This window comes from Micromonospora sp. FIMYZ51 (assembly GCF_038246755.1).
GTDB lineage: Bacteria > Actinomycetota > Actinomycetes > Mycobacteriales > Micromonosporaceae > Micromonospora.
Map to the genome: position 1 here is coordinate 6332706 of NZ_CP134706.1, position 230686 is coordinate 6563391.

Sequence of the window (230686 nt, forward strand, 5' to 3'; positions counted from 1 at the left end):
GTCAGGAATGATCAGGTGACGCGAGTAGCGGCGGATCTCGTCAACGGTCAGCTCGGCGGCGGGTTCGACGAGCGGGGGCAGCGACACGGTGAACTCCCCGGGATCGATGTGGCGGGCAACCGAGCCATTGTCGCTCGCCGAGGCGCCCATCGACCATGAGCAGGGACACGTCGCCCGGCATGCGGGAGCGGGAATAAGACGGACCGGAGCAGCGGGCTCAGGGCACGAGGTCACCGGCGTACCGGTGCCCGTCGAGGAAGGGCCAGGCGTTCGCCACGCAGCCCGCCAGACCGTACGTCTGCTGCTGCATCACCGGCGCGGGGCGGCCGGGACCCGGGCACGCCTCGTGGGACTCCCCGAACTCGTGGCCGATCTCGTGGTTGAGCACGTACGCCCGGTACACCGCCACCGGCGCCCCGTAGTCCGGTACCGCCGTCAGCCAGCGGGCCAGGTTGATGACCACCTGTCCGGGCAGCTGGCAGGAGGCGTAGCCCTCGGTGTGCAGCCCGCCCTCGGCACACATCGCCGTCGAGGTGGTCGGGGTGGCCAGGTAGACGGTGAAATCGGCCCGATCGGCCTCGGCGACCCGTTGCATCCGCAGCTCGGCGGAGCCGATCCAGCTACGCGGGTCGGCCAGTACCGCGTCGACCTCGGTCGCGAACTCGGCCGGGTCCTGCCCGGCGCCCTGCTCCACGGCGACCCGGTATCGGACGACCGGCCCGGCCACCCCGCGTACCGGCGAGTCCTGGTCGGCCACCAGGAAGCTGCCGGTGCCGCTGCTCGGCACGGCGCTGGGCGGGGTCGGCCCGTCCGTAGCGACGCGGGCCGCGCTCCGGTCCGGGACGGTCGGCTGCTCGGCGGCCCGGACCACGGAGACCGTGGCCATGATCGCGAACGCCAGCACCAGGGTCACCCTGGCGAGCAGGATCACCGTGGGCTTACGCCGCCTCGACCGGCTCGCCGGTAGATCGGCCGACGGTATCCCAGGAAGGGGCGAAGCGGGCATAGATCTATCATTGCACCGCAATCAGGCGCATCCCGGCAACTTGGACCGATCGCCGCCGACGGCAGGTCTTTCAGATGCATCCCGGCAAGTCGGGCCGATCGCCGCCGACGGGCGGCTCTCTCAGAGCCGCGGACCGGCGTATCGCCGGCCGTCAAGGTACGGCCAGGGATTGGCCACGCAGCCGTTGAGAAAGAGCGTCTGCTGCATCATCACCGGCGCCGGCTTGCCCTTGCCCGGACAGCGCTCGTGCCGGTTACCCAACTGGTGCCCGACCTCGTGGTTGACCACGTAGTTGCGGTAGACCGAGAGCGGCACCTTCGCGTCGACGTAGTGCGGCACCGACAACCGCCAGCGCTCCAAGTTGATGATCACTTTTCCGGGGGCCCGGCAGGAGGTGTAGGGCCGCCCGCCGACCCGGATGTCCACACCTCCGGCGGCACACATCCGGCCCGCTGTGCGCGGCGTCGCCAGGTAGACCGTGAAGTCGTACCCGGCGTCCCGGTCGACCTGCCGCAGCCGCAGGCGACCGCTGTCCACCCAGCTACCCGGGCCGGTCAGCGCCGTCTGCACGGCCAGCGCGAACTCACCGGCGTCCACCCCCGAACCGGCCTCCACCGCGACCCGGTAGCCCTGCATTCGGCCGCCCGTGCCGAGCACCGGTCCGGTGCGGTCGTCGATCACGAAGTTGCCCCGTCCGGCGGACGGAACCGGCCCGGGTTCCCGCAGCACCGGCGGCTTGGGCGAGGGGCTCGCCGAGGTCGGTGCGGGCGACGGGGTCACCGGCGGCGGGGCGACCGCCATCGCGGGCGACGACGGCGTTGCACCGGCCACCTCGTTGGCCCCGGCCGCGCCGCGCAGCCAGCCGGTGCCTCCCGCGACAAGCGTCACCGCCGCGCCGACCGCAGCCAGCACCACCGCCGCCCGGGCGACGACCGCAGGCCGCCGCCGGGGCATGCTCCCGCGCGTCGCACCGGCGACCGGCGCCGCCGACTTCGACGGCCGGACATGCCGGCCGGGTTGCCGGCGATGGCTACGGGGAAGCGACACCCGGCTCATCCTGCCAGGTCGGTCCGGCGACCGTGGTCCCCCGATTCGGTGAGCAGTCCGACCACGGCCCGGGCCACCAGGCGTGGTACCTCAAGCTGCGCCACGTGCCCGACGCCGTCGAGCATCAGCAGCCGGCTGTCCGGGATGACCCGGGCGGTCTGCGGCGCCACCCGCACGTCGACCAGCCGATCCTGCCGTCCCCCGACGACAAGCGTCGGCGCCTGCACCGATGCGGCCATCCGCCACAGCGAGTCCGAGCCCGGTAGGTACGACCGGAGGAAGCTGGAGACCAGGCCGCGGAACGTCCGGACGTACGCCGCCGCGTAGTGCTCCGCCTGGTAGCGCACCCGGATCTCCTCCAGCGCCTCCCGTCGGCGCTGGTCACAGATTCGACTGAGGTCGGCCACGCACGCCTCCATCACCTGCTGGGCCATCACCTCCGGTGCCAGCTGGGCCAGCCGCCAGGCGGCCAGCCGCTCGCCCCGGGGGACCGCCAACAGGGGCAGCATCCGGCCCTGCAACGACCGCCGGAAGTCGAGGAACGGCAGGGCCGGCGACACCAGGGTCAGCGTCCGGACCAGGTCCGGCCGCAGCGCCGCCACCCGCACCGAGATCGCGCCGCCCAGCGAATTGCCGAACAGGTGCACCGGACCTCGACCCGAGTGCTCGATCCAGCGGATCACCCGCTGCGCGAAGACCGGCACCGTGTAGCGCTGGCCCGGCGCGCTGCGGCCGAAGCCCGGCAGGTCGATCGCCTGACCGTCCAGCCGGTCGGCGAGCAGACCGGCCAGGTCGGTCCAGTTCTGCGACGAGCCACCCAGGCCGTGCACGTAGAGCGCCGGTTCCGCGTCCGGCCCGGTGGCCGGTGTGTCCCGCACATAGGTGACCAGGCCGTCGAGGCGGACCTCCCGGCCGGGCCAGGGCGGCGGGACCGAGTGTGCGGGGAGCAGCTGATCTGGCCAGAGGGTCGCAGGCTTCACCGTTCCAGTCTGCCTGCCGACGGCTCAGGCCAGCAGCGCCTCCAGCCGCCGATTCACCGCAGCCAGTGTGGCCCGTACCACCGCCTGTCGAGGGTCACCCGCGACCAGGGCGGAGCCGGCGAGCTGCTCGACCCAGCCGTCGCAGACCAGCAGCACCACGACGGTAGCCACCTCACAGTTGCCGAACGGCACCACGGCGGCGTGCTCCACGAAGCAGCGTCCCCGGTCGGCGGTCGCGCCGGTGCCGCGCAGCAACTCGTCGATCGCGGCGGCGGCGGCCACCGCACAGAGGCGCAGCACGTACCCGTCCACGGCGGGTCCGGTGGCGTAACCCGCCGAGTTCTGCTCGCCGGCGACCAGCCGTACCTCGACTGTGCCTTCGAGCCCGAAGGTGCTCACCTGGACGTGGTCGAGCACCACCCGGGGTCCGGGCGTACCGCCGGTGTTGAGTGGCCGGGACGGCGCGGACTCGGTGGTGGTCAGCTGCCCACCGGAGTAGGAGGCGCCAAGGGTGGCCGGGCTGCCCGGCGGGCTCACCTCTTCCACGGTGGCCCGACCCCGGCCGGCGGGCGGGCTCGGCCGGCGGCGCCGGGAGGTCTCCGGCACCTGCTCGGTCCGGGCGGCGATGGCCTCCGCCCGGGCGGCGGCGGGTCGATTGGCCGGCCGGCGGGGCTCACCGGCGGTCCGGGCCTCGCCGCCGTCGCCGCCCCGGTTCTCGACGGAGCGTCGGCGCACCGGCGGCGCGACTGGTGTCTCCGGTACGCCGTGCGGCGCGGCGGCCAGCCCCATCCGCTCCTGGAGCAGGCGGGCGACGTGCCGGCTCACCTCGGCCGGGTCGGCACCGTCGGAAAGGTCCAGGCGCAGGCTGTGGGCACCGGCAGGGGTACGACGCAGGGACGCGTCCCGCACCCCCTCGACGCCGCGTACGGCATCGAGGATCGCGTTGACGTCGAAGCCCTCGGGCCGTTCACGCAACGGCGCCGGCTCGTCGTCCCGACGGAGGTGGGTGGCGGTCCGGGCGAGTTCCGGAGTTTCGGCGGGTGGGTCCACGGCTGGCGGCTCCGGCACGACGGGCACGTCCGGTTCGGCGGGGACGCGCTGCGGCAACACCGCCGACGTGCTGTCCGGCGACCCCTCGCCGGACAACTCCGGATCAGGCGCGGATCGACGTGCCGCGTAGGGGACTGCGCTCGTCGGAACGGGCGCGGCGGGGATGCGCTCACGGCGGCCCGTTCCGCTGGCGGACGCACCATCCGCCGGATCGGTCGACGCCGAGGTCGGCCGGGTCGCGGCCGAATCCGGAGCGGGCTGGGGAGGTGCCGGCTCGTCGGGCACCGGACGGAGCCGGAACGGCCGGTAGGCCGGCGGATCGGCGGCCGGGCCGACCTCGGCCACCGGCAGCGCCGATCCCGGCTCGGGCGGGGTGTCCCGAGCGGCCGGCGGAGCACTGGTCGGCGGGGTACTGGCGGGCGGGGTACTGGTCGGCGGGGTACTTGCGGGCGGGGCGCTGGCCGGGCCGAGCGCCCACGGCAGGCGCTCCTCACCCGCCGGCTGACCGGAGGCGCGGCCACCCCACGACTGGCCCTCGTCGAGTCGCGCGCCCCACGGCAGCGCGTCGTCGGCCGGTGCACCGCTGACCGGCGGGCCGCCCCAGGACGGGTACTCGCCGGCGGGTGGCTCGCTAGTCGACCGGGCGGCCCACGGCGGATGTTCCGGGCTCGGCGGATCGCTCGACGGACCGGCCGCCCAGGACGGCCGGTGCGCCGACGGCGCATTCGGTGACTCGGCTCGCCACGAGGGCCGGTCCGGCTCCGGCGGGGCGTTCTGCGGCTCGGCCGCCCACGACGGCCGGTCGGCCGCCGGCTCGGGCTCGGCGGCGCGTCCCTGCCCCGGGTCGGGGCGGGCAGCCTCCGCTCGGGAGGGCTCGTACGGGCGGGGGCGCTCGACGGGTATCGCCTGGTAGGGCCGCGTCGGTTCGGCGCGCACCGGCTCGTACGGCCGGCTGGGCTCGCTTACCCAACTCGGTGCCGGCGCTTCGCGCGACCGCCGGTCGGTCGATTCGCCGTCGCCGTGCGCCCATGACGGCGCGTCACCCCGGGCCCAGGAAGGTGCCCAGTCGTTGGCCGTGCCGGACCGGGCCCAGCTCGGCCGCTCGGGCTCGGCCGGTGGCGGCTCGACCGGTGGCGGCTCGGCCGGGGACTGCCCGGCGGCCTCGGGGCCGGGTGCCGGCGGCCGGTCGGCGGCACCCGGGCCGGCCGCACGACCACTGTCGGGCGGCGCGGTTCGGGTCTGCGGGGTCGACTCGGGCGGAAAGGCGACGTCCCAGGCGGCGGGCGGGCCGGACGTCGGCAGGTCACCGGAGCGCTCGGCGGTGGGGGCGTGCAGACCGGGCGGCACCTCGAAGCCGGAGGCGGCGGTGCCGACGGGCGGCACCTGCACGGCAGGCGGCGCGGAGGTCGGCAGCCCGGCGGCCCCGGATCCGGCCGGTTCGCTTGCGGAGCCGGGCCGCGGCGCCGGCACCACGAGTCGGTCCCGACCCGGATCGCGGCCAGCCTCACGTGGCCCGGGTGGGGCGCTCACCGGGGCGTACTGGCCGCCGGACGGCTCCTCCGGGTGGTGCACGCCGTTGACGTGGTGCCCGTTGACCCGGGCCGGCTGCTCGGGCCGGGCCGACTCGCCAAGTGGCGCGGGCAGATCGGCGTAGCGCGGCGCGGCGGCGGCCCAACCCGGGGGCGGCTCAGACTGACGCCAGGTGGCGGCGGAGTCGTCTGCGTTCCAGGACCAGTCGGCAGCCGACGGGGCCCACCCGTTGCCGGAACGGGCCAGGTCATCCCGCTGACCCGCACCGTCGCCGTGCTCTCCCGGGGTGGCGGCACCGGGTTGCCCTGTTTCACTCACCGCGCGCTCCTTGGTCGCCCCCGCTGAGGCTACCGTGTGGCGACAGTGGCGATAAGTTACAGCGGCGGGCCAATTCCGTGCGGAGCCTCCGGGCCCCGACCGGTTCGGGCGAAATGCCGGCCCGTACGACAACCTCGGAGGTTCCCATGACCACTGTTGGGAACGGCGCCCAGACCGCCGGCCGGCCCACCCGACTTCCCCGGTCGGCGCGCCGCAAGCAGCTGCTCGCCGCAGCTCAGGAGGTGTTTGTCGCGCACGGCTACCACGCCGCGGCGATGGACGACATCGCCGAGCGGGCCGGGGTCTCCAAGCCCGTGCTGTACCAGCACTTCCCCGGCAAGATGGAGCTCTACCTGGCGCTACTTGACACGCACTGTGACGCGATCGTCGCAAAGGTGCACGACGCCATGGCGAGCACCACCGACAACAAGGAACGGGTAAGCGCGTCCGTGCGGGCGTACTTCGACTTCGTCGACCACGAGAGTGAGGCCTTCCGGCTGGTCTTCGAGTCGGACCTGCGCAACGACCCGGCCGTGCGGCAGCGCGTGGAGCGGGTCGAGCAGGGCTGCATCGCGGCCATCACCGACACCATCATCTCCGACACCGGGGTCAGCCGGGCGCACGCCGAGTTGCTCGCCTCCGGTCTGGTGGGCGCGGCCGAGACCGCCGCGCAGTTCTGGCTGGCCGGGGGGCGGCAGGTGCCCAAGGCGGAGGCGGAGGCACTTGTCGCCGCGCTGTCCTGGCGGGGCATCGCCAGCTTCCCGTTGCAAGGTGAGTCAGCCTGAACCGACACCTTGTGATCCGATAGCCTTCGCAACGGCGGCAATTTCGCCCGACGGAGGAGGCAAAGTGGAGGTCAAGATCGGCGTGCAGTACGCACCGCGCGAGCTGGTCCTGGAGAGCGCGCAGTCGCCGGCCGAGATCGAGCGGATCGTGACCGACGCCGTCGCCAGGGGCGAGGGCACCCTTTCCCTGACCGACGAGAAGGGCCGGCGGATCATCGTGCCGGTTGGCAAGGTCGCCTATGTCGAGATCGCGGAGGCGTCTCCCCGGGCGGTCGGCTTCACCGTTCGCTGACGCTCAGTCGTAGCCGGCCGGCGGTTGACCGCCACGCGCGGTGAACCGCCGGCCGAGCCCGTCACACCGCCGCTCACCAGGCCGGTAAGCGCTCAGCGGTGATACACGTCACATTTTTGCCCTCCCCGTAGCGTTCACTTGCTCGGGAATCGGGACGGCGTATGGCCCGTTCGGGTAGCATGGAGGAGTTGCCGTAGGTGTCGAGCCGGCCGGGAGCCCATCCGGGTTCCGGTCGAAGTCCGACCCGCGGCGCGCGTGCGGCCCGGTCCGCCCGGCAATCTGCCGCCGACCGTGTGGCCCGCGCCATACCGAACGCGCCCTGAGGACATGACGGGGCGCACCCACGAGAGGGCACCCCCAAATCCACATGAGTGAGCTGATTCAAGACCTCACAGACGGCCAGGAACTGGCCCCGACCGCCCCGGTCCGACCGGAGGCGCCGACCTTCGCCGAGCTCGGTGCACGCGCCGAGACGGTCGAGGCGCTGGCTGCGGCCGGCATCACCCGCGCCTTCGCCATCCAGGAGTACGCGCTGCCGATCGCGCTGCGCGGCGCCGACCTGATCGGGCAGGCCCCGACCGGCACCGGCAAGACCCTCGGCTTCGGCGTACCGCTGCTGGAGCGGGTCCTCGCACCCGGCGAGGGTGGCGACGGCCTGCCCCAGGCACTTGTCGTCGTACCAACCCGTGAACTGGGCATCCAGGTCGCCAAGGACATCGCGGCAGCCGGCCGCACCCGGGGCGTACGCGTGCTGCCGATCTACGGCGGCGTGGCGTACGAGCCGCAGGTCGATGCGCTGCGCAAGGGCGTGGAGATCCTGGTCGGCACGCCGGGCCGGCTGCTCGACCTGGCCAAGCAGAAGCAACTGCGCCTGCACGGCGTACGCGCGCTGGTGCTGGACGAGGCCGACCGCATGCTCGACCTGGGCTTCCTCGACGACGTCGAGCGAATCCTGGCGATGCTGCCGGAGGACCGGCAGACGATGCTATTCTCCGCGACCATGCCGGACCCGATCGTGACGCTGTCCCGGCGGTTCCTGCGCCACCCGATCACGATCCACGCCGGCCACACGGCGGAGACCGGCCCGTCGCCGCAGACCGAGCAACTGGTCTACCGCACCCACTCGATGAACAAGATCGAGATCGTGGCCCGGATCCTCCAGGCGGAGAGCCGTGGCCTGACCATGATCTTCACGCGCACCAAGCGCGCCGCCGACCGGGTCTCCGAGGATCTCGACTTCCGTGGCTTCGCGGTCGCGGCGGTACACGGTGACCTCGGCCAGGGCGCACGCGAGCGGGCGCTGCGGGCATTCCGGGCCGGCAAGATCGACACCCTGGTCGCCACCGACGTCGCCGCCCGGGGCATCGACGTCACCGGCGTCACCCACGTCATCAACTACGACTGTCCGGAAGACCAGGACACCTACACCCACCGGATCGGCCGTACCGGTCGGGCCGGCGCGAGCGGCGTGGCGGTGACCTTCGTCGACTGGGACGACATGCCGCGTTGGCGGATCATCGACAAGACGCTCGGGCTGGACATGCCGGAGCCGCCGGAGACGTACCACACCTCCGCACACCTCTACACCGACCTGCACATCCCGACGGGTGTCACCGGCACCCTGCCGACCGCCGAGCGCACCCGCGCCGGCCTGTCCGCCGAGGTCGAGGAGGATCTGGGCGGCGGTCGCTCCCGCCGGGGCGAGCAGCGCGGTTCCGCGCGCCGGGGCCGTGGCCGGGACGAGGGCGGACGCGGTCGCGGACGGGGACGCGGCGAGAGCACTGGCGCGCGGGCCGACGACCCCGCGCCGGAGGCCACCGAGAGCACGGCCGACGAAGGTACCCGTACCCCCCGTCGCCGTCGGCGTCGCCGGGCCGGCGAGGTGGTGACCGCCAACGCGACCGCGACGACAGGCGACGGCACGCCAGCCGAGAGCGCACCGGCCGCCACCGGTGAGGCCCCGCGCCCGCGGCGGCGCCGCCGCCGTGGTGGCGCCGGCAGCCCGAGCGGTACGCCGGCCGAGGTGTCCACCGACTGACCACGGATCGAGGTGCCGTCAGGTGGCGGCACCCCACCGGCCCCGCGCATGACGGGCCGGTGCGCCCCGCGCATGACGGGCCGGTGCGGCACGGTCAGCCCCGCCCCCGCCCCCGCCGCCCCGCGACGGGGGCACACCCTTACCTGCGGCCGTCCGCCGCTCGTCGCCGTCGTCCGACTCACCCGCCGCCACCTGCCGCTGCTCGCGGTGCCGGTACGGGTCGGGTGGCGGCAGTGCGCGCCGGGTGGACATGGAAGATGGAACGATGCCCGAATCCTTGGACTCGGCCCTGGCCGAGGTGCGCTCGATGCTGCTCGGTTCCGCGCTGACCCGGGCCGTGGCCGCGGGTCGGCGGCGCGGCCAGCGCCCGTCGGTGGTCCGGGCCGAACTGCGGTCGGTCGCGTTGAAGGCCGGTCCGCGACTACAGATCGCCACCTCGGACGGTGCCCGGCCGTACACCCGCAACCTCGCACCCGGTCCCGAGGCGGTCGCGGCGGTCGAGGCGCTGCTCGCCGAGCCGTTCGGCAACTGGCACGTGGAGACCGCCGACCGCACCTTGCAACTGCGGGTCACCAAGTCGGGCGAGGCACAGGTGCACCGGACGGCCGCCACTCGCCCGGCCACTGCACCGACCGGACACGACCGGGCCAAGGAGTACCTGCTCGACCCCGGCGACCCGATCTTCGCCGAGATCGGCGGGTCGGCGGCGAAGCGGCGGCAGGTCGACGCGTTCCTGCGGGCGTTGGCGGCCACCCTGCCGGACGAGCCGGCCCGCAACCTGAGCGGCCCGCTGCGCGTGGTGGACCTGGGCTGCGGAAACGCGTACCTGACCTTCGCCGCGTACCGCTATCTCGCGCAGCTTGGCCTCGACGTCGAGTTGGTCGGCGTGGATGTCCGCGACGACCAGCGCCGCCGCAACACCGAGCTGGCCGAGCGGTTGGGGTGGGCCGACCGGGTACGGTTCGTGGCCGGCACCATCGCCGACGCCGTGGTCGAGCCGGCCCCCGACCTGGTGCTCGCGTTGCACGCCTGCGACACCGCCACCGACGAGGCGTTGGCCCGAGCGGTGCACTGGGGTGCCCGCTGGGTACTCGCCGCGCCCTGCTGCCACCACGACATCGCCGCGCAGTTGCGCGCCCGACCGGCGCCCGGAGCGTACGAGCTGCTCACCCGGCAGGGCATCCTCCGCGAGCGCTTCGCGGACGTCCTCACCGACGCGCTGCGCGCCGCACTGTTGCGGTTGCACGGCTACCGGGCCGAGGTGGTCGAGTTCGTCGACTCCGCACACACCCCACGCAACCTGCTGATCCGGGCCCGGCGTACGGAGGCCGCGCCCACGGACCGACAGCGCACGGAGTACCGCGAGCTGGTCGGGCAGTGGCAGCTCACTCCCCGGCTGGAGAGCCTGCTCGACCGGTCCGACCTGGCCGGGTGACCGCATCGGGTCTCGCCGCCGGGACTGTCTGTTCGGTCAGTCAGTTGTATCTCCCGCCGGTCGTACTACTCTCGAAGTGCGCACCGCGGGGGTGCCGGTCGGGAGGTAACACCCACCGGATGGGATCGGCAGAGGTTTCGCCACAGATGGCATTCGCGCGCTTCGTGCGCCAGGCCATCGACGAGGCCCGTGAAGAGCGTGGCTGGACGGTCAGCGACCTGGCGACGCACACCGGTGTCGGTCGTTCCACCGTCTTCCGCTGGCTCGCCGGCGACTGGCACGACTATCCCGAGCTGGCCAAGGTCCGCGGCTTCTGTGCCGCGCTGGAGCTGCCGGTGGCCGCCGCCTTCCGCGCGCTCGGCCTGCCCGACGCCGGGGCAGGGCCGCTGCGGCGTGGCGACGACAGCCCGGTCGAAGCGGACGTTCGGGTGATCCTGCAACGGCTGGCGGATCCGACCGTGCCGGCCGAGGAGAAGCATCACATCCGCGACCTGCTGCGCTACCTCGCCCGCCGCCCGATCCGCCGCGCCGGCTGACCAGCTGAGCTGGCCCGGGGCTGGCCGGGGCTGGGCTGGCTGGCCGGGGCTGGGCTGGGCCGGCCGGGGCTGGGCTGGGCCGGGGCTGGGCCGGGGCTGGGCTGGGCCGGCCTGGGCTGGGCTGGGCCGGGGCTGGGCTGGGCCGGCCGGGGCTGGGCCGGGGCTGGGCTGGGCTGGGCGGGCCGGGGCTGAGCTGGCCCGGGCTGGCCGGGCCGGGGCTCTGCTGCGCTGACTGGGCTACGGCACGGTGACGGTGAACTCGGCGGTCCGCACCTCGCCGCCGGTGGCGAAGTCCAGGTAGAGGCGGTACCGCCCCGGCCCGGGCGTGGTCAACCAGAACTGGATCGCACCGTCCACCAGCTCCGGCTCCGGATGCACGTGCAGATAGCCGAGATCCCCCTCGCGCAGCACGACGAGGTGGCCGTACGCCCCGAGGTAGTGCTCCAGCGGCGGCACGGTGCCGTCCGCCGCGCTGACCCGGAACGACAGCGGGGTGGTCAGGCCAGGGTCGAAGGTGCCCTGGTAGCCGACCGTGAACCCGTCGACCGTGGCGGTGGCCGTCGGCGCGGGCAGGGCCCGAGGCACGTACCGGCCCGGTGCGACCAGGTCCACACCGAGGGTGGTGGCCGTCTGCCGGCCGTCGTCGGCGAGCGCCGTGAAGTCGGCGTACGCCCGCCAGATGCCCGGCTCCGGCAGCGTGAGCGGCACCGACCAGGTCCCGTCCGCCGCCATGGTCGGATGCAGGTGCTGGTAACCGGTCAGGTCCCGGCGCACCACGATCAGATGCATTGGCTTGTCGTGCACGACCGCGAAGCGGGTCACTGCCCGGCGTTGCCCGTCCCGGATCTGGAAACGCAGCTCGCCGGCCTGCCCTGCGGTGAAGTCGCCGCTGCGCGGGGCGAGGGTGTAGCCGTCCCGGCTGACCGCCAGGCCCCCCGCCTCGGCCGCCTCGGCCTGTCCCGTGCCGTGCGAGTGTGCGCCGGCACCGGGCGCATGGGTGTGGTCGGCCAACGCGCTGTCGGAGCCGCCCATCGCCGACGCCGGCCCACCGCCGTTGATCCGGCCGAGCCCGAAGCCGAGCAGCACGGCGAGGACCAGCCCGCCGACCACCAGCGCCAGCCGGACGGTGGCCCGATCCGGCACCGCGGAGCCCCTTCGGGGCCGGTGCCGGCCCCGCCGCCGGCCGCTCGGCGCTCCGCACCGACCCGAGCGCCACCCCGTCGAGGCCCTGCTCACCCATGCTCCCCACCGTACCGCCGCCCTCCCCACCCCCACCCCCGCCCTCCCCACCCCACCCCGCCCCACCCCCGCCCCACCCCCGCCCCGCCCCCGTCCCCACCCCACCCCCGTCCCCGCCTCGCCCCGCCTCGCCCCGCCTCGCCGATCTTGCACTTTGTGTCGCCGATACAAGGCATTCACCCCTTTACCCCGACCGAAAGTGCAAGATCGGCGGGGCGGGGAGGGTGGGGGTGTCCCTATGGGTTTCGTCAAGCGGGGACGGGGCTGGTCGGGCGGGGTTGGTAGGGATCTTGTCGCGGAGCATGGCGTATAGGACGTCGCAGCGGCGTCGGGCGAGGCAGATGAGGGCGGCGTTGTGGCGTTTACCTTCGGCGCGTTTGCGGTCGTAGTAGGCGCGGCTGACGGGGTCTGCGAGGGATGCGAACGCGGCGAGGAAGAACGCGCGTTTGAGGTTCTTGTTGCCGCCTCGGGGTGGGTGCTCGCCGCGGATGCTGGTGCCGGAGCGTCGGGTGACGGGGGCGAGGCCGGCGTAGGCGGCGAGGTGGCCGGGGTGGCGAAGGCGGTGCCGTCGCCGACTTCGAGCAGGATCGGGCGGCGGTCCTGACGCCGATGCCGGGCATCGATGTCAGGACCGGGGCAAGAGGGTGTGCATCAAGCATCCTCTCGACCTGGTCGGCGACTTGGTCGCGTTGGTGTAGGACGTCGCGGAGGCTGTCGGCGAGACGGGGCAGGATCGTCTCGGCTGCTTGGGTGCCGGGGACGGTGACGGTCTGTTCGTCGAGGGCTGCCATGAGCTGTTCGATGAGCCGTTCACCCATGCGGGGTGCGTGGACGGCGGCGATCGAGAGTAGTTTGCGGCGACCGGCTTTGCGGAGTCCGGCCGGTCCGCCGCAGCGCGACAGCAACTCCAGCACGGCCTTGTGGTGCACCTTCGGGCCGAGAACCCGTTCCAGGGCGGGATGAATCTGGGTGAGTAGTCCCCGGATACGGTTCGACACGCGCGTGGCCTCGCCAGCGAGGTCGTCGTCGAAGCCGACGAGGACCTCCAACTCGGCCAGAGCCTCATCTCCGACGTCGACCCGCCGCAGCGTGTGCGGCAGGGTGCGGGCGGCATCAGCGATGACATAGGCGTCGCGGGCGTCGGTCTTCGCGCTTCCGGGGTGCAGATCGGCGATCCGGCGCATCGCCAGGCCGGGCAGGTAGGCCACCTGATGACCGCATGCCCGAGCCACCGCGACCGGCAGGGCGCCGATCGAGGCGGGCTGGTCGACCACCACCAGCACCCGACCGTGGCCGGCGAGTTTGTCGAACAACTGCCTCAGCCGAGCCTCGGTGTTCGGCAACGGTGCGTCGTGCAGCCGCTTGCCGTCCGGCGCCAACCCGACCGCGTGATGATCACCCTTACCGACATCCAACCCGAGGTAGACGCCGTATCCGCCGTGCACCACACCCGCCTCCACGCATCGTCCGTGGCCTCGGCCACAGGTCCAGGCGTCGGACTGCCGGCACCCACGTTACGAAGAGACCAACCCCAAACAGGGCGGCCGTGTCCCTATCAGCGGTCCGCCGACGCCACCCGACCCGGCGACAACACCCCCCGGATCATGCCTACGACAGGGGCAGGAAGTCATACCGGGCCGGGCGACCGAGGAGTCCCCGGCTGGGGACGATCAAAAGGTAACGAGGGGTTGGGGGAGGGGTGGGGGAGGGGAAGGGGAGCCCGGGGTCAGGGTTAGGAGGTGGTGGCGAGGGTTAGGGGGAGGATGGCGGGGGCGCCGGCTTGGCGGAGCGCGCGGGCCGCCATGGTCATGGTCCAGCCGGAGTCGACCAGGTCGTCGACGAGGAGCACCGGGCCGTCCAGGCCGGCCAGGGTGTCGGCCAGTTCCTCGGCGACGACCAGGTTGCCGTGCAGGGTGCGGACCCGTTGGGCGCTGTTGCCGCGCGGCGCGTCGCCGCCGGTCGGCCCGGCCAGGGTGACCTGGCCGAGCAGCGGTAGCCGCCCGACGGTGGCGATCCGCTCGGCCAGCGAACCGATGAGCACCTGGTGGCTCTGCGAGTCGATGGTGACCACACCGGCCGGGCGGCTGGGCCACGGGTCGTCGCCGTGCGCCCAGGACTTGAGCACCTCGACGACGGCGGCGGCCACGTCGTCGGGCACCGGGCCGTCCGGCGTACCGGGCCCGACCAGGTTCCGCAGCCGGCCACCCCAACCGAGGTCGGAGAGCCGGCCGACCGCGCGGCCGGGCAGCGCCTGCTCGGCCGGGACGATCCGTCCCTTCAGCGGTACGCCGACCGCCGCCAGCCCGGTCGGCCAGAGCTTCTTCGGCGCGATCTGGACGCCGGGGCGGCCGAGGAAGCTCTGCGCGGCGGTCAGTGCAGCCGTGGACACCTCCGGCGTGAACAGTGCTTCGGCGCAACTGTCGCACCGGCCGCAGTCGGCCGCCGCCGCGTCGTCCAGGCACTCGCGCAGGTAACGCATCCGGCAACCGGTCGTCGCCGCGTACCCGAGCATGGCCTGCTGCTCGGCGGTGCGGGCGGCGGCGACGCGGCGCAGCCGGGCCTCGTCGTAGACCCAGGGCTCGCCGGTGGCGAGCCAGCCGCCGCGTACCCGGCGGACCGCGCCGTCGACGTCGAGCACCTTGAGCATCAGTTCCAACCGGGCCCGGCGCAGGTCGACCAGGGGTTCCAGGGCCTGGGTGGAGAGCGGCCGGTCGGTGTGCAGGGCGGCGAGCACGGCGCGTACCTGCTCCTCGGGTGGGAAGGCGAGCGAGGCGAAGTACCGCCAGATGGCGGCGTCCTCGGCACCGGGCAGCAGCAACACCTCGGCGTGCTCGACGGCCCGACCGGCCCGGCCGACCTGCTGGTAGTACGCGATCGGCGAGGGTGGCGCGCCAAGGTGCACCACGAACCCGAGATCCGGCTTGTCGAAGCCCATCCCGAGCGCGCTGGTGGCGACCAACGCCTTGATCTTGTTGTCCAGCAGGTCCTGCTCGGCCGCGCGCCGGTCGGCGTCCTCGGCCTGCCCGGTGTACGCGGCCACCGACCAGCCCCGCGAGCGTAGGAACTCGGCGGTCTCGGTGGCCGACGCGACGGTGAGCGTGTAGACGATCCCGGAGCCGGGAAGCCGGTCCAGGTGGTCGGCGAGCCAGCCGAGCCGGTGCGCCGGGCTGGGCAGTTCGAGTACGCCCAACCGCAGCGACTCACGGTCCAGACTGCCGCGCAGCACCAGCACGTCGGCCCGCGCCACGGTCGGGTCGGTCGGCTCGGTGCCGAGTTGCTCGGCCACGTCCCGGGTGACCCGGGCGTTGGCGGTGGCGGTGGTGGCCAGCACCGGGGTCTGCTCCGGCAGGTTGCCGAGGAAGGTACGCAGCCGGCGGTAGTCCGGCCGGAAGTCGTGCCCCCAGTCCGACACGCAGTGCGCCTCGTCGACCACGAGCAGGCCGGTGGTCGCGGCCAGTTTCGGCAGTACGCCGTCGCGGAACTCCGGATTGTTGAGCCGTTCGGGGCTGATCAGCAGCACGTCCACCGAACCGGCGTGGATCTCGTCGGTGATCTCCGCCCACTCGTCGAGGTTTGCCGAGTTGATGGTCCGGGCCCGGATTCCGGCCCGGCCGGCCGCCTCGACCTGGTTACGCATCAACGCCAGCAGCGGCGACACGATCACCGTCGGCCCGCTCGGCTCCTCGCGTTCGCGCAACAGCGCGGTGGCCACGAAGTAGACGGCCGACTTGCCCCACCCGGTGCGTTGTACGCAGAGCACCCGCCGCCGGTCGACCACAAGCGCCTCGATCGCCCGCCACTGGTCCTCGCGCAGCCGGGCGTGGTCGCCGGCCAGCCGGCGCAGCACCGCCTCGGCCCGCTGCCGGACGCTGTCACGGCCGGCTGAACCGGCCGAACCTGGGCCCGCCGTCGCTTCCTCGCTCATCCGGCCTTTCTACCAGCGCGGCCTGTCATCGGCGGACGAGTCGGCCCGCGACCCCGGCAACCAGCGTCGCAGCCGGCGCCCTACCGAGTCAGCCCGCGACCCCGGCAACCAGCGTCGCAGCCGGCGCCCTACCGAGTCAGCCCGCGACCGCGCGGAGTCTGGCATAGGATTCCCGTTCGTTCCCGGAGAATAGAGACGAGATGATTCAGCGAACCGGCACCACCGCCGTCACCCGGCGGTTCGCGGCCACTGCGGTCGCCCTGCTGGCGGCGGCTCTGGTGGCCGGCTGCGACGGCAAGGATGCCAGCCCACAGGCTGCCCCACCGCCACCTCCCGACCCCAAGCAGGAACTGCTGGCGGCGGTGCCGGGCACCGACGACCCGGCCTTCCGCTTCAGCACGAGCGACGCCTCGGGCGACGTGTCCGGCGTGGTCGACCCGGTGAACCGGGGCATGGAGATGCAGGTCGTCGGCAAGGAGAAGGACTTCACCCTGGAGATGTCCTTCCGGATCGTCGAGACCCGCACCTGGATGAAGGTGAACTTCAAGGGCGAGCAGGACCTCCAGAAGCTGATGAAGCTGCCCACCACCTGGATGGAGTTGGACCCGGCCAAGATGGCGGGGTCGGAGCCGGTGCCCGCGTACGAGGGCACCGATCCGGGCAACGCCGAGGTGATCATTCGCGCGGCCACCGACGTCCAGGCCGGCGAGGGCGGGACGTACACCGGTGTGGTCGACTTCTCCAGCCAGCCGGACCTGGTGGAGGCGATGGAGGGCGTGGCACCCCTCGACAAGGCCACCGCGCCGATTCCGCTCACCGCCGTCGTCGGCCCGGACGGCAACCTCACCTCGCTGACCCTGGCGATCCCGGCCATCGGTAAGCAGAAGGCGTCGAAGTACGTGGTGGAGTACTCCGACTTCGGCACCGCCCCGCAGATCGTCGCATTCGTCGGTGACGAGGCGAAGCCGGCACCGAAGTCGGCGTACGACATGCTCAACGGCTGACCGGAGACGGCGGGCGGGCGGCACGCCGTTGTGCCGCCCGCCCGCGCCACGCGATCAGCCCTCCCGGCGCGGGCCCAGCCGCAGGGAGTTGCGGAGCAGAGCCAGCCGGGGCGCCAGGCTGGCCAGGCCGCCGGGGAAGAAGTAGACCGCCAGGATGAAGACGGTGCCCAGCACGAAGAGCGGCTCGGAGAGCGGCCGGCTGAGGAAGGCCGGCAGCGCGTCCACCGCGCCGGAGCTGCCGAACGACACCAGCCGGTGGTCCAGGTACATGTAGAGGATGCCGCCAAGCACCGGCCCCCAGCGGGTGCCGGGCCCGCCGAGCACCACCATCACCAGCAGCGACAGGGTCAGCTCACTGCTTGTGATGTGCGGCGAGGCGCCGCCGACGATCAGGCAGTAGACCACCCCGCCGGCCGCCGCCAGGCCGCCGGCCAGGGTGAAGGCGATCAACTTGAAGCGGTACGGGTCCAGCCCGAGCACCCCGATGCGGCGCTCGTCGTCGCGCAGCCCGGCCAGCACCCGCCCGGTCGGCGAGCCGCTGACCCGGTGCACCACAAGCACCACCACGACCAGGTAGGCCAGGGCCAGCCAGTACAGGTTCACCGTGTTGGTGACCCCGACCAGCCCGGCGGGCAGTCCGGAGACGTCCAGCGGCAACCCTTCCTCGCCGCCGGTCAGCCCGCCGAAGTCGCGGGCCACCAGGATCGCCCCGACCTGGGCGAAGGCGAGCGTCACCATGGCGAAGGCGATCCCGACGGTACGCAACGCCACCGCACCGATCAGGCCGGCGAGGATCGTCCCGCCGACGATCGCCAGCGGCGCGGCCTGCCAGAGCGGCAGCCCGGCCCGGGTGATCAGGATGTCGGTGCCGTACACCCCGGCGGCGAAGTAGAGGGCGTGCCCGAAGGAGAGCATCCCGGTCCGCCCGAACAGCAGGTCGTAGCCGGCCGCCAGACCGCCGAAGACCAGGCAGACGGCGAGCAGTTGCAGGGTGCCGGGCGAGTTCAGCGCGCCCTCGAAGATGCCCGGCAGGTGCAGCGTCGAGTACGGCAGGATCAGCGCCACGGCCAGCACGACAAGCGGCAGGAAGGGACGCAGCCGGGAGGCGCGACCCGGGGTCAGCTCGGCCGGCACCGCCGCCGGGGGCGCGGGAACCTCGGGGCTGGAGACCTCGGTCATGCGATAGCCGCCTTTCCGGCAATGCCCTGCGGGCGCAGCAGCAGCACCACGGCGAGCAGCGCGACCACGCAGATGTCGCCCAGCCCGGAGGTGCCGTAGTAGTTCACGAACTGTTGCAGCAGCCCGACCGCGACCGCCGCGTACGCCGACCCGACCACCGAGCCCATGCCGCCGATGACCACCACGATGAACGCGAAGATCAGCAGCGAGCCGCCCTGCTGCGGCGAGACGGTGCCGAAGTAGACGCTGCCAAGCGCGCCGGCCAACGCGGCAGCCGCCCCGCCGATGGCGAAGACCAGGGTGAACGCCTTGCGTACGTCGATGCCCAGCGCGGTGACCATCTCCCGGTTCTCCACCCCGGCCCGGATGATCAGGCCGTAGCGGGTCCACTGGAGGAAGGCCAGGATCGCGGCGAGCACCAGCACCGCCGCGATGATCAGCAGCAGGCCGCCGTTGGGCACCTGCGCGCCGAGGATCGAGGTCACCTGGCGGGTCCACTCCGGGCGCGGGAACGGTCGGGCGTCCGCGCCCCAGGTGGCCTGCAACAGCGCCACCCCGGCCAGCGAGAGCCCCACGGTGACCAGCACCTGTTCGATGGTGCGGGAGTAGAGCGGGCGGATCAGCACCAGCTCGACAAGCACCGCCATCAACGTCCCGGCGGCCACCCCGAAGGCGACCGCGAGCACGAAACCGAGGCCGTCGGCCCCGGCACCGGGCAGGTTCCCGGCCGCCCACCAGGTGGCGTACGCGCCGACGCCGAGGAACAGCCCGTGCGCGAAGTTGAGCACGTCGGCCAGGCCGAAGACCAGCGACAGCCCGGAGGCCACCAGGAAGTACAGTGCCGCCAGGCCGAGCCCGGTCAGCGTGAGCAGGATGATCGCGTCCACTAGTGCTGCACCTCCGCCGAGCCGACCCCGAGCAGCGACTTCGTCAGCCCGGTCGCCGAGAGCAGTTCCTGGGCGTCGCCGGTCCAGGCCACCTTGCCGGCGGCGAGCACCACCGCGTCCCGGGCCAGCCGCCGGACCACGGCCAGGTTCTGCTCGACCAGCAGCACCGGCACGGATTCGGCGACCCGTTCCAGCACCTCGGCCACCTCGGTCACCACCTTCGGCGCCAACCCCTTGGTCGGCTCGTCGACAAGCAACAGCCGGTTGTCGTTGAGCAGCACCCGGCCGATGGCGAGCATCTGCTGCTGCCCGCCGGAGAGTGAGCCGGCCCGCTGCCGGGAGCGTCGGTCCAGTTCGGGAAAGAGCGCGAACACCCGGTCGTACGCCGGAGTGCTGCCGCGCCGCTCGGCGAGCCGCAGGTTCTCCGCGACGGTGAGGCCGGCGAAGACGCACCGGTCCTCCGGCACGTAGCCGAGCCCGCCGCGGACCAGGCGGTGGGTCGGCCGGTCCAACAGCGACTGGTCGCCCATCCGGACCGTGCCGCCGACCTCGCCGTTGCGGGGTGTCAGGCCGACCACCGCGCGCAGGGTGGTGGTCTTGCCGACGCCGTTGCGGCCGAGCAGCACGGTCACCCCGGTCGGCGCCACCGTGAAGGACACCCCCTGGAGGATGTGCAGCCCGGCGATCCGCACCGACAGGTCGTCCACGGCGAGTACCGGCTCGGTTCCGGAGCCGCCGTCCGGTCGCGGCTGCGCGGCGCGCAGATCCGGCTCACTGCTCGCGGTCACAGCTCCTCCCCCAGGTACGCCTCTTGCACGGTCGGGTTGGCCATCACCGTCTCCGGGGTGTCGCAGGCCAGCAGGGCGCCGTGGTGCATCACGGCGATCCGGTCGGCCAGTTCCAGGATCACGTCCATGTGGTGCTCGACCATCAGCACCGACCGGCCGCTGTCGCCGGTCAGCGACCGGATCACCCGGATCAGTTCCGGCACGTCCTCGGCGCTGACCCCGGCCATCGGCTCGTCCAGCAGCATCACCCTCGGTTCGCCGGCCAGCAGCAGCGCGATCTCCAGCTTGCGTTTCTCGCCGTGGGCGAGGGTGCCGGCCAACGCCGTACCCCGGTGGGCCAGGCCGACCTGGTCGAGCGCCGCGTCGGCGGCGGCGGCCACCTCCCGGTCGGCCGCCGCCCGCCGCCACAGCTTCATCGATCCCCCGCGGTGCGCCTGCACGGCGAGCCGGACGTTCTCCCGCACGCTCAGCGAGCCGAAGACCGAGGACGCCTGGAAGGTACGCCCCAACCCGAGCCGGGCCCGCCGGTACGGCGGCAGGGCGGAGATGTCCCGCCCGTCCAGGGTGACCTTCCCCTCGGTGGCCCGGCGCAGGCCGGTGATCAGGTTGAACAGTGAGGTCTTGCCGGCGCCGTTGGGCCCGATCACGCCGAGGAACTCCCCGGGCGCCAGGTCGAGGTGGACGGAGTCGACGATGGCGACCTCACCGATCCGCCAGGTCAGACCGCGGGTGGCGAGCATGCTTGCCTCAGCCCTTCATCGCCTGGACCGGGGGCGCGCTCTCCTCGCCGGTGAGCGCCTTCTGCGCGGCGGCGGTGAAGTTCTCCCCGCTGCCGGTCAGGCTCGCCTGGTACATCGGCTGGAGCAGGGCGTGGTCCTCGGCGCGGATGGTCATGGTGCCCTTCACGCCCTCGAAGCTCCACCCCTCCAGCGCGGCGACCATCTTGTCGACGTCGTCGCCGCCCTCCTGCACGGCCCGGACCACCATCTGCGCGGCGGCGAAGCCGTCCGGGTGGAACAGGTCGAGGGTGCCGCCGGGAACCTTGGCCTTGGCGGCCTTGGCCGCCTCGGTGTCGCTGGCCCCGTCGAAGTAGTGCGACAGGAAGGAGATCTTGCTGCCGGCCGCGCCGAAGGTGGGCCAGGAGGCGCGGATGTCCAGGCCGGTGACGACCGTGGTGGAGGTCAGCACCCCCTGCTGGTCGAGAGTCTGCCACATCGCCGGGGCGGTGGCACCGGCCCAGGCGACGAAGAGCAGGTCCGGCTTGGCGGCCTTGATCTGGCTGGCGAACGGGGTGAACTCGGTGGCGCTGGCCGGTGCCCGGACCGCGCTGACGGTCGCCCCGGCACCGCCGATGACCTCCTTCACCGCCGCCTCGTTGGCGTCGCCGAAGGCACCGTCCTGGGCGAAGACCACCACCTTCTTGCCGGTCGGGTCGCCGATGAACGACCGGGCGGTCACCACGTCCTGGTACGACTGCCGGCCGGAGCGGAACGTGTACTTGTTCGCGCCGGTCACCGCGTCGGTGGCGGCCGGCCCGGAGATGAAGAGCACCTTGTTCTGGGCCGCGATCGGGGCCACCTGGAGCGCCACGCCGGACGCCGTCGAGCCAGCAATGATCTTGCTGCCCTTGCCGATCAGGTCCTTGGCCGCGGAGACCGCCTTCGCCGGGTCACCGGCGTCGTCGACCTCGGTGATCTCGATCGCCCGGTCGCCCACCTTGTTGGTGCCGTTGGTGGCGAAGTCCAGGCCGGCCCGGAACCCTTCGATGTACTGCTTTCCGTAACTGGCAAGCGCTCCCGACTGGGAGTAGACCAGCCCAACCTTCACCGGCGCGGCGCTGTCGCCACCGCCGCTGGCAGTGTCCTGCGGACTGCCACACGCCGTGGCCGCGAGCGCCGCGGCCATCATCGTGGCGGTGGACAGGAACACCCGTCGTGTCGTCCGAACCGTCATAGCGACTCCACGTGAGGACTCAGAGGGAGAGGAAACCTTATGTGTCGGCTCACGCTAGAAGTGACGTCACCCACGGGCTATGTGGCGGAAACACACAAGTAACCAGGATGGAGTGGCCGGCCTTTACAAACACCGGCCCGCGCCGACCACCCCACCGCCTCCCGGCAGCGACCACCGCCACCCCCACCCCCACCCCTGTGTCGATGCCCCACGCCCCTTGATCAACTCCGTTCCGCCGGCATGGCGGCATCAGCCGCCCCCGGATATCGCCATGCCGCCGATCTGGTGTCGATCACCGCCGGCCTGGCCGGGCCCTCCGCCCGGAGGCGTGGCAGGGTCCGTCGTGGTCGGCCAGGCGTGGGCACCGGCCGCCCGCGTTGCGCCGGTCGCAGAACACCCAGTGGTGTACGAACTGAGCCTCCTCCTCGGAGACCATGGTTCCCGCGGCGACCCGGTGCAGGTAGGCGTACACCTCGTCCGGGTCGATCCCGCGCCGCACCGAGCGGAACCCTGTCGCTGCTCCACCGTTGATCATGAAGTTAGCGGCAGTAGTTGATCTTCAAAGTGCCGCTAACCTCATGATCAACGCGACAACGGTAGGTGACTACTCGGGAGCCAGTTGCCGGGTCAGCCGGTCGAGGCCGCCCTTGATCAGCCGCCCGTACTCGTCGTCGCCGAGCGCGCCGATGCCCGCCTCCGCGCGCCGGAGGTGCTCGCGCGCCCGGTCGAGGTCGCCGAGCTTGCGGTAGCACTCGCCCAGGTTTAGGTGCAGCGACGGATACAGGCCAGCCAGCGGCAACGCCACGCCGGCCTCGGCTACCCGGGCTTCGGTGAGCAGGTCGGCCGCCGCCAGCGCCCGCTGGTCCCAGAGCAACTCCTGGCGTACGTCGTCCTGCACATCCGCCATCGAGTGGGCGAGAACGCAAACGTGCAGCGGATCGCCCCGCTCCCCGCCGATCTCAGCCCAGATCTGCGCGAACAGGTCGCGAGCAGCGTCCCGCTGGCCTTGGTGGTGATGCAACTGCACTCCTTGATTGATGCGGGTCATCGTTGCATCGGGGGTCATCGGCTCTCCTGCCCGGCTCAGCTCGTGACGCTGAAGTCGATCGTACTTGCCTTCGAGAGCAGCGGGCAGGACGACGCGACACACCGGGCGGGACGAGAGAACTACATTCATTCACACTCTCCGCTACTGTCACCTCACCCTTTGGTGATGCGGCGAGGGAGGGTGCGGTGGCCGCGAACGAGGAGTTCTTCGCCACTCGGAAGGCCGCCGCCGTGCTGAAACACGGCATCCTCAAGCGCTACCCGGTCGTCTTCGCCTCGAAGACCGGCCAGGGCAACCCCGTCGTCTTTCTCGACGGCTACGCCGGACGCGGCGAATACGACGACGGCAAAGAGGCGGGCTCGCCACTTCTCCTGTCTCGTTGCGCGGACACGGTGCGGGACTTCCGCAACGTGACGCTCTTCTTCGTGGAGCAGAATCCGGACCACTTCGCCAACCTGCAACAGGTGCTCGCGGCGAAGGGCGGCACGACCAAGCGCATCCTGCGACAGGGAGATGTCGCAGATCATCTGCCCGAGGTGCTGACCGTTGCCCGTGGTGCCTCCCTCTTCGCGTTCCTGGACCCGTTCGGGCTCGCCCTCGACTTCGACCTGGTGCGCTCGAAGCTGCTCGGCCGGGCAGCCGGTCGACCCACCGAAGTGCTCCTGCACCTCAGCGTGTCAGCGGTGGCTCGGATGGGTCGGGCGGTCCAGACCGCCCGTAGCCGCAGCGGCCATCTCGCGCCGGATCATCACAGGACGGCCAGTCACCTGACCAGGTTTCTCGGTGGCGACTGGTGGCAGGAGCACTTCGCCACCGTGGGCCGGGAGAACGATCACGAACGCGCGACCGATATCGCGCTGCGGGTCGGCGCTGAGTACGACAAGCGGCTCACCGCAGGCAGCGCGTTCAAGGCGATCGCCATGCCCGTCCGCCCCCGCCCCGAACTGGCTCCAAAATATGTCCTGACCCTTTTCACCACGCATTCCGACGGTGCCTGGCACTTCGTCAACGCGCTCGGGCAGGCCGGGCTCGATCTGGAGGAGGAGCACTACAACAGCCGGATGGGCCCGGACACGCTCTTCGGGGGGATGACGCCCTTCGACCGGGAACGCCACATCAGAGCGACCATGCCCCGCATCTCCGCGATCATCGAAGGCAACATCCTCCGCCTCCTGAAAGAGATGCGGCAGGTACGGCTCGCCGATCACGTGTCCGAGGTGTACGCGGACGTCCTGGGACAGGCGTGGGAGAGGCATGCTCGGCACGCCGTCAAGTCGTTGCACAAGCGCGGCCTGATCGACCACAAGGGCATCGGCGACTTCTGGAAATCGTCGATCTGCCGACTCTGAGCGCCTGCGCCCGATCAGTCGTTATGCGAGCACCGGTAGGCGTGGCTCGGGCAGTTCGTCCCAGGTACGGCCGTCGAGGATTCGGCCACCTGCCTTCGGTGTCCGCCCACCCCACTGCTTGAAGAAGAACGCCGTACCGGAGCCGCTGCACTGGTCGCGCAGGTCCGCCACCCAGGCCGGTTCCATCGGCCGGCAGCCCGACCCCGACTCGCCGCCCGCGATCAACCAGTCGATCCCGTCGAGATCGAGGCTCGGCAGCGGGCCCAGCAGCGGCTCGGCCGAGATGAAGCGCACCACCGCCGGCACCGCACGCAAATGGTCGACGCGAGCCCGTTGGCTGTCGTCTTCGACGCTCACGCCCATCCAGACGTTCGGCGGCCAGTCGATGTGCGGCGCCAGCTTCGCCAGCCGAGCGGCGCGTTTGGTGAGGACCTGGTAGGTATGCCAGGGCGTTTCACGCATGACTTCGAACACCCGCTGCACGTGACTGAGCGGCACCCGGGCGTGGAACAGGTCGGACATCGAGTTGACGAAGATCGTGCGAGACTCGCGCCAGCGACGGGGCACGTCGAGCGCCTCCGGGTGCAGGGCCACACCGAATCCCGGCCCAGACGTACGCGGATCGCCGTCGGTCTGGTACTTCGTCGAGCCCATGGCCTTCAAGCGCTTCGCGAGCGTCATCGCGTAGCAGTTGTCGCAGCCGGTCGAGATGCGATCGCAACCTGTGGTGGGATTCCAGGTCGCCTCGGTCCACTCGATGGCGCTCTTGTCCGCCACGCGCTTCTCCTCCCGCTCGAAGCGCCAATACTGTCGAACAACCGTACGTGTGTGAAGGATCGCCGCGCGTGTCGGAACATATCCGTCAGCGCATCGAACGGCCCGCCACCCTGGGCGGGGTGGCGGGCCGGTGGGTCTATTGCGGTGGGTCAGCGGCGGGAAAGGCCGGCGCGGGCGGCCACGGCGGTGTCCGGGTGGTCGGTGAAGACGCCGTCGAGGCCGAGGGAGTAGAACAGCTCGTACTCGGCCTGGATGTCGCCACGGGCGTTCGGGTCGGTGCCGAGCCGAAAGTCGACCGGCAGGAACTGGTTCTCGGCCCGGAAGGTCCAGGCGTGCACGATCAGCTTTTCCCGGTGCGCGTCGCGGATCAGCGTGGTCGGTGCGAGCAGCCTACCGGCGGAGTCGCGCGGCACGATCAGGTTCTTGTGCGCGCCGATTCCGTCGGCGTACCTGGCGATCCACTTCAGACCGGCCGGCGTGGCCAGGTCGCGGTAGGTGCGGGCGTCGCCGGAGACGGTGAAGTCGTACGGGCGGCCGGCGGCGTCCAGCAGCTGGGCCAACCGTACGTCGGTCATCCGGTCCAGCCGCCGCAGGTTCGCCGTCTCGAAGGACTGGACGATCACCGGGGCGGACCGCTTCGTCCAACCGTTGCGCCGCAGCACCTCGACCAGCGGCTCCTCCAGCGGCAGCCCGATCGAGGCGAAGTAGCTGGGGTGCTTGGTCTCCGGGTACACCCCGATCACCCGCCCCCGCGCCTTCCCCTCGGTCCGGGCCAGGTCGATCACCTCCTGGAAGGTAGGCACCTGGTACCGCCCATCGTAGGCGGTGTTGGTCACCCGTACCTGCGGCAGCCGCTCGACGGCCCGCAGCGTGCGCAGTTCGGCCAGGGTGAAGTCCTCGGTGAACCAGCCGGTCACCGAGGTACCGTCGATGCTCTTCGTCGTCCGGCGGTCGGCGAACTCGGGCCGGGTCGCCACGTCCGTCGTACCGCTGATCTCGTTCTCGTGCCGGGCGACAAGCACGCCGTCGGCGGTCGCGACCAGGTCCGGTTCGATGTAGTCGGCGCCCATCCGGATCGCCAGCTGGTACGCCTCGATCGTGTGCTCCGGCCGGTAGCCACTCGCGCCCCGGTGGCCGATCACGACGGGCTGGTCGCCGGCCCGGACCGGATCCGCGCCACCTGTCGGCTTCGCCGAGGCGACCACGCCGGGCGTGACCAGACCGGCGGCGAGCAGGGCCACCGAAGCGCCGAGGGCGGAAAGAATACGTCGTCGCAACGCGGTCTCCTTCGTCGAGGGGAACCGCCTCAGCACATCCGGCCGGGCTGACCGCCAGTTGGTCCGCGCCTGGCCAGGCGTTGAATCCTCGGTATTCGACTCCAAAGAAACGGGTGAAATCGGAAGATTGTCGTGTGCGCCGGTTCTTTCGTCACCCCGTCCGGCTGGTGCCGATCAGCTTCCTGGTGGCGATCCTGCTCGGCACCGTGCTGCTGATGCTGCCGCCGATGGCGATCGAGGACCGACACCCGTCCTTCCTCACCGCGCTCTTCACCAGCACCTCGGCGATCTCGGTCACCGGGCTGGCCGTCGTCGAAACGCCGAGCTACTGGTCCACCCTCGGCCTGGTGGTGCTCACCGTGCTCACCCAACTCGGTGGCCTCGGCATCCTGACCGGCGCGGCGCTGGTGATCCTGACCGTCTCCCGGCGGCTCGGCCTGCACAACCGGCTGTTGGTGCAGGCCGAGACCCTGGAGTACGGGATCGGCAACGTCGGCCGGTTGCTGCTGCACATCGGGGCCACGGTGCTGGCCTGCGAGGTGCTGATGACGATCGTCGTCACCGGGCGGCTCTGGCTGGCCTACGACTACTCGCTGGGTCGCGCGCTCTGGTCGGCCGGCTTCCACGCCGTGCAAGCCTTCAACAACTCCGGCTTCTCGCTCTACCCCGACGGGCTGCTGGCCTTCTCCCGGGATCCCTGGGTCACCCTGCCGCTGGCGCTCGGCAGCATCATCGGCGGGCTCGGCTTCCCGGCGCTGTTCGAGGCGGTCCGCCACTGGCGACAGCCCAACCGCTGGGCGGTCGCCACCAAGCTGACCATCTGGGGCAGTGTCGTGCTGGTGGTCGTCGGCACCACGGTCTTCCTGGCCATCGAGTGGGCCAACCGGGGCACGCTCGGGCAGTACGCCGCCGCGGACAAGGTGCTCGCCGCGTTCGGCCAGATCGCGCTCGCCCGCACCGGCGGGATGGAGGTGGTGCCGGCCGGCGCGATCCGGGAGGAGAGCTACCCGCTGCTGATCTGGTTGATGTTCATCGGCGGCGGCAGTGCCAGCACCGCTGGCGGGATCAAGGTCGCCACCTTCTTCCTGCTGGCCTTCGTCATCTGGGCCGAGATTCGCGGCGAGCCGGACGTGACGGTCGGGCAGCGCCGGGTCGCCACCGCCAGCCAGCGGCAGGCGCTCACCGTCGCCCTGCTGAGCGTCGCGATCGTGGCGGCAGCCGCGAGCCTGCTCATCGCGATGACCAACCACCTGCCGTTCCAGGCGGCCCTCTTCGAGATCACCTCGGCCTTCAGCACCACCGGACTCACGGTGGGCGTGACGGAGGGACTCTCCGACGCCGGTCGCCTGCTGCTGATCGTGCTGATGTACGTCGGCCGGATCGGGCCACTCACCCTCGGCTCGGCGATCGCCCTGAACACCCGGCATCGGCTCTACCGCTACCCAGAGGAGCAACCCATTGTCGGATAGGAAAGCTGACTTCGGCGCTATCGCCGTGATCGGGCTCGGCCGATTCGGTTGCCACCTCGCCGGGTCGCTCACCGCGCTCGGCCACGAGGTGCTGGCGATCGACTCCAACCCGCAGCAGGTGCAGCGGTGGTCGGCGCAGCTGCCCCAGGTGGCGCAGGCCGACTCCACAAACGGGGAGGCGCTGCGCCAACTCGGCGTGGCGGAGCTGCAACGGGTGGTGGTGGCCATCGGCGCCTCGGTGGAGGCCAGCGTGCTCACCGTGCTCGCCCTTGTCGAGCTGAACGTGCCGCAGATCTGGGCACGGGCCACCTCCACCCAGCACGCGAAGATCCTCGAAGCGGTCGGCGCCCAACACGTGATCTTTCCCGAGGCGGAGACGGGCGAGCGGCTGGCCCATCTGATCGTCAGCCGGATGCTCGACTTCGTGGAGATCGAGGGTGCCTTCGCCATCGCGAAGATGCGGGTACCCGGGCCGTTGGTCGCCCGCTCGATCAGCCAGGCCTGGCTGGTGGCGCGGCACGGCGTACGGGTGGTCGGAATCAAGCGGGCCGGCGAGACCCGCTACCGCTACGTCTCCGAGGGGCTGGATCTCAGCCGGGACGACATCATCATCGTGGAAGGCACCATCGAGCAGGTCCAGCGCTTCTCCATGCTGTCCTGACCCGAAGCGGTCAGCCACGCTGTCCTGACCCGAAGCGGTCAGCCGCCCTTGGCGTGCTTCGGCGGCCCGCCACCCGGCTTGCCCTTCTTGCCGGCCCTGGCCTTCTCCGACTTGCCCTTTCCGGACGTACCCTTCGCCAGCTGGGCGTGCTCCGGCTTGCCCTTCTTCGGCTTGCCCTTGCCCGGCTTGCCCTTCTTGGGCTGCGCCTTCTTCGACTCCGACTTTGCCTTGGCCCCACCGGCGCCACCCGAACCGGCCTTGCCGGTCTCGGCGCGCACCGGCTTCGGGGCCGGCTTGGTGCTCGGCGCGGCACCGGCCACCCCCGAGACCTGCACGCCGCACAGGTCGTCGCCCACCCGGAACTCCAGCGGCAGCGGATTCGACCCGGTGTACGTGCCGGTGAGGGTCAACTTCTCGGTGGCACCCGGGGCCAGGGCGGGTCGCTGCGGGGCGGGCTGCACGACGACCGCACGTCCCTGCTGACGCACCGGTCCCGGAGTCGCCCGGGTCACCTGCTGCTCACCCGGGAAGGCGAAGCGCATCGTCCAGTCACGCAGCTCACGGTTGCCGGTGTTGGTCAGCTTCACCTCGGCGGTGAAGTCCTTGCCGGAGTCCTTGTGCAGCGCGTACGAGACCTGGCAAGGCTGCTGCTGGGCACCGCCGATGCGAGCCTCGGTCGGCTGGTCGATGCCCCCGCTGGCCGGGCTGTGCGAGGTGACCCCCCAGACCGCCGCCGTCACCGCCATCAGCGCGGCGGCAGCCACCGCCGCCTCGACCCGACGCCGACGGTCCATCGTCCGGCGGGTCCGCAGGCCGGCGAGCGGCAGCGCGTCGGTCGCCGCCGACCAGGGCAGGATCGTGGTGTTGATGCTGGCCAGCCGCAGCGGGTCGGTCCGCCCGTCGCCGACGGGCACGGCCGGTGCCCGACCGGCAGCCGCCGCGAGGGCCCGGGCCAGCTCGGTGGTGGCCGGGCGATCCGCCGGCCGCTTCGCCAGGCAGCGGCCGACCAGGCCGACGACATCGGCGGGCAGCCCCGGCACCGCCGGCATCGGCTCGGGCTCGTGGTACATGTGCGCCCGCAGCATCCCGGTGGTGGTGTCGGCCTGCCAGGGCAGCCGTCCGGTGAGCATCCGGTAGAGCAGCAGGCCCACCGCGTACACGTCGGTCGCCGGGCTGACCTGGCCGTTGTCCAGCCGTTCCGGAGCGAGGTAGGCGGGCGTGCCGAGCAGCGTGCCGTCCGGACCCTTCTCGCTCTCGCCGACAAGCGCCGAGATGCCGAAGTCGACCACCTTCACCCCGGTCGCGGTGAGCATCACGTTGCCGGGTGTCACATCACGGTGCACCACCCCACGGGCGTGCGCGGCAGCCAGTGCGGAGGCGACCTCCGCGGCGACCGTCACCGCCTCCCGCCACGGCAGCTGCCGGTCGCGGGCCAGCCGCGCGGTAAGCGGAACACCGTCGATCAGTTCCATCACCACGTACGGCACGGTCAGCCCGACCTGGTCGGACTCCCCGTAGTCGTACACGTTCGTGATGTTCGGGTGGCAGAGCCGCGCGGACGCCTGGGCCTCGCTGCGGATCCGGTGCCGGAAGGCCCGGTCGCTGGCCAGCCGCGAGGCGAGGACCTTGACCGCGACCTGGCGGCCGAGCACCTCGTCGTAGCCGCGCCACACCACCGACATGCCGCCCGCGCCGAGTTGCTCGACCAGCCGGTAACGCTCACCGAGCAGCTGCGCGCCCCTGCGTACCTCTGCACCCATGGTCGGCGTTGTTGCCCGACGTGAGGGTCGTTACACCTTTCTGGTCGGATTCGGTCAGCGATGTCACCCGATCAGGCGGTGGCCAGCAGTTGGTCCACCGGCGCGTAGTCGTCGGTGAGCACCAACGCGGCGCCGACGAAGTCGGTCAGCTCACCGCCGGAGAGCAGGCTGGCCGGCTCGTTCTCGGCGTCCAGGCGGACCCGCAGCGCCGCCAGCGGCAGCGGCGCGTCGGAGGCGACGATCAGGAAGTTCGCGCCCCGCTCCCCGGCCAGCGCCGCCGGTGGGGCGATCAGTGCCACGTGCCGGAACTCGGCGGCGACGGTGGCCACCTCGCTGGTGATGAAGCGCAGCGGCGGGTAGTCGATGACGTTCTGCACGTACACGCCGCCGGGCCGGGTGACCCGCCGAATCTCCGCGGCCATCTCCCGGGTGGCCAGGTGCCAGGGCACCACCAGGTGCCCGAACGCGTCGCCGACCACGAAGTCGCGGCTGTCAGTCGCCTCGGCGGCCACAAGCATCCGGGCGTCGCCCACCACCGCCCGCAGATCCGGCCCCTGCGCCACGCCGAGTTCCCGCTCGCCCAACTCGACCAGCCCGCCGTCGATTTCGAAGACCAGGTTGTCGGTGCCAGGCCGGGTGGCGGTCAGGTAGCGGGGCACGGTGAAACCGCCGCCGCCCAGGTGCAGCGCGTCGAGCCGGTGCCCCGGCGGGGCGATCACGTCGGCCGCCGCACCGATCCACCGGGTGTACGCGTACTCCAGGTGGGTCGGGTCCGCCAGATCCACGTACGAATGCTGGGCCGAGTTCAGCAGCAGCGTACGCCCGCTGGACCGGCCCGGATCCGCCTCGACCCGGGCGCAGTGGTACGCCGTCTCCACGTCGCACGGATCCGGTGCCACCACGGTCAGCCCGACCCCGACCAGACCGAGCGCCGCCAGGGCGGCCTTGACCCGGGCCGGACCGGGCAGCGTGGCGCGATCCTGCCGGCGCAGGTAGACCCAGAGCGCGATGCCGGTGATGCCGAGCGAGGCGGCCAGCCCGAACAGGATGACGGTGCTGGGCAGGGCGGCGACCAGCACGAAGCCGGTGACCAGGGTGGCCGTGACGGCACCCAGCGTGCCGATGCTGGACAGCCGGCCCACCACCTGACCGGTGCGGCGCAGATCGGCCAACTGAAGCTTGATCACCAGCGGGCTGACTGCGGAGAGCAGCATCGCGGGCGCGAAGACGGCGACCGCGACCAGCAGCAGAATGGCGCTGGCCGCACCGCCGCGCAGCACCTCACCGGCGTAGCGGACGGCGGGCAGGGTGATCGCGGTGGCGATGCCGGAGAGCACCAACGCCGGAGCCAGCAGGGTACGCGGGTTGCGCCGGTCGGCCAGCCAGCCGCCGGCCCACGCCCCGTACGCGATCGCGGCCAGCGCGATGCCGATGACCGAGCTGGTCACCTGGAGGGTGACCCCCACGTACGGCCCGACCAGCCGCAGCGCGGCGGTCTCCAGGACCAGGACGGCACCGCTGGAGTAGAAGACCAGGAACGCGGCGAGCCCGTTGGGCAGGGCCCGCGCGTCCTCTGGTCGAGCCGGTGCCGCTGGTGCCGACACCTCAGGCGTTGGAGAGTTCATCGTGGCGATGGTACGCAGCGACCCGGGGGTCGCGGGTCAATGCATCGAGAGATGAACGTGGTTCGTGTGATCGGCGGCCGGGCTGCCGCTGCCGCTGTACGCCCGCCAGCCCGTGCCCGGGTGCCAGATCTGCCGGTACCAGATCACGTACAGCACGCCGAGCCGGTCCGCGTTGCGCACGTGCCAGGCGGCCAGACTGTCCCCGTACGCCTTGTCCCCGCCGGTGGCCGTGCGGTCCTCGAAGCCGTTCGTGGCGGCGGAGAAGTCACAGGCGCGGCCCTTCGGGTGCTCGCCCGACCCGCCGCTGCGGTAGCAGGAGACGTGCCGCTTGTATCCGGCGGCCTGGGTCTGCTTGAGCGCGTGCAGGGTGCGTGGCGTGATGCAGCCGGAGGTGGTCGGGTCGTTCACCGAGCACGACTCGCTCGGCCACGACCCGTCGGAGTTGCGTGGGGCCGGCGCCGCCGAGCTGGAGTTGCCGCCGCTGAACCCACTGCTGCTGCCCGAGCTGACCGACGCCAGGGCCGCCTCGGCCTCTTTCTTCTTCTTCGCCATCACCGCGACCTGCTTCTGCTGCTCGCGGACCTCGGCGTTGATCGCCAGCTTGGCCTGCCGGGCCTGCTCGCGGGCCTCGGTCAGCTCACGCACCCGGCGGCCGTCCCGCTGCGCCATCATGTCGAGGCTGGCGGCCCGCTGCACGAAGGCTTCCGGGGTGCCGCTGTCCAACAGCGCGGCGGCGGCGCTGAGCCGGCCGACCCGGTAGGACTGGGCCGCCACCTCGCCGACCAAGACGGTCAGCTCGGCCAGCCGACCCTCCACCTCGGCCAGTTCGGCACCGAGCTGCTGCTGCCGCTTCTTCGAGGTGTCCAGCTTCCGCTTGGCCTCGATGTGCGCCTTGGCGGTGGCCTCCAGGGCATCCCGCAGCTTCTTGCTACCGCCCTCGTTGGGTTCGGCGTACGCCGGCACGACACCTACGCCGAGCAGCAGCGCCACGGCGGCGAGCAGGGCGATCAGCGGCCGGTGCACCCGCCGCCGGTTGGGCATGGACCTGCGCACGAAAGCATCCTTCCGTCGGCCGCCGGCCCCCGGTGATCACACTGCGCGGCGGCAACCTCCACCGGCGCCGGTCGGCGGCCTGCTGGCGGAGACCGCGGGCCACGATACCGGAAGCACCCCCGCAAACCAGTGCCCCGACCCCCACACCCCATCGATTGTCAACACAACGTGACAACGACCTCACTCATTGACGAGGAGGGCCTGGTGGACCTCGGTCCAGACCTGGTCGTTGACGGCCACCAGGAGGCCGTGATCGGTGCCGGCCGGGTGGTAGTCCGTACCGTCGAACCGGCGCGCCACCCCACCTGCCGCCCGCACCAGCAGGGTGCCCGGGCCGTGGTCCCAGGGCAGGGTGCGCCAGAAGAGCACGAACTGCTGCCGACCGGTGAGCAGGTCGAGGTACTCCCGACCGGCGCAGTGCTGGCCCGGCAGCAACTGCCCGACCCGCGCCCCACCCGACTCGGCGCGGCGGCGCGCGGCCGGCGGCAGGAACTTGGTCATCGCGGCACCGCGCAGCTCGCCCACCGGCGGTGCCGTCGACGGCAGCCGCACCGGCCGACCGTCCAGGTACGTGCCCTCGCCAAGCTGGGCGGTGGCAAGCGTCCCGGCCAGCGGGTCGAACACCCAGGCGGCCACCGGCTCACCGTCGGTGTGCAGGGAGATCATCAGTGCGAACGGGCGGCGGCCCGCCGCGAAGTTCGCGGTGCCGTCGATCGGATCGACAAGCCACACGTCGCCCGCGCCAGCCAGGTGGCGCAGCAGCTCCGGATCGTCCGCCACCGCCTCCTCACCGACCACGACCGAGCCCGGCCGCAGCTGGCGCAATCCGGCCGCGATCACATCCTCGGCCTTGCGGTCGGCGACGGTGACCAGCTCACCGGGGGCCTTCTCGGTCACGTCGCCCGCACCGAGGTGACGGAAGGACGGCAGTACGACCCGGTCCGCAGTTTCCCGCAGCAGCCCGGCGACCTCGTCGAGCAGGGTGTCAGCCACGTGGCGGCAGCTTCACCACGCTGACGAAGAACTCGTCGATCTGCCGGACCACCGAGATGAACTGCTCGAAGTCCACCGGCTTGGTCACGTACGCGTTCGCGTGCAACTGGTAGCTGCGCAGAATGTCCTCGTCGGCCTGCGAAGTGGTGAGCACCACCACCGGGATCCGGCAGAGCTCGTCGTCCCGCTTGATCTCTTCGAGCACCTCCCGGCCGTCCCGGCGCGGCAGGTTCAGGTCGAGCAGGATCAGGTCCGGCAGCACCGCGTCCGCGTACTGGCCCTCGCGGCGCAGGTAGGCGAGCGCCTCGGCGCCGTCGGAGACGACGTTCAGCCGGTTGCGCAGCTTGTGCTCCTCGAAGGCCTCCTGGGTCATCAGCACATCACCCGGGTCGTCCTCGACCAACAGGACCTCGATCGGGCTGTTGCCGTCCGCCGGCGCAGTCATCCCACCGCCTCCTTCATGCCACCTGTGCCACCGCTGTCCGGCGTGCCACCGCCAGCGGATGCCTCGCCGCCCTGGCGCGCGGCGACAGCCACCGCACCGACCGTACCTTCGCTGGTCGAGCGGCTCTCACCGGCCGCTGCACCGTCGCCGCTGGGCGCATCGTCCGCCGCACCGTCGGTGCCGTCCCGCGCACCGTCGGTATCGGCGTCGGCGGCCGGACCGTCCGTTGCGCTGGCGGCCGTCGCGGCCTCGACGTCGGCGGGCAGCGCCGGCAGGGTGAACCGGATCGCGGTGCCCTCGGGTACGTCGGTGTCCACCCAGACCCGGCCACCGTGGTACTCCACGATCTTCTTCACGATGGCCAGCCCGATCCCGGTACCCGGGTAGGCGTCCTTGGCGTGCAACCGCTGGAAGATCACGAAAATCTTGTCGGCGAACTCCGGCTCGATCCCGATGCCGTTGTCCTGGCAGGTGATCTCCCACTCCTCGCCCACCAACCGGGCGGAGACGTGCACCTTCGGCGGCACGTCGGGCCGGCGGAACTTGACCGAGTTGCTGACCAGATTCACCAGCAGGTTCGTCAGCAGCGGTTCCTCGCCCCGGATCGTCGGCAGCTCGCCCCAGGTCAGCTCGGCGTCGGCGTACTGCCGGGCCGGCTCGGTCTGCTCGGCGACCTCCGCCATCAGCTGGTTGAGGTCGACATCGGTGAAGCCAGCGGTGATCCGGCCGATCCGGGAGAAGGCAAGCAGATCGTTGATCAACCGCTGCATCCGCTGCGCCCCGTCCACCGCGAAGGCGATGTACTGGTCGGCCCGCTCGTCGAGCCGGCCGGCGTAGCGGCGTTGCAGCAGCTGACAGAAGCTGGCCACCTTGCGCAGCGGCTCCTGAAGGTCGTGCGAGGCGACGTAGGCGAACTGCTCCAGGTCACGGTTGGACCGGGTCAGCTCCTCGGCCTGCTTCTGCAACTGGGAGTTCACCCACTCGATCCGCTCCCGCGCCTCGCGTACCTCGGCCAGATCCGCCGCGATCTTCTGGCGCATCGCGTCCACGTCCTCGCCGAGACGCTGGAACTCCGGCGGGCCGGCACCGGAGATCCGCTGACCGTAGTCGCCGGTGGCGACCTCGCGGACCTGCCCGGCCAGGGCGGTCAGCGGTCGCAGCACCATCCGGTCCAGCGAGAGCAGCAGCGCGATGCCGGCCAGCGCGACCACCAGACCGGCCACGACGAGCAGGACGACCAGGAGGTTCCCGGTCCGCTCGACGTCCCGGGCGGTGGCCTCCCGGGCGGTCAGGATCTCCTCCTGTAGCGCGGAGACCGTCGTCCGCAACTCGTCGAAGCGCTGCCGGCTCTCGTCGGTCAACAGCGCCTGCCCGGCAGCCGCGCCATTCGTGCTGGTGGCGTCGATCACCGGCTGGGCGACGGTGCGCCGCCACTCGTCCGCCTGCTGCTCGACGCTCAGCAGTTCCGCCTCGATGCCGGGATAGCTGCCGGACAGCTCCCGGATCTGCGCCGCGGTCGTCCGCTCCCGCGCCAGGCCCCGCTCGTACGGGGCGAGGTCCTCGCGGTCGGCGCTCACCGCGTAGCCGCGCATGCCGGTCTCCTGGTCGAGCAGCGCGCTGAGCATCTCCTCGCCCTGCACCCGCAGCGGGCCGACCTCCATCAGCAGCACGTCGGTGTACTCGCGGTTCTTGGTGGCCACGACCGCCTCGGCCACCGCGACGCTGAACAGCAGCGCGCCGACGATGCCGAGCAACGCCAGCACCCGACCGCGCAGCGTCCAGACCCTGGGGTTCATCGGCCACCGCCCCGGGTGACCAGCAGCATCGCCACATCGTCGGCGAACGGGCCGCCGTTGAGTTCCTCGGCCCGCCCGACCAGCCAGGCCGGCAGCTCGGGCAGCGGGACGCTCCGGCTGGCCGGTTCGTCGAGCAGGCGGGTCAGGCCGGGCACGTCGAGCCGCTCGTCACCGGCACCGATCCGACCCTCGATCACGCCGTCGGTGTACATCAGCAGGGACCAGTCATCGGTCTCGAACTCCAGATCGAAGGCGACGGGCCGGCGGGGTCGTACGCCGAGCAGCAGGCCACCCGGTGCCGGCACCGGAGCCACCCGGCCATTGGCGAGCAGGACCGGTGGTGGGTGGCCGGCCAGCCGTACGGTCGCCCGGTTGGCGTTCAGGTCCAGCCGGGTGGTCGCGACCGTGGCGAAGATCTCCCGGAGCCGGCGCTCACTCATCAGCACCTGTTCCAACGCGGGCAGCACCTCGTCGTCAGGGACCCCGGCGAGGACCAGGGCCCGCCAGGCCACCCGGAGCTCGACGCCGAGTGCCGCCTCGTCCACGCCGTGGCCGCAAACGTCGCCGACGATCAGGTCGACCCGGTCGGGACTGGTCTGCACCACGTCGTAGAAGTCCCCGCCGATAAGCGCGGCGTGTCGGCCCGGCCGGTAGAAGGTGTGCACCGCGATCTGCTCGGTGGACATCAACGGCTGGGGCAGCAGACCGCGCTCCAGGCGGGCCGACTCGGCCTGACGCAGCTCCACCTCGCGCAGCCGGCGGGCGTTCTCGTCGGCCCGCTTACGCTCCACCGCGTAGCGCAGCGCCCGGGTCAGCAACACGCCGTCAACCTGGCCCTTGACCAGGTAGTCCTGGGCCCCCTCGGCGACCGCGACGATGCCCAGGTGCTCGTCGGAGCGGCCGGTGAGCACGCAGACCGCAGCGCTGCCGGACATCTCCAGCACCTGCCGCAGGCCGTCCAGCCCCTGCGCGTCCGGCAAGCCGAGGTCGAGCAGGACGCAGTCCACGCCGGCGATCCGCTGGCGGGCCTCGCTCAGGCTGGTGGCGACCAGCAGCTCGATCCCCGAGTTCGTCTCGGCCAGCAGTTCACCGACGAGGAAGGCGTCACCCTCGTCGTCCTCGACCAGCAGCACCCGCAGCCGCTCACCCGGCGGCAGGTTCGGGTTACCGCCCAGGCCACCCTGGGGGTACGGCCACGACACGACGGAGGGACCGGTCATCCCGGTCCCCCGGTGTGGCCGGGTCACCGCCGCGACGGGCGGGAGATCGCTGCTGATGTCGGGCTCCTTCCGACTGTCCCGCTGATCCTGTATTAGACAACGTTCGCACACAACACGACGGGGTGCCCTGGCACAGCATGGTGGATGATGACCTACCCCTGGTCCCACCCCTCCGAGGAGCCACCCGTGGGCGCACCCCCCAGCCCCGCCACCAAGCGTGCCCGCACGCCCGCCGACCGAGCCCTCGCCCGGCCTCGCCGACGCCCCCTCGCCGCGCTGGTGGCGCTGGCGGCACTCGCCGCCATCGGCGCGGGTGTGCTGCTCGACCTGCGCCCGCCGGCACCCCGGCCGGCCGACGCCCCGGCCGAGGAGTTCAGCGCTCTGCGAGCGTACGCGCACGTCCAGCAGATCGCCGGACGGTCCCACGCCGCCGGCAGCCCGGCGAACGACGCGGTCCGGGCCCACCTGGAAACTGTGCTACGCGAGCTCGGGCTGGAGCCCGAGGTGCAGGACACCATCGCCGAGGAGGCCGGCCAGCTCAGCGGCGCGGCCGGCGGCGCCACCCTGGCCCGGGTCCGCAACCTGGTGACCCGGGTGCCCGGCACCGATCCCACCGGCACGGTGTTCCTGGTCGCGCACTACGACTCGGTGCAGAGCGGGCCGGGCGGTAACGACGACGGTGCCGGGGTGGGCACCATCCTGGAGGTGGCGCGGGCGCTGGCCGACGGTCCCCGCCTCCGCAACGACGTCGTACTGCTGCTCACCGACGCCGAGGAGGCCTGCCTCTGCGGCGCGTCGGCCTTCGCCACCGACCATCCACTCGCCGCCGGCAAGGGCGTGGTGCTCAACCTGGAGGCGCGGGGGCGTACCGGGCCGGTGATCATGTTCGAGACGTCGCCGCAGAACGCGGCGCTCGTCGACGTCTTCGGCCGGGCCGCACCGCACCCGGTGGGCACCTCGTTCGCGGTGGAGGTCTACCGCGCACTGCCCAACGACACCGACTTCACCGCCTTCCTGGACGCCGGCTTCGTCGGGCTCAACTCGGCGTACCTCGACGGTGGGGCGATCTACCACACCCCGCTGGACACCCCGGAATCGATGGACCGGGCCAGCCTCCAGCACCACGGCGAGAACGCGCTGGGCCTGGTACGCGAGTTCGGCCGGATCGAGCTGGACAGCCTGCGCGCCGGGCACGACGCCACCTACTTCCCGCTCCCCGGTGGCCTGGCCCGCTACCCCGGCACCCTGGTGCTGCCGTTGGCGCTGCTGGCGCTGGCCGGTGTGGTCCTGCTCGGCTGGTTGGCGTGGCATCGAGGTCGGGCGAGCGCCGGCCGGCTGGTCGCCGGCTTCGTGCTGACCCTGGTGCCGATCGTGGTGGCGCCGCTCGGCGCGCAGCTGCTCTGGTGGGTGATCACCGCCATCCGGCCGGGCTACGCGGAACTGCTCGACCCGTACCGGCCCACCTGGTACCGGCTGGCCGTGCTGGCGATCGCCGCCGCAGTGCTGTTCGCCTGGTACGCGCTTACCCGCCGGTCGATCGGTCCGGCCGCGCTGGCCATCGGTGGGCTGGGCTGGCTCGCGCTGTTCGGCGTACTGCTGGCGGTTCTGATGCCCGGCGGGGCGTACCTGGCGACCCTGCCGGCGCTGGCCGGCGCGCTGGCCGGGCTGGCGGCGGTGGCCAGCCGCCTCGACGGCCCGGTGCCGGTGATCGCGGTGACCGCCGCCGCCGCGGTGGCGGTGGTCGTGCTGCTGCCGACAGTGGTGCTGCTCTTCCCGGCGCTGGGCATGGCGATGGGCGGCGTCGCGGCGCTCTTCGCGGTACTGCTCGGTCTGGCCGCGCTGCCGGTGGTCGACCTGCTGCACCCGCAGGCCGGCGGCCAACGGGGCATGCTGGCGCTGCGGGCCCGCCGGCTCGGCGTGCTGCCGGCCGGCGCCGCCGCGCTGGCGGTGGTGGTGTGCGCCGGGGTCGGCCTCGCCGTCGACCGGCTGGACGCCGCGCATCCCGCGCCCACCCACCTGATGTACGCGCTGGACACCGACACCGGCCAGGCCCGCTGGCTCAGCCGCGAGTCCGCGCCACAGCCCTGGACCGACGGGTACGTCGACGGGCCGGTCTCCGTCGCCGACGAGTTCCCCGGCATCGGCCCCACCGACCTGCTGGGCGGCCCGGCACCCGCCGCCGACCTACCCGCGCCCCGGCTGGACGTGCTTGCCGACACCACCACGGCCGGCGAGCGCACGCTGCGGCTCCGGCTCACCCCGCAACGCCAGGTACGCCTGGTCACCCTGCACGTCGACACGACCACCGCGACGGTACGCGGCGCTCAGGTGGCCGGCCGGCCGGTGCCGATCGAGGAACGCTCCGGGCGGTGGGGCTTCGGCCTGGTCTTCCACGCCCCGCCACCCGAGGGAGTCGAGATCACGCTGACCGTCGAACCGAAGGCGGAACGGATCGAGCTACGCGCGATGGACGCCAGCGACGGCCTGGCCGACCTGCCCGGCTTCCGCCCTCGCCCACCCGGCGTAGGCATCGCCGGCTCACACACCTCCGAAATGCTCGCCATAGCCCGTACCCACCCCCTCTAACCCCCACCCTCTAACCCCCACCCCCACCCCACCTCCGCGCTTGCCGATCTTGCACTTTCTGTCGCGACAAATGCCTCCCTACCGGGGCATACCAGTGACCAAAAGTGCAAGATCGGCGGGGTTTCGGGGTGGGTTGAGGGTGAGGGTGAGGGTGGGGGTGGGGTGGGGTGGGAGGGGTGGGGTTATTTCCAGCGGAAGTGGACGAAGAGGCGACCGAAGTTCTTGGAGTCCTTCTCGACCCGGTGGTAGAGCTGTTTGACGTCCTTCTGGTCCAGGAAGCGCAGCACGCGCTTCTTGAGCTGGCCGGAGCCCTTGCCGGGGATGATCTCGACGAGGGTGGCCTTCTTCGCCACCGCCTCGTCCATGATCCCGCGCAGCGCCCGGTCGATGTCGTGGCCCTTGTTGAAGATGTCGTGCAGGTCCAGCTTCAGCTTCATGCCATGTCCACCGTCCGGTCGGCTGCCATGCGGCCATGGTAGGCAGGTGAGTCGCCGCCCTCCGAGGACGCCGAAGGGCAGCCCTGTCGGGCTGCCCCTTCGGCTCGTTCCGGGTACGTCGCCAGCCCACCGTCGGCTGGTTCGGCGTCCCGCCTCAGCGACCGCCGCCGACGCGGGTCTCCACCCGACGCAGGGCGGTCGTGTAGTCGTTGTTCGTGGCGTGCATCGCCGCCGCGATGCGCAGGTGACGCAGGGCCTCGTTGTGCCGGTTCAGCCGCTCCAGCGTCCGGCCCAGCACGTGGTGGGCGTAGTGGTCGCTGGGGTTGCGGTCCACCAACTCCCGCAACTGCTCCTCAGCCCGGGTGAGCTGGGCCGACTGGAAGTACGCGCGAGCCAGCAGCTGACGCACGGCGGAGTTGTCGGGCTCGGCCGCGACGATCGGTTCGAGCAGTCGGGCCGCGCTGCTCGGGTCTCCGGACTCGAAGAACAGAGTCGCCCGCCGGTACTCGGCCAGAAGATCCATTCCGTCCACCCCCTCCGTATCGCACCACTCAACCGACGCTGGCACAACACCGGCGGTACCGCGACTGTTCCCGGGCGCTTCTGCGGCCCGACCCGGCTTCCGCCGTGCGGCGGCCCGGCTTCGGTCGTGCGGCGGCCCGGCTTCGGTCGTGCGGCGGCCCGGCTTCGGTCGTGCGGCGGCGGCTCGGCTGTAAGAGAACGGCGGCTCGGCTGCTCGGCTGTTAAGAAGGGGCCCTTCCTCTACCGCAGGCGTTAAGAAGGGGCCCTTCCTTACACGGCGGCGAGGTCCCAGGCGCGGACGCCGCCGACGATGCCGGCGCTGTTGGGGACCACCACGACGTCGTCGCCCATCCGGGCGAGCTGCTCGGGGCGGATCAAGCGGGAGTTGCCGCCACCCAGGTAGAGCCGGTCCCAACGGAACACCGGACGCAGCCCGTCGACCACCTGCCGGATCCGGCGGGACCAGAATGCGTCGCCCAGCCGGCGGCGTTCCGGCTCGCCCACGTACGTGTCGTAGGTGGTGCCCCAGCGGACCGGGGCGTGCGACAGCTCCAGGTGCGGAGCGAGCACGCCACCGTCGAAGAGTGCGCTGCCCAGCCCGGTGCCGAGCGTCAACACCAGTTCGCAGCCGGTGCCCGCGACCACCCCGGCGCCGTGCACTTCGGCATCGTTGAGCACAAGTGTGGGCAGGCCGAACGCGGCGGCGAGAGCACTACGGGCGTCGTAGCCCGACCACTTGGCGAGCAGCCCTGGATCCACCCGGCTGCGGGGACCGGAGCGGGTCACGTAATGCGGGGTGGCGACCACCACGCCGTGCCGGATCATGCCCGGCATCCCGACCGTCACCCGGTCCGCCGCCGGCAACCGGCCACCCAGCTCCAGCAGGGTCTTCACGAACAGCTCCGGCGGCAGGGGGTACGGCGTGGGCACCCGCAGCGGTTGGGCCCGCATGGTGCCCGCCCCGTCCAGGACGGACGCCTTGATCCCGCCGCCCCCGCAGTCGATCGCCAGAGTGGTCTGCACGACGGTGAGTCTGCCTCGTGATCCCTGCGCAGGCACGGCAGGCCACCGCAACCACTCCGACAGGCGCGCCGCCACCGCCGGGAATAACCGGCGGACCGCGAACGCGGCGGCGGGTAGGCTCGCCTGCTTGTGAGCGCCACGTTGATCGCCAAGAACCTTGCCGCGGGGCACGGTGACCGGAGCCTGTTCACCGGGCTGGACCTGGTGGTCGCGCCCGGCGACGTGGTCGGCCTGGTCGGGCCGAACGGGGCGGGCAAGTCGACGCTGCTGCGTACCCTCGCCGGGTTGCTCCCGATCGAGACCGGCAACGTCACGGTGAGCCCGCCCACCGCGAGCATCGGGCACCTGCCGCAGGAGCCGGAGCGGCGTCCCGGCGAGACGATCCGGGCCTTCCTGCACCGGCGGACCGGGGTGGCCGACGCGCAGGCCACCCTGGACGCGGCGACCGAGGCGCTGACCGCCGGGGTGACCGGCGCGGACGACGCCTACTCCGGCGCGTTGGAGAGCTGGCTCGGTCTGGGTGGCGCCGATCTCGACGAGCGGGCCGGGGAGGTGGCCGCCGAGCTGGGCCTCGCCGTCGACCTCGACCAGGAGATGGTCGGGCTCTCCGGCGGCCAGGCCGCCCGCGCCGGGCTGGCCTCCCTGCTGCTCAGCCGGTACGACATCTTCCTGCTCGACGAGCCCACAAACGACCTGGACCTGGCCGGCCTGGATCGGCTCGAACGCTTCGTGACCGGGCTGCGCGCCGGCACCGTACTTGTCAGCCACGACCGCGAGTTCCTGGCCCGCACGGTGACCCGGGTGCTGGAACTGGACCTGCACCAGCAGCAGGTCAACCACTTCGGTGGGGGCTACGGCGCGTATCTGGAGGAGCGGGAGGTGGCCCGCCGCCAGGCACGCGCGGAATTCGAGGAGTACGCCGAGACGAAGGCCGGTCTGGAAGCTCGCGCCCGGACCCAGCGCGGCTGGCTGGAGAAGGGGGTCCGTAACGCCCGCCGCAAGGCGACCGACAACGACAAGATCGGCCGCAAGTTCCGCGCCGAGTCGACCGAGAAGCAGGCCGCCAAGGCCCGCCAGACCGAGCGGCTGATCGAGCGGCTGGAGGTCGTCGAGGAGCCGCGCAAGGAGTGGGAGCTGCGGATGGAGATCGGTGCCGCGCCCCGCGCCGGCGCCGTCGTGGCCACCCTTCGCGACGCCGTGGTACGCCGGGGCGACTTCACCCTCGGGCCGGTCAACTTCCAGCTCGACTGGGCCGATCGGGTGGCGGTGACCGGGGCGAACGGGTCCGGCAAGTCGACCCTGCTGGGTGCCCTGCTCGGCCGGCTGCCACTTGACGCGGGTCAGGCCACGCTCGGCGCTGCGGTGGTGGTCGGCGAGGTGGACCAGGCTCGCGGGCACTTTCTCGGGGACGCGCCGCTGCTCGACGCCTTCCGGGTCGCCGTACCGGACCTGTCGCCCGCGGACGTGCGTACGCTGCTGGCCAAGTTCAACCTGCGCGCCCAGCACGTGCTGCGGCCGGCGGCGACGCTCTCGCCCGGCGAGCGGACCCGGGCCGCGCTGGCGCTGTTGCAGGGGCGCGGGGTGAACCTGCTGGTGCTGGACGAGCCGACAAACCACCTCGACCTGCCGGCCATCGAGCAGCTGGAGTCGGCGCTGGCCAGCTATCCGGGCACGCTGCTGTTGGTGACCCACGACCGGCGGATGCTCGACGCGGTACAGGTCAACCGCCGGCTGCGGGTGGCGGCCGGGCAGATCAGCGAATGTTAATAGGGGGCCCTTCCGCTACCTCAGGCGTTAACAAGGGGCCCTTCCTTGCCCGCATAGCGGGCGCTGATTCGGGTAACGGCGGGGCCGGAGGTGGCCGGTATGGTCGGGTTTGCAACTACTCCGCCCTCCGCCGAGCGGCTGCGGGCGGTGGACGGGTTCCTCGCTGAAGCGTGGACGGACCAGGTTCGACACGACGACCGGCTGCGTCCGCTGGCGGTCGAGGTCAGGTTCGACCGGGGCGTCGCCCACCTGACCGGTGAGGTGGACGAGCCGGCACAGTTGCGACTGGTCCGCGAGCACCTGGGGCGACTGGCGGGCGTCTTCGGCGTCTGGTGCCGGGTGCGGGTCGGCGGGCGCGACCCGGTGGTGATCGATCTCGGCTGTGGTGCCACCAAACAGTGGCCGGGCAACCTCGGGTTGGACATCTTCCCCGCACCGGGGGTGGATGCGGTGGCCGACCTGTCCGGTTCCCTGCCGCTCGCCGACGACTCGGTGGACGTACTGTTCGCGGTGCACATCCTGGAGCACCTGATCGATTTCCTGCCGCTGCTCGACGAGTGCCACCGGGTGCTCCGGCCCGGCGGCGTACTGCACGTGATGAGCCCCTGGTGGGGCCATGTCAACGCGGTCGCCGACCCGACCCATGTCCGGCTGCTGGACGTGCAGACCATCAAGGGCGTCTGCGTGATGCGGCCACCAGGCACGCCACGCTGGTATCCGCTGCACGCCGGCAGCGACGGCGCTTCGATCTTCGCCGACCTCACCCCCCTCGGCCCGGACGACGCCGCCCCCTCCCCCACCCACCTCGCCCGCTTCTTCGCCTGACCCGGTGCAAGGAAGGGCCCCCTGTTAACGCCTAGCGTTGTACAGGGGCCCCTTCTTAACTCCTGGACCCGATGCGTCACTCCTGGACCTGATGCGTCCAGGGGTTTTCGTCTGTTTCAGCACCGGTCATCAATATTTCGTGCTGGTTACACCCAGCGGCTGCGACATTGATCGAGACTGATGGCACTCCGGTGACTCACCGGTAACTTCCCCACCGCTCACCCCTGCGGAGGTACCACCGTGCCCAGACGCCTCGTCACCCTCCTCGCTTCCGGCGTACTCGCGCTGCTCACCGCCCTCGCCGCCGCCGCCCCCGCCGCGGCGGCCGTCACCCCCCAGCAGAAGCTGTCCGTGCTGTCCAGTTGGACCCAGACCAGCGCCAGCAGCTTCAACGCCTGGAACTCGGCCCGGCAGAACCGGGCGCCATGGGCGGAGTACAACTTCGACTGGTCCACCGACTACTGCTCGTCGAGCCCGGACAACCCACTCGGGTTCAGCTTCTCCACCTCCTGCGCCCGGCACGACTTCGGTTACCGCAACTACAAGGCGGTCGGCCAGTTCAGCGCCAACAAGTCCCGTCTGGACAGTGCGTTCTACGAGGACCTGAAGCGGGTCTGCGCCACCTACAACGCCGTCGTCCGGCCGGCGTGCCTCAGCCTGGCCTGGACCTACTACCAGGCAGTCTCCGTCTTCGGCTCGGTCGCCGCCGTTTCGCAGTCCGACATCGACCGGGCCGCCCGGATGAAGGCCGACGCCGAACACCGGGCCCGTTCCTGACCGCTACCCGGCCCGTACGCCCGGCCAGCTCAGCCGGGCGTACGGCCCGTACGCCCGGCCAGCTCAGCCGGGCGTACGGCGCGGCACCCGGCCAGCTCAGCCGGGCGTACGGCGCGGCACCCGGCCAGCTCAGCCGGGCGTACGGCGCGGCACCCGGCCGGCATTTTGGGTCAGGAGTGACCGGAGTGGCGGTCGGCGATGGCGGTCGGCTGGCGCGGCACCGTGCCGCCGGCCCGGCTCGCGAACCGGGCCGAGTCGGCGGCCAGGTCGGGATGCTCGACGCCGAGCGCCAGCGCGACGGCTTCGTCAAGCCCCAACTCGGCGCCCTCGCCGTACGCCTGGTCGAACGCGGCGTCGCCAAGCACCCGGCGCAGCGCCGTCTGCTGCTCGGCCCAATAGCCCTCGTAGATGCCGGAGGCCGAGCGTAGCCCCGCCCGGGTCGCCTGCGCCGCACCGAAGAGCCGAGCTGCGGTCAGCGTCTCGCCCCCGGCGGCACACCGCACCGCGATCGCGTTCAACGTGTCGCAGGCCCGCCCGTGGAAGCCGTGGTTCATCCGCGAACGCAACGCCGCCAGCAGATGCTCGTGCGCCGCAACCAGGTCACCTCGGGCCAGCGCGACCATGCCGAGCAGCATGTCCACCGACCGGCGGCCCCGGTCGACCGGCCGGGCCGCCTCGACCGGCCGGGCCGCCCCGAGCAGTTCCGCCGCCTCGTCCAACGCGCCGCGCCGCCACAGCAGCTCGGCCAGCCGGAGCACGGCGAAGAGCGCCTCGGCCCCGACGCCCTGGGCGTGTGCCCAGTCGATGACCTCCCGGCAGACCCGCTCGGCCTCGGCGACCTGTCCCATGTCGACAAGCGGTGCCGCGCGCCCGGCGAGCACCCGGGCCAGCAGCCCGGCGTCGCCGGCCTGGCGGGCCGCCGCCTCCGCCCGCTGCGAGTACCGCAGCTCCTCGGCGAACTCGCCGTCCGCCCCGGCGTGCAGGGAATGCATGTGGTACGCCGCCGCCAGTTCCCCCTCCGGAATGGCCTCGCCGGTCTCGGCGACCCGGCCGTAGAGCCGGAACAGCCAGAGCCGTCCCTCCCGGGCCAGCCCGCGCTCCCGCCACCATTGGTCCAGCCCGCCGGCCAGCCGCAGGCCGGTGCGGGCGCTACCGCCCGTGGCACACCAGCGCAGGGCGGCGCGCAGCTCACCGGCGAGTGGGTCGAGCGCGTACAGCGAGAGGGTCACCGGTTGCCCGTTCGGGCCGAGGTGCGCCCGTTCCAGGGCATGCTTCGACCACGCCACGTGCCGGTTGCGGGCCGCTCTCTCCTCACCGGCCTCCGCCAGCCGGCGGGCCGCGTACGCCCGGATCGGGTCGAGCATCCGGTAGGTGCAGCCCGCCACGTGCGGCTCTGCCACCACCAGGGACTTGTCCACCAGTACGGAAAGCGGGTCCAGTGGATCGTCACCGAGCAACCACTCCACGGTCGGCAGTTCGACCGGCCCGGCGAAGACCGCCAACCAGCGCAGCAGCCGCGCGGCACGTGGTCCGAGCGTCCGGTACGACCAGGTCACGGTCGCCTGCATGGTCAGGTGCCGCTCGACCGCCGACCGAGCCCCTGCCCGGCTCGCCGGAACCGGTGCGGTGGCCGGAACGCTCGCCGACACCGGGTCGGTGTCCCGCTCGCCGGCCTGCCCCGGATCGACCGGCGGCTCCGGGGCCTCCCGCCCGGCGTCGAGGGTGCCGAGTACGTCGTCGAGGCGTTCGGCGAGTTGCCCGACCGAGAGCACCCGCAGGCGGGCAGCGGCCAACTCGATGGCCAGCGGCAGGCCGTCCAGTCGGCGTACCACCCGGCGCAGGTCCGCCGACTCGGCCGGATCGGGCTCCCGGCCGCCCCGGGCGGCGGTGGTGCGGTCCAGCAGCAGCGCGACCGCGTCGCTCTCCGTGCCGTCGGCTGGCGGGTCGACCGACAGCGGCGGGATCCGCCACACCACCTCACCGGGCAGGGCCAGGGGTTCCCGGGTGGTCGCCAGCACCCGGACACCACCTCCACCGGCGAGCAGCCGGGAGACCACCTCGGCGCAGGCTGCCGGCTGCGCGTCGCAGGTGTCGAGCACGATCAGCATCCGGCGGGCCGCCGCGTACTCCACAAGCGTGTCGACCATCGGGCGGCCCGGCTCGGGCCGTAGCCCGAGCACGGCGGCGATCGCGAAGGCCACCAGCCCGGGGTCGGTGACCGTGGCGATGTCCACGAACCACACACCGTCCGGGTACTGCTCGACCAGGTCGGTGGCGAGTTCGACGGCCAGTCGGGTCTTGCCGCCCCCGCCGGCACCGAGCACGGTGACCAGCCGGTGCCCGGCGACGAGTTGCCGCAACTCGACGCGCTCGGTCTGCCGGCCGACGAACGAGGTGACCTGGATCGGCAGGTTGTGCGCCACCGCGTCGGCGGTACGCGGCCGGGGGAACTGCCGTTCCAGGCCGGGCGCGACGAGTTGGAAGAGTCGTTCCCGGTCATCGAAGCCACGCAACCGGTGCAGACCGAGGTCGAGCAGGGACGCGCCGGCCGGCAACGGTTCGGCGCGCCGTGCCGTCGCGGCGGAGCAGAGCACCTGGCCGCCGTGCGCGGCAGCGGCCACCCGCGCGGCCCGGTGCACCTCGGGGCTGGCGTACTCGCCGTCGCGCGGCTCCGCCCAGCCGGTGTGCAGGCCCATCCGCACCCGAGGTGCCGCCTCCGGGGTGGGCCACTCGTGGTCCGCGAGCGCACGCTGTGCGGACAGGCAGGCGGTCAACGCGGCACCGGCGTCACCGAAGGCCAGGAAGAACGAGTCGCCCTCGGTGAGCAACTCCGCGCCCTCGGTCGCCGCGATCGTCCGGCGCAGGAGGCGCCGGTGTTCCGCGAGCACCGGCCGATAGCCCGGACCGAGCAGTTGCGCCAACCGGGTGGAGCCTTCGATGTCGGTGAAGACGAACGTCACCCAGCCGGTCGGGAGGTGGATCCGTGCCGACATGCGTGGAACCTCCCCCCTGGCCTCAACTTGATACTTCCCGAAACCAGATCGTCACGCATCGTGAAAACGGCCGGTCGAGGCTCCGCCCCAAGGTGCCATCGGGACCGGCGTCCGGGCAAGACACCGCCTCACCCGGCCGACCGCGCCCGGATCACCTCAACAGCCGCACCCACCGCCGCAGCAGCCACCACCGGTGGGTGCCGGCGCGCCACCGCCGACGCTGCCACCACGCCCGGTCACCGCGACCGTGGACAGCAGTTTCACCGTGTCGGCGTGCCCCTGTGGACAGGACGCCGGTTCGCCGGCCCGGGCCATGGGGCGGTTGACCTCGAAAGTGTCGCCGCAGGCGCGGCAACGGAACTCGTACCGGGGCATGGCATCAGGGTACGACCGGACCTGACGCTGGTGGACAGATGGGTGATACTCGACGGGTGGCAGACGGCGAAGAAGGTAGGACCCCTCGGCCCCTCCGGCCGGCGACGCCGCGCGCCGAGGCCGTTACCGACGGGCCGGCGACCAGGCTGCCGCGGCCCCGCCGCCCCTGGCTGAGATCCGCCAAGACCGACGACCAGCCCACCGCCAAGACCGACGCGCCGCCCACCGCAGCGACCGGCGAGAAATCCGCCGCCGAGGCCGGCGAAAAGCCCGCCACCACGACCGTCGAGAAACCCGCCGCCGAGGCCGGCGACAAGCCCGCCGTCGAGGCCGGTAAGCAACCCGCCACCGAGGCCGGTAAGCAACCCGCCACCGAGGCCGGCGACAAGCCCGCCGTCGAGGCCGGTAAGCAACCCGCCGTCGAGGCCGGTGAGAAGCGCGCCGTCGAGCCCGGCGATAAGCCGGGCACCGCAGTTGGCGAGGCGGACGAGAAAGCCGGCGCGGAAGGTGGCGAGCAGTCCGCCGTCCAGGCTGAGGTCCCGGCCGTCGCTGCCGACGGCGAGCGGGGCGAGTCCACGCCGGACGCCGGTCGACCGGGAGCCCGGCGTCGCCGGGTGCGCTTCGCACACGCCGTGCACCTGCCCGGACCGCGCGCCGCGGCTCGGGCGACGCGCGCCTGGTCCCGGCGGCCCGCCGGCCGACTGACCCTGCCGGGGTGTTCCTGCTCGCGCTGGTGGCGCTGACCGCGACCGCTGGTGCGCTGCTGGTGCCGGCCACCCTGGCGCGTCCCGGTCGGACGCGGCCGACGCCACCGTCAGCGAGTCCGGGACACCCGGCGACCTGCCGCCCTCCGTCGAGGTGCCGCCGCCCGGTGCCGTGCCGCCCGCGCCCGGAGACCTGCCGGGCACGACCGGATCACTGCCGCCGGGCACGACACCGTCCCTGGGCGCGATTGCTCCGGCCGCGCCGGGCGGGCGGCCCTCCGATGCGCTGGCCGGCTGGGCTCAGCAGGTCGGCGCCAAGGTCGGTATCGACCCGATCGCCATGCAGGCGTACGGCTACGCCGAGCTGGTACTCGCGCAAACCCAGCGGAGCTGCGGCCTGAGCTGGACCACCCTGGCGGCGATCGGCTTCGTGGAGTCGGGCCACGGGCAGGCCAACAACGCCCGGCTGGGCCCGGACGGTCGGGCGACTCCAGAAATCATCGGCCTGCCGCTTGACGGGCAGGGCGGCCGGATGCGGATCGCCGACACCGATCGAGGTGAGCTGGACCGGGACACCACCTACGACCGGGCGATCGGGCCGATGCAGTTCATCCCGACCACCTGGCAGGAGATCGGCGCCGACGCGGACAACGACGGTCGCAAGGACCCGCACAACATCCACGACGCCGCCCTCGCCGCCGGCATGTACCTCTGCAAGGGCGGTCGAAACCTCACCATTCCGGGTGACTGGTGGAACGCCATCCTGTCGTACAACGATGTCCGCAGGTACGCCCAGGACGTCTTCAACACCGCCAATCGGTACGGACAGGCCAGTCGCACCTGAAGTGATCGTCCGCATACATTGGAGAACTGGACACTTCCCCCAGGCTGCCGTTAACGGCAAGCTAGACGGGTGATGGTGCGCGAGTGGGACCCCAGGACCGCGTCGTCCGCCGAGATCGCGTCGCTGCTGGACACGCTGAACGCGGTTCTGGCGGCCGATCTCCCCGAGGACCCGTCGTGGCGGGAGAGTTGCTTGCGGGAGTACCTCGCCGAGGTGATGCCGGGCGAGCGGCGCATCTCGTGGGTGGCCCAGGCCGAGCCCGACCCCGACGGCACGCCCGGCGCCATCCTGGGTCATGTGCATGTGCTGCTGCTGGGCAACATCGGCGTGCTGGAAGTGCTCGTACACCCCTCCTTGCGGCGTCGTGGGCTCGGCCGGGATCTCGTCCTGCGCGCCGCCCGCCGGGTCTACCAGGAGGGCTTCGAGTCGATCGGGGTGGAGGTCGTGGGTGACACCCCGGCCGTCGGCTTCTACGAGTCACTCGGCTTCTGCCGGGAGTACGTCGAGACCCGCAGCGTGCTCGACCTGGCGACCGTCGACTGGGCCGAGTTGGCCGAGATGTCCACCGGCGTCGGCGCGGGCTACCACGTCCAGTTCCATCCCGGTGGTCCGCCGGACGAGCTGATCGAGGCGTACGCGCGGGCCAAGGCCGAGCTCCGGGACATCGAGGACGGCGAGCTGCGGCCCAGTTCGTACGACCCGCAGCGGCTCCGCGACAGCCTGGACTGCCTGCACCGGCGGGGCATGAAGCCGTACATCGTGCTCGCCCTGCACGAGCAGTCCGGCGAGGTGGCCGGTCTGACCGAGGTGGTGGTGCCGGCCCAGCATCCGACCCGTGCCGATCAGTACGACACCATCGTGGTGCAGGATCACCGCGGCTACGGGATCGACCGCGCGATCAAGGCCCGGATGCTGCTGGAGCTGCGCTCGGCCGAGCCGCAGCTGATCGAGGTGCAGACGTGGAACGCCCAGGCCAACGAGGCGATGCTCAAGGTGAACGCCGAGTTGGGTTACCGCCCCGACCGGGACTGGTGCGAATACAGCGTCGATGTCGCCGAGCTGGTCCACCGCCTCGACAGCTCCCGCTGAGCACGGTCTGGGCCGAAAACCGTTGCGTCCGTTGAAGCAGAGCAAAGGGGCCGCTCAGGGGTGGGCCGAGTGCCGGACCAGGCCGCAGCGACTCGGGCATGGCGCGACGACAGCCCGGCACCGGTGACGGAGTGGTTCAGTAGCGCTGGCGGAGCAGTTGGGCGGCCTCGACGGCCCAGTAGGTGAGGATGACCTGGGCGCCTGCCCGGCGGATCGAGGTGAGCGTCTCCAGCATCACCTGCTCACGGTCGATCCAGCCGTTCGCGGCAGCCGCCTCGACCATCGCGTACTCGCCGGAGACCTGGTAGGCGGCGACCGGGACGTGCACGGCGGCCCGGACCGCCGAGAGAACGTCGAGGTAGGGCAGAGCCGGCTTGACCATCACCAGGTCCGCGCCTTCGGCCACGTCCAGTGCGACCTCGCGCAGGGACTCGCGCAGGTTCGCCGGATCCTGCTGGTAGGTGCGGCGGTCGCCGTCCAGCGCCGATTCCACCGCCTCCCGGAACGGGCCGTAGAACGCCGAGGCGTACTTGACGGCGTACGCAAGCACCGCGACATCCGGGTGGCCGGCCGCGTCGAGCGCCCGGCGTACCACGCCGACCTGGCCGTCCATCATCCCGGACGTCCCGACGACCGTCACCCCGGCGGTGGCCTGGGCAACCGCCATCTCGGCGTACGCGGTGAGGGTGGCGTCGTTGTCCACCGAACCGTCAGGGGCGAGCAGACCGCAGTGCCCGTGCGAGGTGAACTCGTCCAGGCAGAGGTCACTCATCACCACGGTGGCGTCGCCCACCTCGGCGACCACGTCCCGGATCGCGACGTTGAGGATGCCGTTCGGGTCGATGCCGCCCGAGCCACGCTCGTCCCGCGTCGTCGGCACCCCGAACAGCATGATCCCGCCGACGCCGGCCTGCGCCGCCTCCGCCGCGGCCTTGCGCAGCGAGTCGCGGGAGTGCTGAAGCACCCCGGGCAGCGAGCCGATGGCGCGTGGCTCGGTCAGCCCCTCCTTGACGAACAGCGGCACGACCAGTTCGGCCGGGTCGAGACGGGTCTCGGACACCAGCCGCCGCAGCGCCGCGGTGCGGCGCAGCCGGCGGGGCCGGATCTCCGGGTACGACATGCGGGTCTCCCTGACGGCTAGCGGAACCTCAACGCGGTCGGGCCCTGCACCTTCGAACCGCGACGCTGCTTCGCCGGCATCGCGGCGAGCTTCTCCCGCAGCTCGACGGCGTAGCCGGCGAGCGCCTCCACCAGGTCCGGCACGGAGGCGGTCGGCGGCTGGACGTCGACCCGCAGGCCGAACTCCGTGGCGGTCTCCGCCGTCTTGGGCCCGATGACGGCAACCACGGTACGCGCATGCGGTTTCCCGGCGATGCCGACCAGGTTCCGGACGGTCGAGGACGAGGTGAAGAGCACCGCGTCGAACCCGCCCGACTTGATCGCGTCCCGGATCTCGGCGGGCGGCGGCGCCGCCCGGACCGTCCGGTACGCGGTCACGTCGTCGACCTCCCAGCCACGCTCGGTGAGCCCGGCGGCGAGGGTCTCGGTGGCGATGTCGGCGCGCGGCAGCAGCACCCGGCCGACCGGGTCGAGTACCTCGTCGTGCGGCGAGAACTCGGCCAGCAGGCCCTCGGAGGACTGCTCCCCGCTGGGGATCAGCTCCGGCTGGATGCCGAAGGCACGGACCGCCTCCGCGGTCGCCTCGCCGATACAAGCGATCTTCACGCCGCCGAAGTGCCGGGCGTCCAGACCGTGCTCGGCGAACTTCTCCCAGACCGCCCGGACCGCGTTCACCGAGGTGAAGATCACCCAGGCGTACCGCCCGTCGACCAGGCCCTTGACCGCCCGCTCCATCTGGGCCGGCGTACGCGGCGGCTCCACCGCGATGGTCGGCACCTCGCACGGGATCGCGCCGTACGCGCGCAGCCGGGCGCTCATCACGCCGGCCTGCTCCTTGGTCCGTGGCACGAGCACCTTCCAGCCGTACAGCGGCCGGTTCTCCCACCAGCTGAGCTTGTCCCGCTGGCCCACTCCCTCACCGACGGTCAGCACGACCCGGCCGGTGAAACCGAGTGCCGCCGCGACGAAGGAGTCCACGGTCGACGTGGTGGTGTACTGCGTCTCGCCGGTGCCGTCGCCGGTCACTCCGACGGCGGTGCCGCCGTCCAGCCCGGCGGCGAGCAGCCCGTCACGGATCGCGGCGAGATCACCGGCGTCCACCGCGAGCGCCAACGAACCGCGCTGCACGGCTGCGGCCAGCGCCTCGAAGTCCAGGGTGCTGACGTCCTCGACGTCGGCGGCGGTACGCACCCCCGGCAGGGGTACGCCCGCGTAGGTGGCCACGCCCTCGGCCTGACCGACGCCGGGCACCACCTCGAAGTGCGCGGCGGTACGCGCCACCGCCTGCACCTCCTTGACCACCGAGTCGTGGCCGAAGGGGTCACCGGCCACCAGGTGCACCGCGTTCTGCCCGGAGCGGGCGGCTGAGATCAACACCTTCGCCACGTCGCCCGGCACGCCTTCGGCCGGGGTGAACTGGGTGTCGGTCTTGGCCTGGGCCCGGACGACGTCGAGCAACGACTCGGGTACTCCCCGGTCGTACACCACCTGGTCGGCGTCGACCAGGGCGTCGTGCGCCCGGCGGGTCAGCAGGCCCGGGTCGCCGGGTCCAGCCCCGACGAACGCGATGCGGCCTACGGGCTTACGGGTGCGGGTCATTCTGTGCTCCCAAATTGCTGGGTCCCCGGGCCGTCGTGTCCTTGCGGGCCGAGGATCGAGTCGGCGCCGAGTTCGAGGAGTTCGGCGGCGAGTGCCTTGCCGATCTCCGCCGCGTCGGCGAGCGTTCCGGTGCGGGACAGCCGGATCTCATTGGTGCCATCCGGGCTGATCACCGCCCCGCGCAGGTAGATCTCCTGGACAACATCGCCCTCGTCGCCGGAGCCGGTTGGCTCGCCTTCGGCGACGACGGCGTAGGCGGCGACCGGAGCGGAGCATCCGGCCTCCAGGGTGGCCAGCATCGCCCGCTCCGCGGTGACCGCAGCGCGCGACGGTGCGTGGTCGAGCATGGCGAGCAACTCGACGAGTGCCGGATCGTCGATCCGGCACTCGACCGCCAGCGCACCCTGGGCGGGCGCCGGCAGCATCAACATCGGGTCGAGCGTCTCGGTGATCACGTCGGTCCGGTCGAGGCGGGCCAGCCCCGCCCGGGCCAGGACGATGGCGTCCAGGTCGGCCTCTGGACCGAGCACCCGGGCCAGCCGGGTGTCGACGTTGCCCCGGATCGGCGTGACCGACAGTTGCCGGCCCAGCGCGTGCAGCTGGGCGATGCGGCGTAGTGCGCCGGTGCCGATCTTCGCTCCGCCACCGAGTTCGGCAAGCGTCCGACCGTCCCGGGCGACGAGCGCGTCACGCGGATCCTGCCGGGGTGGCACCGCGGCGATGTGCAGCCCGGCCGGCGGCGCGGTGGGCAGGTCCTTGTACGAGTGGACGGCGAAGTCGATCGCACCGGCGACGAGCGCGTCACGCAGGGCGGAGACGAACACGCCGACACCGAGCCGGTGCACCGGAGCGGTGGACTGGTCACCGGCGGTGACCACCTCGACCAGTTCGACCGGGCGGCCGGTCTGGGCCGTCAGGGCCTCGGCGACGTGCCCGGACTGGGCCATCGCCAGCTTGCTGCCCCGGGTGCCGAGGCGCAGCGGGGCGCTCATGACGGCACTCCGTTCCGCTGCTCGCTCATCGTTCACCTTCCGCAGCTGGAGTGATGTCGGGGACGGTGTCCACCGCCGAGGTCTGTGGGACCTGGAGGTCGAACAGCTCGCGCAGCAGCGCCGCGTACTGGTCGCCACCGGGCTCGGCGGCAAGCTGCCGGACCCGCACGGTCGGCTGGTGCAGCAGCCGCTGGACCACCCGGTGCACGGTACGGGCGACCTCGGCGCGCTGGTCGTCGGTGAGGTCGGGGCGGCGCTGCGCGAGTCGGCGCAACTCGGTGCCGACCACGTCGTCGGCCCGCCCGCGCAGGGCGGCCACGGTCGGCGCCACGTCGGCCCCGCGCAGCCAGGTCAGGAAGGACTCCACCTCGCCGGCCACGATGCGTTCGACGGCGGCGGCGTCCGCCACGGCCGGTCCGTCGGCGAGCAGCGTCGCCATCCGGTCGATGTCGATCACCTCGACCCCGGCCAGCTCGGCCACGCCGGGGCCGACGTCGCGTGGTACGGCCAGGTCGAGCAGGACCAACGGGCCGCGTACCGGGTCCCGACCGGCCACCGCCTCGGCGACCACCGCGTGGGTGAGGACCGGATCGGCGGAGGCCGTGGCGGCCACTACGATGTCCACTGTGGAGAGAGTGTCGACCAGTTCGGCCATCGGCCGCGCGGTCGCGCCGTACGATCCGGCCAGCCGGACGGCCCGCTCGGCGCTCCGGTTGGTCACGGTCAGCGGCCCGGCGCCGAGCCGGGACAGCGTCGCCACGCTCAATGAGCCCATCGCGCCCGCCCCCACCACAAGCGCGGGACGGCCGACGAGATCGTCGTCGAGATGACCGGCGGCCAGCCCCAGTGCGGCGGTGACCACGCTCTGGCCGGCCCGGTCGATGCCGGTCTCGGAGTGGGCCCGCTTGCCGACCCGCAGCGCCTGCTGCATCAACTCGTGCAGCAGCCGTCCGGCGGTGTCCGCCTCGCCGGCCCGGTGGTAGGCGTCCCGGAGCTGGCCCAGGATCTGCGCCTCGCCGATCACCAGCGAGTCCAGGCCGGCGGCGACCCGGAAGACGTGGTCCACCGCGGCGGAGTCGAAGTGCACGTAGAGGTGGTTGGCCAACCCGGCCGGCTGGCAGTCGGCCTGCTCGGCGAGCACGGCACAGATGTCACCGAGACCGCCGTGAAAGCCGGACACGGCCGCGTAGACCTCCACCCGGTTGCAGGTGGAGACCAGCACGGCCTCGCTCACGTACGGCTGCGCGACCAGCCGCTCCAGCACGCCGGTGAGACCGGCCGGGGGCACCGCGAGCCGTTCCAGGGTGGCAACCGGCGCGGTGCGGTAGGACGCGCCAACGACGAGGAGTTTCACGTGCCGATCGCCTCCTGGCTCTCGGAGACCGCGAGGCCACCCCGCAGGGCGGTCAGGGCGGACCCACCGGTGGTGGGGAGCGCGGTCAGGGATGCCTTGCGGTGCTCATGAAACGACAGGATCTGCAACTCGATGGCGAGGTCGACCTTGCGCACGTCGACCCCGGAGGGAACGGAGAGGACGCAGGGCGCGAAGTTCAGGATGCTCGTCACGCCGACCGCCACGAGTTGATCGGCCACCTGCTGGGCAGCCGGCGCGGGGGTGGCGATCACACCGATCGCGATCGACTCCTCGGCCGCCACCCGGGGCAGCTCGTCGATGTGCCGTACGACGAGGCCGTTGATCTCCTCACCGACCCGGCCCGGGTCGGCGTCGAAGAGCGCCGCGATTCGGAAACCGCGGCTGGCGAAGCCGTCGTAGCCGGCCAGCGCGTGACCGAGATTACCCACGCCCACCAGGGCGACTGCCCGGCGCTGGGTGAGGCCGAGCACGTACTCGATCTGCTCGATCAGCAACGCCACGTCGTAGCCGACCCCACGGGTGCCGTACGAGCCGAGCTGGGACAGGTCCTTGCGGAGCTTGGCCGAGTTCACTCCGGCGGCGTTGGCCAATCCTTCGCTGGACACCGTCTCGTTACCGGTTTCGGCGAGATTGTGCAGGGCACGGAGGTACTCGGGCAGCCGGGCCACAGTCGCCTCAGGCAGATCCGGAAGCGCCGGTACGGCACCGGCGCGACCGGGCGCGCCAGGGTGGCGATGCTGACTCATGAGACTCCGTGCGGTGCGATCCTTGACCAACTCCACCGGCCGGCCAACTAGGGACTCCCGCTGGCGACCGAAATTGCCGGCTGTGCTAGCAGGACGCGTCGGAATTACAGAGTAGGCGCTTGTGAAGACGTGCACAAATCGCGATCTTGTTGGCACGCACCGCGCCTTCACCAGCCCCTCCGTTCCGCAAGATCGATGGCGATCCCCGTCGGGACCGCCCGCGCGATTATTGCCCAATCCAGACTTCTCTGACCAATCACGCGCAGGTCGCCCGCAGCTCTTCGCCTTTTTCGATCATGAAGTTTCGGCCCGACCGGTCGATTCTGGGCGGCGAAATTCATGATCGACCCAGAACTGCGGGCTGCGGTCACCGGAGAGTGGTGGCGAGGGTCACGGCCTGCACGAGGGTGTCGGCGACCGGATGCCCGGAGGCGTCCAGTCGGGCCCGGTCGGTGAACCCGCCGGCGTAGAGGACCGCACGACCGCCGACCGAGATCGCGGCGTCCGCGTCGTCGATCGAGTCGCCGATCAACACCACCGAACGGCCGTCCACGCCGAGCCCAGCCAGGTGCCGGGCCAGCGACTCGGCCTTGCGGTCGCCGCCGACCTGCGCCCGCAGCCCGTCGACCCGGGTGAAGCGCCCGGTCAGGCCGTACGTCTGCACCGCGGGCACCAGCTCGTCGTGGAACCACATGGAGAGCAGCGACTGGCTGCCCGACCAGGTCGTCATCGCGTCCAGGGCGTCATGGGCCAGCTCACAGCTGGTCAGCCCGAGGCGGTACGCGTCGTGGAAGACCTTGTCCAACCGGCCGAACGTCTCGCCGTCCACCGCCCGCCCGAGCACTTCGGCGTAGTAGTCGGCGATCGGCCGGCGGAAGCGCACCCGGTGCTCCGCCGCGGTCACCGTCGGGCCGCCCTCGCTGACGAACACGGCGTTGGTGCAGGCCACCACCAGGTCAAGATCGTTGAGCAGAGTGCCGTTCCAGTCCCACACCAGATGGGTACGTGCAGGGGTCATCGCCGCACCCTATCCGCCGACGCCGCTCGCCCGGGAGGGTCAGAGTTGCGGGGTGGTCAGATCCCGCAGCAGCCGCTCCTCCTCGACCCGCCAGTAGCCGTGCTCCTTGCCGTCGAGCAGCACCACCGGCAGCCGGTCGCCGTACTCGCGTTCCAACTCGACGTCACCGCTGACATCCCACTCGGTCCACCGGTCGCCGGTGACCGCGACCACCCGATCGAGCGCCGCCTTGGCGTCCTCGCACAGGTGGCAGCCGGGCCGGGTGATCAGAGTCAGGCGGGGCTCACGCATCGGTCTCCTCCGTCGCGTCGGCGGCGTCCTGCATGGTGGCCGAGTCTGGCACACCCCTCGGCGCAGTCCCGTGCACGGAACTCGGGGCGGAGCTGCGGCGAGGGTGCGACGACCGTGACCGGAGCACCTTCCGCAGGGCCGGACCGAGGTCAGGCGGGCCGTCGGCCACCCTGCCGAATCTCGGCCTGACCTGCGGCGTCACCCGAACAGCCGGGATGCCGATTGTCAATCACCTCCCGACGGACAACCGGTCCGCCAGGCTCAGGACGGACCGGTAAATACTTCGGCCCTGTGTAACGGACTTGCCACGCGCGGGTGACGTTGGCCCTATCATCACTCGGGTCGGCTCACCCCGTTTTGCCGTGAGTCGACACCCCTCAGCCCGAGGAGGCCCCCCGTGCCTGTTAGTGCATCGGACCAGCACCTCAAGGGGATCTGCCGCCCGCCGGCACCCCCCGGAGCCATCCTGCCCAGCGGCGACCCGACCAATCGACCATCGCCCGCCGGCGCACCGGTGGGTGGCGGAACGGAGGCGGCACGATGACCACCTTCGGCTTCGCGCACCGCCTGGTGGGCCTGAGCAGCCCGGCGGCACGCACCCCGGTCAACGAACGGACCGGTGCCCATCGCCCGCCGGAGACCCCGGGCAACCTGCCCGCCCGAGGTGAGGGTGCCGCGAAGCGAGTGGGCAGTAGGCCACACCAGAACGAGCCGCCGCATCGACCATCGGTCCCCGGCGGGAACGCGAGACCGGTTGGCGGCCGGGTCGCCTCGCCGAATCGACCAACCATGCCGGCACAGGCCCGGCGCGGCGGAGATCCGCCGGTCACGGACCTGCCGGCGGCCGAGACCGCAGTCCTTCCCGTCGTGCCGGCCACCTCGGGCCCGTCCACCGGGTTTCCGAGTCGCCCCGACCCCTCCGATCCGGCCACCGAGGTCTGGGCCCTCGTCGAGCGGGCCCAGGCCGGCGAGGCCGAGGCATTCGGCCTGATCTACGACCGCTACGTCGACACAGTCTTCCGCTTCGTCTACTTCCGGGTCGGCAACCGGCAACTCGCCGAGGACCTCACCTCCGACACCTTCCTGCGGGCGCTCAAGCGGATCGGCAGCTTCACCTGGCAGGGCCGTGACCTCGGCGCCTGGTTGGTCACCATCGCCCGCAACCTGGTCGCCGACCACTTCAAGTCCGGTCGCTACCGGCTGGAGGTGACCACCGGCGACGTGCTCGACGCCGACCGCGAGGATCGCGGCCCGGAGGGCAGCCCGGAGGCGGCGGTGGTGGAACACATCACGAACGTCGCCCTGCTCACCGCCGTCAAGCGGCTCAATCCGGAGCAGCAGGAGTGCATCGTCCTGCGCTTCCTTCAGGGCTTCTCGGTGGCCGAGACGGCCCGGGCGATGGGCAAGAACGAGGGTGCCATCAAGGCCCTCCAGTACCGTGCGGTCCGGGCCCTGGCCCGGCTGCTTCCGGATGGCTTCCAGCCGTGAGCCGCAGGGCGGCCACACCCGCCGTTCACACCGGGCGGCGGCCAGCTTACCGGCACTGGTGATCGATTTGCGCCATTTCGCCGTCGGGCGGCCCGTAACCGGAGGCCCGCGCGGCGCGTTTCTCCGGGTGCGACCGGTGACGGTCCGGGACCTCCGGATCCCCCGGATGACGGGCGACGACGCCAGCGGCCCCCGCCGCGGCGTCACGCGGTCATCGGTCGCTGCCGGTGACCGCGGCCGACCGGCCGCGTCCAGCGAGAGGAGGTGCCGCGGTGGACAACGCCCTCTTCTCCCGTCGGCGCGCCGAGCGCTTCGCGCAACTGCTTGACGAAGCCAACGGCGGTCGACGCCATCACGTCCGGTCCCGATCCGACGAGCAACTCACGCCGCTCGTCTCGCTCAGCCGGCAGGTGGCCGCCGAGGCGCCCGCCGCCCCGGTGGATCCGGAATTCCGGACCGGCCTACGGGCGATGCTGCTGGCCACCGCCGCCCGCGACGGCATCGGCACGTCCGCCCAGCCGACCGAGAAGGCAAGCGCCGGCCGAAGCCCACTGCTGCCGGCCGTCACCGCCCGCCGGGCCCGCGCCCGGGGCGCGATCCTGGTCGGCATCGCGGCCGGCGCCATCGCCGTTTCGGGCATCTCTGCGGCCAGCGAGAACGCCATGCCGGGTGATGCGCTGTACGGCATGAAGCGCGGTACCGAGCGGGCCCAGCTCGCCCTGGCCAGCTCCGAGATCAACCGGGGCCAGCTCTTGCTCGACTTCGCCGGTACCCGGCTGAGCGAGGCGTCCGCGCTGCGCGGCGACCGGGCCGGCTACAGCGGGGTGCTGGACGACATGGACTCGGACACCCGCCAGGGCGTACGCCTGCTCACCGAGGCCGCGGCACAGCGTTCGGACGCCGCGCCGCTGGACGCCGTCGACGCCTTCGTCAGCCGGCAACGCCGGGCCCTCGACGCAGTTGCCGACGGCGCGTCCCGGGCCGACCGGGAGCGCACCGCACGGTCGCTGCGCCTGCTGGAGTTGGTCGCCGAGCGCGCCGACGCGCTGCGCGCCGCAATCGCCTGTGGCCAGCTCACCAGCACCGCAAGCGACCACCTCGGCCCCACTCCCGGCACCTGTCCCTGAGCGACGGTCGCCCCCGCACCCAGCTCGGGCCGGCGCAGGCCCCCGCACCCAGCTCGGGCCGGCGCAGGCCACCGGCCCGAGGCCGCACGGCAGCTCGGCGTCGTGGTCGGGGCGGGGTGATCGGTTCGCCGGATACCCTCGGACCGAGGCAGACCCGGCGGGCAATGTGAGGGGGAACGGGTGGCGCGCAGCCGCAAGGTGACCGTCAGCACCGACGTACACGGACACACCACCGGTTGGGCCCAGACCGAACCCGCCCCGCCGGTCGCACCGGATCCGAGTGTCGCCGCCTTCTTCGACGTGGACAACACGATGATGCAGGGTGCCTCGCTCTACTGGTTCGCCCGTGGTCTCGCCGCGCGCAACTACTTCACCACCGCCGACCTGGTTCGGTTCGGCTGGCAGCAGCTGCGTTTCCGGCTGCTGGCGCGGGAGCACGCCGGAGACATGACACAGGCCAAGGAGGCCGCGCTGGCCTTCGTCGCGGGCTGGCGGGTGGAAGATGTCGAGCGGCTCACCGAGGAGATCTTCGACGAGCTGATGGCACCCCGGATCTGGGCCGGCACCCGCCGCCTGGCGCAGGGGCATCTCGATGCCGGTGAACGGGTCTGGCTGGTCAGCGCCGCTCCCGTGGAGATCGGCCGGGCAATCGCCACCCGGCTCGGCCTGACCGGTGCGATCGGTACGGTCGCCGAGGTGGTCGACGGCGCGTACACCGGCCGGCTGGTCGGCGACCTGATGCACGGCCCGGCCAAGGCCGAGGCGGTCACCCAGCTCGCCGCCGTGGAAGGGCTGGACCTGAGTCGATGCGTCGCCTACAGCGACTCCGCCAACGACCTGCCGATGCTCCGCACGGTCGGTCGGGCGGTGGCGGTCAATCCGGACGCCGCGCTGCTGCATCAGGCCCGCCAGCACGGCTGGGAGGTCCGCGACTTCCGCACCGGCCGGCGCGCCGTCAAAATCGCTGTACCATCGACCGCCGCCGCCGGACTCGTGGTCGGCGCGGTCACCGCCGGTGTGGCGCTGCATCGCCGCCGACGTAGCGCCTGAACCGCCCCGGCCCGCTCGACCCGGCGCGCCGCTCAGGGACCGAACGGGTCCGGACGCCGTTCCAGCAACTGGTAGAGGGTCTGCTGGATGGTCTCCCGCACCTGGTCGGCGAGGTTGAACACGACAAGCGGGTCGTCCGCCGACTCGGTCAGGTGGGCGGTCGGGATCGGCGGGCAGAACTGGATGAGCCACTTGCTCGGCAGCGGCACCATGCCCAGCGGACCGAGCCAGGGAAAGGTCGGCGTCACCGGGAAGTAGGGCAGCTTGAGCAGCCGGGCCAGCGGCTTGATGTCGGCGAGCATCGGATAGATCTCCTCGCCGCCGACGATCGCGACCGGGATGATCGGGGTGCCGGTACGCAGAGCCGCCGAGACGAAGCCGCCCCGACCGAAGCGTTGCAGCTTGTAACGCTCCGCGTACAGTTTGCCGACGCCCTTGAAGCCCTCCGGGAAGACGCCGACGAGTTCACCACCGCGCAACAGCCGTTCCGCGTCCGGGTTGCAGGCCACCGTGCCGCCGGTCTTGCGCGCGATCTCCGAGACGACCGGCATCCGGAAGACCAGGTCCGCGCCGAGCAGGCGGAGGTAGCGGTGGGCCGGGTGTTCGTGGTGCAGGGCGGTGGAGAGGATCAGCGCGTCCAGTGCCACCGTGCCGGAGTGGTTGCCCACCACCAGCCCGGCGCCGTCGGTGGGCACGTTCTCCAAGCCGCTGACCTCGGTGCGGAACCAGTCCCGGTAGAGCCGCCGCAGCAGCGGGTGGAGCACCGCCCCGGTCAGTTCCGGATCGAAACCGAACTCGTCCACCTCGTAGTCACCGGCGAGCCGTCGGCGCAGGAAGGCCAGCCCGCTGGCGACGCGCCGGTCCCAGACATCACCCGGTTGGTCGGTCACCGCCGGGCTTGGCGGCCCGGCCGGGCGGTGCCCGTTGGACGCGCCCGGCTCGGGGTCGGCGGGCACCGGTGGCGGCACGGCGAACCCGCCGTCGACCCGCGCGGCGTCCGGTCGCTCCCCGCCCCCGGTCACGACCGCTCCCGTACGGCGGCGCGGACCTGCCGGATCCCGTCGAGCACCAACTGCTCGGCGGCGGCCAGTTGCTCCCGGGTCACCACCGCGCGCCCGTGGTGAGCGCGGATGAAGTCGTCGAACGCGGCGGCGGTCGAGCGTGGGGTGAAGCCGTACTCGTCTTCGAGCCGGGCGATGTCCACCACCCGGCCGTGCACGAAGAGGTCGACCTGGTCGAGCCCGTAGCGGCCGTAACCCAGGGCCCGGGCGAGGGCGACGGCACCGGACAGACCCGGCTCCAGCACCGGCACGGCGATCCGGCCGGCGCGCCGGATCGCCTGGGAGAGTGCCAGCACCCCGGGCCCGGCGACGTTGTAGGTGCCCGGATGGTCCTCGGTGACCGACCGGCGCAGCACCTCAAGCGCGTCATCGAAGTGCAGGAACTGCAACCGGGCGTCCCGACCGAAGATGGTGGGCACCACGGGAAGGGAGAAATACCTGGTCAGCGTCGTGTCGGCAGTCGAGCCGATGAACGGCGCGAAGCGCAACACGGTGGCGGTCACGTCGGGACGCCGACGGCGGAAACCACGGACGTATCCCTCGATGTCGAGGATGTCCCGGCCGAAGCCGCCGCGCGGCACCTCCCGGGGCTCGGTCTCCTCGGTGAAGACGGCCGGGTCCCGGAACGAGGCCCCGTACGCCGCGGTCGAGGAGCGGACCACCAGCTTGCGGAGCCGGGGGGCCCGTTGACAGGCGGCGAGCAGCTGCATGGTGCCGATGACGTTCTGTTCCTTCATCGCCGCCCGGCCGCCCTGCTGGGGATCCGGGGCGCTGACCAGGGCCAGGTGCACCACGGCGTCGACGTCGAGGTCGGCGAGGAGCCCGCCGACGGACCCGGTGTCGACCCGGACCCGCTCGACCCGGTCGAGCAGGGCACCGACCTCGGGCGTCGGCTCCGGCACGTCAACGCCGATCACCCGGTCGATCCGGGGGTCGGCGGCCAGTTGGGCCGCGACGTGCGCGCCGAGGTAGCGACTGACTCCGGTCACGACGACGACCCCCGGGAGGCTCGATGAGCCGCCGGGGGTCATGTCTCGCACCTACCCCGGCAGCGGAGACCGAGCCGGGACAGCCACGGCCTGATCACCTGAGCCTCCGAGGGTCGACAGTTGGCAAGTCACGACGCCGGGCCGCAGCCCGGCTGCCGTCACTTGCCGAGACGGCGACGCTGGACGCGGGTCTTGCGCAGCAGCTTGCGGTGCTTCTTCTTAGCCATGCGCTTGCGGCGCTTCTTGACCACCGAACCCATACGACAGCCTTTCGATGCAACGTGCGGCGCGACCGGAAGACGCCGTGAACCAGTGGCGTCGGCGACCGCTTGCGGACAAACGGATCGGACCGGCGGGATGGGCGGCAGGGCGCACCAGCGGTCACGATCGCAAGTCCAGCGTAGCGGGATCGCGTCAGCGGGACCAACGCGCCCCCGGTCGATGCCTCTCAGAAGGCTCGACAAGGCCGGGCACGGCGGCTGGTCAGGCGGTCTCCTGGAAGGCGCCGCGCAGGTACTCGTGCACCGCGTGCTCGGGCACCCGGAACGACCTGCCGACCCGCACGGCGGTCAGCTCACCGCTGTGCACGAGACGGTAGACCGTCATCTTGGACACCCGCATGACCGTCGCCACCTCCGCGACGGTGAGGAACTTGACATCCGACAGCCGACCGTCGGACTGCGACCCGGCCATGGCTCACCCGACCTATCCCATGCCCTTCGCGTGCCGCCCCACAGGTCATCCCGCACGGCCGGCAACGCGCGTGTTAACAGTACGGTAGCGGGGCGGCTGTGACCGGCGCGATCCCTTCCTGCAACTGATCACGAAAACGAGGTCACTCGGACCGGAGAGCGACCACCGGATCGAGCCGACCGGCCCGTTGCGCGGGCACCACGCCGAAGATGATGCCCACCGCCGCCGACACACCGAAGGCCAGCGCCAGCGACCACCAGGTGACCGCCGCCGGGATGGGTGAGACGGCGGCCACCAGCAGCGCGCCACCCACGCCGAGGGCCATCCCGACCAGCCCGCCGATCGCGGTCAGCAGCACCGCTTCCAGCAGGAACTGCACGCCGATGTCGCGGGGCCGGGCGCCGACGGCCTTACGCAGCCCGATCTCCCTGGTCCGTTCCCGCACCGAGACGAGCATGATGTTGGACACCCCGACGCCTCCGACAAGCAACGAGATGCCGGCAATGGCCGCCAGTACGCCGGTCAGGATGCCGAGGATGTCACCGAGCACGCCGAGGATCTGCTCCTGGGTGACCGCGCTGAACTCGGTGCCGGGATGCCTGCCGTTCAGCTCCGCCACGATCCGCTCGCCCAGTTCGTCGATGCGTTCCCGGTCCGGCGCCTTGACCGCGATCGCGTCCACCCGCTGGGTGCCGTACAGCCGCTGCGCGGCGGTCACCGGGATGTGCACCTCGTCGTCCCGGTCGACGCCGAGGCTCTGCCCCAGCGGGGCAAAGACGCCGATCACCCGGAACCGGACGCCCGCGACGTTCACCTGCTGGCCCACCGCCTCCCGGTCGGGAAACAGGACCCGAGCGACCGAGTCGCCGAGGATCGCGACCCGCCGGCCGGTGTCCACATCGGATCGACTCAGGTAGCGGCCCCGGGTCACGTCCCGGGCGAAGACCGCCGGGGTGGTCTCCAGCACGCCCTGCACGGTGGTGAAGTCCTGCCGGGTGCCGGCGCGTACGGTCGCGCCGGAGGCGACGGTCACCGCGACCCGACCGGGATCACCGACCACCCGGCCGACGGCGTCCACGTCCTGCAACGTCAGTGGGGAGACCGCCGGTGCGGAACCCACGTCGAGCCGTCCCGGGACGACCAGCAACAGGTTCGAGCCGAGCCCCTCGACCTGCTGCTCGACCGTCTGCTTCGTGCCGGTGCCGATGGCCACCAGCAGCACCACGGAGGCGACGCCGATGATCACCCCGAGCATGGTCAGCAGGCTGCGCATCCGGTTGGCCCGCAGCGCGTCCGACGCCACCCGCCATGCCTCGGCCAGTCTCACGAGCCGACCCCGCCAGCCACCGGGTCGGCATCGCTGTCGGCGACGACCACTCCGTCCCGCATCGTGATCCGGCGGCGGGCGCGGGCCGCCACCTCCGCGTCGTGGGTGACCATCACCAGCGCCACCCCCGACTCGGCGTTGAGCCGTTCCAGCAGTTCCAGCACGGTCGCGCCGGTGGTGCTGTCCAGGTTGCCGGTCGGCTCGTCGGCGAGCAGCACGGTCGGGTCGGTGACCAGGGCGCGGGCGATCGCCACCCGCTGCTGCTCACCTCCGGAGAGTTGGTTGGGCCGGTGGTCCAGCCGGTGTCCCAGGCCGACCCGCCCGAGCATCGCGGCGGCGCGCTCGCGCCGCTCGCGAGCGCCCACCCCCCGGTACACCAGCGGCAGCGCCACGTTCTCCACCGCCGAGGTACGCGGCAACAGGTGGAACGCCTGGAAGACGAAGCCGATGGTCTCGTTGCGCAACCGGGCCAGTTCGGGCGCGGAGAGTTCGCCCACCGCGCGGCCACCGATCACCAGCCGGCCACCGGTCGGCCGGTCGAGGCCGCCGAGCAGGTGCATGAGGGTGGACTTGCCCGACCCGGAGGGCCCGATCAGCGCCACGTAGTCGCCGGCCGAGACGGTCAGACTCACCCCGCGCAGGGCCGGTACCGAGAATCCGTCCAGCTGGTACGTGCGGGACACGTCGACCGCCTCGATCGCGGGTGCCCCGCTCACCGCGCCGCCCCGGTTCGCCGGCCGGGATCCCGGCTCATCCCACCTCCTGGCCGTCGCGGACCTGGTCGGTGCCACGGACCACCACCCGGTCCCCCGGCTGCACCCCGTCGACGATCTGCACCAGGTCCTGGCCCTGTACGCCGACAGTGACCACCGCCCGGTCGGCCCGACCGTCCCGGACCACCCAGACCGCGTCCCGCCCGTCCATCGAGAAGATCGCGGAAGCGGGCACGGTCACCGCGTCATCCGCCTCCCGGACCCGCAGCCGCAGCACCGCGTTCATCCCGGGTCGCGGGCTCGGTGCCGGTTCCGCCTCACCGAACTGGCCGGTGCCGAGGGCGAGCCGGACCCGGTAGCTGACCCCACCCCGGGCCGACGTGCTGGGCAGCACATCGATCGAGCGGACGGTGGCCGGGTAGCTGGCGCCGGGCACCGCGTCCAACTCGACAGTGCCGGCCAGGCCGGCCCGGACCAGCAGCACGTCGGTCTCGTCCACCTCGGCCAGCAGGCCGAGTTCGCGGGTGTCCACCACCGTCAGCACCGGGGTTCCGGCGGTGACCCGACCACCGACCGGGACGGCGGTGTCCACGCCCGGCGGCGGCCCGGCCGGTGCACCGCCGAGCGCCGCCGGGTCGAGCCCGGGCGGGAGTCCACCCGGCGCCGCCAGCAGCCCGGCGAGGGCACCCGCCGAACCGGCGCTACTCACGCCACCCGGCTGCACCACCCCGGCGATCGGGGCACGCAGCGTCAACGCGTCGACCGTCGCCTTGGCCAGGTCGTACGCCTGCTGAGCCTGAAGTCGTTGGGCGGTGGCGAGCGCGCTGACGGCGGAGTTCAGGTTGCGTACGCCGCGCTGCACCTCGCGTACCGCCCGGTCGGCCGCCCGCGCGGCGGCGTCGTACTGTCGCCGGGCGGACTCGACCTGTGCGAGCAGTGCCTTCCGCAGCTCCGGATCGCTGATCTTCTTGGCGGCGGCGCGAGCGGCGGAATGCGCCTCGGCCGCGGCCCGGTCGGTGCCGCGCAGCGAGCCGGCGAGGTCGCCGCCACCACCACCGCCGCCGGCCCGCTTCGCCGCGTTGAGCGCGACGCGGGCCTGGCGCAGCCGCTCCGCGCCGCCGGCGAGTTGATCACGGCGAGCACCTGGCCGCGCCGGACCCGCTGGCCCGGCTCGACCCGCAGGCTGGCCAGGGTTCCGTCGGCGGGCGCGGTGAGGGTCGCCGCCGCCCGGGCGGTGACCGTGGCCGGGGCGTCGATCTCCTCGGTGACCGGGGCCAGGGTTGCCGAGGCGAGTGCGATCGACGGCTCGTCGGTACCGCAGGAGGCGGCGCTGGTGAGGGTCAGGACGGCGACGGCGAACAGGGCGGTGAGCAGGCGGGGCCGCGAGGCGGCGGCCGGCCGCGGCGGGTCGAGGCGGCGCACCCGACCCATGCTACGAGCCGGCGGCGATCCGACCGCCGCACGCCGTCAGCCGACGGCGCGCCGGATGTACTTGGCGCAGTCGGCCTGCACCTTGGTCCAGGGCTTGCCGAAGATCTCCTCGGAGACCTGCCTCGGCACGCGCAGGTCGTGCACCACCGCCTTGACGAAGGCGAGCACCTTCTCTGCACCGAACCGGTCCAGCAGGTACCGGATGGCGAGGTACGCGACCCCGTAACTGCCGGTCGCCTCCTCGGCCGAAGCGTCCCCGGCGGGCAGCAGCTTGTCCAGCTTGCCGTTCCAGTCGCCCTTGACCAGCTTCCGGATGGGAATCAGCCAGTCGTTCCGGGCGAACGACGCACCATCGGCGCCCGCGTGCTCGGCCAGCCCTTCGATCAGCCACCAGGCCGAATCGTCCCAGTAGTCGTTCTCCGGCAACGAGGCGGCGTGGGCAAGCTCGTGCCGAAGCATGACGTCAAGGTAGGCGCTGTCGTTGAAGGCGTCCGGCCCGAGCACCACATCGTGGTGACCACCGCCGACGTTCACGGTGTACCCGGCGCCCCACTCCGGCTGGTCGCCGCCGTACCAGCGCTTCCACTCCTTCGGGCCGGCGTAGAAGATCCGGTACCGGTCGGGTGCCGCACCGTGCACGACGTACCGGTCGGCCACCTTGGCCGCCGCCTCGGCCCGCTTCAACAGGCCCGGCAGCCGGTCACGGTACGCCGGTGTGGTGCCCACGATGGTGCGTTTGCCCACCGCCGCCACCAGTTCGCTGACCTCCCAGGGCAGGGTGCCGGCCTGCCCACGGACCCGACCACCCACCTGCGGCGTGGCCGTCGACTTCTCCAGCTCGATCAGCCGGGGCTCCGCTCCGTCCCGCCACAACGTGTTCACCAGCAACGGGCTGGGCCGGCAGTCCGGCACCACGAAGCAGTACCCGAACTGCACCGACAACCGCCACTCACCGGCGCTGCCGGCCGGTGTGGGCAGACCGTTCGGGCGGGCCTCCCAGCGGGTCACCCGCAGTTCCCGCAACCCGGCGAACCGGCGCCGCAGGTCGCTGTGCACGTCGCGGTCCGCGATCGCCAGGAAGCCGGCCCGGTCACCGGCGAGCAGCGCCGCGGACTGCCGATCCAGCTGCGCGGTGATCCGCTCGGCGACCTGCCGGGCGGCGCGGGTGGTCGGATTCTCGGTCGGCGCCACGGCCTCGGCCGGCGTCTCGACATCGGCGTCGCCGACCACCACCAGCGCCACCGGCACCGCGCCGGCCACCAGCAGCACGACCACGACGGGCAGCGCCCACCGCCACCAGCGCCGCCGCGCCGGACCGGCCACCGGCACCGGTTCAGGCACGACGGCCAGCAGTTCCGGTGCGATCGACTCCGCACTCGCTGCGGTCGACTTCGGCGTGCTGTCGCCGGCCTGAGGTTCCCCGTGGCTCATGCCGGAAGCGTACGGTTCATGCACCACTGGGGACGGTCAGGCCGCAATCGGCAAGATCACGGCCGGACGGGTCACCCCGCAGCGGATCGCGCGGGAGGCGACGGCCAGGCCCGGTACGCGATGTCGAGTGCCGCGATCAGCTGCGCGAAGGAAGGGTCCACCTCGCGGGGCAGGCCGAAGCCACCGGCCGCCTCCAGCGAGACGAAACCGTGCACGGCGGCGCGGAACATCCGGGTCGCGTCGACGGCGGCGTCGCCGTCGATCCCGTACCCCTGAAGGATGGCGTAGGCGACGCCGACGGCTCGCTCGGCCGCCGCCAGGTGCGCCGGATCGGCCGGGTCCGGCACCCGTTGGGAGGCCGCATAGCGGCCGGGATGCCGCCGGGCGTACGACCGGTAGGCGATGGACACCGCGCGGAGCGCGTCCGCGCCGCTGCGACCGGCGGCGGCGGTCATCATCTCGTCGGCGAGTTCGGCGGTGGCCAGCGCGGAGATCTTCTGCGCGAGCGCGTCGGCGCCCCTGACGTGCTTGTAAAGGCTGGGCAGGGCGACGCCGAGTCGGCTCGCCAGCTCGGCCAGGGTCAGCCGGTCGTAGCCGACCTCGTCGGCGAGTTCGGCTGCGGCCCGCACCACCACCTGCGGATTGAGCCCGGCCCTAGGCATTGTCGGTCACCGCGAGGAAGTCGACCAGCTCGCTGGTCATCGCCTCCGGCCGGTCGGCGTGCGGGTAGTGCCCGGCGTCGGTGATCATCCGCGCCTCGGCGATCCGGAACAGTCGCCGGGCGGCCCGGGCCTCGGCGGCCGGGTCGGGGAAGTCGGGATCCTTCGTGCCCATCAACACCAGCACCGGCTGCCGCACCTGCGGAGCGCGTGTGGTCCAGTGCGGCTCGACCGGGGCGGCCACCCCTCGCACCGGTGCCATCCGGCCGGGCCGGCGCAGCGCGGCCACCAACTGCCTGCGGTACTCCGCGTCGTCGGCGGGCCGGTGCACCGGGAAGAGGGTGCGGTGGAACATCCCGAACAGTCGCGGGCTGCGGACCACCGCCGCCACGGCGAGGCGCATGAACGGGTTGAGCTTCGGCTCCGCCACGAACGCGCCGACCAGCACGATGGCGTTCACCAGTTCCGGCGCGTCGGTGGCGGCGAAGACCACCGCTGCGGCGCTTGACGAGTTGCCGACAAGCGTGGCCGGGCCGCCGTCGAGGTCGCGGACCACCGCCAGCAGATCGGCACCCACCTCGACCGGGGCGTACGTCGGCCATCCGGTGCTCGAGTCGCCGTGCCCCCGGACGTCGACCGAGGCGACCCGGTAACCCGCCGCGACCAGCAGCGGAACGAGATGTCGGTAGGAGTGGCGGTTCTCCCCCATGCCGTGTGCGAGGACCACCAGCGGCCCCCGTCCGTGCACCTCGTAGGCGATCCGACCGCCAGCGCGTGCCACAAAGCTATTAGTCATAGCCAAAAGGCTAACCCCATTAGCCAAACTCGTCAAGCCGCCATCGCCAGCGCGCTGCTCAGGTCGACAGGTCGCGGCCGGCTACTTGCGGGAGGCCACCGCGCGGGCGAAGAAGGCGAGGTTGGCGGGGCGCTCGGCGAGGCGGCGCATCAGATAGCCGTACCAGTCGTCGCCGTACGGGACGTAGGTGCGCACGGTGTAGCCCTCGCCGGCCAGTCGGGCCTGCTCCTCCGGCCGGATGCCGTAGAGCATCTGGAACTCGAAGCGGTCCGGGGCACGATCGAACCAGCGGGCCCGGTCCTCGCCGATGGCGATCAGGCGAGGGTCATGGGTGGCCAGCATCGGGTAGCCGTCACCCGACATCAGGATGTTCAGACAGCGGACGTAGGACTTGTCCACCTCGCGGACGGTCTGGTACGCCACCGACTCCGGCTCCCGGTACGCCCCCTTGCACAACCGCACCCGGGAACCGGCCGAGGCCAGCTCGCGGCAGTCCGACTCGGTACGCCGCAGGTACGCCTGCAACACCGCACCCGTCGACGGGTAGTCCTTGCGGAGCTTGGCCAGGATGTCAAGCGTCGAGTCGGTGGTGGTGTGGTCCTCCATGTCCAGGGTGACCGTGGTCCCCGCGGCGTCGGCCGCGGCGCAGATCGCCCGCGCGTTGTCGTGCGCCAGCTGCTCGTCGAACGCCTGGCCGAGCGCGGAGAGCTTGACGCTCACCTCGGCGGCGGGCGTCAGCCCCGCCTCGGCGAGCATCCGCAGCAGCGTCAGGTACTCGTCCCGGGTGGCGATGGCCTGCTCGGCGGTGACGGTGTCCTCGCCGAGGTTGTCGAGGCTGACGGCGAGACCATCAGTGACGAGTTCGCGGGTCACGCGCAACGCGTCGGCGGTCTGCGCGCCGGCGACGAACCGGCGCACGACGTCCCGGGAGAACGGGGCCGTCGCGACGAGCCGCTCGACCCGGGATGACCGGGAGGCGGCGAGGATGACGGTACGGAGCATGAGCCGAGCGTAACGCTCGTCCGGTGCCCGGGACGCGCCACCGGAGTACCCCCGGATAGCGCCTATCGGTTACAACCATGGCGTGGAACGACACCCCCGCCGCCGACTGCGGTCGGCCTCCGTACAGCTCGGCGCGCTCACCGCGCTGGCCCTCGCCCTCTCCGGCTGCAACCTGACCTCGGACGACGATGACGACGACTGCGCCCTCGGCCCGACCGGTGGGGGTGACACGGTGGCCCTGGCCATGCGGGTCCCGGCTGCCGTCGCCGAGCCGGCCGCCGGCCGGGCCGCACCGGAGCCCACCAGCGCGGTCGTGCCCGACCGGGGCGGCTTCGGTACCCATCTCGCCTCCTGCGGCGGCTGACGGTGCGCCGCGAACCGGTCGAGCCGCGTCCCGACTGGGACGCCACCATTCGGGCCCAGGGCCTCGTCTACGTCGACACCGAGCTGCCCGACGGCGGGGTCATGTCGTACTGGGACGAGACCGCCGCGTACGCCTTCGAGCTGGACGAGGTGCTGCGGCTGGAGGAGGCCACCGAGGAACTGCACCGGATGTCGGTGACCGCCGCCGAGCACGTGGTGGCCCGCAACCGGTACGCCGAGTTCGGCATCCCGGGCTGGGCGGCCGAGGCGGTCGCCCGATCGCTGCGGGAAAGGCCGCCCACCCTCTACGGCCGCTTCGATCTCTGGTACGACGGCAGCTGGCCACCGAAGCTGCTGGAGTACAACGCGGACACCCCGACCGCGCTGGTCGAGGCGAGCATCACCCAGTGGTACTGGCTTGAGCACACCCGACCCGAACTGGACCAGTGGAACAGCCTGCACGAGCGGCTGGTCGCCGCCTGGGCCAAGATCGGCGCCGGCCTGCACGACCGCCGGGTGCACGTGGTCTGGTCGAACGAGGAGGAGACCGGCGAGGACCACATGACCGCCGGCTACCTGGCGGAGACCGCCCGCCAGGCGGGGCTGGACGTGACGCTGCTGCCGATCCAGGAGATCGGCTGGGACGGCCGCCGCTTCGTCGACGCCGCCGACGCCCCGATCACCACCTGCTTCAAGCTCTACCCCTGGGAGTGGATGCTTGCCGAGCCGTACGGTCCGCTGGCCCTGGCACCGGGCACACCGACCACCTGGATCGAGCCGGCCTGGAAGCTGCTGCTCTCCAACAAGGCGTTGCTGGCGGTGCTCTGGGAGCTGTTCCCGGGCCATGAACTGCTGCTGCCGGCGTACCTCGACTCGCCGCGCGGCATGCCGGAGTACGTCGCCAAGCCGCTGCTCGGCCGGGAGGGTGCCGCGGTACGCATCGTCACCGCCGGCGGTGAGTTCACCAACCCGGGCGACTACGGCGACGAGGGCTTCTGTTACCAGGAGTTCCGGGCGTTGCCCGAGTTCGCCGGTAACCGGCTGGTGGTGGGCAGTTGGACCGTCGACGGCGAGTCGGCGGGCGCCGGGCTACGGGAGAGCGCAAGTCTGATCACTGACGGTTACGCCCGGTTCCTGCCGCACTACATCGACGCACCGCGCCCCGGTTGAGTCGTCTACCTTTGGAGGCGTGAACTTCGACGCGTACGCCCGGACCGGGGTTGACCTCGTCAACGCCCGACTGGACGGCCTCGACGACCTGCGGGCCATCTTTCCCGAAGAGAACGCGTGGATGCGCGACGAGGTCGTGGAACGGGACCTGGTTGTCTTCCGGCGGGCGCAGAAACGGTTGCGGGACGTCTTCGAGTACGGCACCTCCGGCCGCGACAGCCAGGCGGTGGCCGAGTTGAACTCCCTGCTGGAGGCGTTCCCGGTGCAGCCACGCATCTCGGGGCACGACTCCAGCGACTGGCACATGCACGTCACCAGCCGGGGTGCCTCGGTGAGTTCGGAGTTCCTGGCCGGCGCGGTCTGGGGGCTGTCGGTCTGGCTCTGCGAGTACGGCAGCGCCCGGTTCGGGGTCTGCGCGGACGACCGCTGCGGCAACGTCTACCTGGACACCTCGTCCAACTGCTGCCGGCGGTTCTGCTCCGAGCGCTGCGCCACCCGCTCGCACGTGGCCGCACACCGTGCCCGCAAGCGGGCCGCCGTCCCGGCGCAGAGCGACCCGCTGACGCCCGTCTCCTGACCGGGGGCGGGGCCGTCAGGCGTCGACCGGGGACGGGGTGTTGAGGTGCTGGCGGGCGAAGGCCAGCGCCTCCCGCAGGTCCGCCTCGCGGGTCTGTCGGCTCTTCGCGCCCCGGGTGGTCACCTCCACCGCCACCGAGCCGGTGAAGCCCCGCCCGGCCAGCGACCGCAGCAACTCGGCACAGGGCTGGCTGCCGCGTCCGGGCACCAGGTGCTCGTCGCGCCCCTCGCCGGTGCCGTCGCCGAGATGCACGTGCGCCAGGCCGTCGCCCATCCGGTCGGCCATCGCCAGCGCGTCACTGTGCGAGGCGGCGCAGTGCGACAGGTCCAGCGTGTACGCGGGATAGGCGGACTCGGTCGGATCCCAGCCGGGCACGTACGGCACGAACTGCCGGCCGGCCATCCGCACCGGGTACATGTTCTCCACCGCGAACCGCAGCCCGCCGAAGTCGCCGGCCACCTTGGCCAGGCCGTCGGCGAAATTGCGCGCGTAGTCCCGCTGCCAGGTGAACGGCGGGTGCACCACCACGGTCGGTGCCTCAAGCGTCTCGGCGAGCACTGCCGCCCGACGCAGCCGCTCCCACGGGTCCGGGCTCCAGACCCGCTGGGTGACCAGCAGGCACGGTGCGTGCACGGAGAGCACCGGCACGCCGTAGTGGTCGGCCAGCCCGCGCAGCGCACCGGCGTCCTGGCTGACGGCGTCGGTCCACACCATCACCTCGACCCCGTCGTAGCCGAGGGCCGCGGCCAGCTGAAACGCGGCCGCGGTCCGCTCCGGAAAGACCGAGGAGCTGGACAGGAGCACCGGGACACGGGAAGTCACACCACCGAGGGTAGCCGCCGTCGATTGCGGCATCACGACGAGAAGCCGCAAACCGGACATCAAGTACGACGGGCGTCACACCGACGCCAGCTGATCCAACCGGTTGAGGATGACGCCCTCCCGCAGCGCCCACGGACAGACGTCCAGCGAGTCGACCCCGAGACGCCGCAGCACCGCCTCGGCGACGACGGCACCGGCCAGCAGTTGGTGGGCGCGACCGGCGCTCACCCCCTCCAGCTCGGCCAACTTCGCCGGCGGGATGTGCCGGATGAAGCCGAGCACCTGCCGCAGGCCCGAGCGGGTCAGCTCGCGACGGATGCGGGGCCCGGCGCCGCTGGGGGCCGCCCCGGCCAGCCGGGCCAGCGTGCGGAACGTCTTGGAGGTGGCCACCGGACGGTCCCAGGCCACCTCGCTCAACCGTGCCACCACGGGGTCGAGCAGGTCGGTGACGTACTCGCGGAGCTGGTCCACCGCGTCGGCCGTGGGCGGGCTGGTGTCCTGCGGATCGACGTGGAGCCGGTCCCGGGTGAGCCGGCCGGCACCGAGCGGCAGCGACTCCGCGACGTCCGGGTCCTCGTCGATGCCCGCCGCGATCTCCAGCGAGCCGCCGCCGATGTCCAGCACCAGCAACCGACCCGCCGACCAGCCGAACCAGCGCCGGACCGCGAGGAAGGTCAGCCGCGCCTCGTCCGCGCCGGAGAGCACCTCCAGGCGTACGCCGGTGGTCTGCCGAACCCGGGCCAGCACCTCGGCGCCGTTGGTGGCGTCGCGTACCGCCGAGGTGGCGAAGGCGAGCAGGTCGTCCACCGCCAGGGCGGTGGCCGAGGCCCGGGCGGCGGCGACCGCCTCGACCAGGGCGTCCGCAGCGGCCTCGCGGAGCGCGCCGTCCGGGCCGATCTGCTCGGCGAGGCGCAGCGTCGACTTCTGCGAGTGCGCCGGCCACGGGTGCGCTCCCCGGTGGGCGTCGACCACCAGCAGATGCACCGTGTTCGAGCCGACGTCGAGGACACCCAGTCGCATGGCACAGACACTAGGCCAACCGGTTCGCGGCACTGACCGGCCCGCTCGGCGCAGCCCGCGTACGCTGGGCCGGGTGACAGGGCAGATCGAACTCCGCGTGCTGGTGGACGACCCAGCGGACCCGCGCAGCCGCGAGGTGCCGCTGGACTTTCCCCGGGAGTGGATCGAGTTCGTCGACCCGGCGGACGAGCGGCACCTGGTCCGGGCCGACCTCACCTGGCTGCTGTCCCGGTGGACCTGCGTCTTCGGGCGGGGCTGCCACGGCATCATCGCCGGCCGGGCCGCCGACGGCTGCTGCTCGCACGGCGCCTTCTTCACCGACGCGGACGACGAGAAGCGGGTCCGCGCGGCGGCGAAGCGGTTGACCCCGGAGTCTTGGCAGCACTTCCGTCGCGGTTTCAAGAACTGGACCGAGAACGACACGGTGGACGGCAAGACTCCCGCCCGGCGCACCGCCACCCGGGACGAGGAGGGCCCGTGCGTCTTCCTCAACGAAGCAGACTTTCCGGGCGGAGGCGGCTGCGCGCTGCACGCCCAGGCCCTGCGCGACGGGGTGCACCCGCTGGAATACAAGCCGGACGTCTGCTGGCAGTTGCCGGTCCGCCGGGACCAGGAGTGGGTGAAGCGGCCGGACAACAGCAAGGTGCTGGTCTCCACGCTTGCCGAGTTCGACCGGCGAGGCTGGGGCGCCGGTGGACACGACCTGGACTGGTGGTGCACCTCCGCCACCGACGCGCACGTCGGCGCCGAGCCGATGTACCTGTCGTACGCCCCGGAGCTGACCGCGCTCGTCGGCGAGGCCGCGTACGCGAAACTGGCCGAACTCTGCGCCGCGCGGGTACGGCAGGGCCTGGTCGCCCCCCACCCCGCCGACCCCTGCTGAGCCAGCTCGCGCTGATCTTGATAGCACCGTTGCTACCATATCCACATGGCCATGACGCTCCGACTCGATGACGAACGCGAACGCCGACTCCGCCTCGCGGCGGACGAGGAAGAGCGGTCGATGCACGCGGTGGTGGTGACCGCGATCGACGACTACCTGGCACGGCGCAACGCACGGCAGTTCGGCGAACTCGCCGACGAGATCATCGAGCGACACGCCACCTTGCTCGCCCGCCTGGCGGAGTGATGACCGAGCTCTACTACCCGGCGCTCGCTGACGTGGTTCAGATCGCTCGCAAGATCGGCGTCGGGGTCCGCGACGCCGGGCTGATCGAATCTGCCGTCGCCCGGCCCCGCACCAGCGTGTTCGGCGAGGACGCCTACCCGGACCTCTGGACCAAGGCGGCGGCGTTGCTGCACTCGCTGGTCAGCAATCACCCGTTTGTGGATGGCAACAAGCGCATCGGCTGGATCCTGGCCATCACCTTCCTGCTACAGAGCCGTGCCGTCGCTGTCGCGCAGCTCGACCAGATGGACCAGGACGTCGCGTACGACCTGGTCATCGCGGTGGCGGAGAGCCGGCTGACCGAGGTGGACGAGATCTCGCAGTCGCTGCGGAAACTCTTCTGAGCCGGTGGTGCGCTGCGGATCAGGGTTCGAACTTGTAGCCGAGGCCACGGACCGTGACGATGTGGCGCGGGGCGGAGGGCTCCGGCTCGATCTTGGAGCGCAGCCGCTTGACGTGCACGTCAAGCGTCTTGGTGTCGCCCACGTAGTCGGCGCCCCAGACCCGGTCGATCAGCTGCCCCCGGGTGAGCACCCGGCCCGCGTTGCGTAGCAGCAGTTCCAGCAGCTCGAACTCCTTGAGCGGCAGTTGCACCGTAGCCCCGTCGACGGTCACCACGTGCCGCTCGATGTCCATCCGGACCGGGCCGGCGGCCAGCGTCGGGCCGCCCGACTCGGTCGCCTCGGCGCTCTGCCGACGCAGCACCGCACGGATCCGGGCCACCAGTTCCCGAGGCGAGTACGGCTTGGTGACGTAGTCGTCGGCACCGATCTCCAGGCCGACCACCTTGTCGATCTCGCTGTCCCGGGCGGTGACCATGATGATCGGTACGCGCGAACGCTGCCGCAGTTGTCGGCACACCTCGGTGCCCGACATCTCCGGCAGCATCAGGTCGAGCAGCACGATGTCGGCACCGGTCCGGTCGAACTCGGTGAGGGCCGATGTGCCCGTGGCGGCCACGGAAACCTCGAAGCCCTCCTTGCGGAGCATGTACGACAGGGCGTCGGAGAACGACTCCTCGTCCTCGACCACCAGAACCCGGCTCAACGGCCTCTTCCTTTCCATCCGCGTCGGATCCGGCGCAGCCCGGCCGGATCCAGCTGTGCTCAGACCGGGCTGCGCCCGGCCGGACCGGCCTCGACCCCACCCGACGGCAGTGTCGCCAGCAGGTCGTCCGGCGGACGAGTGGGCAGCCGGAGGGTGAACGTCGACCCACCACCAAGACTGCTCGTCACCTCCACCCGCCCGCCATGGTTGCTGGCGATGTGCTTGACGATCGCCAGGCCGAGCCCGGTGCCGCCGGTCGAGCGGGAGCGGGCCTGGTCGGCCCGGTAGAAGCGCTCGAAGATCCGGTCCACGTCGTCGGGGGCGATGCCGATGCCCTGGTCCGTGACGGCGATCTCGACGTGCTCCTCGACGGTGCGGGCGGTGATGCGTACCGTCGTCTCCTCGCCCGAGTAGTTGACGGCGTTCTCCACCAGATTCGCCACGGCGGTGGCCAGCTGGTTGTCGCTGCCGTGCACGGTCAGGCCCCGCTCGGCCTCGACGGCCACGGTGATCCGCCGGGCGGCGGCGGCGGTGCGGGTACGGTCGACCACCTCGGAGAGCACCCAGTCCACCGCGACCGGCTCCGGGGGCGGCTGCGGCTCGGCGCCCTGGAGCCGGGTCAGTTCCAGCAACTCCTGCACCAGCCGTCCCAGCCGGGTCGACTCGTGCTGGATCCGCTCGGCGAAGCGCCGGGCCGCGACCAGGTCCTCGGAGAGTTCCGGCCGCCCCTCGCCGGTCGGCCCAGTGGCGTCGAGCAGCGCCTCGGCGAGCAGTTGCAGCGCGCCGATCGGCGTCTTCAGCTCGTGGCTGACGTTGGCCACGAAGTCACGGCGGACCCGGGCCAGCCGGTGCGCCTCCGTCACGTCGGCCGCCTCCACCGCGACGAAACCGCCACCCAACCCCATCGCCCGCAGGTGCACACCTAACGGGTTCTCGCCGGCACTGTCCCGGCCCCGGGGCAGGTCCAGCTGGATCTCCCGGCGTACCCCGGTGCGCCGTACCTGACCGGCCAGCGTCCGGACCAGCGGATGCGCGCTGATCGAGCCCGGCCGAGCGCCGGTACGCAACAGCCCCATCGCCCGGGCCGCCGGGTTGACGAGCACGGGCACGTCGTCGGCATCGAGCACCACGACGCCGGCCCGCAACGAGTCGATCGCTCGGCGGCCGAGCCCGACCTGCACATCCTCGGCGATCGTGTGCCTCCCCTTACCGAACCGGAAACCGGCCCGCCCGCTCCTCCCGCTGGCGCCGGCCGGCCGTCGTGCCGCCGGGATGAATCGGGGCAGCAACAGGCCAGCGACCAGCCCGGCCACCAGGGCCGCAGCCAGACCAACCGTCACCGCCCACGTCACCCGGCGATCGTATGGTCATTGTTCACCGGCCTACCGGGCAGACCGGGATGAAGCACCCTCACTTCCGGGAAAGTTCACTTACCCGTCCGGCGCAGTTCACCGGCGTTCATCTGCGGTCCTCCCCCGGGTCCTAGCTTGGGCGGCGACCCGCGTGAAAGCTCCGCCGGCCCGGACGCCGGCACTGAACCGACAGGACGTGAGGAATGCGCGACGAGTTCCGGGCCGAACTCCAGGCCGTCAGCCAGCTGCTTGTGGAGATGGCCGAGGGCGTACGGGCCGCGCTGCGGCAGGCGACCCGGGCCCTGCTCACCGCCGACCGCCGGGCCGCCGAGGCGGTGATCGCGGGAGATGCCGAGATCGACGGACGCTACCGGCAGGTGGAGGAGCGGGTCTGCGAGGTGCTGGCCCGACAGGCACCGGTCGCCTCCGACCTGCGTGCCATGATCACCGCGCTGCACGTCGCCGCAGACCTGGAACGGATGGGCGACCTGGCCGACCACGTGGCCAAGACCGCGCTGCGCCGGCACCCGTCGCCCGCCGTCCCGGCCGAGCTACGGCCGGTCTTCACCGACATGGCGACCATCGCCGACCGGATGGCCGAGAAGATCGCCTCGGTGCTGGCCCACCCGGATGCCACCCTCGCCGCCGAGTTGGACGGCGACGACGACGCGATGGACGAGCTGCACCGGGGCCTGTTCGGGGTGTTGCTCGGCGCGGACTGGCCGTACGGCGTGGAGACCGCCATCGACGCCACCCTGCTCGGCCGGTTCTACGAGCGGTTCGCCGACCACGCGGTGAACAGCGCCGAACACGTCGTCTACCTGATCACCGGCGAACCGGTGTAAGGAAGGGCCCCCTGTTAACGCCTCGCGTATAGCAGGGGGCCCCTATTAACAAACGCTCAGCGGCTCGCCGAACGGCTCAGCGGCCCTGGTTGGCCACCGCCGCGGCGGCCTCCTTGGCTGCCTCGGGATCGAGGTACGTGCCACCCAGGGTCTGCGGACGCAGCAGCGGGTCCAGGTCGTAGCGCAGCGGGATCCCGGTGGGGATGTTGAGCTTCGCGATCGCCTCGTCGCTGATCTGGTCCAGATGCTTGACCAACGCGCGCAGCGAGTTGCCGTGCGCGGCCACCAGCACCGTCCGGCCCGCCAGGATGTCCGGCACAATCGAGTCGTACCAGTAGGGCAGCATCCGCTCCACGACGTCCTTGAGGCACTCCGTGCGCGGCATCAGCTCGGTCGGCAGCAGCGCGTATCGCGGGTCGCCCACCTGGGACCACTCGTCGTCGTCGGCGATGGGAGGGGGCGGTGTGTCGTACGAACGGCGCCAGAGCATGAACTGCTCCTCGCCGTACTCATCGAGGGTCTGCTTCTTGTTCTTGCCCTGTAGGGCGCCGTAGTGACGCTCGTTGAGCCGCCACGACCGGCGCACCGCGATCCAGTGCCGGTCCGCGGCGTTCAGCGCCAGTTCGGCGGTACGGATGGCGCGGCGCAGCACGCTCGTGTGCACCACGTCCGGCAGCAGGCCGTGCTCGCGCAGCAGCTCGCCGCCGCGGCGCGCCTCGGTCTCCCCCTTCTCCGTCAGGTCCACATCGACCCAGCCGGTGAAGAGATTCTTGGCGTTCCAGTCGCTTTCGCCGTGCCGCAGCAGGACCAGCGTCCCGACGGTGGGCCCCTCGCTAGCTGTCATGCCGATCATCCTGCCGCAACGCGGGACGGGACGCGCGGGAAGGGTGGTGACGACCACCACGTGGAAAACGCCGTGACCCCGGTTCCGGGGCGGCACTAGGTTGTAAGGCGCTATACCAAGATCGGTCATTACGGAAACGGGGGCGTCAGAGTGCGCGCGATGCGGGATTGGTTCCGGGACACCACGGGCGGATTACCGAAGACCTTCTGGTACCTCTGGACCGGCACCCTGATCAACCGGCTCGGCTCGTTCGTCCTCGTATTCCTCGCCATCTATCTGACCCAGGAGCGTGGCTTCTCCGCCACCCAGGCCGGCCTGGTGATCGGCCTCTGGGGCGTGGGTGGCGCGGTCGGCACCACCGTCGGCGGTACGCTGGCCGACCGCTGGGGACGGCGGCCCACCCTGCTCACCGCCCACCTCGGCGGGGCGGTCATGATGCTCGCCCTCGGCTTCACCCGTGAGCTGTGGGCGGTCGCGGTCGGCGCCCTGCTGCTCGGCCTCTTCGCCGAGGCGGCCCGTCCCGCCTTCGGCGCCATGATGATCGACGTGGTGCCCGAGCGGGACCGGTTGCGCGCCTTCTCGCTCAACTACTGGGCGATCAACCTCGGCTTCGCCTGCGCGGCGGTGCTCGCCGGCTTCGCGGCCCAGGCCAGCTACCTCCTGCTCTTCGTGGTCAACGCGTCCACCACAGTGATCACCGCACTGATCATCTTCGGCAAGGTGCGGGAGACGCGTACGGTCACCGTCGCCACGCGGTCCGGCGCCGCCCCCGCCGGAGCGCTGCGGGCCATCCTCTCCGACCGGGTCTACCTGGGCTTCGTCGCGCTGAACCTGCTCGGCGCGCTGATCTTCCTCCAGCACATCTCGATGCTGCCGATCGCCATGGCCGACTCGGGCCTGAGCCCCGCCACGTACGGTGCGGTGATCGCGCTCAACGGGGTCCTGATCGTGGTCGGCCAACTCTTCGTGCCCCGACTCATCCGGGGTCGCAGCCGCTCCCACGTGCTCGCCCTGTCGTCGGTGGTGGTGGGCGTCGGCTTCGGGCTGACCGCCTTCGCCGACGTCGCATGGTTCTACGGGCTGACCGTGCTGATCTGGACGATCGGCGAGATGCTCCAGTCCCCGTCGAACGCCACGCTCATCGCGGAACTCTCCCCGACCGAGCTGCGCGGTCGCTACCAGGGCGTCTTCTCGCTCTCCTGGCAGTTGGCCGGGGCGATCGCGCCGGTCCTCGGTGGACTGGTACGGGAACAGGCCGGAAACGTCGCACTCTGGCTCGGCTGCGCCGCGATCGGGGCGGTGATGGCGGTGGGCCACCTGCTCTCCGGGCCGGCCCGCGAGCGGCGGGCGCTCACCCTGCGTACGGCCGGATCGGCACCGGTGGTGACGGTCCAGTCGACCGCGCCCCAGCCGGCGGCGCCCCAGGCGGCCGAACCGGTCGCCACCACTGGCAAGTAGGGGTTGTGACGTGATGTGCCCGGCATGAACCATGCCGGGCACACATCGTACGACCGGCGGCGGCGGGCGACGCTCACCCCCGTAAGCGACGCCCGCTCACGCCGCCGGTCCAAACAGGTGGGCCACCGTCCCCCAACGGTTTGGGTCCACCCGTCCCCCACGCCCCGCTCGGTGCACAGATCTGATCGATCTACCGCTCCCCCGAACGGTTCCGAACGTTGCGTGGTGCAATAAAGCTAGTTGGCCGGTTGGCAGCGATTCAACTTGAATCGCTGTCTCGCCCGTCACAGCAACGGTGACCATCCCTGGACGAGCTTCGGGCCCACGTGCAGACCCAACAGCGCATACCCGTCGCACATTCCCGCAAACGCCTTACGCATCTTCCCGATCGGGCGATTCGGTACGGAAGAAGTTGCTCGGTCGGCCGTCCCGCAACTGCTCCTGATAGATCAGGTTCAGCCGGCGCAGGTCGAATGTGTGAAACCACTCATCCCAGGTGATCTCACGGATCCGGCTGCTCTCCCGGTAACCGGGGATGTTGAACGTCAGCACGCCGGCCCGGCCGTCCCGCTCGGTCCCGCTGATCGTGGCCGGCTTGGCGCCTCGTTCCCGGGCCCAGCGCTGGATGACCTCGTGGTTTGTGGTGACCAGGCTACGACCCGGGCGTTCCGGACGGTCCTGCAAGGAGGCGATCACCTGCGACGACCGGGTCGACCGAGCGGTCGACCGGCCGGTCCGCACCGCGCCGCCAGCAGGCCCCTTCGCCGCGCCACGAGCGGGAGCCGCCTTCGCCGCGCCACGAGCGGGAGCCGCCTTCGCCGCCCCACGCGCGGGAGCCGCCTTCGCCGCGCCGCGGGTGGCGCTACCGGACTTGCGGGCGGTCGCGCCTCCCGTCGTACGCGCCGTTGTCGATTTCCGGGCCGCCGTTGTCGACTTGCGGGCCGTGGTCGATTTCTGGGCAGTTGTCGACTTACCGGCCGCCGTGGCCCTCGCCGGAGCCTTCCGCGGGGCGGCCTTCTTCGCCCCGACGGTGGCCTTCCGGGCAGTGCCGGTGGTGCTCTTCCGAGCGGTGGTCGTCGATTTCCGGGCGGCGGCGGTCGACTTTCGCGGGGCCGCCTTCCGCGCGGTGCCGGTGGTCGCCTTCCGGGCGGCACCGGCCCGGTTCGCCGGGGCCGCCTTGGCCCGACCGGGCGCGGTCCGAGCCGACGCGGTACGCCCCGAGGCGGTACGCCCCGACGCCGCCGATCTGGCACCGGACGCCTTGGTGGCACTGGCCCGCCCGGCCGGTCCGCTGCTCCGCCGGGCCGCCCCGCCCGACCGAAGCGCCTTCACCAGCGTCTTCACCAATTCCGGCTTGCGGAGGGCGGAGATCCCGGAGACGCCGTACCGACGCAGTTGGCCGCGGATGTCGTCCACCCGCATCCGGGAGATCTCCGACTCGGAGATCCCTGGCGTGTTCGGGGTCCGGTTACCGGCCTGGCGGGTGGTTCTGGTCGCGGTCCCGCCGCGACCCGAGCTGTTTCGCTGAGCCATGGACGCTCACGCTCCTCGACACTCAGTCTCGGCGCGCGGCGGGTCCCAACGCCGCACCGCGCGGTGCGGCTTACCCAACAACGCCGGTCCAAACCATGCCGCCCGGCCTCGGTCAGACTGATTCGCGCCGAGGATCAGGGCTGCGCCGGACCATTCTCCGCAGTTGTCCCCGTACCGGACGGTTCGAAGAGATGCGCGAAGGCCGCGAGGTTTGCGGTTGATTCACCCCGCTTGACCCGCCATTCCCACTCCCGCCGGATCGAGCTGCCGAAGCCGATCTCAAGCATCGTGTCGAAGGATTCGTCGGCGTAGGTGAGCACCGCACCGAGCAGCCGGTCCAGCTCGTCCGCGTCGACTCCGGCGAGGTTGACCCGGCCGGTGAGGTAGACGTCGCCGACCACGTCGATGGAGAACGACACGGCGTACATCCGGGCGTTGCGCTGCAACAGCCACGCCCACAGCTCCTCGCGCCGCTCGTCCGGCTGGCGCATCACGAACGCCTCGATCCGCAGGGCGTGCTCGCCGACGATCAGGTGGCAGACCGTCTTGAGCTTGTGCGTACCGGGCAGGGTCACCGCGTACGACCCCGGGCCGGTGGACTCGCAGGCGAGCTCCCGCTCGGCGCAGACCGACTCGATCAGGTCCCCAAGGTCACTCATCCGACAACTCTACGGTCGCGGTCGCCAGCCCTGCACAGGGAGCGGACGGCAGCGGGGAGCCGGACGGCAGCGGGAAGCCGGCAGGCAAGTGTGGAGCCGGCAGGCAAGTGTTAAGAGGGGGCCCTTCCTATACACCAGGCGTTAATAGGGGGCCCTTCCTTTCACCAGGAGCGGGTGGTGGTGAGGGTGGCGGTCAGGTGGGCGCGGTGGGCGGCGACGGCCTCGCCGTAGACGGCGAGCAGGGCGTCGGCCGTACGGTGCCAGGAGAAGTTGCGGGCATGCTCGGCGGCAGCGGCGGACAGTTCGGCGCGGCGGGCCCGGTCGGGCAGCAGGCGGGCCAGCGCAGCCGCCCAGTCGACCGGGTCGTGGCTGTGCACCAGCACCCCGCTGACCTGGTCCCGGACGGCGGTCACCAGGCCGCCGACGGCGGCGGCCACCACGGGCGTGCCGCAGGCTTGGGCCTCCAGCGCGACCAGCCCGAAGGATTCGTTGTACGAGGGCACCGCCACCAGGTCGGCCGCCTGGTACAGCAGGGACAGGTCGGCGCCGGTCTGCGGCGGCAGGAAGTGCACCCGGTCGGTGACGCCGAGCGAGGCGGCCAGCTCGATCAGGGCGGTGGGCCGGTCCAGTCCGCTTCCGCTGGGACCGCCGCAGATCACCACCGACACCTCACGGGCCAGGGCGGGATCGCGCTCGCGTAGCGCGGCGATCGCGCGGATCAGCACGTCCGGGGCCTTCAGCGGCTGGATCCGGCCGACGAAGGCCACCAGGTGGCCACTGACTGGCAGGTCCAGCCGGGCCCGGGCGGCGGCGGCAACGGCGGCCCGGTCGCCGGCAGCGGGACGGAAGCGGTCCAGGTCCACGCCCGGTTCGACGACCGCCACCCGGGTCGGGTCGGCGTCGTACCTGTCGATCAGGTCGCGTGCCTCGACCTGGGTGTTCGCCACCAGCCGGTCGGCCTCGGCGACCACCTGTTCCTCGCCGATCACCCGGGCCTTGGGTTCCGGCCGGTCACCGGCGGCGAGCCGGGCGTTCTTCACCTTGGCCAGGGTGTGCGCGGTGTGCACCAGTGGCACCCCCCAGCGCTCCTTGGCCAGCCAGCCGACCTGGCCGGAGAGCCAGTAGTGGGAGTGGATCAGGTCGTAGTGCCCGGGCGGTCGGGCCGCCTCGGCCCGCAGCACACCGGCGGTGAAGGCGCAGAGCTGGCCGGGCAGTTCCTCCTTGGTCAGTCCTTCCAGCGGACCGGCCATCACGTGCCGTACGTGCACTCCGGGCACCACCTCGACCACGGGTGGCAGGTCACCCGAGGTGGCCCGGGTGAAGATCTCCACCTCGACGTCCGCCTCGGCCAGCCGCCGGGCGACCTCCAGGATGTAGACGTTCATGCCGCCTGCGTCCCCGGTGCCCGGTTGGTGCAGCGGTGAGGTGTGCACCGACAGCGTCGCGATCCGTCGGGGCCGCGGCCACGGAAGGGCACCTCGTTGACGACCGACACCGGTGTGCTCTACCGCCACGTCCGCTCCCTTTGCCACGGTTGATGCCGTCTCCGCACGACCGGCGCGCTCCTGCGTCAACCTTCACGCCGGATCACATCTTCCCGATCGGCGGCGGGAAATACGTGGGTCGGCCCTCCGGGCGTGACCGACCTCATCGCGCGGGCGGTGCCGACAAGCACCCCGACCTGGCCTTCGCACCCGACCCCGGCGGGGCAGCGCCGTGACCGATCTCATCGCGCGGGCGGTGCGGGCGGCCGGGCGGCGGGGAGCGAGAATGGCCGGATGAGTCCTGTCGCCATCGTCACCGGAGCTTCCAGCGGGATCGGTTCGGCCACCGCCCGGCGGCTCGCCACCGAGGGCTTCCACGTGCTGGCCGCCGCCCGGCGTACCGATCGGCTGGCCAGCCTGGTCGCGGAGATCGTCGCGGCGGGCGGCGCCGCCACGGCGGTGGCCTGTGATGTCACCTCGGACGAGTCCGTGGCGGCACTCGCGCGGGCCGCGCAGTCGGCACCCGGGCCGGTGACCCTGCTGGTCAACAATGCCGGTGGGGCGCGTGGGCTGGACCCGGTGGAGTCCGGCGCGATCGACGACTGGCAGTGGATGTACGACGTGAACGTGCTCGGCACGCTGCGCGTCACCCAGGCACTGCTGCCCGCGTTGGAGTCCTCCGGCGCCGGCACCATCGTCGTCGTCTCGTCCACTGCGGGCTTCACCGTGTACGAGGGTGGGGGCGGCTACACCGCCGCCAAGCACGCGCAGACCGCGATCGCCGGCACGCTCCGCCTGGAGTTGTGCGGACGCCCGATCCGGGTGATCGAGATCGACCCGGGCATGGTGAGGACCGACGAGTTCTCGCTCGTCCGCTTCGGCGGTGACGCCGACCGGGCCGAGGCGGTCTACGCGGGGGTCGCCGAGCCGCTGGTCGCCGAGGATGTGGCCGACTGCATCGCGTGGTGCGCGACGCGCCCGCAGCACGTGAACGTGGACCGGCTGGTGGTCCGCCCGCTGGCCCAGGCCGCCCAGCACAAGGTGCACCGGGCGGGCTGATCGCACGATGGCGAGATCCGCCCGGCCACTCGGCGTACCGACCCGGGGCACCACAAACCCCAACCGGCTGCGCCGGATGGACAACTGGATCGTCGAGACCTGCGCCGAGACGGTGCGGGGCGCGGCGGATCCGCTGGTGGTCGATCTCGGCTACGGCGCGACCCCGGTGACCGCGGTGGAACTGCGCGCCCGGCTCGCCGCGCGGGTCCGCGCCGACGTGCGGGTGGTCGGGCTGGAGATCGATCCGGTACGGGTCGCCGCCGCCCAGCCCGCCGCCGACCCACCCGGCCTGACCTTCGCCCGGGGCGGGTTCGAGTTGGCCGGATTGCGTCCGACCCTGGTCCGGGCCGCAAACGTGCTCCGTCAGTACGACGAGAGCGAGGTGGCCGGCGCCTGGCAGACGCTCACCGTGCGGCTGGCCCCCGGCGGGCTGCTGGTGGAGGGCACCTGCGACGAGTTGGGCCGGCTCGGTGCCTGGGTGCTGCTCGACGCGGACGGCCCACGCTCGTTGACCCTGGCTGCCCGGCTGACCACTCTGGAGAGCCCGGCCGAGTTGGCGGAACGGCTACCCAAGGCGCTGATCCACCGCAACGTGCCAGGTGAGCGGATCCACGAGCTGATCCGGGCGCTTGACGATGCCTGGCGCGCCGCCGCCGGCTACGCCCCGTTCGGTCCTCGTCAGCGCTGGCTGCGCACCGTGGCCGCCGTACGCGACCAGGGCTGGCCGGTCCTCGACCGGCCACGCCGCTGGCGCCAGGGTGAACTCACCCTCCCCTGGCCCGCCATCGCCCCCGCCGCAGCACCTGGTTGAGCCGGAAGTTGCTGCCGAGGACGCACCTGCCCGAGCGGTAACTTCATGATCGACCGGGTAGGGAGAGGTGGCTCAGATGGTGCAGTTGACGAGGACGGGCTCCGGGTGGAGGGTGACGCCGAAGCGGGCGTGCACGCCGTCGCGGATTTCGCGGGCGAGGGTGAGCAGGGCCGCCGTGCTGGCGGTGCCGGTCGGGTTGGTGAGGGCGAGGGTGTGCTTGCTGGAGATGGCGACGCCTTCCGGGCCGGGGTAGCCCTTGCCGAAGCCGGCCTTGTCGATCAGCCAGGCCGCGCTCACCTTCACCACGCCTGCGGCACCCGGCCAGGCCGGCGGCTCCCCGAGGTCGGCGGCGCGCTGGCGCAGCAGCTCGTAGTCGGCGCCGTCGAGCACCGGGTTGGTGAAGAAGGAGCCGACCGATCGGGTGTCCGGGTCGGTCGCGTCGAGCACCATGCCCTTGCCGGCACGCAACCGCAGCACCGTGGCGCGGGCCTGCTCCAGCGGCACCCGGTCGCCGACGTCGACGCCGAGCGAACGAGCCAGTTCCGCGTAGCGCACCGGACCGGACAGCGGCGAGCGGGCCAGCCGGAAGTCGACCGAGAGCACCACCCAACGCTCGTTGTACTTGAAGATGCTGGCCCGGTAGGCGAAACCGCATTCCGCGGCGGCGACCCGAGCGACCGTGCCGGCGTGGCGGTCGTAGACCTGCACACCGGTGATGGTCTCGGCGACCTCCTGCCCGTACGCGCCGACGTTCTGGATCGGGGTGGCCCCGGTCGAGCCGGGGATGCCGGCGAGGCATTCCAAGCCGGACCAGCCGTTCGCCACCGTGGCGGCGACCAGTTCGTCCCACGGCTCGCCGGCCTCGACGCGGATCGTCACCGTCTGTTCGTCCTCGGCCAGCACCCGCAGCCCCCGGGAGCGGACCAGCACCACGGTGCCCGGGAAGCCGGCGTCACCGATCACCACATTGCTGCCACCGGCGAGCAGGAGCAGGTCATCGCCCGCCTCGCGGACCCGGGTGACGATTTCCTCGGCGCTGGTGGCGGGGGTGATCCAGCCGGCCGGCCCGCCGAGGCACAATGTGGTGTATTGCGACAGGTCGCCCTGGGTGACGGGTTCAGCGGCAGCTGTCGGCTGGGCGTAGACGTCAGACACACCTTTCACCCTAGGCTGAGGGGTAGCCGCGGCACCCCACAGGTGGTCCGGTCACCCCCGGGAGGATGGCGATGAGCAGAATGCACGGCACCAAGGACTTCTGGATCGGTGCGCTCCGGACGGAGGGCCCGGCGTTCGCCGCCGCGGTGGCCGAGGCCCCACCCGAGACACCGGTGCTCTCCTGCCCCGGCTGGACGGTGACCGACCTGACCCTGCATCTCACCGGCATCTACCAGTGGGTCCGCACCATCGCCGGGTCGGGCGAGAGCAGGGCGCCGGAGCAGCCCCGGTCGCAGCGCCCCGAGCCCGTGCCGGGGGTCACCGCCGTGCAGCAGTGGCAGCAGGCGTACGACGAACTGATGGCGCTCTTCGAGACGCTCGACCCGGAGGCACCGGCGTGGAACTGGGCCCCGCAGCCGAAGCGGGCCGGTTTCTGGCCGCGTCGGATGGCGCACGAGACGGCGGTGCACCGCTGGGACGCCCAGTTGGCCATCGCCGCGGGTGAACCGGTCGAGGCGAAGCTCGCGGCCGACGGGGTCAGCGAGGTGCTTGACACCTGGTTGCCGGCGGGTCGGCGAAAGGCGAGCGGCCAGTGGCGCGGGATGGTCCGGTTGAGCGCCACCGACGCCGCCCAGGAGTGGTTCCTGCGGCTGCGCGGCGAGGGCGTCGCCCTGCTGGACACCGGCACCATCCTCGATCACGACGAGCACCCGGCCCGGGTGCACGTCAGCGGGACGGCGAGCGACCTGCTGCTGGCGCTCTGGGGACGGGTCAGCTTCGACACGTTGACCGTGGCCGGCGACCGTGCCCTGCTCGACGGGGTTCGCACCGGCTGACCCGGGTCTGAATTCTGCGCGACGAGCGGCTCTCCGATCGAGGGCCGCTCGTGGCCATTCTGTGACCCGCGCCGAGAGAGCGCTCTCTTGACACGGATCACGGGCGGACCGCAGGCTACGTGAGAGCGCTCTCAGATCTATCCCACCACCACCCCACCTGAGAGGGGTCACCAGACAATGCGCACATTTCCTCGCCACCGCCTCGCTGCGGTCGCCCTGGCCGCCGCTGGCGCGTTGCTCGTCACCAGCGGTTGCAGCAGCGACGACGCCGCCGGGGACGGCCAGATAACCCTCACCGTCGATGTCTTCGGGCAGTTCGGCTACGAGCAGCTCTACCAGGAGTACATGGACGCCAACCCCGGCGTGAAGATCGTCGAGCGGGGCACCGGCGGCAACCTCGACGAGTACTCGCCGAAGCTGACCCAGTGGCTGGCCGCCGGGAAGGGCGCGGGCGACGTGGTCGCCATCGAAGAGGGCCTGATGGTCGAGTACAAGGCCAACCCGGACAACTTCGTCAACCTGCTCGACCACGGCGCCGCCGAACTCAAGGGCAACTTCCTGGAGTGGAAGTGGAACCAGGGGCTCACCGCCGACGGCCAGCAGCTGATCGGGCTCGGCACCGACGTCGGCGGGATGGCGATGTGCTACCGCACGGACCTGTTCGCGAAGGCCGGGCTGCCCACCGACCGCGAGGAGGTGTCCAAGCTCTGGCCGACCTGGGAGGAGTACATCGCCACCGGTGAGAAGTTCAAGGCGGCGAACACCGGTGCCTCGTTCCTGGACGCGGCCACCAACACGTTCAACACAATCGTGCTCCAGACCGCCGGCAAGGCGCAGGGCTACCACTACTACGACACAAGCAACAACCTGGTGGTGGAGAGCAACCCGGCGGTCAAGCAGGCCTGGGACACCACGATGAACATCATCAACGCCGGCCTCTCCGGCAAGTACGGCTCCTGGTCCGAGGAGTGGGTCTCCGCCTTCAAGCAGGCCAAGTTCGCCACCATCGCCTGCCCCGCCTGGATGACCGGCGTGATCGAGGGCAACGCCGGGCCGGAGGCCAAGGGCAAGTGGGACATCGCCCGGGTACCGGGCGACGGCGGCAACTGGGGCGGCTCGCACCTGGCCGTGCCGGCGCAGAGCAAGCACCAGGCGGAGGCGATCAAGCTGGTCAAGTTCCTGACCAGCCCGCAGGGCCACATCGGTGCCTTCAAGGCCAAGGGTCCGCTGCCCTCGTCGCCGCAGGCGCTTGAGGACGCAGCCATCACCGAGGCCACCAACGCGTACTTCTCCGAAGCCCCGGTCGGCAAGATCTTCGGTGCCGGCGCCAAGACCCTGAAGCCGGTCTACATGGGCCCGAAGAACCAGGCCGTACGGACCGAGGTGGAGAACGCGGTCCGCACCGTGGAGCTGGGCCAGCGCAACCCCGACCAGGGGTGGCAGGACGCGATCGCCAACGCCAAGAAGGCCGCCGCCAAGTAACCGGCCCGACGCCTTCCCGCCCCGCCGCCGATCCACCGCCGCGCCGCGCCCACCAGTGGGCCCGGCGACCGGCCGGACGGATCGGCGCGGGGCGGAGGCGGGAAAGGAGTCAACGGGTCATGGCGTTGCAGCTCAACGCGCGCCCGCCGGCCGCGCCGGCACCGCGTACCAGCCGCCCGGACCGCTCCGGCTGGCTGAGCCGGATCGACGCGAAGTACTCGCCCTACCTCTACATCGCCCCGTTCTTCCTGGTTTTTGCGATCTTCGGGGCCTGGCCGCTGGCGTACACCTTCTGGGTCTCGCTGCACGACTGGGACCTGCTCGGCACCGACCCCACCTTCATCGGCGCCGACAACTACACCCAGCTGCTCGCCGACAGCGACTTCTGGCATTCGGTGGTCAACACCCTCGGCATCTTCCTGATCAGTACGGTGCCGCAGCTGCTCCTGGCGCTCTGGCTGGCCAACCTGCTCAACCGGCACCTACGCTTCCGGACCGGCTGGCGGATGGCGGTGCTGATCCCGAACGTCACCTCCACGGCGGCCGTGGCGATCGTCTTCGGAGTGCTGTTCGGTCGCGAGTTCGGCATGGTCAACTGGCTGCTCGATCTGGTCGGCGTCGACGGGATCGAGTGGAAATCCAACCGCTTCGCCTCCTGGGTCGCCATCTCCGCAATGGTGGACTGGCGGTGGACCGGCTACAACGCGCTGATCTTCCTGGCCGCCATGCAGGCCATCCCCCGCGACATGTACGAGGCGGCGGCGATCGACGGCGCGAACCGGGCGCGGCAGTTCTGGTCCATCACCGTGCCACTGCTCAAGCCGACAATCATCTTCTGCGTCATCATCTCCACAATCGGCGGGCTCCAGCTGTTCACCGAGCCCCGGCTGTTCCACTCCGGCACCAACGCGATCCGCGGCGGCCCGATGCGCGAGTCGCAGACCCTCACCATGTACATGTTCGAGAACGCCTTCGCGCCCTACTACAACTTCGGCTACGGCTCGGCGGTGGCCTGGCTGCTCTTCGCCCTGATCGCCATCGTCGCGGCGATCAACGTACTGATCATCCGCCGGCTCGGTGCCGGTGCCCGGCCGCAGCTCGGCGGGCGGAAGGGAGACTCCCGATGAGCGAGCGGAGCGAGCGAGTCATTCGGCTCAGCGCGGTGGTGCCTCGTCGCGGCGCCGAGCGAAGCGCGGTGGTGCCTCGTCGCGGCGCCGAGCGAAGCGCGGTGGTGCCTCGTCGCGGCGCCGAGCGAAGCGCGGTGGCGCGATGAGCCGGTTGTGGCGGGCCAGCCCGCTCACCTACTTCGCGCTGATCGCCGCCACCGTCCTGTCGATCTTCCCGATCTACTGGATGTTCGTGGTGGCCAGCCGATCCAGCGACGCGATGGGACAGCTGCCGCCGCCGGTGACCCCGGGTGGCAACCTGGGCGCCAACATCGCCCGGCTGTTCGCCAACACCGACGCGTACTTCCTGACCGGGCTGATCAACTCGGCGATCGTGGCGACCACTGTCACCATCTCGGTGGTCCTCTTCTCCAGCCTGGCCGGCTTCGCCTTCGCCAAGCTGCGGTTCCGGGGCAGCAACGCGCTGCTGATGGTCATCATCGCGACCATGATGGTGCCCACCCAACTCGGCGTCATCCCGTTGTACATGCTGATGACGAAGTTCAACCTGAACGACCGGCTGCCGGCGGTGATCCTGCCCGCGCTGGTCACCGGATTCGGGGTGTTCATGATGCGGCAGTACGCCGGCCAGGCGGTCAGCACCGAACTGATCGAGGCGGCCCGGGTGGACGGCTGCGGCACCGCCCGGATCTACTGGAACGTGGTGGTTCCCGCGCTACGTCCCGCCGCTGCCGTGCTGGGCCTACTCACCTTCATGACCACGTGGAACGATTTCCTCTGGCCGTACGCGGTACTCAACGATCCGGAGAACCCCACCGTGCAACTGTCCTTGCGGGCCCTGTCCGATGGTTACTACCAAGACATGTCCCAGGTGTTCACCGGTACGGCCATCGCCACGCTGCCACTGCTGCTGGTGTTCGTCGTGTTCGGCCGCCAGATCATCGGCGGCATCATGGAAGGTGCGGTCAAGGCGTGACTGAGCTCCGATTTCCCGAAAACTTCCTCTGGGGTGCGGCCACTGCGGCGTACCAGATCGAAGGCGCGGCCCGCGACGACGGGCGCGGCGAATCGATCTGGGACACCTTCAGCCGGACGCCCGGCAAGGTCCACGCCGGGCACACCGGTGACGTCGCCTGCGACCACTACCACCGGTACGCCGACGACGTGGCGATGATGGCGGAACTGGGGTTGCAGGCGTACCGCTTCTCGGTGTCCTGGCCCCGGATCCAGCCGGACGGTAGCGGCCCGGTCAACCCGCGCGGCCTGGACTTCTACGACCGGCTGACCGACGCGCTGCTGGGCCGGGGCATCGATCCGATCGTCACGCTCTACCACTGGGACCTGCCGCAGACGCTCCAGGACCGGGGCGGCTGGACCGCTCGGGACACCGCCGAGCACTTCGCCACCTACGCCGCGGCGGTGTACGCCCGACTCGGCGACCGGATCGGCACCTGGACGACGCTCAACGAGCCGTGGTGCTCGGCGTACCTCGGCTACGGCAACGGGGTGCACGCGCCCGGGGTACAGGATCCGGGTGCCGCCTTCGCCGCCGTACACCATCTGCTGCTCGGGCACGGCCTGGCCACCCAGGCGCTGCGTGCCGGCGGTGCCGGCCGGGTCGGCATCACGCTCAACCCGGCCGACGTGTGCCCCGCCGACCCGCACAGTGCGGCCGACGCCGCCGCCGTACGCCTGGTCGACGGCCTGCACAACCGGATCTTCCTCGATCCGCTGCTGGTCGGCGGCTACCCCGACGACGTCCTCGAACACGTCGCCCGGCTCGTCGACCCGGTCTTCGTGCAGGACGGCGACGAGAAGATCATTGCGGCGCCGATCGACCTGCTGGGCATCAACTACTACGCGCCGACCTATGTGGCCGGACGGCCGGACGGTGCGGGCGGTGGCGCGTACCCGGGCACCGAGGGGGCGGTGGAGTTCCTGCCGCCGGTCGGTCCGCTCACCGACATGGGCTGGATGATCGAGCCGGCCGGGCTGACCCGGCTGCTGGAGCGGATCGCCACCGACTATCCGGCGGTGCCGCTGCTGATCACCGAGAACGGCGCCGCCTTCCCGGACAAGACCGCCGACCCGAGCAGCCCGTTGCAGGACGCCGACCGGATCGCCTACCTCGACGGTCACCTGCGCGCGGCGCACCAGGCCATCGCCCGGGGCGTCGACCTGCGCGGCTATCTCGTATGGTCATTGCTTGACAACTTCGAGTGGGCCGAGGGGTACCGAAAGCGATTCGGCATCGTGCACGTCGACTACCTCACCCAGCGGCGTACACCGAAGTCCAGCGCCCGGTGGTACCAGGAGGTGATCTCCCGGAACGGGCTGTGACGAGGTGGTGGTTACTCCTATGACGGGGGCGCAGCGGCCCACTCTGGAAGCGGTGGCACGACGGGCCGGGGTGTCCCGGGCCACCGTCTCCCGGGTGGTCAACGGCTCGACCACGGTCGCCGAGCCGATCCAGGAGGCGGTCCGCCAGGCGGTGGCCGAGTTGGGGTACGTGCCGAACCTGGCCGCGCGCACCCTGGTCACCCAGCGGACCGACTCGATCGCCCTGGTCATGCCCGAGGAGGCCACCCGGGTCTTCTCCGACGACCAGGTCTTCCCGGGAATCATCCGGGGCGCCGCGCAGGAGTTGGAGGCCGCCGACAAGCAGTTGGTACTGATGCTTGCCGGTTCGCCGGCCGGGCACGAACGGGTCGAGCGGTACACCACCGGCCGGCACGTCGACGGGGTGCTCTTCGCCTCGCTGCACGGTGCCGACCCGCTGCCCGCCAAGCTGGCCGCGCTGGGCATCCCGGTGGTGTGCAGTGGCCGCCCACTCGACGGCGCGAACGTGCCGTACATCGACGTCGACCAGGTCGGCGGGGTCACCCGGGCGGTCCGGTACCTGATCGACACCGGCCGGCGACGGATCGCCACCATCGCCGGCCCGCAGGACATGGTCGCCGGGATCGAACGGCTGGCCGGTTACCGGGACACGGTGGTCGCCGCCGGGCTACCGGAGATGGTGGCGGTCGGCGACTTCACCCGGGAGTCCGGGGCGGCGGCGATGCGCGAGCTGCTCACCGCCCACCCCGACCTGGACGCCGTCTTCGCCGCCTCGGACCTGATGGCGCACGCCGCCATGCGTACGCTGCGCGAGACGGGACGGCGGATCCCGGACGACGTGGCGGTGGTCGGTTTCGACGACATCGAGACCGCCGCGTACACGGATCCACCGCTGACCACCGTCCGGCAGCCGATAGTGGAACTCGGCCGGCAGGGCACCCGGCTCCTGCTCCGCCTCGCCGCTGGCGAGCAGGTCGAGCCCGCCCTCATCCTCCCCACCGAACTGGTCATCCGCGAATCCGCGTGAGCCGCGCCTCCGGCGCGGCTCACGCGGATTCGCGGAGGTAAGGAGGTAAGGAGGTAAGGAAGGGCCCCTTGTTAACGCCTCGGGTAGAGCAAGGGCCCCTTATTAACAAGTCGCCGCGGGTGCGCCAGGGCAGCTAACCTGCCGCCCATGCCCCATCCGGTACGACTGCCGCACGTTCCCGCGCTCTCCGACGTCGCCGAGTACGCCTACCTGGCCACCGTCGATCCACCTGCCCGCCTGATCTTCACCGCCGGTGCCTGCCCGCTGGACCCCGACGGACGGACCGTCGCCCCGGGCGATCACGCCGCCCAGGCCCGGCAGGTGATGGCCAACCTGGAGACCGCCCTCGCCGCCGCCGGTGCGCGGCTCGTCGACGTGGTCAAGACCACCGTCTACGTGGCCTCGTCACGGCAGCAGGACCTGGTCACAGCCTGGGAGGTGGTCCGGGACGCGTTCGGCGACCACGACCCGCCCAGCACCCTGCTCGGCGTGGCCGTGCTCGGGTACACCGACCAACTCGTCGAGGTCGAGGCGGTCGCCGCCGTACCGGCCACCTGATCGACCGACCGCGTCGGGTCAGCCGGTCGCGTACACCCGCTCGGCGGTGGCGTGGGTGTCGGCGCCGAACAGCACCAGCCGGGCCTCGGTCAGCTGCGCCGGGGTCGCCGCGCGCAGCACCGACAGGGCCTGGCGGACCGCGTCCGCCACCGGCCAGCCGTAGATTCCGGCGGAGATCAGCGGGAAGGCGATGCTTGTCGCGCCGAGTTCGTCGGCGACCGCGAGGCTGTTGGCGTAGCAGTCGCGCAGCAGCGCCGAACGGTCCTCGGTGGCGGACCAGACCGGTCCGACGGTGTGCACCACCCAGCGGGCGGGCAGGTTTCCGGCGGTGGTCGCCACCGCCTGGCCGGTCGGCAGGCCCCGGCCGTACCGGGAGGCGCGCAACGCCTGACACTCCGCGAGGATCGCCGGTCCGCCCCGCCGGTGGATCGCGCCGTCCACGCCCCCGCCGCCGAGCAGCGACGAGTTCGCGGCGTTGACCACCACGTCCACCCGTTCGGCCGTGATGTCTCCGTCGACCAGGATGATCTCCATGTCACTGCTCCGTGATCGGTTGGCCGAGCGAGCGGCGGGCCAGCAGGGTGGCGCCGGCCACCGCGGCCGGCATGAGCAGTACGGCCCCGAGCGGGATCAGGAAGCAGACGAAGACCGCCATCCCGAAGCCGAGCGCGGTCGGGCGATCGGCCTTCAGTGCCGCGCGGCGGTCCGGCAGCCGCTTGCCCCGCCGGTAGAAGGGCGAGCCCACCAACTCCACGGCGAGCAGCCACCCGCCCACCGCTGCGCCGATCACCGGCACCACGGTCTGCCCGAGCAGCGGGATGAAGCCGGCGGCGAAGAGGGGGATGCCGACAAGCGCCGCCAGGCCCATCAGGCGCAGCGAGTCGACGATGCTGCGCCGCAGCGACGGCCAGAACGGCACCTCGACCGAGTCGGCCGCGCCGCCGTACCGCTCCTCCACCCGTTCGGAGATCTTCTCGTAGAACGGATCGCCGATGACCAGGGTGACGGCGGTGAAGCTGAGCACCGCGAGCAGGCCACCGAGGCCGAGCAGGGCCAGCGCGGCGATCACCCGGGCCGCGCTCCGGGCCCCCGCCGCCCAGTCGTCGGCGAACGGGGTCACCGCGGCGGCCAGGTCACCGACGAAGAACACCAGGGTGACGTACGCGGCAACGAAGAGCGTGCCGGAGATCAGTGCCGGCACCACGCCCAGCAGCATCAGGCCGGGATTGCGTACGTACAGTCCGATGCCGCGCAGCAGCAGCGCGGCGCCGCCGGCGAATCGGCGAGCGGTGCCCACGGCGGTGCCGGGGATGGCGGATGGGTTCACGCCGAGAAGCCTAAGGCCTGACCGCCGCATCAACCGGTTGACGGATCGGTGGGGTCAACCGCAGCCAACCATGATCACCTACAGCCGGTCGATTCGCCGCCGACCGCTGCTCACCACCCTTGAGTGGTACGCGGGACACAACGGCGAAAGGTGGCGGCCATGCCGGTCATCGAGGTGACCAACCTGCACAAGCGGTACGGCGAGACCGTGGCCGTGGACGACGTGTCGTTCGACGTCGCGGCTGGCGAGATCTTCGGCGTCCTCGGGCCCAACGGGGCCGGCAAGACCACCACTGTGGAGTGTGTCGCCGGGCTGCGCGTCCCAGACGGGGGCGAGGTGTCGGTCCTCGGACTCGACCCTCGCCGGGACGCCACCCGGCTGCGTCAACAGGTCGGGGTGCAGCTCCAGGAGAGCCAACTGCCCGACCGGTTACGGGTCGCCGAGGCCCTCGATCTCTACGCCTCGTTCTACCGCGACCCGGCCGACCCCGGCGAGCTGATCGAGGAGTTGGGGCTCGGCGCGAAGCGGCACACCCCGTACGACAAACTCTCCGGCGGTCAGAAGCAGCGGTTGTCGATCGCGCTGGCGCTGGTCGGCAACCCGAAGATCGCCATCTTGGACGAGTTGACCACCGGGCTGGATCCGCAGGCCCGCCGGGACACCTGGGATCTGATCGAGCGGATCCGCGAGCGTGGGGTGACGATCCTGCTGGTCACCCACTTCATGGAGGAGGCCGAGCGACTCTGCGACCGCCTCGCCGTGATCGACAAGGGACGGGTGGTGGCCCTGGACAGCCCGGCCGGACTGGTCTCGGCCGTGGCACCGGAGCAGCGGATCCGGTTCCGGCCGTCCGCCCCACTTGACGACCGGCTGCTGACCGAACTGCCGCAGGTCACCGCCGTGACCCGCAGTGGCAGCCAGGTCGTGGTGACCGGCACCGGCGACGTGCTGCACGCGGTCACCTCGGTGCTCGCCCGCAACCAGATCATCGCCGCCGACCTGCGCTTGGAGCAGGGCACGCTCGACGACGCGTTCGTCGAGCTGACCGGTCACCGGCTCACCGACTGAAAAGGGAAACGATGCATGCCTTCGGCCAGGTCCTCAAAACTGAGGCCAAGCTCTACCTGCGGGACACCCAGACCATGGTGCTCACCGTCGCGCTGCCCACCCTGATCCTGGTGGTGCTCGGGTTGATTCCCACGCTCCGCGAACCCAACCCGGATCTCGGCGGACAGTCCTTCGTCACCTACTTCACCCCGTCGCTGCTTGTCGTCACGTTGGCGATGGTCGGGGTCAACGTGCTGCCCACCGTGTTGGCGACGTACCGGGAACGCGGCATCCTGCGCCGGCTGGCCACCACCCCGGCCAGCCCGTTGGCACTGTTGGCCGCTCAACTCGTGCTGGCGCTGGCCGGCATCCTGGCCAGCGCGGTGCTGCTGGCTGTGGTGGCCCGGTTGGCGTTCGGCACCCCGCTGCCGCAGCATCCGCTCGGGTTCGTGGCCGCCCTGATTCTCGGTACGGTGGCGCTGCTCGCGCTGGGACTGCTGGTGGCAGCGGTCGCGCCGACCGCAAAGGCCGCCCAGTCGCTGGCCATCCCGGTGTTCATGGTGATCATGTTCTTCGGCGGGGTGTACCTGCCGAGGTTCCTGCTGCCCGACTTTCTGGCCGAGATCGGCGCGTACACGCCGCCCGGCGTACAGGCGCTGCTTGACGCCTGGACCGGCACCGCTCCGGACCCGCTGCACCTGGTGATAATGGCAGTGGTCGCGGTGGCCGCCGGTGCCGCCGCGGCGAAACTGTTCCGCTGGCAGTGAGCGGGGAGCCGATGACCAGCAGCGGCGCATGCGACCACCGGCTGGCCACCTGGAAGGCGCGGGAGGCGGCCCTCTACCGGTTGCTGCCCTACGGCGGACTCGCCGTGGGCACGCTGCTGGCCGTCGTCACACCGGCACCCCGCGGCCTGCCGCTGCCACTCACCCTGGCCGTCGTCGCGGCAGCCGGCTGTTGGGTCGCCTGGTTCATCACCCTGCATCCGGGGTGGCACACCCACCGCGCCCGGATGGCGGTCTATTACGCGGGATTACTCACGTTGGGCGCGGTGCTGGTGATCGCCAGCCCGTGGTACGGCTACTTCGCCTGGATCGGCTACGTGCACGCCTTCCCGGTGCTGTCCTGGCGGTGGCGGATCTCCGGAGTGGCCATCACCGCCGTGCTGCTCGCCACCGCACAGGGCGGCGGCCTGTCCGCCGCCCTGTCGAACGTGCACCTCTGGCTGGTTCTGGTGCTGTTCAACGTGCTCATCGCCGGCGCAGTCGTCTGGTTCAACATCGTCGCCGAGCGGGAGGACACCAAGCGCAAGCAGCTGGTGGCGGAACTCGCCGCCGCCAACCGGCAGCTGACCGAGACGGCACGGGAGAACGAGGGGCTGCACGCCCAACTCATCAACCAGGCCCGGGAGGCGGGTGTGCTGGACGAGCGGCAGCGGATGGCCCGGGAAATCCACGACACCCTGGCGCAGGGGCTCACCGGCATCATCACCCAACTGGAGGCGGCCGAGCAGACCCGGGACCGCTCCGCCGACTGGCGCCGGCACGTGGACAACGCGCTGGCCCTGGCCCGGGAGAGCCTCACCGAGGCCCGTCGTTCGGTACGCGCCATCCGCCCGGAACCGCTGGAGACCGCCCGACTGCCCGACGCGCTCACCGAGCTGGGCGGTCGATGGTCGTCCCTGCACGGGGTACCGGCCAAGATCAGCACCACCGGTACGCCCCGGCCACTGCACCCGGAGATCGAGGTGACCCTGCTCCGGGCCGCCCAGGAGGCGCTGACCAACGTGGCCCGGCACGCGACGGCGTCCCGGGTCGGGCTGACCCTGTCGTACATGCCGGACGTGGTCACGCTTGACGTCCGCGACGACGGGTCCGGCTTCGACGCCGCCGCCGGGTCGGTGCCGCCGCAGCCGGACGGCGGGTACGGGCTGACCGCCATGCGGCAGCGGGTGACCCGGGTCGGCGGTCGACTGGAGGTCGAGTCCGAGCCCGGTGCCGGCACGGCGATCTCGGCTTCCGTACCGGCGCTGCCCGGAGGTGCCGGTTGACCGGGCCGGTACGGCTGCTGATCGTCGACGACCATCCGGTGGTGCGGGACGGGCTGCGCGGCATGTTCACCGGCGACCCCGGGTTCGAGGTGGTCGGCGAGGCGGCGGACGGTGCCGAGGCGCTGACGATGGCCGCGAACACCCGGCCCGACGTGGTGCTGATGGACCTGCGCATGCCGGGGATGGACGGGGTGACCGCGATCGGCCGGCTGGTCGCGTCGGGCAGTCCGGCCAAGGTGCTGGTGCTGACCACGTACGACACGGACGCGGACGTGCTGCCGGCGATCGAGGCGGGTGCCACCGGCTACCTGCTCAAGGACGCGCCCCGCGACGAACTGGTCCGGGCGGTACGCTCCGCCGCCCGGGGCGAGTCGGTGCTCTCGCCAAGCGTCGCCGGCCGGCTGATGGGACGGCTGCGGGCCCCCCGCGAGCCGGTCGAGGAGCCGCTGAGCCAGCGCGAGTTGGAGGTGCTCACCCTGGTGGCGCGCGGCTCGTCGAATCGGGAGGCCGCCGCCCGGCTCTTCATCAGCGAGGCCACCGTCAAGACCCATCTGCTGCACGTGTACGCCAAGCTCGGGGTCAACGACCGGGCGGCGGCGGTGGCAGCCGCATACGACCGGGGGCTGCTGACGCCCGGCGGCAGGTAGCTGGCGGCTTTGTTAATAAGGGGCCCTTCCTATACACGAGGCGTTAACAGGGGGCCCTTCCTTACACAATGGGCGGGTGCGTGCTTCCCGGTTGATCTCGTTGCTGTTGTTGTTGCAGGCGCGGGAGGTGATGACGGCGGCGGAGTTGGCCCGCGAGTTGGAGGTCTCCGAGCGGACGGTCTACCGGGACGTGCTGGCGCTCTCCGCCGCCGGGGTGCCGGTCTACGCCGATCGGGGTCGGGCCGGCGGCTACCGGCTGCTCGGCGGCTACCGGACCCGGTTGACCGGGATGACCCGGGACGAGGCGGAGGCCCTCTTCCTGGCCGGGTTGCCCGGTCCGGCCGGCGACATGGGGCTGGCCGACGCGGTCGCGGCGGCGGAACTCAAGGTCCTCGCGGCGTTGCCGCCGAACCTGCGGGACGCTCCCGTCCGCACCGGCCAGCGGTTCCATCTGGACGTGCCGGGCTGGTACCACCGCAGCGCGCCGCCGGCCTGGCTGGCCGAGCTGGCCGGCGCGGTCTGGGGAGACCGGGTGGTGACGCTTGGCTACCGACGCGGCGACCGGGAGGTGTCCCGACGGGTCTGCCCCTACGGCCTGGTGCTCAAGAGCGGCATCTGGTACCTCGTCGGCCGGGTCGGCGACGACCTGCGGACCTACCGGGTGGACCGGGTCACCACCGTCGAGCAGCACGCGGAGACCTTCGACCGGGCACCGGACTTCGACCTGGCCGGGTACTGGCGCGAGCAGGCCGAGGCGTTCCTGCGGAGCATGCTCCGGGCCGAGGTGCGACTCCGGTTGAGCCCCACCGGCCTGCGCCGGCTGAAGCACCAGACCGAAATCCCATTCGGGTACGCGGAGGCGGTCGCCGCCGCCGGCGAACCCGACGGGCAGGGCTGGGTGACCACCCGGCTGCCCGTCGAATCCGTCGACGTGGCGTACACCCAACTGCTGGCGTTGGGCCCGGAGGTGGAGGTGCTCGACCCGCCCGAGCTGCGTACGCGGCTGGCCGAGGCGGCGTTCCGGTCCGCCGCGCGCTATTCCTCCGCCGACGGTCAGCGGTAGCCGCCGACGGTCAGCGGTAGCCGGGGAAGGGAACTCCCGGACCCGTAGTGCGGGAACTGGTCGCGCATGCGCGGCGGGCGTTTGCCGGATCGGCTGCTCCCGGTCCAGCAGGCTGACCCGGCGGCGCGACTATCCGTTCAGAAAGTCGGAGATCCGCGCCCGCAGGTCGGCGCGTTCCGTCCAGAGCACACCGGGGCGGGCGTACCGATGCAGGGTCGCCCCGGGCAGCACGGCGGCAAGCTGCTCGGCGACCTCCACCGGATGCAGTTCGTCCCCCTCGCACGCGATGACCAGGGCCGGCGCGGTGACCGCGGCAAGCGCCCCGGCGGCGGCGAGCGGTGCCTGTCCCGGCAGGTCCGCCAGCCCGGCCGCGAGCCCGTCCCGGAGCAGATGATCGAGTCGCTGCCGCAGGTACGCCCAGCCGGCCGGGGTGTTGCGGACGGCCGGTGGTAGTTCGGCCGCGACCACCTCGGCCACCGCCGAGGCATCGCCGCTCTGCACGGCCGACAGCAGTTCGGTCAGCCGCGTCCGGGCGATCGGACCCCGGGGTTGGTCGAGAGCGGCGGGCAGGAAGAAGACGAGCCGCTCGAAACGCTCCGGGCTCTCCACGAGCAGGCGACCCAGCGCGCCCGCGCCGAGACTGGCCCCGAAGGCCCGGGTCGCGCCGCTGAGATCGGCGACCGCGCGCAGGTCCCGGGCGAGGTCGAGATAGCTCCACAGCCCCTCGGGCGCCTCGGACCGGCCATGACCTCGGAACTGGAAGAAGACCTTCCGGCCATTGACTCCGCTGCCGAACGGACGGGTGGTGGCGATGCCGTTGCCCAGCCCGTGGGCGAAGACGGTGACCGGGTCACCGGTGCCGGTGATCAGCCGCTCCAGCCGTACGCCGTGCGGCGTGGCGACCAGCTCGGTCTCCGGCTCGGGTAGCGCGGGCCGGCCGTTGCGGGGGCCGCCCGGACCGGGACCCCAGGTCCGCGGGCCGCCGTCCGGTGGCGGGGGCCAGCGGAAGGCCCTCACCAGGACCCTCGGCCGTCACCCAGTTCGCGTAGCCCGACCCGGACATCGAGCAGATAGATGAGCGCCGCGGCGATGCCGATCAGCCCGAAGATGCTGAGCGTCGTCTGGGTGAGCAGAGTGAGCAGGAGGGTGACCGCAAGGATCGCGATCCACCCGGCCTTCGGCAGGGTGCCGATGGCGGGGAAGGCGTCGGAGCGCTGCGTGATGGCATGCACGAGAGCGATCCCCTGCACGACGAGCGCGAAGACGAAGAGGATCAGGTCGATCACGTAGCGGATGTCGAAAACGAAGATCGGCGCGGCGTTGGCCATGACGGCAAGCTTATGCCGACGACCCCGGATTCGTCCGACAGGACGGTCCCCGGGGTCGCCGGCAGCTAGGCAGGATCGGCTGGCCACGTCATTCGGCGGCCAGGCCGCTTCGCCCGATCGTCACTCGGCGGCCGGACGGCTCCGCTTGGTGGCGCGGGGCAGCTTCGCCGACGGAGTGGCGGTCCGCTTGGCGGCCGGCTGCCCCGAAGTCGCCTTGGCCCGGGTGGCCTTCTTGGCCGCCCTGGCCGCCGGCTTGGCCTCGACGACCTCGGCCACCTCGGCCGGGGTCGGCACCTCAGCCCGCTTGGCGGTCACGGCCCGCTTGGCGGCCGGCTTCGCGGTCACCGCCGGCTTCGCGGTGTCGGCCGGCTTCGCGGTGTCGGCCAGCTTCGCGGTGTCGGCCGGCTTGGCGACCTCTTCCGTCGTGGCCTCCGTCGCCTCGATGTCGGCGTTCACCGTTTCGGCAGCCTCAAGCACGCCCGTGCCGACCACCCGCTCACCCCGTGCGACAAGCGCGCCGTACGCGGCCAGCGCCCGCTCCTGGGCGGCGTGCGCACCGGCGACGACCACCGCCGCGTTGCGGGTGGCCAGGTCCCGCAACCGGTCCAGGTCGGCGACCTCGCGCAACCGGTTGACGTCGGCCACCTCACGGAGCTTGGCCAGGTCCGCCGCCTCGCGCAACCGGTTGAGGTCGGCTGCCTCGCGCAACCGGTTGAGGTCGGCTGCCTCGCGCAGTTTGGCCAGGTCGGCGGCCGGGGCGGCGGCCCGCTGCCGCAGCGACTCGGTGGTCAGGTTGGCGTTGCGCAGCGTGTCGTTGGCCTTCTGGCGCAGCTCGAAGCCGGTGACCACGGCCTTGCCACCGAGGTCGTTGACGACCCGGCCACCGTCGGCGACGACCCGGTCGCGCAGTTCACTGACCACGGAGGGCAACTTGCGCAGCTGCTCGAAAGCCAGCTCGCCGGCACCGGCGGCGGCGTAGAGCGGAGCGGGGATGCGGTTGGTCTTCGGCTGGGTCATCACTTCTCCTCATGGGCCGTCGCGGCGGCCTTGCGGACCACCTTGCGGGCGGTCTTCTTGGCAGGGGTGCGGGGCGGCGCTGGGGCCGGGCCCGCCTCGGTCACGGCGACCGACTCGAGAACCGCCTCGGTCGGGGTACCCTCCGCCGTGGTGGGCCCGGTCGCGGCCAGGTTGGCCAGGTCGGGTGCGGTGGGGTCGGGACTGGTCGGGCCACTCGCGCCGGTCGCGGCGTCCGCACCGGAAGCACCGGCAGTGCCGGAAGCAACGTCAGTGCCGGAAGTGGTACGGCCACCCTCGGGACCAGTGGTGCCCTCGGGGCCGGCGGCGGCGGTCGCCTCGGCGAGCCGGGCATTCTCCCGGCGGAACGTCTCGTAGATCTGGGTGAGGGACTGCTTCTGGGCCATGGTCAGATCCGGGTCGACCGCGATGGCCGCAAGCACGCCCTGGCCCTCCTTGTCGTCAAGCAACCCGGCCCGCAGGTACATCGCCGGGGTGGAGACCCGCAGCGCGCTGGCGAGCTGCTGGAGGACCTCCGCGCTGGGCCGACGCAGCCCCCGCTCGATCTGGCTCAGATAGGGGTTGCTGACGCCAGCCTGCTCGGCGAGCTGCCGCAGCGAAATTTTGGCGTTCCGCCGCAGGTCACGAATGAACCCGCCGACGTCGGGAAGGTCCTTGGGAGTGGCCATGACTCAACGCTAGCTCGGCCCGCTAGCAGCTGCAAGCAGAACGCTTGCCGGAGTTAGCAGCGTCTCATTGTCGGTTGCGCGCCACTCGCACCCGGCCGTACGGTCCTGCGGTGACCAAGATCGAAGTAAATGGCGCAGCGCTGGCGTACGACGAGGCCGGCTCCGGATCCCCCGTGGTACTGCTGCACGCCGGCATCGCCGACCGGCGGATGTGGCGGGAGCAGATCGACGTGCTGGCCACCCGGCACCGGGTGATCGCCCTGGACCTGCGCGGCTACGGCGAGTCCGAGTTGCCGCCGACGGCGTTCTCCCACCACGACGACGTGGTCGGCCTGCTCGACGGGCTCGGCCTGGCCCGCGCCGCCCTGGTCGGCTGCTCGTTCGGCGGGGCGGTGGCGCTCGACACCGCCCTGGCCCACCCGGACCGGGTGAGCGCGCTCGCCCTGCTCGGCACCGCGGTCTCCGGGCACGACTGGTCGGACCAGACCAACGATCTGTGGGAAACCCTGGTGGGCGACGTCGACCCGGAGGATTTCGTCGCCACCGCAGCGGGCGAGGTGCGGTTCTGGGTGGTCGGTCCGGAGCGGGTTCCGGAGCAGGTCGACCCGGAGCTGCTCGCCTTCGCCACCGAGATGGACGAACGTGCGCTCGCCGCCGAGTTGGCGCTCAGCGCGGTGGATGTCGCCGAACTGGACCCGCCCGCCGTCGGCCGCCTCGGGGAGCTGACCATGCCGGTGCTTGTCACCGCAGGCGCGCTGGACGTGCCCGACATCCGGCAGCTGGCCGACCACATCGCCGCCACAGCCCCCCAGGCGCACCGCCTGCCCGACGTCCCCGACGCCGCCCACCTGCTCCCCCTGGAGCGCCCCGCCCCGATCAACTCGGCCCTGCTCGCCTTCCTCCCCTGACGTTCCCGACCGCCCTCGCCGCCTTTCACCAGGGGGTGCAGAGTGCGCTGGCGACTGCGGTCGCGTCGACCTCGACCCGATATCGGGGTTACCAGAGGGGGCGGGTGGCGCCCACGGGGAGGCCGCCGCCGAAGAGGGGGGTCTCCGCGAACTCCGCCAGCACCGGCGCGTCGACGCCGAGCCGGTGCAGCGCGGAGACCAGCACGGGCATCCGGGGGCGGGCGGCACCGTCATCGATCTTCAGGGCGACGGCACCCACGCCCGGCAGCGCGGCGGCGATCACTCCCTCCGCGCCGACCTTGGCCAGCAGTCCCGGTACGCCGCGCATCAGCCGGGTGTCGTCGGCCTCGGTCCCCCCGACGATCTCCGGGTACGCCCGCATCCCACCGGCCACCATCCCCGGCACCGTGCCGGGCTCGGCCTCGACCAGCCGCAGGTAGGCCCTGGCCAGCCCGGTCAGCGACCCGGCAAGCACGGGTGCCCCGCACCCGTCGACGCCGACCGCCGCCGCATCCTCGCCGGTGAACTCCTCGACCGCCGCCCGCAGTCGCTGCTGGAGGGGGTGCTCCGGACGCCAGTACCCGTCCACCGGCCAGCCGGCGGCCCGGCAGGTCAACAGCATCCCGGCATGCTTGCCGGAACAGTTCATCTGGATCCGGGTGGGCCCACCGCCGGCCCGGAGCACCGCCGCCCGCGCCTGCTCACCGACCGGCAGGTCCGGCGGGCAGTGCAAAGCCGTCTGATCGAACCCGGCGTGCGCGAGCAGGCCGGCGACCCGAGCCAGGTGAAACTCCTCCCCCGCGTGGCTGGCCGCCACCAGGGCCAGGTCGGCGGGGTCGGTCAACGGCAGTCCGGCGCGCAGCATGCCGACCGCCTGCATCGGTTTGTTTGACGACCGCGGGAAGATCGGCGCCTGCACGTCACCTGCGGCGGCCAGCACCCCGCCGGTGGCGTCGAGCACCACCACCGAGCCGCGATGTACGCCCTCCACGAAACCGGATCGGATCACCTCGGCGAGCGGCACGCCGCCCTCGTACGTCTTTCCCACAAGGTGGACGGTACCGGCGCGAGCGGCGGGGCAGACACCGGGATGAGCAGGCACCCCACGTCCGGAGGTAACGGGGTGCTGGCCGGGCAGGACTTACAGGCCGAGCAGCTGCCGGGCCTCGGTGGGGTTCAGCGGCGGGCGCTGGGCGAGCTGGGCGAAGCCGACGGCCCGGGCGACCAGTTGCATGTTGGATTCCACCGGGCGGCCCTTGGCGTACGTCACCGTGTCCTCCATGCCAACCCGCAGGTGTCCACCGGCGGAGAGCGCGGCCAGCAGCACCGGGATCGTGGTACGCCCGATGCCGGTCGCCGAGAAGGTGGTGCCCTCCGGCAGGTCGCGGAGCATCTGCTGGGCCGCGACCAGGGTCGCCGTGTTGCCCGGCATGCCACCGGGTACGCCCATCACGAAGTCGACGTGCACGTGCCCGCCGTGCGGCAGGCCGTACTTGCCGAGCAGGCGCTGCAACGCGGTCAGGTGGCCGAGGTCGAAGATCTCGTACTCCGGCACGATGCCCCGCTCCTGCATCCGGGTGTGCAGGTCGACGATGAACTCCCACCGGTTCAGGAAGACGTCGTCGCCGAAGTTGACCGTACCCATGGTGCAGGAGGCCATGTCCGGCCCGGCGTCCAGCACCGCGAGCCGGTCGGCCTCGGGGTCGGTGACCGCGCCGCCGGTGGAGAGTTGCACGATCAGGTCGGTGCTCTCGCGCAGCGCCGCCACGGTCTCCCGCAGCCGGCCCTGGTCGAGGGTGGGCCGCGCCTCGTCGTCGCGAATGTGTACGTGGATCACGGCGGCGCCCAGCGCCGCGCACTCCTTCGCGGTGAGCAGCAGCTCGTCAAGGGTCACCGGCAGCGCCGGCACTTCCGTCTTGGCCGACTCCGCGCCGGTGGGGGCAACCGTGATCAACGTCCCTGTTGTCATGCCGGCGATCCTAGAACGCCTGCTCCGGGCACTGGTGTTAAGAAGGGGCCCTTCCTCTACCGCAGGCGTTAATAAGGGGCCCTTCCTTACATCACGTCGATGGCGGCGGCGCTGTCGGCGACGCGGAGGGCGGCGTCGTCGGGGACGTTGCGCTTCACTACCGCGAGGGCGATCTGGCCCAGCTCGTGGTGGTGCACGGCGGTGCCGACGAAGCCGACGGTCCGCCCGTCGAGGGTGACCGGGGTGCCGGCGGTCGGCAGTTGGTCGGTGGTCACCCCGTCCAGGTGCAGCAGGACCAGCCGGCGCGGCGGGCGGCCCATGTTGTGCACCCGGGCGACGGTCTCCTGGCCCCGGTAGCAGCCCTTGTCCAGGTGTACGGCCGGGGCGATCAGGTCCACCTCGGCGGGGATCGTCCGGTGGTCGGTGTCCACGCCCACCCGGGCCCGTCGGGCGGCCACCCGCACCGCCTCGTACGCCCACAGCCCGACCGCGGGCACCCCGTTGCCGCGCAGCTGGGCGACCGTCTGGTCCATGGCGGCCCGGGGTACCAGCAGGTCGATGCCGAGCGGGCCACGCCGTGCCCAGCCACCGGTCGGCAGCGGCTTGACGTCGTACCGGGCGGTCGGGCGGGGCGGCAGTTCACCGGCGCGGAACTTGGCGCCGGGCACCGCCACGAACTCCGGCTCGGCCAGCGGGGGCACGTCGAGCACCGCCACCGCCTCGGTCGCCTTCGGCCCGACCAACGACAGCACCGCGTACTCGGCGGTGGCGTCACGCGGCTCCACCTGGCTGAAGAACCGCATCTTCTCCAGGTAGCCCAGCAGGCCCCCGGTGGCGCCCGGCTCGGTGTCCAGCCAGGTGGTGACGCCGTCCTCGGCGACCATCGCGTGCTGTTCCACGTGGCCGTGCGGCGAGAGCACGAGCAGTTCGGTGCCCTGCCACGGGCTCAGCTGGGCCAGGTGCTGGGTGGTGAGGGTGTGCAGCCAGGAGATCCGCTCCGCGCCCGGTACCGCGACGACCCCCCGATGGGAGCGGTCCACCAGACCGACCTCGGTGTCCAGCAGGCGTTGCTCGCGCATCGGGTCGCCGTAGTGGGCGGCCACGCCGCGTACCCCGGCTGCCGCGTGGGCCGGCTCCGGCTGGTCGCGGCTGGCCTCGTCGATGCTCTGCACAGCCACCGCACCCGCGATGTCGATCATTCCTGGTCCCCGTTTCCGCAACGCCCGCACAGACCGAAGAAGGAGACGTGGCCGATGTCCACCCGGAAACCCCGCTCGCGCGCCAACTGGTCGGCCAGCGGGCGCAGCAGTGCAGGCTCCATCTCGTCGATCGCGCCGCAGTCCCGGCAGACCAGATGGACGTGCTGGTCCTCACCGGCGGCGTGGTAGGTCGGCGAACCGTGCGACAGATGGGTGTGGGTGACCAGGCCGAGCCGCTCCAGCAGCTCCAGCGTGCGGTAGATGGTGGTGATGTTGACCCCGGCGGCCACCTCGCGTACCGCTGTGTGCACCTGCTCGGGGGTGGCGTGCCCGAGGTCCAGCACCGCTTGGAGGATCAGCTGTCGCTGCGCCGTCAGCCGCAGCCCACGGGCGCGGAGCAGTTCCGCAAGGGAGGATTCGGACACCCCTCGATCATAGTTCGGCCCTTCGCGCTCCTCCCGACGCGACCGGTACGCCCGCTATGCTCGGCCGTCATGGTGCCGTCACGGATCGGCGTGCTCGGCCGGGGTCTGGTGCCGGCCGACGAGCCGGTGCTGCGCGGGGACGACCTCGGTGTGCTGCGCGGCGACGGGCTCTTCGAGACCATGCACCTGCGCGGTGGGCGGCCGTGGCTGCGCGAGGCGCACCTGGCCCGGCTGCGGGCCGGCGCGGCGGCCGTGGAGCTGACGTTGCCGGACGACGCGGCCCTTGTCGAACTCCTGGACACCGTTGCCGCCGGGTGGCCGGCGGAGGTGGAGGGCGCGCTGCGGCTGGTCTGCACGCGCGGGCCGGAGGGCGGCGGACCACCAAGCGTCTACGCCACCCTGTCGGCGGTCCCACCGGCGGCCCGGCAGGCCAGGCGCGACGGGGTACGGGTGGCCACCCTCTCGTTGGGGGTGCCCGCCGAGGCCCGGCCGGAGTTGGACTGGCTGCCGGCCGGGATCAAGTCGACGTCGTACGGGGCGAGCATGGCGGCCCGCCGCTGGGCCGCCCGCGCGGGCGTCGACGACGTGCTCTGGGTCTCCTCCGACGGTTACCTACTGGAGGGGCCGACCGCCAACCTGGTCTGGTTGGCCGGCGACACGCTCTGCACCGTGCCGGCCGGACGCACCGGCATCCTGCCCGGCACCACCGTCGGCTGGCTGCTCGCCCAGGCCGGGCAGGTGGGCTGCGACGCGGCCGAACACATGATCACCCCGGCCGGCCTGCGCGACGCCGACGGTGTCTGGCTGACCTCGTCCGTACGCGGCCTGGTGGCGGTGCTCAGCCTCGACGGCGAGCCGCTGCCCCGCAGCCCGCGTACCCCTGCGTTGCAGGAACTGCTCGGCTTCCCGGTGCCCTGAGCCCGGTCAGCCGGCGACCCGGATGAGCCGGGCGGACAGGTGCGGGGAGAGCGGCTGGCCGACGGCGGCCATGTCCTGGGCGTAGAGCAGGGCGCCCTCGACGATGCCGAAGAGCCGATGTCCGGCGGTGACCTCCTTGGCGGTGGAGGTGCGCACCACCGCGTCGGTGACGAACTCGACCTGGGTGCCCTTGCGCCGGCCGAGGTGCAGTTCCATCACTCCGGTGGGGGTGGTGAGCAGGGCTTCCAACTCGTCGGTGGCCCGGTCGCCGGCCAGCACCGGCCGCCACCAGCCCACCTCACGCCCGGCCGGGCGCACCGGGCGGCTCTGCTCGTCGAGGATCCAGGCCCGCGACTCGTAGTGCAGGAACGGCCGGCCGTCGTGGCTGATCCGGATCTCCTGCGCGAAGTCGAAGTCCTCGATGGTCGGGAAGCCGCCCCGGCCCCGGCCCCGCCAGACGCCGATGTACGGCAGCAGCCCGTCCAGGGCGGGGTGCAGCTTGGGACCGACCCGCAGGTCGTGACTCTCCTCGAAGGGGTACGGGTCGACCGGCGGCGCGTTCAACCACGGTGGCGGGGCCAGCGGATTTTCGTCCGACGGTTTCGCGCTCACTGAACCACCTTCACTATTTGCCTCTCGAAATGCGTACCGCCAGGTAGACCAGGCCACCGGCGAGCGCGCCCAGGCCCGCGACCAGCAGGCTGACGAACCCGATCTCGGTGACCATCCGGGCCATCCTATGCTGGCGGCATGGCCCGCACTCTCGTCGTCAAGGCCACCGCCGGCTCCGATGCGCCCGAGCGTTGCGCCCAGGCATTCACCGTGGCAGCGACCGCAGCCGCCGCCGGGGTGCCCGTCTCGCTCTGGTTGACCGGCGAGTCGACCTGGTTCGCCCTGCCCGGCCGGGCGCAGGAGTTCGAGTTGCCGCACTCGGCGCCGCTGGCCGAGCTGCTGCACGTGATCCTCGCCACCGGCACGGTGACCGCCTGCACCCAGTGCGCGGCCCGCCGCGACATCGGCACCGGCGACGTCTTGCCCGGCGTCCGGATCGCCGGAGCCGCCGTGTTCGTCGAGGAGACGATGGCAGAGGGCGCCCAGGTGCTTGTCTACTGAGTCGTCGAACAGGACGGCAAGGCGACGGAACCCGGCCCGGCGAGTCGGACTAATGCCTACGATTCGGGTGTGAGCGAGGCGACCCAGCAGTTTTTCGCGGCCCTGCCGGCCCGCGCCCCGGAGGTACTACGCACCCCGATCAGCGGCACGCTGCGGATCGACCTCTCTGACGGTCAGCGCACCGAGCACTGGCTGGTCCGGATGCGGCCGGGAACGGCCGAGGTCGAGCAGGGTTCGGATGCGGCCGACGCGATCTGGTACTGCGGCCTGGATCTCTTCGACCGGCTCGTCACCGGCCGGGCACAGGCGCTTGCCGCGCTGTTCCGCAACGAGAGCACGTACACCGGGAACGTGGTGCTGTTCCTCGCCTTCCGCCGCTTCTTCCCGGCCGCGCCCGGCACCCGGGATCCGCGCGAGGTGGCCCGCGCGCACGTTACCCGGAACGGGTGAGGCAATTGGTAAGCATCCTGGACGGCAACACCTTCCTGGTCAGTGACCAACATGGGGACATCGAGCCCTCGTTGGACTCCCCCACCGGCCTGTTCATCTTCGACACCAGGTTCCTTTCCACCTGGTTGCTGCTGCTCGACGGCGAGCGGCTGCGAGCCCTCTCCATCGACGACGCCGAGTCCTTCCGGACCCGCTACTTCCTGGTGCCGGGTGAACCAACGCACTACCTGGACGCCAAGGTCTCCGTGATCCGGAGTCGGGCCATCTGTCGTGGCTTCGAGGAGGAGATCACGGTGCTGAACCACTCCGGGCAGGACACCACGTTCACCATCCGGGTCGAGATGGGCGCGGACTTCGCCGACCTCTTCGAGGTGAAGGACGTCCTGCGCAAGAAGGGCAGCAACACTGCCCTGGTGACCGAGGACTCGCTGCGCCTGAGGTACGTCCGGGAGGCGTTCCACCGCGAGACGGTGGTGCGCAGCAGCGAGCCCGCACGGATCGACAAGACCGGGATGACCTTCCCGATCCGGGTCGGACCGCACGGCGAATGGACCACCCGGCTGACGGTCTCCACCATCATCTACGGCGCCCGGGGCGAGGACGTCCGCGCCCGGCTGCCGCTCGCCGGCGGTCGCCAGACAGCCGACATCGAGGCCGAGCACGCCGAGTTCGTCCGGAAAGCGCCGAAGCTGGGCTGCGACTGCGAGCCGCTGGCCACCGCGTACCGGCGCAGCCTGGAGGACCTGGCCGCGCTCCGGTACGAGTCGATCGCGCTCGGCGTCCGGCTGCTGGCCGCCGGGCTGCCCTGGTTCATGACGCTGTTCGGCCGGGACAGCATCATCACCTCGCTCCAGGTGTTGCCGTTCCTACCGGAGCTGATCCCGCCGACCCTGACGATGCTCGCCGGCCTTCAGGGCCACCGGCTCGACGACTTCCGCGACGAGGAGCCGGGCAAGATCCTGCACGAACTGCGGTACGGCGAGAGCGCCGGCTTCGAGGAGCAGCCGCACTCGCCGTACTACGGCGCGGCGGACACCACCGCGCTGTTCGTGATCCTGCTCGACGAGTACGAGCGGTGGACCGGCGACGCCGAACTGGTCACCCGGCTGGAGTTCGCCGCCCGGGCCGCGCTGGCCTGGATCGACTCGTACAGTGACCTGCTCGGCACCGGGTACGTCTGGTACCAGACCCGCAACCCACGCAACGGCCTGGAGAACCAGTGCTGGAAGGACTCGTGGGACGGGATCTCCTACGCCGACGGTCGACTGCCCGGCTTTCCCCGGGCCACCTGCGAGTTGCAGGGCTACGCGTACGACGCCAAACTCCGGGGCGCCCGGTTGGCCCGGCTCTGCTGGCACGACCCGCAGTACGCCGACCGGCTGGAACGGGAGGCAGCCGCGCTGAAGGAACGGTTCAACCGGGACTTCTGGCTGCCCGACCGGGAGTACTACGCGCTGGCGCTGGACGCCGACGGCCGCCAGGTCGACGCACTCAGCTCCAACATCGGGCACCTGCTCTGGAGCGGCATCGTGGACGAGTCGCGGGCCGGTGCGGTCGCCGCCCACCTGCTCGGTCCCCGCCTCTTCTCCGGCTGGGGCATTCGCACCCTCGCCGACGACCAGGGTCGGTACAACCCGATCGGCTACCATGTCGGCACGGTCTGGCCGTTCGACAATTCGCTTATCGCCTGGGGGCTGTGGAAGTACGGCTTCCGGGAGGAGGCCGGGCGGATCTGTGAATCGATGCTCGGCGCGTCGCGCTACTTCGCCGGCCGGCTACCTGAGGCTTTCGCCGGGTACGAACGCGACCTCACCGAGTACCCGGTGCAGTATCCGACCGCGTGCAGTCCGCAGGCGTGGTCGGCGGGCACGCCGATGCTGCTGTTGCGGGTCATGCTCGGGCTGGAACCGCAGGGCGAGCATCTGATCATCGACCCGTACGTGCCGGCCGGGATGGGTCGGGTGGAACTGCTGGACATTCCGGGGCGGTGGGGTCGGGTGGACGCGCTGGGCCGCAGCCGGACCCAGCGCGACGAGCCGACCCGGCCGGAGTGAGCCGGTACGCTCAGCCCGCGCAACCGCTGGTCGCAGCGACCCGTACCCCGTCCGGGCGCAGGTCGGCCAGCACCGCCACGCCGCCGCGCCGGTAGGCGTACACCTCGGGGGTTTCCACGACCGGCGTGCCGCCCGCCAGCGACGCGAGTGCGGCCTGCGGCGACTTACCCGGCTCGCCCACGCCGGACCAGGCGGTACGGGCGACCCCGCCGCCGGGGCAGGGCGCGGTCACCGCCAACTCGCTGCCGGCTCCCGCGCCACCGAGGGCGCGCAGCGCCTCGGCCAGCCCGCCGACCTCGGCACCGGCACCGGCATCGCCCGGTCCGGGCCGGTCGTATCCGTCTCCGATCGGCCGGCAGCCGGTGTCGACGGCCAACCGGATCCGACCGTCGGTGACCGGACGCCCCTGCACGACGACGAACTCGCCCGCGTCGGCACGCAGCCGCGGCCCGTCGGGGGTGACCCGGACGCCGGCCCGCCACTTCGCGGGCAGCCGCTCGGCGATCCGCTCCAGCACGGCCCGCTCCTCGCCGCCGGGCACCGCCAGTTCGACCTCGCGGCTCAGCGTCGCGCCGTCAGCGAACGGGGTGACCCGGCAGCCCCGGTGCACCTCTGGCGGGACCATCGCCGGCACCCCGTCGGACGCCGCCGCGACCAGTTCGCCGATCGCACCGTCGACCACCGGACCGGCCTCGGTCAGGGTCCGCTGCTCCCGGACGGTCGGCGGGTCGTTGCGGGTGGAGAACCAGGTGAGACCGGCGAGCAGCACCGCCCAGGCCACGGTCAGCGCGACCAGCCAGCCCGGCCAGCGCGGACCCGCCGCCGGTGGCCGGGAATCTGTGGGTGGGACGTACCCCATCTGAACTGCGCCGCTCACCGGGCCATGGTGTCACGCCCGGCGCGGCGGTCAGCTGTCGGCGGGGTCCGGTGGTTCCGCGTCCGGATCTCGACCATCGACCGGTTCGGGTGGCGCGCTCAGTCGGTAGCCAACCCCCCGGACGGTCTGCACCTGCGGCCCGTCGGGCAGGGCGCGTAGCTTGCGCCGGAGTCGCTTCACGGCCGAGTGCAGGATCGCCGTGTCACCCAGGTACGCGCCGCCCCAGACGGAGGCGAAGAGCCGTTCGTAGCTCCACAGGGTGACCGGTGGTTCGGCCAGCCGGGCCAGCAGTTCCCGCTCGGTACGGGTCAGCCCCAGCGGTACGCCCCGCCAGGTGACCAGGTGGCCGGCCCGGTCGACCACGAGGTCGCGCCAACTGCCCGAGCGTTGCGCCCACGCATCGCTGGTTGCGCCGTCCGGTGTTCCGGTCTCCATCGGCGGGGCCGGAAACATCGCGCGGAGCTGGGCCAGGTCCGCGCAGATCACCAGTGGACCCACCCCGTCGAGACGCTGCACCACCCGCTGCCGGACGGAGGCGTCGGAGCTGACGCAGACCAGAATCGGAATCTCTCCACCGGACACGCTGCCTCCCCGAGAGTACTGCGCTGACCTGCGACTTCTCGCCCGTCGACAAAGACGGCCACCGATGGCGCCCGCCACTCAGACTAACGGTCAGGATTGCGACCCGTCACTGACCGAGTACTGACCGACGCCGCCCATTGATCACCGGCCACCCCGGGCAAGAGCATGACTCTCAGCGGGCAGGCGCTCACCAGGAGCCACCCACATCGCGCTGACCGCTCCGCGACGGCATGCCCGGCGCGCGGATGTGCGGGCCCGAAGAGATCGGGACCGACGACGTGGGGGAGGAAGCTTGTTCACCACACGATCCACCCGCTGGCGGGCGGTGGCGCTGCTGACCGCTGCCGTGCTGGGCGGCACCGCCCAGCCCGCGCTCGCCGCGCCGGCACCGGGGCCGGCACCGCATCGGGCCGCCGTCGATGCGGGGCTGCTCGATCGGCTGGACACCGCACCGACCGCGACCTTCATGGTGTACCTGCGGGAGACCGCCCCGCTCGCCCAGGCGACCGCGCTGCCTGACCCCGACGGCCGGGCCCGCGCGGTGCATCAACTGCTCACCAGCACGGCCACCCGGACCCAGCGCGACCTGCGGGCGGTCCTGGACGAGCGGAAGGTGCCGCACACCGGGTACTGGATCGCCAACGCGCTGCGGGTCGAGGGCGACAAGGCGCTGGTCGAGGAGATCGCGCGCCGGCCCGAGGTGGCCCGGATCGCCCCGAGCCGCAGCTACCGTCTGGTGCGGCCCACCCCCACCGAGACCGCGCGGGCCCGGACCGCCGCCGTCGAATGGGGGCTGACAAACATCGGTGCACCTCAGGTATGGGACGAGTTCGGTGACCGGGGCGAGGGTGTCGTGGTGGCGAACATCGACACCGGCGTCCGGTACGACCACCCCGCGCTTGTCGGCTCCTACCGCGGCAACACCGGCGGCGGCTTCGACCACGCCTACAACTGGTTCGACCCGGCCGGGGTCTGCCCCACCGCCGCGCCCTGCGACAACGACGACCACGGCACCCACACCATGGGCACGATGGTCGGCGACGACGGTGCCGGCAACCAGATCGGCGTCGCGCCGGGCGCGCGGTGGATCGCCGCCAAGGGCTGCGAGTCCGACGAGTGCACCGACGCCTCCCTGCTCGCCGCCGGCCAGTGGGTGCTCGCTCCGACCGATGCCAGCGGGCGCAATCCACGGCCCGACCTGCGGCCCGACATCGTCAACAACTCGTGGGGCGGTGACGGCGGTGACGCCTGGTACCAGCAGACCGTCACCGCCTGGCGGGCGGCCGGCATCTTCCCGGTCTTCTCCGCCGGCAACGACGGCCCGGCCTGCGGCAGCGCCGGTTCGCCCGGCGACTACCCGGACTCGTACGCGGTCGGGGCGTACGACGTCAACGGCAACATCGCCAGCTTCTCCGGCCGCGGTTCCGGTGCCGATCCACTGAATCCGAACATCGCCGCGCCGGGCAGCGGCATCCGTTCCAGCGTCCGGAGCGGCGGATACGCCACGATGAGCGGCACCTCGATGGCCGCCCCACACGTCGCCGGCACGGTGGCGCTGCTCTGGTCGGCGGCACCCGGCCTGCGCGGCGACCTCGACGCCACGGAGGAGTTGCTGGACCGGACCGCCCGCGACGTCGACGCCACCACCTGCGGCGGCACCCCGGCCGACAACAACGTCTTCGGCGAGGGTCGGCTCGACGCGTACGCGGCGGTGCGGGAGGCACCCCGCAGCGGGTCCGGCCGGGTCACCGGCGTGGTCAGCGACGCGCGTACCGGCGACCCGGTAGCCGGCGCGACCGTGACCGCTGACACCCGCAGCACCACCACCGGCCCCGACGGCCGGTACGCACTGAGCCTGCCGACCGGCGAGACCGCCCTGGCGGTACGTGCCTACGGCTACGCCGGTCAGTCGGCGACCGTCACCGTGCCCGAGGGCGGTGCCGTCACCCAGCACTTCGCCCTGTTCGCGGCAACGACGGTGACGGTACGCGGCAAGGTCACCGACGGCTCCGGCCACGGCTGGCCGCTGTACGCGAAGATCGAGGTGGCCGGGCGTCCCGGCACGGTCTTCACCGACCCGGTCACCGGCCGCTACTCCTTCACCGTGCCGAGCGACTCGTCGTACCGGCTCACCGTCACCGCCCGGTACCCGGGCTATCGCACCGTCGTCCGCGAGGTGTCGGTCGGCGACGACACCACCACGGTCGACGTGACCGTGCCGGTCGACGCGGCCTGCACCGCTGCCGGCTACACCGGCAGGTTCGGCGAGCCGCTGCTGCGTGAGGCGTTCGACGATGCGAGCGCCCCGGCAAGCTGGACGGTCACCAACCGCACCGCCTCCGGTGGTTGGGTCTTCGACGACCCGCGTTCCCGGGGCAACCTCACCGGCGGTTCCGGTCGCTTCGCCATCATCGACAGCGATGCCCTGGGCAGCGGCAACAGCCAGGACACCGACCTGATCACGCCGCCGCTGGACCTGACCGGGGCCGCCGCGCCGGTGCTGCGGTTCCGCAGCGACTGGCGGGCGGTCGGCATCAGCGACACGGCCGACATCGACGTCTCCACCGACGCCGGGGCCAACTGGACAAACGTCTGGCACCAGACCGCCAGCCGGCGCGGCCCCCGGGTCGAGGAGGTGCCGCTGACCGTGGCGGGCAACGCCTCCGCCGCCCTGGTCCGCTTCCGCTTCAAGGGCACCTTCGCCTGGTGGTGGCAGGTGGACGACGTGGAGGTGGTCAACCGCGAGTGCTCGCCGGTGCCCGGCGGCCTGGTCGTCGGTACCACCACCGACCGCACCACGGGTGCCGCTCTCAACGGGGTGAGCGTGGTCAGCGACGACCGGCCAGCGGACCGGGCGGTGTCGGCGGCCACGCCGGAGGACGCGGGCGAACCGGACGGCTTCTACTGGCTCTTCTCCGGTCTGACCGGCAGCCACCCGTTCACCGCAAGCCGGACGCCGTACCAGCCGGCAACGGCCGACGGGGCGGTCACCGCGGACGGGGTACGTCGGGCCGACTTCGCGCTCGCCGCCGGCCGGTTGACCGTCAGCCCGACCAGCATCGAGTCGCATCAGCCGTACGGCAGCACCCGCACCACCCGGTTGACCGTGCGCAACACCGGAACCGCGCCGGCCGAGGTGGAGTTGTTGGACCGCTCCGGCCGGTTCGAATTGCTCAACCAGGATGGCGCACCGCTGCGTGAGCAGAAGGTGAAGGGCATCAGCAAGACCCGGACCGGCACCGCGTACGGCGGGTCGACGCCCGAGGTCGGACCGGCCGCCGCGGACAGCTGGGACGAGATCGCCCGGCTGCCGGCAGCGATCTACGACAACGCGGCGGTGTGGTTGGACGGGAAGGTCTACTCGGTCGGCGGTGGCGGTAGCACCGGCACCGAGCGCAAGGCATGGGCGTACGACCCCGGGGCGAACGCCTGGAGCGCCCTGCCCGACCTACCGACGGCGCGCTCGAAGCCGGCCGTGGCAGCGATCGACGGCAAGCTCTACGTGATCGGCGGTTGGGCGACAAGCGACGTCAACGCCACGGTCGACGTCTTCGACCCGGCCGTCGGCACCTGGCACACCCTGCCCGGTGCGACAAACCCGGCACCGACGGCGGCGGCCGGCATGGCCGTGGTCGGCGGAAAGGTGTACCTGGTGGGTGGCTGTGCCGACACCAGTTGCACGGACTCCGACCAGTTGGTGGTCTTCGATCCGGCGACCGGCTCGTTCGCCACCCGCGCCGCGTACCCGCACCCGGTCTCCTGGCTGTCCTGCGGCGGAATCGGTGCCGCGGTCTACTGCGCGGGCGGCACGGGCAGCACCGAGTACAGCGACGCCTACCGGTACGACCCGGCCAGCGACACCTGGAGCCCGCTGCCCGCACTCCCCCTGGAACTGTGGGGCTCGCAGTACGCGGCGGCCGGCGGAATGCTGGTGCTGGCCGGTGGCGTGACGGCGGCGTCGACCACGGTCACCAACCGCACCGTCGGCTTCGATCCGGCCACCGGGGCCTGGCGTGACCTGCCGAACGCCCGGTTTGCCCGGTACCGGGGCGCTGCCGCCTGCGGCGCGTACAAGGTCGGCGGCTCGCCAAGTTCCTTTGTGGGCAGCGCGGACAGCGAGCGGCTCGGCGGCCTGGAACTCTGCGCGGCCGACGCCGACCTGCCCTGGCTCAGCGGCGCACCGACCACCTTCACCCTGGCCCCGGGCGCTTCCCGGACGGTCACCGTGACGCTCACCGCCACCGCCGAGGCGGGCGTCGCCCAACCGGGTCGGTACGGCGGCGAACTGGCCTTCGTCTCGGACACCCCGTACCCGGTCACCCCGGTGTCGGTGGCGATGAACGTGTCACCGCCGGCCAGTTGGGGCAAGATCCAGGGCACCGTCACCGGCACCACCTGTGGTGGCGTGACCGTCGGCATCCCGGCGACCGTCCGGGTGAACCTGATCTCGACCGGCACCGGCACCACGCTCACCGCAGGCAGCAACGGCCGGTACGCCTGGTGGCTGCCGAAGGGCCGGTACGAGGTGATCGTGGCCAAGGACGGCTGGGTGCCGCAGGTGCGGCGCCACCAGATCGAGGCGGGCATCGTCGGCACCCTCGACTTCGCCCTGGAACCGGCCGCCACCTGCACCAGAGCAACCGGCATCTGATCCCGTCAACACACCTGGTGGCCGTCGACCCGTCCCGGGCCGGCGGCCACCTTCGCCGTATCACCTACCTGAACGATTGTCGCGAAGGCGACAGGACCGCACCCGTACGGACCACTCAATCGATCACTGTTAGTGGCAAGACTTATGCGGTCTGTCGAATTCGGCGCAGGAAGGCGATGTGGCACTGACAGCGACTTCGCCGCCAGCGAGAGGAGCAACGATGGGCACGGCCATCGTGAAGACTCCCGAAGAGCTGCGAGCATGGCGCGACCGTCTCCTGGAGCGCGTTCATATGTCCAAGGAGACGCTGTACGACCTGGGTCGGAATTTCGAGCTGCGCCCCGACGAGCGCAGCGTTTACGAGATGGTCCGATCGATCGACTATCTGCTCGACGATGACGAGAGCTGACAACAGCGTCTCCACCGGTCTGATCAGACTCGCGAGCGAGTTCGCGGACATTCAGCTACTCCCGGCGGTCCGTGACGCGCCGGCGGTCGCCGCCAAGGCACTTGAAGATCTTGACTACAAGGTTGTTCCGCCAGCCTCCGCGCCGTCGTCGAACGTGAGCGTGGAATCCGTGGCTGGCCAAGCGGGCCTACAGCTACTGGATGTACCAGGCGGTGATCCGGCGCATCCAGAGCCACTTCAACGTGATGAACTGCATCTCCGGCTCCAACTCGATCTACCGGACCGAGTTGCTGGACCTGCTCCTGCCCCAGCAGCCGCCCTACATCGTGGATGACACGTACTGGGTGCTGGAGACCCACCGGCGCAACCTCGGCAAGGTCGTCTACGCGCCCCGCGCGCTGGCCCAGTTGCAGGACCCGACCACGTTGCCCGACTGGTACCGGCAGAACCTGCGCTGGATGTGGGGGACTTTCCAAGGGATCATCGGCCATCGGGTCGGCCGGCACACCACCCGCTTCGACTTCGCGTACGTCCTGCTGATGCTGCACTGGCTGCTCTACGTGGCCGGTGGCCCGCTGACCCTCTGGCTGCTCGCCACCGCCGGCCCAGGGCTGCTGTTCGGGCTGCTGTTCATGCTTGCCGGCCACGCGATGTGGGTGCTGCTCGCAGCGTGGCGGCTGCGGCATCGGCAGCTGCCCCTCTTCCTCCCCTTGATCATCGTCGCCGACCTGTTGTACCGGGTGATCCTCGTACACGCACTGGTGAAGGCGTTCCGTCAGCCAACTGTCGACAGGTGCGTCTGGGACTCCCCGGCCCGCATCGCCGTCGGTTCGACAAGGTGAGGGAGGTGAGAACATGTCCGCGCACCAGGACCTCCCACTGACCGGGGCTTCGACAGCCGCCGTCGGCCTGGTCGGCAGCATCCTGCTGGGGCTCGGCGCCCTGCTGGTGACCGTCGCCAGGTGGGGTGCCAAGACCCGCCGCAAGATCGGCTGATCCCGCCTACCGGCATCGCCGGGTCAGGAAAATGCGGTACGGCCGGCCGCCGGTTACGACACCGGCGGCCCGTGCCGTTCAGGGCCTACGCAGCCAGGTGCTCGGATCAGTCACGAACACTCCCTTGCCCTGCCGTCGATCAATTACCCCGAGGGCTTCCAGCCGCACGTTGACGAGCTGGATCGTGGACGGGCTGACCTGGAATTGCTCGCAGAGGCGAGCGATTGAGGGCAGCTTGCCGCCCGGCTTGTACTTTCCCGATCTGACATCAGCGATGATCTCGTCGGAGATGCGGATGTAATCCGGCGTCGATGGCATGGCACTCCTCGCGTGGCACCTCCAATTCGATCACGAGGAATACAAGAGCGACAAGCTTCTCCACTTCCTTGCATACCTTGCCTTCCTCATATAAGTTGACGAAGAGTGCTCCTCGCGTGGCAACGAGTAGGGCTCAATCCCCCGGTCGGGGTGGGTCGGGCAGCGATCCACCCCGACTCCGGCCCGGAAGGGGTGATCGACATGAGGGAAGCCGGCACCGACGAGCCGCCACGTTTCGTCGTACACCTGACGCTGCGGGCGACCGACCTGGCCGCCGCGCACCTGCTCGCCCGAGCGCTCACCCGCTCCCTCGGGTTTCTACCCGAGTTGGTGCTGGGCGAGACGACGATCTCCGTGGCGGGCGCCCTGGACGTACAGCATCAGGTCTTCTGCGACCGGTTGATGGATCGTGGCCGGCGCTGCCAGCTCCGGCCCGACCACGACGGCGCCTGCTCCCACCGCCTCCTACGTCCCCGACCCGGGTCCCCCGCCCTGCTGACCCGCCGGCCGCCAGCAATCACCTGACCCGGGGCGAGGCAGGGCAGAAAGTGCCGGAGACGGCTCGTGGCCCGCATCCCCAAGCGGGGATACGGGCCACGTGGCTGATCAGAGCGTGGGTCAGTCGGTGACCGTGACGGTCACCTCGTGGACGCCGCGATCCGCAGTCACGGCGGCGTCGCCGTTGCCGTGCCGGGAGAGCGCCCGCAGGGTCCAGTTGCCCGGAGCGGCGAAGAACCGGAACTGACCGGCCGGCGAGGTCACCACCTCGGCGGTGAACTCACCTGTCGAGTCGAGCAGACGGACGTACGCGCCCGGCACCACGTCGCCCTGGGCGGAGCGGACGACACCGGTGATGACGGTCTCCTTCTCCAGGTCGATGCTGGCGGGCAGCGGGGCGGCCTGGTCCGGGGCCGCGCAGCCGGCGGCGGTCGGTGCAGTCATCTCAGGCCTCCCCCGGCTCGTCGCCGAGCGCCACCGGCACGCCGACAAGCGAGCCGTACTCGGTCCAGGACCCGTCGTAGTTCTTCACGTTGCGGTGCCCGAGCAGCTCCTGGAGCACGAACCAGGTGTGCGAGGAACGCTCACCGATCCGGCAGTAGGCGATGGTCTCCTTGCCGTCGTCCAGCCCGGCCTCGCCGTAGATCTTGCGCAGCTCGTCGTCGGACTTGAAGGTGCCGTCCTCGTTTGCCGCCTTCGACCACGGCACGCTGATCGCGGTCGGGATGTGACCGCCCCGCTGGGCCTGCTCCTGCGGCAGGTGGGCGGGGGCGAGCAGCCGGCCGGCGAACTCGTCGGGGCTACGCACGTCGACCAGGTTCTTGGTGCCGATGGCGGCGACCACCTCGTCGCGGAAGGCCCGGATGGAGTTGTCCGGCTCCTGCGCGACGTACTGGGTGGCCGGGCGGGTCACCGGGTCGCTCACCAGCGGCCGGGCGTCCAGCTCCCACTTCTTGCGACCGCCGTCGAGCAGCTTGACGTCGCGGTGGCCGTAGAGCTTGAAGTACCAGTACGCGTACGCGGCGAACCAGTTGTTGTTGCCGCCGTAGAGGATGACGGTGTCGTCGTTGCTGATGCCCCGCTCGGAGAGCAGCGCCTCGAACTGGGCCTTGTTGACGAAGTCCCGGCGGACCGGGTCCTGGAGGTCGGTCTTCCAGTCGAGCTTGATGGCACCGGCGATGTGGCTGGTGTCGTAGGCCGAGGTGTCCTCGTCGACCTCGACGAAGACGACGCCCGGGGCGTCGAGGTTCTTCTCGGCCCACTCGGCCGAGACGAGTGCGGTGTCGCGACTCATCAGATCACTCCCTGGTGAGGATGGATGGTGAGCCAGCGCGCGGAGGTGGTCGGATGTGGTTTGTGTCGCACCACGCGCGGGACCCATAGCTAGGAACGGATCACGGGTTTGTGCGACGGCGCCGCTGCCGGGCGTCCGGTGGGGTGCACCGGGATTGAGGTTTCGCATACCCCGAGTGCCGAAGGCCGCTAGGCGGCCCGAGACAGCCCCGCCGTCAGATGACGGGGCGACACAGGCAGGTGGCCACGCGGCACAGGTCGACCGCGCGCCGTTTGGTGAGGAGCGTCCCCATGAGCAGGGAGCCTACCAGCGATCTCAGATATCTCCAGCGGGCCGACCAGCATCCGGGACACCGGCGGCGAGGTCAGCCGGCCGCGTTGATCGGTACGTCCCGTGCGTCGCCGGTCACCGTGAGCCCCTCGGGTCGCGGGACCACCTCGCGGATGGTGAGCCCGAACGGCAACTCAGGCAGGGGTACGTCCACCGAGATGCTGCGGGCGAAGTTGTTCACCAGGGTGCGGGCCAGTGGCGCGTCGGGCAGACCTTCGGCGTCGAGGTTGTCGAACTTGAGCGCGATGCCCCCCTGCTCACCGACGACGATGTCGGCGGTGCCGGTGACCGTCAACTGCTGGCCGAGGATGTCCACCGGCGCGGTGACGGCGAGCTTCCCGCCCTGTTCGCCGAGGGCCAGGCCCTCCCGGTTCAGCAGGGCGGCCAGGCTCTGGTAGCTGATGGTGCCGGTGCCGTTCACGGTCTCGGCCACCACGTCGCCCTGGCCGGTGCGCAGCGTGTCCAGCGAGGCGCGGACGTTCCGGGCGTCCACGTTCAGGCTGGGCAACGCGACCGCGTCGCCCTGCACCGATCCCTGCACGTCCCGCAACCTGATCGAGATGCGCTCGTACCGGCCGTCGAGGACCTGGGTGAGGAAGGGGAAGCCGCCCACCTCGACCTCCGGCGGCGCGGACTGCGCGCCCTGCTCGGCCACCTGCTGGCTGACCTCGTCGGCGATGGTGCGCTCGGCCACGTTTACCGCCACCCGGTCGGCGATGGCGATCAGGCCGACGAGAACGAGCAGCAGGACGACGAACCCGATCAGGATCTTGCGTCCCCGCCGCCGCGGTCGCCGTCCGTACGTCTGATCGTGCTCCACGCCGTCTCCTGTCCTGCCGTACGTCTCTTCGTCCCGCGTCGATGCCGCGGTGCGGCGCACCGGTGGTACCCGCCGCCCGGATTGCTCAATCGCCTAGAGCAGCACCCGGCACATCAGGTACGCCACCGGAGCGACCAACGCGACCGCACCGAGCGGACCCTGTACGTGCCGGGTCGCCCACCCGCTCTGCGGCTCGCCCGCCATCCGCCGGCCCGCCTCGGCGTACCCGACCGCGAGATCGGCCAGCACGGCCACGACGGCCGCGACCAGGCCGATGATCGCGGCCCGGGTCGGCGTGAACGGGGTGACCAGATAGCTGCCGAAAACGGCGCTCACCAGCGTGCCGATCATGGCGCCGCCGACCACGCCCGCCGCTCCTCTGGGCACCTGGGGGGCGAGTCGTGGCCAGGCCGCGACGGCGTCGGCCACCCGGGCCACGGCGAGCGCGACCACGGCGGCGGCGAGACTGACGGTGATCGCCTGGGTGCCGGCGGGGATCCGGCTGAGCACGATGAGCGTGGCGAGGGCGACCACCCCGAACGAGATGGTGGCGGTGGTCCGGAGCGACTCGGTCACCCGGGCCCGGTCCACCCGACGAAACAGCTGGCCGAGCAGCGCGGCGAGCAGCCCGCCGATCGCGACGAGCCAGAGCGGGGCCAGCCGGGGTTCGGCGCTGCGTACCGCCACGACGTCGGCCACCACCGCGGTCACCACGTTCACCCCGAGCACCACCGCAAGCGCCGGTGGGCGGGTCACCATCGTCCAGGCCAGTACGAACAGCAACTGGACGGCGAGCACCACGACGGTGAACGGCACCCGGTGTCCCGGGCCGGAGCTCTGCACCCCGAGGACCAGACCGATGCCGAGCAGCACGGCGTACCCGCCGATGGCGAGCGACAGCTGTCGGCGTACCGCTACCGGCGGCTCCTCCTCGTCCTCGTCCTCGCCGGCATCGGGCGCGTCGTCGGGCCGGCGGGGCGAGCCGCCACGGCGCAGACGCCGCGGACCACCCGAGCGTCGCCGCTCGTCGGTCTCCACGGCCGGACCGGTTCGTGACTCCGGGCCGCCCGCCGACGGCGGGTCATCGGCCCACGGGTCGTGGCCGGTCTCGGGCGAGCTGGAGGGAAACACCCACCGATCGTGCCAGACACACCGCAGATCGCGAGTGCCACGGTTTCCGCGACGTTAAAACCTGCGCCGCGATCAGGGGCAGAAAGGGCAAACGGGAAACTGCGCCCGGGCTCCGGGTGGGCGATCGGTTACGCTCAAGGCGAAACCCGCCCGTCAGCGACGCCGGGACCCACGGAAGTTCCCAGCGCCACGCCCCGCAAGGAGTGCCGCTGGTCGTGCGGCCACACGGGCCGCCGGGACGGAGGTGATCGTGGAGATCCTGCTGCTGGTGACCGCACGGGCAGGCGAACCATCCGCAGTGCTACCGGCACTGGACCTGCTGCCGCACTCGGTCCGCACCGCACCTCGTGACGTACGCACGCTGGTGGCCGGTCCGAGTCCGGACGCCGTACTTGTCGACGCCCGCTCGGAGTTGAGCGAGGCTCGGGCCACCTGCCGGATGCTGCACGCCACCGGGCTCGGCGTACCGCTGGTGGCAGTGGTCACCGAGGCCGGGCTGATCGCGCTGAACGCCGACTGGGGGGTCGACGACGTCATCCTCGCCTCCGCCGGTCCGGCCGAGGTGGAGGCGCGGCTGCGACTCGCGGTCGGCCGGCTCAGCAACGCGACCGCGGGTGCCGGCGGCTCCATCCGGGCCGGCGAGTTGATGATCGATCCGGACACCTACGCCGCGAAGCTCAAGGGTCGCCCGCTCGACCTGACCTACAAGGAGTTCGAGCTGCTGAAGTTCCTGGCCCAGCACCCGGGTCGGGTGTTCACCCGGGACCAGCTGCTCCGCGAGGTATGGGGCTACGACTACTTCGGCGGCACCCGGACGGTCGACGTGCACGTGCGTCGACTGCGGGCCAAGCTCGGCTCGGAGTACGAGTCGATGATCGGCACGGTTCGCCAGGTCGGCTACAAGTTCGTCGTACCGTCCTCGCGTACGGCGCTTGCCGAGGCCGCCGACCACGCTCCGCTCTCGGCCCGTCCGCTCACCGTCGAGGGCTAATATCCAATATGCCCCTTTTGTTCGACTTGCGCGTCTTATTGTGACTCTCAAGTTGACCAACGGGAGGGGCTGCGGTGGGCGGTTACCACCGGGGCGCGGGACGCGCGATCGGGATCATCACGCTCGTGGTGTCGGCGGTGCTCGGATCGGTGTACCTGCTCGGCAGGAGCCTGACCCCCGACCCGTCGCACACCGACTCCACGGTCACCTCGACCGGCGCCGACCATCCCGAGTACGCCGACCAGGCCGCCCCCGCCCCGACCGCATCCGGCGCCACGCCCACCGGCATACCCGACACCGGGCCGAAGCCGCCGGACCACTTGACCGCGCCGGAACACGACGACGACCCGAACTTCGGCCCGATGGGCACCCGGGTGAGCACCGGCACCAACAGCGTCGCCCTCACCTTCGACGACGGGCCGCACCCGGACTACACCCCGCAGGTCCTATCGATCCTGCGGGAACACCACGTCACGGCCACCTTCTGCGTGGTCGGCCAGAACGCCCAGGCGTACCCGTGGCTGATCCAGCAGATCGTCGCCGAGGGACACACGCTGTGCAACCACAGCTGGAACCATGACGTGACCTTGGGTTCACGCTCGCCGGAGCGGATCCGCTCGGACCTGATCCGGACCAGCGCCGCGATCCGGGCGGCAGTGCCCGACGCGCCGATCGGCTGGTACCGCCAGCCCGGCGGGGCCTGGACCTACTCGGTCATCTCCGTCGCCCGCGACCTGGGCATGATGCCGCTGCACTGGACGGTGGACCCGGGCGACTGGCGGGCTCCCGGCGCCACCAAGATCGCCGCCTCGGTGGTCGGCGGGGTGGGACCCGGTTCGATCGTCCTGCTGCACGACGCGGGCGGCAACCGGCAGGGCACTGTGGACGCGCTCTACCGCATCCTGCCCACGCTGACCAGCAGGTACGCCGTGCTGGCGTTGCCGAAGCGGGGTACCTGACATCCCGCCACCTCGGCCAGCCGCACCGACGGCCCCGATGCCGCCGATGTCTTCGCCCGCGCGCCACGCCGACGACCCCGATGTCGCCGATGCCGCCGATGTCGCTGCCCGCGCGCCACGCCGACGGCCCCAATGTCGCCGCCCCGCCTCACCGCGCCGACGGCCGTTGCGCCCGATAGCCTGGCGGGAATGAGCGAGCAGATGATCAGGCTCAACAGCTCCGACCGGCTCGATCCGACCGAGATCGCCGAGGTGCTGGCGCTGGCCCGGGCGGCCGGCGACGCGGACGGCGCAGACCCGCTCGACGAGCACGTGCTGCTCCGGCTACGCGACGACCGCGCCCCGGCGGTCCACCTGACCGCCCGCAGCACCGACGGAACGCTCACCGGGTACGCCCACCTCGACACCGGCGATCCGACGGTTGGCGTCGAGATCGGGCTGGCGGTGCATCCGGCGTACCGGCGGCAGGGCACCGGCCGGGCGCTGGCCCGGGAGGTGCTGGCCCGGCTGGCCGGGGACGCGGCACCGGTCGTGCCGGTGGGCGCCGGTGGAGCGCTGCGTGCCTGGGCGCACGGCGATCATCCGTCGGCCGCCGCGCTCGCCGTGGATCTCGGCTTCCGCCGTGCGCGCGTGCTCTGGCAACTGCGTCGGCCGCTCACCGCACCGTTGCCCGAGCCGCGACTGCCCGACGGGGTGACCCTGCGTGCCTACCGCCCCGGCGCCGACGACGAGGCGTGGCTGGCGCTGAACGCGCGGGCCTTCGCCAACCACCCCGAGCAGGGCCGGTGGAGCGCCGACGACCTTCGGGTGCGCCTTGCCGAGCCGTGGTTCGACCCGGCGGGCTTCCTGCTCGCGGAGGAGTCGGCGACCGGCCGGCTGCTCGGCTTCCACTGGACCAAGGTGCACGAGCAGCCCGGATCGGCCCGGATCGGCGAGGTGTACGTGCTCGGGGTCGATCCGAACGCACACGGCGGCGGGCTCGGCCGGGCACTGACCACGGCCGGGTTGGCCTACCTGCGCGAGCGACGCGGCCTGGACCGGGTGATGCTCTACGTGGACGAGTCGAACACCAGCGCGGTTGCGCTCTACGAGCGACTCGGCTTCGCCCGCTGGTCCGCGCACGTCAACTACCAGCGCGACTGACCCCTCGCGCCCCGCCCGGGACCGGCGAGCAGGCACGCCCCGGCTCGGGACCCGCGAGCAGTCACGGCCGGGACCGGCGAGCCCTCGCGGCCCGGCTCGGGACCGTCCGCAGCGTCACGGCAGGTAGAACCGGGGACCGTCCGGGCCGGTCAGGTCCAACTGCGGGGTGATCGGGGTGGCCGCGTCCCGGGTCGCCGCCGCCCGGGCCACCGCGGCGAGATCGGCGCAGGCCGCGATCTCGCCGAGGGTGATCAACGTCGGCGGCAGCATGGTCAGCTCGCCGGCCACGGCGCGGTCACAGGCATCGGCGGGACGGGCCCAGAGGGTGTGGTCGGCCTCGCCGGAAACGTCCCGGGTGCGCTGTCCCTCCGGCAGCAACGCCACGAAGAAGTACGTGTCGAACCGGCGCGGCTCGAACTCCGGAGTGACCCACCGGCTCCACGGCAGTAGCAGGTCCGACCGGAGGGTGAGCCCGCGCCCCGCGAGCAACTCGGCGAAGCCCCGGCGCCGCTGCTCCAGCTCGACCCGGGCGGCCTCCCAACCGTCGTCGCTAACATCACCGACGATCCGATCCGGGTCGGGGCCGGCGAGCAGCACCCCCGCCTCCTCGAAGACCTCCCGGGCCGCCGCGCAGACGACCGCCTGAGCGGCCTGCGGTGCCAGCCCGAGCCGGTCGCCCCAACCCGCCGGATCCGGCCCGGCCCAGTCCAGGTGAGCGGTGGAGTCCGAGGGGTCGACCCCGCCGCCGGGGAAGGCGTACATGCCGCCGAAGGCCATCGCCGCCACCCGGCGGATCAGGTAGACCTCGAACCCATCGCCGGCCGGGCGCAACAGCAACACGGTGGCCGCCATCCGGGGCACCGCCGGCGCGGCACCGGACTCCTGGAACCGGAGAGCGTGCTCGACCAGCGTGGCTGGCACCGGATAACCGCGGTCGGTGGTCATGCCGGGAGCCTAGTTCCCGCCTCGTGGGTCGCCGATACAGCCCTCAAGTGATCTTCGGTAGCGTCACTCGCATGACTCGTTGGGGCATCCTCGCCACCGGCCACATCGCCGCTCGTTTCGCCGAAGACCTCCGGCTGGTGCCGGGAGCCGAACTGGTCGCGGTCGGCTCGCGTACGGCCGAGACCGCGCAGCGCTTCGCCGAGCGGCACGCGGTACCCCGGGCGTACGCCTCCTGGTCGGAACTGGCCGCGGACGCCGAGGTGGACGTCATCTACGTCGCCACCCCGCACGCCGCCCACTACGAGGCGGCCCGGACCTGCCTCGCCGCCGGTCGGCCGGTGCTGCTGGAGAAGCCGTTCACCCTGGATCTGGCCACCAGCACGGAGCTGATCGACACCGCACGCGCCGCCGGGGTGTTCCTGATGGAGGCGATGTGGATGCGCTGCAACCCGCTCGTGCTGCGGGTCCGCGAGCTGATCGCCGACGGTGCGATCGGCACCGTGACCAGCGTACGGGCGGATTTCGGGGTCGCCGGGCCGTTCCCACCCGAGCACCGGATGCGGGCCCGCGCGCTCGGCGGCGGCGCGCTGCTCGATCTCGGCATCTACCCGGTGAGCCTGGCTCATCTGCTGCTCGGCGTGCCGCAGCAGGTGCGGTCGTGGGCAAAGCTGGGGCCGGAGGGCACGGATGAGAACACCGGCCTGATCTTCGGGTACGACTCCGGGGCGGTGGCCACGCTGAGCTGCGGCATGGTGGGTGCGACCGGGCTCACCGCCTCGATCACCGGTACGGCGGGACGGATCGACCTGCCCGAGCCGTTCTTCCGGCCGGGCGGGTTCACCCTGCACCGGGCCGACGCCGAGCCGGAGACGATCACGACGGAGCTGGTCGGTTCGGGCTACCAGTACGAGGCCATCGAGGTGCAGCGCTGCCTGGCCGAAGGGCTGACCGAGAGCCCGCTGGTGCCGCACTCGGCCACCCTGGAGATCATGGCTCTGCTCGACGACATCCGCGCTCAGATCGGCGTCTCGTATCTCTGAACGTGTTAATAGGGGCCCCTTGTAATACACCAGGCGTTAACAAGGGGCCCTTCCTTACACCTCAGCTGAACAGGGGGCGGACCAGGAAGTACATCAGGGCGCCGATGGAGCCGGCGGCCGGGAAGGTCAGGATCCAGGCACCGACGATGTTGCCGGCCACGCCCCAGCGCACGGCGGAGAGCCGTTTGGTGGCGCCGACACCCATGATCGCCGAAGTGATCGTGTGGGTGGTCGAGATCGGGGCACCGAGCACCAGCGCGTTGAAGTAGAGCACGCCACTGGCCACGGTCTCGGCCGCGAAGCCCTCCGGCGGGCGCAGGTCGATGATCTTCCGACCGAGGGTGCGGATGATCCGCCAACCACCGGCGTACGTACCGGCGGCCAGCACGGCGGCCGAGGTCCAGAACGCCCATTCCGGAATGTGGGTCGGGTCGTTCTGGTAGCCGCCGACGAAGAGGGCGAGCACCACGATGCCGATCGTCTTGGCCGCGTCCTGCATGCCGTGACCGACCGACATGGCCGCCGCCGAGGCGGTCTGGGCCCACCGGAAGCCGCGGTTCAGCTTGCCCGGGTGCCCGTTCCGGAAAAGCCACTGCACGCCGATCATCACGATGTAGCCGAGGAGGAAGCCGACCATCGGCGACAGGATCATCGGAATGATCACGCTCTCGCCGATGCCGGTCCAGAGCACCGTGCCGGAGGCCGCGACGGTCGAGCCGACCAGACCACCGATCAGGGCGTGCGAGGAGGACGAGGGCAGCCCGAAGTACCAGGTGATGATGTTCCAGGTGATCGCGCCGATCACCCCGGCGAAGACGATGCCGAGGCTGGACACGCCGGGCGGCAACTCGACCAGGCCGCTCCCGACGGTCTTGGCGACCTCGGCACCGAAGTGCGCGCCGATGAAGTTGCCGATCGCCGCCATGCCCAGGGCCACGCGGGGGGTGAGCGCCCGGGTGGAGATGCTGGTCGCGATCGCGTTCGCGGCGTCGTGGAAGCCGTTGGTGTAGTCGAACACCAGGGCCACCCCGATCACCGCCAACACCGCGATGAGCTCGGGACTCAGAGTCACAGGATCAGGACTCCTTGACCGCGATGGTCTCGACGGTGTTGGCGACGTGCTCGAAGGCATCGCACGCGGCCTCCAGCTCGTCGGCGACCTCCTTCATCTTCAACACGGTCAACGCGTCGTACTCGCCGGAGAAGAGGCGGACCAGCAGCATCCGGTACGCCTGGTCGCCGTCGTTCTCCAGCCGATTGATCTCGATCCAGTAGTCCTCAAGGTCCTTCATCGACTTCAGCCGGGGCATCGCCTCGGCGGTCAACTTCGCCTGCTGGTCGAGGACGTGCACCAGCTCGTGCATCTCTCGGGGCAGCGACGGCAGCTTGGTCAGCCCGTAGAGGTAGAGCAGGTTGCCGACCGCCTCCAGGTGGTCCATCACGTCGTCAAGCAGCGAGCCGAGGCGGTATATGTCTTCCCGGTCGAAGGGGGTGACGAAGGTCGAGTTGATCTTCTTGAACAGGTCGTGGGTGATCTGGTCGCTGTCGTGCTCGACCTCGGTGAGCCGTTCGCTCACCGACTGCACCTCGACCTCGGGCAGGGCGAGTTCGTTCAGCAGCTCGGTACCCCGGACCAGGTTCTGCGCGGCCCTGGTGAAGAGCTCGTAGAAGGCGCCCTCGTTGGGGCGGAATGAAAACCTCACAGCACGGACCTCGTCGTGTCGGTGGTTAGGGGTGGCAGCCGCCGGCCGGCGCCCTGCTGAGGGAATGCTAGGGAATCCCCAGAGCGGCAATTCGGCGGCCCACCCCTGGCCAGGCGCCATTCACTACTCGTTCACCTTCCGTTCACCTGCGCCGCCTCGTGATCCCCAGCGGTCACGTTTCGCCGCGTTGGCAAACGGCCCAGCAATACCCCGAGGGCGTGAGTGACGAACGCCGCACCACAAAGTCGGCACGCCACCAGGGCACCCCTGGATCGCGACCGGGGGCCGGGACGGACGCGCGCCGGCAGGCCGGCCAGACTGCGGGAGGGCGGCCGGATCGCGGGAGGGCGGGCCTCAGAGCACCAGGGCGAGCCACTTCCGGTACGAGGTGGCGAAGGGCTCGGTGCCGTCGCCGAGCGCACCGAGCAGCCAGCCGGCCGCCGCCTCGGCCGCCACCACCAGATCGTCCGGGTAGCCGAAACGGGCCCGATGCTCGGCGAACTCGTCCTCGTCGCGCAGCTCGACCAGGCGCGTTTCCCGCCGCCGGACCACGTCGAGATCGAGGTCGATCAGGTGCACGGTGTCCTCGCCCTCCCAGCGCGCCGGGGTGGCGATGTCGCAGTAGACCTCACTGGTCCGTGGCGGCGGGTTGAACATGCCTGTCCACCAGGCGTGGTGCGGCACCAGCAGGACGAACGGAATCTGCTCGACCGAGGGCCGGCCGTGGTAAACCGAGCTGGTCCCGGCGGGTACGCCGAGCCAGACGCCCAGATCGTCCTCGGCCAGGCGACGGGCCGGGTAGTCGCGGTGGGCGCTGCCGTCGTACTTGCGGTAGATCACACGGACCACGTCGCTCGGCATGAGTCGCACCCTAGCCGATTCCGCCCACGCCACGCCGTCGGGAACTTACCGGACAACGAGTAGGTATCCCGTCCCTGACGCGGCAACACGGCCGATCGGTGCGGCACCCCGTCAGCCCCGGCCGGTACCGTGCGACAGTGACCCCGCCCCGCACCGCCACCGGCTTCGCCTCGACAAGCGCCAAGGCCCGTCGCCGGGGTGACCGGCCGGGCGGTGCCGAAATACTCGCCGCCGCGGTCGGCGCGGTGCCCGGCGGTGCGGCCCGCCCCGGTCAGCAGCAGATGGCCACGGCGATCGAGGAGTGCGTGGCCACCGGTGAACATCTGCTGGTGCAGGCCGGCACCGGCACCGGCAAGTCGCTGGCGTACCTCGCCCCGGCGCTCACGGTCGACGGGCCGGTGGTGGTCTCCACCGCCACCCTGGCGTTGCAGTCCCAGCTCGTCGAGCACGACCTGCCCCGGCTGGCCGACGCCGTCGAGCCACTGCTCAAACGGCGGCCCACCTTCGCGGTGCTCAAGGGCCGCCACCACTACCTCTGCCTGGCCCGGCTGGAGAACTCGTCGGAGGACGAGCCGGTGGACACCCTCTTCGATCCGCCGGCCGAGCGGCCGGGTGGCGGCACCCGCTGGCTCGGTGAGGCGGGCCGGCTCGGCAAGCAGATCCAACGCCTGCGGGACTGGGCGCTGGAGACCGACACCGGCGATCGGGACGAGCTGGATCCCGGCGTCGACGACCAGGCGTGGCGGCTGGTCTCCATGCCGGCGAGGGAGTGCGTCGGGGCGGCCCGCTGCCCGTACGGCGCGGAATGCTTCGCCGAGGCGTCCCGGGCCCGGGCGCGGGAGGCCGACATCGTGGTCACCAACCACAGCCTGCTCGCGGTCGACATGCTCGCCGGCCGGCACATCGTCCCGCCGCACAAGCTGCTCGTCGTCGACGAGGCCCACGAACTGGCCGACCGGGTCTCCTCGGCGGCCCAGGCGGAGCTGACCCCGGAGCTGATCGACCGGTCCGCCCGCCGGGCCCGCCCGTTGCTGCGTCCGGAGACGGCCGAGGCGCTGACCGCGGCCGGTGACGCCCTCGCGGTCGGGCTGGCCGAGGCACCGGTCGGGCGGATCACCAGCGGCCTGCCGGACCTGCTGCGCGAGGCGTGCACACTGCTGGACGCCGCGACCCGCGCGGCCCTGGACAGCATCGGCGACATCAAGGCCGACGATCCCGACCCGGTACGCAAGCAGCAGGCCAAGGCCGTCCTCGATGAGATGTCCAGCACCGCCCAGCGGCTGCTGGAGGAGGCGGAACACGACGTGGCCTGGGTGGAGCGCAACGACGCCACCGGCCGCCGGGCGCTTGTGGTGGCCCCGCTCTCGGTCGCCGGCACGCTCGCCACCCACCTCTACGACGAGCGGACCGTGGTGGCCACCTCGGCCACCCTGGCGCTCGGCGGCCGGTTCGACACGGTGGCACGGGCGCTGGGCCTTGAAGCGCCCGCACCCGGCCCACCGTCACCGGCCGCCGCCGCCCTCGCCGAGACCACGCGCCGACCGGCCGGGGCACGGGCGGCATCTCCGGCCGGGGCACGGGCGGCATCTCCGGCCGGGGCACGGGCGGCGTCTCCGGCCGGCGATCCGGCCAGCGGCGACAGTGGCACCGGCCGCCCCGACGCCGCACCGGCCGACGGTCGTACGGGCGCCAGCGGCGGAACCGTCGACTCCGGCCCGGGTTGGCGGTCGCTGGATGTCGGCTCGCCGTTCGACTACGCCCGCCAGGGAATCCTCTACGTGGCCGCGCACCTGCCCCGCCCCGGTGCCTCCGGGCTGCCCGACGCGGCCGGTGAAGAACTCCTCGCGTTAGTCGGCGCGCTGGGTGGGCGTACGCTCGGGCTCTTCTCCTCCCGACGGGCCGCCCAGCAGGCGGCGGAGCTGCTGCGGGCGCGGACCGACCTACCCGTGCTGTTGCAGGGCGAGGAGGCGCTGCCGCTGCTGGTCCGCCGGTTCCGGGAGGAGCGGTCGAGCTGCCTGTTCGGGGTGATGTCGCTGTGGCAGGGCGTGGACGTGCCGGGTGACGCGTGTCAGCTAGTCGTGATCGACCGGCTGCCCTTTCCCCGGCCCGACGAGCCGTTGGCCGCCGCGCGGGCGGCGGCGGTGGACGCCCAGGGCGGTTCCGGCTTCGCCGCGGTCAGCGTGCCGATCGCGGCGGTCCGGCTGGCTCAGGGCGTGGGCCGGTTGATCCGGGCCACCGGCGACCGGGGTGTGGTGGCCGTGCTCGACTCCCGGCTGGAAACGGCCCGGGGCTACGGGGCGTTCCTGCGCCGCTCGCTGCCACCGTTCTGGTACACCACCCGTCCGGAGGTGGTGCGCGGCGCCCTGACCCGGCTCGCCGAGAGCTGACGCCGGGTCGCGGCCGGCCGGTCGACCCGGTCGCCGCGACGACGGACCAGGTCAGGGTGCCCGGGAGGCGACGACGACCGCGTCCGGTGGGGTGTCCGGGACGGTACGCGCGGCGAGCCGGCGCACCGCCGTGTTCAGCACCGCGATCACCGGCACCGCGACCACCGCGCCGGTGATCCCGGCGAGCACCACCCCGGCGGCCAGACCGATGATCACCGCGAGCGGGTGGATGGCCACCGCCCGACCCATGATCAGCGGCTGGAGGATGTGGCCCTCCACCTGCTGCACGCCGATCACCACCCCGAGGATGATCAACGCGGTCACCGGCCCGCTGTCCACAAGGGCCACCAGCACCGCCACCCCGCCGGAGAGGGTCGCACCGACGATCGGGATAAACGCGCCGAGGAAGACCAGGGCGGCCAGCGGGAAGGCGAACGGAATGTCGAAGATGACCAGGAAGACGCCGATGCCGACGGCGTCGATGAAGGCGACAAGCACGGTCGCCCGGACGTAGGCGACCAGGGTGGCCCAGGAGGCCCGGCCGGCGTCGTCGACCTTCCACCGCGCGGCCACCGGGAGCAGCCGGACCAGGAAGCGCCAGATGATGTTGCCGTCCCGCAGGAAGAAGAAGGTGGCGAAGAGCACCAGGACCGTACCGGTCAGCACCTCGGCCAGCGTCGCGGCGGTGGAGAGGGCGCCGCTGGTGAAGCGCTCGGTGTTGTTGTCTACCCACTGCTGTAGTTCGGTGAGGTAGCGGTCGAGGTCGTTGTCCGACAGGTGCAACGGACCGGTCTTGAGCCAGTCCTGGATCTGCTGCAATCCCTGAGTCGACTTCGCGGCCAACTCCGGAACACCCTTGATGAACTCGTTCACCACCAGAGTCAGCGTGCCGATCACTGCGGCCAGGCCGGCGACCAGCACCACCGCGGTCGCCAACGACCTCGGCAGGCGCGCCCGCAACAGCCAGCCGACCGCGGGCGCGAGCAGCGCCGACAGCAACATCGCCACGGCGAGCGGGATGATCACGATGCTTATCGTGCCGACCAGTTTCAGCAGCGCCCAGAAGACGACGCCGACGACGATCAGCCGCCACGACCAGGCGGCGGCGATCCGCAGTGCGTGCGGCACGTCCGCGTCGTCGCGGCTGGACGTGGAGTTGTGCAGGGCCGCCGGCGGAGTGTCGGCGCCGACCACGGTGGCGGCCGGTGGTGCCGCCGGGCCAGGGTGCGACGGCGAGGCCGTCCTGGCCGGCTCGGGTACGTCGGCCGGCCTGCTCCGCGCGGCGCGAACCGATTCCCGTCCCGATTCGTACGCGCGACGCAACCGCCCGCGAATCCGCTCGAACCGGCTCAAGCGCACCTCCCCCATGGTTGTGCCCTCTGCGCACAGCGTCAGGTCGGACAGGATACGCCCGAGCGCTTCACGGTAGGGCGTTTCCGCCATACCTTTGCCCGTACCGGTGCCCGTCCAACCCGGTGACCACCGGCGGCCGGCCGGCGGGCGACACGGTAGCGTCTGCGACGTGACAGCCGACCAGAACCTCGATTCCGGCCTGCCCATCCGGCTGCTGCACGACCGCGTGCTGGTACGGATGGAGGGGGGCGACGGCGAGCGGCGCTCTACCGCAGGCATCGTCATCCCGGCCACCGCCGCCGTCGGTAAGCGCCTGGCCTGGGCCACCGCCGTGGGCGTCGGGCCGCACGTCCGTTCCATCGTCTCCGGCGATCGGGTGCTCTTCGACCCCGACGACCGCTCCGAGGTCGAGTTGCACGGCCGTGGCTACGTGCTGCTGCGCGAGCGCGACGTGCACGCGGTGGCCGCCGAACGGGTCGAGGAGGACGCCACCGGGCTCTACCTCTGAGCCCGCCGGCACCACAGCGAGATCGTCCCGGCACCCGCGTGCCGGCACCACGGCGCGGCCGTCCCGAAGCCCGCGTCTCGGCTCTACCGCGAGATCGTCCCGAAGCCCGCGTCGTTTGCCGCGCTCCCCGGCGGGAAGCCAGCCGCATCACCGGCCCTGGGGAGGGACGATGCCGGTATTAGTGAAGAAGGTGCTGGCTTGGGGAAGTCTCGCGTTCCTGATCTACTTCATGGCGTTCCGGCCCGAAGGCGCGGCGGAGATGTTCCGAGCGATCGGCGCCGCCCTGCTGATGATGGCGCAGGGTCTCGGCGACTTTCTCACCAGGCTGATGGCCTGACCGCGCGCTGACGGCCCGCGCGCGGTCAGTGCCGCTGCGGCGGCCAGGGCGGCGCGGGGGGCCGCTGGCCGTACCAGCCGGGCGGGCCGTAGCCGGCAGCGAAGGCCGGTGGTGGCGGCGCAGCGGCCAGCACCACCGGAATCGGGACCACCGGCTCCTCGGGCGCCTGCACCGACCGCTGCGAACCGTCCGGGAACCGCAGATGGTACTGCCGCCCGTCCCAGACGCCGACCGGCGACTGCGGGTCCCGGCCCACAAAGTACGACCGGTAGGTGCTGATCAGTTCCAGCAGCTGCTGTTCCTCCCGCGCTGTGCGTTCCCGGTCGACGGGCCGGCGGTCCAGGCCCCGCAGCGCGCCGTCCCGCAGCAGCGCCAGCCGGGTCGCCGCGAACTGGTAACCGCGCATGGCGCGCAGTCCGGCGTCACCGGCCACCCGCCGGGCCCACACCCGGGCCGCGTGCCGCCGGCCGAGGCTGCTCAGCGCCGCGACCTCGGGCGGGGTGAGCCAGCCGGCCCGGACGTAGTCGGGCAGGGTTCGCTCGGTGAGCCGCCCCTCCCAGGCACGTAGCCACACCGCCAGACCGACCATGCCGAAGAAGATCGGCACCATCACACCGACCATGCCGACGAGCGTGATCAAAACCTCGCCGGTGGCCTCGCTCAGGGTCGGCAGCAGGTTCCAGGCCCCGTGCAGCATCATCGCCAGCAGCAGGCCGGCGAGCGGGGCGAGCACCCGGACCCGGCGGTCCGCCGTACGGGCGGCGATGCCGAGGCCGACACCGGTCATCGAGGTGAACAACGGATGGGCGAACCCGAACAGCAGGATCCGGCCGATGAAGATGGCGATCACCTGCTGGGCGCCGGTGGCCGGGCCGTACTGCTCGACACCGGCGGCGTACCCGCGCCCGCCCAGGTAGAGGATGTTCTCCACCATCGCGAAGCCGATCGCGGAAAGCCCGCAGTACACCAGCCCGTCGGTGATGCCCGACCACTCCCGGCGCCGGAAGAGCAGCAGCAGGATCGGGCCGAGCGCCTTGGTCAGCTCCTCGATGAAGGGCGCGACCAGCACTGCGGTGAGTGCGATGGGCAACCCCCGCTCCTCGAACCAACTTGCGGAAGCCTCGTTGACCAGCAACGACGCCGCAGTGGAGACGAACGCGCCCCAGGCGAAACAGAAGATCAGGTACTTGAGTGGCTCGGGCTCGTACCGGTCCAACCAGAGAAAACAGGCCACCAGGACCGGGACCGGCAGGATCGCGGCGGCCGTGCCGATCAGGAGCGCCTCGGCGCCGAGGTTGGTGCCGAGGGTGACCAGCATGAAGATCGCGGAGGCGGCGATCAGCAGGATCACCCCGGCCAGCACCAGGGCCCGCCGCCAGTTGAGCCGGCGACGTGGCATGCCGGGTACGCCGGTGCCCATTGGCGGGGCGGCGGGCACGGACGGCGACGGCGGCAAGGATCCGCCGGACGGGGTGTCGGCCATGCGGCCAGCGTAGTCATCTCCGGCCCGCCGGGCCGGGCGCATCGACAGCACCGACGGTGACCAGCGAATCAGCTACTTTTCGGGTGACCGCGCGCTCAGCCCACGGGCGGTGCGGTAGGTGGTTTCGCCGCCGGTTCCGGTCCGGCCGGCGCACCGGGCCGCTCCAACGCGCCGAAGCGCCGCCGTACCAGCCGGTTGGCCTCCTCCTGGCTGATTCCCGAGGCGACCATCAGGTCGCTGGCGGTGGTACGCACCTGGGCTACCACGACGCTGCCGGAGAATCCGACCCCCTCGGCGTACGCCTGGCCGGCCTCGGCGACCGCGCGCAGTGACCGCTCCCGCGCCTGTTCGGGCTCCTCGCCCCGGGCGAACTCGTGCTTCAGCACGCGTACCGCCTCGGCGAGATTGCTTATCGCCGCCGGCATCGCGTCCGGGACCGGCTCCGCGTCCTCGATCAGGGTCACCGCGCGCCGGATCAACGTCCCGCTGTTCCGCATCGCCCGGTCGATCGGATCGGCCGCCTCCGCGTAGTGGGTGAGTTCGCTGCGCCGGTGCCAGCGTGCCGGGGAGAGCAGGGCGGTTTCCTTGGCTCCCTCGATCGCCTCGATGAAGGTGCCCAGCTCCTCCTTGTTGTCCCGCAACCGGTCCAGCGCCTGCTGCACCTTCTCCCGGTCGCCGTCCCGCAGGCCGTCGGCGGCGTTGTCCAGTTGCTCGGCGAGCAGGTCCAGGGCCGGCCGGGCGGCCCGGTTCAGCACCCGCAGCGGATTGAGCGGCAGCAGGATCGCGGTGACCAGCAGCGCGATGGTGCCGCCGACGAGCGCGTCGATGAACCGCGGTATCTCCAGGTCCTCGACCGACGGGCTGAGCGTCACGATCAGCACCGCGGTCGCGGCGGCCTGGATCACGATCGCGACGCTGCCCCCGGCGAAGATGGTAAGCACGATGGCGGCGGTGACGACCAACCCGAGCTGCCACGGACCGGTGCCGAGGAAATAGATCAGCAGGTCGCCGACCGCCACCCCGACCCCGACCCCGGCGATCAGTTCCACGGTTCGGCGGAACCGCTGGCCCACCGAGACGGCGAGGGTGCCGACAGCGGAGATCGGAGCGAAGACCGGCTGCGGGTTACCCAGCAGCTCGTGCGCGGCCAGCCAGGACAGCCCGGCCGCCAGGCCCGCCTGAACTGCCAGGCCGAACGCCATCCGCACCCGGTGCAGCCGGTCGTGCAGGGTCGCCTTGCCTCGGCGATGCCACTGGGACATGGTCTCGGCAATCCGGGCCGAGTCCACCTCAGACAGCTGCTCGGGCATACGGTGGGGTCGCAGCAGCGAATGTAGTCGACTCCGGACCGCCATATCCGCGACTACCCACCCCAAGCCCGGACATTCCTCACTGATAGGTAAGGAAGGGCCCCTTATTAACGCCTGGTGTAGAGGAAGGGCCCCCTTTTAACATCACGCCCTCCTCGTACACCCGCTTGGTGATCACCGCTCACCGGTCGTAGCCTCGGCGGCATGGCCGCCACCTCCCTCCTCGACGACCTGCGCGCCGCTCTCGGACCGGACGCGGTGCTCACCGATCCGGACCTGCTGCGCGGGTACGAGCGGGACGAGGCCGATCTGTGCGCCGCCGGTACGCCGCTGGCCGTCACCCGGCCGCGCAACACCGAGGAGGTGGCCGCCGTGATCCGGGCGGCCGGCCGGTACGGCGTACCCGTGGTGCCGCAGGGGGCACGGACCGGGCTGGCCGGCGCGGCGAACGCGGTCGACGGCGCGGTGCTGCTCAGCACGGTGGCGATGGACGCGGTGCTGGAGATCGACCCGGTGAGCCGGATCGCGGTGGTCCAGCCTGGCGTGGTCAACGCGACGCTCAGCGCGGCAGTGGCCAAGCAGGGGCTCTGGTACCCGCCGGATCCGGGCTCCTGGGAGTCGTCCACCATCGGCGGCAACGTGGCCACCAACGCGGGCGGCATGTGCTGCGTGAAGTACGGCGTGACAAGCGAGTACGTGCTCGGTTTGGAGGTGGTGCTCGCCTCCGGCGAGGTGCTGCGCACCGGTCGGCGTACGGCGAAGGGGGTGGCCGGTTACGACCTCACCCGGCTCTTCGTCGGCTCGGAGGGCACCCTCGGCGTGATCACCGAGGTGACCGTGGCGCTGCGTCCCGCTCCGGCGGAGTCGCTGACCCTGGTGGCGGTCTTCGGCTCCACTGCGGCGGCGGGCGAGGCGGTGGCCCGGATCGCCGCCCAGGGCCTCTCCCCCAGCCTGCTCGAACTACTCGACCGCACGCACCTGGGGGCGATCGAGGCGTACCGACCGATGGGGTTGCGCACGGACGCCGAGGCGCTGCTGCTGGCCGCGGCGGACACCGGGCCGCGCGCCGCCGCGGACCTCGCCGAGTTGGCCGCCGTCTGCGAGGCCGCCGGCGCCCAGGAGGTCTACGCGGCCACCGACGCGGTGGAGGCCGCCGGCCTGTTGCAGGCCCGCCGGCTCGCACATCCGGCGATGGAGAGGTACGCCGCCGAGGCGTACCCGGGCGGCAATGGCGGCTTGATCATCGACGACCTGGCGGTGCCCCGGGGTGCGCTGGCCGCCCTGCTCGACGGGGTGGCCCGGATCGCCGCCGAATGCGAGGTGCCGATCGGTGTGGTCGGTCACGCCGGTGACGGCAACATGCACCCGAACATCGTGGTCGACCGGGCCGACCCGGCCAGCCTGGAACGCGGCCGGCGGGCCTTCGACGAGATCATGCGGCTCGGTCTGGAACTCGGTGGCACCTGCACCGGTGAGCACGGCGTCGGCCTGCTCAAGCGGGACTGGCTCGCCCGTGAGATCGGGCCGGTGGGCGTACGGGTGCATCAGGCGATCAAGGCGGCACTGGATCCGACCGGCCTGCTCAACCCGGGCAAGGTGCTCTGAGCCGGCAGGTTGCCGACCTGTTGAGCGGGTTGCCGACCTGTCAGCTGTTGAGCGGGCTGCCGACCTGTCGGGCTGTTAAAAGGGGGCCCTTCCTATACACGAGGCGTTAATAGGGGGCCCTTCCTTGCACCGCTACGGCGAGGTGAGTTGGGCGGGGGTGTTCTGGGTGAGCAGCAGCAGGATCTCCTCGGCCACCGGGGGGCGTTCCTCGCCGGGACAGTCTTGCGCAGTGATCAGGCCGGCCTGGGTCAGCAGGCTGGAGGTCAGGGCACCGATGCAGACGACCTTGTAGCCGCGTACCTCGTCGGTCTCCATCGCCAGCGCCGGGTCGGCGAGCAGCTCCTGCAACCGCTCCTGATGTTCCGCGCTGAGCACGCCGGTCGAGGTGACCCCGTCGCCCGCACAGTTGACGCATTCCCACCGGCCGTCGGGCTCCACGTTGAGGGTGCGCAGTGGTCCGTCTGTGCCCTCGTTCTGTAGCAGGCTGACCCGGTGCTTCCCGGTGTTGGCGGCACCGCCGGCACCGGGCTGGGCCCCGCCCGGCGCGCCCGGCTGTGTCGCTGGTTCGTCCTGGCCGCCGAACGGGGCGCACCCGCTGAGCACGACCGCCGCCAGCAGTGTGGCAGCGGACAGGGAGACGAGCCGTGACCTGGAAAGCGCCATCACGGGCGGAACTTACCCCACCGTAGGTAGCGAACGTAACCCGCCGGACGGGCATCCTCTGCGGACGGTCTCCAGGGGTGGATTGCTCAGCGCGGCAGCCCGGCGTCGTCAGCGCCCCGGTCCGAGGGGTATCCCCGCACGTCCGGCGCGCCCAGCCGCGCCGCGTCGGCGGTGGCGTCGTCCGGCATCAGCTGGGACTGTCGTTCGGCTTCCACCCGCGCCCGGTAGTGGGTCACCTCGCGGGCCCGCCGCGCGTCGTCCCAGCCCAGCACCGCGCCCATCAGCTCGGCCGCGTGCTCGACCGATTCCAGGCCACGGTGCGGCGTCTCGAAGGAGATCCGGGTACGCCGGGTCAGCACGTCCTCCAGGTGCAACGCCCCCTCGGCCCGGGCCGCGTACGTCACCTCGGCGGCGAGGTACTCCGGCGCACCGGCCAGCGGGGAGGCCAGCAGCGGATCGGCGTCGATAAGCGCCAGCAGGTCGCGTGTCAGGCTGCCGTAGCGCTCCAGCAGGTGCTCCACCACCCCGACCGGCACCCCGTGCCGGCGGGCCAGGTCGGCCCGGTCCCGCCACATCGACGGGTAGCCGTCCGCGCCGAGCAACGGCAGATCGGCGGTACGCGACGGCCGCTGGCCGCCGAGCCGGTGCGCGGCCCGGTCGACCACGTCGGCGGCCATCACCCGGTACGTCGTGTACTTGCCACCGGCGACCAGCAGCAGCCCGAGCATCGGCTCGATGACGGCGTGCTCCCGGGAAAGCTTGGAGGTGGAATCGGCCTCGCCGGCCAACAGCGGGCGCAGCCCGGCGTAAACGCCCTCGATGTCGGCGGTGGTGAGCGGTCGGTCCAGCACCGTGTTCACCTGCCGGAGCAGGTAGTCGATGTCGCTGGCGGAGGCCGCCGGGTGGGAGCGGTCCAGCCGCCAGTCGGTGTCCGTGGTCCCGATGATCCAGTGCCCGCCCCACGGGATGACGAAGAGGACGCTGGTGGCGGTCCGCAGGATCAGCCCGGTCTCGCCGGTGATCGCCGAGCGGGGCACCACCAGGTGCACTCCCTTGGAGGCCCGGACCCGGATCCCGGGGCGCAGCCCGACATCGTTGAGCATCCGGGACATGTCGTCGGTCCAGACGCCGGTGGCGGCGATCACGGTGCGGGCGCGTACCTCGAACTCGGCCTCCGGGGAACCGGCGGGCGCCTCCAGGTCGCGGACCCGGACCCCGGTGACCTCCCGGGCCTGCCGGATCAGCCCGACCGCCCGGGTGCTGCTCACCACGGCCGCGCCGAGGCTGGCGGCGGTACGGGCCAGCGTGACGACAAGCCGGGCGTCGTCCACCTGCCCGTCGTAGTAGCGGATGGCACCGGCCAGCGCGTCGGCGCGCAGGCTCGGGAAGATCCGGCGGGCCCCCTCCCGGCTCAGGTGCCGGTGCAACGGCATCCCCCGGCCGCCGCCGAGGAGACCGGCGAAGGCGTCGTACGCGGCCACGCCGGCGCCGTAGTAGGCGCGCCGGGCCAGGCGGGCGGGCAGGTCACGGAGGCTCCGCCCGGCGGGCAGCGGCACCAGGAACGGCACCGGACGCACCAGGTGCGGTGCCAGCCGGGTGGCCAGCAGGCCGCGCTCGGTCAGCGCCTCGTGCACCAGGCCGAATTCGAGTTGTTCCAGGTAGCGCAGCCCGCCGTGGATCAGTTTGCTGGACCGGCTGGAGGTGCCGGCCGCGAAGTCGCGAGCCTCCACCAGGGCCACCTTCAGCCCACGCGATGCCGCGTCGACGGCTGCCCCCGCACCGGTCACGCCACCGCCGATGACCAGCACGTCGAAGCGTTCGGCCCGCAGCCGACGCAGGTCGGCGGCGCGGCGGATAGGCGAGAGCTGCCCAGCTACGGACCGGGACACATGTGGATCGCGCACCCGTCCACCGTAACCCCACCGCCCCTGCCCCAACACCCCGTCGATCTTGCACTTCTGGTCGCTGGTATGTCAGGTTTCGCGGCATAGTTCCCGACGGAAAGTGCATGATCGACGGGTAATGGGGCTCGGGTTTCGTAGGGTGTGCGGATGCGGGCGGGATACTCGACATCCGGTGGTGCCGGCAGTCCCTGGGCGGTCGTCGCGGCGGTGCTTGTCGGCTGCTGGGTGGTCGCGGTCACCGTGCTCGTGCAGAGCGGCGGGTGGCTGGTCGACCAGGTGCTGCTGCTCAGTGGGCTGGACCGGCTGGTACCGCTCTGGCCGGCGCTCTGCCTGCTCACCGTGATCATGATCGGTACCGCCGCGCTGCCGCTGGCCCTGGTTCCCCGTTCGCCGGTGATCCGGGCCACCGGCCGGGCCTGGTTGGCCGGCGGGCTCGTCCTGGGCGTGCTCGGACTGCTGCGCGCGATCCCTCCGGTGCACCACGAGACGTACCTGGCCGCCCTGGCCGTCACGGCCACGCTGGTGGCGCTGGTCGCCAAGCGGGTACTCGACCGGGTTGCCGGTGCCGGGAGACACCCGACGACGACCGCGCCGACCGCGGCCGGCCCGTACCCGACGACGACGCCCGCGACGAGCGCGACGCCCCCGACCGGCCCGTACCCGACGACGCCCGCGACGAGCGCGACGCCCCCGACCGGCCCGTACCCGGCGGCGACGCCCGCGACGAGCGCGACGCCGCCGACCGGCCCGTACCCGCCGGGCCGCTCGCCGACCGCTGCCCGGCGGGCGCGACCGGAGGTCGGCACGCTGCTCGCGATGGCTGCCGGGTTGGCCCTGCTGCTGCCCTGGGTCTGGGTCGGCGCGCTCGGCGGGCTGCTGGAGACCCTGCTCGCCGGGTTGGCCGCGGCGGCCGTCGGGATCCTGGCCGGGAGCCTGCTGGACGCCCGGTTCTGGGGTCACTTCGCGGCTGGCGAGCCACCCCGGCCAACCCGGCGGGTGCTGCTGGGCGGCCTGGTCGCGGGGGTGGTGCTGCTGCTCGTCGGCGCGGGTGTCGGCCAGTCCGGCGCCCAGCTGCCACTGCTGCTGACGCTGCCGCCGATCGGCTTCGCGCTGGCCGCGCTACCGGCCGTGGATCATCGCCGGACGCCCACCGCCTGGCTGGTGGGGCTCGGCGTGCTCGGTCCGCTGACCTTCACCGACCCGGAGGAGATCAGCCTGCTGCTGGCCACCACCCGGGACGTGCCGTTCTGGGTGGCGGTCGCCGCCGGTGCCGGACTCGTCATCGCGATCCTGCTCGCCATCGCGTACGGCCTGTGGCTGGCCCGCCCCACGGCACGTCCACCCCGTCGGGCGGTGGCCGGGACGATCGCCGTGGTGCTGCTGGTCGCGGTCGGCACGGTCGCCGTCACCGCCGGCCAGCCCGGTCTGCACGGCGAACGGCTCTTCGTGGTGCTGCGCGAACAGGCGGACCTCGGCGGCCTGCCCACCGGGCCGGGAAAGGAGGGTCGGGACGCCCGCGCCGCACAGGTCTATCAGCGGTTGGTCGCGACCGCCGAGCGGAGCCAGGCCGACCTGCGCCGGGAACTGCGCCGGCTGCGGCTGCCGCACACCCCGTACTACCTGGTGAACGCCATCGAGGTGGACGGCGGGCCGGCGGTACGCGCCTGGCTGGCCAGCCGATCCGAGGTGGACCGGGTCCTGGTCAGCCAGCGGCTGCGCCCGTTGCCGTCGTTGGCGGGTGCGACCGAGGGCAGTGCGCCGGCACCGAGCCGCCCGCCCTGGAACATCACCCTGATCGGCGCGGACCGGGTCTGGTCCGAACTGGGCGTCAACGGCACCGGGGTAACCGTGGGCAGTTCGGATTCCGGTGTGGACGGCGGGCATCCGGCGCTGGCCGAGGGCTTCCGGGGCGGCGACGATTCGTGGTTCGACCCGTGGAACGGCACCCGGACGCCGACGGATCGCAGCGGGCACGGGACCCACACCGCAGGCAGCGCGGTCGGCCGGGGCGGCATCGGCGTGGCACCGGCCGCCGGCTGGGTGGGCTGCGTCAACCTCGACCGCAACCTGGGCAACCCGGCGGCCTATCTCGACTGTCTCCAGTTCATGCTGGCGCCCTTTCCGCCGGACGGCGATCCGTTCACCGATGGTCGGCCCAACCGAGCACCGGAGATCCTGACCAACTCGTGGGGCTGTCCGCCGATCGAGGGGTGTGATCCCCGGGCGCTCCGGCCGGCCGTGGACGCGCTGGAGGCCGCCGGCATCCTCGTCGTCGCGGCGGCCGGAAACACCGGCCCGTTCTGCGATTCCGTGCAGGACCCACCCGCGCCGTACCCGGACGTGCTTACCGTCGGGGCGGTGGACGAGCAACGCCGGGTGACCGACTTCTCCAGCCGGGGGCCGACGGCCGGGGTGACCAAGCCGGATCTGATGGCGCCGGGAGCGGACGTCCTCTCCGCGATGCCGGGCGGCGGCTACGCCAGGCTCGACGGCACCTCGATGGCCACCCCGCAGGTGGCGGGGGTGGTGGCGCTGATGTGGTCGGCCAATCCGGAACTCGTCGGCGACCTGGACCGGACCCGGCAGATCCTGCGCTCCACGGCCACCCGGGTCCAGGCACCGTCCGGAAGCGGGGACTGTGGTGGCGAGCGGAACGTGGTCGGCGCCGGGCTTGTCGACGCGTACGCGGCAGTCGAAGCCGCCATGGGCTGAGTCGGCGTCATACCGCTTGTCGGCTTCCTGCCCGTCGACGCACCCGGGCCGGGGCGAGGAGGCGGCGGTGCGGCTGGAGCGGCGGGGCAGCGGGCGGGCGCGTGAGCGGCATCTCGGCACACCCAAAATGCATAAAAGGGGGTGAATAGCCTATAGGCCCCGATAATGCCGTTCAGCCGCCCCGGCCATCGACGGCCCCCTACCGTTTGCGTAAGGAGGCAGCCATGAGCACGGACGACGATCACACCAAGGACGTCCCGCCCGTCACCTGGGCCCCGGTCCACGAACTCCCGGGCCAACTGCCGATCGACCGGCTCGACTACGGCGACGCCGAGCAGTTGGCGGAGATGTCCGGGGCCGCCGAACCGCCTGAGGAACCACTCATCCTGGTGGACGAGCCGGTTCCGCACCGTCCGCCGTACGGCCGAGCACAGAAGCGGCGCAACCAGCGCCCGTTACCGAGATAGGAAAAAGGGCGGACCGCTGACGCGGTCCGCCCTTTTTCGGCGTTGGAGCTGGACTCAGAAGTCCATGTCCCCGCCACCCGGGCCAGCCGGGGCGGCCGGGGTCTTCTCCGGCTTGTCCGCCACCACGGCCTCGGTGGTGAGGAACAGCGCGGCGATCGACGAGGCGTTCTGCAGCGCCGACCGGGTCACCTTGGCCGGGTCGATGATGCCCGCGGCCAGCAGGTCCACGTACTCGCCGGTCGCGGCGTTCAGGCCGTGACCCGAGTCGAGGTTGCGCACCCGCTCGACCACGACGCCGCCCTCAAGGCCGGCGTTGACGGCGATCTGCCGCAGCGGGGCGTCCAGCGCGATCTTGACGATCTGCGCGCCGGTCGCCTCGTCGCCGGCCAGGTCCAGCTTGTCGAAGGCGGTCTTGCCGGCCTGCACCAGCGCGACACCACCACCGGGGACGATGCCCTCCTCGACGGCGGCCTTGGCGTTGCGGACGGCGTCCTCGATGCGGTGCTTGCGCTCCTTGAGCTCGACCTCGGTGGCCGCGCCGACCTTGATCACCGCAACGCCGCCGGCCAGCTTGGCCAGCCGCTCCTGCAGCTTCTCGCGGTCGTAGTCGGAGTCGCTCTTGTCGATCTCGGCCCGGATCTGGTTGACCCGGCCCTGGATCTGCTCGGCGTCGCCGGCACCGTCGACGATGGTGGTCTCGTCCTTGGTCACCACGACCTTGCGGGCGCGGCCCAGCATGTCGAGGCTGACGGCGTCCAGCTTGAGGCCGACCTCCTCGCTGATGACCTGGCCACCGGTGAGGATGGCGATGTCGGTAAGCATGGCCTTGCGGCGGTCACCGAAGCCCGGCGCCTTGACGGCGACCGACTTGAAGGTGCCCCGGACCTTGTTGACCACCAGGGTGGCCAGGGCCTCGCCCTCCAGGTCCTCGGCGATGATCAGCAGCGGCTTGCCCGACTGCATGACCTTCTCCAGGATCGGGAGCAGGTCCTTGACCGACGAGATCTTGCTGTTGGCGATCAGGATGTACGGGTCGTCGAAGACGGCCTCCATACGCTCCGGGTCGGTCATGAAGTACGCGGAGATGTACCCCTTGTCGAAGCGCATGCCCTCGGTGAGCTCCAGCTCCAGCCCGAAGGTGTTGCTCTCCTCGACGGTGATGACGCCTTCCTTGCCGACCTTGTCCATCGCCTCGGCGATGATCTCGCCGACGCTGCTGTCACCAGCGGAGATGGAGGCGGTGGAGGCGATCTGCTCCTTGGTCTCGACGTCCTTGGCGAGCTTCAGCAGCTCCTCCGAGACGTTCGCGACCGCGGCCTCGATGCCCCGCTTCAGGGCCATCGGGTTGGCACCGGCGGCCACGTTGCGCAGGCCCTCGCGAACGAGAGCCTGAGCCAGGACGGTCGCCGTCGTCGTGCCGTCACCGGCCACGTCGTCGGTCTTCTTGGCGACCTCCTTGACCAGCTCAGCGCCGATCTTCTCGTACGGGTCCTCGAGCTCGATCTCCTTGGCGATGCTCACACCATCGTTGGTGATGGTGGGGGCACCCCACTTCTTCTCGAGCACGACGTTGCGGCCCTTCGGGCCGAGGGTCACCTTCACGGCGTCGGCGAGCTGGTTCATGCCCCGCTCGAGGCCGCGGCGCGCCTCTTCGTCGAACGCGATCATCTTGGCCATACGGCGTTGTCCTCCTGGACACTCACGGGCCACCCGAGTGTGTGCCCCGGATGGGCCGCCTGGTGTACGCACCTTGGGACGTCGCCACCTGGCGACGACGACGTCTCCTCGGCCGGGCCGGATAGCCCGCGACGACCGGCCGCGTGCCCCACCCGTGGTCTCTCGCCACGAGCGCGGCTGCGGCCCCACCGCCCCGACCATTGGCACTCACACTACGCGAGTGCCAATGACTTGTTTAGCACTCTGCCCTGTCGAGTGCAAGCACGACCGCCCGGATCAGCCGACTTCGCGCGCCCGGATCAGCCGACGTTGCGCGCCGGGATCAGCCGAGTTCGGCCGCCAGTTGCGCGCTGTTCACCGGCCCCTCGTGGGCCCGCTGTTCGGCGTACGTGACGACAAGTCCGACCAGCTGGGCGACGTGTGCCGGCAACGCCAGCAGGGCTGAGGCGGTGATCACCAGTACGGCACCGACGGTCGCGCCCGGGGACTCGAACGGCGTCACGCCGAACGGCAGCAGTCCGAGCGACTCCACCGCGCCACCGAGGAAGGAGACCGCGACCACAGCCGCCAGCACCAGCGCCACCCGGCCGAGCAGCAGGCCCAGCCGGTCGCGCAGCATCCGGTGCGACCGGCCGATCGGGTCACGCCGCTCGAAGAGGTAGACCGGTCCGGCCATGGCCAGCGCGAACCCCGCGTACACGCCGGGCAGAAAGCAGAGACAGAAGCCGATTGTCATGATCAGCATGAAGACGAGCGTCCAACCCCAGAGGCCCGGTGCGCGGCGCAGGCCGTAACGCAGGGCGGCCCCGAACTCGACCGGCTGACCGGCCGCCTGCCGGGTGATCACCCAGGTACCGGCGGCCCAACCGACACACTGCACCAGACCGAGGATCAGGCTGCCCCCGATCAACACGGTCATGAACGTGGCCAGGTCGATCAGGAAAGTGGGGGGCAATGCATCGGCGTCACTGGCCATCTGGGTTTCCCAGCGGGCCGACGGGTCCACCGCCAGCCCGAAGACCGACAGCACCACCGCCGGTAGCACCTGGGTGAGCAGCATGATCGGCAACAGCAGTGCCCAGCCCCGGCGGACCACTCCCGTGCAGCGCGCGAACCAACCGCCGATGCCGACAGCGGGCGGGGTGACAAGCGGATCCCCGAGATCAAGACCGTACCCGGCCGGCTGGTACCAGCCATAGGGCGGATAACCCGGATAACCGCCCGGTGCCGGATAGCCACCCGACGCCGGATAACCACCCGGCGCGGGATAGCCACCCGACGCCGGATAACCACCCGATGCCGGATCACCACCGGGTGCCGGATAACCACCCGGCGCCGGATAACCACCCGATGCCGGATCACCACCGGGTGCCGGATAACCACCCGGCGCGGGATAGCCACCGGGTGCCGGATAGCCGCCCGGCGCCGGATAACCACCCGATGCCGGATCACCATCCGTACCGGGATGACCGCCCCGGGCGGGTGAGGCGTCCGGCGTTCCCCGGTCAGCACCGGGGACGGGGGTGCCCGGCGGTGGTGGGCCGGGAGCGGTGGGGTCAGCCGGCAGTGGCTGGGGTCGACCGGTGGCGGGGTCCGGCTCGCCGGGTGACGGCGACAGCGGCGGACCCGCCGGGGGTGACTGGTCGGACATGGGACTCCTCAGCGACGGCTGGATCGACCCATGATCTTCCCTTGTGAGGTACCCGGACCGCAGCCCCCTGCGGCCGCGATCACGTCACCCCCACCGACGGTCGGGCCGGCGGGGCGGTGAGGTGTGCACTCAGGCGATGACGCGCACCCGCTCGGCCTGGGGGCCCTTCTGACCCTGGGCGATCTCGAACTCCACCCGCTGGCCGTCGTCCAGTGCCTTGTAGCCGTCCATCTCGATCGCCGAGAAGTGAACGAAGACGTCCTGTCCGCCGTCGACGGCGATGAAGCCGTAGCCCTTTTCGGCGTTGAACCACTTCACGGTGCCCTGTGCCACGGTGTTTTCCTCACTCTGCACGGCGTTTCACTACCTCGGAGAGCCGGCTCGCCGGCAACCCGAATGCACCGTCACGGCGATCGGAGGCGACCGCTGAAACGGTGACCGAAATCGCACGGTACACGAGGAGTGACGATGGCGCACGACCACAAAACGGGCGCATTCCGACGACCCACATCGTCGTACGTCATTGTGATATGCATGCGGGTGTGAAAAGGGTGGCGGACCAGGCGGGCCTCCGGCGCGCGGACATCCGGCGGGTCCGGGCCACGGACGCCGGCCGGATGCGCGCACTGCGGCTGGAAATGCTCGCCGACGCCCCGCTGGCCTTCCTGGAGACGCTCGCCGAGGCGGCGGCCCGCCCGCACGCCGAGTACGCCGACCGGATCGCCCAGGTCTCGACCGGCACCACAAACGCCCAGTTCATCGCGGACACGGGCGACCGGCTGGTCGGCCACATCGGCGGCATCGTGCACCCTGCGGAGCCCGGGGTGACGGTGCTCTACGCGATCTACATAACCCCGGCCTGGCGGGGCAGCGGCCTGCTCGCGGACCTGGTCGCGGCGGCAGCCGCCTGGTCCCGACGGTGCCAGCGCGACGAGTTGATGCTTGAGGTGGTGGTGGGCAACGAGCGCGCCTACCGGGCCTACCAGCGGGTGGGCTTCGTCGACACCGGCGTCCGCGTCCCGCACCCCACCGTCCCGGCCCTGCGCGAACTTCAGATGCGCCGCTCCGCCTGAGCGGAGGTGGGGGTTCCGGGCGGCCCGAAACCCCCGACACCGCACGATCAGACGTGCCGGCGGCTCTGCACGATGCGGAACCGGTTCGCCACGTACGCGCCGTCGGTCAACGCCGAGTTGGCCGCCGCGTTCGCCCCACTGCCGTGGAAGTCGGAGAAGGCTGCCGACTGGTTCACGAAAACCCCGCCGGTGAGGTTTGCCGACAGGTGCACCCCGGCCTCGATTGCGGCGTTCTCGGTGGCGTCAAGCACCGCCTCGTCGGTGGAGTAGACGCCTGCGGTAAGCGCGCCCTTCTCCCCCACCGTCGAGCGGAGGATCTCCAGGCTGTGCGCGGTGGAGTCGGTGGCGATGGCGAAGGAGATCGGCCCGAACCACTCCCGCGAGTAGGTCGCGGTGTCGTTGGCGTCCAGCTTGACGATTGTCGGCGTACGCACGACGGCGCCCGGGAAGGCAGGGTGCTCGACGGTACGCGACTCCAGCACCGGCTCACCGACCTTGGTGACCTCGTCCAGCCGCTCCAGCACCCCGTCGTTGACGATCGCGCCGGTCAGTTCGACGCCTCGGGCCGGGTCGGCGGTGATCTTGCCGACCGCCGCGGCAATTCCGGCGGCCACCTCGTCGAAGCTCTTGCGCCCCTGGTCGGTGTCGATGCCGTCCCGGGGAATGAGGATGTTCTGCGAGGTGGTGCACATCTGGCCGCTGTAGAGCGTGAGCGTGAAGCCCAGGTTGCGGCACATCCCGGCGAAGTCGTCGGTGGAGTCCACGACCACCGTGTTCAGGCCGGCCTTTTCGGTGTAGACCGCCGCCTGCCGGGCGTTGGCCTCCAGCCAGTCGCCGTACTCGGAGGAACCGGTGAAGTCGACGATCTTCACGGCCGGGTGCAGCGCCAGGGTCGAGGCCAGCTTCTCGCCGGGGGCCTCGGGGGCGAGCAGCACCAGGTTCGGGTCGAAGCCCGCCTCGGCGAGCACCTCCCGGGCGTACCGGACGGTGATGGCCAGCGGGAGTACGGCGCGCGGGTGCGGCTTGACCACCACCGGGTTGCCGGTGACAAGCGAGGCGAAGAGACCCGGGTACGAGTTCCAGGTCGGGAACGTGTTGCAGCCGATGACCAGGGCGACGCCCCGGGGCACCACATGGAAGGTCTTGGTCATCCGCAGCGGGTCACCCTTGCCGGCGGCCTTCTCCCAGCTCGCCGTACCCGGGTGCCGGGTCATCTCCGCGTACCCGTAGGCGAGCGCCTCCAGGGCACGGTCGAGGGCGTGCGCGCCGCCGGCCTGGAAGGCCATCACGAACGCCTGTCCGCTGGTGAACTGCACCGCGTTGGCCAGCTCGAAGACGTTCTTGTGCAGCCGGTCGAGGATCTCCAGGCAGACGCCGACCCGGGTCTGCGGGCCGGCGTCGCGCCAGGCCGGCAGGGCCGTGGACGCGGCAGCGACGAGTTGGTCAGCGGTGGCGTGCGGGTAGCTGACGTCAAGCGCGACGCCGAACGGGCTGGTCTCGGTGGCCACCCGGTCGCCGTCGGCGGGCTGGTCGAGCGGGAAGTCTCCGCCCAGGTACGCCTCGAAGGCCGCCTTGCCGTCGGCGGCGGCGGTCTCGCCGTACACCCGGGGGCTTGGTGATTCCGGATAGGCGGACCAGTACCCGCGCTCCGTGATCGCGGTCAGCGCGCGGTTGAGGGTCTCGGCGTGCCTGTCGTACAGGGGGTGCGGGGTGTCCGTCATGCCCGCCATCATGCAACAGAAACCCTCGCGATCAGTAGAGGGCTGTCACAACTTAGATGGTGAGCTGCCAGTCCGCACAGCTCTCGGCCGCCCGATAGCCGAGCTGCTCGTTGATGCTCACCATGTGATCGTTCACCGCCGCGTTCCAGGTGTCGATCGCCCGCAGCTCCGGCTCGTGCGTCAGCACGTGCCGCAAATTCTCGATCTTCACCAGCAGACCGAGCCGGTGTCCCCGGTGCGTCGGGTCGACGATGGTGATCTCCTGCCAGGCGTGCCACGCCGTCGACGGGCCGGCCTGGATCATCGTCCAGGCGACCAGCCGCCCGGTCTGCTCGTGCACCGCCCCCAGGTGGTAGCGCCGCCGGCCGCGCAACGCCTGGAACCGCTCGATCTTCCGGATCCGGGTGGCGTCCACCTTCTCCCCCTCCACCGTGAGGTCACCGGTCGGCGCGTCGGTGAGCAGCCGGCCCTCAAGTCGGGCCACGTCGGCCACGTACTCCTCGGGGGCCGCGCCGCGCCACGCCACCGTGCGGTAGCCGGCCGCCCGCGACCGGGCATGCTCGTGCAGCGCGGTGAGCAACGCCTCGTCGAGCCGGGTGATGTCCAGCCGGCGACGCACCATCGGCAACGCGGCCTGCGCGCCGACCGCCGCCGCGAACGCCTCACCTGGCGCCTGCCGGTCGACTCCCGGCGGCACGCCGCCGACCTCCGCGATCAGCCGCCTGCGGCCGTGCCCGGCGGCCACCTCCTGGGCGTACGCGAGCAGCGCCCGGCCCACGCCGCGTCGCCGGTGGGCCGGCTCGACGAAGATCTCGACCAGGCCGTTCTCGGTGTTCTCCAGCTGCGGCAGGCGTAGCCACAGGTAGCCGACGGCCTCGCCGCCGTGCCGGGCCAGTGCGCGGTGGATCAGGCTGCCGTAGGGCGGATGGGCCGCGACCAGGCCGAACTCGGCGCGGTCGCCGGCCGGCACATCGGGCGCGTCGACCGCCTGGGCCGCCGCGAAGATCCGGTAAGCGTCGTCAAGCGCCGCCTCGTCGGAGGGCTCGAACGGGGTGACGGCAATGTCCATGGCCGGGAGCCTGCCCGCCACCGACCTGCCACCGCCACCGGATTTCTGCTCGGTCAGGGCACGGGTCGTCCCCTTTCCACCTCGGTCAGTGGCACCGGCTCCTCCTCGTCACAGCTCCTCCTCGTCACAGCTCCTCCTCGTCACAGCGACAGTTGCCAGTTGCTCCACTGATCGAGCACCCGGAAGCCAAGCCGCTCGTTGATGGCGATCATGTGGTCGTTGCTCGCCGCGTTCCAGGTGTCGATGGCCCGCACCGCCGGCTCGTGGGCGAGCAGGTGCCGCAGGTTCTCGATCTTGGCGAGCAGGCCGAGTCGGTGCCCCCGGTGATCCGGATCGACGATCGTGATCTGCTGGTACGCGTGCCAGTCCGCGGCGGCACCCAGATCCAGCAGCGTCCAGGCGACCAGCCGGCCGGATGCGGTGTGCCGGACCCCGGCGTGGTAGCGCCGCCGACCCCGCGCCTCGAGCACCTGCTCGGTAGCGCGTACCCGCTCCGCGTCCACCTGCTCCGGCTCCCACGCCAGGTCGCCCATTGGCGCGTCGACGAGCAGCCGACCGTCCAGGTACGCCACATCGGCGATCAACTCGTCCGGTGTGTCCCCACGCCAGAACAGCACCTCGTACCCGGTGGCGCGGCCCCGGGCCTCGGCCAGCAGCGCGTCCAGGTGTGCCTGGTCGAGACGGGCGGTGTCGAGTCGCCGCCGCACGTCGGGCAGGGCGTCGACCGCGCCGACGCTGAGGGCGAAGGCGCTTCCCGGTGACGGGCGGTCGGGCTGGCCGGGAAGGTGTGCCTGGCTCATCGCGCTCACCCGTCGGCGTCCGCGCTCGCGCAGCACGGCGACGCCATGCTCGTACAGCGCCCGGCCCACACCCCGCCGCCGGTACGCCGGATGCACGACCAGCTCGGCGGAGGCGTTGTCGGTGTTGTCCAGCTGCGGCAGGTCGAGCATCAGCAGGCCGGCCGGTTCGCCGTCGACCCGGGCCAGCAGGTGGATCGGTTCGTTGCCCGGCATCGGTTGGCGGAGCAGGGTCATGAACCGCCGACGGCAGAACGGCGGAAAGTCCGGCATATCGGCGGCCACCTGTGCGGCACCGACCTGATAAGCCTGCTCGATGGCGGCCTCGTCGGCGGCTCCGAGACGGGTGACACTGATCCTCATGTCCGCAGCGTGCGCCACGGACAGCGCAACGGGCCAGCGAATATTCGCTGGCCCGTTCGCACGTTGGTCGGGAGGGTCGATCGCACAACGCCTCCGGCGTTGGGTCGTACAGACTAAAAGTCTCCGGCGAAACGCCCTCCCGCACGGAGCATCTTGCGCCGTCCGGTTCCTGTCGTCAAGTCCCCGCCCGCGCGTTTCGCAGAATGCAAGGAAGGGCCCCTTATTAACGCCTGGTGCATAGGAAGGGCCCCTTCTTAACCGGCAAGTCAGCTGAGCAGGCCGGCATCGCGGGCGGCCCGCAGGGAGGGCTTGATCCGGTGGGTCGGGCCGACCTGGCCGGCGACCGCGTCCAGGGTCTTGAGGCCCTCGCCGGTGTTGAACACCACGGTCTCGGCGGCCGGGTCGAGCTTGCCGGACTCGATCAGCTTGCGCAGCACCGCGACGGTCACTCCACCGGCGGTCTCCGCGAAGACCCCGGTGGTACGCGCCAGCAGCCGAACTCCGGCGCGGATCTCGTCGTCGTCGGCGTACTCCATCCAGCCGCCGGTGCGGCGCACCGCCTCCAGCGCGTACAACCCGGCGGCCGGGTCGCCGATGTTCAGCGACTTCGCGATGCCGGTGGGCTTGACCGGGGTGATGGTGTCGGTGTCGGCGTGCAGAGCGGTGGCGATCGGGTTGCAACCGGCCGACTGGGCTCCGAAGACCTTCCAGCCGCCGGCCGGCGCTTCCACCAGCCCGATCTCGACCAGCTCGCTGAACGCCTTGTCGATCTTGGTGAGCAGCTCGCCGGAGGCCATCGGGATGACCACCTGGGCGGGGATGCGCCAGCCGAGCTGCTCGGCCACCTCGTAGCCGAGCGTCTTCGAGCCCTCCGCGTAGTACGGCCGGACGTTGACGTTCACGAACGCGGTGTCCTCGAACTCGTCGGTTTCCACCAACTCGCCACAGAGCCGGTTCACATCGTCGTACGACCCGTCGATGGCGACCAGGTCACCGCCGTAGACCGCAGTGGTCACCACCTTGCCCTGCTCCAGGTCGCTGGGGATGAAGACCACCGACGGGGCACCCACCCGGGCCGCGTGCGCGGCCACCGAGTTGGCCAGGTTGCCGGTGGAGGCACAGGCAAAGCGGGAGAAACCGAGGGCACGGGCGGCGGTCAGCGCCACCGACACCACTCGGTCCTTGAACGAATGGGTCGGGTTGGCGCTGTCGTCCTTGACCCAGAGCGCAGCGGTGAGACCCAACTCGGCGGCGAGCCGGTCGGCGGCCACCAGCGGGGTGAAGCCCGGGTCCAGGGAGACCCGGGTGGCCGGGTCCTGACCGGCGGGCAGCAGGGCGGCGTACCGCCAGAGATTGCGCGGGCCGGCCTCGATCTGCTCGCGGGTGACCGAGGCGAGCGCGGCCGGGTCGTAGTCGACCTCCAGCGGGCCGAAACACTCGTAACAGGCGTGCTGGGCGGCGAGCGGGTAACGGGCCGAACAGGCGCGACAGACCAGGGCACGGGCGGGACTGGCGGTGGTGTCGATACCGGGAGCGGCGAGCGTCGACGTCATGTCGAAGTCCTCTCATCTTTCCCCGCATCGCACCGTACGGCGGGGACGGAATTGGCACCTGCCCCGTCTTACGCTCAACGGTGAGCGCTCTGGGGTGGTTGCCGGGGCGTCGTCGGGCCGTATCCCTCAGCCCCTCTGGATGAGGTATGCAGTTGTGTCGTCGAGTCTAGGCAATCAAGCGGCGCTCGTCGCCCACCAATCCCAGCCTGTGAGCGATTCCTCAGCGGCACCGTCGCGTGCCCCGGTGCCGCTGAGCACCGCCGTCAGGCTGGCACGGACCGCCGTTCACCGGCGTCGAGCGCCACCGCCTGTGCCGTCCGCTGCCGCAGCAGGGTGTCCAGCGCCCAGTTGCCCGGGCCGAGCACCGCGATCAGGAAGAACGACCAGCAGAACAGCACGGACAGCTCACCGTGGTTACGCAGCGGCAGCAGCGCCTCGGGCTGATGGACCACGAAGTACGCGTACGCCATCGAGCCCGACGCCAGCAGCGCGGCTGGGCGGGTGAAGAGGCCGACGAGAACCAGCGCGCCACAGAGCGCCTGGATCAGGGCGGCCCACCAGCCGGGCCACTGCCCGAGTGGGACTGGATCGCCGCTGCCACGGTTGCCGCCGAAGACGCCGAACAGGGACGCCAGGCCGTGGCAGAGGAAGAGTAAACCGATGACCATGCGGAACAGGGACAGGGCCGGCCCGCCGAACCGGTCAGTACGCATTCCGGTACCTCCAATGGAGATGAGTGGTGGGCAACCAGAATGCGGGATGCGATAGATAGTTGTCGATGCAATCTCTTCCTTTGGGAACGCTCCCACACTCATGGTACCGACTGGAACTTCCGAAATCCGCCCCACTTTGATCGCGGCCCGCCCGCACCACCGGTCAAACCGACTGGCTAGCGCAGGCGAAGACGACCACACCCATCGACGCCCGCCATGCCCGGAGATCGAGTACGCAGCACCGCCACCCCACCCGATCGGCCACCGACAAGCTGCCCCCACCAACAGATCTTGGAAAGATTCCGCGAGCGACGAACGGAACGTTTCCCACAATTCACCTGACGCAGCCGGTGGCGGCTCCTCCTGCCCACCGGCCGCTGCGTCCGCCGCGCTCATCACGGCGGTGCGTGCACGGCACGCTGACCACATCTTGGGCGCGGCTGCCCATGACCGGGGTCACCGGTGACGGCGGACGGTGCGACGATGACGCGATGCGGGGGACAGCTCAGGCTTCGGTTCGCACGGAGATGCCCGGCGGTCGCGGCGACCGGCTCGGCGGTCGCGCTTATGGACTCGGGCGGCGCCGAAGGCTGGTCGCGTTGCTGGCCACGGTTGCGCTGGTGGCCGGCTGTGCGCCGGTCGAGCGGCCGGGTGACACCGGAGTGGGCGGGCCCGACGTGGATCCGGTCCGGGTGTCGCCGTGGCCCACCGAGCCGGACCGCACGCCGCCGGAGGGCGCAAGACCGCCAGACGGTACGCCGCGGAATGGTACGGAACCGCTGACCGGCCCGGAGCCGACCAGTTGCCCGGAGGCCGGCGTACGGATCCGGTATCTGGGTGGTAGCGCCGCAATGGGACTGCGTGCCATCGGACTGGAGCTGGTCAACTGCGGGACGGAACGGTATCGGCTGCACGGCTACCCGGCGCTGCGGCTGCTGGACGCCGACGGGGAACCGATCACGGTCCGGGTGATCCCGGGGGCGAAGGGGATCACCTCGGGCTTCGACGATCCGCCCCGACCGCTGGTGCTCGCGCCGGGCGAGGCGGCGGGCGCGGCCGTGCTCTGGCGCAACCTGGTCGACGATCCGACCGTGGTCGCGACGAACGCCGAGCGGCTTGACGTTGCCCCGGCGCAGGGTCAGCCGATGCAGGACGTCGGCATGACGGGGCGGATCGATCTCGGCAACACCAACCGGGTCGGCGTCAGCGCCTGGAAGAAGCAGCCACCGACCACGCCGGCCCCGATACCCTCACCCCTCTCGCCCACCCCCTCGCCCTCCCCCGCTCCCCTGCTCTGACACCCCGGTCAGGAGGTGATGTCTTTGCGGGTGAAGCGCCAGAAGGCCAGGCCCCAGAAGAGGGTGGCGTAGCAGATCGCGGAGATGGCACCGCGGACGATGTCGTCGGTCTGCACGGGGGTGGAGAGCAGTCCCAGCCAGGCGTTGCTGTAGTGGGTGGGCAGGAACGACCGGATCGCGCCGAGCGCGGTGATCTGGTCCAGGATGCTGGAGAGGATCCAGAGCAGTACCGCGCCACCCACCGCACCGAGTGCCGCGTCCGTGAGCACCGAGAGCAGGAACGCCAGGCCGGCGACGACCAGCAGCACCACCGCCAGGTAGCCGAGCACCGCGAGCAGCCGCAGCAGCCCCTCACCCGGCTCAAGTTGGGCGGCGACCGTGCTGCGCAGCGGTGACCAGCCGTACCGGAGGGTGCCGATCAGCAGGGCCGTGCCGGCGAGCAGCAGCAACGCCAACGCCGAGTAGGTGAGCGCGACCAGCAGCTTGATCGCGAGCAGGCGGGCCCGGGGTACCGGCACCGCCAGCAGGTAGCGCAGGCTGCCCCAGCTCGCCTCGCTGGCCACGGTGTCACCGCAGAACAGCGCCACCACCACGACCAGCAGGAACGAGGCGGAGACGAAGATGCTGAAGAGGGTGAAGTTCAGTCCGCCCGAGGTGGCGAACGAGACGAGGCTGCCGAACTCGCCGCGACCGTTGTCGTCGTCGCCGGAGTCGAACTGGAAGGCGATCAGGATGATCAACGGCAGCAGCACCATGAACCCGAGCGCCAACTGGGTACGCCGCCGCGCCGCCTGCCGGCGGAACTCCGCGCCGAACGGCAGCGTCCGCGACGGCCGGTAGCCGGCCGCCGCCCCCGAGGGCGCGACTCCGGTCGCCATCCCGGCCGTCCCGGACGACGGCGTCGGCTCGTCGCCGCCCCGCGTGGGTTCGACAGTCGATCCCGCCATCACCGGTCCCCGCTTCCCCGAGAGTTCTCGCCGACCAGGGCGAGGAAGGCGTCCTCCAGGCGGCGCCGGGGCACCACCCGGTTCACTCCGACACCGGCCCGCACCAGCTCGGCCACCACCTCGCTGCGGGCGGTGCCGTCGGTGTCGACCACCAACTGCCCGTCGGTGTCGTCGAGCACCCGTACGCCACCGAGACCGTCGAGCACGGTCCGGGCCGCCGCCGGGTCGCTCACCTCGAACAGCACGCTTGGCGAGTCACCGACGATCTCCTCGACCGGCCCGGCGGCCACGATCCGGCCCTTGTTCACCACCACGGCGTGGGTGCAGGTCTGCTCCACCTCGGCGAGCAGGTGGCTGGAGACCAGCACCGCCCGGCCGTCGGTGGCGTAGCGCTGGAGCACCCGGCGCATCTCGGCGATCTGCGGCGGGTCCAGCCCGTCGGTCGGTTCGTCGAGCACCAGCAACTCCGGCAGGCCGAGCATGGCCTGGGCGATGGCCAGCCGCTGCCGCATGCCGTGGCTGTACTTGCGTACCTTCCGGTGCACCGACGAGCCCAGGCCGGCGATTTCCAGCGCCTGCTCGAAGTGGGCGTCGGCCGCCGGCCGGCCGGTCGCCCGCCAGTACGCCTTGAGGTTCTCCAGGCCGGACAGGTGCGGCAGGAAGCCGGGGCCCTCGACCAGCGCGCCGATCCGCGACAGCACCGGCGAGCCGGGGACCAGCCGGTGGCCGAAGACGTAGATCTCCCCAGCGGTCGGCTGGGTCAGCCCCATCAGTACCCGCAGGGTGGTGGTCTTGCCGGCACCGTTGGGGCCGAGCAGGCCGACCACCTGACCGGGGTGCACCTCGAAGTCCACCTCGGAGACGGCGACGAAGCCGTCCGCGTACTCCTTGCGCAGGTGGCGCACGGCAAGCGGGGTGTCCGCGTACTCCGGGTGGATGCTGGTGTCCTGGCGGCGGTGCCGCCAGCGGACCACGGCGACGACCGCGACGAGCCCGAGCACGATCGTGGCGAGCAGCCCGGCCAGCACCCAGCGCCAGAGCAGCGCCTCGGTCGGGATGGGTTCCGCGTCGACCGTCGGCAGGCTCACCGGCGCGTCGCCGACCGCCACCGTGTGCACGGTCGGCTCGATCGGGGTGGCGTACGCCTGATCCGACGTGGCGACGACGAGCCGGAGCCGGTGCCCGGCCTCGACCCGGTGCACGATCGCCGGCAGGGTGACGGTGACCGGCTGCGCGGCCTCGATGCGCTCCGGCAGGCCGGTCAACCGGATCGGGGCGATCAGCCCGCTGGGCAGGGTGGTCGCGCCCTCCTGGTCCACGGCGTAGAGCTTGACGAAGAGGACCGCCTCGCCGCTGGCCGAGGCGGCGCGCAGCTGCACGGTCGGCGACCCGACGATGTCGACGGCCTCGGCGAGCGGTTCCGAGGAGAACCGGGCGTGCTGCCCGGGAATGTCACCGGCCACCCCGCTGAGCAAGGAACTCAACGAGCCGGCGAAGGGCACCGACGAGATGGCGGCCGGGTTCCGGCCGGGCGGGTTGGCCACCGGCTGCGGCGGCCCGGTCACCGTGATCTCCCGCCGGGAGTCGCCGGCCAGGCCGGGGTATTCGGCGGTGCGGTAGCCGGTCGCGACCAGGCCACGGTCCATCGCGTCGAAGCCGGCGATCCGGGAGAAGGTGAAGGTGTCGGCCGGCTGCTCCCCGGTCTGCGCGACGTAGTGGTCGAGCCACTGCACGGTCAGGAACTTCACCCGGTCGGAGTCGGTACGCGGGCCGGCGCCGCCGTCGTGACCGCCGGTGAACCAGGCCACCCGGACCGGGGTGCCGTTCGCGGCGATGCCCCGGGCGTTGGCGTCGGCCTCGCCGAGCGGGAAGAGGGTGTCCGCACCGCCCTGCACCAGCAGAGTGGGTGCGGTGATCCGGTCCAGCACCCGGGCCGGGCTGGAGCGTTGCAGCAGGTCGACGGCGGCCTGGTCGGCCCGGCCGGTGGCGGCGATGCGCAGGTACGCGGCGCAGACGTCGGCGGCGAACCGACCGCACGAGGGGTCGATGCCACCGCTGGTGCTCGGCGCACCCGGGGCGGTACCCGGACCGGTGCCCGGTGCCGGGCTGGGCGGGCCGGCGGCGGGTGCCCCCTCCGGTGCCTCGGCGGTGCTGCCGGAGATCCCGACCGGGCCGGAACCGGCGTTGCCGCCACCGCCGAAGAAGAGACCGGCCCAACCGGACTTGAACACGCCGTCGGTCGGTGCGGCCCCGGTGTTCTCCGGCAGGAAGGAGCGGGCCAGGTCGTTCCAGGTGATCATGGGGACGATGGCGTCGACCCGCTGGTCCTGCGCGGCGAGCAGGAGTGCCAGGGCGCCGCCGTAGGAGCCGCCGACCACGCCCACCCGTGGATCACCTGCCGCGTCGGTCCGGACCTCCGGGCGCTCCGCCAGCCAGTCGAGCAGGCGCTGGGCGTCGCGTACCTCGTAGTCCGGGTTGTCCAGGTGGATCTGTCCGCCGCTGCGGCCGAAGCCGCGCGCGGTCCAGGTCAGCACCGCGTAGCCGCGGTCGGCGAACTCCTCGGCGTCGCTGCGTACCGAGTCCTTGGTGCCGCCGAAGCCGTGCGCGAGCAGCACCGCCGGCACCTCGCGGCCGGCGGCGGCGTCGCGTGGCAGGTAGAGCGTGGTGTCCAGGTCGATCGGTTCGTCGCCGGTCGGTCCGGAGCGGACGGTGAGCATCGCGGCCTCGGTGCGGAACCCGGGCCGGTCCGGCCAGACGGCCCAGACCACGGCCGCCGCCAGCAGGGCGAGCGCCGCCGTCGCGGCGGCGGCCCGGCGACCGGTGGGCAGGGCACGACGGATCCGCGCGGCCGAAAACGGCGATCTCATCTGGCACACGGTACGGACCGAAGTCTGAGCGTTAGCTGAGATCCGCCGTACGTCCGTTCTGCTCGGCCGATCGTCATCCGAGAGGGGTCATCCGCACAACATCCAGTGGGCGAACCTTGGGACGACTTCGCATCGTGGAAATTCCTGCTTTTCGGGGATTAGGCGTTCAAGCACGGCTAATCCCCTTCGATGCCACCACTCTCGGTAACACCGCTGTCAGCCACCCGTCACATCACTCGAAGTGACGCAAATCTGACCCCGAAGACTGACACCCGACGATCCCGGTTCGATTAGTTTTCCGGTCCGGCGCACGGGACCGGCTCGTCGACGCCGCCCGCAGAACCCGCGTCACCGCCGGAGGAGACAACCATGACCGTTCCCGCGTCGCGGGTCCGTCGCCGGCCCCGCACACCGGGTCGGCTGTTGCCGCTGCTACTCGCCACCGTGCTGCTGGTGCCGGTGGCGTTGCTCGTCATTCAGGCCCACCGCGCCATCGACGCCGACCGCGACATCCTGACGCGCGAACAGCTCGGCGTCGAATATCTCCGGGCCCTCGGTCCGGTCACCGAGGCGCTGGTGAACGCACAGAGCGCCGCCGTCGCCCGGCGTCCGCTGCCCAGGCAGAGCCTGGACCAGGCGGTCGAGCGGGCCGCAGCGGTGGATGCCCGGATCGGCGGCGAGTTGCGCACCAGCGAACGGTGGGCCGGGATCCGCGCCAAGCTGGAGGCGCTGCCCGAACGGTCGCTCACCGACCCGGAGGCCGCCTTCGCCGCGTACGGCGAGGTCACCGACCTGCTGCTGGCCCTGTACGGCAAGGCCCGGGAGAGTTCGGGGCTGATCCGCGACGCCGACGTGGACTCGTACTTCCTCCAGGACGGCGTCGGTGAGGAGATGCCGGAGGCGTTGATCGCGGCCGGGCGACTCACCGACCTGGCCGTCCTGATCGGGCGGCGCCCCGCTGCCGAGCAGCTCCGTTCCCTGATGGAACTGGCCGCCCTCCGGTTCGCCGCCCTGCAACCGGCCCGGGACCTGGTCAACAACCTCCGGGCGGTGGTGGAGAGTTCGGAGAACGCGGAGTTGGGCGCGAGCGTGCTGAACCCCTTCGACGCCTATCAGCGGGCGGTCGAGTCGATGGCGCTGCTCGCCCTGCCGAACCGCAGCGGCGCGGTGGACACCGCCGCGCTCACCGACGCCCGGAACCAGGCGCAGCAGGCGGCCAAGCAACTCCAGCCGGTCCTCCTCGACGAGATCGACAGGCTGCTGGCGGACCGGATCGACCGGTTGGGCCGGGACGCGCTGCTGGTCCTGGGCGCGGGCGCGCTCGCGGTGCTGCTGCTGATCGTCCTGGCCATGAGCATCTGGCTGTCTCGCCCACGCGACACCTTGGCCGCCGCCGATCCGGCAAACCCCGAGACCGGGCACCCGGAATCGGACCCGCCGGCCGCCGACCGATGGGAACCGGCGCACCTCCGGCCGCCCGGCGAGCAGCTGCCGACGCTCCAGCCCGCCGGGGCGGTACGCGAGCCGGACCGGTGGAGGCCCTTCGATGCTGCTCGGTAGGCTCCGGATCCGGGGCAAGCTCGCCCTGCTGGTACTCATTCCCCTGCTCTGCATGCTCGGGCTGACCCTCCCGGTGGTGGTCGAGCGCATCGGCGTGGCGCAGCGGGCCGCCGACACCGCCGACACCGTGCAGGTCGCCAGCCGGGTCGGCACCCTGTTGCAGCACCTTCAGCGCGAACGGATGCTCACCGTCGGTCTGCTCCTCGGGCAGGTCGACCGCAGCGACCTGACGCAGGAGATCGCGGAGGTGGACGACCGGATCGTCGACCTGCGGACCGAGTTCGGCGCCGACCTGCCGGCCGAGGTGAACAAGGCCCTGGACGAGGTCAAGCAGCTGTCCGGGCTCCGGACGGCGGCCCTGGCCGGACGGGTCGACCCGGAGCGGGTCATCGGCACCTACGGTCCGGTCCACCTCGCTCTGATCAATTCGTTGCGCCTGCCCTACGACGTGGACACCCGCACCTCGACCGGTCGGCAGGTGTTGGCGCTGGACCGGATCCTGCGCAAGAGCGAGGGGCTGTCCACCGGTGCCGCCCTGCTCGTCCTGCTCGCCGCAGAACCGAACCAGCAGCTCGCCAGCGCCTTCGTGGCCAACATGGCCACCCTGCTGTCCGAAAGTGACCAGGTACTCGGGCTGATCACGCCGGAACAGCTGGCGCTGTTGGACACCGAGCAGATCGCGCTGGACGCCCGGACCGGGCCCGGGTTCCTGGACCAGAGCGCCCTGGACCCGGTCACCGCACTGGCCGACGTCCCCCTGGAAGCGCTCTTCCCGAGCATCTCCTCGCTGATCACCCTGGGCCAGTTCGTGGAGAAGAAGCTGGTCGCCGACGTCACCGCCGAGGTACGCGACGAACGGCGGGCCGCCCTCGTCGCGGCGTACTGGGTGACCGGGCTGGTGCTGCTCATTCTGGCCGCCGTCATCCTGCTCACGCTGGCGATCGGCCGGACGGTGGCCCGCCCGCTGACCCGGCTCACCCGCTCCGCCGACCGGGTCGCCCGGGTAGCCGAATCCGAGCTGGTCCGGGTCGCCGACGACGAGACGGAGAGCGCCCAACCGATCCGCCTCGACCGGGTCGACATCCGGGCCCAGGACGAGATCGGTGACCTGGCCCGAGCCTTCGAACGGGTGCAGAACACCGCCGCCCGGCTGGTCGAACGGCAGGTGGCGAGCCGGCGCAACGTGGCGCAGATGTTCGGCCACGTCGGCCGGCGTACCCAGAACCTGGTCGGCCGGCAGATCGCCCTGATCGACCGGTTGGAGCAGCAGGAGACCGACCCGGCGCTGCTGGAGAGTCTCTACCGGCTCGACCACATCTCCAGCCGGTTGCGCCGCAACGCCGGCAACCTGGTGGTGCTCTCCGGCGCGGCCGGCGACGTCGCACACGTCGCACCGGTCTCGCTCACCGACGTGGTCCGGCTCGCCCTCGGTGAGATCGAGGACTACACCCGGGTCGACGTCCGGGTGCCGACCGAGGTCGCCGCCATGCCGGCGATCATCGGGGACCTGGTGCTGGCGCTGGCCGAGCTGATGGAGAACGCCACAGTCTTCTCGCCGCCACACACCCGGGTCGTGGTCGGCGGCGAACTCACCGACGACGGCGTCGAGTTGACCGTGGTGGACCACGGTATCGGCATGACCGAGGCGCGGCTGGCCGACGAAAATGCCCGACTCACCCGCCGGGAACGGCTTGACCTCGCCCCGACCGAGGTGCTCGGCCTCTTCGTGGTGGGCCGGCTGGCCCGCCGGCACGGCTGGGCGGTCTCCCTACAGGCGACGCCCGGCGGCGGCGTCACCGCCACCCTGCGGCTCCCCCGGTCGTCCCTGGTGATCGGGGTACCCGGCCGGGGCGGCTTGCTCGCCCCGACCGTACCCCAGCCCGCGCTGCCGCACCGGAGCCAACCCGTGCCGGTCGCCGACCCCGGCCCGGGCGGCCACCCGCCCGCCGTCGCGCCCCGGCCCGAGCCCGACGTCCCGCCCGCAGCCACCGATGCGCCGCTGGTGGTCGGCGGCCCCAGCTTGCCGGTCGCCGACCCGTCGGAGCAGCCCGGCTTCGACCCCAAGCTGCTGACCCGGGCCACCGCGAGCATGGAGCTGGCCGAGTCCTGGGACGCCTTCGCCACCGCTGCGGGTGCCGCCCCGCCGGCAGTGAAGCCGGCCAGCGGAACCCACCCGGCAGCGAGGCCGGCCAGCGGAACCCACTCGGCCCGGGCGCGGGTCCCGCAACCCCCGCCGACGCCGACCGACCCACCGGTCCCGGTGCCCGGGATCCGGCAACGGGTTCCCGGTGCCAGCTTGCCCAGGAACGCGCCGCCGGTGGCCCCGGTCGACGCCACGGGCGCCGACCCGATGGCCGCCCGGGCGCTCGTCGAGCAGTTCGAGTCCGGGGTACGCCGGGCCGAGCAGCGCCAGGGCGAGGCCGTCCCGCAGCCGGTCGAGCCGGCACCATCCGGCGCACCGGCCGAGCTGACCCGGCGGGTGCCCGGCGCGAACCTGGTCACCGTGCCATCCCGGCAAACGATCGCGGCCAACCCCGGCGATCCGACCGAGGTACGCGATCTCATCAACGCGTTCGAGACGGGTGTCGCCCGGGCTCTGCGCGATGTCCGCCCCGACCCTAGCGACGAAGAAGGAACGCCACGTTGACCAGCCCGCACGTTCACGAGAACCTCGACCACCAGGGCCACCCGGCCGGCGACCTCAGTCCCGAGGCCCGCACCTTCAACTGGCTGCTGGACTCCTTCACGTCCAGCACCGCCGGGGTTGTGGAGGCGATCGCCGTGTCCTCGGACGGCCTGCTGATGGCCATGTCCGCGATCAAGGACCGGTCCAACGCCGAGCGGCTCGCCGCGGTCGTCTCCGGTATGACGAGCCTGGCCGGCGGCGCCGCCAGCTGGTACGCGCTGGGCGGGCTGAACCGGGTCGTGGTGGACATGGCCGAGGGCTACCTGCTGATCAGCGCGATCAGCAGTGGCTCGGTGCTCGGGGTGGTCGCCGACCGGTCGGCCAACCTGGGCACCGTCGCCTACGAGATGACGCTCTTCGCCGGTCGGGCCGGTAGTGCGCTCACCCCGCGCCTGATCGCCGAACTCAAGAATTCAGTACAGCAATGAATCCCGACGCCGCCGGTGCGGAACAGGAGCCGGTGGTCCGGATCCGGCCCTACCTGCGCGAGTCCGCTCCGACCGGCCACGCCGGCCCGGCGGACGCACCGGCGGCGGCGGTCGATTCGGAGCCCGAGACGGCCGGGCCGACCGGCCCGCGCCCGTTCGTGCTCACCGCCGGCCGGGTGGCCGGCGCCGATCCGACGATCGGTCTGGAAACCCAGGTGACCGCCCGGCCGACCACCGAACCGTGGCACCTCACGGCCGCCCGGCTCACCCCGGAACTCCAGGCGATCGTGGCGCTCTGCGGTGAGCCCATCTCGGTCGCCGAGATCTCCGCCAAGACCCGGTTGCAGTTCGGTGTGACCCGGGTCCTGGTGGGCGACCTGCGCGCCGCCGGCCATCTGGACGTACACGTCACGGACACCGACGACGCCCTCGATCCCGACATCATCCTGCGAGTGATTGATGGACTCCGTGCAATCTCCTGACTGGCCGGTCGCCCCGGCGGGCGCGCTCGCCGCCAACAGCGCCGCAGCCCGCTACGGCGGCCCGGTACCACCCCCGCCGCCCCAGTACCCGGCTGCCCCGCCGCCGTACCGGCCGCCGGCCACCACGCCCGCCGGAAGCCACCCGCCGCGCGTCAAGCCGCCGATCCCGGTCAAGATCCTCATCGCCGGCGGCTTCGGCGTCGGCAAGACGACCACCGTCGCCTCGATCTCGGAGATCGTTCCGCTGACCACCGAGGCGGAGATGACGATCGCCGGCATCGGCGTCGACGATCCGGGACAACGCTCGGACAAGACCACCACCACGGTCGCCATGGATTTCGGCTGCGTCACCATCGACCGCAGCCTGAAGCTGTACCTGTTCGGCACGCCGGGCCAGTCACGTTTCGGCTTCATGTGGGACGACCTGGCCCGGGGTGCGCTCGGCGCGCTGGTGGTGGTCGACAGCGCCCGGCTGGACGACTGCTACGCCGCGATCGACTTCTTCGAACGCGCGGGGCTGCCCTTCGTCGTCGGCGTGAACGCCTTCGACGGGCGGTTGGCGCACGACCTCGGTGCGATCCGGTGGGCGCTGGCTATCGGCGACCATGTACCTCTGGTGCAGTTCGACGCCCGGGACCGGCTCTCGGTGCGGGACGCCCTGCTGGTCGTCCTGGACCGTGCGCTGGACCGGGCCACCCGGGACAAACGGGCCTGAGCCGACCGGCTCACGGCCCTCGTGGGAAGGGGTGGGGCGGATGAGGGGTGGACTTGACGAGACGCTGGCCCGGATGCGCCGACGCGAGGAGGCGCTGCGCCGGCGGGCCGGTGAGCCGACCGGGGCGACCGACGACCGGACCGGCGCACCGACGGACCAGCTCGGCGACCCGGGCCTGAGTCGGGACGACTCCGGGCTGGGCCGGGTCGACAGCCGCAACGCGGGACCCGGTTGGACGCGCGATCCGGGCTACGACGCACCGCAGCGCCACGTGCTGGAGGACGCCGCCGAAGCGCTGCGCGCGGTCGTCGCGGCGCACCCGGGAACATCCGTGGCCGCGCGGATCGAGCACGACGGACAGGCGTACGACCTGCGGGTGGTCTGGTCCGGCGACGAGGTCACGGTCACCGGGCAGCCGGCCGCGCCGCCACCGTCCTGGCCGATGTCGGCGAACACCGTACCGGGCTGGCCGGCCAGCCAGGACGGCCTGGACGCGGACCCGGCGGCCCGGCTGGCCGAGCTGATCCGGCGCGACCCGTCCCTGCTCACCGGCGAGCAGTCGGCGGGCTGACCACGCGCCTGATGACCGGGCCGTTTAGGGTCGGGCGGTGGGCGAACCCGAGCTGACCCTGACCGCGACCCTGCGGCCCGCCGCGCTCGACGCGCGGCGCGGCATCGTCCGGCTGCACCCGGAGGCGCTCACCGCGCTCGGGCTACGGCCGGGCGATCCCGTCCGGCTCACCGGCCGACGGGTGACCGCCGGCATCGTTGCCCCGGCCGAGCCGAGCGCGGGTGCCGGACTGCTGCACGCCGACGACCTGATCCTCGGCAACCTCGGCGTACGCGACGGCGGGCAGGTGCAAATCAGCCCCGCCCCGGTCACCGCCGCCGCCCGGGTGCTGCTCGCCGGGCCGGCGGAGATCGTCGCGGTGGTCTCCCCGGAGATGCTCCGGTTGGCGCTGCTCGGCAAGGTGGTCACCGCCGGTGACGACGTGTCGCTGCTGCCTCAGGACGTCCTGCCGGACGCCTCGACGCGCAGCCTGGTCGAAGCGGCCCGGCGCAGCCTCGCCACCCGGGTCGGCTACGCCTGGACCAGCACGCTGCTGCGGGTGGTCGCCGTCGAGCCCGACCCGGGCACCTTGGTCACCATGGACACCGTCGTCGGCTGGGAACACGGCGCCGCCACCCACGGCGCGGCCGGCCCGGTGCCCAACCGGGTGGCGGCGCTGGCCGGCACCGGCGCGCCGGGCGGCGGGCCGACGGAGAGCTGGGCCGGCGGCGACACCGACCAGACCGGATCGGAGCGGCTGACCGGCGACGAGGGCGGTACGACCAGCGGTGCGACCGACGCCGTGGACGTCCCCTCGGTGGACGAACTGCCCGGCCTACGCCCGCAGGCCGAGGAGCTGATCGAACTTCTCGACCTCGGCTTCCACCATCGGGAGGTGCTGAGCCGGCTGGGCACCGAGGTCGCGCTCGGGGTTCTCGTCGGCGGTCCGGCTGGCTCGGGCAAGTCCGCACTGGTTCGGGCGGTGGCCGCCCAGGTCAACGCCCGGGTGCACCCGCTCTGGGGGCCCGAGATCGCGGCCCTGACCAACTCCTCGGCCGCCGGACGACTGCGGGCGGCGACCGCCGAGGTGATCGCCGGTGGGCCGGCCGTGCTGTTGGTCACCGACGTGGAGGCGCTGGCCCCGGCGGACAACCCCGGCCCGGTGGCGACCGTGTTCCGCCAGTGCCTGGCCCAGATCGTCCGCACCGGGGCGGCGGTGGTCTGCACCACCAGCCGGCCGGAGGCCGTCGACCCCGGAATACGCGCCCCGGACCTGCTCTCGTTGCGCATCGACGTGCCGCTGCCGGACGCGGCCCTGCGCCGGGAGCAGTTGACCGTACTGACCCGCCCGGTCCCGCTCGCCGAGGACGTCCGCCTGGACGAGGTGGCCGGGCGTACCCCCGGGTTCGTCGCCGCCGACCTGGCCGCGCTGGTCCGCGAGGCCGGGGTCCGCGCGGCGCTGCGACAGAAGTCGGCGGAAAACCCGACGGTACGCATGGACGACTTCACCGCCGCCCTGGAGGTGGTGCGGCCGACCACCATGGCCGCCGCCACCCTCGAACTGGCCCGGGTCACCCTCGACGACGTGGGTGACCTGGTCGAGGTCAAACAGACGCTCACCGAGTCGGTGCTCTGGCCGCTGACCTACCCGGACACGTTCGCCCGGCTGGGCGTGCAGCCGCCGCGCGGGGTGCTGCTCTACGGGCCGCCGGGCTGCGGCAAGACCTACCTGGTTACCGCGCTGGCCGGCACCGGCCGGGCCAACGTGCTCTCGGTCAAGGGCGCTGAGCTGCTGTCAAAATGGGTCGGCGAGAGCGAACGCGCGGTCCGCGAACTCTTCCGCCGGGCCCGGGAGGCCGCGCCCACCCTGGTCTTCCTGGACGAGGTGGACGCGCTGGCCCCGGTCCGTGGCCAGGCCACCGACGGCGGCACCACCGACCGGGTGGTCGCCGCGCTGCTCACCGAGTTGGACGGGGTGGAGGCGCTACGCAACGTCGTGGTGATCGGCGCGACGAACCGTCCCGACCTGGTCGATCCGGCACTGCTGCGCCCCGGACGACTGGAACGCCTGGTCTACGTGCCACCGCCGGACGAGCAGGCACGGGCCGAGATCCTGCGCGCCTCGGCACGCAACGTGCCGCTCGCCGAGGACGTCGACCTCGCCACACTCGGCGAAGAGCTGGACGGCTTCTCCGCCGCCGACTGCGCGGCCCTGATCCGGGAGGCGGCGCTGGCCGCGATGCGCGAGTCGCTGACCGCCACCACGGTCACCGCCGAGCACGTCGCCACGGCCCGCTCCCGAGTCCGCCCCTCGCTGGATCCGGCCCAGGTGGCCTGGCTCGCCGCTTACGCCGACCAACGCAGCTGACCGATCGCGTACCACCTAGCCGTCGCGGCCGGCTTCTGGCTCCCTGACGAACACACCTCTTCCCGGCGCGCCGACGACGGCGCCTCGATCGCGTAGCAGAGCCACCGAACGCGCAGCCGTGGAGACGGAAACGGAGTACAGGTCGGCAAGCTCCGCGTAGGAGGGGAGCTTGCTGCCTGGCGCATATTCGCCCGCGGCGATCCTGGCGGCTATATCGGCCGCGATATCCGCATAGCTAAGCGGGATCGAAGGCATCGGTCCTCCCGGGTTGGCATCCACATCCGATCATGCGGTGCGGTTCCACCTCAAGCGCCTGGTTGACCTATGTCACTAAGTGGAATGGCCTTTGGATGAGTCGCCCGGGTTGGCACCAGGGACGACTCGTTCTCCGGGTACAGCCCGGAGGCTGGGGCAGGCGACAACGAACCCGTGATCCCCCTTCGGGGTTGTTGACGGCTGCCCCGGCATCCCAACTCGTGGCGAACGCGAGGGAGGCGACATGTCCCGGCACGTGACGTACGACGAGTATCTGCTTGGCGTGGCCCGCACGCTGGCGCGGCGGCATCGACCGACCTGGAACCACATCCTGAAGCGGGTGAACTGCCGGTGCGGACGCGATCTACCCTGCCCGATCCGGCACCGGGTGCCGATCAACCGGGGCCACTGGCCGGAGAACGCATCATGACGGCACACGGACCGGTCATGCCGATCTGGACCTGCGCAAGGTGCGATGCACCGTGGCCCTGCCGCACCCGCCGTGGGGAGCTACTGGCCGAGTACGACGGCGCTCCGGTATCCCTGTCGATCTACCTGGCTGCCCAACTGGTGTCCGCGACGCAGGACCTGGGCTGGGCTTCCGCCGGTGCGCTGCACCGCAGGTTCCTCGGCTGGCTGCCATGAGCGTGGCCAAGCACCCGACACCAGGCAAGAGACCTACCCCGCCCCTGCCGAAGACCGGCGACCTGCTCCGGGTGGGTCGAGAGGCCAGCGTGCAGTTCTCCAAGCCGATCCTGTTCCGCGTGATCCGGGTACTCGACCGGCCCACCTACGACGGGTGGATCTGGCTGGAGGGCTACCAGCTCGACAACCGGGGCGACGCGGTGCACCGACGCTCCATCTTCGTCATGAAGGCCGGACTCACGGCCGCCGTGGCACCCGCCGGGCGACAGCGACGCTTGAGATCACCTGGGAGGGGCTGACCGGAGAATCAGAGCGCTGGAGGCGGATCGTCCAGACATATCTCGGCGCGTACCTTGCCGTCTGCCTCGCGCAATTCGGCACCGCATTTGCGGAGCACCGAAACGGCGCCGCGATTATCCGGAGTCGTCTCCGCCACCACGCGCTGCATGCCGGCCGCCGCCGCGAAGTCGAGCAACTGACGCAGCGCGGCCGGGCCGAGGCCCTGCCCCCGGGCGGAGCGGCCGAGCCACATGCCGGTCTCCACCGTGCCCGGCTCGCCGCTGCGCGTCATCCGGATCATGCCGACCACCTCGCCACTGGCGAGGATGACGTACATCTGCGTGCTACCCGGCCCGTCGAGGCCGCCGAAACTCGCCCGGTGGAACTGCCGGAACGCCTCCCGCCGGGCATGCGACCAACCCGCCGGTGCCGCCACCGGCGGCATCACGTCCGCTGGCTCCGCCTCGGCTACCGCTACGGAGAGCAATGGTTCGAGATTCCGCTCGTCCACCGGCTCCAACCGGACCGCACCCGTCACATGCCGCAGTCTTCCGCGCTGTGCAGCCGAAGTCCACCCGGTTTGCGACCACTGGAACCTCTGGACACCCGGACCGGCCGGTCGGACCACGGCGTACCCTTCCTCACGCTCCGTTGTCGTCCAGCCGGGTGAACTCGCAGTAGACGGCAGAGGCGTCATCGGCCGGTTTGTGCCGGCGTCGCCGGTCCGGATGGTCCCGTTCGGCAGCCCGCACCCGATCGATCAATGCGCCCGGGCCCTCGGCGGTCACCAGGTCGAGCAGGCCGACCCAGTCGAAGAGCCCGAACTCCTCGACGGCGGCGGAGGCACCATCGGTGAGCAGCACCGCACGGCGCAGCGCGTCCGGCCCGCGCAGGGGCACGGTGCCGACCACGGCGTGGTAGGCCGCGTCCGGATCGGCGGCGGCCACCCAGTAGCCGTGGGTGCGGTTCATCCACTGTCGCTGCACCGTGACGGCGTACCGGAACCGGGTCTCCGGGTCGGTCGACTCCGGCAGTTCGGCGGCGGTGGCCCGCAGGCTGGCCGTGGACACCGCCAACCGATCGTCGGAGACCACGTCGACCCGATCACCCGTCTCCAGCACCAGTGGGCTGTCGCAGAGCACCAGGTAGTCCACCTGATCCCCACCGTCGCGCAGCAGGCAGACCGTGCTCGACGGGGTACCCGGATGGTCCAGGTCGCACTGCCCACCGTGGTCGGCCCGGACCGCGAGGATCGCCGCGGCCAGGTTGCTCACCAGCGTCGCCGCCGGGCGGGCCGCCTCGGCCAGGCCGAGCCGCGCCGCCAGATGCCGGACATACCACTGCGGCCCGTGTACGCAGCCGATGTCGAAGCCATCCGGCACGGTCGCCCCGTCCAGCACCCCGACCAGCGGGCCAGCGCGGAACACCAGGTCCTCGTTGACCGTACGCCCAGGTGGCGGGGCGGACGCGGAGCGTACCCGCATGGTCGGTGGCGTACCGACCGCCGCACCCCGCCGACGCTCGGCAGACCCCGCCTCGGGCGGCCCCGGCTCCCCCACCCACCCAGCCCGCCCCGCCGACCCCGCGTGCCCGGTCTGTCCCCCGGCCCCCACCTGTCCCGCTGGCCCCGCCTGCCCTCTCCGCCCCGGTCGCCGCACGCCCCCGCTCCCCCCGCGCTCATCACCCACGCCCCCGCCTACCCGAAATCCCCGCCCTCTCCCCAGGGTGTGTCGGGTTAGCGGCGGCGGTTGCGGGCTCGGGAGGCGCGCAGGCGCAGCAGGCGGCCCACCAGCACCGGATCGGCGGCGAGTGCGGCCGGATTGTCCAGCAGCGCATTGAGCAGCTGGTAGTACCGGGTGGCGGAGAGCCCGAAGCGGTCCCGGATGGCCTGTTCCTTGGCACCGGCATGCCGCCACCACTGCCGCTCGAACGCGAGAATCTCGCGCTCCCGCTCGCCGAGCGCGTCCGCCGTACCAGTTGGTGCGGCGGGTGGGGCGGTGCTGGCCGCGTCGTCCGGCGTACCAATTGTGGGTTTGGCGCTGCGGGCGGCGCTCGACGTCGCCTCGGGCGCCAACCTCGGCGGCGGCACCGCGACGGCCTCCGGACCGGTGCCGGCCGGCACCCGGACATCGGGGCTTTCCGCTGCCGGAGTGGCGTCGGCGGGCTGCATGGGACTCCTCACGAGGGGCGGCCGGCACGGGGCGACGCCAACCGGGTTTCCCAGCCTAACCACAGGTCACACCGGTCGCACCAGGAGCACGGCGGAGGCCGACACCGGGCATGAGCCGCGCGCAGCCGACACCGGGCATGAGCCGCGCGCAGCCGACACCGGGCATGAGCCGCGCGCAGCCGGCACCGGGCATGAGCCGCGCGGCGCCGGCACCGCCCGGTGGGCGCGATCCGGGGAGGGATCGCGCCCACCTCCCCCTCAGGCGATGTCGCGGCGGCGCATCGTCCAGAGCGCCGCGCCGAGGAACAACACCACTCCGACCGTGAACAGCACCGAAGAGTGCTGCCAGGTGATGTCCAGGATGGCCGGCTCGCACTCACCGCTGTAGGTGGCGTTGCAGGTCCGCCAGTCCTCAAGGGTGACCGTCTTGGTCATCCAGGCGTAGGCGTACGTGGGCAGCAGCCACGCCTCGGCGAACCGGACCTGGGCCAGGTCCAACAGGATGACCAGACCAACCTGGCCGACCACCATCACCGCGACCGCACCGCCCAGCGCCATCGCGGTGTGCCGGCCGAGCGAGGCCAGGGCAAAGCCCACCGTCGCCGCGACCAGCGCCAACACGATGCCACGCAGCCCGGTGAGCAGGAACGACTGCCACACCCCGGAAGTCACTCCCTCGGTGCTCCCGCGCCAGTTGGCGACCAGCCAGAGGCTGCCGAACCAGACCACCGTGACGGGCAGAGCCAGCGCGAGCAGCCCGGCGAGCAGCGCCCCCAGCTTGGTCAGCAGGACGGTCAGCCGCTTCGGACGCCACAGCAGCAGGTTCATCATCCCGCCGGTGTTCCACTCGGCACCGATGAAGGAGGCGCCCACCACGAAGCCGACCATGGCCAGGATGCCGGCGAGCGGGAACAGGGTGTCCGCGAAGCTCTTCTTGAAGTCGAAGGTCGACGGCAGGAACCAGTCCGCCTGAATGTCCTCACGCAGCGGTGGGGTGATCTCCGCGCAGTCGGGCGGGTAGTAGTCGACGTTCTCGCCGGCCGCCTTCGCCCGCTCGCAGTTGGCCCGTTCCTGCTCGGCCCACTGGACCTGCTGCTGGTGCTGCTGGTCGGCGGAGCGCTCCGCCTCGGCCAACTGATCGGCACCGATCTTCTGGTTGGAGAAGAACAGGCCCACCACGATGAGGGCCAGCACCAGCAGGCCACCCACGGTCATCCAGCGGGTGAAGCGCCGCTTGGTCAGTCGGCGCAGTTCGGTACGGAAGAGACTCACGCGCCCCACCCTCCTCCGGTGGGCGCGGAGGATTCCGCCCCATCGACTCGTACGGACTGGTCGACCTGCCGGTGCTGGCCGGGAACCGGCGCAGTGTTCGTCAGTTCGAGGAAGACGCTCTCCAGGTCGACCGTGACCGGGGCGAGTTCGCTGACGTAGAGGCCCTGCTCGGCCAGGAGCCGGGTGACCGTGGCCGGTTTGTCCACGTTGGCCACCATCAGGTGGTCCGGATTCGGAGTCACCCGGTGACCGGCCCGCTGTAGCGCGGCGGCGGCGACCGGCAGGTCCGTCACGGCCTCCAGCCGGACCCGGAGCGCGCCTGTGGAGTGCTGCGCCAGCACCTCGTTGACCGGCCCGAAGGCGACCCGCCGGCCCAGCGAGATGATGGTGACCGAGTCACAGATCAGCTGGATCTCACCGAGGATGTGGCTGGAGAGCAGCACGGTCATCCCCGATTCGGCGAGGTTGCGCACAAGCGTACGCATCTCCCGGATGCCGCCCGGGTCGAGACCGTTGGCCGGCTCGTCCAGGATCAGCAGCCGGGGGTTCTTCAGCAGGGCCGAGGCGACCGCGAGCCGCTGCTTCATGCCGAGCGAGTACGTCTTGACCCGCTCGCCGGCCCGGTCGCGCAGCCCGACCAGTTCCAGTACCTCGTCGACCCGCTGCTGCGGCACCTCACCGGCACTGGCCAGCAGCGAAAGGGTGTCCCGGGCGGTGAAGTGCGGGAAGAACTGCGGGCTCTCCACGATCGCGCCGACCTGGCCGGCGATCTGGGGCAGCGCCTCCGGCACCTCGTGGCCGAGGATGGCCATCCGGCCGCCGTCCGGCCGAATGAGACCGAGCAGCGTACGCAGGGTGGTGGTCTTTCCCGACCCGTTGGGGCCGAGGAAGCCGTGCACCTGCCCTGCCTCGACCCTCATGTCGAAGCCGTCCAGGGCGTTGCGGGTCCCGCGTCGTCGGCTGCGGTACGTCTTTCGTAGACCTTCGATTTCCAGGACAGCTGGCAAGCTGCACCTCCCCCGTTGGTGTGTGGGCGACCACGACACCATACGCGGTATGCAGCGGAAGGCAATACCCGGTATGCACGACGCGCCGCCGAACGGGTTGACGCCCGCCGAACGGGCCAGCCGGGCGGGGCTGCCAAGCCGGCGGACGGCCGGGCAAAAGGGGTGAGTCGAGCCGGCGGCCGGGCGGACGGAGGTGTCGAGCCGGCAGCGGGCGGACGGGGTGAGTCGAGCCGGCGGCCGGGCGGACGGAGGTGTCGAGCCGGCAGCGGGCGGGGTGTTAAGAAGGGGCCCTTCCTCTACCGGAGGCGTTAAAAGGGGGCCCTTCCTTGCACCTCAGGCGGTGATGACGTGGACGCCTGCGGCGCGGAAGGCGGCGACCAGTTCGGGGGCGGCGCCCGAGTCGGTGACCAGGGTCTCTACCCGCTCGACGGGGCAGATCCGGGCGAACGCGTGGCCGCCCAGTTTGGACGAGTCGGCGATGATCACCACTCGTTTGGCACGGGCGACCATGAGGTTGTTCATCGCCGCCTCACCCTCGTGGTGGGCGGCGGCGCCGAGCTTCGGGTCGATCGCGTCCACGCCGAGCAGCGCCACATCCAGGGTGACCTCCCGCAGCAGCGCTCCGCCCAGCGGGCCGACCAGCTCGAACGACTTCGGCCGCACCACCCCGCCGGCCACCACGACCTTCATCCGGGAGCGGACAAGCAACTCGTTCGCGATGTTCAGCGCGTTGGTGACCACGGTGAGCTGGGCGCCCTCGGCGTTGGTGTTGAGGTCCGGACGGACGGCCAGCGCGCGGGCCACCTCGGTGCTTGTGGTGCCGCCGTTGAGACCGACCACCGTGCCGGGGGAGACAAGTGCCGCAGCGGCGGCGCCGATGCGCTGCTTCTCGGCGGAGTGCTTGGCCGTCTTGTACCGCAGCGGCAGGTCGTACGAGACGCCGTTGGCGACCGCGCCACCCCGGGTGCGCGTGATCATCTGCTGTTGGGCGAGTTGGTCGAAGTCCCGCCGGATGGTGGCCTGGGAGACGTCCAGTCGCTCGGCGGCTTCCTCGACGGTGACCCGACCGGAGTCGGTGAGCATCTCGAGCAGGGCGTTCCACCTCGCGTAACGGTCCACCCCGGGAGCCTCCGTGTCTGCACGAACGGTGATTGGTTGCGTGCACACTAGTGCTCGAAACTAGGATCAGGCAAAACCTCTCGTTGCTCGATTGCGCCTGCGGTTGCTATTTCCACCAGGTTTCACGCAGAATGACGCGCGAAAGATGGGACTAACGAGCCGTATTGCGCAGCGGCCCGCCCGGCGAGGAGTTCTCATGGCGTATGTCCACGCGGAGATCGCGAGCCAGCCGGACTGCTGGCGCAAAGCAGCGGAAGTCGCACCCAGCGTGCTGGACCGGCTGCCCCGCCCCGGCGAGCGGGTCGCCGTCGTCGGCTGCGGCACGTCGTGGTTCATGGCGATGGCGTACGCGGCCCGCCGGGAAGCCGCCGGCCAGGGCGAGACGGATGCCTTCCAGGCCAGCGAGTTCCCCGCCGGCCGCCGCTACGACCGGCTGCTGGCGATCACCCGCTCCGGCACCACGACCGAGGTACTGGACCTGCTCACCGCGCTACGCGGGCAGACCCCGACCACGGTGCTGGTCGGCGATCCCGACTCCCCTGCGGTGAGTGTCGCGGACGCCGCCGTCACCCTGCCGTTCGCCGACGAGCGCTCGGTGGTGCAGACCCGCTTCGCCACCACCGTGCTGGCCCTGCTCCGCGCCCAACTCGGCGACAACATCACGGCACTCGTCGCCGACGCGGAGGTCGCCGTGCGGGCCCCGCTGCCGATCGACCCGGGCCTGATCGAGCAGGTCACCTTCCTCGGCCGGGGCTGGACGGTCGGGCTGGCCCAGGAGGCGGCGCTGAAGTGCCGCGAGGCGGCCACGTTCTGGGCCGAGGCGTACCCGGCGATGGACTACCGGCACGGCCCGATCTCCGTGGCCGCCCCCGGCCGGCTGGTCTGGGCCTTCGGCGAGCTGCCCGACGGGCTGCCCGAGGACGTCGCCGCCACCGGCGCCGCGTTCGCGCACAGCCGCACCCACGGGGTGCGTACCGTGCTGGGCCGGTGGGCCGCCGGGCGTACCCCGGTCGACCCGATGGCCGACCTGATCCTGGCGCAGCGTTTCGCCGTCGCGCTGGCGACCAGTCGCGGGCTCGACCCGGACGCACCCCGGCACCTGAGCCGCTCCGTGGTGCTCACGTGAGTTCCTCGCCAGGAGATCTTGGTACGAATCTGCCCCCGCAGGGGCGCTCCCGCACCAAGATCTCCTCGCGGCGGGGTACGCCGCAGGGGATGCGGTGGTGAGTGGCGGGCAGGTTGCCGTCGCGCTGGACGTGGGCGGCACCGGGATGAAATGCGCGCTGATCGGCACGGACGGTGCCGTGCGGCACGCCGAACGGCACCCCACCGACGCCGGGCGCGGTCCCGATGCCGTGGTCGAGAAGATCCTCACGGTGGCCGAGGGACTGGCCGGCAAGGCGCGCGTGGACGGGCTCGATCCGATCGCGCTCGGCATCGTGGTGCCGGGCGTCGTGGACGAGGCGCGCGGCGTCGCGATCTGGTCGGCGAACGTCGGCTTCCGGGACGTACCGCTGCGGGAGCTGGCGTCCGCGCGGCTCGGCCTGCCCACGGCGCTCGGCCACGACGTGCGCGCCGGTGGCCTCGCCGAGGCGCGGCTGGGCGCCGGCCGCGACGCCGGGCACGTGCTCTTCGTGGCGATCGGTACCGGCATCGCCGCCGCGCACGTGGTGGCCGGCTCGGCCGCCACCGGAGCGCACGGCGCCGCCGGAGAACTCGGCCACATCCTGGTCCGCCCGGACGGGCCGGTCTGCGGTTGCGGTCGGCCCGGCTGCCTGGAGGCGATCGCCTCCGCCTCGGCCATCGCCCGCCGCTACGCCGAACTCACCGCCACCGAAACCGACACCACTACCGGCACCACCGGCCTCGCCACCGCCGACACTGCTACCGACACCACCGGCACCGGCACCGTCGACACTGCTACCGACACCGGCACTGGCACTGGCACTGGCACCACCGGCACCGGCACCGGCACCGGCACCCCTGATACCGGCACCGGGGCTACCGGACCTGTGGACAGCGCAGCGGACGAGGGGTCCGCCGCTGGAGCGGCCCCGGGGCGGACCATGGTGACCGCCGCCCAGGTGGCGGCCCGGGCGGCGGCGGGCGAGGAAGTCGCCAGCCAGGTCTGGCGAACGGCCGTCGAGGCGCTGGCCGACGGTCTCGCCACCGGCCAGGCACTCTTCGACGTGCAAACGATCGTGCTGGGCGGCGGCCTCGCCCAGGCCGGCGCCGGGTTGTTCGACCCGCTGCGGACCGCGCTGCGGGACCGCTTGACCTTTCACCGGGAACCACTACTGGTCCCGGCCGCCCTCGGCGACGAGGCCGGATGCCTCGGCGCCGCCCTGCTCGCCCTCGACCAGCTGGAGACGAGATGACCCTTCGGGTGAACGGCAAGGTGGTGACCCCGACCGGGGTGATCCAGCAGGGTTGCGTGGAGGTCAGGGGCGACCGGATCAGCGCCGTCGCGGAGTATCCGTCGATCCGGGACGGCCACTGGATCGTGCCCGGCTTCGTGGACATGCACACCCACGGCGGGGGCGGACACACCTTCACCACCGGCGACGCCGACTCCGCCCGTGCCGCCGCCCGCTTCCACCTGGGCCACGGCACCACAAGCATGCTGGCCAGCCTGGTCAGCGCGCCCTTCGAGCTGATGCGCTCGGCCACTGCGGCCTTCGCGCCGCTGGTCCGCGAGGGAGTGCTGGCCGGCATCCACTTCGAGGGGCCGTACCTCTCCGCCGCCCGGTGCGGCGCACAGAACCCGGAGTTCCTCCGCGACCCGTCCGCCGACGAGCTGACCGAGCTGATCAAGCTCGGCGAGGGGGCGGTACGGATGGTCACCCTCGCCCCCGAGCGGACCGGCGCGATCGAGGCCATCGGTCTGCTCACCGGGCAGGGTGTCGTGGTCGCGGTCGGCCACACCGACGCCACGTACGAGCAGACCTGCGCCGCCGTGACGGCCGGCGCCAGCGTGGGCACCCACCTGTTCAACGGGATGCGTCCGGTGCACCACCGGGACCCGGGGCCGGCGGTGGCGCTGCTGACCGCGCCGAACGTGTTCTGCGAGTTGGTCGCCGACGGGGTGCACCTGCACGAGGGCACCCTCACCTTCGCCGTCGCGACCGCCGGCCCGGAGCGGTGTGCGCTGGTCACCGACGCGATGGCCGCCGCCGGGATGCCGGACGGCGAGTACGAGCTGGGCGGTCAGGCGGTGACCGTGGCCGACGGGGTGGCCCGACTCGCCCGCGACGGCGCGATCGCCGGCAGCACTCTCACCATGGACGCGGCGCTGCGCCACGCGGTCGCCGTCGGCATGCCGGTGCCCGACGCGGTACGCATGGTGTCCACCACCCCGGCCCTGGCCGTCGGAATCGGCGACCAGGTCGGTGCCCTTCAGGCCGGTCTGCGCGCCGACCTGGTGGTGCTCGACGACGACCTGAACGTGGTGCAGGTGATGCGCGCCGGCAAGTGGGTGCAGTGATCAGCTCTTGGACATCTCGACACCGAGCACGGCCTGCTCGTCGGGGCGGTGCACAAGCACGTCGGTCAGGTACGACTGCACCGCCTGGCGCATCCCGACGTCCCGTCCGGCCCGCTCGGAGAGCAGCCACTTGTGCTCGATGATCTGGGCGAACAGCTCCTGCGGCTCCAGCTTGCGCCGCAGGTGCGCGGGTACCGCCCGGACCACCGGCTCGAACACCTCGGTGAGCCAGCGGTGGGCGGCCTGCTGCTCGTCGATCAGGTCGCTCTCCGCCCGGTACGCGTCGAGGTCGTTGAGTAGCTTGCGGGCCTGATTCTCCTCGGCGTCCAGGCCGGTCAGCCGGATCAGTCGCCGGTGGTGGTAGCCCGCGTCGACGACCTTCGGCCGGACCAGGTACCGCCCGTTGTCGATCGTCGACATGGCCACCTCGGCCACGTCGAAGCCCAACTCGTTGAGGCGGCGGATGCGTCCCTCGATGTCGTGTCGCGCGTCCCGCTCGACCTGCTGCTCGTAGGTGATCTCGTGCCAGAGGCGCTCGTACCGCTGCACGACCTCCTCGCAGACCACCTCGGGGTCGATCGACTCGTGCAGCAGGCCGGCGGCCTGAAGGTCCAGCGCCTCGCCGAAGATGTTGACCCGGGCGATCTCCAGGTCCTCGCCCCGTTGACCGTTGGAGAGAATGTTGCGCAGCGCCCCGGTCTCGGCGTCGACCAGGTACGCGGCAAAGGCACCGGCGTCCCGCCGGAACAGCGTGTTGGACAGCGAACAGTCGCCCCAGAAGAAGCCGGTCAGGTGCATCCGGACCAGCAGTGCGGCGAGCGCGTCGAGCAGCCGGCCCATCGTCTCCGGCCGCAGCGTGTGGGAGAAGAGCGCCCGGTAGGGCAGGGAGAACTGGAGGTGCCGGGTGATCAGCACCGGGTCGAGCGGCTCGCCGGCCTCGGACTCCCGGTCGGCGACGATCGCCACCGCACGCACCGACGGAAAGTCGATCCGCTCCAGGGCGCGCAGCAGGTCGTACTCCCGCTCGGCCACCCGCTCGCCGGTCTCCTTGACCGCGTACACGTATCCGCCCAGTTGCACGAAGCGCACCACGTGCCGGGAGATGCCCTGCGGCAGCGCGACCAGGTGCTCGGCCGGCCACTCCTCGAGCGGGGTCGACCAGGGCAGGTCGAGCAGCGCCGGGTCGACGAGAGCCGAAGTGATCCGCACGGCGTCCAGTCTGACGCGTGCCCGGCCAGAACGCTTCCCCACGTGGCTGGTCCCACAGCCACCCCCGCACCGCGCGAGCCCGGCCGCCGCGTCGGGCCGGTAGCGTGATCGGGTGCGGGAAACCATTACGGTACGCAGAGAGCTGCGCCTCGCGCCGGTCCGGCCGGCCGGCTGGTGGTTCGACGCCGTGCTGCTGGTCGCCCTGGTCGGGCTGACCGCCGCGCTCACCGCCGGGATGTTCTTCGGGCTCGACCGCGCGGTGGCCGACTGGGCCGACGCGCACCGCCCGACCGCCGCCCGGTGGATCGCGATCGTGCTCAACTATCTCGGTCAGGGCACCCCGCTGACGCTGCTCGCGACCGGTTTGGCCGGGTTGCTGGCGGTCCGGCTGCGCTCGGTGCGTCCCCTGCTCGTACCGGTGACCGCCTTCGTGTTCACCCTGCTGACCATCGGTCCGCTGAAGGTGTGGACGGCCCGGCCCGCGCCGAGCGCCAGCAGCAAGGAACCGTTCCTGCCGCCGGAGCAGACCCTCCCGCTCTTCCAGGACGAGCTGCCGGTCCGGTTCGCCCAGTCGTACCCGTCCGGGCACGTCGCCAACGCGATCGTCTGGTACGGCGTACTCGCCCTGCTGCTCGCGCCGCTGCTGGCCGACCTCGGCCGCGCGCTGCCCCGCCGGCTGGTGCTGGTGATCCGGATCGGGCCGCCGGCCGTGGTGCTCTGCACCACCACCTATCTGGGTTGGCACTGGTTGACCGACTCGGTGGCCGGGCTGCTGCTGGGGCTGCTGCTGGACCGGCTGCTGCACCGGGTGCCCTGGGATGACCTGCCGCTGCCCGCGAGGTTACGGCGATGGGACCGTCCGTTCACCCGGCCTGTCTAGGGTACGGCTGTGGATCAGTTGGCCCGCCGGTTGGGCGTACCGGATGCCGTGGTTATCGGTCTGGGGTCGATGCTCGGCGCGGGCGTCTTCGTGGTTTTCGCCCCGGCTGCGGCGGCGGCCGGCGGGACCGGGTTGCTTATCGCGGTGGCCGTGGCCGGTTTCGTCGCCTACTGCAACGCGACGAGTTCGGCCCGGCTGGCGGCCCGCTACCCCGAGTCCGGCGGCAGCTACGTGTACGGCCGGGAGCGGCTCAACCCGTTCGCCGGGTTCCTCGCCGGTTGGGGCTTCGTGGTCGGCAAGACGGCCAGTTGCGCCGCGATGGCGCTGACCATCGGGGCGTACCTCTGGCCGGGGCAGGCCCGGGTGGTCGCGGTGCTGGCGGTGCTGGCGGTGACCGCCGTGAACCTGCGTGGCATCGGCAAGACCGCCGCCGCGACCCGGGTCCTGGTCGTCCTGGTGCTCGCCGTGCTCGCCCTGGTCGCGGTGACCGGGGCCGGGCACGTCCGGCTGGACCGGCTGGCCGGCTCCGACTCCGTCGGGCGGGGCGTGCTCACCGCCGCCGGCCTGCTCTTCTTCGCCTTCGCCGGGTACGCCCGAGTGGCCACCCTCGGCGAGGAGGTACGCGACCCGCGACGCACCATCCCCCGGGCGATTCCGCTGGCGCTCGGCATCGTGCTGGCGATCTACCTCACGCTGGCGTTTGTCACCGTCGGCGTGCTCGGTGCCGACCGGCTGGCCGCCTCCGCCGCGCCGCTGGCCGACGTGGTGAGCGCCGCCGGTCTGCCCGGCCTGGCGTGGGTGGTCCGGGCGGGGGCCACCATCGCGGTGACCGGGGTGCTGCTCTCCCTGCTCGCCGGGGTCGGCCGCACCACCCTGGCCATGGCCCGCCGCCACGACCTGCCCGGCCCGCTGGCCGCCGTGCACCCCCGGCACCGGGTGCCGCACCGCGCCGAACTGGCGGTGGCCGCCGTGGTGATCGTGGTGGTCGCCCTGGCCGACGTGCGCGGGGCGATCGGCTTCTCCAGCGTCACGGTGCTGGTCTACTACGCCATCACCAACGCCGCCGCGCTGACTCTCGGCCGGGACCGGGAGCGCCGGTTGCCGGTGCAGTCACTCGCGGTCGCCGGGCTGATCGGTTGCGTGTTGCTCGCGGTCAGCCTGCCACTGACAAACGTGCTTGCCGGTTTCGGGGTGCTCGCTCTCGGCGCCGCCTGGTACGCGCTGCGCCCCGCCCGGCACTGACTCGACCCGGCCGGGCCAGGGTCACCCGCCGACCTCACTGACCTGGACGAACGGACGATCGTCCCACCACATCGCGTGGATGATGAAGCTGTGGTTCGGCTCGTTGAAGTAGACGGCCATGTTGTCCGGTGAGTTCTGCACCTGCTGCACGGCGTACCCGTCCGCCGGGGTGGCCGTGACCAACTCGACCACGCCCGTAGCGCTCATCCGGATGACCGCCTGACCGCCTTCGACTCGAAACGAGCGGACATAGCTGCGTACCCCGTCGGCTCCGGTGGTGACCGTCCAGCCGTCCTCGATGGTGCTCGTCGGCGCGGTGGCCCGCGGCGGTCTCGGCGTTGGTCGGCTGCTGCCCGTCGGGGCCGCTTCGGTCGTCGCCGACGTGGTCGGACGTGGAGCTGGCCGGGTCGTGGCGGGCACCGCCTCGACAGCCGACGAGGGCAGCGGCGCCGGCAGACCTGGTGCCTGCGTCGACGGCAGTTGGCTCAGCGGGATGTCCGGCACGGCGGGCGTACGCAGCACGGGCAGGATCGCCATCGAGGCGAGCAGGATGCTGGACGCGGTGGCGATGCACCACCCCACGATCGGTGTCCACCGGGAGAACGGCACCGGGACATCGTCTCATTTACCCATATGGTGTACGCCATGGCGCTGATCCTGTTGGTCGAGGACGACCGCAACATCGCGGCTGCCCTCACCCGTGCGCTCACCGAGGCCGGTCACGTCGTACGGCCAGCCGGCCGCGCCGCCGAGGCGTTGAAGATCGCCACCGAGGAGCGGCCGGACCTGGTCATCCTTGATCTGGGCCTGCCCGACATCGACGGTGCCGACGCGCTGCGGATGATGCGCTCGGTCTCCGACGTGCCGGTGATCGTGGCGACCGCACGCCGCTCCGAGACCGACATCATCAGCCTGCTCAGTGCCGGTGCCGACGACTACGTGACCAAACCGTTCTCCGGCGGACACATCCTGGCCAGGATCGACGCGGTGCTGCGCCGGGCCCGGCCGGCCGCGGACCAGGCCGCCAAAGTGATCACCGTGGGCGAGTTGACGATCCGGCCCCGGCAACGCCTTGCCGAGTTGGCCGGGCGGCCGTTGCAACTGACCCGGCGCGAGTTCGACGTGCTCGCGTACCTCGCCGAACGGGTCGGCCAGGTGGTCAGCCGCCGTGAGCTGATGACCGAGGTCTGGCAGCAGGCCCGCATCGGCGAGGAACAGACCATCGACGTGCACATCTCCTGGCTGCGTCGCAAGCTCGGGGAGACCGCCGCGAAGCCCCGGTTCCTGCGCACCGTACGCGGCGTCGGCGTGATGATGGTCGACCCCCGATGAGGTGGGCGCTCAACCGGTTGGCCCTCGCCATCACCTCGATGGTGGCGCTCGCCTTCCTCGTGCCGCTCGCCGTGGCGACCGGTCAGATCGCCGAGGACCGGGCGGTAAGCGACGCCCGCCAGCAGGCCACCTCGCTGGTCACCGTGCTGGGCATGGACGCCGACCCGACGCTGCTCACCAACGCGGTGGCCAGCACCACCGCGGGCAGTACGGGTCGACTCGCCGTACACCTGCCGGACCTCGTGCCGGTCGGCACCTCGCACGTCACCGACGCCCAGGTGCAGACCGCCGCCCAGAACCGCCGGCCGACGCTGGCCCCGACGGGCGACGGCGTGGCGTACCTCCAGCCCACGGTGCTCGCCGACGGTCGCACCGTGATCGTCGAGGTGTACGTGCCGGGGGCCGAGTTGCGGCGCGGCGTCCGGACCGCCTGGATCGTGCTCGGCGCGCTGGCGGTCGGGCTGGTCGCCGGCTCGACGCTACTCGCCGACCGGCTCGGCAGCCGACTCGTACGCGCCACCCGGGAGCTCTCCGACTCGGCCCGTCGGCTCGGCGGCGGCGACCTGACCGTCCGGGTCGAACCGAAGGGCCCACGTGAACTCCAGGACGCCGCGCACTCGTTCAACACCATGGCTGGCGACCTGCGGCGCCTGATGGACCGGGAACGCGAGCTCTCCGCCGACCTGTCGCACCGGTTGCGTACCCCGCTTACCGCGCTCCGCCTCGACGCCGAGGCGATGCCCCCGGGCCCGATCGGTGACCGCATGCGGCAGGCATGTGACCTGCTCGACGAGGAGTTGGAGGCGATCATCCGCGGGGTCCGGCGCGGCACCGACGGGCAGCGCAACCAGAGCGCCGACCTGGTGGAGGTGCTGGCCGACCGGCTGGCCTTCTGGTCGGTGCTGGCCGAGGACCAGGAGCGTCCGTGGGAGGTGGCGGGCGGTGACGTACCGGTGGTGCTGCCGATGCCGCGCAGCGAGCTGATCCTGGTGGTGGACGCGATGCTCGGCAACGTCTTCTCGCACACCCCGGACGGCACCGCGTTCCGGGTCAGCATCTCGCCCGACGGGCTGCTGGTGGACGACGCCGGGCCGGGCATCGCCGACCCGACCAGAGCGGTGCAGCGGGGCGTGAGCGAGGCTGGCTCTACCGGCCTCGGCCTGGACATCGTGCGGCGGGCCGCAGAGACCGTCGGCGGCCAACTGATGGTCACCCGCAGTCCGCTCGGCGGTGCCCGGGTCGGCATCCTGCTGCGGCCCGCCGATGCTGTTCCGGAGCAGCCCAGGAGCGACCGTCGCCGAGTTTCATGATCCTTTCGGGGTTCGTTAAGGCTCCTTTATGGAATTCCGGCTTAGCGTCTCGCCATCACCGCTGGATCGAGTCGCCCGGAGTCCCCATGCGCAGAAAGATCACCTATCCACTGGCAACCCTCGGCCTGGTCGCCACGAGCCTGGCGGTGCCGTCCCCCGCCCAGGCCCACGGATACGTGTCCAACCCGCCCAGCCGGCAGGCGCTGTGCGCCGCCGGTACGGTCCGGGACTGTGGCCCGATCCAGTTCGAGCCACAGAGTGTCGAGGCGCCGAAGGGTTCCCAGCGCTGCGACGGCGGGGTCGGGCAGTGGTCGGTGCTCTCCGACGAATCCCGCAACTGGCCGGCCCGGAACGTGGGCAGCTCGGTGACCTTCACCTGGGTGCTGACCGCCCGGCATCGGACCGCCGACTGGCAGTACTTCATCGACGGCACCAGGATCGCCACCTTCGACGGTGGGAACGCCCAGCCGGACGCGACCGTGTCCCACACCATCAACCTGAGCAAGTTCCCGGGTCGGCAGCGGCTGCTCGCGGTCTGGAACATCGGCGACACCCCGATGGCCTTCTACAACTGCGTCGACCTGAACGTCAGCGGTGGCGGCGCCCCGCCGGCCGCAGCTCCGCCCGCCGAACCGCCCGCCGCCCCGCCCGCCGAAGCACCGCCCGCCGAGCCGCCCGCCGCCCCGCCGGCTGCGGCACCGCCCGCTGCCGCACCGCCGGCCGCACCGCCCGCCGCAGAGCCGCCACCGGCCGGCGACGGCGCCGCCTGGGCAGCCGGCGTCAGCTACCGGACCGGCGACGTGGTGACCTACCAGGGCAAGCGCTACCAGTGCCGGCAGGGCCACACCTCGCTGCACAGCTGGGAGCCCTCGATCTACACCCTCGCGTTGTGGCTTCCGCTGTGAGGCGCCGGCTGGTAGCTGCCGTCCTGCTCGCGCCGTTCCTGCTCGGCGCGTGCAGCACGCCCGACGCGGAGTCCCGCCCGGCCGCCGGTGACCCGGTGGGCTCCGAGACGGTCGCCGAGATCAAGGCGAGCGAGGACTACAACGACACCGACGTGATGTTCCTCCAGATGTTCGTCCATCACCAGCGGCAGGGCCTACAGATGACCGCCACTGCGGCAGACCGGGCGCAGGACCCCGAGTTGCAGACGCTGGCCCGCGCGGTGCAGGCCACCGAGCAGGACGAACTGACGATGATCGAGGGTTGGCTCGAAGACTGGGGCAAGCCCACCGAGGTCGACACCGCACCCAACCTGCATGCCGATCATGGTGGGCTGCCCGGCACCGGCCCGGCCGAGATCGCGGCGTTGACGACGGTGCCGGACGCGGAGTTCGACACCACGTTCCTGAGCCTCTTCCTGGCCCATCAGCACAACGCGATGGAGCTGGCCAACCTCGTCAAGGACGGCGGTAAGAACGCCGACACCAAGGCCTTCGGCGAGCGAGTGCGAGCTTCCCGGCAGGGCGAGATCCAACAGATGCTGAAACTCATGAACAAGTAGCGGCCTACTCTGCCGGCTCGCGGGATTCCGGCACTTCGGGCGAGGGCTCGGGCGGGGCGGCCCGGCGGAGCAGGGCATTCAACCCGGCCCGCCGGGCCACCACGGTCAACCGGTCCCCGGCCGCGATCGGCTGACGCCGCTCCGGCGTCCAGTCGTACCGCTGGCCCGGCCGGGCATGCGCGAGCAGACGCACGCTGCCCGTCCGACTGACCGTGCCGAGCGGACGACCCTCCAGGGCCGAACCAGCGGCCACCGCGATCTCGGTGACCAGCAGGGCGTGCCGGCCAACCGGAATGGTGGCGATCACCGCCCGGTCCAACAGCGCGGCGGCGAACGACGGCGCGGCCAGATAGGAGACGCTACGCGAGGTGCCGATGCCGAAGGCCCGCTGCACCCGCTCGGCGAAGTCACCGTGACTGGCACTCGATGTTTGCCCCACCGCGCCACTCCGACGTCAACACCATCCACCAACAGGCGCACGGATTCGGATTCGCTTGCGGCTGATTCCACCGAACATCATCGGCGTCGCTGGTGACAGCAGCCATGACAGCAACACCCACGCACGCCGGGACATACGGCGAATCTGATGTCCCAGGCCATCACCGGTGGAGGAGCGGCGAGCCAGCCGGGAGCTCCACGCCGCCAGGGCACCGATCTGGACGGCTTACGAGTAGACGTCCTTGCGATGCCCGACCGCGTGGATGGTCAACTCGTCACCGTCGAGGCGGTAGAGGACCCGATAGTCACCGACACGCAGACGCCGCCCGGATCCGTCGCGCATCTCGGTCGAGCTCTGTGGCTCAGGGTCGGAAACCAGGCCGAGGATCGCGCTCAGGACGGCCAGGAACGTTGCGGGGCTGCTTGTGTAGCCAGACCAGCACATCCCGGTCGATCTGAACCTTCACGCCGCCGCACCGCCGGCCCGGTCGGCCAGCAGCGCCTCCACCTCACGAGGATCGACCCCGAGTGACTCCAGAGCCGCCGACAGCGGCACGAACTGGCCCTCGGCACGGGAACGAGCGATCACCGCAGCGTCCCTGCGGTCCCGGAACGCCTCGATCTCCTCCCACTCGTCAATGCCCACCAGCACGGCCACCGGCCGCTCGTACTTCGTGATGATCACCGGCTCCCCGGTGCGCTCAACCCCGTCCAGCACCCGACCCGCGCCATCGCGAAACTCCCGCAGCGTAATCCTCACCATGCACGAGCTGTACCACGCGGTACCGTATAGCTCAGGGGGCAACGGGCAGCATCAGCTCCGAGACGCCATCCAGGCTCTGCCACCGAAGCAGCCACCGGGCTAAAAGTTGCTTCACCTAATCAAGCAGTGAGCCAGCCGGATCAAGGGGGTCGACCAAGATCCGACTAGCTCAAAACTGCTCTACAGGATTCAAGTACGGCCCGGCAGAGCCGGGCCGCGCGCACGCGCTACGGCCTACGGCCCCGCGCGCACGCCCACCAACACCAGGCCGGCCACCACCGAGGGCTGACCGAGTCGGCGCCGAGGCCGTGACGATCGCTCAACCACGGAGCCAACAATACGGTTCCGGCAATCGACGCCGCACCGCTACGCGGCACGCCACCGCAACTCCTGCCCCAGCATGCGCCAGCGCCAAGAAACGAGGCGCACCACCCTTGCAGCAGCCATCAATCTATGCGCATGTGATGCACATGCTTGACGGCAACCCTGACGGCAACGCAGACCAACCGCCAACGACCCGTAGGACCAACCGACACGCTCCGCATACGCGGACGTCCCCGCGCCGCAGCCGCACAACACACATTACTGGGACAGTTCGCCGCCGTTTCACTTCGAGCGAAGGGCATAGGTTTCGATGTCATCCAGGGCGTCCTGTGCAATTCCTCCGAACGCGGAGCTCTGAATCAAGTCGTGTAATACAGGCAGCACAGCCTGCCGACCAACTTCCCGGTGTATGCGAGCGAGGTGCCCCAGGCACGTGATTGCCAATGATCGCACCCGCATTTCCATGTCATCGTCTGCAACCACACCTAACAAGATACTTTCAACCCAAGCACGATCCGGGTCATGGTATGTGAGGGACAGTAAAGCATCAGTCGCCTCCGCGAGACCACTACCATGAACGTCGGCGAGCATCGCTGCACGCCAGGCGGGGTCAGGTTGCGCTGGATCCATCAACGGATGTTCCCCTTACGATCGACAAGCCCGCCTCGGCGTAACGCGTTCTGCATGTCAACATGCAGATCACCCCACGGTTTGACATGGCCATGCCAAATGTTGTTTACCCCGCCGGCGCCGTCACACCCGCATGCTGCTTGGCGTGTCCGGTCGAGTACGACAATTCCACCGCTATCCCTATCAACTCCGACGCGCCTGGGCGACGTACCCTTTACCTGGACCGAATTCTCTAAGGCAGCCTGACCATTTGTCGGCTCAGCACTGTTCATTCCGCGCGAAGTGCCGCGAGCGGTGGCCCCGCGCTTTCCGCCAGCCTCGTAAATGTCTCCGCCGCAGTTATGCACCAATACCGGCGTGGTGCCGGCCACCACATAGTACGTGTGGGATTTTCACCCCGTCACGCAATGCGACTTGAGTTCTCGCCTCATCGGCATGCCTCACATCAGAGCCCACCATCTGGCAATTCCGGAGAGGTTAGGTACTCCGTTGGCCCCTTCCCATCTTCCCAGAAAACCCAAAGGCGCATACATTTTGGGCAATGCAAAACAATTCTCGCCAACCCGAAGAGGTGGGAGCTATCGAGATCCACATCGAACTCACGACGAGACAGCAAGAGCAGGCTGTCGTCGGGATCGTCATCCCTTAGGATCGTCCCGCACACACAAATCATCTTGGCCACCACTACCCGCCCATAAATTCCAGGCCACCGATCGGCTGCTTGCCCCAGCTTCCGATCATCCCATTGACTCTTCCCAGCGCATTGCCGAACTGGCCTGCCGACAGGCCCGTGCCGCTAAGGTCAACAATGACGCCACCCCCATTCACCTGGGAATGTTTCTTGGCAACATTGGTCAGGACGTTGTTGATGGATCGGCTTGTTGGCGAATAGACATCCCAGGCACACCATCCACCAGCAGATCGCTAGTCATTCCTCCTGATCTTGTGCCAACCGGATCACGAAGAACAACGTTACCTCCACGAGCCGCCAGGTGCTGCGCAGCCGCAACCTCAGATGCGGACGGATTCGCTGCCGACACTCGGAGAGATCCCAAATTTGGGCCAGCGATTACCCCTTCCCCACAGTTGTGTACGAGTACGGGGGTGTTGCCCGCGATCACATAGTACGTGTGGCATGTTCGCGGGCCAGCACGGAGCTTAGCTGTTGGGACTGCGGATTTGACCTGCGGTTTTGTGGCAGCCTTCTGCCGGCGCCGATGCGCCCCAAGGAAGTTGACGGCTACCGTGACGGCAACCCGGAGAGACGGCCACGCACCGCAGGCACCGACGGCCGTGTGCACTCAACCACCAGGTTTACTGTTCGCTATACTCATCGGGTGGCAACCGGCGAGTGGGAGATGCATCTCGTAGACGAGGTAAGGGACTGGATCGACAGCCTTGATCCAGTAGCCCATGCACGTGTCGTGCAGGCCCTCGACCTGCTCGCCGAGGCGCCGGTCCAGGGCTCGGCCGACCGCTGGTCGACACGATCCACGGCTCGACGATCGCCAACCTCAAGGAGCTACGCCCCGGCAGCGTACGCATCCTGTTCGCGTTCGACCCCTGGCGTTGCAGCATCCTGCTCGTCGCCGGCGACAAGGCCGGACGCTGGAACCAGTGGTACACCGAAGCCATCCCGCTGGCCGAGCTCCGCTACGAGACGTACCTGAAAGAACGCACCGAGGAAGAAGGCGGCACGCCATGAGCAGCTACACGCGGTGGAGCGACATCCGCAGCGACCACGTCGAGCGGGCCGGCGGCCAGGAAGCGGTCGACGCAGGCAAACAGGAACTGCTCGCGACGATCGTCGGGCACCGGCTCGCCGAGATCCGCCGCACCCGAGGACTGACCCAGCAGCAGGTCGCCGAACGCATGGGCGTGACCAAAGGACGCGTCTCCCAGATCGAACAGGGCAAAATCTCCGGCCAAGACGTCCTCGCCCGCTACGCCGCCGCCATCGGCGGACGCCTCCACCAGGCCATCTACTTCGACGACGGCAACATCGCCGCCATCGCATAACGGGAGCGTTCGGATCCCCGGGAGCAGTTAACCCGGAACAGGCTGGTCCAAATCTGCTCTACATAATCAAGAGCGGCCCGGCTGACGCCGGGCCGCGCGCACGCGCTACAGCCGTCCCGGCCCCGCGCGCACGCGCCCACGCAAAAGACCACCCGAACCCGCCAGACGCAGCCAGCCACCGGCGCGGCAGCAAGCAGTCATCGAGACACCAGGCCGCGACGATCCCTTCACCGAGCAAGCGCCGCCATGGCTTCCGGGGATCGACGCCGCGACGCTTCGCGCCGCGCCACCGGACGTCCTACCCTCATCGTCAAGGTAGGACGGATTACATCTATACATGTATATGCATGATCACCGATTGACAGCATCGCTGACAGCAACCCCGACGAACAGCCATGACCACCAGCGCACGACGGAGTGGCACCAATACGCTTGGTAGTAGCGCCACTCCGCCTGCAATTGCGCTATCGATCACCGCACGCAAGGCAGTCTTGTGCCTTCTGTTGTCCGTTAGCCGACCGCCTCATCGCCAATCGCGCGAAGGACATCCGCAAGCCAGACAAGCCCGTAGCCAAGCACCCTTGATTCATCCTCCAGCATCCCGGAGAGGTTTTCCCACGACTCGGAGATTTGCCCGATCGTAAGGTCACGTGGCTCGTTATACACGTCGTATCGCGCCGACTCCGGAATCGACCAGAAGTAATCTTTCGCGATCGAAAGCTCCGCGCCCGACCTTCCAGCTACGTGGGACACGAGCAGCTCAAACACCTGTCGCAACTGGTCTACGGACACCCGCACCACTGGTTCTGACATCAGCACATCCCGCCTAGCCTTTTGAGATTATCGACCTGCTTGTTGAAGCCGTCGATCTCTTTCTGTAGGTGCTTGATTCGACCGTCGATAATACGCTGCCGGATCTCTGGCGTCGGCGCATTCTTGAGACGACCTTCGTTGTCGAAGGCGTCTGGGTTAGCGCGGTAGGCATCCAACTTCGCCTGGTGTTCAGCGGAGCGCGCTTGCAGCGACCTCAGCGACCTTTGCTGCTCGGGTGTAAGCCCGCCATCGTTGTGCACGAGCACCGGCGTGTTGCCGGCCAGCACATAGTACGTGTGGATGTCTGCGACGGTGAGGTTGTAGGCGGTGCCCTGCTGGACGGTGTTCCAGTCGACTCCCGTGACGGTGAGGGTCGCCCCGTTGGCCGTGTGCAGCAGGTCGCCAGGGTCGAGATCCTGACTGTCCTGCCACTGCTGGTCGGTCACGTTCCAGAACGGGTGGTCCTCCGTGGTGGTGACTTCCCCGCCACTCACCTTCAGATCGACGAGCTGGTCCTCGTGGACCCACAGGTGGGTCACCTCTCGGGCGCCTTCCTCCCCCGTTTCGGGGTCGGTGGCCAGGACAACGTCGCCGACCTCGACATCCTCGATCGGCTTCTTGCTGCCGTCCGCCATCACGACTTCGGTGTCACCGCTGAAGCTGCGGAAGCCACAGGCACCCCCAGCACCACCACCACGGGCCGCCGATCGCGCTCCGGCACCTGCCATACCCACCGACGTGCGCAGCCCTGCCCCACCGGCAAGGCCGAAGGCCCCTGCACCGAGGGCTGGCAGGAGAACCGCACCACCTGCGCCCAGCACACCGCCGACGGCCCCACCGAGGACGGCTTCGCCAGCGAGCTGCAAGAAGCTTTCCTCGTCGGCGTCCAGGCTGTTGGTGGTCAATGAGGCGACATAGCCGCCGACGAACCCGCCGATCGCTGCGCACCCGACGGCACCCACACCGAAGCTGCCGGCGGTGCAGGCTCCGCCGACGATGACACCGGCGGCGACACCGGCCACCGCGCCCACTGCCCCGGCGTTACGGCACCAGAAGCTGGACTGGCACTCCCGCTGCTTGCGTTCTCTTTCGGCGCGTTCGTTGCTGGCCTGCCGGAACGCCTCGCGCTGCTGCTGACAGCTGGATCCACAAGCTGGGGGAACGTACTTCTTGATGATCTTGATTTCGTTCTTGCCGGAGGAAGTGGTGGTGACGTGAGCGCGGTCCCCGGTGTCCTCGTTGTTCTCCGTGAAGTACAGGCCGGTGGGATCGGCATTGTCGATCGGGTTGTTCCCGCCGTACTGGTACCCGTTGTACTGAGCGGGGCTGTCCGCGACCAGGACCGGGTCCACCGAGATGAACCGGCCGAGCGTCTGGTCGTACTGTCGGGCACCGACGTTGGTCAGACCGGTGGGGTCGATGTCCCCACCGACGAAGCCCTTGTTGTTCACCCAAACCGGGTTCGCGCCGCGCGGCGCACCGTACGGAGTTTGACGGCGGATCGAAACCGCCTGCGTGCCGGCGTTCACCGCGACCTGCTGGGTGCCCTGATGATCGTTGAAGAGCCAGGTCAGGTCCGTGCTCGCCGAACCGCCCGTGCGGGATGCGCAGACGTTGCCGGCGAAGCTGTAGTAGCGGGTGCCGGTGTTGACGCTGCCTTCCCGGCGGATCTCCTGCCCCGGCAGGTAGAGAGTCGTGCCACCGCTGTCCCGACGGATGATCCTGGTGCCGTTCGGGTCGTAGATGTTGGTCTCGATGGTCTGGCCGCCAGCTGAGACGGTGGTCAGCTTGCCCTCGGCGTCCCAGCCCAGGGTCTGACTGTTGGTGCCGGTGCCACAGTCGTTCGCGGCGGTGCCGGTCGGCCGGCAGATGGTGTTCCCGGCGCCGTCGTAGGCGTAGGTGTTGACGACGTTGCTCTGGCCGGGCGCCTCGGTCGTCATCGCGGTGACGGCGTGTGGGCGTACCGCGTCCTGGCCGCCGGTCGGCACCGCGTAGGTGCGGGTGGTGTCGCCACCGGCGGTGTGGCTGGTCTCGGTCAGGCGGGAGTTGGTGGTGTTGAAGGTCCAGTCGTGCCAGTACGGCGCCGGACCCCCCAGGTTGGCCACGCTGGGATCGGTCTGGCAGTCCACTCCGGACTTCGGGGTCCACGCCGTGCTGAGCCGGCCCAGCGGATCCTGCCGGAAGCACTGGGTTTCGGCCTGGCCGATCTGCGGCTTCTCCTCGATCGAGGTGATGTTGCCGCTGTCGTCGTAGGTGTAGTTGCGGTCGGAGACGGTGCCGACGGTGGTTTCCCGCTGCACGGTGGTGCGGTCGATGCGACGGGTGGCTTCGTCGCGGTAGACGGTGTCCTGAGTCCACACGCCGCCGGGCATCTTGTAGATCGAGCCGTTGCGTTCGCCGTAGGCGGTGTAGCTGGCGGTGGCCATCGTGCCGGCTGCTCCGGTGAGGCTGGTGTCCAGCCGGACGGGCATTCCGGTGGTGTCGTCGTATTCGGTGGTTACCTGCTCGGTGACCAGCCCACCACCGGACGGGTAGGAAATCGACGTCGGGGCACCGGTCGCCGCCGAATAACCGTAGGCGTAGATGTAGGTGCCGCTCAGGCCGGTCTCGTTGGTGGGGATGACGTAGTTGACACCCTTGGGCTGGTAGCGGCCGTCGAAGCTGCGCACCTGCCACCGGTAGGCGTTGGTGCTGCCGGCCGGGTCGTAGCGGATCGCCTGAGTGAGCTGGCCCTTGAAGCCGCTCTGCCCGGAGTAGAGCGTGTCGTACTTCCACTCGGCACGCAGCGCTCCGGTGGCGGAGTCGTCCCGCAGCTCCTTCTTCCGACCCAGCTCGTCGTAGCCGTACCAGAGCACCTCACCGCGGGCGTCGGTGGTCTTGACCAGGTCGTTCTCGTCGTTGAAGGTGCTGGTCGTCGTCCCCTTGTCGGGGTCGGTCGTACGCCACAGGCGGCCCTTGGCGTCGTACTCGTTGACCCACCGGTTTCCCGCCGGGTCGACGGTCCTGACCAACTGGCCCTTGCGGTTGTAGACGTACTGGGTCTCCTGGTAAGCCCCATCGACACCAGCCGTGGTGGTGTGCTGGCGCAGCCCCACGACGCGGCCCTCGCTGTCGGTCACCGTCGTGGTCGGGGTGCCGCCCTTCGGTGGGGTGACCTTGGTCAGGTCGCCCTCGTGGTCGGTGACGGTACGCCACTTCTCCACCAGGTTCGTTTCTCCGTCCCCGGCGAGGAAGATCGCGTTCGTGGGGCGAGACGCCCGGTCGAACACCGTCTTGGAGACGGCGGGGAGAGACCATTCCGGCTCCCACCACAACGTGCCGGAAGGTGCCCCGGGCTCGGCGTGTGCCCCATAGGCGGTCGCGGCGCGGCCGAGACTGTCGTAGATCGTGTCGGTGACCACCCGGTTTCCAGTGCCGTCCACCGCCGGACTCTGGGTCTGCCGGGAGCGCAACAACCCGTCGAGGATCTCGTACGAGCTGACGTAATTGCCGTTCGCGTTCAGCGCCTGCGTCCTGACGAACGGATAGGCGTTGCGGCTCGCGGCGAAGGTGTAGGTGTACTGCGCGGATGGGGTGTTCGGGTTGGCCGCCTTGGTCCAGCCCAGCCCCCACACCTTGCTGACGCGGCCGAGTGCGTCGTACTCGACGTCCGAGACGATCCTGTTGTTGGGATCAGTGGCCTTGACGGTCGAGCCCCAGTAGGGGTTGGTTTCCACGGACGAGGTCCAGCTGAACGGCGCAGGGCCCGTCGTGGTCACCTTCGTGACCGGGCCCCCCACCGCCGGCGTATAGGCGGTCTTGGTGACGTTGCCCTTGATGTCGGTCGCGCTAACCGGCCGACCGGCGGAGTCATAGTTGCCCTGTGACACCACCTGCCACACCGTGCCGGTGCTGGGGGCCCAGTCCTTGAGCTGCTCGCTCTTGGTCACCAACCCGAACGTCGGCGCGGTGTCGACGCTGCTGGCCCCGTCGTAATAGGTCCGTGCGTCGGAAATGACGTCATCGACGGAGGTCGGATTGGTGCCTGCGTCCGTTCAGGTTCATCATCGCGTTTTCCGACCGCCAACACAGGTCACCGGTGTCCCTGGTGTTGTTCGCGCCGCCCTTCTTCCGGTCCTCCGCACACGGCACATACCGCCGCTCGATGAACCCCGGCGAGTAGTCGAAACCCTCACCGATCCACGACGGCTGGTTGTTCGTCACCTCGGATCGGCCATCCACGGCTGCCGACGAGTACGCCAGCGCGACCGATGGCTCCGGGCCAGTCGCCGGCGGCGTACGCAGCGGATAGTTCCACGAGAAGTCGCCGGAGGACCCGCCCGACGACCAGGTCGACGACGGTGCCAGGCTGGTGGCGGTGAAGTCACCGTCCGCGCCCGAGCCCGCCGCCGCCAAGGCGAGGAGGGAACCGCTGGGCTGGGATGTCGTCTCACCCGACAGGCGTGCCCGCTCCACGGATGAGGTCGCGGTGGGGATGGCGGTCACCTCGGCGGTGGCCACTCCCGCACCGAGGTCATTCGTGGTGGGAAGTGGCACCGATCGGCATTCCGGTGCATCGGGCGTGGACAACGCGCATTCCGGGACCTGCCACAGCCGCAGCCGCGACGCCCAGGACCCACCCACCGCGTGCCGGAACGAACTGTAATCCACCGACACTTTTGCCTTGCCGGCAGCGACCCCGACCGGCGTCGAGACTTTCAGCATCAGGCCGTCACGCCATCTGGCCGGCACCGATTCCCGATCCAACACCTGCACATCCACGCCGGTGACGCGCGCATCGGCCGTACCGCCGCCGCGGGCGACCCAGACCGGCAGAGCACCCGCCCTGACTCCCCGGCCAGCCCCGCTCGACGAATCGAGCCTCACCCGGGCGCTACTCGCCGCCGGCCACGCCGGCTTCGGCACCGGTGTCTCCTGCATCAGCTTCTGCGCCCACGCCCGACCCGACACTGGGCCACCGTGCGAATCGAGCTTCTCCACTAGCGGCCGCGCCGGCTCCGCCCTCGGGACAGCGGCCTCGGCCGGTACGCCGACCAGCAGCGACGCTGCCACGGGGACGACCGTCAGGCCGGCGATCCACCGGCGCAGGCGGCCAGCGCGATAAGGATTCCGTCGTGGCTGCCGCAGAACGTGGGCAGGTTGTGCAGATATCATGCTTTCTCCCGGTAAGACAGCCGCACGGAGTATCGGGTTCACCTGAATGTCGGCCTGCCCTCGTGGCTCGCACCACCAGGTCCACATCGGAGAGCACGTTCGGGTAGGTCAGTGAGTCCTCCGACAGCGTCGGTACCGGCAACGCCCCTGGCCACGACAACGTGACCGTCCGCCCGGCCCGGCAGCGCGGTCACCTCGGCGAACTCTGTTCGAGAGTCGTCCACCACCACCGGCTGCCCGCATTAGATCGCCAGCGCACTCGCCTCGACCTCCGTGCTGGCGACCTCTGGGCACTCTGGTGCCGCCGCAGCCACCGGCTCGGGTGCTGGCACACCGATCACCCCGACAGCCACCACAGCCGTCATCCCAGCGGATAACCCACGCTGCCACCGAACGCCCACGACACGCACCCCCGACAGAGAGCAAGCAGTGGCAGAGACAGTAGGGCTACGGCCTCAGTTGAGTTGCCCCGTGCCGAAGGTGACGACGCAGCCACCCACAGCTAATGATCAAAATTGATCGATCTGAAGCTAGTTCGACGTCGATGAATCACTCAAGGTGATCAAGAACGGTTCGATGACTTTCTATATGTGATCTGGGGCACACTTTCCCCCAAGCTCTGTCGCCACTGACCGACGCGCGGTTGGTTCAGCTGCGAGGTTCGGGCAGCACCGGATCAGGGTCGGGCGGGGGTGGGGCGGCCCGGCGGAGCAGGGCATTCAACCCGGCCCGCCGGGCCACCACGGTCAACCGGTCCCCGGCCGCGATCGGCTGACGCCGCTCCGGCGTCCAGTCGTACCGCTGGCCCGGCCGGGCATGCGCGAGCAGACGCACGCTGCCCGTCCGACTGACCGCGCCGAGCGGACGACCCTCCAGGGCCGAACCAGCGGCCACCGCGATCTCGGTGACCAGCAGGGCGTGCCGGCCAACCGGAATGGTGGCGATCACCGCCCGGTCCAACAGCGCGGCGGCGAACGACGGCGCGGCCAGATAGGAGACGCTACGCGAGGTGCCGATGCCGAAGGCCCGCTGCACCCGCTCGGCGAAGTCACCGTCGAAGAGTCGCAGCACCACCCGCAGTTCGTCGTTGATGGTCCGACCGTTGAGCGCCGCCCGCAGGTTGGCCCCGTCATCGGTGGAGACCACGACCAGCGCCTGGCAGGTGGCCACCGAGGCGGCGCGTAACGTCTCCTCCTGCGCCGCGTCCCCCACCACCAGCGGTACGCCCAGCCGCCGGGCCAGCCCGGCACCCCGGGCGTCCCGGTTCTTGTCGATCGCCACCACCTCGACGCCGAAGTCGTTGAGCTGGGCCATCACCCGGGTGCCGATGTTGCCCAGCCCCACCACCACGACGTGCCCGGAGCGCTCGGGCAGGATCCGCCCGGTGTGCAGGGCCAGCCGGGCGTTTACCACGCCGTCGACCACCACCGCCGTGATCAACGGGATCAACGCCAGCCCGGCGAGGTTGAGCAGCACCTGCATGACCTGTTCGGCACCGCCCCTGTCGGTGTCCGGATCCTGCCCGGTGAGGGTGGTGACCAGGGTCAGGTACACCGCGTCGGCCAGATTGACCTCGGCCGCGTAGGCGTACAGCCCGCCCAGCGCGCCCACCACGGCGAGCAGCAGGATCACCGCGATGCCGATCTTGCGGGTGGCGAAGCTGCGGATCGCCCGCAGCACCAGCGCCAGCGGTCGGCGACGTCGCCGGGCGCGGGCCAGCCGACGGGCGGCCAACTCGGCGCCGGCCGGTCGGCCCGCCGCCTCGGCGAGCACCACGTCCGCCTCGCGATCGTTCGCCGGCAGCACCAGGTCCTGCTGGGCATCGCGGGTGTCGGCCACCCCGCAGACGACCTCGCTGGGGCGTACGTCGTCGCGGCGGGCCAGATAGAGGGTGCGTCCGCCGTGCCGGAAGTGGGTGGGCGCCACCTCGCCGAGCGCGGCGGCGACGAAGGCCGGCGCGGCCATCGACGTGTCCGAGAGGACCGACGAGTCCGGAAAGATCTGCCGGACCCCGTTGGCCAGGCCGGTGTTGAACATCCGCACCACCAGTCGCAGCCGGGGCTCGACCTCCTGGGCGCAGAGCGCGGCGTGCATGTTGCCCACGTCGTCCTGGTGCAGCAGGGCCAACCCCGCCGCCCCGGCCAGCCCGGCCCGGCGGAAGGCGAACTCGTCCAGCCGGTCGGTCCGGATCACCTCGACGCCGGGCAGGTCACGGCCGTCCGGCCCGGGAGAGCGCCGACGCTCGGGCACGATCAGCGTGATCCGCAGTCGCCCGGCCTGCGTCTCACCGGCGCGCAGCGCCCGCACCACCCAGTAGGCGAGTGGATCCTGCCCGCAGATGACGTAGTGCGCCCGCTCACCGTTGGACCGCAGCCGGCGGCCGGCCCGCAGGGCCCGATCGAGCAGCGGCTCCGCCATGCCCGCATGGTAATCACCGGGTCGTACCTCCGCAGTCCCCCAATGATCATGAAAGTCGCTCGTCCGGCATGTCCGCGCCGGTGACGGGTACGGCACCCGGCATGCAGACGTTCCTGCCGTACCCGGACTTCCTGGCCAGCGCGCGGGCCCTCGACCAACGGCGGCTGGGCAAGCAGCGGGTCGAGGCGATCCAGGTGCTGCGCGGGCTGACCTGGCCCGGCTACGGCTGGCGACACCACCCGGCGGTGAAGATGTGGACCGGGTACGAGGAGGCCCTGACCCGCTACGGGCTGGACGTCTGCGCGGTCTGGTGCGCGACCGGCCGGGCCGACACCTGTGCCGCGACGCTCGCCGCCGACCTCGCCGCCGCCCGTGGCATCGAACAGGTCCGGTCCCAGCAGGAACTGGCCGTGGCCGGTGAACTGCCGCCCTGGCTCGGCCGCGAGGACCTGCACCTGAGCCACCGCTCGTCACTGCTGCGCAAGGATCCCGCCCACTACCGTCCGATCTTCGGCCCCGACGTCCCCGACGACCTGGAATACGTCTGGCCCCCCTCCGACCGGATGCAAGGAAGGGCCCCTTATTAACACCACCACCACCCGCACATCGCAGAAGAGCGCCGGGCGGCGCCGCGGTGCAGACTAGGGAGGGTCGAGGCCGGGAGGTACGGGGTGGCGCTGTCGCAGGTGGTCGGCCGGCTCATCGGCGTACGCCCACACCAGGTGAACCCGGGCGGCGGTGGCGTGGCCCGGGTGCCGCAGCCGGTCACCGCAGTGGTCGTCGGCGGCGGGATCGCCGGCATGTCCGCGGCCGTGGTCCTCGCCGAACGGGGTGTCGAGGTGACCGTGCTGGAGGCCGAGCCGACGCTCGGCGGCCGACTCGGTGCCTGGCCGGAGCGGCTCGGGGACGGCAGCAGCCAGCTCAACGAGCACGGCTTTCACGCGTTCTTCCGGCAGTACTACAACTGGCGGAACATCCTGCGCCGGATCGATCCGGCGCTGCGCTTCCTGCGCCCGGTGCCGGGTTACCCGGTGCTCAGCGCCCGATGGCCGACCGAGGAGTTCGGGCGGCTGCCACCCGCACCACCGGCGAACCTGCTCACCCTGCTGGCCCGCAGCCCCAGCATGCGGCTGCGCGACCTGCGCGGCATGGACCGGGACGCCGCCCTGCCGCTGCTGGCCTACCATCCGGTACGCACCTACGCCGAGTTCGACCACGCCACCGCCGACGAGTTGCTCACCTCGCTCCGGCTGCCGGACCGGGCCCGGGCGATGCTCTTCGAGGTCTTCTCCCACTCGTTCTTCAACCACGAGGCGGAGATGTCGGCCGCCGAGATGATCGCCCAGTTCCACTTCTATCTACTCGGCAATCCGGAAGGGCTGGCCTTCGACTGCCCCGACGAGGATTACGCCACCGCCATCTGGGCACCGCTGACCCGGCACGTCGAGCGGCACGGCGGTCGGGTGGTCACCGGTGCCCCGGCGACCGCGTTGCACCGGGACCCGGCCGGCTGGCGGGTGGCGACCGCCGAGCGGGCGTACCGGGCCGGGCACGTCGTGCTCGCGGTCGACCCGCCGGCACTCGCCGCGCTGGTCGCGGCCTCACCCGGGCTGGCCGACACCGCGCCGGAACTGGTGGCGGCGATGCCCGGGTACGGTCGGCCCGGCCCGCCGTACGCGGTGGCCCGTTACTGGTGTGACGGGGACGTCGACCCCGAGCGCGCGATCTTCAGCGGGGTGTCCCGCCAGGCGACCCTGGACTCGGTGACGCTGTACCACCGGCTGGAGCACGAGTCGCGGCGCTGGGCGGAGCGCACCGGCGGCTCGGTCGTCGAACTGCACGCGTACGCCTGCGAGCCGGGCGTGCCCGCGACGGAGCTGGCCGAACGGATGCGCGCCGAGCTGATCGGGCTCTGGCCGGAGGCGGGCCGGCTGCGGGTGCGTGAACTACGCGCCCGGGTGGAGGCGAAGGCCCCGGCCTTCACCCCGGGCAGCCACGCGCGGCGGCCCGGGGTACGCACCGAGGTCGACGGGCTCTACCTGGCCGGCGACGGGATCCGCACCGACTTCCCCAGCGCCCTGATGGAGCGGGCGGCGGCCACCGGCATCCTCGCGGCGAACCACATCCTGCGCTCGGCGGGTGCCGCCACCGAACCGCTGCGTTCCATCCGGCCGCGCGGCCTGCTCGCCCGCCGCTGACCCGACGCGACCCGGCTGGCGCTTGACCCCAGCGGCTGGAGCCGCGCCGGACGGCTGGGACCTCGCCGGACGGCTGGGACCTCGCCGGACGGCTGGGACCTCGCCGCGCGGCCTGGACCTCGCCGGACGGCTGGGACCTCGCCGGACGGCTGGGACCTCGCCGCGCGGCCTGGAGCCGCGCCGGACGGGCTGGGACCTCGCCGCGCGGCTGGGGCAGGCTGGAGCCGCGCCGGGCAACCGGCAGGCTGGAGCCGCGCCGGGCGGGCTGGGTCGCGTCCGCTGGTTGGTCAGCGGGGTGGGTTGGTCAGCGGGGTGGGTTGGTCAGGCCGCGCAGGATCAGGGCCAGACCGCCGTCGAACTCGGCGTCCGGGTCGACCTGGCGGGCGGTGCGGGCGGTGTCGGCGAGGTGCGGGAACGCCTCCGGCGGGAGCTCGGCCAGTACCTCGGTGCCGCGCCCGGCGAGCGGACCCAGATGTTCCAGCTGGATCGCGCCGAGCAGGTAGCTGAGCAGCCCACGCAGGGCGACCACCCGTTGCGCACCGGTGAGCCCGGCCTCGGTCAACAGCCCGAGCAGCGTCTCCGTCCAGCGCAGCACGGCCCGGGAGCGGTGCCGATGCACAGGGACCAGGGCCGCCGTCGCCGGGTGGGCGGCGACGGCCGCGCGCATCCGCCGCACCATGACGGTGACGCGGTCGGCCCAGGGCAGGCCCGGATCGGGCGGTTGGTTGTCGACCCCGTCGAGCACCCGCTCCACGACCAGCCGTTCCAGCTCGCCGCGATCGTCGACGTAGCGGTAGAGGGCCATCGCGCTCATCGACAGCTCGGTGGCGACCGCCCGCATGGTGAACCCGGCGAGCCCGTCGCGGTCGATCACGGTCAACGCCGCCGAGGCGATCTGGTCGGGAGTCAGCGAGCGGGGCCGAGGCATGGCCTTGACACCCTACTGCACTCTCGTAGGTATACGTTGTACGCCTACAAGGAGAGCCCAATGCGATCCCAATCGATCGTGAGCACCCGGACGCTCACGCCCGTCAACGCCGGACCGGTCGAGTTACCCGACCCGCACCGGCTGGTCCACCTCCAGTTCCGCCGGTTCGCCGGCTGCCCGGTGTGCAACCTGCACCTGCGCTCGGTGGTAACCCGGCACGCCGAGATCGAGGCGGCGGGCGTACGAGAGGTGGTGCTCTTCCATTCACCCGCCGACGAGTTGCGCGAGCACGTCGCGGAGCTGCCGGTCGCCGTGGTCGCCGACCCGGACAAGCGGCTCTACCGGGAGTTCGGGGTCGAGTCGGGACGCCGGTCGCTGCTGGACCCCCGGGCCTGGCTGCCGATCCTCCGCGCGGTGCTGACCGGCGTGTGGCACGTGCTGCGCGGGCGCGAGAAGCTACCCGCCAGCACGCCGCACGGCGGGCGACTCGGCCTGCCCGCCGACTTCCTGATCGCCCCGGACGGGCGGATCGTCGCCGCCCACCATGGCCAGCACGCCTACGACCAATGGTCGGTCGACACCCTGCTGGCGCTGGCCGGCTCGCACCGGCACTGACGCCCGGAGCCGGGACTGCCCACCTGGCGCTGGCCGGCTCGCACCGGCACTGACGCCCGGTGCCGGGACTGCCCACCAGAAGCGACGCGCACTCCCGGCACCACCGGGATCACTCGGGGCGGGTCCAGGCGAAGCGCGGCGGGCGACGTTCGTGGAACGCGGCGACACCCTCCTGGGCCTCGCCGCTGTCCCGCATCTGCCGGTACCACCAGGCGACCCGGTCGTCGTCCGCGCGGCCGTCGACGATCTCCTTCGCGGCGGCGACGCTCAGCTGCGAACGGTCCGCGATGGTGCGGGTGAGCCCGGCGACCCGGGCAGTCAGCTCGGCGTCGGGCAGCACCTCGTCGACCAGGCCGATCCGCAGCGCGCGACCGGCATCCACCAGGTCGCCGGTGAACAGCAGGTACTTGGTCGCCGCCGGGCCCACCAGCCGGGCCAGCCGGCGGGTGGTGGGTGCCGCATAGACCACCCCGAGCCGGGCCGGCGGTACGCCGAACCTCGCGCCCTCGGCGGCGATCCGCAGATCGCAGGCGACGGCGAGCTGGCAGCCGCCGCCGACACAGGCCCCCTGGATGGCGGCCACGGTCGGCTTGGCGAAGGCGGCGAGCCGTTCCTCGGCCGCGACCGCGATGCCGAGGTCGTCGGTGAGCAACTCGTCCGGGGAGCCCAGATCCGCACCGGCGCAGAAGGTCCCCTCGGCGCCGGTGAGCACGAGGACGCGTACCGCCGGATCGGCCTCCAAGCCGTCGAGCAGCACCGGCAGTTGTCGCCACATGGCCGGGGTGAGGGCATTGCGCCGGTCCGGGTTACGGATCACCACGGTGGCCACCGGACCCGTCACCTCGACCGTCAGCTCGGCGTCCGCCAAGACCACCGTCACCGCCCCTCCGACCGGCCGGCTCACGACTTCGTACCGGCGTTGGCCGCGAGGTTAGCCTGCCCGCCGCCCACCGCTGACTGGGCCGGTGGGCGGTGGCGTCATCTCGCCGTGTCCGCTCGGTGTGCCGTGCGTGTTACGGATGGAGCCCCCGGCCGGGATCGAACCGGCGACATCCCGCTTACAAGGCGGGTGCTCTGGCCAGCTGAGCTACAGGGGCGCTGTGCCGTGGTCAGCATAGCGACCGACGTCCGCTTTTCCCGCTCGGCAGGGGTCCCGAGCACGGGAAACGTCAACAAGCTGACCTGTGAGCGTCGATTCGTGTTCGAGCGTGCCCGAGTGACCGGTATGCGAATGCTTCTGATCCCATCAACGGTCCCGCATCTTGGCAGCGCGGCAAAAGCCGTTTACCGTGCAGTGACACGGACGACATGGGCTGGCCCCTGGCGGCCGTGGCGCCGGCACGGGCCCCTTCGTGCCGGTCGCTCCTTCACTCGGATCGTCCGGCACGTTCCTGCCGGTGAAAGGAAGCGTCTCCCCTCATGGCTACGGTCACCTACGCGAAGGCGTCCCGGATCTACCCGGGCACCGAACGCCCCGCCGTCAACCAGCTCGACCTCCAGATCGGCGACGGCGAGTTCCTCGTCCTGGTCGGCCCCTCCGGTTGTGGTAAGTCCACCAGCCTGCGCATGCTCGCCGGCCTGGAGGACGTTGACGACGGCGCGATCTACATCGACGACCGGGACGTCACCCACCTGCCGCCGAAGTCCCGCGACATCGCGATGGTCTTCCAGAACTACGCGCTCTACCCGCACATGACGGTGTACGAGAACATGGCGTTCGCGCTCAAGCTGCGCAAGACCTCGAAGTCCGAGATCGACCGGCGGGTCAAGGAGGCGGCGGCGCTGCTCCAGTTGGAGGAGTACCTCAGCCGCAAGCCCAAGGCGCTCTCCGGCGGTCAGCGCCAGCGGGTCGCGATGGGCCGGGCCATCGTCCGGGAGCCCCAGGTCTTCCTGATGGACGAGCCGCTGTCGAACCTCGACGCCAAGCTCCGGGTGCAGACCCGTACCCAGATCGCCTCGCTTCAGGCCAAGCTCGGCGTCACCACCGTCTACGTCACCCACGACCAGGTCGAGGCCATGACCATGGGTCACCGGGTGGCGGTCATGCTCGACGGCGTGCTCCAGCAGGTGGACACCCCCCGGGCGCTCTACGACACCCCGGCCAACGTCTTCGTCGCCGGCTTCATGGGCTCGCCCGCCATGAACATCAAGACCGTCCCGCTCACCGAGCAGGGCGCGGCGTTCGCCGAGCTCCACGTGCCGCTGACCCGCGAGCAGACCGAGGCGGCAAACGCCGAGGGCGGCGACGGCAAGGTGACCGTCGGCTTCCGTCCGGAGGACTGCGACATCGTCGGTGCGAGCGAGGGCGGCATGCCGCTCGTCGTCGAGCTGGTCGAGGACCTCGGCTCGGACGCCAACGTCTACGGCCACGCCGCGCTGGACGGTGCCTCCGAGCGGTTCGTCGTGCGGACCGACCGGCGGCACATGCCGAACATGGGCGACACGGTCTTCGTGAAGCCGCGTACCGGCCGCAGCCACGTCTTCCACTCCGCCACCGGCCAGCGGATCTGACCTAGCAGGGAAGAAGGGGGCGGCCCACCGGCCGCCCCCTTCTTTCGTGTCCCTGCCGCCCGGTCCCGTAGCCCAGCGGCGCCCGACAGCCCAGCGGCGCCCGACAGCCCAGCGGCGCCCGACAGCCCGGCAGCCCAGCCCCTCGGCGGCCAGCGACCCAGCAGCCCAACGAACCCCGGCGGCTCAGCCCTCGGCGGCCCGGCGGCGAGCCACCTCGGCGAGGGTGACCGCAGCAGCCACGCTCGCGTTAAGCGACTCCACCTCGGAGACCATCGGGATGCTGACGGTCAGGTCGCAGGTCTGCCCGACCAGCCGGGACAGCCCTCGGCCCTCCGAGCCGACCACCACGACCAGCGGACCGACCGCAGCCTCCAGGTCGTACAGGTCGGTGTCGCCGTCGGCGTCCAGGCCGACAAGCATGAAGCCGGCGTCCCGACAGGCCTTCAACGACCGGGTCAGGTTGGTGACCTGAGCCACCGGGATCCGGGCCGCCGCGCCGGCACTGGTCCGCCAGGCGGTCGCGGTGATCCCGGCCGCCCGCCGCTCCGGTACGAAGACGCCCTGCGCGCCGAACGCGGCAGCCGACCGGATCACCGCGCCCAGATTGCGCGGGTCGGTCACCCCGTCCAGCGCCACCAGCAGCGGCGCCGGCTGTTCCAGCGCGGCGGCGACCAGATCCTCGAACGGCTCGTACGCGAACGGCGGCACCTGGAGACCGACGCCCTGGTGCAGCACGCCCCCGGTCATCCGGTCCAACTCGGCGCGGCTGATCTCCAGGATGGCGATGCCCCGGTCGGCCGCGGTCCGGACGGTCTCCTTCACCCGGTCGTCGACGTCGATGCCTTGGGCCGTGTAGAGCGCGGTGGCCGGCACGTGGGCGCGCAGCGCCTCCAGTACCGGGTTACGGCCGACCAGCAGCTCGGGTGCGTCCTTCGCCGGGTTGGACTTGCGCCCCGGCGCGACCCGGGGTCCGCCCCGCGCGGCGGGTTGCCGGCCGCGGACCGGCTTGCCTGTCGCGGTGGTGCCCCGACCGCCGCCCTTGCCCCAGGTGGTGTCCTTGCTGCCGGGCTTGCCGATCTTCGGGGCACGCCCCTCCTCGGCCGCCGCCCGACGTTCCTTCTCCTGCTTCCAGGCGGTGCGCTGGGGCAGCTTCTCCGTGCCGGAGTACCCCTTGTGCCAGGGCCGTTCGTCGGCGGGCAGGGTCCGTCCACGTCCGGCGAGGGAATCCCGGTTCTTACCACCGGACCCCTTCGGGGCACCTGCCTTGGACGTGGTCCGCCGGCCACGGCGTTGCGAATTGCCGGCCATCAGTCATGCTCTCCAATTGTCCAGCGCGGGCCCTGTGGGGTGTCCTCGACCACCACGCCGGCCCGCTTGAGCTGATCCCGTAGCGCGTCGGCGGCGGCCCAGTCCTTGCGGACCCGGGCCTGCGCACGCTGTTCCAGGGCCAGGGCGACCAGGGAGTCCACCACACCACGGAGGTCACTCGTCCGGGCCCCACCGGTCCACGCCGGGTCGAGGGGGTCGACGCCGAGGATATCCAGCATCATGCGCACACTGCCGAGCGCCGTGCGTACGGTCACATCGTCGCCGCCGGCCAGCGCGTTGTTGCCGTCGCGCAGCACCTCGTGCAGGACGGCCAGTGCGGCCGAGGTGTTCAGGTCGTCGTCCATCGCCGCGGCGAACCCGGCCGGCAGTTCACCGAGCTGACCGGCGCCCACCCGCTCGACCGCGCGCTGCACGAAACCCTCGATCCGCCGGTACGCGACGGCCGCCTCGCGCAGCGCCTCCTCGGAGTAGTCGATCCGGGAGCGGTAGTGCGCGGCGACGTAGTAGTAGCGCAGCTCGACCGGGCGAACCCCGAGCGAGGCGACGTAGGCGAGGTCGAGGGCGTTGCCCAGCGACTTGCCCATCTTGGTCCCGCCGATGCCGAGCAGACCATGGTGCACCCAGTACCGGGCAAAGGGCAGGTCGGCGGCCTGGGACTGGGCCACCTCGTTCTCGTGGTGCGGGAAGATCAGGTCGAGCCCGCCGCCGTGGATGTCGAACTCGGCACCGAGGTAACGCCAGCACATCGCCGAGCACTCGATGTGCCAGCCCGGACGGCCCCGCCCCCACGGCGACGGCCAGTAGGCGTCCGCCGGCTCGTCCGGTTTGGCGCCTTTCCAGAGCGCGAAGTCGCGCGGGTCCCGCTTGCCGCGCTCGGGGGCGTCGCACGCGGACTGCATGTCGTCGGGCGACTGGTGGGAGAGCGCGCCGTAGGCCGGCCACGAGCGCACGTCGAAGTACACGTCGCCGGAGTCGTCGGTGGCCGGGTAGGCGTGCCCCCGCTCGATCAACCGGGCGATCAGTTCGTGCATCTCGGGGATGTGTCCGGTGGCCCGCGGCTCGTAGGTCGGCGGCAGCACGTTCAACGCCCGGTACGCCGCGGCAAGCGTCAGCTCGTTGCCGTACGCGATCGACCAGAACGGTCGATCCTGCTCCTGCGCCTTGACCAGGATCTTGTCGTCGATGTCGGTAACGTTGCGGATGAAGGTGACCTCGTAGCCGGCGGCCAGCAGCCAGCGACGCAGCACGTCATAGTTGACGCCGGAGCGAAGGTGGCCGATGTGCGGCGGCGCCTGCAGGGTGAGCCCACACAGGTAGACCCCCACCTTGCCGGCTTCCCGCGGAACGAAGTCCCGCACCGATCGGGTGGCGGTGTCATACAGGCGTAGCGTCACCGTACAAGGGTAGCCGTCCGTGGTTTCCCCGGTCCGCCGGAGCCGGGTCGTACGCTGCTGGTCGTGAATTCCCCACCGGCCTTCGACGCCGACCCGGAACCCGCCGCCCGCCGTGCTGAGCCGGGGCCGTCCGCCGCGCCCGGCGATGCGGCGGCGGCACCCGCCACCACCCGTGGCGCGCCGGGGCCACCCGTGACGGCCGGTGGTGAGACGGCGCAGACGTTGGATCGCGGCCTGCGGCTGTTGCATCTGGTCGCGGACGCGCCGGGTGGGCTGACCGTCACCGAGGCGGCGAGCCGGTTGGGCATCGGGCGGGCAGCCGTCTACCGGCTGGTCGCGCCGTTGGCCGGGCACGGCCTGCTGCGCCGCGACAACGCCGGCCGGCTCCGCCTCGGCGCGGGCGTGCTGCACCTGGCGCGGCGTGCCCAGCCACTGCTGGCCGAGGGGGCGCTTCCCGCACTGCGGCGACTCGCCGAACAGGCCGGGGCCACCGCCCATCTCACCGTGGTCGAGGGCGGCGAAGGCGTCGCGCTGGCGGTGGTCGAGCCGAGTTGGACGTCGTTTCACGTGGCGTATCGGACCGGTGCCCGGCATCCGCTGGAACGCGGCGCGGCCGGCCAGGCCATCCTGGCTGGCCGGACCGGCGACGCCGGCCCGGTCAGCACCGTCGGCGAGTTGCAACCCGGTGCGTACGGGGTGGCGGCACCGGTGCTCGGCGTGCCCGGCCTGGAGGCGAGCGTAGGAGTCGTCGCCCTGGCCCCGCTGGACACCGAGACAGTCGGCGCCCAGGTGCTGGCCGCCGCCACCGCCGTCGCCACCGCCCTGACCTGACCTGACCCGGGGGTGTGCTCCGTTCCGACGGAATGGCGGTATCCGTCGCCGTCGGATAGCGCTACTCCGTCGAAACGCAACCACCGCCGTGCCCGTACCACACGGGCGGGCAGAATGGTGGCTGTCCACAGGAGCGGCTGATCTTGGAGACGCTGGTTGTCCACAGGGGCCTCCCGGGGCCCGCGTCAGGCCGCACGGTGGAGACATGCCTCCTTCCCCACCCCGACCCGCCGCGCTCGCCGGGCAGGTGTTTCGCGGCTCCGAGGCGATCCGGGACCGCCTGCTGACCCGGCACCAGCTTCGTGGGGCGTCATGGGTCCGCCTGATGCACGACGTCTACGCCGACGCCCGTCTCGAGCGAGATCACGAGTTGCTCTGCCGGGCGGCCTCGCTACGGCTGCCACCCGACGTGATGGTGGCCGGGCCGTCAGCGGCCTACCTGCACGGCGTCGAGCACGCCGCATCGTTCACCGACGACGTGCACGTCCTCGCGCCCGTGCAACTGCGACTCGGTTCGCAGCGTCGCATTCGCGTGCACACCCTCGGTCCACGTCGTCCGCTGACCGTCGACGCCAGCGGGCCGCAGCATCCCGGGCCAGCCCAGGGCGCAGCCGAGCACTTCCCACTCCGAGCAGCCCCGACGCCCTCGGCGGGCGGTCCACTCACCGCTCTAGCCCAGCCGGATACGACGGCCAATCCATCCAGCGCGCTGCCCAGATCGAATGCGGTGCACGCCGCCTGGGAATGTGCGGTGTGGCTGGAGCCGGTCCGTGCTGTGAGCATCATCGACGCCCTGCTACGGCAGGACCTGGTCGACTGGACCGGGCTCGACGTCGTCGCCAGTGCGAACGCGACCCGGCCGGGCGGCCGGCGGGCGGTGTGGGTGTTCGGTCTGGCCGATCCGGGGGCGCAGTCCCCACCGGAGTCACAGCTACGGGTCCGGCTCGTACTGGCCGGGCTGCCCCGGCCGGTCACCCAGCATCCGGTGCGGTTGTCCAATGGACGGGTCCTGCACCCTGACCTGTCCTGGCCCGAACACCGGGTGGCCGTCGAGTACGACGGACTCTGGCACCGTGACCCCGACCAGATCCACCTCGATCGGCAACGGCTCAGCCAGCTGGTCGGGGCCGGCTGGCGGGTGCTGCACGTGACCAGTCGACGCCTGCACCGCGACTTTCCCGGGATACTGCGGGAGGTCAGGGCCGCCCTCGCCAACGCGGGATGGCGCCGATGATCCTCTCCGTACCGCCGGAATGGCGGCTACCCAGCCTCCGGGTAACCGCCATTCCGACAAAACGGTGCTCGGGACTATCGGTGGGACCTCAGCGGGGTGGTCACCGCCGCGTGGGCGTCGATGATGCCGTGACCGTAGAAGCCGTTGAAGTTGGTCGGGCCGGCGCAGTAGGCGTCGAACTCGGCCGGCCGACCCTCGTTGGCGTAGCTGACCAGGCGCGGCTGCGGGCAGGCGCGCTCGGCCGCCGTCCGGTAGAGCTGCTGCTCGACCACGTCCGGTGCCAGACCGAAACCGCCGCCACGCTGCGCCTTGCCGTACCGGCTGACGATGAGCGCGGCCACCCCCGAGGCGTGCGGGGCCGCCATCGAGGTGCCCTGGAGGTACGTGAAGTAGGCGCACGCACCGTTGGGCTTGCACTCCTTGAAGACGAAGGTCTCGGCGCCCGGCACGATGTTGCCGTCCTCGTCGACCGTGCCCTCCTCCTGGAGGACCTTCTTCGGGTACGTGGACAGGATCATGTTGGCGTCGGTGCGGAACGTGTCGGTGCCGAAGCCGTCCCGGAACCAGCCACCGGGCGCGGCCACGGCCGTCTGCTCGGTGCCGTAGTTGGAGTAGTCGGACTTCTGGCCGGACGGGCCGACGGCGGCGACGCTGATCACGTTCGGCCCCTCGGTCGGCATGTTCCAGCAGCTGTTGTTGTCGATCTCCCGGGGGTACGGCGCGACGTCACCGTAGTTCGGGCTGGAGATGTCGGTACGCGGGTCGCCCAGGTCCTCGTGGTTGTTGCCGAGCGCAGCGACCAGGGTGACGCCCCGGTCGTGGGCGAAGGTCAAGGCCCGCTTCATGGCCCGGATGGTGGCGCGCTGCGCCGCCTGCGCCGCCGGGGAGTCGGCCGGGTTCGCGGTGCAGTTGTACAACCACGGGTCGACGTAGAAGGACATGTTCACCACGTCCAGACCGGACCTACCGGCGTGCAGCAGGGCGTTTACCACGGGGTTCAGGAAGAAGTAGCCCGAGTCCTGCCCGCCCTTGAGATTGACCAGGGAGACCTTCGGGGCCACCCCGGAAAGGCCGAAGCCGTTGGCGGCGGCACCGATGGTGCCGGCCACATGCGTGCCGTGCCCGCCGTCGTCGGTGCCGGCCGGGTCGAGGCAGCTCGGCACCTCGCACGGCCCGTCGATCTCGGGGATGTCCGGCGCGAAGTTCCGCGAGAGCCGCCAGTCGAAGTTCGGGGCGATGTCGGGGTGGCTCGCGTCGACCCCGGTGTCGAGTACGCCGACGGTGACCCGGCGGTCGCCGGCCTCCACCTTGCGCGCCTGGTCGGCCCGGATCATCGCCAGACCCCAGAGCTTGTCGTCGAGCGGGTCCAGCTTGGCGGGTTTCTTGCCGGGCTTCTTGCCGGCGCCCTTGGCGGTCGCGGCGGCCAGCAGGTGTTCCTGCTCGATCCGGTCCAGCTTGGGCTTGCGACCGATCGCCTTCTCTTCGGCGGCCCCGATCAGGGCCGCGGCGGTGGCCACCCGCGCCTGGAAATCAGCCCGGTCGCTGGTCACCTGGAACACGCCGACCTCGTCGGTCCGGGACACCACGGTCCCGCCGGCCGACCGGATGGCGGCGATCGCCGACTCGGCGGCGTATCCGTCCTCGGCGACCACGGTGAAGGTCCGGACGGCCGCTGGCTCGGCACTGGCCGGCACGCTCAGACCGGTCACCGTGAGTGCCAGTGTCGCCGCGGTCGCGACCACACCGGCGGTGAAGCGCTTGCTCACCACATCGAATCCTCTCGTTGAGGTATGTGGCGTCATCAGACATCAACACATGCTGTTCCGCCAGCCCACCGCCGGGTACCTGACGATAATTCCGGTTCGCTGGGCAGGTCAGCCAGGACGGCGGGCAACTCGGCCAGGGTGGACACCGCCGCCGCCGGCACGACCCCACCAGGTAGTTGCTCACCGCGCCGGTGCAGCCAGATCGCCCGCAGACCGGCTCGCTGCGCACCGACCACATCGTGCGCCGCTAGCTCGCCGAAGACCGCGTCCCAGTCCGACTCCAGGTCCGCCCGGGACACGCCGGCAGCCGCTGGGGTCAACCGCCGCATCTCCTCCGGTACGACCACCAAGCCGCCGGTGATGGCCGGGCGCAGATCGAGCAGGGTTTCGTCGGCGTCGAACACCACCGTGCTCAGCATGGCCTCCACAGTGTCACGTCAGGGCCGGCTCTGCGGCCTCCGTCGGTGCCGGTTCGACGGGCGTACGCAGCTCGTCGAGGCGGACCAGGGCCACCCCGGCGACGATCAGCGCACCGCCGAGCAGCTGCACGATCGTCGGCAGCTCGCCCAACACCAGCCAGGCGATCAGCACCGCGAACATCACCTCGGTCAGTCCGACGAAGGAAGCCAGTCGGGCGCCCAGGATGCGGGTGGCGGCGACCCCGGCCAGATAGGCCACCACCGCCGCCACCAGGGCGAGACCGGCGATCGGAAGCAGCCAGCTGGTGCGCTGGCCGGCGAAGTCCACCGCGCCGAAGGTGGCCCGCAGCGGCAGCGCCCCGACCAGGCCGAGCAGCAGCAGCGCACCGGCACCGACCGCCATCCCGCCGCTGGCCATCACGATCGACGGCAGTGCGGCGTCGATCCGGCCGGCGAGCACGAAGTAACCGGCGAGCCCGACCCCGGCGCCCAGCCCCCAGAGCACACCGACCGGGTCGAGCCGACCGGCCCCGGTCAGGTCGAGCACGAAGACCAGGCCGGTCAGCGCCGCCACCGAGCCGGCCACGGTCAGCCGGCGCGGTCGCTGCCCCTGCACCAGCCAGGTCCAGCCGACGACGAGGATGATGCCGAGATACTCCAGCAGCAGCGCCACGCCGACCGGCAGGTAGCGCACGGCGTTGAAGAAGCACACCTGGGCGAGGGCGACCCCGAGCAGCCCGAAGACCCCGATCGCGGCGAGGTTGCGGCGCAGCACCGGCCAGCGTCCGCGCAGGATGAGCAACGCCGGCAGGGCCAACACCAGAGCGGCGATGCCGACCCGGGCGACGACCACCGCCTCGGCCGACCAACCGGCGTTGATCAGCGAGCGGGCGAAGGTGCCCGAGGTGGCGAAGGTCACTGCGGAGATCAGCGCCAGGGTGAGGCCGACACCGGTAGCGGGAGGTTGGCGCATCGGGGCTCTCCTTGGCAAAGCTGGTCGCCATGGGCAAGCTATGGTTACACCGATGACGCTAAAGCGGGGTCGCGACAGGGGTCAAGTTGCTTTTCGCCCATGACACGGAATGTTCGCTCACCGCCGCCGCCGCGCTTGTCAACACCGGCGGTCGGGACGGCGAAGGGCTACCGGACGTCGCCGCCCTGGACGCCTTCTTCACCGCCCACGCCTACACCGGCCGGCACGAACACACCGAGGCCGAACTGCGGACGGTACGCGCACTGCGCCCTCGGCTCCGCCGGATCTGGTACGCCGACGTCGACGAGATCGTCGCGATCGTCAACGGGCTGCTCCGTGAGCACCGCGCCCTGCCCCAGCTCATCACGCACGACGACGAGCCGTACCACCTGCACGCCGTTCCGCGCGACGCCCCGCTGGCCACCCGGATGGCGGTCGAGGCGGCGATGGCGGTCGCGGACGTGGTCCGCAGCGGTGAGCTACGCCGGCTGCGTACCTGCGAGCACCCGGACTGCGACAACGTACTCGTCGACCTGTCCAAGAACCGGTCCCGTCGCTTCTGCGACGCCGGCTGCGGCAACCGCGCCGCGGTCAGCGCCTACCGCGCCCGCAAGGCCGCCGCCACCCGCCCCTGATCCCAAGCCCGGTCGCGGCCGGTCAGGGATGGGTCATCCGGAGCAGGTCGAGCGCCTCCGCCAACTGGGTCTCACTGAGCTTGCCCGAGTCGAGGTGACCCCGGGCGATCACCACCTCCTTGATGGAGATCTGCTTGGCCAGCGCCTCCTTCGCGATCGAGGCGGCCTCGTCGTACCCGAGGTAGCGATTGAGGGGGGTGACGATCGAGGGCGAGCCCTCGGCGTACGACAGACAGACCTCGGCGTCCGCGACCAGGCCGACCACGCAGCGGTCGGCCAGCAGGCGGCTGGACGCGGCAAGCAACCGAATCGACTCCAGGATGTTGCGGGCCATCACCGGAAGCATCACGTTCAGTTCGAAGTCGCCCTGCGAACCGGCGAAGGCCACCGTCGCGTCGTTGCCGATGACCTGGGCGCAGACCTGCCGGACGGCCTCGCAGACCACCGGATTCACCTTTCCGGGCATGATCGACGAACCTGGCTGGAGGTCTGGGATGCGCAGCTCGCGCAGACCGGCTCGGGGGCCCGAGCCCATCCACCGGATGTCGTTGGCGATCTTGTAAAGACCTACCGCGACGGTACGCAGCTGCCCCGAGGTCTCGACAAGTGCATCGCGTGCGCCCTGCGCCTCGAAATGGTTACGCGCCTCGGTCACCGGCAGCCCGGTGGAGGCACGCAGCTTCTCGATCACCCGGGCCGCGAACCCGAGCGGGGTGTTGATGCCGGTGCCGACCGCCGTACCGCCCAGCGGCAGCTCGGCCAGCCGGGGCAGCACCCCCTCGACCCGCTCGATGCCGTAGCGGAGCTGCGCGGCGTAACCGCCGAACTCCTGCCCGAGGGTCACCGGGGTGGCGTCCATCAGGTGGGTACGCCCGGCCTTGACCACCGTCTCGAACTCCGCGGCCTTCGCCTCAAGCGCACCCGCCAGGTGATCCAGCGCCGGCAGCAGATCGCGGGCGACCGCCTCGGTGGCGGCCAGGTGGATCGAGGAGGGGAAGACGTCGTTGCTTGACTGCGAGGCGTTGACGTCGTCGTTGGGGTGTACGTCCCGGCCCAGCTCCCGGCTGGCCAGGCTCGCGATCACCTCGTTGGTGTTCATGTTGGACGAGGTGCCGGAGCCGGTCTGGAACACATCGACCGGAAACTGGTCGTCGTACCCGCCGTCGGCGACGTGCGCGGCAGCCGCCGCGATCGCGGCGGCCACGTTCGGGTCGATCACTCCCAGATCACCGTTGACCTCGGCTGCCGCCCCCTTGATCTGCGCCAGTGCCCGGATCTGGGCGGGCTCGATCCCCCGCCCCGAGATCGGGAAGTTCTGCACCGCCCGCTGCGTCTGTGCCCGCCACAGCGCCTCGGCGGGCACCTCCACCTCGCCCATCGAGTCGCGTTCGATCCGGTAGCCCGTCGCCTCTGGAGTCGTCACGCGTACCATCCTGCCGCGCCCCGGCCCGATGTGCAGATGATCGCGGCAGCCAGCTCAGGGCAGCTCGGCGAGCAGCCGGCGTACCTCGTGCTGCTCGGGCACGTCGAGTTGCTCGAACAGCGCCAGCGCCCGGGTCCAGTGGATGCGGGCCGCCGCCGGATCGGTGGAGCGCAGACAGCGGGCCATGCCGTCCTGCGCGCGGGCCTGCTCGTACCGATGGTTGATCTTCATGGTGTCGGCAAGCACCCGACGGTGCAGATCCAGCGCGCTGGCGCCGTCGCCCTGTGCCAGCAACGCGCGTGCCAGCAGGTTGCGCGAGCTGCACTGCCCGACCCGATCGCCGGCCTCGGCCAGCACGATCAGGGCCTCGCGATGCAACGCCGCGGCTTCCACCGGCCGCCCCGCCTCCCGCTCCATCATGCCCAGTTCGTTGAGTACCTCGCCCTCGTACACGGCGTTGCCGACCACCCGGTGCAGGCGCAGCGACGCCCGCAGCAACCGCCGGGCGGGCAGCACATCCCCCATCCGGAAGCGGATCGCACCGAGATGACCCAGCGCGTTCGCCAGCTGCCGGCGGTCAGCCAGCTCCCGGCTCATCATCAGGTGCTGACGGCTGATCACGAGCGCCTGGTCGTAGCGACCCCAGACGAACAGCAGAAAGGCCATGTTGTTGAGCAGGACGGACCTCTCGGCGTACCGGTCGGGCGAGCGCAGCAGTTGGGCCGCCTCGTTGAACAACTCCAGACTGCGTTGGTAGTCGCCGTTGACGAGGTACGCGCCGCCGAGGTTCCACAGGAAGCTCGCCTGCGGGCCGGCGAGTCCCTGCCGGCGGCACAGCTCGACCGCCTGTTCCATGAGCCGGATGGCTTCCGACAATCGGGCCAACCGGAAGTACGCCGAGGCGAGATAGTTAAGCATCAGGGCCCGGGCCGACTCGTCACCGAGTGACGTGGCCGCCCGCAGCCCGGCGCTGTGTATCTCGATCACCTCGTCGAGCTGCCCACCGTTGAAGAACGGCCACCAGCACGCTCGCGCCAGCTGCCAGCAGCGTTCGGCCACGGCGCTCTCCGCCCACCGGCACAGCGCGAGCAACGCCACCCGGTGCTCGTCGAACCAGGCCAGCCCCTGCCGGGCGGCGACCGTGCTGAGATCGGGGCGGCGCGGGGCCGGTGGAGTGAAGTTCCGTCGGTTCCCGATCGACTCGAAGCCGCGCGCGATCTGCACGGCCGTGGCCAGATGATGGTCGAGCAGCCGCGCCAGCGCCGCGTCGCGCTCGGCCGGGTCGGCCAGCTCCGCGAGCAGCCTGCGGGCGTACTCCCGGACCAGGTCGTGCAGCCGGTACCGGCCCGGCTCCGGCTCCTCGACCAGATGCGCGTCGACAAGTTCGTCGAGCACGTCCTGGGCCTCGGCCAACGGCAGCTCGGTCAGCGCGGCGGCGACCGTGTTGTCGAAACGAACACCGGGATGCAGGCTGAGCAGCTGGAACATCCGCTGCGCCGCCGGTGCCACCTGGGCGTACGACAGGGCGAAGGCATCGCCGACGGAACGCTGCTCGGCCGCCAGCTCGGCCAGCGGATCACTGGTGTCGCGCAGGCGTTCGAGGAGGTCCGTGATCCGCCACCGGGGCCGGTGCGCCAGCCGCGCGCCGGCCAGCCGGATCGCCAGGGGAAGGTAGCCGCACCGGCGTACCACCTCGTCCGCCGCCGCCGGATCGACCACTACCCGCGCCTCCCCGGCCACCCGGGCGAGCAGTTCGACGGCCTCCGCCGGATCCAGCACCGGCAGTGAGGACGGGTGCCCGCCGTCGAGGTTCACCAACCGGCGTCGGCTGGTGATCAGGGTGAGACACCCGGCACCGGTGGGCAGCAGCGGGATGACCTGTTCGGCGTCGCCGGCGTTGTCGAGCAGCAGCAGGATCCGCCGCGCGGCCAACTCGGTGCGCCACATCGCGAGCCGGTCGTCCAGATCCACCGGAATCCGCTCCGGTGGGACGCCGAGCTGCCGGAGCAGGGCCGCCACGGCCGCAGCCGTGGTCAACGGGGTACGCGCGCTGTGCCCGTGCAGGTCGATGAAGAGCTGGCCGTCGGGGTACTGGTCGCTGAGGCGGGTCGCCAGGTAGACCGCGAGAGTGGTCTTGCCACTACCCGCCATCCCGTCGATGAGCTGGACCCTGGCCTGGTCATCCTCGATCTCCTTGACCAGCCGCGCGATCGTCTCCTGCCGTCCGGTGAAGTCGCTGATCACCCGGGGCAGCGCCCGAACCGGCGGCCTCGACCGCGGCCCCGACCCGGCGACGGCCAGGTCACCGGCGAGCAACCGCTGGTGCAACTCCTGCAACGCGGTACCCGGCTCGATGCCCAGTTCCTGGGCGAACCACCGGCGGCCCTGCTGATAGACGGCGAGCGCGTAGGCGTGCCGGCCGACGCTCGCCAGGGCGAGCATGAGCTGCTCACGTAGCCGCTCCCGCAGGGGCTGGCGCTCCACCGCCTCGGTCAGCTCGCCGATCAGCTCGGCCGCCAGACCGAGCCGCAGCTCGACATCGACGCATTCCTCAAGCGTGTCGAGTCGCCGTTCGTCCAGGTCATGGGCGCGCGACCGGACGCTGGGGCTGGTGATGCCGTCGAGGGCCGGGCCGCGCCAAAGGGCCAGCGCCGCCCGGAAGTGCCGGCGGGCTTCGACGAGCCGACCAGCGGTCAGGGACGCCCGCGCCGCGCACACCTCGCTGCCGAACACCTCGGCGTCGAGTTCGCCGCTGCGGGTCAACACCCCGTAGCCGACCGGATCGGTGACGATCGTCTCCGGCGGGATACCGAGCGCCGCGAAGCGCTGCCGCAGGCGCGAGACGCAGGTCTGGAGCTGAGCCCGGGCGGTGGCGGGCGGCCGGATCTCCCAGACCGCGTCGACCAGCTCGTCCACCGGGACGATCCGGCCGGCCCGGAGCAGCAACACGGCCAGGACGATGCGTTCCCGCCCGGCGGTCAGCGTGCCCTGGCCGCCAGCGACCTGGAGAGGCCCCAGAATTCCGAATCGCATCCGGATCACACCGGTGGCAGCTCGTCCAGCTGCCGCTCGACCTCAGCAGCATCGGGCGACTCGACCTGACGCAGCAGCGACAGCGCCCGAACCCAGTGGGACCTGGCCGCGACCGGGTCGCGGTCCCGCACGCAGCGGGCGATGCCGTCAAGCGCACGCGCCTGCTCGTAGCGGTGCTCGATCCTCGTGGCGTCGAGCAACACCCGCCCGAACAGGTCCTGGGCGCTGCGTACGTCGCCCTGGTCGAGAATGGCGCGGGCCAGCAGATTGCGGGACGCACACTGGCCGACCAGGTCCCCGACCTCGCTGATCAGGATCAGCGCCTGCCGGTGCAACGCCGCCGCCTCCTCCGGCCGGCCGGCCTCGCGCTCGATCACACCGAGCTCGTTGAGCACCTCGCCCTCGTTGAACCGGCTGTCTACCTCGCGCTGAAGGGCCAGCCCCGCCCGCAGCAACCGCCGCGCCGGCCCGATGTGTCCCAACCGATGGCGCACGATGCCGGTGTGCCCCACGGCGTTCGCCAGCTGCCGGCGGTCACCAAGCGCCCGGGCCAGCATCAGGTGGTTGCGGCTGGCCCGCAGCGCCTCCTCGTACCGGCCCCAGGAGATCAGTGCGAAGGTCAGGTTGGTCAGCAGAGCCGCCTGCTCAGTTCGCTGGTCAGCGCCGCGCAGCAACGGCGCCGCCTCCCGGAAGTACGCGGCGGCGCGGCGTGGGCCGCCACTGGTGGAGCTGGCGATGCCGAGGTTCCACAGCGCGTTCGGCAGCAGCTGGGACAGCTCGTTGCGCCGGCACAGCTCGACCACCCGCTCCAACAGCCGGATCGCCTGCGCGAAACGGGCCAGCCGGAACTCGGCGGAGGCGAGGTAGTTGAGCAACAGCGCGGTCGCGGACTCGTCGCCGAGAGTCTCGGCCGCCCGCAGACCAGCATTGTGCGTCTCGACCAACTCATCGAGGTGCCCGCCGTTGTAGAGCAGCCGCCAGCAGGCCCGAGCCAGCTGCCAGCAGTGCCGGGGAAAGTGTTCCTCCGCCAGTCTGACCAGCGCCACCAACGTCGAGCGCTGCTCGTCGAACCAGGCCACCCCGCGAGCGGCGCAGACCGCCACCAGGTCGGGTCGCGGCGGATCGGGCAGGGTGAGGGTACGCCGGCTGATCGGCTGCTCGACCTGTCGGCTGATCGTCGCGAGCACGTGCAGATGGTGATCGAGCAGCCGGTGCAGCGCGGCCTGCCGTTCCGTGGCGTGGGCCGGTTCGCTCAACAGCGTCCGGGCGTACTCCCGGACCAGATCGTGCAGCCGGTACCGGCCGGGTTCCGGCTCGTCCACCAGATGGGCGTCGACAAGTTCGTCCAGCAGGTCCTGTGCCTCGGGCAGCGGCAGGTCGACCAGGGCCGCGGCGACCGTGCTGTCGAAGCGTACGTCCGGATGCAGCCCGAGCAGTCGGAAGGTCCGCTGCGCGGCCGGCGACACCTGCGCGTACGACAGGGCGAAGGCGTCCCCGACGGAGCGTTGCCCGGCGGCCAGTTCGGCAAGCGTGTCACGGCTGCCGGCAAGCCGTTCGGCCAGATCGGCGATCCGCCACCGGGGACGGTGCACCAGTCGGGCGCCGGCCAGCCGGATCGCCAGCGGCAGATAGCCGCAGCGGCGTACCACCTCGGCGGCAGCTGCCGGCTCCGCCGCCACCCGCTCACCGCCGGCCACCCGATCGAGCAGCTCGATCGCCTCGTCCGGGGCGAGCACGGGCAGGGACGACGGTCGCCCCCCGTCCAGACCCACCAGCCGGCGCCGGCTGGTGACCAGGGTCAGGCAGCCGGGGCCGTTTGGCAGCAGTGGCGTGACCTGCGCGGCGGTGGCGGCATTGTCCAGCAGCACCAGGGCACGCCGGTCGGCAAGTTCGGTACGCCAGCGGGCCACCCGGTCGTCCAGCTCGACCGGGATGCGCTCGGCCGGCACCCCGAGCTGCCGCAGCAGGGTGGCCAGCGCGGCGGCCGGGCTCAGCGGCGCCCGCTCGCTGTGCCCGTGCAGATCGATGAAGAGCTGGGCATCCGGATACTGGTCGGCCAGCTGGGTGGCCACGTGCACGGCCAGGGTGGTCTTGCCGCTGCCGGCCATCCCGTCGATCAGTTGGAGCCGGGTCTCCCCTTCCTCGATCTCCTTGACCAGCCGGGCGACCGTCTCCGAGCGGCCGGTGAAGTCGCTGATCGACCGGGGCAGCCCGCGTACCGGGGCGGTGTCGCGGCGGGTCGAACCGGCGACGGCGAGATCGCCGGCGAGCACCCGCTGATGCAGTTCCTGCAACCCGGCACCCGGCTCGATGCCGAGTTCCTCGGCGTACCGGCGGCGACCTTCCCGGTACAGCACGAGCGCGTCCGCCTGCCGGCCGACCGCCGAGAGCGCCAGCATGAGCTGTCCGCGCAGGCGCTCCCGCAACGGGTGCTGCTCCAATCGCTCGCTCAACTCGTCGAGCAGCGCCGCCGCGTGGCCGAGCCGCAGCTCGACGTCCACACACTCCTCGAACACCGCGAGGACCTGTTCGTCAAGCGCCTGGGCCCGCCGCCGCACGCTCTGATTCGGAATCCCGCTGAGCGCCGCCCCACGGGACAATTGCAGCGCGGCCCGGAACTGCCGGCGCGCGTCGATCAGCTGCCCGGTCGCGAGCGCGGCCCGAGCGGCATCGACGTGGCGGGCGAAAACCTCGGTGTCCAGTTCGCCGGGAGCGGTGTGGACGCCATAGCCGACCGGGTCGGTGACGATGGTCTCCGGCGGCAGCCCGAGGCCGGCGAAGCGCTGTCGCAACCGGGACACGCAGGTCTGGAGCTGAGCTCGGGCGGTGACCGGGGGATGCTCTTCCCAGATGGCGTCCACCAGCTCATCGACCGGCACGATGCGGTTGGCCCGCAGCAGCAGGACTGCGAGTACGACCCGGTCTCGACCTGCGGTGATGGTGGTTTCGCCCGCACCGACGCGCAGTGGCCCCAGGATCTGAAACCGCATCCGCTCCCCCGCCCCGGCGATGGTGCAACTTCCAGCAGAGTAGCTCGGCGATCACCGATAGTCCCATCGAGCTGATAGTGATCTGAGAGTGGATCGACAGTGGAAGGTCGGAGACTGTTCCGGGTTGCACGCGCTGCAATCGACGGGGGCGGTGCGCCCGCTCAGTGGGGCGGGCGCACCGATGTCGAACGGCGGCCGGGCGGCCGGGTCAGCGGCGGCCGATGGTGAGCACCGGCTTGGTCACCTCGGCGAAGAAGTCGTTGCCCTTGTCGTCGACGACGATGAAGGCCGGGAAGTCCGCCACCTCGATTTTCCAGATCGCCTCCATGCCCAGCTCCGCGTATTCCAGGACCTCCACATGCCGGATGCAGTCCTGGGCGAGCCGAGCGGCGGGGCCACCGATCGAGCCGAGGTAGAAGCCACCGTGCTGCGCGCAGGAACGGGTCACCTGCGCGGACCGGTTGCCCTTGGCCAGCATCACCATCGACCCGCCGGCAGCCTGGAACTTCTCCACGTACGCGTCCATCCGGCCGGCGGTGGTCGGGCCGAACGAACCGGAGGCGTAGCCCTCCGGGGTCTTCGCCGGGCCGGCGTAGTAGACCGCGTGGTCCCGCAGGTACTGCGGCATCGGCTCGCCGGCATCCAACCGCTCGGCGATCTTGGCGTGCGCGATGTCCCGGGCGACCACCAGCGGGCCGGTGAGCGAAAGCCGGGTCTTGACCGGGTACTTGGCGAGTTCGGCCCGGATCTCGTCCATCGGACGGTTCAGGTCGACGTGGACCACCTCGGAGCTGTCCAGCTGCGCCTCGGTGACCTCGGGCAGGTAGCGGGCCGGGTCGGTTTCCAGTCGCTCCAGCCACACCCCCGACGGGGTGATCTTGGCGACCGCCTGCCGGTCCGCCGAACACGACACCGCGATCGCCACCGGGCAGGAGGCGCCGTGCCGGGGCAGCCGCACCACCCGCACGTCGTGGCAGAAGTAACGCCCGCCGAACTGCGCGCCGATGCCGAAGTTGCGGGTCAGCTCCAGCACCTCCGCCTCCAACTCCAGGTCCCGGAAACCGTGGGCGCTCATCGAGCCGGAGGTGGGCAGCGCGTCGAGGTACTTCGCGGAGGCGTACTTGGCCGTCTTCAGGGCGTACTCGGCGCTGGTGCCACCGATCACCACGGCCAGGTGGTACGGCGGGCAGGCCGAAGTGCCGATCAACCGCAGCTTCTCCTCCAGGAACTGCATCATCCGCGTCGGGTTCAGCAGCGCCTTGGTCTCCTGGTAGAGGTACGACTTGTTGGCCGAGCCACCGCCCTTGGCCATGAAGAGGAACTTGTACGCGTCCGGGTGCCCGTCCGGGTCCTCGGCGTACAACTCCACCTGGGCGGGCAGGTTGCTGCCGGTGTTCCGCTCCTCCCACATGGTCAGCGGGGCGAGCTGGGAGTAGCGCAGGTTGAGCCGGGTGTACGCCTGCCACACACCACGGGAGATCGCCTCGGCGTCGGTGCCGTCGGTGAGCACGTGCCGGCCACGCTTGCCCATCACGATCGCGGTGCCGGTGTCCTGGCACATCGGCAGCACCCCGCCGGCGGCGATGTTGGCGTTGCGCAGCAGGTCCAGCGCGACGAACCGGTCGTTCGGCGAGGCCGCCGGGTCGTCGATGATCGAACGCAGCTGGGCCAGGTGCGCCGGACGCAGGAAGTGCGCGATGTCGTGCATCGCCTCGGCGGTCAACGCGGTCAACGCGGCCGGGTCCACGGTGAGGAACCGCCGACCACCCGGACCGTTGACGACGTCGACCCCCTCGTCGGTGACCAGGCGGTACTCCGTCTGGTCGGGACCGGTCGGCAGCAGGGGCGCGTACGAGAATTCGGCGGCGGCACTACTCATGTCGAGAAAGCCTAGGGCAGATGGCTCGACCGGTCCCACCCGCCGGGTGGGGTGCGCTCATCCGTCCCGGTGGACGGTCACTTGCCGGTGTCCGGGGCCACACACAACTCGTTCTTCGGACCGCAGCTGTCCTGCGGTCGCGGGCCATCGCCGGGGTTGGCGGGCCCGAGCGCCGGGCCGGTGCCGTCGCCCGGGGGAGCACCGTCGCGCGGTGGGTCGCCCGCGCCGAACCGGACGTACCCGATCTCGCGCCCCTCTCCGATCACCATGCCGGCCGGCCCGACCGCGAGCGCATTCGCCGAGGTGCGCAGCACCGCCAACTCCAGTCCGGTGCGGGGATCGAGCGCCGCCAGGCGGTTCGGCTTCTCGTCGGCCAGGACGACGGCGTACGGCGTCAGCGCGGCACCCGCCTTCGCACCGGCCGGCCGGTTCCACCGCACCTGGCCGGAGCCGAGTTCACGGGTCGAGACCGCACCCCGATCGCCGGTACGCACCACCGCGTACCGGTCGTCCACCGCGAGCACCCGTTCGGCGTTCTCGACCACCAGCAGCAGCCGCCCGTCGTACCCGTCGAGCACCGTCTCCCGGCCGTCGGGCGCTACCCCGACCAGCACGTTGCGGGCACCGTACGGGTCCTCCCGCTGCACGCACCCGGCGCTGTCGGCGGTACGCAGGTTGAGCCCGGCGCGCTGCCACGTCTCCTGCCCGCTGGCCGGATCCCGGCCGGAAATGGCGAAGTAGCAGCTGCCGTCCTGGGACCGGGCGGCGATGTGCAGCAGGCGTCCCCCGATCACCGCCAACCGCTCGTCCCGACCGGGTTCGACGTTCTGCAACACCCGGCCGGTGGCGGTGTCGACCACGTGCACCCGGCCGTCGACCGGGAAGCCGAGCAGCGGTGGCACCGCTTCCGGGCCGGCCACCTCGTCGTGGATGCGGGCGGTGGTGAGTCGACGGGTGTCGAGCAAATTCGGGTTGTCGGCGAACAGGCCGCTGCTCACCCCCGGCAGGAAGGCGGTCCACAGCGGAGCGGTCCCGCGCGGTTCCCAGGCACTGAGGGTGCAGTCCGTCGCCTCGACGCAACGCGCGTCGAGCAACAGGTTCCGGTAGGTCCAGACCGCCACCGCGTCGTCGTCCCGCCGCCGGGTCGCCCCGGTCGTCGGGTCGAGCACCTCGTACCCCTTGACCAACAGCCGGCCGACGACGACCACGGCTTCGGCACCAGCGCCGGCCACGGCGGTCCAGTCGGCCTTCCGCTCCCACAGTTGGCTGCCGGCGGCCAGGCTGCGCGCCTCGACCCGGGTACGCTGCTCGACCACCACGGCGTCACCGGCGATCGTGACGCTGCGCGGGGTGCCACCGATCCGTTCCTGCCAGACCACGTCCGGCTCGGAGATCGGCTGACGGCGGTTGACCCACTCCCACATTCCCGGAAACGGATTCCACACTCCGGTCGCCGCGAGCACTACCACGATGATCAGGCCGAGCAGCAGCCCGCCACGTACGCCGAGGCCGCTCCCCTTCGCCACCGGAACACGGTAGCCACCCACACCCCCCACCGCCCGCACCCCACCGCGTGTCGTGCAAGGAAGGGCCCCTTATTAACGTCTCAGGTAGTAAAAGGGCCCCCTTTTAACAACCACAGCACGACGCGGCGATCGCCGGGCACGGCTCATCGCCGGCACGGCTCATCGCCGGGCACGTGCCGGGGTGAGGACCGGCCACAGGGTCAGGGTGGCGATTACCGATGCGGCACCGGCGACGGCCATCACCACACCGGGCGCGAGCGTCTCACTGAGCACGCCCGCGCCCGCCGCCGCCAGCCCCTGTGCGGCCATCATGCCGGTGCTGAGCAGTCCGAACGCCTGCCCCCGGCGTACCTCGGGAACCGCGTCGAGGAACCGCCGCGCCAGCCCGAGCTGATAGGCGAACCCTGCGGTGGCCACCGCGAACAGCGCCGCCGCCGGTATCAGCGCCGGTGTGGCCAGGAACGCCAGCATGGGCAGGCCGAGCAACAACGCCAGCCACGGCGTCCACCGTTCGCGGCGGGCCGGCGCCACGAACCGCCCCACCAGCAGGTCACCGACAAGCATCCCGCCCGCGCCGGCCATCAGCAGTACGCCGGCATTCGCGCCCGGCCCCAGGTCGGCCGCGTACGGTACGGCGACTCCTTCCGCGCCGACCAGCAGCGAACCGGGCAACCACTGGGCGAGCAGC

205 protein-coding genes, 1 tRNA gene, 11 pseudogenes and 1 riboswitch (2 of these 218 only partly in view) are annotated in these 230686 nt (G+C 71.5%); of the genes and pseudogenes, 91 read left to right on the plus strand and 126 right to left on the minus strand.

The window, feature by feature from the left end; translation table 11 throughout:
- The 5 genes from moeZ to QQG74_RS28470 all read right to left on the minus strand — a co-directional run.
- Window positions 1-87: the beginning of an adenylyltransferase/sulfurtransferase MoeZ gene (gene moeZ / locus QQG74_RS28450; protein ID WP_341717727.1), read on the minus strand. Its footprint begins 1095 nt before the window's first position; only the first 87 of its 1182 coding nucleotides appear in the window; its start codon is at window positions 85-87; its stop codon lies off the left edge, out of view.
- Window positions 88-217: 130 nt separating this feature from the next.
- Complete coding sequence (locus QQG74_RS28455) at window positions 218-913, minus strand: DUF3152 domain-containing protein (RefSeq protein WP_341717728.1); 696 nt, start codon at window positions 911-913, stop codon at window positions 218-220.
- Between the two features lie 213 nt (window positions 914-1126).
- Window positions 1127-2062, minus strand: coding sequence for a DUF3152 domain-containing protein (locus tag QQG74_RS28460; protein WP_341717729.1), 936 nt, complete (start codon window positions 2060-2062; stop codon window positions 1127-1129).
- A complete protein-coding gene (locus tag QQG74_RS28465; RefSeq protein WP_341717730.1) occupies window positions 2059-3033 on the minus strand; it encodes an alpha/beta hydrolase in 975 nt (324 codons plus the stop codon). Before QQG74_RS28465 ends, QQG74_RS28460 begins: the two co-directional genes overlap by 4 nt.
- 24 nt (window positions 3034-3057) lie before the next feature.
- Window positions 3058-5931 carry a hypothetical protein gene (locus QQG74_RS28470; protein WP_341717731.1) on the minus strand — a complete coding sequence of 958 codons (2874 nt, stop codon included), beginning with the start codon at window positions 5929-5931 and terminating at the stop codon, window positions 3058-3060.
- Window positions 5932-6077: 146 nt separating this feature from the next.
- Here QQG74_RS28470 and QQG74_RS28475 point away from each other — a divergent pair, with 146 nt between their 5' ends.
- From QQG74_RS28475 to QQG74_RS28485, 3 genes are all read left to right on the plus strand, one after another.
- On the plus strand, window positions 6078-6716 hold the full coding sequence (locus QQG74_RS28475; RefSeq protein ID WP_341717732.1) for a TetR/AcrR family transcriptional regulator: 639 nt from the start codon (window positions 6078-6080) through the stop codon (window positions 6714-6716).
- Between the two features lie 64 nt (window positions 6717-6780).
- Window positions 6781-7008, plus strand: coding sequence for a DUF3107 domain-containing protein (locus QQG74_RS28480; protein ID WP_099849490.1), 228 nt, complete (start codon window positions 6781-6783; stop codon window positions 7006-7008).
- A 367-nt stretch (window positions 7009-7375) separates the two neighbouring features.
- Window positions 7376-9046, plus strand: coding sequence for a DEAD/DEAH box helicase (locus QQG74_RS28485; RefSeq protein ID WP_341717733.1), 1671 nt, complete (start codon window positions 7376-7378; stop codon window positions 9044-9046).
- Between the two features lie 18 nt (window positions 9047-9064).
- Here the strand turns inward: QQG74_RS28485 and QQG74_RS28490 are convergent, their stop codons facing one another.
- Window positions 9065-9298 (minus strand): hypothetical protein, encoded by a 234-nt coding sequence (locus tag QQG74_RS28490; RefSeq protein WP_341717734.1) that lies wholly within the window; start codon window positions 9296-9298, stop codon window positions 9065-9067.
- A gap of 13 nt (window positions 9299-9311) precedes the next feature.
- Between QQG74_RS28490 and QQG74_RS28495 the strand changes: the two genes are divergently transcribed.
- Together QQG74_RS28495 and QQG74_RS28500 are read left to right on the plus strand one after the other, a co-directional pair.
- Window positions 9312-10481 carry an SAM-dependent methyltransferase gene (locus QQG74_RS28495; RefSeq protein ID WP_341717735.1) on the plus strand — a complete coding sequence of 390 codons (1170 nt, stop codon included), beginning with the start codon at window positions 9312-9314 and terminating at the stop codon, window positions 10479-10481.
- A gap of 119 nt (window positions 10482-10600) precedes the next feature.
- A complete protein-coding gene (locus QQG74_RS28500; RefSeq protein ID WP_341717736.1) occupies window positions 10601-11017 on the plus strand; it encodes a helix-turn-helix domain-containing protein in 417 nt (138 codons plus the stop codon).
- Between the two features lie 237 nt (window positions 11018-11254).
- On the opposite strand, the gene QQG74_RS28505 is transcribed toward QQG74_RS28500, so the two are convergent.
- The 3 genes and pseudogenes from QQG74_RS28505 to QQG74_RS28515 form a co-directional block, all read right to left on the minus strand.
- Complete coding sequence (locus tag QQG74_RS28505; RefSeq protein WP_341717737.1) at window positions 11255-12160, minus strand: hypothetical protein; 906 nt, start codon at window positions 12158-12160, stop codon at window positions 11255-11257.
- Between the two features lie 280 nt (window positions 12161-12440).
- Window positions 12441-13701 (minus strand): annotated as a pseudogene (locus QQG74_RS28510) (IS110 family transposase).
- A 287-nt stretch (window positions 13702-13988) separates the two neighbouring features.
- Window positions 13989-16181, minus strand: coding sequence for a DEAD/DEAH box helicase (locus QQG74_RS28515; RefSeq protein WP_341717738.1), 2193 nt, complete (start codon window positions 16179-16181; stop codon window positions 13989-13991).
- A 200-nt stretch (window positions 16182-16381) separates the two neighbouring features.
- Here QQG74_RS28515 and QQG74_RS28520 point away from each other — a divergent pair, with 200 nt between their 5' ends.
- The gene (locus QQG74_RS28520) at window positions 16382-17185 is read left to right on the plus strand and encodes a hypothetical protein (protein WP_341717739.1); all 804 of its coding nucleotides are present in this window, start codon (window positions 16382-16384) and stop codon (window positions 17183-17185) included.
- Between the two features lie 54 nt (window positions 17186-17239).
- Here the strand turns inward: QQG74_RS28520 and QQG74_RS28525 are convergent, their stop codons facing one another.
- The 7 genes from QQG74_RS28525 to QQG74_RS28555 form a co-directional block, all read right to left on the minus strand.
- Window positions 17240-18364, minus strand: a complete 1125-nt coding sequence (locus QQG74_RS28525; protein WP_341717740.1) for a branched-chain amino acid ABC transporter permease — start codon at window positions 18362-18364, stop codon at window positions 17240-17242.
- Entirely contained in the window at window positions 18361-19251 is an 891-nt protein-coding gene (locus QQG74_RS28530) for a branched-chain amino acid ABC transporter permease (protein WP_341717741.1), read from the minus strand. Before QQG74_RS28530 ends, QQG74_RS28525 begins: the two co-directional genes overlap by 4 nt.
- On the minus strand, window positions 19251-20015 hold the full coding sequence (locus QQG74_RS28535) for an ABC transporter ATP-binding protein (protein ID WP_341721421.1): 765 nt from the start codon (window positions 20013-20015) through the stop codon (window positions 19251-19253). The genes QQG74_RS28530 and QQG74_RS28535 overlap by 1 nt, the downstream gene beginning before the upstream one ends.
- Window positions 20016-20035: 20 nt before the next feature.
- Window positions 20036-20779, minus strand: coding sequence for an ABC transporter ATP-binding protein (locus tag QQG74_RS28540; protein WP_341717742.1), 744 nt, complete (start codon window positions 20777-20779; stop codon window positions 20036-20038).
- Between the two features lie 7 nt (window positions 20780-20786).
- Entirely contained in the window at window positions 20787-21992 is a 1206-nt protein-coding gene (locus tag QQG74_RS28545; RefSeq protein WP_341717743.1) for a substrate-binding domain-containing protein, read from the minus strand.
- A 292-nt stretch (window positions 21993-22284) separates the two neighbouring features.
- Window positions 22285-22491, minus strand: coding sequence for a hypothetical protein (locus QQG74_RS28550; protein ID WP_341717744.1), 207 nt, complete (start codon window positions 22489-22491; stop codon window positions 22285-22287).
- A 105-nt stretch (window positions 22492-22596) separates the two neighbouring features.
- Window positions 22597-23058, minus strand: a complete 462-nt coding sequence (locus QQG74_RS28555; RefSeq protein WP_341717745.1) for a tetratricopeptide repeat protein — start codon at window positions 23056-23058, stop codon at window positions 22597-22599.
- Window positions 23059-23225: 167 nt separating this feature from the next.
- Between QQG74_RS28555 and tcmP the strand changes: the two genes are divergently transcribed.
- Complete coding sequence (gene tcmP, locus QQG74_RS28560; RefSeq protein WP_341717746.1) at window positions 23226-24389, plus strand: three-Cys-motif partner protein TcmP; 1164 nt, start codon at window positions 23226-23228, stop codon at window positions 24387-24389.
- 21 nt (window positions 24390-24410) lie between these two features.
- On the opposite strand, the gene QQG74_RS28565 is transcribed toward tcmP, so the two are convergent.
- Window positions 24411-25166, minus strand: a complete 756-nt coding sequence (locus tag QQG74_RS28565) for a phage Gp37/Gp68 family protein (RefSeq protein WP_341717747.1) — start codon at window positions 25164-25166, stop codon at window positions 24411-24413.
- A gap of 149 nt (window positions 25167-25315) precedes the next feature.
- A complete protein-coding gene (locus QQG74_RS28570) occupies window positions 25316-26443 on the minus strand; it encodes a glycerophosphodiester phosphodiesterase (RefSeq protein WP_341717748.1) in 1128 nt (375 codons plus the stop codon).
- Between the two features lie 134 nt (window positions 26444-26577).
- Between QQG74_RS28570 and QQG74_RS28575 the strand changes: the two genes are divergently transcribed.
- Together QQG74_RS28575 and QQG74_RS28580 are read left to right on the plus strand one after the other, a co-directional pair.
- Window positions 26578-27912, plus strand: a complete 1335-nt coding sequence (locus QQG74_RS28575) for a potassium transporter TrkG (protein WP_341717749.1) — start codon at window positions 26578-26580, stop codon at window positions 27910-27912.
- Window positions 27902-28573, plus strand: coding sequence for a TrkA family potassium uptake protein (locus QQG74_RS28580; RefSeq protein WP_341717750.1), 672 nt, complete (start codon window positions 27902-27904; stop codon window positions 28571-28573). The genes QQG74_RS28575 and QQG74_RS28580 overlap by 11 nt, the downstream gene beginning before the upstream one ends.
- Window positions 28574-28611: 38 nt before the next feature.
- Here QQG74_RS28580 and QQG74_RS28585 read toward each other — a convergent pair whose 3' ends face one another.
- The 7 genes from QQG74_RS28585 to QQG74_RS28615 form a co-directional block, all read right to left on the minus strand.
- On the minus strand, window positions 28612-30333 hold the full coding sequence (locus QQG74_RS28585; RefSeq protein ID WP_341717751.1) for a serine/threonine-protein kinase: 1722 nt from the start codon (window positions 30331-30333) through the stop codon (window positions 28612-28614).
- Window positions 30334-30404: 71 nt separating this feature from the next.
- The gene (locus QQG74_RS28590) at window positions 30405-31958 is read right to left on the minus strand and encodes a fused MFS/spermidine synthase (RefSeq protein WP_341717752.1); all 1554 of its coding nucleotides are present in this window, start codon (window positions 31956-31958) and stop codon (window positions 30405-30407) included.
- Between the two features lie 36 nt (window positions 31959-31994).
- Window positions 31995-32999, minus strand: a complete 1005-nt coding sequence (locus tag QQG74_RS28595; RefSeq protein ID WP_341721422.1) for a hypothetical protein — start codon at window positions 32997-32999, stop codon at window positions 31995-31997.
- 192 nt (window positions 33000-33191) lie between these two features.
- Window positions 33192-34004 carry an inositol monophosphatase family protein gene (locus QQG74_RS28600; RefSeq protein ID WP_341717753.1) on the minus strand — a complete coding sequence of 271 codons (813 nt, stop codon included), beginning with the start codon at window positions 34002-34004 and terminating at the stop codon, window positions 33192-33194.
- Complete coding sequence (locus tag QQG74_RS28605) at window positions 33997-34449, minus strand: response regulator (protein WP_341717754.1); 453 nt, start codon at window positions 34447-34449, stop codon at window positions 33997-33999. The genes QQG74_RS28600 and QQG74_RS28605 overlap by 8 nt, the downstream gene beginning before the upstream one ends.
- Entirely contained in the window at window positions 34446-36245 is a 1800-nt protein-coding gene (locus QQG74_RS28610; RefSeq protein WP_341717755.1) for an ATP-binding protein, read from the minus strand. The genes QQG74_RS28605 and QQG74_RS28610 overlap by 4 nt, the downstream gene beginning before the upstream one ends.
- The gene (locus QQG74_RS28615) at window positions 36242-37492 is read right to left on the minus strand and encodes a fused response regulator/phosphatase (RefSeq protein ID WP_341717756.1); all 1251 of its coding nucleotides are present in this window, start codon (window positions 37490-37492) and stop codon (window positions 36242-36244) included. Before QQG74_RS28615 ends, QQG74_RS28610 begins: the two co-directional genes overlap by 4 nt.
- A gap of 159 nt (window positions 37493-37651) precedes the next feature.
- Here QQG74_RS28615 and QQG74_RS28620 point away from each other — a divergent pair, with 159 nt between their 5' ends.
- A complete protein-coding gene (locus QQG74_RS28620) occupies window positions 37652-40051 on the plus strand; it encodes a M28 family peptidase (protein WP_341717757.1) in 2400 nt (799 codons plus the stop codon).
- A 182-nt stretch (window positions 40052-40233) separates the two neighbouring features.
- On the opposite strand, the gene QQG74_RS28625 is transcribed toward QQG74_RS28620, so the two are convergent.
- The 3 genes from QQG74_RS28625 to QQG74_RS28635 form a co-directional block, all read right to left on the minus strand.
- On the minus strand, window positions 40234-40488 hold the full coding sequence (locus tag QQG74_RS28625) for a Smr/MutS family protein (RefSeq protein WP_013736060.1): 255 nt from the start codon (window positions 40486-40488) through the stop codon (window positions 40234-40236).
- A 154-nt stretch (window positions 40489-40642) separates the two neighbouring features.
- A complete protein-coding gene (locus QQG74_RS28630) occupies window positions 40643-41011 on the minus strand; it encodes a tetratricopeptide repeat protein (RefSeq protein ID WP_341717758.1) in 369 nt (122 codons plus the stop codon).
- A gap of 269 nt (window positions 41012-41280) precedes the next feature.
- Window positions 41281-42033 (minus strand): ROK family protein, encoded by a 753-nt coding sequence (locus QQG74_RS28635; protein WP_341717759.1) that lies wholly within the window; start codon window positions 42031-42033, stop codon window positions 41281-41283.
- Window positions 42034-42162: 129 nt separating this feature from the next.
- Between QQG74_RS28635 and QQG74_RS28640 the strand changes: the two genes are divergently transcribed.
- The 3 genes from QQG74_RS28640 to QQG74_RS28650 all read left to right on the plus strand — a co-directional run bounded on the left by QQG74_RS28640 (window position 42163) and on the right by QQG74_RS28650 (window position 45402).
- Window positions 42163-43800, plus strand: a complete 1638-nt coding sequence (locus QQG74_RS28640) for an ABC-F family ATP-binding cassette domain-containing protein (RefSeq protein ID WP_341717760.1) — start codon at window positions 42163-42165, stop codon at window positions 43798-43800.
- Between the two features lie 99 nt (window positions 43801-43899).
- On the plus strand, window positions 43900-44625 hold the full coding sequence (locus tag QQG74_RS28645; RefSeq protein ID WP_341717761.1) for a methyltransferase domain-containing protein: 726 nt from the start codon (window positions 43900-43902) through the stop codon (window positions 44623-44625).
- 240 nt (window positions 44626-44865) lie between these two features.
- Window positions 44866-45402: a phospholipase gene (locus tag QQG74_RS28650; protein ID WP_341717762.1), complete on the plus strand. Its 537-nt coding sequence runs from the start codon at window positions 44866-44868 to the stop codon at window positions 45400-45402.
- A gap of 170 nt (window positions 45403-45572) precedes the next feature.
- Here QQG74_RS28650 and QQG74_RS28655 read toward each other — a convergent pair whose 3' ends face one another.
- On the minus strand, window positions 45573-48395 hold the full coding sequence (locus QQG74_RS28655; protein WP_341717763.1) for an adenylate/guanylate cyclase domain-containing protein: 2823 nt from the start codon (window positions 48393-48395) through the stop codon (window positions 45573-45575).
- A gap of 156 nt (window positions 48396-48551) precedes the next feature.
- Complete coding sequence (locus tag QQG74_RS28660; RefSeq protein WP_341717764.1) at window positions 48552-48770, minus strand: zinc ribbon domain-containing protein; 219 nt, start codon at window positions 48768-48770, stop codon at window positions 48552-48554.
- Between the two features lie 599 nt (window positions 48771-49369).
- Here QQG74_RS28660 and QQG74_RS28665 point away from each other — a divergent pair.
- Window positions 49370-50318 (plus strand): annotated as a pseudogene (locus QQG74_RS28665) (lytic transglycosylase domain-containing protein); the annotation flags it as partial.
- Window positions 50319-50390: 72 nt separating this feature from the next.
- Entirely contained in the window at window positions 50391-51407 is a 1017-nt protein-coding gene (locus QQG74_RS28670; protein ID WP_341721423.1) for a GNAT family N-acetyltransferase, read from the plus strand.
- Between the two features lie 136 nt (window positions 51408-51543).
- Here the strand turns inward: QQG74_RS28670 and hemB are convergent, their stop codons facing one another.
- The 7 genes from hemB to QQG74_RS28705 all read right to left on the minus strand — a co-directional run bounded on the left by hemB (window position 51544) and on the right by QQG74_RS28705 (window position 58547).
- Window positions 51544-52527 carry a porphobilinogen synthase gene (gene hemB / locus QQG74_RS28675; protein WP_341717765.1) on the minus strand — a complete coding sequence of 328 codons (984 nt, stop codon included), beginning with the start codon at window positions 52525-52527 and terminating at the stop codon, window positions 51544-51546.
- Between the two features lie 17 nt (window positions 52528-52544).
- Window positions 52545-54125: a uroporphyrinogen-III synthase gene (locus QQG74_RS28680; RefSeq protein ID WP_341717766.1), complete on the minus strand. Its 1581-nt coding sequence runs from the start codon at window positions 54123-54125 to the stop codon at window positions 52545-52547.
- Window positions 54122-55117: a hydroxymethylbilane synthase gene (gene hemC / locus QQG74_RS28685; RefSeq protein WP_341717767.1), complete on the minus strand. Its 996-nt coding sequence runs from the start codon at window positions 55115-55117 to the stop codon at window positions 54122-54124. Before hemC ends, QQG74_RS28680 begins: the two co-directional genes overlap by 4 nt.
- A gap of 25 nt (window positions 55118-55142) precedes the next feature.
- Complete coding sequence (locus QQG74_RS28690) at window positions 55143-56471, minus strand: glutamyl-tRNA reductase (protein ID WP_341717768.1); 1329 nt, start codon at window positions 56469-56471, stop codon at window positions 55143-55145.
- A complete protein-coding gene (locus QQG74_RS28695; RefSeq protein ID WP_341717769.1) occupies window positions 56468-57238 on the minus strand; it encodes a redox-sensing transcriptional repressor Rex in 771 nt (256 codons plus the stop codon). Before QQG74_RS28695 ends, QQG74_RS28690 begins: the two co-directional genes overlap by 4 nt.
- A 367-nt stretch (window positions 57239-57605) precedes the next feature.
- Window positions 57606-58256 carry an HAD hydrolase-like protein gene (locus QQG74_RS28700; RefSeq protein WP_341717770.1) on the minus strand — a complete coding sequence of 217 codons (651 nt, stop codon included), beginning with the start codon at window positions 58254-58256 and terminating at the stop codon, window positions 57606-57608.
- Window positions 58257-58295: 39 nt separating this feature from the next.
- Window positions 58296-58547, minus strand: a complete 252-nt coding sequence (locus tag QQG74_RS28705; protein WP_341717771.1) for a glutaredoxin family protein — start codon at window positions 58545-58547, stop codon at window positions 58296-58298.
- Window positions 58548-59087: 540 nt separating this feature from the next.
- Here QQG74_RS28705 and QQG74_RS28710 point away from each other — a divergent pair.
- From QQG74_RS28710 to QQG74_RS28720, 3 genes are all read left to right on the plus strand, one after another.
- Window positions 59088-60035 carry an ECF subfamily RNA polymerase sigma factor, BldN family gene (locus QQG74_RS28710; RefSeq protein WP_341717772.1) on the plus strand — a complete coding sequence of 316 codons (948 nt, stop codon included), beginning with the start codon at window positions 59088-59090 and terminating at the stop codon, window positions 60033-60035.
- A gap of 272 nt (window positions 60036-60307) precedes the next feature.
- A complete protein-coding gene (locus QQG74_RS28715; protein ID WP_341717773.1) occupies window positions 60308-61162 on the plus strand; it encodes a DUF5667 domain-containing protein in 855 nt (284 codons plus the stop codon).
- Between the two features lie 180 nt (window positions 61163-61342).
- The gene (locus QQG74_RS28720) at window positions 61343-62212 is read left to right on the plus strand and encodes an HAD-IB family hydrolase (protein WP_341717774.1); all 870 of its coding nucleotides are present in this window, start codon (window positions 61343-61345) and stop codon (window positions 62210-62212) included.
- Between the two features lie 32 nt (window positions 62213-62244).
- Here the strand turns inward: QQG74_RS28720 and QQG74_RS28725 are convergent, their stop codons facing one another.
- From QQG74_RS28725 to QQG74_RS28775, 11 genes and pseudogenes are all read right to left on the minus strand, one after another.
- The gene (locus QQG74_RS28725) at window positions 62245-63102 is read right to left on the minus strand and encodes a lysophospholipid acyltransferase family protein (RefSeq protein WP_341721424.1); all 858 of its coding nucleotides are present in this window, start codon (window positions 63100-63102) and stop codon (window positions 62245-62247) included.
- Window positions 63103-63230: 128 nt separating this feature from the next.
- Complete coding sequence (locus QQG74_RS28730) at window positions 63231-64304, minus strand: NAD-dependent epimerase/dehydratase family protein (protein ID WP_341717775.1); 1074 nt, start codon at window positions 64302-64304, stop codon at window positions 63231-63233.
- 116 nt (window positions 64305-64420) lie between these two features.
- A complete protein-coding gene (locus QQG74_RS28735) occupies window positions 64421-64522 on the minus strand; it encodes an AURKAIP1/COX24 domain-containing protein (protein WP_007465623.1) in 102 nt (33 codons plus the stop codon).
- A 223-nt stretch (window positions 64523-64745) separates the two neighbouring features.
- Entirely contained in the window at window positions 64746-64955 is a 210-nt protein-coding gene (locus QQG74_RS28740) for a helix-turn-helix domain-containing protein (protein WP_091079691.1), read from the minus strand.
- Window positions 64956-65097: 142 nt separating this feature from the next.
- Entirely contained in the window at window positions 65098-66282 is a 1185-nt protein-coding gene (locus tag QQG74_RS28745) for an ABC transporter permease (RefSeq protein WP_341717776.1), read from the minus strand.
- Complete coding sequence (locus QQG74_RS28750) at window positions 66279-66998, minus strand: ABC transporter ATP-binding protein (RefSeq protein WP_341717777.1); 720 nt, start codon at window positions 66996-66998, stop codon at window positions 66279-66281. The genes QQG74_RS28745 and QQG74_RS28750 overlap by 4 nt, the downstream gene beginning before the upstream one ends.
- 34 nt (window positions 66999-67032) lie before the next feature.
- Window positions 67033-68426 (minus strand): annotated as a pseudogene (locus tag QQG74_RS28755) (efflux RND transporter periplasmic adaptor subunit).
- Window positions 68427-68462: 36 nt separating this feature from the next.
- Window positions 68463-69857 (minus strand): hypothetical protein, encoded by a 1395-nt coding sequence (locus tag QQG74_RS28760; protein ID WP_341717778.1) that lies wholly within the window; start codon window positions 69855-69857, stop codon window positions 68463-68465.
- Between the two features lie 71 nt (window positions 69858-69928).
- On the minus strand, window positions 69929-70519 hold the full coding sequence (locus QQG74_RS28765) for a WHG domain-containing protein (protein WP_341717779.1): 591 nt from the start codon (window positions 70517-70519) through the stop codon (window positions 69929-69931).
- Entirely contained in the window at window positions 70512-71312 is an 801-nt protein-coding gene (locus QQG74_RS28770) for an alpha/beta hydrolase (protein ID WP_341717780.1), read from the minus strand. The genes QQG74_RS28765 and QQG74_RS28770 overlap by 8 nt, the downstream gene beginning before the upstream one ends.
- Window positions 71313-71393: 81 nt before the next feature.
- Entirely contained in the window at window positions 71394-72314 is a 921-nt protein-coding gene (locus tag QQG74_RS28775; RefSeq protein WP_341717781.1) for a proline dehydrogenase family protein, read from the minus strand.
- An 82-nt stretch (window positions 72315-72396) separates the two neighbouring features.
- Between QQG74_RS28775 and QQG74_RS28780 the strand changes: the two genes are divergently transcribed.
- From QQG74_RS28780 to QQG74_RS28790, 3 genes are read left to right on the plus strand one after another with little or no spacing between them, the layout of a single operon-like run.
- Window positions 72397-72678, plus strand: coding sequence for a hypothetical protein (locus tag QQG74_RS28780; protein ID WP_341717782.1), 282 nt, complete (start codon window positions 72397-72399; stop codon window positions 72676-72678).
- Window positions 72679-72680: 2 nt separating this feature from the next.
- A complete protein-coding gene (locus QQG74_RS28785; RefSeq protein ID WP_341717783.1) occupies window positions 72681-73847 on the plus strand; it encodes a glutathionylspermidine synthase family protein in 1167 nt (388 codons plus the stop codon).
- 19 nt (window positions 73848-73866) lie between these two features.
- Entirely contained in the window at window positions 73867-74424 is a 558-nt protein-coding gene (locus QQG74_RS28790) for a CGNR zinc finger domain-containing protein (protein ID WP_341717784.1), read from the plus strand.
- Window positions 74425-74439: 15 nt separating this feature from the next.
- Here the strand turns inward: QQG74_RS28790 and QQG74_RS28795 are convergent, their stop codons facing one another.
- Together QQG74_RS28795 and QQG74_RS28800 are read right to left on the minus strand one after the other, a co-directional pair.
- A complete protein-coding gene (locus QQG74_RS28795; protein ID WP_341717785.1) occupies window positions 74440-75246 on the minus strand; it encodes a sugar phosphate isomerase/epimerase in 807 nt (268 codons plus the stop codon).
- 75 nt (window positions 75247-75321) lie between these two features.
- On the minus strand, window positions 75322-76266 hold the full coding sequence (locus QQG74_RS28800; RefSeq protein ID WP_341717786.1) for a Ppx/GppA phosphatase family protein: 945 nt from the start codon (window positions 76264-76266) through the stop codon (window positions 75322-75324).
- Window positions 76267-76339: 73 nt separating this feature from the next.
- Between QQG74_RS28800 and QQG74_RS28805 the strand changes: the two genes are divergently transcribed.
- From QQG74_RS28805 to QQG74_RS28815, 3 genes are read left to right on the plus strand one after another with little or no spacing between them, the layout of a single operon-like run.
- On the plus strand, window positions 76340-77149 hold the full coding sequence (locus QQG74_RS28805; protein WP_341717787.1) for a hypothetical protein: 810 nt from the start codon (window positions 76340-76342) through the stop codon (window positions 77147-77149).
- 45 nt (window positions 77150-77194) lie between these two features.
- Window positions 77195-77395 carry a hypothetical protein gene (locus QQG74_RS28810; protein ID WP_341717788.1) on the plus strand — a complete coding sequence of 67 codons (201 nt, stop codon included), beginning with the start codon at window positions 77195-77197 and terminating at the stop codon, window positions 77393-77395.
- The gene (locus tag QQG74_RS28815; RefSeq protein WP_341717789.1) at window positions 77395-77778 is read left to right on the plus strand and encodes a Fic family protein; all 384 of its coding nucleotides are present in this window, start codon (window positions 77395-77397) and stop codon (window positions 77776-77778) included. The genes QQG74_RS28810 and QQG74_RS28815 overlap by 1 nt, the downstream gene beginning before the upstream one ends.
- A 19-nt stretch (window positions 77779-77797) precedes the next feature.
- Here the strand turns inward: QQG74_RS28815 and QQG74_RS28820 are convergent, their stop codons facing one another.
- Window positions 77798-78481, minus strand: coding sequence for a response regulator transcription factor (locus tag QQG74_RS28820; protein WP_341717790.1), 684 nt, complete (start codon window positions 78479-78481; stop codon window positions 77798-77800).
- Between the two features lie 59 nt (window positions 78482-78540).
- Window positions 78541-79833, minus strand: coding sequence for an ATP-binding protein (locus QQG74_RS28825; protein WP_341717791.1), 1293 nt, complete (start codon window positions 79831-79833; stop codon window positions 78541-78543).
- Between the two features lie 203 nt (window positions 79834-80036).
- On the opposite strand from QQG74_RS28825, the gene phoU reads away from it, so the two are divergent.
- The gene (gene phoU, locus QQG74_RS28830) at window positions 80037-80678 is read left to right on the plus strand and encodes a phosphate signaling complex protein PhoU (RefSeq protein WP_341717792.1); all 642 of its coding nucleotides are present in this window, start codon (window positions 80037-80039) and stop codon (window positions 80676-80678) included.
- Window positions 80679-80754: 76 nt separating this feature from the next.
- Here the strand turns inward: phoU and QQG74_RS28835 are convergent, their stop codons facing one another.
- Window positions 80755-81522, minus strand: a complete 768-nt coding sequence (locus QQG74_RS28835; RefSeq protein ID WP_341717793.1) for a phosphoglyceromutase — start codon at window positions 81520-81522, stop codon at window positions 80755-80757.
- A 150-nt stretch (window positions 81523-81672) separates the two neighbouring features.
- Between QQG74_RS28835 and QQG74_RS28840 the strand changes: the two genes are divergently transcribed.
- Window positions 81673-82980 (plus strand): MFS transporter, encoded by a 1308-nt coding sequence (locus QQG74_RS28840; protein WP_341717794.1) that lies wholly within the window; start codon window positions 81673-81675, stop codon window positions 82978-82980.
- A gap of 372 nt (window positions 82981-83352) precedes the next feature.
- Here the strand turns inward: QQG74_RS28840 and QQG74_RS28845 are convergent, their stop codons facing one another.
- The 3 genes from QQG74_RS28845 to mshA form a co-directional block, all read right to left on the minus strand.
- Window positions 83353-84402 (minus strand): hypothetical protein, encoded by a 1050-nt coding sequence (locus QQG74_RS28845; RefSeq protein ID WP_341721425.1) that lies wholly within the window; start codon window positions 84400-84402, stop codon window positions 83353-83355.
- A gap of 245 nt (window positions 84403-84647) precedes the next feature.
- Entirely contained in the window at window positions 84648-85172 is a 525-nt protein-coding gene (locus tag QQG74_RS28850; RefSeq protein WP_341717795.1) for a YbjN domain-containing protein, read from the minus strand.
- A gap of 161 nt (window positions 85173-85333) precedes the next feature.
- On the minus strand, window positions 85334-86686 hold the full coding sequence (gene mshA / locus QQG74_RS28855) for a D-inositol-3-phosphate glycosyltransferase (protein WP_341717796.1): 1353 nt from the start codon (window positions 86684-86686) through the stop codon (window positions 85334-85336).
- A gap of 264 nt (window positions 86687-86950) precedes the next feature.
- Here mshA and QQG74_RS28860 point away from each other — a divergent pair, with 264 nt between their 5' ends.
- Together QQG74_RS28860 and QQG74_RS28865 are read left to right on the plus strand one after the other, a co-directional pair.
- Window positions 86951-87715 (plus strand): SDR family NAD(P)-dependent oxidoreductase, encoded by a 765-nt coding sequence (locus tag QQG74_RS28860; protein WP_341717797.1) that lies wholly within the window; start codon window positions 86951-86953, stop codon window positions 87713-87715.
- A gap of 7 nt (window positions 87716-87722) precedes the next feature.
- Window positions 87723-88526, plus strand: a complete 804-nt coding sequence (locus QQG74_RS28865) for a class I SAM-dependent methyltransferase (RefSeq protein WP_341717798.1) — start codon at window positions 87723-87725, stop codon at window positions 88524-88526.
- Between the two features lie 72 nt (window positions 88527-88598).
- Here the strand turns inward: QQG74_RS28865 and QQG74_RS28870 are convergent, their stop codons facing one another.
- Window positions 88599-89681 carry a UDP-N-acetylmuramate dehydrogenase gene (locus QQG74_RS28870; protein ID WP_341717799.1) on the minus strand — a complete coding sequence of 361 codons (1083 nt, stop codon included), beginning with the start codon at window positions 89679-89681 and terminating at the stop codon, window positions 88599-88601.
- A 71-nt stretch (window positions 89682-89752) separates the two neighbouring features.
- Between QQG74_RS28870 and QQG74_RS28875 the strand changes: the two genes are divergently transcribed.
- The 7 genes from QQG74_RS28875 to QQG74_RS28905 all read left to right on the plus strand — a co-directional run bounded on the left by QQG74_RS28875 (window position 89753) and on the right by QQG74_RS28905 (window position 97051).
- The gene (locus tag QQG74_RS28875; RefSeq protein ID WP_341717800.1) at window positions 89753-90517 is read left to right on the plus strand and encodes a maleylpyruvate isomerase family mycothiol-dependent enzyme; all 765 of its coding nucleotides are present in this window, start codon (window positions 89753-89755) and stop codon (window positions 90515-90517) included.
- 177 nt (window positions 90518-90694) lie between these two features.
- Window positions 90695-91999: an extracellular solute-binding protein gene (locus tag QQG74_RS28880; protein ID WP_341717801.1), complete on the plus strand. Its 1305-nt coding sequence runs from the start codon at window positions 90695-90697 to the stop codon at window positions 91997-91999.
- A 119-nt stretch (window positions 92000-92118) separates the two neighbouring features.
- Window positions 92119-93126 carry a sugar ABC transporter permease gene (locus QQG74_RS28885; protein ID WP_341717802.1) on the plus strand — a complete coding sequence of 336 codons (1008 nt, stop codon included), beginning with the start codon at window positions 92119-92121 and terminating at the stop codon, window positions 93124-93126.
- A gap of 142 nt (window positions 93127-93268) precedes the next feature.
- Entirely contained in the window at window positions 93269-94102 is an 834-nt protein-coding gene (locus tag QQG74_RS28890; protein WP_341717803.1) for a carbohydrate ABC transporter permease, read from the plus strand.
- Complete coding sequence (locus tag QQG74_RS28895) at window positions 94099-95466, plus strand: GH1 family beta-glucosidase (RefSeq protein ID WP_341717804.1); 1368 nt, start codon at window positions 94099-94101, stop codon at window positions 95464-95466. The genes QQG74_RS28890 and QQG74_RS28895 overlap by 4 nt, the downstream gene beginning before the upstream one ends.
- Window positions 95467-95485: 19 nt before the next feature.
- The gene (locus tag QQG74_RS28900) at window positions 95486-96493 is read left to right on the plus strand and encodes a LacI family DNA-binding transcriptional regulator (RefSeq protein WP_341717805.1); all 1008 of its coding nucleotides are present in this window, start codon (window positions 95486-95488) and stop codon (window positions 96491-96493) included.
- Between the two features lie 147 nt (window positions 96494-96640).
- Entirely contained in the window at window positions 96641-97051 is a 411-nt protein-coding gene (locus QQG74_RS28905) for a RidA family protein (RefSeq protein ID WP_341717806.1), read from the plus strand.
- A gap of 18 nt (window positions 97052-97069) precedes the next feature.
- Here the strand turns inward: QQG74_RS28905 and QQG74_RS28910 are convergent, their stop codons facing one another.
- Together QQG74_RS28910 and QQG74_RS28915 are read right to left on the minus strand one after the other, a co-directional pair.
- Window positions 97070-97585 (minus strand): O-acetyl-ADP-ribose deacetylase, encoded by a 516-nt coding sequence (locus tag QQG74_RS28910; protein ID WP_341717807.1) that lies wholly within the window; start codon window positions 97583-97585, stop codon window positions 97070-97072.
- A 1-nt stretch (window position 97586) separates the two neighbouring features.
- Window positions 97587-98363, minus strand: coding sequence for an EI24 domain-containing protein (locus QQG74_RS28915; protein ID WP_341721426.1), 777 nt, complete (start codon window positions 98361-98363; stop codon window positions 97587-97589).
- Between the two features lie 174 nt (window positions 98364-98537).
- On the opposite strand from QQG74_RS28915, the gene QQG74_RS28920 reads away from it, so the two are divergent.
- The 5 genes from QQG74_RS28920 to QQG74_RS28940 all read left to right on the plus strand — a co-directional run bounded on the left by QQG74_RS28920 (window position 98538) and on the right by QQG74_RS28940 (window position 103185).
- Window positions 98538-99446, plus strand: coding sequence for an ABC transporter ATP-binding protein (locus tag QQG74_RS28920; protein ID WP_341717808.1), 909 nt, complete (start codon window positions 98538-98540; stop codon window positions 99444-99446).
- A gap of 11 nt (window positions 99447-99457) precedes the next feature.
- Entirely contained in the window at window positions 99458-100192 is a 735-nt protein-coding gene (locus QQG74_RS28925; RefSeq protein WP_341717809.1) for an ABC transporter permease, read from the plus strand.
- Window positions 100193-100203: 11 nt separating this feature from the next.
- Window positions 100204-101475, plus strand: a complete 1272-nt coding sequence (locus tag QQG74_RS28930) for a sensor histidine kinase (protein ID WP_341717810.1) — start codon at window positions 100204-100206, stop codon at window positions 101473-101475.
- Window positions 101472-102122 carry a response regulator transcription factor gene (locus tag QQG74_RS28935; protein WP_341717811.1) on the plus strand — a complete coding sequence of 217 codons (651 nt, stop codon included), beginning with the start codon at window positions 101472-101474 and terminating at the stop codon, window positions 102120-102122. Before QQG74_RS28930 ends, QQG74_RS28935 begins: the two co-directional genes overlap by 4 nt.
- A gap of 76 nt (window positions 102123-102198) precedes the next feature.
- Window positions 102199-103185, plus strand: a complete 987-nt coding sequence (locus QQG74_RS28940; protein ID WP_341717812.1) for a YafY family protein — start codon at window positions 102199-102201, stop codon at window positions 103183-103185.
- A gap of 129 nt (window positions 103186-103314) precedes the next feature.
- On the opposite strand, the gene QQG74_RS28945 is transcribed toward QQG74_RS28940, so the two are convergent.
- From QQG74_RS28945 to QQG74_RS28960, 4 genes and pseudogenes are all read right to left on the minus strand, one after another.
- Window positions 103315-104202, minus strand: coding sequence for an alpha/beta hydrolase (locus QQG74_RS28945; protein ID WP_341717813.1), 888 nt, complete (start codon window positions 104200-104202; stop codon window positions 103315-103317).
- Window positions 104199-104513, minus strand: coding sequence for a DUF2516 family protein (locus QQG74_RS28950; protein ID WP_341717814.1), 315 nt, complete (start codon window positions 104511-104513; stop codon window positions 104199-104201). The genes QQG74_RS28945 and QQG74_RS28950 overlap by 4 nt, the downstream gene beginning before the upstream one ends.
- 120 nt (window positions 104514-104633) lie before the next feature.
- Window positions 104634-105533: a hypothetical protein gene (locus QQG74_RS28955; RefSeq protein ID WP_341717815.1), complete on the minus strand. Its 900-nt coding sequence runs from the start codon at window positions 105531-105533 to the stop codon at window positions 104634-104636.
- 125 nt (window positions 105534-105658) lie between these two features.
- A pseudogene (locus tag QQG74_RS28960) lies at window positions 105659-106216 on the minus strand (helix-turn-helix transcriptional regulator); the annotation flags it as partial.
- Between the two features lie 110 nt (window positions 106217-106326).
- Here QQG74_RS28960 and QQG74_RS28965 point away from each other — a divergent pair.
- Window positions 106327-107124 carry an alpha/beta hydrolase gene (locus QQG74_RS28965; protein WP_341717816.1) on the plus strand — a complete coding sequence of 266 codons (798 nt, stop codon included), beginning with the start codon at window positions 106327-106329 and terminating at the stop codon, window positions 107122-107124.
- A gap of 88 nt (window positions 107125-107212) precedes the next feature.
- Here QQG74_RS28965 and QQG74_RS28970 read toward each other — a convergent pair whose 3' ends face one another.
- The 4 genes from QQG74_RS28970 to QQG74_RS28985 form a co-directional block, all read right to left on the minus strand.
- Window positions 107213-108172, minus strand: a complete 960-nt coding sequence (locus QQG74_RS28970; protein ID WP_341717817.1) for an asparaginase — start codon at window positions 108170-108172, stop codon at window positions 107213-107215.
- Between the two features lie 93 nt (window positions 108173-108265).
- Complete coding sequence (locus tag QQG74_RS28975; protein ID WP_341717818.1) at window positions 108266-109093, minus strand: 3-keto-5-aminohexanoate cleavage protein; 828 nt, start codon at window positions 109091-109093, stop codon at window positions 108266-108268.
- A gap of 86 nt (window positions 109094-109179) precedes the next feature.
- Window positions 109180-110292 (minus strand): folate-binding protein, encoded by a 1113-nt coding sequence (locus QQG74_RS28980; protein WP_341717819.1) that lies wholly within the window; start codon window positions 110290-110292, stop codon window positions 109180-109182.
- Window positions 110289-110717 carry a Fur family transcriptional regulator gene (locus QQG74_RS28985; RefSeq protein ID WP_341717820.1) on the minus strand — a complete coding sequence of 143 codons (429 nt, stop codon included), beginning with the start codon at window positions 110715-110717 and terminating at the stop codon, window positions 110289-110291. The genes QQG74_RS28980 and QQG74_RS28985 overlap by 4 nt, the downstream gene beginning before the upstream one ends.
- Before the next feature lie 69 nt (window positions 110718-110786).
- On the opposite strand from QQG74_RS28985, the gene QQG74_RS28990 reads away from it, so the two are divergent.
- Complete coding sequence (locus QQG74_RS28990; RefSeq protein WP_341717821.1) at window positions 110787-111635, plus strand: aminotransferase class IV; 849 nt, start codon at window positions 110787-110789, stop codon at window positions 111633-111635.
- Between the two features lie 6 nt (window positions 111636-111641).
- Here the strand turns inward: QQG74_RS28990 and QQG74_RS28995 are convergent, their stop codons facing one another.
- Together QQG74_RS28995 and mtfM are read right to left on the minus strand one after the other, a co-directional pair.
- Entirely contained in the window at window positions 111642-112247 is a 606-nt protein-coding gene (locus tag QQG74_RS28995) for an FABP family protein (protein ID WP_341717822.1), read from the minus strand.
- A gap of 13 nt (window positions 112248-112260) precedes the next feature.
- On the minus strand, window positions 112261-112362 hold the full coding sequence (gene mtfM / locus QQG74_RS29000; RefSeq protein WP_341717823.1) for a small membrane protein MtfM: 102 nt from the start codon (window positions 112360-112362) through the stop codon (window positions 112261-112263).
- Window positions 112363-112385: 23 nt separating this feature from the next.
- Between mtfM and QQG74_RS29005 the strand changes: the two genes are divergently transcribed.
- The 3 genes from QQG74_RS29005 (at window position 112386) to QQG74_RS29015 (ending at window position 115252) form a co-directional block, all read left to right on the plus strand.
- Complete coding sequence (locus tag QQG74_RS29005) at window positions 112386-112748, plus strand: DsrE family protein (protein ID WP_341717824.1); 363 nt, start codon at window positions 112386-112388, stop codon at window positions 112746-112748.
- A gap of 69 nt (window positions 112749-112817) precedes the next feature.
- On the plus strand, window positions 112818-113198 hold the full coding sequence (locus tag QQG74_RS29010; protein ID WP_341717825.1) for an SCP2 sterol-binding domain-containing protein: 381 nt from the start codon (window positions 112818-112820) through the stop codon (window positions 113196-113198).
- Entirely contained in the window at window positions 113195-115252 is a 2058-nt protein-coding gene (locus QQG74_RS29015) for a glycogen debranching N-terminal domain-containing protein (RefSeq protein ID WP_341717826.1), read from the plus strand. The genes QQG74_RS29010 and QQG74_RS29015 overlap by 4 nt, the downstream gene beginning before the upstream one ends.
- Window positions 115253-115262: 10 nt before the next feature.
- On the opposite strand, the gene QQG74_RS29020 is transcribed toward QQG74_RS29015, so the two are convergent.
- A complete protein-coding gene (locus tag QQG74_RS29020) occupies window positions 115263-116129 on the minus strand; it encodes a hypothetical protein (protein WP_341717827.1) in 867 nt (288 codons plus the stop codon).
- Window positions 116130-116159: 30 nt separating this feature from the next.
- Window positions 116160-116711, minus strand: a complete 552-nt coding sequence (locus QQG74_RS29025; RefSeq protein WP_341717828.1) for a winged helix-turn-helix domain-containing protein — start codon at window positions 116709-116711, stop codon at window positions 116160-116162.
- Window positions 116712-117003: 292 nt separating this feature from the next.
- On the opposite strand from QQG74_RS29025, the gene QQG74_RS29030 reads away from it, so the two are divergent.
- The 4 genes from QQG74_RS29030 (at window position 117004) to QQG74_RS29045 (ending at window position 122767) form a co-directional block, all read left to right on the plus strand.
- Window positions 117004-121362 (plus strand): S8 family serine peptidase, encoded by a 4359-nt coding sequence (locus QQG74_RS29030; RefSeq protein ID WP_341717829.1) that lies wholly within the window; start codon window positions 117004-117006, stop codon window positions 121360-121362.
- 220 nt (window positions 121363-121582) lie between these two features.
- On the plus strand, window positions 121583-121771 hold the full coding sequence (locus QQG74_RS29035; protein WP_341717830.1) for a hypothetical protein: 189 nt from the start codon (window positions 121583-121585) through the stop codon (window positions 121769-121771).
- Window positions 121772-121971: 200 nt separating this feature from the next.
- A complete protein-coding gene (locus tag QQG74_RS29040; RefSeq protein WP_341717831.1) occupies window positions 121972-122613 on the plus strand; it encodes a glycosyltransferase family 2 protein in 642 nt (213 codons plus the stop codon).
- 13 nt (window positions 122614-122626) lie between these two features.
- Window positions 122627-122767 (plus strand): hypothetical protein, encoded by a 141-nt coding sequence (locus tag QQG74_RS29045; protein ID WP_341717832.1) that lies wholly within the window; start codon window positions 122627-122629, stop codon window positions 122765-122767.
- 78 nt (window positions 122768-122845) lie between these two features.
- Here the strand turns inward: QQG74_RS29045 and QQG74_RS29050 are convergent, their stop codons facing one another.
- The gene (locus QQG74_RS29050) at window positions 122846-123085 is read right to left on the minus strand and encodes a winged helix-turn-helix domain-containing protein (protein ID WP_341717833.1); all 240 of its coding nucleotides are present in this window, start codon (window positions 123083-123085) and stop codon (window positions 122846-122848) included.
- Between the two features lie 201 nt (window positions 123086-123286).
- On the opposite strand from QQG74_RS29050, the gene QQG74_RS29055 reads away from it, so the two are divergent.
- The gene (locus QQG74_RS29055; RefSeq protein WP_341717834.1) at window positions 123287-123610 is read left to right on the plus strand and encodes a hypothetical protein; all 324 of its coding nucleotides are present in this window, start codon (window positions 123287-123289) and stop codon (window positions 123608-123610) included.
- A 93-nt stretch (window positions 123611-123703) separates the two neighbouring features.
- On the opposite strand, the gene QQG74_RS29060 is transcribed toward QQG74_RS29055, so the two are convergent.
- The 5 genes from QQG74_RS29060 to QQG74_RS29080 all read right to left on the minus strand — a co-directional run bounded on the left by QQG74_RS29060 (window position 123704) and on the right by QQG74_RS29080 (window position 127158).
- Window positions 123704-124027 carry a DUF1416 domain-containing protein gene (locus QQG74_RS29060; protein WP_341717835.1) on the minus strand — a complete coding sequence of 108 codons (324 nt, stop codon included), beginning with the start codon at window positions 124025-124027 and terminating at the stop codon, window positions 123704-123706.
- 1 nt (window position 124028) lies between these two features.
- Window positions 124029-124877, minus strand: a complete 849-nt coding sequence (locus QQG74_RS29065; RefSeq protein WP_341717836.1) for a sulfurtransferase — start codon at window positions 124875-124877, stop codon at window positions 124029-124031.
- Between the two features lie 214 nt (window positions 124878-125091).
- Window positions 125092-125169, minus strand: coding sequence for an Ms5788A family Cys-rich leader peptide (locus tag QQG74_RS29070; protein WP_311202345.1), 78 nt, complete (start codon window positions 125167-125169; stop codon window positions 125092-125094).
- Window positions 125170-125241: 72 nt separating this feature from the next.
- The gene (locus QQG74_RS29075; RefSeq protein WP_341717837.1) at window positions 125242-126027 is read right to left on the minus strand and encodes a DUF2993 domain-containing protein; all 786 of its coding nucleotides are present in this window, start codon (window positions 126025-126027) and stop codon (window positions 125242-125244) included.
- Between the two features lie 93 nt (window positions 126028-126120).
- Window positions 126121-127158, minus strand: a complete 1038-nt coding sequence (locus QQG74_RS29080; RefSeq protein ID WP_341717838.1) for a hypothetical protein — start codon at window positions 127156-127158, stop codon at window positions 126121-126123.
- 250 nt (window positions 127159-127408) lie between these two features.
- Here QQG74_RS29080 and QQG74_RS29085 point away from each other — a divergent pair, with 250 nt between their 5' ends.
- The 3 genes from QQG74_RS29085 (at window position 127409) to mshD (ending at window position 130251) form a co-directional block, all read left to right on the plus strand.
- Window positions 127409-128149 (plus strand): response regulator transcription factor, encoded by a 741-nt coding sequence (locus QQG74_RS29085; RefSeq protein WP_341717839.1) that lies wholly within the window; start codon window positions 127409-127411, stop codon window positions 128147-128149.
- A gap of 74 nt (window positions 128150-128223) precedes the next feature.
- Window positions 128224-129108, plus strand: coding sequence for a polysaccharide deacetylase family protein (locus QQG74_RS29090; protein ID WP_341717840.1), 885 nt, complete (start codon window positions 128224-128226; stop codon window positions 129106-129108).
- Between the two features lie 189 nt (window positions 129109-129297).
- Window positions 129298-130251 carry a mycothiol synthase gene (gene mshD / locus QQG74_RS29095; RefSeq protein WP_341717841.1) on the plus strand — a complete coding sequence of 318 codons (954 nt, stop codon included), beginning with the start codon at window positions 129298-129300 and terminating at the stop codon, window positions 130249-130251.
- A gap of 114 nt (window positions 130252-130365) precedes the next feature.
- On the opposite strand, the gene QQG74_RS29100 is transcribed toward mshD, so the two are convergent.
- A complete protein-coding gene (locus QQG74_RS29100) occupies window positions 130366-131196 on the minus strand; it encodes an NUDIX hydrolase (protein ID WP_341717842.1) in 831 nt (276 codons plus the stop codon).
- Between the two features lie 71 nt (window positions 131197-131267).
- On the opposite strand from QQG74_RS29100, the gene QQG74_RS29105 reads away from it, so the two are divergent.
- Window positions 131268-132236: a Gfo/Idh/MocA family oxidoreductase gene (locus tag QQG74_RS29105; RefSeq protein WP_341717843.1), complete on the plus strand. Its 969-nt coding sequence runs from the start codon at window positions 131268-131270 to the stop codon at window positions 132234-132236.
- Between the two features lie 61 nt (window positions 132237-132297).
- Here QQG74_RS29105 and QQG74_RS29110 read toward each other — a convergent pair whose 3' ends face one another.
- From QQG74_RS29110 to QQG74_RS29120, 3 genes are all read right to left on the minus strand, one after another.
- Window positions 132298-133302, minus strand: coding sequence for an inorganic phosphate transporter (locus tag QQG74_RS29110; RefSeq protein ID WP_341721427.1), 1005 nt, complete (start codon window positions 133300-133302; stop codon window positions 132298-132300).
- Window positions 133303-133312: 10 nt separating this feature from the next.
- Window positions 133313-133939 carry a DUF47 family protein gene (locus tag QQG74_RS29115; protein WP_341717844.1) on the minus strand — a complete coding sequence of 209 codons (627 nt, stop codon included), beginning with the start codon at window positions 133937-133939 and terminating at the stop codon, window positions 133313-133315.
- Between the two features lie 354 nt (window positions 133940-134293).
- A complete protein-coding gene (locus tag QQG74_RS29120; protein ID WP_341717845.1) occupies window positions 134294-134800 on the minus strand; it encodes a DUF402 domain-containing protein in 507 nt (168 codons plus the stop codon).
- 137 nt (window positions 134801-134937) lie between these two features.
- Here QQG74_RS29120 and QQG74_RS29125 point away from each other — a divergent pair.
- Window positions 134938-136290 (plus strand): annotated as a pseudogene (locus QQG74_RS29125) (ATP-dependent DNA helicase); the annotation flags it as partial.
- 219 nt (window positions 136291-136509) lie between these two features.
- A pseudogene (locus QQG74_RS29130) lies at window positions 136510-137187 on the plus strand (ATP-dependent DNA helicase); the annotation flags it as partial.
- 51 nt (window positions 137188-137238) lie between these two features.
- On the opposite strand, the gene QQG74_RS29135 reads toward QQG74_RS29130, so the two are convergent.
- On the minus strand, window positions 137239-138630 hold the full coding sequence (locus QQG74_RS29135; RefSeq protein ID WP_341717846.1) for an AI-2E family transporter: 1392 nt from the start codon (window positions 138628-138630) through the stop codon (window positions 137239-137241).
- A gap of 79 nt (window positions 138631-138709) precedes the next feature.
- Between QQG74_RS29135 and QQG74_RS29140 the strand changes: the two genes are divergently transcribed.
- Window positions 138710-139048 carry a co-chaperone GroES gene (locus QQG74_RS29140; RefSeq protein ID WP_341717847.1) on the plus strand — a complete coding sequence of 113 codons (339 nt, stop codon included), beginning with the start codon at window positions 138710-138712 and terminating at the stop codon, window positions 139046-139048.
- 169 nt (window positions 139049-139217) lie between these two features.
- Window positions 139218-139385: a hypothetical protein gene (locus QQG74_RS29145; protein WP_341717848.1), complete on the plus strand. Its 168-nt coding sequence runs from the start codon at window positions 139218-139220 to the stop codon at window positions 139383-139385.
- Window positions 139386-139410: 25 nt separating this feature from the next.
- Here the strand turns inward: QQG74_RS29145 and QQG74_RS29150 are convergent, their stop codons facing one another.
- Entirely contained in the window at window positions 139411-140910 is a 1500-nt protein-coding gene (locus QQG74_RS29150; RefSeq protein WP_341721428.1) for a PrsW family intramembrane metalloprotease, read from the minus strand.
- A gap of 53 nt (window positions 140911-140963) precedes the next feature.
- Window positions 140964-142178, minus strand: a complete 1215-nt coding sequence (locus QQG74_RS29155) for an FUSC family protein (RefSeq protein WP_341717849.1) — start codon at window positions 142176-142178, stop codon at window positions 140964-140966.
- Window positions 142179-142382: 204 nt separating this feature from the next.
- On the opposite strand from QQG74_RS29155, the gene QQG74_RS29160 reads away from it, so the two are divergent.
- Window positions 142383-143783: an FAD-linked oxidase C-terminal domain-containing protein gene (locus QQG74_RS29160; protein ID WP_341717850.1), complete on the plus strand. Its 1401-nt coding sequence runs from the start codon at window positions 142383-142385 to the stop codon at window positions 143781-143783.
- A gap of 132 nt (window positions 143784-143915) precedes the next feature.
- Here QQG74_RS29160 and QQG74_RS29165 read toward each other — a convergent pair whose 3' ends face one another.
- A complete protein-coding gene (locus QQG74_RS29165) occupies window positions 143916-144446 on the minus strand; it encodes a hypothetical protein (protein ID WP_341721429.1) in 531 nt (176 codons plus the stop codon).
- A gap of 86 nt (window positions 144447-144532) precedes the next feature.
- Window positions 144533-146335: a glycerol-3-phosphate dehydrogenase/oxidase gene (locus QQG74_RS29170; protein WP_341721430.1), complete on the minus strand. Its 1803-nt coding sequence runs from the start codon at window positions 146333-146335 to the stop codon at window positions 144533-144535.
- A 162-nt stretch (window positions 146336-146497) separates the two neighbouring features.
- Between QQG74_RS29170 and QQG74_RS29175 the strand changes: the two genes are divergently transcribed.
- Both QQG74_RS29175 and QQG74_RS29180 read left to right on the plus strand, forming a co-directional pair.
- On the plus strand, window positions 146498-149062 hold the full coding sequence (locus QQG74_RS29175; protein ID WP_341717851.1) for a S8 family serine peptidase: 2565 nt from the start codon (window positions 146498-146500) through the stop codon (window positions 149060-149062).
- A 224-nt stretch (window positions 149063-149286) separates the two neighbouring features.
- Window positions 149287-149529 (plus strand): hypothetical protein, encoded by a 243-nt coding sequence (locus tag QQG74_RS29180; RefSeq protein ID WP_341717852.1) that lies wholly within the window; start codon window positions 149287-149289, stop codon window positions 149527-149529.
- Between the two features lie 54 nt (window positions 149530-149583).
- On the opposite strand, the gene groL is transcribed toward QQG74_RS29180, so the two are convergent.
- The 3 genes from groL to QQG74_RS29195 form a co-directional block, all read right to left on the minus strand.
- Window positions 149584-151206 (minus strand): chaperonin GroEL, encoded by a 1623-nt coding sequence (gene groL, locus QQG74_RS29185; RefSeq protein WP_341717853.1) that lies wholly within the window; start codon window positions 151204-151206, stop codon window positions 149584-149586.
- A 322-nt stretch (window positions 151207-151528) separates the two neighbouring features.
- On the minus strand, window positions 151529-152857 hold the full coding sequence (locus QQG74_RS29190; RefSeq protein WP_341717854.1) for a hypothetical protein: 1329 nt from the start codon (window positions 152855-152857) through the stop codon (window positions 151529-151531).
- A gap of 129 nt (window positions 152858-152986) precedes the next feature.
- Window positions 152987-153190: a cold-shock protein gene (locus tag QQG74_RS29195; RefSeq protein ID WP_013288855.1), complete on the minus strand. Its 204-nt coding sequence runs from the start codon at window positions 153188-153190 to the stop codon at window positions 152987-152989.
- 218 nt (window positions 153191-153408) lie between these two features.
- Between QQG74_RS29195 and QQG74_RS29200 the strand changes: the two genes are divergently transcribed.
- Complete coding sequence (locus QQG74_RS29200) at window positions 153409-153930, plus strand: GNAT family N-acetyltransferase (RefSeq protein ID WP_341717855.1); 522 nt, start codon at window positions 153409-153411, stop codon at window positions 153928-153930.
- 47 nt (window positions 153931-153977) lie between these two features.
- On the opposite strand, the gene paaN is transcribed toward QQG74_RS29200, so the two are convergent.
- From paaN to QQG74_RS29225, 5 genes are all read right to left on the minus strand, one after another.
- Window positions 153978-155651 carry a phenylacetic acid degradation protein PaaN gene (gene paaN / locus QQG74_RS29205; RefSeq protein WP_341717856.1) on the minus strand — a complete coding sequence of 558 codons (1674 nt, stop codon included), beginning with the start codon at window positions 155649-155651 and terminating at the stop codon, window positions 153978-153980.
- 52 nt (window positions 155652-155703) lie between these two features.
- Entirely contained in the window at window positions 155704-156720 is a 1017-nt protein-coding gene (locus QQG74_RS29210) for a GNAT family N-acetyltransferase (RefSeq protein ID WP_341717857.1), read from the minus strand.
- 140 nt (window positions 156721-156860) lie between these two features.
- On the minus strand, window positions 156861-157880 hold the full coding sequence (locus tag QQG74_RS29215; protein WP_341717858.1) for a GNAT family N-acetyltransferase: 1020 nt from the start codon (window positions 157878-157880) through the stop codon (window positions 156861-156863).
- 266 nt (window positions 157881-158146) lie between these two features.
- Entirely contained in the window at window positions 158147-159433 is a 1287-nt protein-coding gene (gene thrC, locus QQG74_RS29220) for a threonine synthase (protein WP_341717859.1), read from the minus strand.
- Between the two features lie 9 nt (window positions 159434-159442).
- Window positions 159443-159579: riboswitch (SAM riboswitch) on the minus strand.
- Between the two features lie 117 nt (window positions 159580-159696).
- Entirely contained in the window at window positions 159697-160146 is a 450-nt protein-coding gene (locus QQG74_RS29225; RefSeq protein WP_341717860.1) for a DoxX family protein, read from the minus strand.
- A 599-nt stretch (window positions 160147-160745) separates the two neighbouring features.
- On the opposite strand from QQG74_RS29225, the gene QQG74_RS29230 reads away from it, so the two are divergent.
- Window positions 160746-161444, plus strand: coding sequence for a DUF4232 domain-containing protein (locus QQG74_RS29230; RefSeq protein ID WP_341717861.1), 699 nt, complete (start codon window positions 160746-160748; stop codon window positions 161442-161444).
- 8 nt (window positions 161445-161452) lie between these two features.
- Here QQG74_RS29230 and QQG74_RS29235 read toward each other — a convergent pair whose 3' ends face one another.
- Window positions 161453-162322, minus strand: coding sequence for an ABC transporter permease subunit (locus QQG74_RS29235; RefSeq protein WP_341721431.1), 870 nt, complete (start codon window positions 162320-162322; stop codon window positions 161453-161455).
- A 68-nt stretch (window positions 162323-162390) separates the two neighbouring features.
- The gene (locus QQG74_RS29240) at window positions 162391-165258 is read right to left on the minus strand and encodes an alpha/beta fold hydrolase (protein ID WP_341717862.1); all 2868 of its coding nucleotides are present in this window, start codon (window positions 165256-165258) and stop codon (window positions 162391-162393) included.
- Window positions 165259-165627: 369 nt separating this feature from the next.
- On the opposite strand from QQG74_RS29240, the gene QQG74_RS29245 reads away from it, so the two are divergent.
- Genes QQG74_RS29245 through QQG74_RS29275 form a run of 7 tightly spaced genes read left to right on the plus strand, consistent with a single transcriptional unit; the run spans window position 165628 to window position 174047 of the window.
- Window positions 165628-166818, plus strand: a complete 1191-nt coding sequence (locus QQG74_RS29245) for a hypothetical protein (protein WP_341717863.1) — start codon at window positions 165628-165630, stop codon at window positions 166816-166818.
- On the plus strand, window positions 166805-169465 hold the full coding sequence (locus tag QQG74_RS29250) for a nitrate- and nitrite sensing domain-containing protein (RefSeq protein WP_341717864.1): 2661 nt from the start codon (window positions 166805-166807) through the stop codon (window positions 169463-169465). The genes QQG74_RS29245 and QQG74_RS29250 overlap by 14 nt, the downstream gene beginning before the upstream one ends.
- The gene (locus QQG74_RS29255) at window positions 169462-169932 is read left to right on the plus strand and encodes a roadblock/LC7 domain-containing protein (RefSeq protein WP_341717865.1); all 471 of its coding nucleotides are present in this window, start codon (window positions 169462-169464) and stop codon (window positions 169930-169932) included. Before QQG74_RS29250 ends, QQG74_RS29255 begins: the two co-directional genes overlap by 4 nt.
- Window positions 169929-170414, plus strand: coding sequence for a DUF742 domain-containing protein (locus QQG74_RS29260; RefSeq protein ID WP_341717866.1), 486 nt, complete (start codon window positions 169929-169931; stop codon window positions 170412-170414). Before QQG74_RS29255 ends, QQG74_RS29260 begins: the two co-directional genes overlap by 4 nt.
- Window positions 170392-171129 carry an ATP/GTP-binding protein gene (locus tag QQG74_RS29265; RefSeq protein ID WP_341717867.1) on the plus strand — a complete coding sequence of 246 codons (738 nt, stop codon included), beginning with the start codon at window positions 170392-170394 and terminating at the stop codon, window positions 171127-171129. The genes QQG74_RS29260 and QQG74_RS29265 overlap by 23 nt, the downstream gene beginning before the upstream one ends.
- A gap of 40 nt (window positions 171130-171169) precedes the next feature.
- On the plus strand, window positions 171170-171700 hold the full coding sequence (locus QQG74_RS29270; protein WP_341717868.1) for a hypothetical protein: 531 nt from the start codon (window positions 171170-171172) through the stop codon (window positions 171698-171700).
- Window positions 171701-171737: 37 nt separating this feature from the next.
- A complete protein-coding gene (locus QQG74_RS29275) occupies window positions 171738-174047 on the plus strand; it encodes an AAA family ATPase (protein ID WP_341717869.1) in 2310 nt (769 codons plus the stop codon).
- A gap of 15 nt (window positions 174048-174062) precedes the next feature.
- On the opposite strand, the gene QQG74_RS29280 is transcribed toward QQG74_RS29275, so the two are convergent.
- Complete coding sequence (locus QQG74_RS29280) at window positions 174063-174302, minus strand: GntR family transcriptional regulator (protein ID WP_341717870.1); 240 nt, start codon at window positions 174300-174302, stop codon at window positions 174063-174065.
- 244 nt (window positions 174303-174546) lie between these two features.
- Here QQG74_RS29280 and QQG74_RS29285 point away from each other — a divergent pair, with 244 nt between their 5' ends.
- Genes QQG74_RS29285 through QQG74_RS29295 form a run of 3 tightly spaced genes read left to right on the plus strand, consistent with a single transcriptional unit; the run spans window position 174547 to window position 175246 of the window.
- On the plus strand, window positions 174547-174732 hold the full coding sequence (locus QQG74_RS29285) for a hypothetical protein (protein WP_341717871.1): 186 nt from the start codon (window positions 174547-174549) through the stop codon (window positions 174730-174732).
- Between the two features lie 17 nt (window positions 174733-174749).
- Window positions 174750-174947 (plus strand): hypothetical protein, encoded by a 198-nt coding sequence (locus QQG74_RS29290; RefSeq protein ID WP_341717872.1) that lies wholly within the window; start codon window positions 174750-174752, stop codon window positions 174945-174947.
- On the plus strand, window positions 174944-175246 hold the full coding sequence (locus QQG74_RS29295; protein ID WP_341717873.1) for a hypothetical protein: 303 nt from the start codon (window positions 174944-174946) through the stop codon (window positions 175244-175246). Before QQG74_RS29290 ends, QQG74_RS29295 begins: the two co-directional genes overlap by 4 nt.
- Window positions 175247-175254: 8 nt before the next feature.
- Here QQG74_RS29295 and QQG74_RS29300 read toward each other — a convergent pair whose 3' ends face one another.
- From QQG74_RS29300 to QQG74_RS29325, 6 genes are all read right to left on the minus strand, one after another.
- Entirely contained in the window at window positions 175255-175764 is a 510-nt protein-coding gene (locus QQG74_RS29300; RefSeq protein ID WP_341717874.1) for a GNAT family N-acetyltransferase, read from the minus strand.
- 103 nt (window positions 175765-175867) lie between these two features.
- Window positions 175868-176710 carry a hypothetical protein gene (locus tag QQG74_RS29305; RefSeq protein WP_341717875.1) on the minus strand — a complete coding sequence of 281 codons (843 nt, stop codon included), beginning with the start codon at window positions 176708-176710 and terminating at the stop codon, window positions 175868-175870.
- A gap of 251 nt (window positions 176711-176961) precedes the next feature.
- Window positions 176962-177396 carry a DUF3263 domain-containing protein gene (locus QQG74_RS29310; protein ID WP_341717876.1) on the minus strand — a complete coding sequence of 145 codons (435 nt, stop codon included), beginning with the start codon at window positions 177394-177396 and terminating at the stop codon, window positions 176962-176964.
- Window positions 177397-177654: 258 nt separating this feature from the next.
- Complete coding sequence (locus QQG74_RS29315; RefSeq protein WP_341717877.1) at window positions 177655-178668, minus strand: ABC transporter permease subunit; 1014 nt, start codon at window positions 178666-178668, stop codon at window positions 177655-177657.
- The gene (locus QQG74_RS29320; RefSeq protein WP_341717878.1) at window positions 178665-179675 is read right to left on the minus strand and encodes an ATP-binding cassette domain-containing protein; all 1011 of its coding nucleotides are present in this window, start codon (window positions 179673-179675) and stop codon (window positions 178665-178667) included. The genes QQG74_RS29315 and QQG74_RS29320 overlap by 4 nt, the downstream gene beginning before the upstream one ends.
- Window positions 179676-180008: 333 nt before the next feature.
- Entirely contained in the window at window positions 180009-180794 is a 786-nt protein-coding gene (locus QQG74_RS29325; protein WP_341717879.1) for a DeoR/GlpR family DNA-binding transcription regulator, read from the minus strand.
- Window positions 180795-180990: 196 nt separating this feature from the next.
- Here QQG74_RS29325 and QQG74_RS29330 point away from each other — a divergent pair, with 196 nt between their 5' ends.
- From QQG74_RS29330 to nagA, 3 genes are all read left to right on the plus strand, one after another.
- Window positions 180991-181920: a sugar isomerase gene (locus QQG74_RS29330; protein ID WP_341717880.1), complete on the plus strand. Its 930-nt coding sequence runs from the start codon at window positions 180991-180993 to the stop codon at window positions 181918-181920.
- A 97-nt stretch (window positions 181921-182017) separates the two neighbouring features.
- Complete coding sequence (locus tag QQG74_RS29335; RefSeq protein WP_341717881.1) at window positions 182018-183172, plus strand: ROK family protein; 1155 nt, start codon at window positions 182018-182020, stop codon at window positions 183170-183172.
- Window positions 183169-184278 carry an N-acetylglucosamine-6-phosphate deacetylase gene (gene nagA, locus QQG74_RS29340; protein WP_341717882.1) on the plus strand — a complete coding sequence of 370 codons (1110 nt, stop codon included), beginning with the start codon at window positions 183169-183171 and terminating at the stop codon, window positions 184276-184278. Before QQG74_RS29335 ends, nagA begins: the two co-directional genes overlap by 4 nt.
- Here the strand turns inward: nagA and QQG74_RS29345 are convergent, their stop codons facing one another.
- Entirely contained in the window at window positions 184279-185487 is a 1209-nt protein-coding gene (locus tag QQG74_RS29345) for a DUF4032 domain-containing protein (protein ID WP_341717883.1), read from the minus strand.
- A gap of 142 nt (window positions 185488-185629) precedes the next feature.
- Here QQG74_RS29345 and QQG74_RS29350 point away from each other — a divergent pair, with 142 nt between their 5' ends.
- Both QQG74_RS29350 and QQG74_RS29355 read left to right on the plus strand, forming a co-directional pair.
- Window positions 185630-186367, plus strand: coding sequence for a phosphatase PAP2 family protein (locus QQG74_RS29350; protein WP_341721432.1), 738 nt, complete (start codon window positions 185630-185632; stop codon window positions 186365-186367).
- A gap of 9 nt (window positions 186368-186376) precedes the next feature.
- A complete protein-coding gene (locus QQG74_RS29355) occupies window positions 186377-187609 on the plus strand; it encodes an APC family permease (protein ID WP_341717884.1) in 1233 nt (410 codons plus the stop codon).
- A gap of 21 nt (window positions 187610-187630) precedes the next feature.
- Here QQG74_RS29355 and QQG74_RS29360 read toward each other — a convergent pair whose 3' ends face one another.
- Entirely contained in the window at window positions 187631-188146 is a 516-nt protein-coding gene (locus QQG74_RS29360; RefSeq protein WP_341721433.1) for a DNA mismatch repair protein MutL, read from the minus strand.
- A 108-nt stretch (window positions 188147-188254) separates the two neighbouring features.
- Here QQG74_RS29360 and QQG74_RS29365 point away from each other — a divergent pair, with 108 nt between their 5' ends.
- From QQG74_RS29365 to QQG74_RS29380, 4 genes are all read left to right on the plus strand, one after another.
- Window positions 188255-188941: a response regulator transcription factor gene (locus tag QQG74_RS29365; RefSeq protein WP_341717885.1), complete on the plus strand. Its 687-nt coding sequence runs from the start codon at window positions 188255-188257 to the stop codon at window positions 188939-188941.
- Entirely contained in the window at window positions 188938-190251 is a 1314-nt protein-coding gene (locus QQG74_RS29370; protein WP_341717886.1) for a HAMP domain-containing sensor histidine kinase, read from the plus strand. The genes QQG74_RS29365 and QQG74_RS29370 overlap by 4 nt, the downstream gene beginning before the upstream one ends.
- An 86-nt stretch (window positions 190252-190337) precedes the next feature.
- On the plus strand, window positions 190338-191156 hold the full coding sequence (locus QQG74_RS29375; RefSeq protein ID WP_341717887.1) for a lytic polysaccharide monooxygenase: 819 nt from the start codon (window positions 190338-190340) through the stop codon (window positions 191154-191156).
- A complete protein-coding gene (locus QQG74_RS29380; RefSeq protein ID WP_341717888.1) occupies window positions 191141-191755 on the plus strand; it encodes a DUF305 domain-containing protein in 615 nt (204 codons plus the stop codon). Before QQG74_RS29375 ends, QQG74_RS29380 begins: the two co-directional genes overlap by 16 nt.
- A 4-nt stretch (window positions 191756-191759) precedes the next feature.
- Here the strand turns inward: QQG74_RS29380 and QQG74_RS29385 are convergent.
- The 3 genes and pseudogenes from QQG74_RS29385 to QQG74_RS29395 form a co-directional block, all read right to left on the minus strand.
- Window positions 191760-192161 (minus strand): annotated as a pseudogene (locus tag QQG74_RS29385) (TrkA C-terminal domain-containing protein); the annotation flags it as partial.
- A 258-nt stretch (window positions 192162-192419) separates the two neighbouring features.
- Window positions 192420-192660: pseudogene (locus QQG74_RS29390) on the minus strand (type II toxin-antitoxin system RelE/ParE family toxin).
- Entirely contained in the window at window positions 192657-192956 is a 300-nt protein-coding gene (locus tag QQG74_RS29395; protein WP_341717889.1) for a type II toxin-antitoxin system Phd/YefM family antitoxin, read from the minus strand. The pseudogene QQG74_RS29390 and the gene QQG74_RS29395 overlap by 4 nt, the downstream one beginning before the upstream one ends.
- Before the next feature lie 2291 nt (window positions 192957-195247).
- Here QQG74_RS29395 and QQG74_RS29400 point away from each other — a divergent pair.
- Together QQG74_RS29400 and QQG74_RS29405 are read left to right on the plus strand one after the other, a co-directional pair.
- Window positions 195248-195615: pseudogene (locus tag QQG74_RS29400) on the plus strand (type II toxin-antitoxin system RelE/ParE family toxin).
- Window positions 195612-195929: a helix-turn-helix transcriptional regulator gene (locus QQG74_RS29405; protein WP_341717890.1), complete on the plus strand. Its 318-nt coding sequence runs from the start codon at window positions 195612-195614 to the stop codon at window positions 195927-195929. The pseudogene QQG74_RS29400 and the gene QQG74_RS29405 overlap by 4 nt, the downstream one beginning before the upstream one ends.
- A 510-nt stretch (window positions 195930-196439) precedes the next feature.
- Here QQG74_RS29405 and QQG74_RS29410 read toward each other — a convergent pair.
- The 4 genes and pseudogenes from QQG74_RS29410 to QQG74_RS29425 all read right to left on the minus strand — a co-directional run bounded on the left by QQG74_RS29410 (window position 196440) and on the right by QQG74_RS29425 (window position 204314).
- On the minus strand, window positions 196440-196742 hold the full coding sequence (locus QQG74_RS29410) for a hypothetical protein (protein WP_341717891.1): 303 nt from the start codon (window positions 196740-196742) through the stop codon (window positions 196440-196442).
- 245 nt (window positions 196743-196987) lie between these two features.
- Window positions 196988-201830: pseudogene (locus QQG74_RS29415) on the minus strand (polymorphic toxin-type HINT domain-containing protein); the annotation flags it as partial.
- A 127-nt stretch (window positions 201831-201957) separates the two neighbouring features.
- A pseudogene (locus QQG74_RS29420) lies at window positions 201958-202261 on the minus strand (hypothetical protein); the annotation flags it as partial.
- Window positions 202262-202544: 283 nt separating this feature from the next.
- Window positions 202545-204314, minus strand: a complete 1770-nt coding sequence (locus QQG74_RS29425) for an NAD-binding protein (RefSeq protein ID WP_341717892.1) — start codon at window positions 204312-204314, stop codon at window positions 202545-202547.
- 101 nt (window positions 204315-204415) lie between these two features.
- Here QQG74_RS29425 and QQG74_RS29430 point away from each other — a divergent pair, with 101 nt between their 5' ends.
- Both QQG74_RS29430 and QQG74_RS29435 read left to right on the plus strand, forming a co-directional pair.
- On the plus strand, window positions 204416-204901 hold the full coding sequence (locus QQG74_RS29430; protein WP_341721434.1) for an MSMEG_6728 family protein: 486 nt from the start codon (window positions 204416-204418) through the stop codon (window positions 204899-204901).
- An 84-nt stretch (window positions 204902-204985) separates the two neighbouring features.
- Window positions 204986-206512 (plus strand): FAD-dependent oxidoreductase, encoded by a 1527-nt coding sequence (locus QQG74_RS29435; protein ID WP_341717893.1) that lies wholly within the window; start codon window positions 204986-204988, stop codon window positions 206510-206512.
- Between the two features lie 304 nt (window positions 206513-206816).
- On the opposite strand, the gene QQG74_RS29440 is transcribed toward QQG74_RS29435, so the two are convergent.
- On the minus strand, window positions 206817-207440 hold the full coding sequence (locus tag QQG74_RS29440) for a TetR/AcrR family transcriptional regulator (protein ID WP_341717894.1): 624 nt from the start codon (window positions 207438-207440) through the stop codon (window positions 206817-206819).
- Between the two features lie 60 nt (window positions 207441-207500).
- Here QQG74_RS29440 and QQG74_RS29445 point away from each other — a divergent pair, with 60 nt between their 5' ends.
- Window positions 207501-208055, plus strand: a complete 555-nt coding sequence (locus QQG74_RS29445; RefSeq protein ID WP_341717895.1) for a peroxiredoxin-like family protein — start codon at window positions 207501-207503, stop codon at window positions 208053-208055.
- A gap of 109 nt (window positions 208056-208164) precedes the next feature.
- Here the strand turns inward: QQG74_RS29445 and QQG74_RS29450 are convergent, their stop codons facing one another.
- Complete coding sequence (locus QQG74_RS29450; protein ID WP_341721435.1) at window positions 208165-208929, minus strand: enoyl-CoA hydratase/isomerase family protein; 765 nt, start codon at window positions 208927-208929, stop codon at window positions 208165-208167.
- Window positions 208930-209075: 146 nt separating this feature from the next.
- Window positions 209076-209152: transfer RNA gene (locus QQG74_RS29455), tRNA-Thr, on the minus strand.
- A 322-nt stretch (window positions 209153-209474) separates the two neighbouring features.
- Here QQG74_RS29455 and ugpC point away from each other — a divergent pair.
- The gene (gene ugpC, locus QQG74_RS29460; RefSeq protein ID WP_341717896.1) at window positions 209475-210566 is read left to right on the plus strand and encodes a sn-glycerol-3-phosphate ABC transporter ATP-binding protein UgpC; all 1092 of its coding nucleotides are present in this window, start codon (window positions 209475-209477) and stop codon (window positions 210564-210566) included.
- Between the two features lie 183 nt (window positions 210567-210749).
- On the opposite strand, the gene rlmB is transcribed toward ugpC, so the two are convergent.
- Entirely contained in the window at window positions 210750-211874 is a 1125-nt protein-coding gene (rlmB, locus tag QQG74_RS29465) for a 23S rRNA (guanosine(2251)-2'-O)-methyltransferase RlmB (RefSeq protein ID WP_341717897.1), read from the minus strand.
- Window positions 211874-213289 carry a cysteine--tRNA ligase gene (gene cysS / locus QQG74_RS29470; RefSeq protein ID WP_341717898.1) on the minus strand — a complete coding sequence of 472 codons (1416 nt, stop codon included), beginning with the start codon at window positions 213287-213289 and terminating at the stop codon, window positions 211874-211876. The genes rlmB and cysS overlap by 1 nt, the downstream gene beginning before the upstream one ends.
- Before the next feature lie 192 nt (window positions 213290-213481).
- Here cysS and QQG74_RS29475 point away from each other — a divergent pair, with 192 nt between their 5' ends.
- Together QQG74_RS29475 and QQG74_RS29480 are read left to right on the plus strand one after the other, a co-directional pair.
- Window positions 213482-214120, plus strand: coding sequence for a helix-turn-helix domain-containing protein (locus QQG74_RS29475; protein ID WP_341721436.1), 639 nt, complete (start codon window positions 213482-213484; stop codon window positions 214118-214120).
- Window positions 214121-214325: 205 nt separating this feature from the next.
- Window positions 214326-215354: a hypothetical protein gene (locus QQG74_RS29480; RefSeq protein WP_341717899.1), complete on the plus strand. Its 1029-nt coding sequence runs from the start codon at window positions 214326-214328 to the stop codon at window positions 215352-215354.
- 74 nt (window positions 215355-215428) lie between these two features.
- Here QQG74_RS29480 and QQG74_RS29485 read toward each other — a convergent pair whose 3' ends face one another.
- From QQG74_RS29485 to QQG74_RS29495, 3 genes are read right to left on the minus strand one after another with little or no spacing between them, the layout of a single operon-like run.
- Window positions 215429-217120 (minus strand): S8 family serine peptidase, encoded by a 1692-nt coding sequence (locus QQG74_RS29485; protein WP_341717900.1) that lies wholly within the window; start codon window positions 217118-217120, stop codon window positions 215429-215431.
- A gap of 35 nt (window positions 217121-217155) precedes the next feature.
- Window positions 217156-217539, minus strand: a complete 384-nt coding sequence (locus QQG74_RS29490) for a hypothetical protein (RefSeq protein WP_341717901.1) — start codon at window positions 217537-217539, stop codon at window positions 217156-217158.
- A 13-nt stretch (window positions 217540-217552) separates the two neighbouring features.
- A complete protein-coding gene (locus QQG74_RS29495) occupies window positions 217553-218512 on the minus strand; it encodes an EamA family transporter (protein WP_341717902.1) in 960 nt (319 codons plus the stop codon).
- A gap of 86 nt (window positions 218513-218598) precedes the next feature.
- On the opposite strand from QQG74_RS29495, the gene QQG74_RS29500 reads away from it, so the two are divergent.
- On the plus strand, window positions 218599-219147 hold the full coding sequence (locus QQG74_RS29500; protein WP_341717903.1) for a CGNR zinc finger domain-containing protein: 549 nt from the start codon (window positions 218599-218601) through the stop codon (window positions 219145-219147).
- A gap of 22 nt (window positions 219148-219169) precedes the next feature.
- Here the strand turns inward: QQG74_RS29500 and QQG74_RS29505 are convergent, their stop codons facing one another.
- The 6 genes from QQG74_RS29505 to QQG74_RS29530 all read right to left on the minus strand — a co-directional run.
- Entirely contained in the window at window positions 219170-220579 is a 1410-nt protein-coding gene (locus QQG74_RS29505) for a class II fumarate hydratase (RefSeq protein ID WP_341717904.1), read from the minus strand.
- 45 nt (window positions 220580-220624) lie between these two features.
- Window positions 220625-223603, minus strand: coding sequence for a BTAD domain-containing putative transcriptional regulator (locus QQG74_RS29510; protein WP_341717905.1), 2979 nt, complete (start codon window positions 223601-223603; stop codon window positions 220625-220627).
- 5 nt (window positions 223604-223608) lie between these two features.
- Window positions 223609-226593 carry a BTAD domain-containing putative transcriptional regulator gene (locus QQG74_RS29515; protein ID WP_341717906.1) on the minus strand — a complete coding sequence of 995 codons (2985 nt, stop codon included), beginning with the start codon at window positions 226591-226593 and terminating at the stop codon, window positions 223609-223611.
- A gap of 208 nt (window positions 226594-226801) precedes the next feature.
- Window positions 226802-228472 (minus strand): fumarate hydratase, encoded by a 1671-nt coding sequence (locus tag QQG74_RS29520; protein WP_341717907.1) that lies wholly within the window; start codon window positions 228470-228472, stop codon window positions 226802-226804.
- 77 nt (window positions 228473-228549) lie between these two features.
- Window positions 228550-229998, minus strand: a complete 1449-nt coding sequence (locus tag QQG74_RS29525; RefSeq protein WP_341717908.1) for a PQQ-binding-like beta-propeller repeat protein — start codon at window positions 229996-229998, stop codon at window positions 228550-228552.
- A 159-nt stretch (window positions 229999-230157) separates the two neighbouring features.
- Window positions 230158-230686: the 3' portion of an MFS transporter gene (locus tag QQG74_RS29530; protein WP_341717909.1), read on the minus strand. Its footprint extends 728 nt past the window's final position; 529 of the gene's 1257 nt are visible here — the last part of the coding sequence; its start codon lies beyond the right edge, outside the window — the gene reads right to left on this strand; the stop codon is at window positions 230158-230160.

Bases quoted from the DNA above. Each gene is read 5' to 3' on its own strand.
- QQG74_RS29410 (WP_341717891.1), bottom strand. From the start codon at position 196,742: ATGTCAGAACCAGTGGTGCGGGTGTCCGTAGACCAGTTGCGACAGGTG.
- QQG74_RS28540 (WP_341717742.1), bottom strand. From the start codon at position 20,779: ATGCTCGCCACCCGCGGTCTGACCTGGCGGATCGGTGAGGTCGCCATC.
- QQG74_RS29040 (WP_341717831.1), top strand. From the start codon at position 121,972: ATGTACCAGGCGGTGATCCGGCGCATCCAGAGCCACTTCAACGTGATG.
- QQG74_RS28500 (WP_341717736.1), top strand. From the start codon at position 10,601: ATGGGATCGGCAGAGGTTTCGCCACAGATGGCATTCGCGCGCTTCGTG.
- QQG74_RS29430 (WP_341721434.1), top strand. From the start codon at position 204,416: ATGCAGACGTTCCTGCCGTACCCGGACTTCCTGGCCAGCGCGCGGGCC.
- QQG74_RS29360 (WP_341721433.1), bottom strand. From the start codon at position 188,146: ATGGCGATCCTGCCCGTGCTGCGTACGCCCGCCGTGCCGGACATCCCG.
- QQG74_RS28880 (WP_341717801.1), top strand. From the start codon at position 90,695: ATGCGCACATTTCCTCGCCACCGCCTCGCTGCGGTCGCCCTGGCCGCC.
- QQG74_RS28990 (WP_341717821.1), top strand. From the start codon at position 110,787: ATGGTGCCGTCACGGATCGGCGTGCTCGGCCGGGGTCTGGTGCCGGCC.
- QQG74_RS29055 (WP_341717834.1), top strand. From the start codon at position 123,287: ATGAGGGAAGCCGGCACCGACGAGCCGCCACGTTTCGTCGTACACCTG.
- QQG74_RS28630 (WP_341717758.1), bottom strand. From the start codon at position 41,011: ATGGATCTTCTGGCCGAGTACCGGCGGGCGACTCTGTTCTTCGAGTCC.
- QQG74_RS29120 (WP_341717845.1), bottom strand. From the start codon at position 134,800: ATGCCGAGCGACGTGGTCCGTGTGATCTACCGCAAGTACGACGGCAGC.
- QQG74_RS29295 (WP_341717873.1), top strand. From the start codon at position 174,944: ATGAGCGTGGCCAAGCACCCGACACCAGGCAAGAGACCTACCCCGCCC.
- QQG74_RS29250 (WP_341717864.1), top strand. From the start codon at position 166,805: ATGCTGCTCGGTAGGCTCCGGATCCGGGGCAAGCTCGCCCTGCTGGTA.
- QQG74_RS29070 (WP_311202345.1), bottom strand. From the start codon at position 125,169: ATGGGGACGCTCCTCACCAAACGGCGCGCGGTCGACCTGTGCCGCGTG.
- QQG74_RS29510 (WP_341717905.1), bottom strand. From the start codon at position 223,603: ATGCGATTCGGAATTCTGGGGCCTCTCCAGGTCGCTGGCGGCCAGGGC.
- QQG74_RS28700 (WP_341717770.1), bottom strand. From the start codon at position 58,256: ATGACCCCTGCACGTACCCATCTGGTGTGGGACTGGAACGGCACTCTG.
- QQG74_RS28680 (WP_341717766.1), bottom strand. From the start codon at position 54,125: ATGACCCGCACCCGTAAGCCCGTAGGCCGCATCGCGTTCGTCGGGGCT.
- QQG74_RS28515 (WP_341717738.1), bottom strand. From the start codon at position 16,181: ATGAGCGAGGAAGCGACGGCGGGCCCAGGTTCGGCCGGTTCAGCCGGC.
- QQG74_RS29210 (WP_341717857.1), bottom strand. From the start codon at position 156,720: ATGGACATTGCCGTCACCCCGTTCGAGCCCTCCGACGAGGCGGCGCTT.
- QQG74_RS29285 (WP_341717871.1), top strand. From the start codon at position 174,547: ATGTCCCGGCACGTGACGTACGACGAGTATCTGCTTGGCGTGGCCCGC.
- QQG74_RS29480 (WP_341717899.1), top strand. From the start codon at position 214,326: ATGCCTCCTTCCCCACCCCGACCCGCCGCGCTCGCCGGGCAGGTGTTT.
- groL (WP_341717853.1), bottom strand. From the start codon at position 151,206: ATGGCCAAGATGATCGCGTTCGACGAAGAGGCGCGCCGCGGCCTCGAG.
- QQG74_RS28710 (WP_341717772.1), top strand. From the start codon at position 59,088: ATGACCACCTTCGGCTTCGCGCACCGCCTGGTGGGCCTGAGCAGCCCG.
- hemC (WP_341717767.1), bottom strand. From the start codon at position 55,117: ATGAGCGCCCCGCTGCGCCTCGGCACCCGGGGCAGCAAGCTGGCGATG.
- QQG74_RS29005 (WP_341717824.1), top strand. From the start codon at position 112,386: ATGGCCCGCACTCTCGTCGTCAAGGCCACCGCCGGCTCCGATGCGCCC.
- paaN (WP_341717856.1), bottom strand. From the start codon at position 155,651: ATGACGGACACCCCGCACCCCCTGTACGACAGGCACGCCGAGACCCTC.
- QQG74_RS29375 (WP_341717887.1), top strand. From the start codon at position 190,338: ATGCGCAGAAAGATCACCTATCCACTGGCAACCCTCGGCCTGGTCGCC.
- QQG74_RS29100 (WP_341717842.1), bottom strand. From the start codon at position 131,196: ATGACCACCGACCGCGGTTATCCGGTGCCAGCCACGCTGGTCGAGCAC.
- QQG74_RS28740 (WP_091079691.1), bottom strand. From the start codon at position 64,955: ATGGCCGGGTCGCAGTCCGACGGTCGGCTGTCGGATGTCAAGTTCCTC.
- QQG74_RS29155 (WP_341717849.1), bottom strand. From the start codon at position 142,178: ATGCCCGAGCAGCTGTCTGAGGTGGACTCGGCCCGGATTGCCGAGACC.
- QQG74_RS28610 (WP_341717755.1), bottom strand. From the start codon at position 36,245: ATGAACCCCAGGGTCTGGACGCTGCGCGGTCGGGTGCTGGCGTTGCTC.
- rlmB (WP_341717897.1), bottom strand. From the start codon at position 211,874: ATGGCCGGCAATTCGCAACGCCGTGGCCGGCGGACCACGTCCAAGGCA.
- QQG74_RS28925 (WP_341717809.1), top strand. From the start codon at position 99,458: ATGCATGCCTTCGGCCAGGTCCTCAAAACTGAGGCCAAGCTCTACCTG.
- QQG74_RS29050 (WP_341717833.1), bottom strand. From the start codon at position 123,085: ATGCCATCGACGCCGGATTACATCCGCATCTCCGACGAGATCATCGCT.
- QQG74_RS28980 (WP_341717819.1), bottom strand. From the start codon at position 110,292: ATGATCGACATCGCGGGTGCGGTGGCTGTGCAGAGCATCGACGAGGCC.
- QQG74_RS29425 (WP_341717892.1), bottom strand. From the start codon at position 204,314: ATGGCGGAGCCGCTGCTCGATCGGGCCCTGCGGGCCGGCCGCCGGCTG.
- QQG74_RS29505 (WP_341717904.1), bottom strand. From the start codon at position 220,579: ATGGTACGCGTGACGACTCCAGAGGCGACGGGCTACCGGATCGAACGC.
- QQG74_RS28655 (WP_341717763.1), bottom strand. From the start codon at position 48,395: ATGTCGGCACGGATCCACCTCCCGACCGGCTGGGTGACGTTCGTCTTC.
- QQG74_RS29245 (WP_341717863.1), top strand. From the start codon at position 165,628: ATGACCGTTCCCGCGTCGCGGGTCCGTCGCCGGCCCCGCACACCGGGT.
- mshD (WP_341717841.1), top strand. From the start codon at position 129,298: ATGAGCGAGCAGATGATCAGGCTCAACAGCTCCGACCGGCTCGATCCG.
- QQG74_RS29065 (WP_341717836.1), bottom strand. From the start codon at position 124,877: ATGAGTCGCGACACCGCACTCGTCTCGGCCGAGTGGGCCGAGAAGAAC.
- QQG74_RS28490 (WP_341717734.1), bottom strand. From the start codon at position 9,298: ATGTCCACCCGGCGCGCACTGCCGCCACCCGACCCGTACCGGCACCGC.
- QQG74_RS29175 (WP_341717851.1), top strand. From the start codon at position 146,498: ATGCGGGCGGGATACTCGACATCCGGTGGTGCCGGCAGTCCCTGGGCG.
- QQG74_RS28950 (WP_341717814.1), bottom strand. From the start codon at position 104,513: ATGGCCAACGCCGCGCCGATCTTCGTTTTCGACATCCGCTACGTGATC.
- QQG74_RS28810 (WP_341717788.1), top strand. From the start codon at position 77,195: ATGGCCATGACGCTCCGACTCGATGACGAACGCGAACGCCGACTCCGC.
- QQG74_RS28735 (WP_007465623.1), bottom strand. From the start codon at position 64,522: ATGGGTTCGGTGGTCAAGAAGCGCCGCAAGCGCATGGCTAAGAAGAAG.
- QQG74_RS28555 (WP_341717745.1), bottom strand. From the start codon at position 23,058: ATGACCCCCGATGCAACGATGACCCGCATCAATCAAGGAGTGCAGTTG.
- QQG74_RS28645 (WP_341717761.1), top strand. From the start codon at position 43,900: ATGGTCGGGTTTGCAACTACTCCGCCCTCCGCCGAGCGGCTGCGGGCG.
- QQG74_RS29445 (WP_341717895.1), top strand. From the start codon at position 207,501: ATGCGATCCCAATCGATCGTGAGCACCCGGACGCTCACGCCCGTCAAC.
- QQG74_RS28460 (WP_341717729.1), bottom strand. From the start codon at position 2,062: ATGAGCCGGGTGTCGCTTCCCCGTAGCCATCGCCGGCAACCCGGCCGG.
- QQG74_RS29265 (WP_341717867.1), top strand. From the start codon at position 170,392: ATGGACTCCGTGCAATCTCCTGACTGGCCGGTCGCCCCGGCGGGCGCG.
- QQG74_RS28890 (WP_341717803.1), top strand. From the start codon at position 93,269: ATGAGCCGGTTGTGGCGGGCCAGCCCGCTCACCTACTTCGCGCTGATC.
- QQG74_RS29180 (WP_341717852.1), top strand. From the start codon at position 149,287: ATGAGCACGGACGACGATCACACCAAGGACGTCCCGCCCGTCACCTGG.
- QQG74_RS28910 (WP_341717807.1), bottom strand. From the start codon at position 97,585: ATGGAGATCATCCTGGTCGACGGAGACATCACGGCCGAACGGGTGGAC.
- QQG74_RS28585 (WP_341717751.1), bottom strand. From the start codon at position 30,333: ATGGGTGCAGAGGTACGCAGGGGCGCGCAGCTGCTCGGTGAGCGTTAC.
- QQG74_RS29190 (WP_341717854.1), bottom strand. From the start codon at position 152,857: ATGTCCGACCAGTCACCCCCGGCGGGTCCGCCGCTGTCGCCGTCACCC.
- QQG74_RS28835 (WP_341717793.1), bottom strand. From the start codon at position 81,522: ATGACAGCTAGCGAGGGGCCCACCGTCGGGACGCTGGTCCTGCTGCGG.
- QQG74_RS28495 (WP_341717735.1), top strand. From the start codon at position 9,312: ATGCCCGAATCCTTGGACTCGGCCCTGGCCGAGGTGCGCTCGATGCTG.
- QQG74_RS28850 (WP_341717795.1), bottom strand. From the start codon at position 85,172: ATGAGTGACCTTGGGGACCTGATCGAGTCGGTCTGCGCCGAGCGGGAG.
- QQG74_RS29260 (WP_341717866.1), top strand. From the start codon at position 169,929: ATGAATCCCGACGCCGCCGGTGCGGAACAGGAGCCGGTGGTCCGGATC.
- QQG74_RS29405 (WP_341717890.1), top strand. From the start codon at position 195,612: ATGAGCAGCTACACGCGGTGGAGCGACATCCGCAGCGACCACGTCGAG.
- mtfM (WP_341717823.1), bottom strand. From the start codon at position 112,362: ATGGTCACCGAGATCGGGTTCGTCAGCCTGCTGGTCGCGGGCCTGGGC.
- QQG74_RS28865 (WP_341717798.1), top strand. From the start codon at position 87,723: ATGGCGAGATCCGCCCGGCCACTCGGCGTACCGACCCGGGGCACCACA.
- QQG74_RS29395 (WP_341717889.1), bottom strand. From the start codon at position 192,956: ATGGTGAGGATTACGCTGCGGGAGTTTCGCGATGGCGCGGGTCGGGTG.
- QQG74_RS29305 (WP_341717875.1), bottom strand. From the start codon at position 176,710: ATGCGGGTACGCTCCGCGTCCGCCCCGCCACCTGGGCGTACGGTCAAC.
- QQG74_RS29235 (WP_341721431.1), bottom strand. From the start codon at position 162,322: ATGGCGACCGGAGTCGCGCCCTCGGGGGCGGCGGCCGGCTACCGGCCG.
- QQG74_RS28695 (WP_341717769.1), bottom strand. From the start codon at position 57,238: ATGAGTCAGCATCGCCACCCTGGCGCGCCCGGTCGCGCCGGTGCCGTA.
- QQG74_RS29310 (WP_341717876.1), bottom strand. From the start codon at position 177,396: ATGCAGCCCGCCGACGCCACTCCGGCAGCGGAAAGCCCCGATGTCCGG.
- QQG74_RS29440 (WP_341717894.1), bottom strand. From the start codon at position 207,440: ATGCCTCGGCCCCGCTCGCTGACTCCCGACCAGATCGCCTCGGCGGCG.
- QQG74_RS29060 (WP_341717835.1), bottom strand. From the start codon at position 124,027: ATGACTGCACCGACCGCCGCCGGCTGCGCGGCCCCGGACCAGGCCGCC.
- QQG74_RS28475 (WP_341717732.1), top strand. From the start codon at position 6,078: ATGACCACTGTTGGGAACGGCGCCCAGACCGCCGGCCGGCCCACCCGA.
- QQG74_RS28485 (WP_341717733.1), top strand. From the start codon at position 7,376: ATGAGTGAGCTGATTCAAGACCTCACAGACGGCCAGGAACTGGCCCCG.
- QQG74_RS29135 (WP_341717846.1), bottom strand. From the start codon at position 138,630: ATGGCGGAAACGCCCTACCGTGAAGCGCTCGGGCGTATCCTGTCCGAC.
- QQG74_RS28845 (WP_341721425.1), bottom strand. From the start codon at position 84,402: ATGCGGGTGGACGACATCCGCGGCCAACTGCGTCGGTACGGCGTCTCC.
- QQG74_RS28900 (WP_341717805.1), top strand. From the start codon at position 95,486: ATGACGGGGGCGCAGCGGCCCACTCTGGAAGCGGTGGCACGACGGGCC.
- QQG74_RS29150 (WP_341721428.1), bottom strand. From the start codon at position 140,910: ATGCGCCCGGCCCGGCGGGCCGGAGATGACTACGCTGGCCGCATGGCC.
- QQG74_RS29035 (WP_341717830.1), top strand. From the start codon at position 121,583: ATGGGCACGGCCATCGTGAAGACTCCCGAAGAGCTGCGAGCATGGCGC.
- QQG74_RS28545 (WP_341717743.1), bottom strand. From the start codon at position 21,992: ATGACGGTTCGGACGACACGACGGGTGTTCCTGTCCACCGCCACGATG.
- QQG74_RS29490 (WP_341717901.1), bottom strand. From the start codon at position 217,539: ATGCTGAGCACGGTGGTGTTCGACGCCGACGAAACCCTGCTCGATCTG.
- QQG74_RS28770 (WP_341717780.1), bottom strand. From the start codon at position 71,312: ATGACTAATAGCTTTGTGGCACGCGCTGGCGGTCGGATCGCCTACGAG.
- QQG74_RS29270 (WP_341717868.1), top strand. From the start codon at position 171,170: ATGAGGGGTGGACTTGACGAGACGCTGGCCCGGATGCGCCGACGCGAG.
- QQG74_RS29495 (WP_341717902.1), bottom strand. From the start codon at position 218,512: ATGCGCCAACCTCCCGCTACCGGTGTCGGCCTCACCCTGGCGCTGATC.
- QQG74_RS29520 (WP_341717907.1), bottom strand. From the start codon at position 228,472: ATGAGTAGTGCCGCCGCCGAATTCTCGTACGCGCCCCTGCTGCCGACC.
- QQG74_RS28905 (WP_341717806.1), top strand. From the start codon at position 96,641: ATGCCCCATCCGGTACGACTGCCGCACGTTCCCGCGCTCTCCGACGTC.
- QQG74_RS28860 (WP_341717797.1), top strand. From the start codon at position 86,951: ATGAGTCCTGTCGCCATCGTCACCGGAGCTTCCAGCGGGATCGGTTCG.
- QQG74_RS29370 (WP_341717886.1), top strand. From the start codon at position 188,938: ATGAGGTGGGCGCTCAACCGGTTGGCCCTCGCCATCACCTCGATGGTG.
- QQG74_RS28975 (WP_341717818.1), bottom strand. From the start codon at position 109,093: ATGACAACAGGGACGTTGATCACGGTTGCCCCCACCGGCGCGGAGTCG.
- QQG74_RS29045 (WP_341717832.1), top strand. From the start codon at position 122,627: ATGTCCGCGCACCAGGACCTCCCACTGACCGGGGCTTCGACAGCCGCC.
- QQG74_RS29105 (WP_341717843.1), top strand. From the start codon at position 131,268: ATGACTCGTTGGGGCATCCTCGCCACCGGCCACATCGCCGCTCGTTTC.
- QQG74_RS28885 (WP_341717802.1), top strand. From the start codon at position 92,119: ATGGCGTTGCAGCTCAACGCGCGCCCGCCGGCCGCGCCGGCACCGCGT.
- QQG74_RS29215 (WP_341717858.1), bottom strand. From the start codon at position 157,880: ATGAGGATCAGTGTCACCCGTCTCGGAGCCGCCGACGAGGCCGCCATC.
- QQG74_RS28815 (WP_341717789.1), top strand. From the start codon at position 77,395: ATGACCGAGCTCTACTACCCGGCGCTCGCTGACGTGGTTCAGATCGCT.
- hemB (WP_341717765.1), bottom strand. From the start codon at position 52,527: ATGTCGTACCCGGAGATCCGGCCCCGCCGGCTGCGCCGCACCGCGGCG.
- QQG74_RS29365 (WP_341717885.1), top strand. From the start codon at position 188,255: ATGGCGCTGATCCTGTTGGTCGAGGACGACCGCAACATCGCGGCTGCC.
- QQG74_RS29160 (WP_341717850.1), top strand. From the start codon at position 142,383: ATGGCCGCCACCTCCCTCCTCGACGACCTGCGCGCCGCTCTCGGACCG.
- QQG74_RS28920 (WP_341717808.1), top strand. From the start codon at position 98,538: ATGCCGGTCATCGAGGTGACCAACCTGCACAAGCGGTACGGCGAGACC.
- QQG74_RS29165 (WP_341721429.1), bottom strand. From the start codon at position 144,446: ATGGCGCTTTCCAGGTCACGGCTCGTCTCCCTGTCCGCTGCCACACTG.
- QQG74_RS28605 (WP_341717754.1), bottom strand. From the start codon at position 34,449: ATGACTGCGCCGGCGGACGGCAACAGCCCGATCGAGGTCCTGTTGGTC.
- QQG74_RS28930 (WP_341717810.1), top strand. From the start codon at position 100,204: ATGACCAGCAGCGGCGCATGCGACCACCGGCTGGCCACCTGGAAGGCG.
- thrC (WP_341717859.1), bottom strand. From the start codon at position 159,433: ATGACGTCGACGCTCGCCGCTCCCGGTATCGACACCACCGCCAGTCCC.
- QQG74_RS28525 (WP_341717740.1), bottom strand. From the start codon at position 18,364: ATGACCGAGGTCTCCAGCCCCGAGGTTCCCGCGCCCCCGGCGGCGGTG.
- QQG74_RS28595 (WP_341721422.1), bottom strand. From the start codon at position 32,999: ATGCCCAACCGGCGGCGGGTGCACCGGCCGCTGATCGCCCTGCTCGCC.
- QQG74_RS28590 (WP_341717752.1), bottom strand. From the start codon at position 31,958: ATGAACTCTCCAACGCCTGAGGTGTCGGCACCAGCGGCACCGGCTCGA.
- ugpC (WP_341717896.1), top strand. From the start codon at position 209,475: ATGGCTACGGTCACCTACGCGAAGGCGTCCCGGATCTACCCGGGCACC.
- QQG74_RS29145 (WP_341717848.1), top strand. From the start codon at position 139,218: ATGCCGGTATTAGTGAAGAAGGTGCTGGCTTGGGGAAGTCTCGCGTTC.
- QQG74_RS28625 (WP_013736060.1), bottom strand. From the start codon at position 40,488: ATGAAGCTGAAGCTGGACCTGCACGACATCTTCAACAAGGGCCACGAC.
- QQG74_RS29290 (WP_341717872.1), top strand. From the start codon at position 174,750: ATGCCGATCTGGACCTGCGCAAGGTGCGATGCACCGTGGCCCTGCCGC.
- QQG74_RS28875 (WP_341717800.1), top strand. From the start codon at position 89,753: ATGAGCAGAATGCACGGCACCAAGGACTTCTGGATCGGTGCGCTCCGG.
- QQG74_RS29330 (WP_341717880.1), top strand. From the start codon at position 180,991: ATGGCGTATGTCCACGCGGAGATCGCGAGCCAGCCGGACTGCTGGCGC.
- QQG74_RS28765 (WP_341717779.1), bottom strand. From the start codon at position 70,519: ATGCCTAGGGCCGGGCTCAATCCGCAGGTGGTGGTGCGGGCCGCAGCC.
- QQG74_RS28520 (WP_341717739.1), top strand. From the start codon at position 16,382: ATGATTCAGCGAACCGGCACCACCGCCGTCACCCGGCGGTTCGCGGCC.
- QQG74_RS29240 (WP_341717862.1), bottom strand. From the start codon at position 165,258: ATGAGATCGCCGTTTTCGGCCGCGCGGATCCGTCGTGCCCTGCCCACC.
- QQG74_RS28775 (WP_341717781.1), bottom strand. From the start codon at position 72,314: ATGCTCCGTACCGTCATCCTCGCCGCCTCCCGGTCATCCCGGGTCGAG.
- QQG74_RS29225 (WP_341717860.1), bottom strand. From the start codon at position 160,146: ATGCGTACTGACCGGTTCGGCGGGCCGGCCCTGTCCCTGTTCCGCATG.
- QQG74_RS29280 (WP_341717870.1), bottom strand. From the start codon at position 174,302: ATGCCTTCGATCCCGCTTAGCTATGCGGATATCGCGGCCGATATAGCC.
- phoU (WP_341717792.1), top strand. From the start codon at position 80,037: ATGCGCGACGAGTTCCGGGCCGAACTCCAGGCCGTCAGCCAGCTGCTT.
- QQG74_RS28705 (WP_341717771.1), bottom strand. From the start codon at position 58,547: ATGCGTGAGCCCCGCCTGACTCTGATCACCCGGCCCGGCTGCCACCTG.
- QQG74_RS28670 (WP_341721423.1), top strand. From the start codon at position 50,391: ATGGTGCGCGAGTGGGACCCCAGGACCGCGTCGTCCGCCGAGATCGCG.
- QQG74_RS28730 (WP_341717775.1), bottom strand. From the start codon at position 64,304: ATGACCCCCGGCGGCTCATCGAGCCTCCCGGGGGTCGTCGTCGTGACC.
- QQG74_RS29515 (WP_341717906.1), bottom strand. From the start codon at position 226,593: ATGCGGTTTCAGATCCTGGGGCCACTGCGCGTCGGTGCGGGCGAAACC.
- QQG74_RS28760 (WP_341717778.1), bottom strand. From the start codon at position 69,857: ATGAGCCACGGGGAACCTCAGGCCGGCGACAGCACGCCGAAGTCGACC.
- nagA (WP_341717882.1), top strand. From the start codon at position 183,169: ATGACCCTTCGGGTGAACGGCAAGGTGGTGACCCCGACCGGGGTGATC.
- QQG74_RS28800 (WP_341717786.1), bottom strand. From the start codon at position 76,266: ATGCGACTGGGTGTCCTCGACGTCGGCTCGAACACGGTGCATCTGCTG.
- QQG74_RS28660 (WP_341717764.1), bottom strand. From the start codon at position 48,770: ATGCCCCGGTACGAGTTCCGTTGCCGCGCCTGCGGCGACACTTTCGAG.